Origin of the sequence: Pseudomonas sp. Root71 (genome assembly GCF_001429045.1) — a bacterium.
GTDB classification, from domain to species: domain Bacteria; phylum Pseudomonadota; class Gammaproteobacteria; order Pseudomonadales; family Pseudomonadaceae; genus Aquipseudomonas; species Aquipseudomonas monachiensis.
The window spans coordinates 1-227328 of the sequence record NZ_LMHY01000030.1 but is presented as its reverse complement, the minus strand read 5'-3'; the positions used below and the strand labels follow the sequence as shown (position 1 = coordinate 227328).

Genomic DNA, 227328 nt, shown 5'->3' with positions numbered 1-227328 from the left:
CACCAGCACACCCACCGACAACGGCATGCGTTCGGCAAGCCTGCAGCAACTCATGACATGGAAGGACACCCGATGGATACCCGACGCAGCCAACCCCAACTTCATCGGCGTCTATCGACTGAATTTTCTTTCCCAATGACCGGTGCCCGCATGCTGCGTTTTCTGTCTCTGATGTTGGTATTGGTGCTGCCGTTCTCGGCGGGTTACGCCGACGATTCGGTCCCGGCCAGCGGCTATGCGCCGGTGGCCGGCGAGAGTTTTTTCCTGCTGACCGACAGCAGTTTTGCCAGCGATGAACCGGCGATGGTGCGTCTCGAAGCGCCGGGCCGCGACTATCGCCGGTTTCGCATGGAGCCCTACGGCGGCGCCGACATTCGGGTGTATCGCATCGACAGACCGCTGGATTTCCTCAAGCGTCAGAAGAACCTGCATCGAGTGGTCAGCGATGGCCAGTTCAAGGGTGAAGGCCTGTCCAACACCCTCGCTTACCTGTGGGATAACTGGTATCGCAAATCCCGTCGGGTGATGCAGCGGGCGTTTTCCTACGAGTCGCGTAAACAAGTCACCGAGGAAGTGCCGGAACTGAAGATGGGCAATGCGATGGCCGCGCCAACGCCCTACGATGCGCAGCCGCAATTCGCGCTGATACCGGGTTTGCCGGTGGTCAGCCAGTTCCGTTATCCGTTGTGGCAGGCCAAGCCGATCCAGCCACCTGCGGGGGTGAACCTGGCCGGTTCTTCCAGCGAGTTCGTCAGCGTCGCGCCGGGCAACGTGTACATCCCGTTGGGCAATCTCAAACCAGGTCTTTATCTGGTGGAAGCGCTGATCGGCAAGTACCGTGCGACCACCATGGTGTTCGTCTCCAACACCGTGGCGGTGAGCAAGATCGCCGGCGACGAATTGCTGGTGTGGGCCGCGCGCAAACACGAAGGCAGCTCGGTGCCAAGGGTCAATGTGCTGTGGACCGATGGCCTCGGCGTAATGAGCAGCGGCGCTACGGATATCGATGGCTTGCTGCGCTTGAAGCACGTCAGCCCCGAGCGTTCGTTCGTGATCGGCGAGGACGAAGAGGGCGGGGTGTTCGTCTCCGAGAACTTCTACTACGACAGCGAAATCTACGACACCAAACTCTATGCCTTCACCGACCGGCCGCTGTATCGGCCGGGGGATTGGGTGTCGCTGAAAATCGTTGGGCGTGAATTCAAGAACGCGCGGGATTCGGTGCAGCCAAGCGCGGCCGACGTCAATGTAACCGTGCTGGATGCGACCGGTACGGCACTGCAATCCCTCGATCTAAAGCTCGATTCCAAGGCTGGCAGCCAGGGCCGATTCCAGTTGCCGGACAACGCCGTGGCCGGTGGATATGAGCTGCGTTTCAACTACAAGGATCAGGCCTACAGCAGCGCCTTTCGCGTCGCTGAGTACATCAAGCCGCACTTCGAGATTTCACTCAACCTGGCCAAGCAGGATTACCGTACCGGCGAAGCGGTCAAGGGCAACCTGGTGCTGCTGTACCCGGATGGAAAACCGGTGGCCAATGCGAAATTGAGCCTGAGCCTGCGCGCCCAACAGCTGTCGATGGTCGACAACGAACTGCAATACCTCGGGCAATTTCCGGTGGAGCTGACCAGCACCGAATTGACCACCGACGCCAAGGGCAATGCGTCCCTCGACTTGCCGGCCGCCGAGAAGCCAAGTCGCTACATGCTCACGGTGTTTGCCAGCGACGGAGCGGCGTATCGGGTCAAGACCACCAAGGAAATCCTCATCGACCGTGGCGCGGCGAATTTCCGCGTGGGCGCGCCTCAACGCTTCAGCGCGGTGGGTGACAAGGTTGCGTTCAGCTACGCCCGCGAAGGCGAGCAGGTCGATGCCGTTACTCCGGGCAGCTATGGCTGGGTGCGTTTGGAAGACCAGAGCACCGGTGGAGGCAAACTCGCGGAAACCGACAAGGGGTTCATCCTGGTCTTTGACCGGCCGGGCACCTACAACCTGACGCTCAAGGATGATCATGGCCGGGTAGTCGGTGCCACCGGCCATTCGGTTACCGGCGAAGGTGTCAAAGCCGTACCCGGCACCGTGGAAATCGTCCTCGACAAGCCCGAGTACATCGCAGGCGATGAAGCGCTGGCGCTGATCACTTTCCCGGAACCGGTCAGCGATGCCTTGCTGTCGCTGGAGCGGGACAAGGTCGAAGCCACTGCGCTGCTGTCCAAGGGCGGCGACTGGCTGAAGATGGAAAAACTCAGCGATACTCAATATCGCGCGCGCATTCCGGTGAAGGACGGTTTCGCGCCGAACCTGACCTTCTCGGTGCTGTACACCAAGGGTGGCCAATACAGTTTCCAGAACGCCGGCATCAAGGTGGTCACGCCACAAATCGACGTGGCCATCACCACGGATAAGGAAACCTATCAGCCGGGTGAAACCGTCTCGGTGGACCTGACCACCCAGTTCGCCGGCAAAGCGATTCCCGCGCACCTGACGATCAGCGTGGTCGATGAAATGGTCTATGCCTTGCAACCGGAAGTCGCGCCGAGCATCGACCAGTTCTTCTATCACCCACGCCGCAACAACGTGCGCACCAGCGCCAGTTTGTCGTTCATCAGTTATGACGTCGCCTTGCCGGGCAGCCCCGGTGCACCGGGCAAGGCCAATCGCAGTGAGCGCGGCGTGAAGGTTCTGGAGCGACCGCGTCGCGAGGATGTCGACACGGCGGCGTGGCAACCTGAATTGCTGACCGATGCCAACGGCAAAACCCGCTTCACCTTTAAGATGCCCGACTCCCTGACCCGCTGGCGCATCACCGCCAGGGCCATCGCCGATGGCGGGCAGGTCGGGCAGAAGAAGCAATTCGTGCGCTCGGAAAAACCGCTGTACCTGAAGTGGAGCGGCCCGACCCGATTCCGCGCTGGCGACAAACCGGACCTTGGTGTGTTCGCCTTCAGTCAGGCCGAGAAACCGGTCAAGGCCGAACTGGTGACCCGTTACGCCGGCAACGAACAACGCGTGCCTGTGACCCTGAACAGCGGCATCAACTACATCCCGTTGCCAGAATTTGAACTGGCCAATGGCGAGTGGAGCGCCGAGCTGGTGCAGGATGGCAAAACCGCTGACGCCCTGGCGGTGCGCCTGAGCGCGACCGGTGAAGGCTGGCAGGTGACTCAAACCCAGAGCCTCGATGTGGCTGAGGGCGATACGCCGCTGACGTTGCCGACAGACGCCAGTGATATCCGCCTGCGTCTGGACGACAGTGCGCAAGCGTTGTTCCGTTCTGCCCTCGACGATCTGTTGAGCTACCCCTACGGTGGCGTCGAGCAGACCGCCAGCCGCCTGCTTCCGTTGAGCATCGCTTACCCGACGCTGGCGGCGAATCCGCAGATCCGTGATCGTCTGCGCCTGATCATGCAAAACAGTCGTTTGCGCCTGGTGCAAATGGCCGGCCCTTCGGCGAGCTTCACCTGGTGGGGCATGGACGGCGAGCCCGATGCCTTCCTCACCGCCTACGCCTATTACGCCGACTGGCACGCCAGCCAGGTGCTGGAACTGAGCCTGCCGCCGGAGCATTGGCAGCGGGTGCTGGAGGTCTACGCCAAGCAGGCGAAGAACACGCCGCTGTTGCAGCGGGCGCTGATCCTGTCGTTCGCCAAACAGATGCAGTTGCCGGTCAATACCTTGCTCAGTGGCTTGATGGACGACCTGGCGAAAGCGGGCGAGGGCACTGCCGCGAACCTGATGGAAGACGGCGAAGACAGCCTCGTCATGAGCGATCCGGATTCCGCCTTGGGGCTGGCGGGTGCACGAGTGCTGACGGCATCGCTGGCCAGGCAGGCGAAGGTCGCTTTGCCGGTCCCGTTCAATCGGCAACTGGCCGACGCGCAGCAGCGTCTGGCGGTCAGTTCCCAGCCGTTTGCCGAAGCGTTGAACCTGTCGCTGCAACCCTTCGATCAGGCTCGCGCCCAGGCCTTGCTGCAACGTTTGCTGCCACAGCAATCGACCCTGGAACGTGCATTGTCGCTCACCTGGCTGCAACGCGGCATCGAGCAGGCATCGCCCACCATTGCATTGGCGCCGGGTGAAGGCTGGAAGAAGCAGTACGGGGTTTCTGGTGAGATGTACTGGACGTGGCAGGGGCCTGCGCCAGTGCCGGCGGTATTGACGCTGACCGGCGCGCAAGAGCGTCCACTGCGCGCTGCATTGAGCTACCGCAGTCAGCAGCCGGCGGTCGATCCGATGGCCGTGACCATTACCCGTCGCCTGTCGCGACTGGTGCCGGGGGATGAGGCTTTCACCTTCAAACTCGAAGCGGTCGGCAGCGCGCCGCTGTCCAGCGACAGCCTCTATCTCGATGAAGTGATCATCACCAGCAAAGCCGCCAGACCGTTGCGCTATGGCCTGCTGGAAGTGCCGCTGCCACCGGGTGCCGATGTCGAGCGCACCACCTGGGGCATCAAGCTCATGGGCAAGGCCGGCACCGAACCGACATCGCTGGAGAAGGCGCGTTTCGAGCCGGGGCAAATGGCTTATGCCGTTCCGCTCGATGCCTTGAGTGGCGAATTGCGCCTGCGGCATTTGGTGCGTTTCTCGCAGAAGGGGCAGTTCAACTTGCCGCCGGTGCGTTTCACTCAGGTGTATGCGCCGCAGCATCAGGCGATGGAACAAAAGGCTGCCCTTGGCCAGGTCACGGTTCACTGACGTGCACAGGCGGCTGATCGCTTGGTTGCTGTGTTTGACTCCTGTGCTGGCAATGGCGCAGGACGAACCTTTGCGCCTGGCCTTCAAGGGCGATTTGTTGTCCCTGAGCCGAACGCAGGTGACCACCCGCGAGCCGTTGCCGCAGACGTTGCAGGCGCCGCTGGGCAGTGTGTGGAAGTTGTTCGTCTACGCCTGGCTGGTGGACACCGGCGCGCGCGAGCCTGCTTATGAATGCCGCGGACAGTCGAAAGAAGAGGTGTATTGCTGCACGGCGGGCGGCAGGGTCGAGCGTGATCAGGCGTTGGTGAAGTCATGCGGTCTGTATTTCGAACCCGCTCGATTGGGCATCAGCGATGCCGACTGGCGAGCCTATTGGCAGACGCGGCAGGCGCCGCAATGGCTGCTGGATTTGCCTTCGTTGCAACCGGCTACCCGGGTTTCGGTGGCGGAGCTTTTGAAGGTGTTGGCCGTGCTGCCAGCGCAGGATCAAGCCCGACGTGTGTTGCTCGATGTGGTGCTCAATGCCGCCGATGGCCAAGCCGTCGGCGAACTCGGAAGCCGCCTGCGGGTAAAGACCTGGAGCTGGTTGGCGGATCAGGATGCAACATCGCGTCAGGGTGGGTTTGCCGGTTGGACAGCGGACGGCACAGCGGTCTGGGCCGGTGGGCGCGGCACCAGTCAACGGGTTCTTCGAGATTACGCGCAGGCACTCTCTACGGTGATTCCAGTTGCATGGCCTGCGGATGCAGGGCAGTGCGTAGAGGTCGACCTGTTCTCCCGCTATCCACTTCGGGGCGTGCTGTCAGGGGGCACCGCGGTGAATTCCGGGGCGTTGCGGGGTGACTACCGCGTTGAATTCGCCAACGGCAATACGCTGGATATCCACAGCGACGGCGAACTGTTTCTGCTGAACCACAAGCTGGTGGCACGCCTGGATCGCGAAGAGTACGTGGCCCGTGTTCTCCAGCGCGAAGCCAGCGCCGAACCGGTCGAGGCCGCCAAAGCCCTGGCCGTGGCCATCCGCACCTACCTGCTGCAAAACGCCACGCGCAGCGGTGATTGCCTGAGCATCGACGACAGCAGCAGCCGTCAGCGGGTCGCACCGCGTCCGGCGTCGCCCGAGTCGCGCGACATCGCCGCCTGGACCAGCGACCTGGTGCTGGCCGGCAGCACCGTCACCTACCATTCCGATCAACCCGGCCCGGACAAGCTGTCCTGGCAGCAAGCCGTCGAACAGGCCCGTGCCGGCCAGCGCTACGATGCCATCCTGCTGCACGCCTACCCACGCGCCAGTCTCAGTCGCTGGGACAACCCGATCGCGTCCTGCGAAGCGTTGCCCGCCGCACAAGAATGGCTGCAAAAGCAACGGCGCGGCTGGCGCCAGAAACTTGAAAGCGAAACCGGCTACAGCGAAGTCAGCACCTTCGCCGTCTGCCGCCTGGCCTTCGGTCGTCCCTATGTCGACCGCGAACGTCGGCGCATCTACGTGCGTGGCGTGCAGACACTGCAAGACCGCCTCGACCTGACCCACGAATACCTGCACCTGGCCTTCGAAGCACACCCCAATGGCCAGGATGAAACCTACATCGAAGGGCTCGCCCGCCACCTCTTGCTGGAATAGTCCATGAAACTCCGTTATCCACAGGTCTTGCTGTTGCTCTGCTCGCTGGTGGCGTTGCCATCGGTGATGGCGGCTGACAGCGTCAAACTCGACACCCCTGCAGGTGGCTGGCGCACCGGCGCGCCTGAGGGCGAAGGGGAACACTTCCGGCAGACCGTGAACTACCCGGCCTCGTCGGTGAATACCCCGGCAGGGCAGGCCAACACCGCGCGCATCAGCGGGCAGATCAAAGCCACGCCCAAATCCACAGAGCCCGGCCGGTTGATCGTCAACGGAGTGAGCATGCCGCTGAAAATCGACCCGGCCGGCCGCTTCGATCGCCCGTTCTCATTCCCCAACGGCAGCAACAGCGTCGAGGTGCGCAGCCCCGATGGCCAGCAACGTCAGCGCACGCAATTTCTCAACAGCAGCGGCGGTGCGACCCCGGCCAAACTGCGCGTCTTGCTGGCGTGGGACAGCGACAACACCGACCTCGACCTGCACCTGATCACCCCCGACGGCGCGCACATCTGGTACGGCGACCGCGTCGCCCCCAACGGCGCCGCGCTCGACGTCGACGTCACCACCGGCTACGGCCCGGAAATCTTCGCCATGCCCGCACCGATCAAGGGGCAATATCTGGTCTATGTGAACTACTTTGGCGGCGGCTACAGCAGTGATGAAGAGGGGCAGGAAGATGCGGTGCAAGCGCTGACCACGGCCCAGGTGACGGTGATTACCGAGGAAGGCACGCCGAGCGAGAAGATGGAAACCTTCCTGGTGCCGATGCGTGCGGTGGGGGAGTTGACGTTGGTGAAGTCGTTTAGTTATCCGTGAGGGGAAAGTGACAGCAGTGCTGACACTATTTGTTTTTTATTTGTCGCAGCAGTGCTGCGACAAATGCAGGTTCTGGGCGGTTCACTTTCTTTCAGGCATTAAAAAGCCGGCTTGTGGCCGGCTTCTCGGGGACTGGCTTGGATCATTTTTGGTAAACCGCGCCAGCCTTCAAAACGTACACCCGGATCTTGCGTCCGGCTGTGGGACCTGGTGAGAAAGTCATCTGTCAGGCCAGTGCATCTGAGCCGCTGGGCGGTTCGATACGCAAATGTGGGGCGCAGCATACGCAGGTTTGATGGAAATTCCCAGCGGGAAGTGCCGGGCAGAGCCGTTTGGCCACTCGGGTGGGCGGCCGATGGGCGTTCTGGAGTGCTTAAAGAAAGGGCACCGTTGGCCGTCGTTTGTTCAGGGTCGACCACCAGAACACCCAGCCCAGCACCCTGATGTTCTGCTCTTCGATTTGTGCGGCCCTGAAGATTTCATCCGGGTATTCGGCGCGGTTGTGGCTGCGCAGTCGCAGGGAGTTGCCCGGCAGTCGATGCAGGTACTTGATGCGCAGCATGCCGTCATGTTCGATGGCGTAGATCTCGCCATCGACAATCTGGGTCAGGCCACGGTCAATCGCCAGGGTCGAACCGTCTTCAATTTTTTCCCCCATGCTGTTGCCGCTCATCAGGGCGCAGATAGCGTCTGAGTGATTGATTTCCAGGGAATCGAGGTGGCTGCGGGGCAGGCGGATGGATTTCTCGGGGTCTTCTATGACGTGGGTTTTGTTGGAGCCCAAGGCGGTGACAGCTTCCTTGAGGAATGGCAGTTCGACGTCGACAGGCTCGATGACCGTGTAGACACCGCGGATGGTCTGGGCATCGAAGGTGTTGCCAGTTTCGTCGAGCAGGCGCAGGAGCTGGGCATCTTTCGGGCCTTCGCCGGTTTTCAGCCAGTCGCTGCTGACGGAGAGTTTTCGGGCGACTTCTTCCATGCAATGGGCGGGCACACCGCGGGTGTACCAGTTATGTACATTTTGTGGAGCCGTATCCAGGAATTCGGCAAATCCGGTGGTCGTGATGTTCGCTGCTTCGAGGAGCGCTTTAAAGCGTGGGCCGCTAGTGTTCTTTTTCATGAACGTGAGTCTACTGGCGGCTAACAAGGGTTTGAATAAACGCCTCGTTCAAATTTTGCGGGTAATTTACGACCGGATGTAAGACGTTCCTGGGGCGTTTTAAACAAGCAAAAACTATTGGAAGGTCTGTTTAAACGGGGTGTTTGGCGTGCTTATCAAGCGCCCACAAAAAACCCCGGATTACCCGGGGTTTTTCTTGCCGTTTGCAGCTAAAAGCCTGCAGCCGGGCTTAGCCTTTGTAGGCGGCAACCGACTTGGTGATCGCTTCGCGGGCGGCGTCTGCACCGGCCCAGCCTTCGATCTTCACCCATTTGCCTTTTTCGAGATCTTTGTAGTTCGCGAAGAAGTGCTCGATCTGCTGGATCAGCAGTGGTGGCAGGTCGGTGTATTCCTTTACGTCCACGTACAGCTGGGACAGCTTGTCGTGTGGGACTGCGATGACTTTGGCATCGCCGCCGCCGTCGTCGGTCATGTTCAGGATGCCGACCGGACGGGCGCGGATTACCGAACCTGGAGCAACCGGGTAAGGGGTTACGACCAGCACGTCGAGGGGATCACCGTCGTCAGCCAGGGTGTTCGGGATGTAACCGTAGTTGGCCGGGTAGAACATTGGGGTGGCCATGAAACGGTCAACGAACAGGCAATCGCTGTCTTTGTCGATTTCGTATTTGATCGGCGCGTGGTTGGCCGGAATCTCGATCGCGACGTAGATGTCGTTCGGCAGGTCTTTGCCAGCCGGAATCTTGCTGTAGCTCATTGGGCGTTGCCCCCGTTAGTTGACCAAAAACACTTGGCCGGATTGACCAAAAAGTGGCGGCGATTATAGGCATATTCCTGTGTCGACGCCATGGACCAGAAGTCGTATGGCGCTTACTGGTGTGCCTGATAGACAGGGTCATGCGCCTGAAGTTGCTTCAACCTCGCCAACGGGTCCTGGCGATAGAACAGCTTCAACTGCTGGTACACCTGTGGATAAGCCTCGTGCAGCAAATCCGGGGCGCTGAAGAAGTATTCGCTGGTGACGGCGAAGAACTCGGCAGGATTCTCGGCGGCATACGGGTCGATGGCGGTTTCGGCATCGGGATTGCGTTCCAGTTGCCGGTCGAGGTCGTCGTAGGCCTCTTGCATGACGCAGGCCCAGTCACTGACACGCATGTCGGGATGCAACGGAGGCAGGCCGTTGGCGACACCGTTGAGCATGTCGAGTTTGTGCGCCAGTTCGTGGATCACCAGGTTGTAGCCTTCCCAGCCACCACTGGCCATTACACCGGGCCAGGCGAGGATGATCGGGCCCTGCTGCCAGGCTTCACCGCTGTGCTCACCGTCCCATTCGTGCTCGACGCCGCTGGCATCGCGATGGCGCTGGGGGCTGAGGAAGTCGTCGGGGTAGAGAATGATTTCGTGGAAGCCCTGATACCAGTTCAGGTCGCCGAGGTGGAGCAGCGGCAGCTGTGCCTGGGCGGCGAGCAGCAAGCGTTGTTCCTGATGCAGTTCGACACCGGGCAGGGCGCTCAGGTGCTTGTCTTCGAGGAACAGCACGCAGGCTTCGCGCAGCCATTGGTCTTCGGCGGCGCTGATGCCATCGAGAAAGCTCAGATGATGGCGCACCCGTTGCCACATGTCATCGGCAATCGGGTGCTTTGCCAGGGTGCGCCGGCGACGCCAGGCGCTCAGGGACCACATCGTGTCAGCGCGATTCGGCTTTGGAGTTCGAACCGGCGAGGCGGTTGCGCACCATGCCAATGATCATCGGCACCAGCGATATCAGGATGATGCCGACTACCAGTAGCGACAGGTTCTTCTTGATGAACGGCACGTTGCCAAAGAAGTAACCGAGCGTCACCAGGCCGCCGACCCACAGGATGGTGCCCAGCACGCTGAAGGCAAAGAAACGCGGGTAAGGCATTTTCCCCACGCCGGCGACGAATGGCGCAAAGGTGCGGATGATCGGCAGGAAGCGCGCCAGGGTCACGGTTTTGCCGCCATGCTTGTCGTAGAAATCGTGGGTTTGTTGCAGGTAGTCACGACGGAAGATCTTCGAGTCCGGATTGCTGAACAGCTTTTCACCCGCCGTTCGTCCGATGATGTAGTTGGTGCTGTCGCCCAGGATCGCCGCCAGCATCAGCAGGCCGCCGAGCAGGACCGGGTCCATGCCGCCGCCGGCCGCCACGGCGCCAGCAATGAACAGCAGAGAGTCGCCCGGCAGGAAAGGCATGACCACAAGGCCGGTTTCACAGAAGATCACCATGAACAGAATGGCGTAGATCCATGCCCCGTAGTTGGTTACAAGCATGTCGAGGTAGACGTCGAGATGCAGGACAATGTCGATCGGGTTGAAATCCATGGAAAGCACCTGTGGTGACGGCCCGACTCGGCAGGCCTGTGCGGATGACTTCGCGTAAGACTACGGATAGAGGTAGTTTTTCTTACAAGCCGGGAATATCGGGATTATACGAGGCGAGTGGTGAAAATCGCGTCGAGATTGTAGCGGGGAATGTCATCACAGGGCTGATGTTTGATAACGATCGGGTGGGAGCGAGCCTGCTCGCGATGCCGTTGCCTCGTTGGACCAGTGTAATCCAGTCGATGCCATCGCGAGCACGGAGCAGGTGATTCAGAGTTCTTCGCTGATCGGCAGCACATAGTTCTTGAATTCGGTGTCTTCCTTGAATCCGATGGACTCGTAGGTTTTCTGCGCGACTTCGTTGTTGCTGCTGGTGGAAACACGCATGCGCACGGCATTGGTTTCCTTGGCCATTTTTTTTGCAGTGCGGATCAGGTTGTCGGCCACCAACTGGCGGCGGGCGTCCTCGGCGACATAAATATCGTTGAGGATCCATACCCGCTTGAGCGAAAGCGAAGAGAAGCTCGGGTACAGCTGGCAGAAGCCCATCAGTTTGTTGCTGTCGTCATCGGACAGCGCCAGATAGATCACCGATTCCTTGCGACGCAGGCGTTTTTCGAGGAACGCCCGGGACGAGTCCGGATACGGCAGGGAACCATAAAACTCGCGATATTTGACGAACAACGGGGTCAGCAGGTCCAGGTGTTCGAGGGTCGCTTGAATAATCCGCATGGTAGGTCTCGTCTTCAAGTGGCTGTCTTGCGTCTCTGACGGCGATGGGAAACCCTTGGCGGGCGCGCAACGATCCTGCCTGAAACTGGTACGAATGTGCAATGCGCAAGCGGTTCAGGCATTCGGCGGGCCGAGCAGGAAATTTCCTTTCATGTCGCCTCCCGTGTCCGACTCCAGTGTCTGAACCTGTGCTTCGTCCTTCAGATTCACCCCTGACAACTGCCGTCGGCAGGCTTCGCGCATCAAATACAGCAAACGGTGTGCGGCCATGCCGTAGCTCAGGCCTTCGAGCCGAACGTTGGAGATGCAATTACGGTAGGCATCGGTAAGACCGACCTTGGGATTGTAGGTGAAATATAATCCAAGGCTGTCCGGAGAGCTGAGGCCAGGGCGTTCGCCGATGAGGATTACGGTCATTTTTGCACCAAGCAACTCACCGATTTCATCGGCGACGGCCACCCGGCCCTGTTCCACGAGTACGACTGGCGCAACAGTCCAGCTGTCGCCGGCCATTTGCTCTTCGAATCGCGCCAGAAACGGTAGGGTATGGCGATGAACGGCCAGTGCCGACAGGCCGTCGGCGACCACGATCACCAGATCCACGCCACCCGGATGGACCGTCGCGTAGTCACGCAGGGTCTGCGCCGAGGCATCACTGAGTTTTCGCCCCAGGTCGGGGCGTTGCAGGTAGGTGTTGCGATCCGTCGCCGCACTGTGCAGCAAAAGGCACTGGCGATCACGTTCGGCCAATTGCGCGCTGAGGGAGGCATGGTCAAACGGCAAGTGCACCGCATCTCGCGCCTGGGCGTGGGCGTATTGGAAGTCCAGTTGTGCACGGGTGGGAATGCTGGTGCCGGTGCGGCCCAGAGCGATTCGCGCTGGTGTCAGGCGTCGTAGCTCCAGCCAAGGGTTGTGTGGATCGAAGGGTAGTTTGTCCATGTCGATGCTCATCCCAGTTGCGCCAGGGCCTGCCGGAAGGCTGGCGGCAGGCTGTCGCCGAAGAGAACCCTGCCATCGGCTTGAGTGAAGATGCCCATTTTCGCCAGCCACTGTTCGAATTCCGGTGCGGGCCTCAGGCCCAGGGTCTGCCGGGCGTAGAGCGCATCGTGGAACGAAGTGGTCTGGTAGTTGAGCATGATGTCGTCGGAGCCGGGGATGCCCATGATGAAGTTGATCCCGGCGACGCCCAGCAGGGTCAGCAGGGTGTCCATGTCATCCTGGTCGGCTTCGGCGTGGTTGGTGTAGCAGATGTCGCAACCCATGGGCACACCGAGCAATTTGCCGCAGAAGTGGTCTTCCAGGCCGGCGCGGATGATCTGTTTGCCGTTGTACAGGTATTCCGGGCCGATGAAGCCGACGACGGTATTTACCAGGAACGGTTTGAAATGCCGCGCGACGGCGTAGGCACGGGTTTCGCAGGTTTGCTGATCGACGCCGTGATGCGCGTTGGCCGAAAGGGCGCTGCCCTGGCCGGTTTCGAAGTACATCAGGTTCTGGCCCAGTGTGCCGCGATTGAGGCTCAAACCTGCGTCGTAACCTTCCTGCAATATATTGAGGTTGATGCCGAAACTGGCGTTGGCCGCCTCGGTGCCGGCGATCGACTGGAACACCAGGTCCAACGGGACGCCGCGATTGATCGCTTCGATCGAGGTGGTGACATGGGTCAGCACGCACGCCTGGGTCGGGATTTCATAGCGCTGGATGATCGCGTCGAGCATCTCCAGCATGGCGCAGATCGAGGCGATGCTGTCGGTCGCCGGGTTGATGCCGATCATGGCATCGCCGTTGCCGTGCAGCAGGCCGTCGAGAATGCTTGCGGCGATGCCGGCCGGTTCGTCGGTGGGGTGATTCGGTTGCAGGCGCGTGGACAGTCGACCGCGCAGGCCCAGGGTGCCGCGAAACTGGGTGACCACGCGGATTTTCTGCGCCACCAGCACCAGATCCTGCACGCGCATGATCTTCGACACGGCGGCGGCCATTTCCGGAGTCAGGCCAGGGGCGAGGGCGCGCAGGACCTGCTCGTCGGCGGCATCGCTGAGCAGCCAGTCGCGAAAGCCGCCGACGGTGAGGTGGCTGACGACCGCGAAGGCTTGTTTGTCGTGAGTGTCGATGATCAAGCGGGTGACTTCATCGGACTCATAGGGAATCAGCACCTCTTGCAGGAAGTGGGATAGCGGAATGTCGGCCAACGTCATCTGGGCCGCGACGCGCTCGCCGTCATTGAGGGCCGCGACGCCGGCCAGAAAATCCCCGGAACGCGCCGGGCTGGCCTTGGCCATCACATCCTTGAGGCTGTCGAAGCGATAGGTCTGGGCGCCGACGGAATGGGCATATACGGCCATGGGGCGGGGGCCTCCTGATCAATTTAAAATGCGATCCGCTTTTCTGTGGGAGCGAGCTTGCTCGCGATAGCTGTCTTGCATCCGCCACATGTGCTGAATGACACACCGCCTTCGCGAGCAAGCCCGCTCCCACAGGGGAATTGCATGCACTTCAATAATGCAGGCGCCAGGCTCGAGGCCCGGCGCCGGTGCATTCATATACCTTCGAGCATAGCGTCTGCCGGTGCCTCGGAACGTTGCTTGGCGGTCACCTGGAAGTACAGGTAGCCGACAACCATGAAGCCGAGGAAAACCAGGCCGATCACAGTGTTGAACCAGGCCATCGCCACCAGGCACACCACCGCCAGGAACAGCGCGATCCCCGGTACGATCGGATAACCCGGTGCGCGGAAGGTGCGCTCCAGGTTCGGTTCGGTCTTACGCAGCTTGAACAGGCTCAGCATACTGATGATGTACATCACGATGGCGCCGAATACCGACATGGTGATCATTGCCGCCGTCAGGGTCATGCCTTGCAGGTTGACCAGGCCGTCGCTGTAGATCGCCGCGATGCCGATCACGCCGCCGGCCAGAATCGCCCGATGCGGGGTCTGGAAGCGCGAGAGTTTGGCCAGTCCCTTGGGCAGGTAGCCAGCGCGAGCCAGGGCGAAGAACTGTCGTGAGTAGCCAAGAATGATCCCGTGAAAACTTGCCACCAGGCCGAAGAGGCCGATCCAGACCAACATGTGCATCCAGGTCGAGTTATTGCCGACCACGGCTTTCATCGCCTGGGGCAGCGGATCGTTGATGTTCGACAGTTGACGCCAGTCGCCGACGCCGCCGGCCATCACCATCACGCCGATGGCCAGGAACACTAGGGTCAGAATGCCGCTGACATAGGCTCTGGGGATCGTGCGTTTCGGGTCCTTGGCTTCCTCGGCGGCCATGGCCGCGCCTTCGATGGCGAGGAAGAACCAGATCGCAAAGGGGATCGCCGCAAAGATCCCGGGAATCGAGTCCATCGTGAACTCGTTCGAGCCCGACCAGCCATTGAGTACGAAGTTGCTGAAGCTGAAGCCCGGGGCGACCACGCCCATGAACACCAGCAATTCAGCGACTGCCAGCACGGTGACCACCAGTTCGAAGGTGGCCGCGATGCTGACGCCGAGGATGTTCAGGCCCATGAACACGAAATAGGCGCCAACGGCGGCGATCTTCGGGTCCAGTTCCGGGTATTGCACGTTGAGGTAGGCACCGATGGCCATGGCGATGGCCGGTGGTGCAAAGACGAATTCGATCAGTGTGGCGATGCCGGCGATCAACCCGCCTTTCTCACCAAAGGCCCGGCGGCTGTAGGCAAACGGCCCGCCAGCGTGGGGAATCGCCGTCGTCAGTTCGGTGAAGCTGAAGATGAAGCAGGTGTACATCGTCGCCACCATCAGCGCGGTGACGAGAAAGCCCAGTGTGCCAGCGGTGCCCCAGCCGTAACTCCAGCCGAAGTACTCGCCGGAAATCACCAGGCCGACGGCAATACCCCATAAATGCAGGGTGCCGAGTGTGGGTTTGAGCTGTGTGGAAGAAGTAGTCATAAGTCCTCTCTAATTTTTATTGTTCAATCTTTTGGACTTTCGGGTACGACGGGTTGGGTGCAAATCCTGAATGATGGGTAGGCAAGGCCCGTGCCAGAGCGGCCAGGCCTTGTGTGTTGGGTCATTTAAGAAGGCGGTAGAAAGGGCGACACAGAAATACCTGTGTCGCCCCCGGTTTTTAGAAGAAGCCCAGCGGATTGATGTCGTAGCTCACCAGCAGGTTTTTGGTCTGCTGATAGTGGTCGAGCATCATCTTGTGGGTTTCACGGCCGACGCCGGACTTCTTGTATCCACCGAACGCGGCGTGCGCCGGGTACAGGTGGTAGCAGTTGGTCCACACACGACCGGCCTTGATGGCGCGGCCCATGCGGTAGGCGCGGTTGATGTCGCGGGTCCAGAGGCCGGCACCCAGGCCGAACTCGGTGTCGTTGGCGATGGCCAGGGCTTCGGCTTCGTCCTTGAAGGTGGTGATGCTCACCACCGGGCCGAAGATTTCTTCCTGGAACACGCGCATTTTGTTGGTGCCCTTGAGTAGCGTCGGCTGGATGTAATACCCGCTCGCCAGGCTGCCCTCGAGTTTTTCCACCTTGCCGCCGGTCAGCAGCTCGGCGCCTTCGCCCTTGGCGATTTCCAGGTACGAAAGGATTTTGTCGAATTGCTGCTCGGACGCCTGGGCGCCGACCATGGTGTCGGTGTCCAGCGGGTCGCCACGTTTGATTTGCAGANTCGGCGCCTTCGCCCTTGGCGATTTCCAGGTACGAAAGGATTTTGTCGAATTGCTGCTCGGACGCCTGGGCGCCGACCATGGTGTCGGTGTCCAGCGGGTCGCCACGTTTGATTTGCAGGACCTTCTTCATCACCACTTGCATGAATTCGTCGTAGATCGACTCCTGCACCAGCGCCCGGGAAGGGCAGGTGCAGACTTCGCCCTGGTTGAAGAACGCCAGTACCAGGCCTTCGGCGGCCTTCTCGATGAAGGACGGTTCGGCCTTCATGATGTCTTCGAAGAAGATGTTCGGCGACTTGCCACCCAGCTCCACGGTGGACGGAATGATGTTTTCCGCCGCGCATTTCATGATGTGCGAGCCGACCGGGGTCGAGCCGGTGAAGGCAATCTTGGCGATGCGCTTGCTGGTGGCCAAGGCCTCGCCGGCTTCGCGACCGAAACCCTGGACGATGTTCAGCACGCCCGGTGGCAGCAGGTCGCCGATCAGTTCGACCAGCACGGTGATGCCCAGCGGGGTTTGCTCGGCAGGCTTGAGCACCACGCAGTTGCCGGCAGCCAGCGCCGGGGCGAGTTTCCAGGCGGCCATCAGGATCGGGAAGTTCCACGGAATGATCTGCCCGACCACGCCCAGCGGTTCATGGATGTGATAGGCCACGGTGTTGCCGTCGATCTCGGCGGCGCTGCCTTCCTGGGCACGGATGCAACCGGCGAAGTAGCGGAAGTGGTCGGCGGCCAGCGGGATGTCGGCGTTGAGGGTTTCACGCACGGCTTTGCCGTTGTCCCAGGATTCGGTGATTGCCAGCAGTTCAAGGTTCTGTTCGATGCGGTCGGCGATTTTCAGCAGCACCAGCGAACGCGCCTGGGCTGAGGTGGCGCCCCAGGCATCGGCAGCGGCGTGGGCAGCGTCCAGGGCCTTGTCGATGTCTTCGGCCGTGGAACGGGGGAATTCGGCAATCGGTTGGCCATTTACTGGCGAGGTATTGGTGAAGTACTGACCTTTGACAGGCGCGACGAACTCGCCGCCGATGTAGTTACCGTATTTGGCTTTGAACGAAACGATAGCGCCTTCAGTACCGGGGTGAGCGTAACGCATGGTGGTCTCTCCTTGCTTTTGTGCTTATAGGGAGTCGCGCATGTGCGCTTGCTTTAAGCGTAGAGCAAGGGCCGGGCCAGTGCCTTGCATGTCAGGTAAATCAAGGCTTTGCGAGGTTTTTGTCGGACGGGTGGGCAGCGCCTGTGACGCTTTCGGTACAGCCTGGGTGACACTTTGTACCCTTTGTGGCACAGCTTGTGACCAACCGGTCTTGCAGGCATTGCAATGCGGGCCGGGCTGGAGGATGCTCGGCATCACCTCATGCACGGGACGCCGAGCCCCGGGGAGAATAATAAGAAATGCACGACAATCATTTGAGTCGCCATGCCCAGCAAGTATTGACGGTGACTCAGGGCAAGACCCACCTGCACGGTCCTGGCAGTGATCCGTCCATCGCCCGTTCCTGGCTGCGCTGCCTTGAGGACTATCACCTCGATCCGGCCCTGAGCATCGCGCCGACGGTGCTGGAACATGGCCGTGTCCTGGAAAGCCGCGAGCGCTTGCAGCAAGTGCTGCACATCGCCGGCAATGAAATGACCAGCTTGCATCAACAACTCTCCGGCGCCGGTCATGCCGTGCTGCTGACCGACGCCCGCGGCGTGATCCTCAACTGCGTCACCGCGCCCGCCGAACGACAGATCTTCGAGCGCGCCGGCCTTTGGCTCGGGGCCGACTGGAGCGAGGCTTGCGAAGGCACTAACGGTATCGGCACCTGCCTGGTGGAGCGTCAGTCGCTGACCATCCATCAGGACGAACACTTTCGCGGCCGCCACACCGGCCTGACCTGCTCGGCGAGCCCGGTCTTCGATCCCCATGGCGAATTGCTGGCGGTGCTCGACGTGTCGTCGGCGCGGCGCGATGTGTCGCGGCAAAGTCAGTTCCACACCATGGCGCTGGTCAATCTGTCGGCGAAGATGATCGAGAGCTGCTACTTCCTGCGCTGCTTCGACAATCAATGGTTGTTGCGTTTTCACTTGCAGGCCGAGTCCGTCGGTTTGTTCAGCGAAGGCTTGCTGGCGTTCGACGGGGAAGGGCGCATTAGCGCGGTCAACCAAAGTGCGCTGAACCTGCTGGGACATATTCGCGGCGGCTTGCTTGGCAAACCGGTGGAGGCGTTTTTCGATTGCTCGCTCGATGAGTTGCTCGGACGCGCGAGCACCAATGCCGCCGCCAGTTGGCCGTTGCGCACCCGTGATGGCCGCAAGCTGTTCGCGGTATTGCGCGGTGAGGCACGGCGACCGCTGCCGATTCCGATGGTGCCCGCGGCCAAGGTTGTACAAGCGCCGCGCCTGTCGGGCATTTGCCTGGATGACGCGATGTTGCAGGCGGACTTCCGCAAAGCCTTGCGCGTCTACGAGCGCGACGTGCCGCTGCTGATCAATGGTGAAACCGGGTCCGGCAAGGAGGCCTTTGCCAAAGCGGTGCACCACGCCAGCCAGCGGGCGGAGAAAGCCTTTGTCGCCCTCAACTGCGCGGCCATTCCCGAAAGCCTGATCGAAAGCGAGCTGTTCGGATATCGCGGCGGCAGCTTTACCGGTGCGCGCAAGGAAGGCATGCGCGGCAAGTTGCAGCAGGCCGATGGTGGGACCTTGTTCCTCGATGAAATCGGTGACATGCCACTGGCCATGCAGACGCGCTTGCTGAGGGTGCTCGAAGACCGTCAAGTGGTGCCGATCGGCGGCGAGCCGGAATCGGTGAATGTGCGGATCATCAGTGCCACTCACCGTAACTTGCTGGATCGTGTGCAGGACGGCAGCTTCCGTGAGGATTTGTATTACCGCCTCAACGGGCTGGAAGTCGCGTTGCCGGCCTTGCGTGATCGTAGCGACAAATCCCGGTTGCTCGACTTTCTGCTGGCCGAGGAGGCGGGCGGCGAAACCGTGTTGATCGACGGGCCGGCGCGGGCGGCCTTATTGGGATTCGCCTGGCCGGGAAACGTGCGGCAGTTGCGAAATGTGCTGCGTACGTTGGCCGCCCTGTGTGAGGACGGGCGGATTGGCCTGGAGGATTTGCCGGCGATGATTCGTCAGGCGCGGCCGGTGGTGTCGACGATTGAAGAGGTGTCGGAGCATCCGCTGGAAGATGCCGAGCGGCTGGCATTACTCACGGCACTGGAGCAGACGCGCTGGCACATGACCCACACAGCGGAGCAGTTGGGGGTCAGTCGCAATACCCTTTATCGCAAGCTACGCAAGCACAATATCGCCCGGTAAACCGTGTCGCGGCCATTCGCGAGCAAGCCCGCTCCCACATTTGCTCGGAGGTGTTCACAAATTTGTGTTCACTATAGAACCAATGTGGGAGCGGCGGTGCGGCGATCCGACTTGCTCGAAGGCGTCCTGAAGTCTGAAACACAAGGTGCGATTTTCCCCTCCCTAAGCTAACCTGCGGCCATGTTTTACGAGGTCGACTATGCACATTCATATTCTTGGTATCTGCGGCACTTTCATGGGGTCAATGGCGGTTCTGGCCAAAGAGCTGGGCCATCACGTGACGGGCTCCGATGCCAACGTCTATCCGCCGATGAGCACTCAGCTGCAAGCCCAGGGCATTGAATTGACCCAAGGCTACGACCCGGCGCAACTCGATCCGGCCCCTGATCTGGTAGTGATCGGCAACGCCATGTCCCGGGGCAACCCTGCTGTGGAGTACGTGCTGAACAAAGGCCTGCCCTATGTCTCCGGCCCGCAATGGCTGGCCGATCACGTGCTGCAAGGTCGCTGGGTACTGGCGGTTGCCGGTACGCACGGCAAAACCACCACCAGCAGCATGCTGGCCTGGGTGCTGGAGCACGCGGGCATGAGCCCCGGCTTCCTGATCGGCGGCGTACCGCAGAACTTCTCGGTGTCGGCGCGTTTGGGCGATACGCCGTTCTTCGTCATCGAAGCCGACGAATACGACAGCGCGTTCTTCGACAAGCGTTCCAAGTTCGTTCACTACCGTCCACGTACGGCCATCCTGAACAACCTGGAATTCGATCACGCGGACATTTTCCCGGACCTGCCGGCCATCGAGCGGCAGTTCCATCATCTGGTGCGAACCATCCCGAGCGAAGGCCTGGTGATTCATCCGACTACTGAGCCGGCCTTGCTGCGCGTGATCGAGATGGGTTGCTGGACTCCGGTGCAAACCACCGGTGCCGGCGGCCAGTGGCAGGTCAAGCTGCTCAGTGAAGATGGCTCGAAGTTCGAAGTGATGTTCGAAGGCGTCGCCCAGGGTGTGGTCGAGTGGGACATGACTGGCCAGCACAATGTCGCCAACGCCCTGGCGACCCTGGCGGCCGCACGCCACGTCGGTGTGGTGCCGTCCATGGGCATCGCCGCGTTGAGCGCGTTCAAAAGCGTGAAGCGCCGGATGGAGAAAGTCGCGGAAGTGGGTGGCATCACCATTTATGACGACTTCGCTCACCATCCGACCGCCATCGCCACCACGCTGGATGGCCTGCGCAAGCGCATCGGCGATGCACCATTGATCGCGATCATCGAGCCGCGTTCCAACTCCATGAAGCTTGGCGCGCACCGTGACGGATTGCCGGAAAGCGTGGTCGATGCCGATCAGGTGATCTGGTACGCACCGGCCAACCTCGGCTGGGATCTGGCGGGTACCGCGGCGCTGTGCACCGTGCCGTCGATTGTCAGCGATTCCCTGGAAGGCATCATCGAGCGCGTGAAGAGCCAGGCTCAGCCGGGCACCCACGTGGTGATCATGAGTAACGGCGGCTTCGGCGGCCTGCACGGCAAACTGGCCGAGGCGCTCAAATGAACCATGGCCCGGACCGCATCACCCTGGCCATGACCGGCGCTTCGGGCGCCCAGTACGGTTTGCGTCTGCTCGACTGCCTGGTGCGGGAAGATCGTGAAGTGCACTTCCTGATTTCCAAGGCCGCGCAGTTGGTGATGGCCACCGAAACCGACGTCACACTGCCGGCCAAGCCGCAGATGATGCAGGCGTTCCTCACCGAATACACGGGGGCTGCCGCCGGGCAGATTCGGGTATACGGCAAGGAAGACTGGATGTCGCCGGTGGCCTCGGGTTCCGGCTCTCCGGCGGCGATGGTGGTGGTGCCGTGTTCCACGGGCACGTTGTCGGCCATCGCTACCGGTGCTTGCAACAACCTGATCGAACGGGCCGCCGACGTGACGCTCAAAGAGCGTCGGCAGTTGATCCTGGTGCCCCGTGAAGCGCCGTATTCGAGCATTCACCTGGAGCACATGCTCAAGTTGTCGAACATGGGCGTGACAATCTTGCCGGCATCTCCGGGCTTCTATCATCAGCCGCAAACCATCGACGACCTGATCGATTTCGTCGTGGCGCGGATCCTCAACCTGCTGAATATTCCTCAGGACATGTTGCCGCGCTGGGGCGAGCATCATCTGACCAGCGATGAATAAGCTGCTGGTGATGGTGCTGGCGCTGCAATTGGCCGGGTGTGCGACCGTGCGCACCCTCGATGCAGCGAAGCCGGGGGCGCCGGTGGTGTACTCGGGGACTCGCCTGGATTTGTACGCGTTGAATGGTGGGTGCTGCGCGATGGACCGTTTCGGAGCCGAAGCACCGAGTTATCCGGGCGTTGATCTGCCGGCCAGTGCGTTGCTCGACACGCTGCTGTTGCCGTTGTCGTTGCTGACGGTGATCGGGGTGAGCTTTCAGGCGACGGGTGGATTGTAAGAGAGCGCTTCGCGCTCTATCGCGAGCAAGCTCGCTCCCACAGGATTTTGTGTTGTACACAAATTTTGTAATCGCTGAAAAAACCTGTGGGAGCGGGCTTGCCCGCGATGAGGCCCGCTCAGGCACCATAAAGTTACTTGCCCAACTTCCTCAGCTCATCCGACTCGACAATCCTGACCCCGTCCTGCTCTTCCAGTGCCAGACGCCACATTGCCCGGGCCAACTGGCACGCTTCGATGCCGTGGTATTTGCCAGGAATCAGCCGAGACAGCGGGCCTGCGACTTTCTCGCCCAGTCGCGGTTCGGTGCGATCACCCAGCAATAGCGAAGGGCGGCAGATGGTCAACTGCGGCCAGTCCTGCGCGCGCAGTGCGTACTCCATCTCGCCTTTGACCCGGTTGTAGAAAATCGAGGATCTGCGATCGGCTCCCAGAGCACTGATCACGATCAGGTGCCGTGCGCCCATCTCCCGTGCACGTTTGGCAAAGGCTACGACCATGTCCAGGTCCACCGCGCGGAACGCCTGTTCCGAGCCCGCCTGTTTGATGGTGGTGCCCAGGCAGCAGTAGGCGATATCGACCCGGCCGTTCAACTGCGGCAGAAACTCCGCCGGGTCGCCGACGGGGTTTTCAAGGTGCGGGTGCTCGGCCAATGGCCTGCGTGAGGGGGCCAATACCCGTGAAATCGTTGGCTCGTTGAGCAAACGATCAAGCAGATGTTCACCGGTCAGGCCGGTGGCTCCGGCAAGCAATACGTGCTGAGGCGTCAAGTACATAGTGTTTCTCCCTTGATACTATTCAGCTTAGTTGCTGTTTGCATCCTTGCTTTCAATGGACGCACTTTGCAGGGCTTTTCGTGCCTGCTGTTTGCGCAGCAGTTGCCAATGCGAGAGGACGGTTTTCGGTGCCCAGATCTGTGGTTCGGACGCTTCGAAACCGTCCGCCAGTTCACGTTCGGCGACAGTGGCCTTGGCCAGTTTGAAAGCTTGTTCCAGGTCATCGGTCTGGTTCAGGGCCTGGGCGAACAGGGCATCGCCGAAGTAAGTGAAGTTGGCTTCCTCCGAGCAACCGAAGGACACTCGGTCGGCCCGCGAGGCTGTCATGATCAGGGTCCGTTCATCCTTGAGCGCGGGGATGAAACCGCCGGAGTAGCAGGACGAAATCACGATGATCTTGTCGCGGTTCTTCAGTGGGGCGAGAACAGCGGCCAATTCGTCGGCCGGCAGATCGGCCAATTCCATGCGTGGCTGGTCTAGCACCAGTTCGTGTTCGCTGGTGCCATGGCTGGTCAGGTAGATGAAAATCAGGTCTTCCGGACCGCTGCGTTCGGCCAGCGTCAGGGCTGCGCGGCGCAGGTTTTCCCGGGTAGCCATCGGGCGGTCGGCGAGGTGGTCACGATGGTTCACCAGGCGGATCTGGCCAAAGGTGCCGAAACGGGTGTTGAGCATGTTGGCGACATAGTCGGATTCGCGCAGAAACACGCTTTGCTTGCCATCGCCACCCAGGGTCAACGAATACAGCTCCACCGCCGGGGTCGAGGGTGGAACGTTGGCCAGCGCTGCGTCGAGCAGGCGCCCCTGGGCCAGCAGGCCGAGCTCCAGGGTGTCGGGCAGTAATTTGCCCTCGGCGTCGCGTACGCGCTGGCCGTTGATCCAGGTGCCGCTGAGCACTGTGCCGTCGGTCAACACCAATGTGCCGCGCCCCTGGTAACTGTCGTTGTCGAACTGGCCGGTGTAAAAGCTGCCGTCGGACAGGTTCAAGCGACCCTGGCCGGAAAAGCGCCAGTCATTGAACTGGCCGATGTAGTGGCTGCCGTCAGTGCCGATCAACTCGCCCTTGCCGTTCAGCGAGCCTTCCTTGAACTGACCCAGCCAGACATCGCCGTCGGCGTTTTCGTAGCGGCCCTTGCCGTGCAGTTGATTGTTCTTGAAGCTGCCGACATAGATGTCGCCGTCGGCGCTGTTGAAAGTCCCGTTGCCTTCCAGCTGGCCGTCGACGAAATGCCCGGTGAACTGATTGCCGTTGCCGTCGCCGCGCTGACCTTCGCCATTGGGTTTGCCGTGGGCGAACTGGCCTTGATAGGAGCTGCCGTCTTCGAGTTCGAGTCGCCCCAGGCCGGCGTATTGATCGGCCTTGAACTCTCCGCGATAGCTCATGCCGTTTTCTTTGAGTGTGCCTTCGCCGTTGCGCCGGCCGGCCTTGAAGCCGCCGCTGTAGCTGCTGGCGTTGGTGGTCAGTGCCCCCTGGCCGTCGAACAGTCCCTGATTGAACTGCCCGCGATAGACTTCGCCATTGCTGCCATGCCATTCGCCCTGGCCCTGCCACTGGCCTTTGTCGAACTCGCCGGCGTACCAGCTGCCATTCGGGTAGTCGATACGCCCCTTGCCTTGCAGCAAACCATTGACCAGATCACCGCGATAGCGTCCGCCGTCCGGCAGGCGTGCGTCAGGAGGCAATGGCGATTCGCCGTCGCCGCAAGCGGTGAGCATCAGGGTCAAGGCGAGGAGTGCAAGTGGGCGCATAGCGGATTCCGGGCAATTAGGCGAGGGAGTATGCCGCAGCTATGTGCCCTTATACAGGTCGAGGTACCGCGTGAGGTCGCGAAACAGCGTGAACTGCTTCGCATCCAGGACGGTTTATACGAAGCACAGGGACAGGGGTTCGGCGATGTACGCCGGTTTGTCCGAACCTTCGATTTCCAGGGTGGTGGTGGCCTTGAGCAGCCATTGGCCGGGTTTCTTCTCGATGACTTCGGTCAGGTCGACCTTCAGGCGCACTTTCGAATTGACCTTGACCGGCTGGATGAAGCGCACGCTGTCGAGGCCGTAGTTGACCACCATCTTCAAGCCTTCTGGCATGACGAGGATGTCTTCCATCAATTTCGGGATCAGCGACAACGACAGGAAGCCGTGAGCGATGGTGCAGCCAAATGGCGTTTGCGCGGCCTTGACCGGGTCGACGTGGATGAACTGAAAATCCCCTGTGGCTTCGGCGAACAGGTTGATGCGGTCCTGGTCGATGGTGAGCCATTCGGAACGTCCAAGTTCCTTGCCGACATAATCTTTGAGCTCTGCAACTGGAACATAGGGCATTGAGACTCTCCTTGGGTTCATCGGTTTTATGGTTTTGGCTTGCGGGGATCTGACCTCCCGGCTTACCACTTTAGATCAACATGGCCAAACGCTCCGGTCAACTGACCATGCTTTTGGCGAATGCCGGTCTATAGCGCGAGCATGCTTATAATGCCCTGCCAATGCGGGTGACGGATTTTGCGGGAGATCTTTGATGCTGTTACGGGGCCTGACGTGGCTGGTGCTGTTCCAATTGCTCGGCACTGCGATCAATCATTTGTTCTTGCCGGTGCTGCCGGGGCCGATTGTGGGGTTGCTGCTGTTGCTGGTGTACCTCATCTGTCGCGGACAGGTCGGCGAACCGCTGAACCTGGCGGCCAGCAGCCTGCTGCGCTACCTGCCGCTGTTGCTGGTACCGCCGGCCGTGGGCGTAATGGTCTACGCCGCTGACATCGCGGCGGATTTCTGGGCCATTGTCGGTGCACTGGTGTTGTCACTGCTGCTTTCGATGGCCTTCGCCGGGGTGCTGATGCAGCGCATGGTCAAGCGTCACGCTCACTCCGAGGACAACCAATGATCTTCGACTGGCACGGCGCCTGGACGTCGGTAATTCATCATCCCTTGTTTGGTATCGGCATCACTCTTGGCGCCTACCAACTCGTCCTGGCGGCATTCGAGAAAACCCGATGGATCTTTTTGCAGCCGGTGCTTGTCTCCATGTTGCTGGTGATCGGCGTGCTGGTGGGTTGCGGCCTGACCTACGCCGAGTACCGCAAGAGCACCGAGATTCTCAGCATCCTGTTAGGCCCGGCCACTGTCGCGCTGGCGGTGCCGCTTTATCTCAACCTGCGACGGATTCGGCAGTTGTTCTGGCCGATATTTACTACGCTGGTGATAGGTGGGGTGGTGGCCACGGGAATGGGTGTGTTACTGGGCTGGTCGTTCGGTGCCGAGCACATGATCCTGATGACCATGGCGCCGAAATCGGTGACTTCGCCTATCGCCATGTTGGTGGCTGAGCAGATCGGTGGTGTCGCGGCGCTGGCAGCGGTGTTCGTCTTGATTACTGGCGTGATCGGCGCGATTTTCGGCCCGGCGTTGTTGACCCGTCTCGGCGTGCACAGCCCGGAAGCCAGGGGCATGGCGCTGGGCATGACGGCCCACGCGGTCGGCACGGCGGTGGCGATGCAGGAAAGTGAAGAGTGCGGCGCCTTCGCGGCGCTGGCGATGAGCCTGATGGGTGTGGCCACGGCGGTGTTCCTGCCGTTGGCGGTATCGATGGTGGTGTAAGGAAATGTCTATGAGTCTGCCGCTTTTTCCGCTCAATACAGTGCTGTTTCCAGGCTGCATCCTCGACTTGCAGATCTTCGAGGCGCGCTATCTGGACATGATCGGCCGCTGCATGAAGCAGGGCGGCGGGTTCGGCGTGGTATGCATCCTCGATGGTGAAGAAGTCGGTATCGCCCCGGCTGGATACGCCCTGGTCGGGTGCGAGGCGCTGATCACCGATTTCAAGCAGCAGGAAAACGGCCTGCTGGGGATCCGGGTTCAGGGCGGGCGGCGTTTCCATGTATTACGAACGGACGTCCAGCGCGATCAGTTGACCGTCGCCGAGGTCGAGTGGCTGGAAGACGAGCCGGAGCAACCGTTGCAGGACGAAGATGCCGACCTGGTGGCGCTGCTCAAGGCTTTGGCCGAACACCCGATGGTCGAAGCCTTGAACATGGGCACCGAAGCGACCGGCCAGCAGTCGCTGGCCAATCAATTGGCGTACCTGTTGCCCTTCGCTGAACTGGACAAGATCGACCTGCTGCAACTCGATGATCCGCAGCAACGACTGGATGCGATTCAGGCGTTGCTGGATGAGTTGCAGGGGGAGTTGTTTGCCTGATTAATAATGACAAACCAACGATTGTTTGGCTGGGTGTTGTTGTTTGGTTGGGTCATCAATTTAATGGTTGGTTGTTTAGGTGGGGGTGTAGTCAGTTTACCTGTCTGGTCGTTGTATTGATTTATAATAAATTCGGGTAGTGGTTTGTGTTGATCTGTAAAGTTCAGCTGATTATATTTGCGTTGCCTGCATGAGGCGGGCATTACATATATAAGGAGCTGTTTTGTGAGAGATTTAAGCGGTGATGAACGTACGTTGTGGGGGTTGTGCTTTTCCCGTGTCATGGTGAAGTATGTTTTTGTAAATACACCACAGGTCGACGTTGAGTTTGCGGCGAACTCGGCGGCGAATGCGGCGAGTGCGTTGATCCTGGCGCGACGTTCGGGTGAGGGTGCCAATCGCGATAGTTTTGAGCAACGACTCTGGGATGATTATGCGGGGGAGGCGATGATCAAATTCTCTACGCAAGTTCGTTGGAAGTTGGATGACTATGTTGCCGTCGCTCGTGAAGTTGCCAGGCATGCCGAAGTAGCCATTGAGAAATATCGTGGTGTTAGTGGCTCGAATTTGCCAAGCTTCCCTTTTGATGATTGAGATTTAATATAAGTCATCAGGAGTCGTTGTTGTTTGGTATGGAGGCGATTACTGGTTGACCTGCAGTGATTGAGTGAGTCACTGAAAAATTGATTGCCTGGCATTGTTGAGAAGATCGCAGTCTTTGGCAGCTTCTACAGGGCGAACACCCCATTCATGTAGGTGCGACTGAAGGCTGCGATCTTCTGTTTTATCTAGTACGCATATCGCAACATCGTATGCGGTAAATGCCGCAACACGAAGAAACCGAACAATGCCAGCAGCGCCGGCAACACCAGCCACCAGACCTTGGGCGGCAAAGCATTGAGCGGTTCTTTGCGCTGGATCAGCCACAGGCTGGCCGCGCAGACACACGCTGCCAGCATTGCGCCGGCCAATACATCCGTCGGCCAATGCGCTCCGAGGTAGACCCGCGAAAGCGAAATCGCCATTGCGGGCAGGCAGCCCACCAATAACCAGGTCAGACGCATCCGGGGCGGTTGCCCGCGGCCGGCCAGGACGGCGAGGGTCAGGAACAGCGCGAAAGACCCTGAAGCATGGCCGCTGGGCATGCTGTAGCTGGTGAGCGGGTCGCTCAACACCTCGGGGCGCACGCGGGCGAAAAAGTACTTGGTCGCGGTATTGGCCAGTGCCGTGAAGAGCAGCGTGCTGCCCGCGAAAATCGCGTGCTGCCATTGGCGCATCAGCAGCAGCAAACCGGTCAGTAGCGCACTGAACAGCAACATGTTGCGGAATTCGCCGATCAGCGTGAAGACCACCGCTACTTCATCCAGCAACGGTTTACGATGTTCCTGCACCAGCGTCATCACGCCTTGATCGAGTGCGGACAGGTGCGAATATCCGATAAACAGCCCCGCAAGAATCAGTAGACTCATCCCGGTAATGAACAATGTCGCGCGGCGATGCCGGCGCAGACTGCTGGTCGCGCTCAAGCCGACCATCAGAGCAATACTGCCGGCAACAACCCCGGCCTGGAGCCAGAAACCTTCGGGTAAAGGCAAGCGGATTGCCGCGCCCGTGGCCCAGCCAGGCATCAGATAAGCGACAGACCAACCCGCGCCGGCCAGCAGGCTGACAGCGAAGAAACGCGGGAAAGGCATGTCGCACATGCCGGCCACCATGGGCAGCATGGGCCGCAGGGGGCCGATAAAACGCCCGACCAGCAGGCTGGCGATGCCGTAGCGCTGGAAATATGACTCGGCCCCGGCGATCCATTCCGGATGATGGCGCAAGCCCGGCAGGCGCCGGATGTTCTGATGGAAGTGCCGTCCCAGAAAATACGAAATGACGTCACCCAGCACCCCGGCGACGAAACCCAGCAAGAGCGTCTCACTGAGCGTCAGCGCGCCACTGCCTGCCAGTACCGCCACGGCGAACAGTAACACCGTGCCGGGAACGATCAGCCCGGCAATCGCCAGGCATTCCACAAAGGCCACGATGAATACCGCTGCCGCCAGCCACTGCGGGTTGACCGCCAACCATCCGGTCACGCTATCGAGCCATGGGCCCATAAAAACCACTCCATCAAATGTTCAATTGCTTCCAGGGGATAAGTGCAACTTTGAATACGCCACTGACCCCTGTGGGAGCGGGCTTGCCCGCGAATAGGCCCTATCGGTCAATATTGACGTCGCCTGACACGCCGCCTTCGCGGGCAAGCCCGCTCCCACAGGGGATCTCCGTTTGCATCAAGTCTGAGCCAATCTCAGGTCAGCACAAAATAATCGCGACCTTCGACCTGGCCCCGTCGTAGCGGGTTGCGCGTGCAATAAGCCGCGTAGGCTGCATCGACGAAGCGGTACATCAGGTGTTCATCGCGCCCGTGGGGGATGCCCAGCCGCGTGGTCTGGATGATGTGGGCGGGCGTCTGGCCGACGTGTTCCACCAGCAGCACCTCATGATCGAAGCGTTTGGCGTCCCACACCGGTACTTTCAGGCCCAGTGCCTTGCACAACAGGGTTTGCCCGGCGCAGAGTTTTTGTGACGGGCGAGGGCGGCCCTGGGCATCGGGATTGTTCAATAGCATCTGTGCAAGGCTGGCAGGCCCGCTCAATTGATCGACCCACGGGTAGGCGGATTTGATCAGCACGGCGTTACCTGGACCCTGGGCACTGAAGTTCAGTGAATCGCCGCCCCGGGCGTAATACATATAGATGTGGCCGCCATCCAGAAACAAAGCCTTACGTTTTTCTGTGTAGCCGAGGGACGCGTGGCTACCCTTTTCTGCACAGTAATAGGCTTCGGTCTCGATGATCCTGGCACTGAGCCACAGGTCACCAACCCGATGGCGAATGACTTTGCCCAGTAAGTCCCGGGCCAGAATTTTCGCGTCACGGTCGAAAAACGCGTCCGGGAGGCCCGTGGGCAGGCTCACGGCGGACGCTCGAACAGTCAGGTTGGACATGATGACCGGCATTTGTCAGGGCTGAATGAGTCGTGATGATAACAATTTGCGGCTTAATCCCGGCTGAACATCGGCAAATTGCCCTCCATTTCGACCATCCGCCTGTCACCGCTGTTAGTCAGTGGGCGCGACAGCTATAATCTGTCGCTTTACTCTTTACCAAGACCTAATCAAAGACCACGCCAGACCATGACTGAGTCCGTTCTTGACTATATGACCCGCCTGGGTCGCGCTGCCCGCGAAGCTTCCCGCGTGATCGGCCGTGCCAGTACCGCGCAGAAGAACCGCGCCCTGCAGGCCACCGCCAACGCGCTGGACGCTGCCCGCGCCGAGCTGACGGCGGCCAATGAACAGGATTTGGCCGCCGGTCGTGCCAATGGTCTTGAGCCGGCCCTGCTCGAACGCCTGGCGCTGACCCCGGCGCGTATCGATGGCATGATCGTCGGCCTGCGTCAGGTAGCGGCCCTGCCGGACCCGGTAGGCGCGATCCGCGACATGAGCTTCCGTCCGTCCGGTATTCAGGTCGGCAAGATGCGTGTGCCGTTGGGCGTGATCGGAATCATCTACGAGTCGCGGCCGAACGTGACCATCGATGCCGCGAGCCTGTGCCTGAAGTCCGGTAACGCAACCATCCTGCGTGGCGGTTCCGAGGCGATTCATTCCAATCGCGCCATCGCCGCCTGCATTCAGCGTGGCCTGGCCGAGGCCGATCTGCCGGCCGCGGTGGTGCAAGTGGTCGAAACCACCGATCGCGCTGCCGTCGGCGCGCTGATCACCATGCCTGAGTACGTCGATGTCATCGTACCGCGCGGCGGCCGTGGCCTGATCGAGCGCGTCAGCCGTGATGCCCGTGTCCCGGTGATCAAGCACCTGGACGGCATCTGCCACGTTTACGTGAGTGAACATGCCGACCTGACCAAGGCCCAGCGCATCGCGTTCAACGCCAAGACTTACCGTTATGGCATCTGCGGAGCCATGGAAACGCTGCTGGTGGATCAAACCGTCGCCAAGGAGTTCCTGCCGGCGATGGCTGCCCAGTTCCGCGAAAAAGGCGTCGAGCTGCGCGGTTGCGAGCGCACCCGGGCGATCATCGAGGCCGTGCCGGCCACCGAGCAAGACTGGAGCACCGAGTACCTGGCGGCAATTCTGTCGATCCGCGTGGTCGACGGACTGGACCAGGCCATCGAACACATCAATCATTACGGCTCCCATCACACCGATTCGATTGTCAGCGAACACCAGGGCGACACCCGGCGTTTCGTGGCTGAAGTCGATTCCTCGTCGGTGATGATCAATACCCCGACATGCTTCGCCGATGGCTTCGAATACGGATTGGGTGCCGAGATCGGCATTTCTACTGATAAGCTGCACGCCCGCGGCCCGGTGGGCCTCGAAGGACTGACCTGCGAGAAGTACATCGTGGTCGGCGACGGGCAGCTGCGCGGACAGGAGCCGGTCTGACTTGGGCGACTTCGACCCGTCAGCCCCGGTCACTGCCAGCGAGCCAGCCCCTCGCCGCATTGGCGTGCTGGGCGGAACGTTCGACCCGGTGCACATCGGCCATTTGCGCGGTGCGCTGGAAGTCGCCGAAACCCTGGCCCTCGATGAGTTGCGCCTGACACCCAGTGCCAGGCCGCCCCATCGGGACAAGCCGCAGGTGTCGGCAAAAGACCGTCTGGCGATGGTCGAGTGCGCGGTGGCCGGTGTGGCGCCGTTGGTGGTGGACGCCCGCGAATTGCAGCGGGACAAACCGTCCTACACCATTGATACCCTGGAACTGATGCGCGCCGAACTGGCCGAATCCGACCAGGTTTTTCTGCTTTTGGGCTGGGACGCTTTTTGCGGCCTGCCCACTTGGCACCGCTGGGAAGAGTTGCTCCAGCATTGCCATATCCTGGTGTTGCAACGCCCGGATGCCGACAGCGAACCGCCGGATGCCTTGCGCAACCTGCTGGCAGCGCGCTCGGTGAGCGACCCGCTGGCCCTCAAAGGGCCGAGCGGACAGATTGCATTCGTCTGGCAGACACCGCTCGCGGTATCCGCCACCCAGATCCGTCAACTGCTGGCCAGCGGTAAGTCGGTACGTTTCCTGGTGCCCGACGCGGTCCTGGCCTACATCGATGCGCACGGTCTGTACCGTGCGTCGAACTGAATAGGAGTGCCTCAAGGCACGTGGCAACAACGTGTATTGAAGCGCCCGAACATACGAGCAAAACGAGTTTTATATGACGAGCAACAACGAAAGCAAAGTAAAACGCAAAGGCACATTCAAGAGTGCCCCGTTGCCGGAAAAGGTCCTCGCCGCCGAGCCGCCTAAAGGCGACGAGCTGGTCAAGATCGCCGTAGCCGCCCTGGAAGACGTCAAGGCCCAGGACGTGCTGGTGATTGATGTTCGCGACAAGCAGAGCATCACTGACTACATGATCATCGCCACCGGTACCTCCAACCGCCAGATCGGCGCGATGCTGGACAAGGTTCGCGAGGCCGTCAAAGCCCTGGGTATCAAGCCGCTGGGTGAAGAAGGCAAGGGCGACAGCGACTGGGTGCTGTTGGACATGGACGACGTGATCGTTCATATGATGACCTCCAACGCCCGTCAGTTCTACGACCTGGAGCGCCTGTGGAAAGGTGCCGAGCAGAGCCGTGCAGCCGATGGCAAGCACCACAGCCCTGAAGTTGGTCACGAGCACTTCAACAAGCTCAACAAAGACCAGGAATAAGGGACCGCTGTGCGACTGCGACTGATCGCCGTCGGTTCACGCATGCCCAAATGGGTGGAAGAAGGCTGGCATGAATATGCCAAGCGTCTTCCGTCCGAGCTGGCGCTGGAACTGGTGGAAATTCCGCTCAATACCCGTGGCAAGAACGCCGACGTGGCCCGTTTCATCCGCCAGGAAGGCGAAGCCATGCTGGCCAAGGTCGGGCCGAACGAGCGGATTGTCACTCTCGAAGTCCATGGCAAGCCCTGGAGCACCGAGCAACTGGCGGTCGAACTCGATCGCTGGCGGCTGGACTCACGCACCGTCAACTTCATGGTCGGTGGCCCCGAAGGGCTGGCGCCGGAAGTCTGTGCGCGGGCTGACCAGCGCTGGTCGTTGTCGCCGCTGACCTTGCCGCACCCGCTGGTGCGGATCCTGATCGGCGAACAGATGTACCGTGCCTGGACCGTGCTGTCCGGTCACCCTTACCACAAGTAGTTCTGCCCCCATGTCCCAGCCGATCCGCATCAAGGACCACGAAAAAGACGCCCGTCTGGTGCGTGGGCGCGTCGTGTTCGGCGCAATTGCGGTGGTAGCGCTGATTGGCGTACTGATCGCTCGCCTGTATTTCTTGCAAGTGATCCAGTACGAGTACCATTCGACCCTGTCGGAAAACAACCGCGTCCATGTGCAGCCGATTCCACCCACTCGCGGGCTGATTTTCGACCGCAATGGCGTTGTGATTGCCGACAACCGGCCCAGTTTCAGCCTGAGCATGACCCGCGAGCGTTCTGGCGATTGGCAGCAAGTACTCGACGTGATCGTCGAAGTGCTGGAGCTGACACCCGAGGACCGGGTGATCTTTGAGAAGCGCATGCGTCAGGGGCGTCGGCCGTTCGAGCCGGTGCCGATCCTGTTTGAGCTGACTGAAGAGCAGATCGCGCGAATTGCCGTGAACCAGTTCAGGCTGCCGGGGGTGGAAGTGGTCGCGCAACTGGTTCGTCACTATCCCCAGGGCGCGCATTTTGCGCACTCGGTGGGCTACATGGGGCGGATCAACGAGAAAGAGCTCAAGTCTCTGGACCCGGTCAGTTATAGCGGCACCCATCAGATCGGCAAAACCGGCATCGAGCGCTTTTATGAGCCGGAGCTGCATGGTCAGGTGGGTTACGAGGAGGTCGAGACCAACGCTCGGGGCCGTGTATTGCGGGTGCTCAAGCGCACCGAACCGGTTTCCGGCAAAGACATCGTCCTGAGCCTGGACATCAAATTGCAGGAAGCCGCCGAAGCCGCGCTCGGCGGTCGTCGTGGTGCGGTGGTTGCCCTGAACCCGAAAACCGGCGAGGTGCTGGCGATGGTCAGTCAGCCGAGCTTCGATCCGAACCTGTTCGTCACCGGCATCAGTTCCAAGGCCTATTCCGAACTGCGCGACTCCATCGACCGGCCGCTGTTCAACCGCGTATTGCGCGGTCTGTACCCGCCGGGTTCGACCATCAAGCCTGCTGTGGCGATTGCCGGTCTGGATTCGGGCGTGGTGACGGCCTCGACCCGGGTGTTCGACCCCGGTTACTACATGCTGCCCAACTACGATCACAAGTACCGCAACTGGAACCGCACCGGTGATGGTTTTGTCGACCTCGACACGGCGATCATGCGTTCCAACGACACTTACTTCTATGACCTTGCCCACAAGCTGGGGATCGATCGGTTGTCGTCGTATCTGTCCAAGTTCGGTATCGGTCAGAAGGTTTCCCTGGACATGTTCGAGGAATCGCCGGGTCTGATGCCGACCCGCGAATGGAAGCGCGCGACCCGTCGCCAGGCATGGTTCCCGGGCGAAACGCTGATTCTCGGGATCGGTCAGGGCTACATGCAGTCGACCCCACTGCAGCTGGCCCAGGCCACGGCGCTGGTGGCCAACAAAGGCATCTGGAACCGTCCTCACCTGGCCAAGACCATCGAAGGCGAGAAACCGGTGGATCAGAACCCGATGCCGGACATTATCCTGCGCGATCCGTCTGACTGGACCAAGGTCAACCACGGCATGCAGCAGGTGATGCACGGCGCCCGCGGTACCGCACGCAAGGCTTCGATCGGTGCGCAGTACCGTATCGCGGGCAAGAGTGGTACGGCCCAGGTGGTCGCGATCAAGCAGGGCGAGAAGTACGACCGCTCCAAGGTTCAGGAGCGCCACCGCGACCACGCCTTGTTCGTGGGCTTCGCCCCGGCGGACGATCCGCAGATCGTGGTGTCGGTGATGGTCGAGAACGGTGAGTCCGGCTCCGGCGTCGCCGCGCCAGTCGTGCGTCAGATCATGGACGCCTGGTTGCTCGACCAGAACGGGCACCTCAAAGCCGAATACGCCAGCCCTACTAGCGCGGAGGCCACGGCCCGTGATGAATAATTTTGATCGCATGCTCTCCAGTGAGGATGTGATGCGTCGCCGTGCGACGCTGCTACAACGCCTGCACATTGACGGCCCGCTGCTGATCCTGCTGCTGACCCTCGCCGCCGGCAGCCTGTTCGTGCTGTATTCGGCCAGCGGCAAGAGCTGGGATCTGCTGGGCAAGCAAGCCACTTCGTTTGGCATCGGCCTGGTGTCGATGATCGTCATCGCCCAGTTCGAGCCGCGATTCATGGCACGCTGGGTGCCACTGGGCTACGTGGTCGGGGTGATGCTGTTGCTGGTGGTGGACATCATGGGCCACAACGCCATGGGCGCTACCCGCTGGATCAATATTCCCGGGGTGATTCGCTTCCAGCCCTCGGAATTCATGAAGATCCTGATGCCGGCGACCATTGCCTGGTATTTGTCCAAACGCACATTGCCGCCCCAGCTCAAACATGTGGGCGTCAGCCTGATGCTGATCGGCGTGCCGTTCATTCTGATCGTGCGGCAACCGGACCTGGGCACTTCGCTGCTGATCCTGGCCGGCGGCGCATTCGTGCTGTTCATGGGTGGCCTGCGCTGGCGCTGGATCCTCAGCGTGCTGGCCGCCGCCGTTCCCGTGGCGATTGCCATGTGGTTCTTCATCATGCACGACTACCAGAAGCAGCGAATCCTGACGTTCCTCGACCCGGAGAGCGATCCGCTCGGTACCGGCTGGAACATCATCCAGTCCAAGGCCGCCATCGGCTCCGGTGGTGTGTTCGGCAAGGGCTGGTTGCTGGGTACCCAGTCGCACTTGGACTTCCTGCCGGAAAGCCATACCGACTTCATCATTGCGGTACTGGGTGAAGAGTTCGGCCTGGTGGGGATCTGCGCGCTGTTGCTGATCTACCTGCTGTTGATCGGCCGCGGCCTGGTGATTACCGCCCAAGCGCAGACATTGTTCGGCAAGTTGCTCGCGGGCAGCCTGACCATGACGTTTTTTGTTTATGTTTTCGTCAACATCGGTATGGTCAGTGGCCTGTTGCCGGTGGTGGGGGTGCCGTTGCCTTTCATTAGCTACGGAGGAACTTCGCTGGTGACGCTACTGTCAGCGTTTGGGGTTTTGATGTCGATCCATACCCATCGCAAGTGGATCGCGCAGGTTTGAATAAGGTGAAATTTTCAATGCAAGTAATGCGTGGCTGGGCGACTCGATACGCGCCATGGGTCGGCCTGGTAAGCATCCTTGGCACCATGCAGGAAGCGTTGGCCAGCGACTACGAAGGCTCACCCCAGGTGGCCGAATTCGTCGGTGAAATGACCCGCGACTACGGTTTCGCCGGTGAGCAATTGATGGGCGTGTTCCGCGAGGCCGAGCGCAAGCAGTCGATTCTGGACGCCATCTCGAAACCCGCCGAACGGGTTAAGCAGTGGAGCGAATATCGCCCGATGTTCATCACCGATGCGCGCATCGCCCGGGGTGTGGATTTCTGGCGTCAGCACGAAGCGGTGCTGGCCCGTGCCGAGCAGGAATACGGCGTGCCGGCCCAGGTGATTGTCTCGATCATCGGCGTTGAAACCTTTTTCGGCCGTAATACCGGAAATTTCCGGGTGATCGATGCCTTGTCGACCCTGGGTTTCGACTATCCTCCCCGTGCCGAGTTTTTCCGCAAGGAGTTGCGTGAGTTCCTGCTGCTGGCCCGTGAAGAGCAGGTCGATCCATTGACGCTCAAAGGCTCCTACGCCGGCGCAATGGGATTGCCGCAATTCATGCCGAGCAGTTTCCGCGCCTATGCGGTGGATTTCGACGGTGATGGCCATATCAACATCTGGACCAACCCGGACGATGCCATCGGCAGTGTCGCCAGTTACTTCAAGCGTCATGGCTGGGTTGCAGGCGAACCGGTGGTCAGCCGCGCCGATGTCCGTGGCGATCAGGTCGACGAAGGTCTGACCACAGGAATCGAACCGACGAAAACCGTCGGGGAGTTGCGAGCCCTGGGGTGGTCAAGTCATGATGCGCTGCGCGATGATATGCCGGTTACTGCGTTCCGCCTGGAAGGCGACAATGGCCCCGAGTACTGGATGGGCCTGAAGAATTTTTACGCGATCACGCGATATAACCGCAGCGTGATGTACGCCATGGCCGTACATCAACTGTCTGAACAGCTGGTCCAAGCACGGGGCGTCAAGTAATGCGGGCATTGCCTATCAATAAACCCCTGAAGCTGATGGCATTCGCCGCGCTGGCAGTGCTGGTCGCCAGTTGTTCGACCAGCCGCGCGCCAGCCCAGAAGACCAGCACCGCCGCCGTGCGCACGACGCCGGGGCTGGACATCAACCGCGCCCACAAGGATGGCGCGCCATGGTGGGATGTCGATGTTTCGCGCATCCCGGATGCCACGCCGACCCTGCATACCGGCCCGTACAAGGCCAACCCGTACACCGTGCTGGGCAAGACATACTTTCCGCTGCAAGAGTCCAAGACCTACGTGCAGTCGGGCACGGCGTCCTGGTACGGCACCAAGTTCCACGGTCAGAACACTGCCAACGGCGAAGTGTATGACCTGTACGGCATGAGTGCCGCGCACAAGACATTGCCACTGCCAAGCTACGTCCGGGTGACCAACCTGGACAACAACAAGAGCGTGATTCTGCGAGTCAACGACCGCGGTCCGTTCTACTCGGACCGGATCATCGACTTGTCCTACGCTGCCGCCAAGAAGCTCGGTTACGCCGAAACCGGCACGGCGCGGGTCAAGGTCGAGGGCATCGACCCGCAGCAATGGTGGGCCGCCAAGGGCCGTCCGGCACCATTAATGCTCAACGAACCGAAAGTCGCGCAGAATAGCGCCCCGGTGATTACGGCTTCGGCCGGTACCGTTGAGCAATGGACACCGCCGCCGCAGCAACACGCCGCCGCGGTGGTGCCTGTGCAGCTTGATGCAAAAAAAAACGCTTCTGCATCAGCCTCTGGCCAGTATCTGCAGGTGGGCGCGTTCGCCAACCCGGACGCTGCAGAACTCCTGAGATCGAAGCTCAGCGGGATGGTGAGCGCTCCGGTGTTCATCAGCTCGATCGTGCGCAATCAGCAGACCCTGCATCGGGTTCGCCTGGGCCCGATCGGATCGCCGGGTGAAATCCAGCAGGTGCAGAATAGTGTCCGGCTGGCCAATCTCGGTTCGCCAAGCGTTGTGACTGAGTAATACGTAGGACTTGATTGACGGTTCATCTGCGGTTTTGGGGGGTGAACCAGGTTGTTGGCTCTTCGAAGAACAAAAGCCCGGCAAAGGGTGATTGGAGTGAGCAACTGAACACGCGATGACTCGTTAGAAAGTCATCTGATTAGTTTTGCCCTTGGGCAGTTTCCATTAGCGATTTCGAGAGACGGATGAACATCACCACCTTTGCCAAACGCCTGTTCCTGCTAGTCCCGCTGCTTCTCTCACCCGCCGCATTCGCGGTCGAGATGATGCCTTCGCCACCACAACTGGCCGCCAAGGCCTATGTGCTCATGGATGCCAGCAGCGGCAACGTGCTGGTCGAGAACAATGGTGACCAGCGTCTGCCACCGGCCAGCCTGACCAAGCTGATGACCGCGTACATCGCGACCCTGGAAATCCGTCGTGGCCAGATCGGCGAAAACGACCCGGTAACCGTCAGCGAAAACGCCTGGCGTACCGGCGGTTCGCGGATGTTCATCAAGGTCGGCTCTCAGGTCACCGTCAGCGACCTGCTGCACGGCATCATCATCCAGTCGGGCAACGACGCCAGTGTTGCGCTCTCCGAGCACATCGCCGGCAGCGAAGACGCGTTCGCCGACATGATGAACAAAACCGTTGGCGACCTGGGCATGACCAACAGCCACTTCATGAACCCGACCGGACTGCCGAACCCGGAGCACTATTCTTCGGCTCACGACATGGCTGTGCTGGCTCGCGCGATCATCCACGAAGACCCGGCTCACTACGCGATCTACTCGCAGAAAGAGTTCTTCTGGAACGGCATCAAGCAGCCGAACCGCAACCTGCTGTTGTGGCGTGACAAGACCGTCGACGGTCTGAAAACCGGCCACACCGACGAAGCCGGCTACTGCATGGTGTCCTCGGCCGTACGTGATGGCATGCGCCTGATCGCCGTGGTCTTCGGCACCAATAGCGAAGTGGCCCGTGCCGCCGAAACCCAGAAGCTGCTGACCTACGGTTTCCGTTTCTTCGAAACCCAGACCTTCTACCAGAAGGGCACCGAGCTGGCTCAGGCTCCAGTCTGGAAAGGTTCCACCAACCAGGTCAAGGCTGGCCTGGCGCAAGACCTGACCATGACCCTGCCAAAAGGCCAGCTGAAAAAGCTCGCTGCCAGCATGACCATGAACCCGCAGCTGATCGCGCCAATCGCCAAAGGCGACGTGATCGGTAAAGTCGAAGTCAAACTGGACGACAAGGTGGTGCACAGCGCCGATCTGATCGCCCTGGATGGCGTCGAAGAGGGTGGTATCTTCCGCCGCATGTGGGATAGCATCCGTCTATTCTTCTACGGCTTGTTCAACTGATAGTGTGCACCTGCATGGCCCTGCGCTGATCCGGCGCGGGGCTTTGCCGTCGCCACGGCTTACGCTTACGAGGCCGTTACGCCATGACCGATACCGAAGTAAAGGCGCCAAAGATCGAGTTCCCTGCCAATGATTACCCGGTTAAGGTGATCAGCGACACCGGCGTGGGCAACAAGGACAGAATCATCGACATCGTCAGCAAGTACGCCAAGATCAATGATGAGCGTATTGACGAGCGCCAGAGCAGCAACGGCAAATACACCACGATTCAGTTGCACATCGTCGCGACGGACCAGGACCAGCTGTACAACATCAACAGCGAACTGCGGGCAACCGGTTTCGTGCACATGGTGTTGTGATGTCAGGCACGCTGGGCTTTCGTGAACTTGGCCAGATGGCTTACGAGCCGGTCTGGCACGCCATGCAACGCTTCACCAACGAACGCGGCAGCGATGCCGCCGACGAGATCTGGCTGGTGGAACACCCTGCGGTGTTCACACAGGGCCAGGCCGGCAAGGCCGAGCACCTGCTGCTTCCCGGTGATATCCCGGTGGTGCAGGTTGACCGTGGTGGTCAGGTGACCTACCACGGCCCCGGCCAGTTGGTGGCTTATCTGCTGCTGGACGTGCGCAAGCTCGGATTTGGCGTGCGCGATCTGGTCAGCCGGATGGAGCTCTGCCTGATCGAGCTACTGGCCAGTTACGGTGTCACCGCCGTGGCCAAGCCCGATGCACCGGGTGTCTACGTCGACGGGGCGAAAATCGCCTCCCTGGGTCTACGGATCCGCCACGGCTGTTCCTTTCATGGCCTGGCCTTGAACGTGGACATGAACCTGGAACCGTTTCGACGGATTAATCCCTGCGGCTATGCCGGGCTGGCGATGACCCAGCTGAGCGATCACGCAGGATCGATTGAATTTGCCGAGGTAAGTGCCCGGCTGCGCGCGCAGCTCGTCAAACACCTCGACTATGCTGAGCAGACGACCCTGACGGGCGGAATCGACTGATATGACTACTGATGCAGTGCAAACCATGATCCCGACGCTCGATGTCTCCGAGCGCCCGGCCCCGCGTCCCAAGGTTGAAGCGGGCGTCAAGCTGCGCGGCGCCGAAAAGGTTGCACGCATCCCGGTAAAGATCATTCCCACCACCGAACTGCCGAAGAAACCAGACTGGATTCGTGTACGCATCCCGGTTTCGCCGGAAGTCGACCGCATCAAGGCCCTGCTGCGCAAACATAAGCTGCACAGTGTGTGCGAAGAGGCGTCCTGCCCGAACCTGGGCGAGTGCTTCTCCGGTGGCACCGCGACTTTCATGATCATGGGTGACATCTGCACCCGTCGCTGCCCGTTCTGCGATGTTGGCCACGGTCGTCCGAAGCCACTGGACGTCAACGAGCCGGAAAGCCTGGCCATTGCCATTGCCGACCTGCGCCTGAAGTACGTGGTGATCACCTCGGTGGACCGCGACGACCTGCGTGACGGCGGTGCCCAGCACTTTGCCGACTGCATCCGTGAAATCCGCAAACTGTCGCCGAACGTGCAGCTCGAGACCCTGGTCCCGGACTACCGTGGTCGCATGGACATCGCACTGGAAATCACCGCTGCCGAGCCGCCGGATGTATTCAACCACAACCTGGAAACCGTGCCGCGCCTGTACAAGGCTGCGCGTCCGGGTTCGGACTACCAGTGGTCGCTGACCCTGCTGCAACGCTTCAAGCAGATGATGCCGCACATTCCGACCAAGTCCGGCCTGATGCTGGGCCTGGGCGAGACCGACGAAGAAGTCATCGAAGTCATGAAGCGCATGCGCGAGCACGACATCGACATGCTGACCCTGGGCCAGTACCTGCAGCCGTCCCGCAGCCACTTGCCGGTGCAGCGCTTCGTGCACCCGGACACCTTCGCCTGGTTCGCCGAGGAAGGCTACAAGATGGGCTTCAAGAACGTTGCCTCGGGTCCGCTGGTACGCTCCTCGTATCACGCTGACGAACAGGCCAAGCTGGTCAAGGCCGAGCTGATGTCGTCCTGATCGACGCAATGAAATGAAAAGCGCCCGCACGGCATCCAGCCTCGCGGGCGTTTTTTTGCCTGGCCTACGGCAATGGCTGTTTTTTCCTGCAACCTGCGGGGCAACGGTTCCTCTTCTGTTTGTCCCCGTTCCTGACTACTGTGTGCTGAAGATTTCACGCAGGGAGATTCACGGATGACCGCTCGACCGACCCACACCCTTTGCCCTCATGCTCCCGTCCCGGCACTGCCGTCGGAAGGCATGATCGGCGTTATCGCCCCCGCCGGTCCCGCGCCGCTGGACACCGACAAGGCGGTGCAATGGATGCGTGCCCGGGGTTATTCACTGAAATTGTTTCCCGGGGTCTACGAAAAAAACGGCTACCTGGCCGGGAGCGACGAAGTGCGACTGGGCGACCTGCATGCAGCGTTCGCCGACAGCGAAGTGGATGCCATCATCTGCCTGCGCGGTGGTTACGGCACGCCGCGGCTGCTCGATCGTATCGATTTTGATTTGCTGCGTGACAACGCCAAGCCGTTCGTCGGCTACAGCGACATCACCGCATTGCATTTGGCGATCAGTCGTTATGCCGGATTCGTGACCTTTCATGGTCCGTTGCTCAATGCCGATCTGCTGGGGGGCAAGCAAATACCTACCGAGTCTTCGTTCTTCAACATGCTGCGCGGGCAGGTGAGGGCGGGCACGGTGCTGGCTCATCCGGTGGCTTACCCGCTGACCACGATCGAGCCGGGCGTGGCTCATGGGCGCTTGCTCGGAGGCAATCTGGCCATGATCGCCGCGACCATGGGCACGCCCTACGAGATTGATGCCGAGGGCGTCATTCTGTTGATCGAGGACATCAACGAGCCGCTGTATCGCATCGACCGGTTGCTGACCCAACTGCGGCTGGCTGGCACCTTGCACAAGCTGCGCGGCGTGTTGGTCGGGGACGTGGCGGGGGTTGAGGTGGCAGCGCTGGACAGGTTGCTCAAGCAGACCTTCGAGCCATTGAAGATTCCGGTGCTGTCCGGGTGGCGCAGTGGGCATTGCGACCCGAACCTGACGCTGCCCATGGGCGCATTGGTCAGGCTGGATGCGGGGAATCAGGAATTGATGTTGGAGCAGGATGTGGTAATCAGGTAAGTCGCGAATATCTTGAAAAGATCGCAGCCTGCGGCAGCTCCTACGGGGTTTTGTGTACACCCGTAGGAGCTGCCGCAGGCTGCGATCTTTTGCTTTTAACGGTTACGCAATCCTTCCAGCAACTTGTGCGTCGGATACCCGTCCGCCGGCCAGCCAAACGACTGCTGGGCACTGCGGATCGCCTTGCGGGTATTGGCGCCGATGATCCCGTCGGCGGTACCGGCGTCATAGTTTTGCGCGCTCAGCAGGTTCTGCAGCTCGATCCGCTCGGTGCGGCTCAGAGGCAGGTCATCCTTTGGCCAGGTGCCGCTGATCAGGCCTGCGCCATTGAAGCGTTCCGACAGCAGGCTAACCCCCAAGGCGTAGGACGACGAGTTGTTGTACTTGAGGATCGCACGGAAGTTGTCGAGCACCAGAAAGGCCGGGCCACGGTAGCCAGCCGGCAGCAGCAGGGCCGCGGACAACTGCTCGGAGCCTGCCGGGACCTGGCCGCCGTTGGGCAGCGTAACGCCCAGTTGGCGCCACTCGGCGACACTCTTGCGAATCGTGCCATCGGCCAGCACGTAGTTGAAGCCGCCCGGCAGTTGGACTTCAAAGCCCCACGGCTGACCTCTCTGCCAGCCGGAGCTTTGCAGGTAATGCGCGGTCGAGGCCAGGGCGTCAGCCGAGCTGCCCCAGATATCGCGACGGCCGTCGCCGTCGAAATCGACGGCGTGGGTGTTGTAGGTGGTCGGGATGAACTGGGTCTGGCCCATGGCGCCGGCCCAGGATCCGAGCATCTTCTCGGGTTCGATGTCGCCTTGTTGCAGAATTTGCAGGGCCGCGATCAACTGCGCGTGGGCGAAGCCGGGGCGGCGGCCTTCATAGGCCAGGGTCGCCAGTGAGTTGATCACCGACTTGCTGCCCTGGAACTGCCCAAAGTTGCTTTCCATGCCCCACACCGCCACCAGCGCCTGGCGATCGACGCCGTAGCGCTGCTCGATGCCTTGCAAGATGTCGGCGTATTGGTCGATCAGCGACTGGCCTTTGCGTACCCGCAGCGGCGACAAGGCGCCGTCCAGGTATTCCCACACCGGTTTTGCGAATTCCGGTTGGCTGCGATCGGCACGAATCACACTGGGATCGAAGCTGACATTGGCGAAAGCGCGATCAAACAGATCGGCGCGGATACCGGCGGCCAGGGCATCCTTGCGGAAACCCGCCTGCCATTCGGCGAAAGTCTGGGTCGGCTGGATGTCGAGGTTCTCACCGGTCGGAACCACTGGCGGAACAACCGCCGGGGCGGTGGCGACAGGAAGTGTCTGAAGCGGCTGAGCGTCGGCTGCGGTCGGTTTTTCCGCACAGGCGACAAGCAAAACTAGGCTGGAGGCAGCGATCAATTGGCGCAGGTGCCAACGACGGGAAAGACAAAAGGGCATGCACGGGTCCAGGGAATACGAATCAGGTACAGACCTTAACATGTCGAAGGGGTGTTCTGCTTTACGCAGCCAGAAAGTAAGAAGCCTCCCAGTTGTCAGACTGGAAGGCTTCGCGGCGGTAACTGCCTTTGCCCTTGGCCGGGCGTTCCTTGCGGCTGCGGAACAATGGCTGGGCGATGATGGATTTGGCCTTGTTGGGGCCATGCGCTGATGGCTTTTTGCTCATGATGATGCCTCGCAAGTGAGTGGTTTTTGCGGGGCAAATAATCGGCCGAAGTTCGGGATCTGTCTAGTCCCTACATTGTGTAGGACCTTTCATTGATCTTGATAGCGATGTGGTTTATGTGGCGAGGGGGCTATTCAGCGGGCAATGTCAGACGCTGCCCGGCCATCAACAACGTCAACCGGCTCAAACTCATCCACGGCGAACCGGCCGCCTGGCCTTTGATCTGGGCATCAATGCGTTGCGCTTCGAGCAGCAGTTGCGCCCAGCGTTGGGCCGAGTAGCGTTGCAGGGCCTTGCTCACCAACGGTTTACGTTTGTCCCAGACTGGCGGTTTGGCCTGGCTGAAGGCCTTGTCCAGGGGGGTGCCCTGGCTGTATTGCAGGGAAATATTGGCCAGCAGGCGCAACTCCCGGGCCAGGGCCCAAAGAATCACCGGCGGCTCGACGCCTTCACCGCGCAACCCTTCGAGCATGCGCAAGGCGTGGGCGGCTTCGCCATTGAGCACCGCATCGGTCAGGCCAAAGACATCGAAGCGCGCACTGTCTGCCACCGCAGCCTGCACGGTTTCAACGGTGATCTGACCGCCTTCGGCCATCAGCTTGAGCTTTTCGATTTCCTGGGCGGCGGCCAGCAAGTTGCCCTCGACCCGTGCCGCGATCAGCTCAACGGCGTCCTGGCTGGCGGAAAGCCCGGCCTGGGACAAACGTTGGCGGATCCAGCTTGGCAACTGGGCGACATCGACCGGCCAGATCTGCACGAACTGGGTCTGCGGCCCTTCGACCAGCGCTTTGCCCCACTTGGTTTTCTGCGTGCTGCCATCGAGCTTCGGCAAGCTGATCAGCAGCACGGTGTCCTCGGCCGGGCGCGAGCAGTACTCAATCAGCGCGGCAGCGCCCTTGTCGCCGGGTTTGCCGGAAGGCAGGCGCAGCTCCAGCAGGCGCTTTTCGGCGAACAGCGACATGCTGGCACCGGCTTGCAACAGAGTCCCCCAGTCGAAACTGGCGTCGGCGGCAAATACCTGGCGTTCATCGAATCCCTGCTGACGGGCGGCAGCGCGAACAGCGTCGGCCGCCTCCTGGCACAACAACGGGTCATCGCCGCTGATGATATAGACCGGCGCAAGGGCGCCTTGCAGGTGTTTGGCGAGTTGGGCGGGAGCGAGCTTCATAATAGAGGGCGAACGGGGCGCCTGGGCGCCCCGTAAGTCTTACTGCTGCGGCAGTTCGACAGGCGACTGACGCGGGGTTTGCGCCTCAGCCTTCTTTGCCGCTTCCAGTGCAGCGGCGTCAGCCTTGGCCCTGGCTTCGGCAGTCTGCTGCAACTGATCCAGTTGGCCTGGGGTCAGTTGTTCCAGGCGCAGCATCATGCGCTGGACCATCTCCCGACGGCCTTCTGTCCGGGCCGTTGCGGCTTCCTGGTCAGAGCCCACCAGGTTGTTGCCGTCGTGCATATAGATCTTCTGCACTTCAAGCTTGTCACTCAACAGGGGCAGATCGCCGCGACCGCGGATGTCGTAGCTCAGCACGGTGGTGACCTGGTACTCGCCAGCACGACCGGCGCCTGCGTAGCTGATGATACGCTGGCTTTCCTGCTCATTGGTCAGCACCAGTTTGTACGGAGCGCCGGTATAGACCTTGACGCCGCTGCCCTCCAGTGCCTGGCGCAACTGGGTAACGGTTGGGCCATAAGCGTTACGGGCGCTCAGGTCGAGCTCCTTGATCGCCAGTACATTGGTGCCGGTGCCGCGCAGCTGGAAACCGCAGGCGCTCAGCAGAACCGCGAGGCCCATCACCAGCAGATTGCGTTTGATCATCTTGTTGCTCCCCTTGAAACCATGTGGGCCGATCAGGCGGCCCGAAAGGTTTTACTCGGCGCCAGGCTCACCTGGCGCCTGATCCAATTAGCTGGCGACGATATTGACCAGTTTCCCGGGCACTACGATCACTTTACGAATGGTCAGACCGTCGACGAAGCGCAACACGTTCTCGTTGGCACGGGCGGCGGCTTCGACTTCTTCACGGCTGGCACTGGCCGGCATTTCGATGTGGCCACGCAGCTTGCCGTTGACCTGAATCACCAGTTGCAGGCTGTCCTGTACCAACGCGCTGTCATCCACCACCGGCCAGCCGGCGTCGATCACAGGTTCAGCGTGACCCAGTTGATTCCACAGCTCGTGGCTGATGTGCGGCGTGATCGGAGCCAGTAGCAGTGTCACGGTTTCCAGGCCTTCGTGAATCAGGGCGCGATCCTGGTCGGTGCCTTGCGCGGCTTTTTCCAGTACGTTCATCAGCGTCATAACCTGAGCGATGGCGGTGTTGAACTTGTGGTTCTGGCCAACATCCTGGCTGGCTTGCTTGATGGCCAGGTGGATCGAGCGACGAACGGCTTTCTGCTCGTCATTCAGGCTGGCGACGTCCAGTTTGCCCGGCAGGCCCTGAGTGACGTGGGCTTGAGCCAGGCGCCAGACGCGCTTGAGGAAACGGTGCGAACCCTCTACGCCGGAGTCGGACCATTCCGCGCTCATGTCAGGTGGCGAAGCGAACATCATGAACAGGCGGCAGGTGTCTGCGCCGAACTGGTCGATCATCGACTGTGGGTCGACGCCGTTGTTCTTCGACTTGGCCATCTTCTCGGTGCCGCCGATTTCCACCGGCAGGCCGTCGGATTTCAACTTGGCGCTGATAACCTTGGCTTTGCTGTCACGCTCAAGCTCGACGTCCGCCGGGTTGAACCAGGTGTAAGCGCCATTGGCTTCGCGGCGATAGTAAGTCTCGGCGATCACCATGCCCTGGGTCAGCAGGTTCTTGAACGGCTCGTTGGAGCTCACCAGGCCTTCGTCGCGCATCAGCTTGTGGAAGAAGCGCGCGTAGAGCAGGTGAAGAATCGCGTGTTCGATCCCGCCGATGTATTGATCCACCGGCAGCCAGTGGTCGGCGGCCGATTTTTCCACCAGGCCGCCTTCAAAGTGCGGCGAGGCATAGCGGGCGTAGTACCACGAGGACTCGACGAAGGTGTCCATGGTGTCGGTTTCACGCTTGGCAGGCTGGCCGCATTTAGGGCAGCTGCACTCGTAGAACTCGGGCATGCGCGCCAGTGGCGAACCGGCGCCGTCGGGTACGACGTCTTCCGGCAGCACGACAGGCAGTTGATCTTCCGGTACCGGCACGTCACCGCAAGTGTTGCAGTGGATGATCGGGATCGGGCAGCCCCAGTAACGCTGGCGGCTGATGCCCCAGTCGCGCAGGCGGAACTGGGTACGCGAGGCGCCCAGCTCTTTTTTGATCAGCGCGACTTCGATGGCGTCGAAGGCGCCTGCGAAGTCGAGGCCGTCGAATTCGCCGGAATTGATCAGCGTGCCGTGCTCGCCGTAGGCGTCTTGCCATGGCGCCGGGTTGCTGTCACCGGAACTGGTCTGCACCACGGATTTGACCGGCAGGTTGTACTTGTGGGCGAATTCGAAATCGCGCTCATCGTGGGCCGGAACCGCCATCACCGCGCCGTCGCCGTAGTGCATCAGCACATAGTTGGCGACCCAGACCGGCAGTTTTTCCCCGGTCAGCGGATGTTCGACGAACAGGCCGGTCGGCAGGCCTTTTTTCTCCTGGGTGGCGACGTCGGCTTCGGCCACGCTGCCGCCCTTGCATTCAGCGATGAACGCTTGCAGCTCTGGATTGTTCTGTGCGGCCAGGGTAGCCAGGTGGTGTTCGGCGGCCACTGCGACGTAGGTCGCGCCCATCAGGGTGTCCGGACGGGTGGTGAAGACCTTCAGCGCGCCGGTTTCGCCGATGGAATCGACGTTGTACGGGAACTGCACTTCCATGCCGCGGGATTTGCCGATCCAGTTGCGCTGCATGGTCTTGACCTGTTCAGGCCAGCCAGTCAGCTCGTCGAGGCTCTCCAGCAACTCATCCGCGTAGGCGGTGATCTTGAAGTAGTACATCGGGATTTCGCGCTTTTCGATCAGCGCGCCGGAACGCCAGCCGCGACCGTCGATCACCTGTTCGTTGGCCAGGACGGTCTGGTCGACCGGGTCCCAGTTCACGGTGCCGCTTTTCTTGTAGATCACGCCTTTTTCGAACAGGCGGGTGAACAGCCACTGTTCCCAGCGGTAGTAATCGGGCTTGCAGGTGGTCACTTCGCGCGACCAGTCCACCGCAAGGCCCAGGCTACGCAGCTGGGACTTCATGTAGGCGATGTTTTCGTAGGTCCACTTGGCGGGCGCTACGTTGTTCTTCATCGCGGCGTTTTCCGCCGGCATGCCGAAGGCGTCCCAACCCATGGGTTGCAGAACGTTCTTGCCCTGCATGCGCTGATAGCGGGAGATCACGTCGCCGATGGTGTAGTTGCGCACGTGCCCCATGTGTAGCTTGCCGCTGGGGTAAGGGAACATCGACAGGCAGTAGTAAGTCTCCTTGCCTGGCTGTTCACTGACTTCAAAGGACTTTTGCTCGTCCCAGAACGACTGGGCGGCGGCTTCGATTTCACGGGGCTGATATTGTTCGTGCATGGCTACTTTTGAACTGAATAGGGGTGGCCTAATCCTCTTCAATGCAACGCTGGACGCTGATCACGCCGCATTGGCGTTTTCGATGTCCAGCCGAGCTGGAAGTGGAGTTACAGGAAGCGCCGTAGCATACATGACCGCGCTCTACCGAGGGAAACCCTGATTGCTGCCGCGCGTCTCGCGAAAACCGCCGCGAGGGCCGTTGGTCGCGGCGCTCAGCCGGTTTGTTCATGGAGGCTAAGCTCTAACTGGGGAGTTGGTCTTATCTTCCAATGAGGTGAGGGATGGTTGAGTCACAGCAAAAAGCTACGAAACCGGAGCTGTACGAAAGACTGATCGATCGTTTGGCCCTGGCCCTGGAAGCGGCAAGAACTGCTGGCCGGTTGCGTGACGTACGCCCTCTGGAGCTGGAACTGCGTGGCCTCAGCCCCGCAGAGTTTGCACTGGTCAAGGCGTATCTGGATCGCAGTGAGCGTGAGACGCACGGATGCTTGTCAGAGGCGGTAAAGCAACTCGACGCACCACGTTCGGCCAAGATCATCTGGCTCAAGGACAAGGTTCCCGGCAGAGACGCGGTAAAGGTCCGGTCTTTGCAGTTCAAGTAAGACGCAGAGCCATGCTCCATGGTTTTTTTGAAGCATAGTCCTCCTGTATTGATTGTCGCATCGCGCCAACCCACTTAGGCTTCGGGCATCTCCAGGAGATGCTCGATGCCTTTTCGTTATTTTTTAAAACAACTTCTTTTGCCCCCCGGCATTCTATTGCTGCTGCTTTTACTTGCCTGGTGGTTGCGCCGCTCAAGGCCAAGGCTCGCCGGTGTGTGCTTTGCACTGGGGTTGGGTGGCCTTTGGCTGATGAGCCTGCCGGTGGTGGTGCAGTGGAGTGCCGGCCTGCTCGAGCGTGAGCCACCGCTGGCTCGCGGCGAATGGGCGGTGCTGGGGCAGCGCGCGGACGCCATCGTTGTCCTTGGTTCCGGGCGCGAGCGCGGTGACGCGGCCTGGGGCGCCGACCAGCCCACGGGTGTCGGCCTGGAACGCCAGCGGTTTGCCGCGCGGCTGGCCAAGGCTTCCGGCCTGCCGGTACTGACCAGCGGCGGCTTGCATTACGGCACCCCGCCAAGCGAAGCGCAGATGATGGCTGACTCCTTGCGCGACGATTTTGGCGTGACCGTGCGCTGGCAGGAAGGACGCAGTCGCACGACTTGGGAAAATGCCCGGTTCAGCGCCGAGGTATTGCTGCCACAGGGCATCAAGCGCGTGGTGCTCGTGACTCATGCCGGGCATATGCCGCGAGCGGTCTGGAGTTTCCGCAAGGCCGGGTTTGAGGTGGTGCCGGCGCCGGTAGGGTTTCTGGGCGGCGACAATGCGCGGCCACTGGGTGGCTGGATGCCGGAGTACAAGGCGATCTGGCAGAACGGGCAATTGATGAACGAGGCGGTGGGGCAGGTCGGTTATTCGTTGTTTTACCGGTAAAGATCAAAAGATCGCAGCCTGCGGCAGCTCCTACAGTTGGAATGCAATCCCCTGTAGGAGCTGCCGCAGGCTGCGATCTTTTCTAGACAGTCTTGGCCATCCGGCTCGCAATCAGCGCCCAGCCAAACAACAACACGCAGAGAATGAGCAATGGCCACGAGCGCCATTCCAGGTACGGCGTGAGGTTGTGCATCGGCACCACTTCGCCATACAGGATGCCGCGTTCGAACTGCGGGATCTGATCGGTAATCTGACCGAACGGGTTGATCAGGCCGGATACGCCGTTGTTGGTGGCGCGGATCATCCAGCGGCCGGCCTCCAGCGCACGCATCTGCGCCATCTGCAGGTGTTGCAGCGGACCGATGGAGGTGCCGAACCAGGTGTCGTTGCTGATGGTCAGCAACAGGTCACTGCGGGCGGCAAGGCTCGCGGCGAATTCCGGGTAAACCACTTCATAACAGATGTATGGCGCGATCTGATAACCCTTGGCTTGCAGCAGCGGCTGGTCAGCCGGGCCGCGAGCGAAGTCCGACATTGGCAGGTCGAAGAAGGCGATCAGCCCGCGCAGCACATCCTGCAGCGGAACATATTCCCCAAACGGCACCAGTTTTTGCTTGAGGTAAGTGCCGTCGCCTTCGCCGACAACGGTGATGCCATTGAAGAAGCGCTTCTCGTGGTGGACCTCCATGCGGACCGGGACGCCGGTAATCAGCGCCGATTTACGCTCGGCCGCGAAGCTGCCCATCATGTTCAGGTAACCCTCGGCGGACTCCTTGAGCACCGGGATTGCCGTTTCCGGCCAGATGAGAAGATCGGCGCGCCTGGAGCTGAAACTCATGTCGCGGTACAGCGCCAGTTGCGCGTTGAGCTGCGCCGGATCCCACTTCATGCTTTGTTCGATGTTGCCCTGAATGGCGGCGACGCTCAGTGGCGGGCCCGACGGGCTGGTCCAGGCGTGGTGCTTGAGCGCCATGCCGAGCAGCCATGGACCGACCAGCAGCAATGCACCGGCAGCGATGAAGCCTTTGCGCCCCGTGCGAACCAGGCGCAAGCCGTTGTAGATCAACGCTGCTGTCAGGGCCAGGGTGAAGGAAATCAGCCACATTCCGCCGATAGGCGCGAGCCCGGCCAGCGGGCCGTCGAGCTGACTGTACCCGGAATACAGCCATGGGAAGCCTGTCAGGAACCAGCCGCGGAAGGCTTCCTGGCCGACCCACAGCGCTGCGAAAGCCAGGGCGTCGGCCAGCGGCGCTTCATTTCGGCGCAGCCAACGCGCCCAGATCCAGGCGGGCAGGGCAAAGAACCAGGCAATCGCCGCCGTGAAGAGCAGCATCAGGAAACCGGCCAGCAATACCGAGGCGCCGCCGAAGTGGTGAATGCTGTAGTAGATCCAGCTGGTGCCGGCACCGAACAGGCCGAAACCGAAACACCAGCCGCGACCCAGTGCCTGACGTGGGCTCAGCTCGCGCAGGCCGGCATAGAACAGGCCGACGGCGAGCAGTGCCAGTGGCCAGATATCGAACGGCGCCAGGGCCAGTGTGGTGATTGCACCGGCCGCCACGGCCAGCAGGTTACCGGGCCAGCCGGGGCGGGTTGTCCAGCGCATTTCAATCCTTAGCGAGCAATGGGCGTCAGGCGAAGCAAGTGAATCCGACGGCTGTCGGCGTTCAGGATGCGGAAGCGGTAGGGGCCGATTTCAGTGATTTCGTTACGTTTTGGCAAATGCCCGAACGCGCTCATCACCAGGCCGCCAACGGTGTCGAACTCGTCGTCGGAGAATTCGCTGTCGAAGAACTCGTTGAAGTTCTCGATTGGCGTCAGGGCCTTGATCAGGAAATCACCGCTGGGCAGCGGCTTGATGTAGCTGTCTTCTTCGACGTCGTGTTCGTCTTCGATGTCGCCGACGATCTGTTCCAGCACGTCTTCGATGGTCACCAAACCAGCCACGCCGCCGTATTCGTCGATGACGATGGCCATGTGGTTGTGGTTGGCGCGAAACTCGCGCAGCAGCACGTTGAGGCGCTTGGATTCCGGCACGAAGGTGGCCGGGCGCAACAGGTCCTTGATGTTGAAGCTGTCGCCGTTTTCCTTGAGGATCAACGGCAGCAAGTCTTTGGCCAGCAACACGCCCATCACGTCATCGTGGCTTTCGCCGATCACCGGGTAGCGGGAGTGGGCCGAGTCGACCACGGCAGGCAGGAACTCGCGGGGTGTCTGGGTCGCCTTGATGCTGACCATCTGCGAGCGCGGGACCATGATGTCCCGGACCTGCAAGTCAGCCACCTGGATGGCGCCTTCGACGATGGCCAGCGCTTCGCTGTCCAGCAGTTTGTTCTGGTGTGCATCGCGCAGCAACTCCAGCAGCTCCTGGCGGTTTTTCGGCTCGTGGGCAAAAGCCTGGGTGAGCTTACCCAACCATGACTTCTGCCCGTTGCTCGATCGATCTTCGCTCATAGCGATTACTCTGAATCCTTTGTTGTTTCGGTAGGGAATGCGTCAGTTTCGTCGTCCGCGTACGGATCGGGAAAGCCCAGTTCTGCAAGCAACGTTCGTTCCAGTGCTTCCATTTCTTCGGCTTCCTCGTCATCAATATGGTCGTAACCAAGCAGATGCAAGCAGCCGTGAATCACCAAGTGTGCCCAGTGGGCCTTGAGTTCCTTGCCCTGTTCAGCGGCTTCGCGCTCGACCACGGCCACGCAGATCACCAGATCGCCCAGCAGCGGGATGTCGAGGAACTCATCCGGCACGTCGGCCGGGAATGACAAGACGTTAGTTGCGTAGTCTTTTTGCCGCCAGGTGTGGTTCAGCTCGCGTCCTTCGGCTTCGTCGACCAGACGAATGGTCATCTCCGAGTCGGCGGTGCGCTGGCGCAAAGCCAGCTCGCACCACTGGCGGAATTCGGCTTCGCCGGGGGCGTCGGCTTCGGTGGCGATTTGCAGGTCAAGCTCAAGCATCGCGGCGGCTGTCCTTGGCGGCGGCATCATCGGCCGCTTTGGTTTCGAAGCGCTCATAGGCTTCGACAATCCGCTGCACCAGTGGATGGCGCACGACGTCCTTGGGCTGGAAATGGGTGAAGCTGATCCCTGGCACATCCTTGAGCACTTCAATCACGTGGTGCAGGCCGGACTTGGTGCCGCGTGGCAGGTCGACCTGGGTGATGTCCCCGGTGATGACGGCCGTGGAGCCGAAGCCGATCCGGGTCAGGAACATCTTCATTTGCTCGACCGTGGTGTTCTGGCTTTCGTCGAGAATGATGAAGCTGTTGTTCAGTGTACGGCCGCGCATGTAGGCCAGCGGCGCGACTTCGATCACCTGGCGCTCGATCAGCTTGGCGACGTATTCGAAGCCGAGCATTTCGTAGAGCGCGTCGTAGAGCGGGCGCAGGTACGGGTCGATTTTTTGCGACAGGTCGCCGGGCAGGAAGCCGAGTTTTTCACCCGCTTCGACCGCCGGGCGAACCAGCAGGATGCGGCGAATCTGCTCGCGCTCCAGTGCATCCACCGCGCAGGCCACGGCCAGGTAAGTCTTGCCGGTACCGGCCGGGCCGATGCCGAAGTTGATATCGTTACCGAGGATTTCCTTCACGTAGCGCACTTGATTCAAGCCGCGTGGGCGAATCATGCCTTTCTTGGTGCGCAGGGCCACGGAGGGTTCGGCGGGGGAGTGGTTGTCCAACTGCTCGACGGCCGATTCCTGCAGGAACAGGTGCACCATGTCCGGCGACAGCTCGGTACCCTTGGTTTCCCGGTACAGGCGGCGCAGGAGGTTTTCCGCGGAGGTGGTGTGTTTGGGTTCGCCGATCAGCTCGAACTGGTTTCCGCGATTGCGGATCTCGATGGTCAGGCGCTGTTCGATCAAGCGCAGGTGCTCGTCGAATTGCCCGCACAGATTGGCGAAGCGACGAGCTTCAAAAGGCTCGAGGATGAAACGATGTGGTTCTATAGGTGCGTTCAAGGTCGTATTTAGCCGCCCTGGGGCAATTGAGATAAATCAAGGATAGCGCCAGTGGCGCGGGTGCGAAAGCTCTTATATAGACCAAGTTAATTCACTGGCCTGGCGCTGTCCCTGTGGGAGCGGGCTTGCTCGCGAAGAGGGTGTCTCAGTCGACAATCATTTAACTGACACACCGTTTTCGCGAGCAAGCCCGCTCCCACAAGGGGGATGCGGTATTACTGGATCAGCGAGCCCCGCAGCGAGTGCGGCTGCGCGGCATCGATGTGCACATCCGCGAACTGGCCGATCAGGGTCGGATTGTCGCAGCGGAAGTTGACGATCCGGTTATTCTCGGTTCGGCCCTGCAGTTCGCCCGGGTCCTTTTTCGAGTAATCGGTCACCAGGATCCGCTGGATCGAACCGACCATTTGTCGGCTGATCTCGAAACCTTGCTGGTTCAAGCGATGTTGCAGTGCGTTCAGGCGTTCTTTTTTCAGCTCTTCCGGAGTGTCATCGGCCAGGTCGGCGGCCGGAGTGCCCGGGCGCTGGCTGTAGACGAACGAGTAGGAAAAGTCGAAACCCACGTCGGCAATCAGCTTCATGGTTTGTTCGAAATCTTTCTCGGTCTCGCCCGGGAAGCCGACGATGAAGTCCGAACTGATGCAGATCCCCGGTACGGCGGCGCGCAGCTTGCGCAGTTTGGATTTGTATTCCAACGCGGTGTGGTTGCGCTTCATCGCCGCGAGAATTCGGTCCGAGCCCGATTGCACCGGCAAGTGCAGGTGTTTGACCAGCTCCGGCACGTCAGCGTGGGCCTGGATCAGGCTGTCGGAGAACTCCAGCGGGTGTGACGTGGTGTAGCGGATGCGGTCGATGCCGTCGACCGCGGCGACCACGCGGATCAGCTCGGCCAGATCCGCCAGGCGCCCATCATGAGTCGTCCCACGATAGCCGTTGACGTTCTGCCCCAGCAGCGTCACTTCGCGCACGCCGTTTTCGGCCAGGTGAATGATCTCGGCAAGCACGTCGTCGAACGGCCGGCTGACTTCTTCGCCGCGGGTGTAGGGCACCACGCAGAACGTGCAGTACTTGCTGCAACCTTCCATCACCGACACGTAAGCGCTCGGGCCGTCGATGCGGGGCTCGGGCAAATGGTCGAATTTTTCGATTTCCGGGAACGAGACGTCAACTTGCGGCAGCTTGCTGCTGCGCGCGGCGTCGATCATTTCCGGCAGGCGGTGCAGGGTCTGCGGGCCGAAGACCACGTCGACGTACGGCGCGCGATCACGAATGGCCGCGCCTTCCTGGCTGGCCACGCAACCGCCGACGGCGATCACCATGTCCGGGTTGGCCAGCTTCAGTTCGCGCCAGCGACCGAGTTGGGAATAGACCCGGTCCTGTGCACGTTCGCGGATCGAGCAGGTGTTGAGCAGGATCACGTCGGCGTCTTCAGCGCGGGCGGTGACTTCCAGGGCCTGATGTTCGCCCAGCAGATCGACCATGCGCGAGCTGTCGTACTCGTTCATCTGGCAACCGTGGGTTTCGATGTAAAGCTTCTTGGCCATGGAATAGAGTCATCACGTGATTCAAAGAACCGCGCATTATAGGGAACATGTACCCAGGTTCCTACCGCTGCGCGTCCGATGGCTATGCTATAGTTCGCGCCCTCATTTTTATCCCCCGATGTGTTGCTCGCCTGCCATGACCAAACGTGAAGCTCCAATCTACAAGGTGATTTTCCTCAACCAGGGCCAGGTGTTCGAAATGTATGCCAAGCAGATCTATCAAAGTGATCTGTGGGGCTTTCTGGAAGTGGAAGAGTTCGTCTTTGGCGAGCGCACGCAAATGGTCGTCGATCCGAGCGAAGAAAAGCTCAAGGCTCAGTTCGAAGGCGTGGTGCGCAGTTTTGTGCCAATGCATTCGATCGTGCGCATCGATGAAGTCGAGCGTATGGGCACACCAAAAATCAGCGAAGCCCGTGGCGCGGTCGGCAATGTCATGCCGTTTCCGATGCCGATGCCTGAGAAGTAAGTCTCAAGACCGAGTCGCCCCCATCGTCGGAACGCCGCCCGGAGCAAGCTCGCTCCCACAGGGAATTGCGGCGCACACAGGTTTTGTGAGCGCCAGAGATCAAATGTGGGAGCGAGCTTGCTCGCGATGGGGCCAGTCAGATCAACACAGAATCAGGGCAGTGGCGCGAAAGGCGTACGCCCGTCAGCGCTTTGCAATTCCATCAAATATTTACGGAAAATTTGCCCGAGCACCTGGGTCGCAAGCTCCAGTTCTTCGCGGGGCATTTTCTCGGTGACTTCGTCGGCGGTGTCCAGGGCGTCTTCGGCGCCGTTGACCGCTGCCATCTTCAGCAGGATGTACGCCTGAACGTTATTGGCCGGCACGCCTTCGCCGTGGAAGAACATGGTGCCGAGTTTGAATTGTGCCTGGGCGTGGCCTTGCAGCGAGGCTTTTTCGAAATAGCTCAGGGCCTGATTGAGGTCGCGCGGTGTGTTTTTGCCTTCGTAGTAGAACTCACCCAACTCGTATTGCGCTTGCGCATCCCCTTCTTCCGACGCTTTCTGGCAGGCGGCGAGCGCCTGTTCCAGGTCTTGCGGCTGGGTATTGAGGGTGCAGCGACCCATCGCTGGGATTAACAACGAGTTGCCGCCTGCTTGTGCGTGCGTGAGCAGGGGCTGAAGAAGCAACAGGCAGCCCAGTGCAAGGGTGCGGCCGGTGCGGTTCATGGGAATCGACTTACCTCTGAAGGGCGCGCGGACCCATCGAGGGGATCCAATAAGCGCGCATTATGAAATAAGCAGGGCCAACCTTACAAAGTCTTTACTCGTTTTTCTGCTGCGCGGGAAATTTATCGCCCACTTTGCGGGGGATTATTGGCAGACGAGCAGGAAAAATCGTGGGAATGCCGGCGAAAGCTGACGCTGGCAAGGGCCAGCGTCAGCATTTGAGCGTTACTTCAAGGCCGCGAAGGCGCGCTCGGCGGCGTCCAGGGTCAGCTTCAGTTCAGCTTCGCCGTGGGCGATCGAAGTGAAACCGGCTTCGAATGCGCTCGGAGCCAGGTACACGCCACCTTCGAGCATCAGGTGGAAGAAGCGACCGAACAGGGCTGCGTCGCTGGCCATGACGTCATCGAAGGTGACGATGTCGTCGGCACCGCTGAAGTACAGGCCGAACATGCCGCCGGCCTGGGTGGTCACGAACGGAATGCCGGCCGCATCGGCGCGCTGTTGCAGGCCGTCGAGCAGGCGAGTGGTGTAGTCGGTCAGCTCGGCGTGGAAGCCCGGGCGGCTGATCAGGCGCAGGGTGGTCAGGCCGGCTGCCATCGCCAGCGGGTTACCGGACAGGGTGCCGGCCTGGTAGACCGGGCCCAGCGGGGCGATGCGCTGCATGATTTCGCGCTTGCCGCCAAAGCAGCCGACCGGCATGCCGCCACCGATGATCTTGCCGAAGGTGGTCAGGTCTGGCGTCACGCCGTAGTACGCCTGGGCACCGCCGAGGGCGACACGGAAGCCGGTCATGACTTCGTCGAAAATCAGCACCACGCCGTGCTTGTCGCACAGGGTCCGCAGGCCTTCGAGGAAGCCCGGTGCCGGCGGTACGCAGTTCATGTTGCCGGCCACTGGCTCGACGATGATGCAGGCCACGTCCTGGCCGACTTCGGCGAGCATGGTTTCTACCGCGTCGATGTCGTTGAACGGCAGGGTCAGGGTGTGTTTGGCGAATGCCGCCGGTACACCGGCCGAGCTCGGTACGCCTTGGGTCAGTGCGCCGGAGCCGGCCTTGACCAGCAGGCTGTCGGAGTGACCGTGGTAGCAGCCTTCGAACTTGATAATGCTGTCGCGACCGGTGAAGCCGCGGGCCAGGCGAATGGCGCTCATGGTCGCTTCGGTGCCGGAGCTGACCATGCGCACCATTTCCATCGACGGCACGAGGGAGCAGACCAGGTCGGCCATCTGCGTTTCCATCTCGGTCGGGGCGCCGTAGGACAGACCGTGCTCAAGCTGTTTACGCACCGCGTCCAGTACGTCCGGGTGGCTGTGGCCGAGAATCATCGGACCCCAGGAACCGACGTAATCCACATAGCGCTTGTCGTCTTCGTCGGTGACGTAGGCGCCTTCGGCGTGCTTGAAGAACAGCGGCGTGCCGCCGACGCTCTTGAACGCGCGAACCGGCGAGTTCACGCCACCGGGAATGTGTTTCTGGGCATTGGCAAACAGGGTTTCGGAACGAGACATGATCGGGCTCTCAAATCAGATTTAAAGCTTAAATAGAAAACAATTCGTTGAAGGCGCGGGCGCGGCGGGTCACTTCAGCCGTGCTCTCGGCGCCGAACAGGCCATGCACCACCGCCAGCAGATCGACGCCATGGGCCACCAGTGGGGCGGCGTTATCCAGGGTGATACCGCCGATCGCACAGATCGGCAGGTGCAGCTGTTTGCGGGCCTGGTCGAGCAGGTCGAGGCTGCAGGTCGGTGCACCGGGCTTGGTGTTCGAATTGAAGAAGCGGCCGAAGGCGACATAGCTGGCGCCTTCCCTGGCGGCCTGTTCGGCCAGTTCGAGCTGCGCGTGGCAGGTCGAGCCGATGATCGCCTGGCGCCCGAGCAGTGCACGGGCCGGGGTCAACGGGCCGTCGGTCTGGCCCAAGTGCACGCCCACGTTCAGGCGTGCCGCCAACTCGGCGTCGTCATTGATGATCAACTGCGTCTTGTAACGTTCGCACAGCCCGCGCAAGGCTTCGGCCTCACGCAGACGGCGGGCTTCGTCGCTGCTCTTGTCGCGGTATTGCAGCAAGGTGACGCCGCCTTCCAGCGCCGCCTCCACGTACTTGAGCAACTTACCGTCCAGCAAATGGCTATCGGTAATGGCGTACAGGCCACGTAGTTTCATCGGAGAAGCCTCACCGCATACGAATAGAAGTTACGAACAGAAATCCAGCGGCAAACGGCGCGGCACGAACTGGCCTTTGCCCAGTTGCTCGGCATCACGCAGGGTGCGCCACGTGTAGTTAAGCGCGGTCTGCACGGCGCTGGCGAGGTTTTCGCCCTGGGCCAGACGACCGGCCAAGGCACTTGCCAGGGTGCAACCGGAACCGTGATAACTGCCCGGCAAACGCTGGCAGGTATAGGTTTCGCGCAGGCCATCGCGGCTATACAGGCGGTTGTGGATTTCGGTTTCGTCGCCGTGGCCGCCGGTGATCAGCAGGTGTTTGACGAACGGCAAGAGTTTTTCAGCGCACTCGTCCGCGGTGCCTTCGGGCAGTTCGGCGAGGATGCGGGCTTCGGGAAGGTTGGGGGTCGCAATGATCGACAAGGGCAGCAGACGCTCGCGCATGGCGTAGCCGACTTCGTCCTTGCCCAGGCGTCCGCCGCCGCCGGCGCGCAGCACCGGATCGCAAACCACCGGCAAATGCGGGTGCGCCGAAAGCAGTTCGACCACGGTGTCGACCATTTCCAGGGAACCGAGCATGCCCAGTTTGACCGCCGCGACTTCGGAGTCGTTGAGCACGGCATTGGCCTGGGCCAATACCCACTCACGGTCAAGGACGCGGAAGTCCGTGACATTGACGGTGTCTTGCACGGTCAGGGCGGTGACGGCCGGAGCCGCATGGCAACCCTGAGCGAGCAGGGCTTCGATATCTGCCTGCAAGCCGGCGCCACCACTTGGGTCGTGGCCGGAGAGACAGAGGACAACGGGGCGAGAGCTGTAGATATTCATGGTGCGCGAGCTTACCACCAAACCTGTTTTCCGGGTGTTGTGGCGGTGTGTTTGGTCGATACATTGTGGCGAAGGGGACAGCACCCTTGCCTGGATGATTTTCCTGCCATTGATAATCGTTCAGTTATGCCGCTGAAATGCCCGTCCTAGAGCCTTTTCAGGAAAAATTTCAATGGTGTTTAATGGCCATCAACGGCTATGCTAGAGTGGATCCAAACCAATAACAGGTGATGCCGGTTTTACGTCTGCTCAAAAGGAATGGGGGGCTTCCTGACAGAACCGGACAGGCCACGCTGGGGCTTCAATGCGCTATTTGCTGATGTTGCTGTTGTGTTTGCCCCTCCTGGCAAACGCCGTCGAGTTCGATGAGTTCACTCAAAGCCTCCCCTTGGGCCGAACCTTGCAGGTCTATGAGGACGCAAGTGGTCAGGCGACCATCGCGGATATCCGTGCGCAAGCGGCGGCCGGCAACTTCAAACCGCACCACAAGGACACGCTCAACGCCGGGTACTCGCGTTCGGTGTTCTGGCTGAAAATCGACCTGCATTACCGTCCGGCCAATCCGGCGGCGCAAAGGACCTGGCTGCTGGAACTGGCCTATCCGCCCCTCGATCGCCTCGATCTCTATTTGCCCGATGCGGCCGGCAACTATCAGTTGGTCAGTCAGACCGGCGATGCCTTGCCCTTCAACAGCCGCGAGATTCGTCAGAACAATTATCTGTTCGACCTGACGTTCAAGCCCGATCAGGCCGAAACCGTATTCATGCGCTTGCAAAGCGAAGGCTCGATCCAGGCGCCGGTCACCTTGTGGTCGAGCACCGCCTACCTCGAGGAGCAGCCCGTGCGCCTCTATGTACTGGGGCTGATCTACGGCGTGTTGCTGGGGATGCTGGTCTACAACCTGTTCATCTACCTCAGCGTGCGCGACACCAGTTACCTCTACTACATCTTCTATATCGCCTCGTTCGGCTTGTATCAGCTGTCGGTAAACGGTGCGGCCGTGCAGTATTTCTGGCCGGACAATCCATGGTGGGCCAACGCCGCAACGCCGTTTTTCATCGGCTGTGCCGGGCTGTTCGGCAGTCAGTTCGCCCGCAGTTTCCTGCAAATGGCAACCCACAGTCGCTGGCTCGACCGCCTGTTGCTGGCGCTGGTTGGCTTCGGTGCGCTGGTGGTCGGCCTGTCATTGATGACCAGCTACGCCCTGGCCTTACGCCTGGCCACGGCCCTGGCGCTGACGTTCACCGTGGTGATTTTTGCCGCCGGGATCTTTGCCTGGTTGCGCGGCCTGCGGGTGGCGCGGTATTTCATCATTGCCTGGTCGGCGTTTTTGCTCGGCGGCATCGTCAATACGCTGATGGTGCTGGGTTACCTGCCGAACGTGTTCCTGACCATGTACTCCAGCCAGATCGGTTCGGCCATTGAAGTGGCGCTGCTGTCCCTGGCGCTGGCCGACCGCATCAACGCCATGCGCGAGCAGCAGGCTCAGACCCTGTTCGACGCCAGCCAGAAGCTTGAAGTCCTCAACCAGCAACTGGCCCGCAGTAACAAACTCAAGGACGAGTTCCTTGCCACCCTGACCCACGAATTGCGCACGCCCATGAACGGTGTGATCGGTTCGCTGGAACTGATGCAAACGGTCGAAATGGACCCGGAGCTCGAGCAGTACCAGCAGACGGCGTCTGGATCGGCGCGGGACATGATGCGCATGGTCAACGGCATCCTCACCCTCACCGAATTGCAGGCCGGCAAACTCAAGGCCTCGGCCGACACCTTCAGCTTGCGTGGCATGGTCGAGGCACTGCGCACGCAGTTCGAGGGCAATGCGTCGGGCAAGTCGCTGGACTTCAAGGTCGATGTCGCGCCAGGTGTGCCGGATCGTTTGCGCGGCGACAACGTCAAGATCGCGCAGTGCCTGGAATGCCTGCTGGATAACGCCATCAAGTTCACCAAGGTCGGCGGCCTGGCCCTGCGGGTGACCGGCAAGACCATTGAGCCCGACCGGCTGGCGTTGACCTTTGCGGTGATTGACACGGGCATTGGTTTCACCGATTTGGGGGAGGCCACAATGTATCAACGGTTCTTCCAGCTCGATGGCTCGATGACCCGTGAATACGGCGGCCTGGGTGTTGGCCTGGCGATTTGCCGACAGTTGGTCGAGTTGCTCGGTGGACGCCTGACACACCGCTCCGAGCCAGGACGCGGCAGCCGGTTTCAGCTGGATGTGGAAGTCGGGCTGCCGGTAGTCGAGCGTCCGGTGACGCCATTGATGACCCGGGACTTTCCGCGCCTGCGCTTGCCTCAGGATTGTGCCGTGCTGTTGGTGGATGACAACGACATCAGCCAGTTGGTGATGCGCGGCATGTTGCTCAAGCTGGGCTTTCGCGTACGTACGGCCGACAGCGTCGATGCTGCTCTCGATCTCCTGCAGCGCGAAGTGTTCGACGCGGTGCTGGTCGATTGTCAGTTGCCGCTATTGGGCGGTGAGTCGGTGTGCTGCCGGATCCGCGCGTTACCTGGTTATGCCGAACTGCCGTTGTTCTTGATCGCCCTGAACGGTGACCGTGAGCGCTGCCCGACCGGCGCGGTGATTGATCACTTGAACAAGCCGGTGAAATTCGAGGAATTGCAGGCCGCGCTCTACCGCCGTGTACTTTGTTTGCAGCAGGGCGAAAGCGCCGGAAGTTAGGCGGATATGACACTTTGATCGGCCGAGGGGCGGTGATTAACTGATGTCAGTTGGCCGACCAAAGGAGCCCTGTCATGAACCTGCATCAGTTCGCCGAAACCCACGAAGTCACCAACCAGCCACCGTCACTGGACGGCGCCAACCTGTACCGCATCGATTTGCCGTTGCAGGAGTGGTCGCGGCGGTTCGGGGCCGGTTGGGCCGAATCGCGGATCGACGCCTATGGCGCACTGGCCGGTGGCCTGTTGATGGAAGCCGGGTTCCTGGCCAATCAGAACAAGCCGGTGTTCAACAGCCATGACCGGTTTGGTCATCGCATTGACCTGGTGGAGTTTCACCCGGCTTATCACGAACTGATGCGTACGGCGGTTGAGCATGGCTTGACCTCTTTGCCCTGGACTCATCCGCAGTCCGGCGCCCACGTGGCCCGCGCTTCCATGACTTACCTGCACAGCCAGGCCGAGGCCGGCAGCGGCTGCCCGTTGACCATGACCTTCGCCAGCGTTCCGGCCATGCGCCTGCAACCGGACCTGGCGCAAAAGTGGCTGCCGAAAATCCTCGCCACCGAATACGACCCGCGTAATGTCGCCATGGCCCACAAGGCCGGGGTCACCATCGGCATGGCCATGACCGAGAAGCAGGGCGGCACCGATGTGCGGGCCAATACCACCAAGGCGTATCCGGTGGGTGCCAGCGGTCCGGGCCAGGCCTATGAACTGGTTGGGCACAAATGGTTTTGCTCGGCGCCGATGTGCGACGCCTTCCTGACTCTGGCGCAGACCGACAAGGGCCTGACCTGTTTCCTGTTGCCGCGCCATCGTCCGGACGACACGCGCAATCAGTTCTATATCCAGCGCCTGAAGAACAAGCTCGGTAATTGTTCCAACGCCTCCAGCGAAGTGGAGTTCCGTGGCGCACTGGCGTGGATGGTCGGTGAAGAGGGCCGTGGCGTTCCGACGATCATCGAGATGGTGGCCATGACCCGCTTCGATTGCATGGTCGGCTCCAGTTCACTGATGCGCCAGGCGCTGACCCAGGCCAGCCATCACTGCGCTCATCGTTCGGTTGGCGGCAAGCTGCTCAGCGAACAGCCATTGATGCAGAACGTGCTGGCGGATCTGGCGCTGGAAAGCGAAGCCGCCCTGGCCTTGAGCCTGCGCATGGGCCGGGCGCTGGATCATCTGGACGATTCGCAGGAAGCCAAATTCGCCCGGCTGGTGACGGCGGTGGGCAAGTACTGGATCTGCAAACGGGCGCCGGCGATGATCAACGAAGCGGCCGAATGCATGGGCGGTGCGGGTTATGTCGAAGACAGTATCCTGCCGCGCCTCTACCGCGAGGCGCCGGTGAATTCGACCTGGGAAGGTTCGGGCAACGTGCAGTGCCTCGACGTGCTGCGTGCCCTGTCGAAAGAACCGGGTGTGCTCGATGCACTGTTCAGCGAGTTGGGCGATGGCCATGGCGACAAGCGCCTGGCTGCACACATCAATCAATTGCAGGCGGCCTTCAAGGACACCAGCGACATTCAGTACCGTGCCCGGCAACTGACTGAGGACATTGCCCTGGGGCTGCAGGCGAAGTTGTTGCTGGAAGCCGGGAATGCGGTGGTCAGTGATGCGTTTATTGCCAGTCGACTGAATGGTGGCGGCCGGGTGTACGGCGCATTGCCACGCGGGCTGGATGTGGAAGCGATTGTCGCTCGTTCGACTCCACAAGGCTTCTGATCGGTCAGAAGATCGCAGCCTGCGGCAGCTCCTACGGGTGCACGACGAGCCCTTGTAGGAGCTGCCGCAGGCTGCGATTTTTTTTGGCTGTTCCCGTGAAGCGACGATGCAGGCAAGATGAAGGTCTGCAAGTCAGAACACAGGATGCTGATCGTGACCGAAGCTTTTATTGTCGTTCAAACCGCCGAGCAAGCCGTGGACCGGCTCGCACACTTGCACAATCGTGCAACCACCGCGTTGAGCCAGGCGCTCAAGCGTTACCTCAAGGATCGCGTCGAGCCCGATGCCGAACAGCGCTCGATGTTCCGCTATCCCGAATTGCGCCTGACCTACCACTGCCAGGGCGAAGTCCCGCAGACCACCCGTGCCTACGCCAAGGTTCAGTTGCCTGGCACCTACAGCGTCACCGTCACCCATCCCTCGGCTTTTCGTAAATACCTGCTGGAGCAGCTCGTTCCGTTGATGCACGACTTCACCGTGACCGTGGAAGTCGGTGTCAGCCAGCAGAACATTCCGTATCCGTATGTGGTCGAGCAGGGCGATGAGCTGGCGGGTTCCGGTGTCACTGCCCCCGTGCTGGCGCGGGTGTTCCCGAGCACTGACCTGTCGGCGGCGACCGACGGCATTGCCGACGGTCTGTACGATTGGGAAAACACCGATCCGCTGCCCCTGGCGCTGTTCGATGCCGCGCGGGTGGATTTCTCCCTGCGCCGACTGGTGCATTACACCGGCAGCGACTGGCGGCACGTGCAGCCGTGGATTTTGCTGACCAACTATCACCGCTACGTCGACCAGTTCATCGTCCATGGCCTGGAGCAACTACGCAGCGATCCGCGTTTCGTGCGCATGGTGCTGCCGGGCAACGTGATCATCGAAAAAAGCATGGACCACGGCGAAGCCTCGGCGATTGCCGCCGGGGTGGTCTGGCACCGCTACCAGATGCCGGCCTATCACCTGATCGCCAGCGATGGCCACGGCGTGACCCTGGTCAACATCGGTGTCGGCCCGTCCAACGCCAAGAACATCACCGACCACCTGGCTGTATTGCGTCCGCATTGCTGGCTGATGATCGGTCACTGCGGCGGCCTGCGTCAGTCGCAGACCATTGGCGATTACGTGCTGGCCCACGCCTACATGCGTCGCGACGGCATTCTCGACCGGGTGGTGCCGCCGAACATTCCGATTCCGGCGTTGGCCGAAGTGCAACTCGCGCTTCAGCAGGCGGCGGCCAACGTCACCGGCGAGAAGGGCGACGAACTGAAGAAGCGCCTGCGTACCGGCACCGTGCTGACCTACGACGACCGTAACTGGGAGCTGCGCTGGGCACAGGAACGGCCGCTGATCAACCTGTCCCGCGCCGTGGCGGTGGACATGGAAAGCGGCACGATTGCCGCGCAGGGTTATCGTTTGCGGGTGCCATACGGCACGTTGCTGTGCGTTTCGGACAAGCCGCTGCACAGCGAAATCAAGCTGCCGGGCTCGGCCAACGCCTTCTATGAGCGCGCGGTCAGCCAGCACCTGAAGATCGGTATCGAGGCGGTGGATCTGTTGCGCACCGAACTCAACTCGCTGCATTCGCGCAAACTGCGCAGCTTCGACGAGCCGCCGTTCCGCTGATTTGTCGATGGTCATTTAACGGTCGGGCTACTAGCATTAGCAGCCCTGACCGTTAGATGTTGTTTTGCCCATGTCGCGTCCATCTCGTCCACCTTCCCGCCGCCCTGGCGCGAAACCCTCTCCTTCAGCCCCGCGCCGTGTCGCCAAGGCACCACCGGCCGAGCCGAAGCTGATCCTGTTTAACAAACCTTTCGATGTGCTGACGCAATTCAGCGACGGCGAAGGGCGCGCGACCCTCAAGGATTACATTGATGTACCGGGAATCTATCCGGCCGGACGGCTGGACCGCGACAGCGAAGGCTTGTTGCTGCTGACCAACGACGGCCAGCTTCAGGCGCGGATCGCCGACCCGAAACACAAGCTGGCCAAGACCTATTGGGTACAGGTCGAGGGCGAGCCGAGCGCCGAGCAGTTGCAGCGCTTGCGTGACGGCGTCGAATTGAATGATGGCATGACCTTGCCCGCCGAGGCGCGGCAACTGGACGAGCCCGAGCTGTGGCCGCGCAATCCGCCGGTGCGTTTTCGTAAAAGCGTGCCGACCAGCTGGCTGGAGTTGGTGATTCGCGAAGGGCGCAACCGACAGGTGCGGCGCATGACCGCTGCGGTCGGGTTGCCGACCTTGCGTCTGGTGCGGGTCAGGATCGGCGACTGGACGATCGAGGGGCTCGATCAGGGCCAGTGGAAGGAAGTGCCGGCGCGCTTATAACGTGCCGGATTCGATCAGGCCGATCACCACGCTCTTGATCACGAACGCCGCCACGCCCAGGCCCAGCACGAAGAACAAAATGAACGAGCCGAAGCGCCCGGCCTTGGACTTCTTCGCCAGATCCCAGACGATGAAACCCATGAAAATGATCAGGATGCTGACCAGTCCGGTCATCATCCATTCTTCGAATACGGCAGGATCCATCGAATATCTCCAGCGCGGGCGTGGCTAAAAGGGCGCGGGGAGTATACGCCTCAGCGAGTACGCACTGTATTGACCTGCGTCGGTGTGTCGCAGTCATTCGTCGCCCGGTCTGACAACCGACCTGTTCTTGTAGGAGCTGCCGAAGGCTGCGATCTTTTGATTTTGCTGCTAAGAAAAGATCAAAGGATCGCAGCCTCGTTTCACTCGACAGCTCCTACAGGCGCCTACAGAAGTGCTACTCAGCTACGCAGATGAGTCAAAGGCAGTTCGGTGCTGTTCAAAACCTGATTCAGCACAAAACTCGATCGCACGCTGGTCACGCCTTCAATCCGTGTCAGATGCCCCAGCAACAATTTCTGGTAGTGATCCATGTCCGGCACCACGACCTTGAGTTGATAGTCGGCATCCATCCCGGTCACCAGGCTGCATTCGAGCACTTGGGGCAGGGTGCGGATGGCCGCTTCGAAATTCTCGAAACGCTCCGGCGTGTGACGGTCCATGCCGATCAGCACGTAAGCGGTCAGGCTCAGGCCGAGCATCTTGCGGTCGAGCAGGGCGACCTGGCGGGAAATGTAGCCGTCGTCTTCCAGTTGCTTGACCCGCCGCGAGCACGGCGAAGGCGACAGGCCGATGCGCTCGGCCAGCTCCTGGTTGGAGATGCGTGCGTCGCGCTGCAATTCCGCCAGAATACTCAGGTCGTAACGGTCGAGCTTGCTCATCAAACGGTCCTTTGTCGTAACTATTGCGGAGGATTATGTATCCGGGGTTAAAAATTGCGCAAGTGATGTTTAATTAAGCAATCTTCGCAATCCTCTGCCGGCGCTCCCGGCCTATTCTTATCACCAGAATCACTGCTCGGACAAACAGTCCAGTGCGGCTCGCCGAATCAGGCCCGCCGCGGTCGCCACCCCCACCGGGGATGTGCCGGCCCCCGAGCTACACACTGTCCAGAAGACGGCGTGAGGTGAGCCGACGCCACAAGTGTCGAGCCAGGACGAAGTTCTCTAAGGGGAGGCCGACGGGTCTCCCCTTTTTCTTGCGTGGAATTTGCTGCCGTGAATTAAAGAGCAGGCCTCAATAAATAAGTTGCGTGACTGATAACCTGTCGCAGAACCGGCCACTGCTTTCCCAGTCTTATGTACAGGCCCTTACCCGCAATGAGGAACAGCATGAAATCGCGCATCTGGCGTTTGGCCGGTGTTGGTTTGTTGTGTGTCAGTGTCTCTGCGCAAACGATGGCTGATGAGCAGCAAAATCGTGGTCATGATGGCGGGCAACACGGCCAGGGTGGGCATCAGGGCGATAACCAGGGCCATGGTGGCGGCAACCAGCCACATCCGCAAAACGGCCAGCAGCAGAATCAGCCCCGTGCGCAGAACAACGACAATCGCCAGTACGAGCACAGCGGCCAGGATCAACGTCAGGACAATGACCAGAGGCAGAGCCGCCCAGCACCGGACTACAACAGCCGGGTGCGCTCGCCGCCGCCTCCGCCGCAGATGCCGGCCACTGACATGCCGATCCAGCCACGCCCCGACACCGTGGGCCAGACCCGGGAGCCGCCGCACGGTTACGACCAGAATCAACCGCGTCGCAACGATTACAACAAGCACTGGAATGGCTACATAGGCGCGCCGTCCAATGACACGCATTGGGAGGGGCGTCCGAGTGGGCGCGGCAACGGCTGGGGGCCTGGTCCCAAGTATCGTCCCGGCCAGGTGATCGACCGTTTCCCCGAGCGCGACTACCGCGTGCCTTACCGTGGCATGGATTACTACTATTCCGGTGGCTACTGGTATCGCCCGCTGGGCCCGCGTTACGTGGTGGTGGAGCCACCGCGGGGGATTCGTGTCAGGTACCTGCCTGATTACGCCGAGCAGGTGTGGATCGGTGGGGCGCTGCTGTTCCTGGCGGCAGGTTCCTACTACGCCTATCAGCAAAGCACTCAGGATTACGTCGTGGTCGAACCGCCGGTTGGCCAATCGCAACCTCCAGCCGGCAACAGTGGTTATGACGTGGAGGCCTATCCAGCCAACGGTCAGTCGCCGGAACAGGTCAGCCGGGATGGTTACGAGTGTTATCAATATGCGGTGCAGCAGAGTGGTTTCGATCCACGAACCGCCACCTACCGGCCAGACCCGTCGGTGGTGCAAGCCTACCGACAGGCCCAGGGTGACTGCCTGAGCAGTCGCGGTTATCAGGTGACTTACTGATCCCGGGCGGCTTTTACCACTTCCTGCGGGTCGGCGTGCACCAGCACTTCGGCCCGCGGGTAGGCGGTGTGAATCGCCGCGGCAGCCTGATCGCTGATGCCGTGGGCCACTGACAGCGTCAGTTCCCCCGGCAGCTCCAGATGCAACTGCACGAACCACTGGTTGCCGGAGATCCGTGTGCGCAGGTCATGGGCCCCCAACACGCCGGGCACGCTGCACGCCAGTTCCAGCATGTGCTGGCTGACCTCCGGCGGCAGTTCTTCATCCATCAACACCGCAAAGCTTTCCCGGGCGATCTGCACTGCGCTCCAGAGAATGTAGGCAGCGATGCCCAGACCGAACCAGGGGTCGACCTGGTGCAGTCCAAACCCGGCGAACACCAGTGCGATCAGAATGCTGCCGTTGAGCAACAGGTCCGAACGGTAGTGCAGCGAGTCGGCCCGCACGGCGTTGGAGCCCGTGGCCTTGATCACCCGATGTTGCAGCGACAGCAAGGCTAAGGTCAGGACGAGGGAGAAGACAATCACGCCGATACTGATCCACGGCGCGCCGACCGGTTCGGGATGTTTGAGTCGATCATAGGCCTGCAACGCGATCAGTACCGCACTGCCGCCAATGAACAGCGCCTGGGCCATGCCCGCCAATGACTCGGCCTTGCCGTGTCCGTAGCGATGATCGTTGTCGGCGGGGCGCAGGGCGTAATGCACCGCCAGCAGGTTGAGCAATGACGTGACACCGTCGAGTGTCGAGTCGGTGAGCCCGGCGAGCATGCTCACTGAGCCGCTCAGCCACCAGGCGATGGCTTTGGCGACGATCAGGATGCACGCCACCGCCACCGAGGCACGGGTCGCCAGCCGCAGCAGGCGGGCGTGTTCGGAGCTGGAGGTCATAGGGGCCATCGTTCCTTGAAGAGTCCTTTCGTGCGTAGGGATTACGCGGCGGGTTGCAGGCCGAACATCGCCAGTTGTTGAGAGCTGCCTTTACTCTGGATCAGGCGTGGATCGTCCAGCGGGAAGCTGCGGCCCAGTTCGCTTTCCAGAATAGTCTGCAACTTGCGATTATCGACCTTGCCGTCGGGACCGATAGCGTCCTTGAGTTTTTGCGGGTCGACCTGGGCGGTCTTGCCTGGCTCGAAGTAAATCGCGCCGGTGGCGAAGTCCACGGCAAACGCAATCAGGCCGGGGATGATGTAGAACAACAGGCCCACGGCGTCGAGCGCGGCGATGGCCGGGTCGATCTTGCCTTCGATCTGGCCACGTCGATCCGGGTAGAAGATCGACCCGCAGGCGGTCACTTGAGTCAGCAAGGTTGCGACCAGAACACCGCCAATCAGGCGAAAGGGAGCACGCATATGAAATCTCCTGAGTAGAACGCCAAGAACGTTACTGGTTAGAGCCCAGACTACGCCAAACAGTTCGCCGTTATACTCGCCGCTCTGTTTTGGAGCCAGCATGATTTCTTTGCCGATCGATGAAGTTTTACCCGCCCTGCGTGAAGCCCTCGCTACACGCCACGAAGCCGTGCTCGAAGCGCCGCCCGGCGCCGGTAAAACCACCCGCGTGCCTTTGGCCTTGCTCAACGAGTCGTGGCTGGCCGGTCAGACCATCCTGATGCTCGAACCCCGCCGGTTGGCCGCGCGCGCAGCGGCTGAACGGCTGGCCAGTGAGCTGGGGGAGAAGGTCGGCGAAACCGTGGGTTATCGCATTCGGCTCGACAGCAAGGTCGGCCCCAACACCCGTATCGAAGTGGTCACCGAAGGCATCCTCACCCGGCGTTTGCAGGATGACCCGGCGCTCGAAGGCGTGGGTCTGCTGATCTTCGATGAATTTCACGAACGCAGTCTCGACGCTGATCTGGCGCTGGCCCTGAGCCTCAATGGCCGCGAACTGTTCCGTGACGATCAGCCGCTGAAAATCCTCTTGATGTCTGCCACGCTCGAAGGCGAACGCTTGGCCGGGTTGCTCGACGACGCGCCGATCCTGCGCAGCGAAGGGCGCATGTACCCGGTGGCGATGCGCTGGGGGCGGCCATTCCAGGCCGGTGAATTCATCGAGCCGCGTCTGGTGCAGACCATCCTCGAAGCCTTGGACGACGAGACCGGCAGTGTGCTGGTGTTCCTGCCGGGGCAAGCAGAAATCCGCCGCGTGCATCAGCAACTGGCCGATGCCTTGGGCGAAAACACTCAGGTCCTACTGTGCCCGTTGCACGGTGAACTGGACCTCGCGGCGCAACGGGCAGCCATCGATCCGGCACCGGCGGGCAAGCGCAAAGTGGTGCTGGCCACCAACATCGCCGAGACCAGTTTGACCATCAATGGCGTGAGGGTCGTGATCGATGCCGGGCTGGCGCGGGTGCCGCGTTTCGACCCCGGTAGCGGTATGACCCGTCTCGACACCCAGCGCATTTCCAAGGCCAGCGCCACCCAGCGCGCTGGCCGGGCCGGGCGACTGGAACCGGGCGTGTGTTATCGCTTGTGGTCCCAGGACCAGCACGAGCAACTGGCGGCCTATGGCAGTGCGGAAATACTCTCGGCGGACCTCGCCGGGCTGGCCTTGCAGCTTGGTCGTTGGGGCGTGACGCCCGGGCAACTGGTGTGGCTCGACGTGCCGCCGGCCGCCGCTTATGCACAGGCTCAGGACCTGCTCGAACGCCTGGGGGCGCTGGAAGGGGAAGCGCTGACCCGCCATGGTCAGGCCATGGCCGAACTGCCGGCGCATCCGCGCATCGCGCATTTACTGTTGCGTGGCCAGGCGCTGGGGCTGGCGGACATGGCCTGCGATGTCGCGGCACTGCTCGGCGAGCGCGATATCTTGCGCGGCGCCGGGGCGGACCTGCATAGCCGACTGGCGCTGCTGTCCGGCGAAGAGCGTGCTGCACGCGGCGCGCAGGGCGGGGTGCAGCGCGCACGGCAACTGGCGCGGCAATATCGTGGTTACCTGCGTGGCAAAGCCTCGGAGCCGGTCAGCGATCCCGACCATCCACGCTGGCTCGGCGCCTTGCTGGCGCTGGCCTATCCCGACCGGGTCGCCCAACAACGGCGTGCCGGTGGCGCGGAATACCGTTTGGCCAACGGTCGTGCGGCACTGTTCGCCGAAGCCGACAGCCTGATGAAGCAAGCGTGGCTGGTGATCGCCGATCTGGGCAGTCGCCAGGGCCAGCGTGAGGAGCGGATTTACCTGGCGACGGACTTCGATCCGGCGCTCTTCGATTCAGTGCTGGCCGAGCAGGTGCGCTGCGTCGATCAACTGGATTGGGATGAGCGCGAGGGCGTGCTGCGGGCCGAGCGTCAGCGCAAGGTTGGCGAACTGATCCTCAGCCGCGAGCCACTGACCGGCCTCGACGAAACCGCCCGTAGCCAGGCGCTGGTGAACCTGGTGCGGCGCAAAGGCCTGGAGCTGTTGCCGTGGACCCCGGAACTGCGTCAGTGGCAGGCGCGGGTCGCCTTGTTGCGGCAACTGGACCTCGCCGCCAAGGGCGAGAGCGAGTGGCCGGATGTCAGTGACGCGGCATTGCTCAAGAATCTGGAACACTGGCTGATGCCGTATCTGGGCAAGGTTTCTCGGCTCAGTCACTTCGCCAACCTGGACTTGTCGAGCATCGTCCACAACCTGCTGCCGTGGCCGCTGCCGCAACGGCTGGACGAGCTGGCGCCGCATCATTTGAGCGTGCCCTCGGGGTCGTCGATTCGTCTGGACTACAGCGAACAGCCGCCGATTCTGGCGGTGCGATTGCAGGAGTTATTCGGTCTGGCCGAAACCCCGCGCATCGCCGGCGGCCGGCAAGTGGTCAAGCTGCATCTGTTGTCCCCGGCAAGGCGACCGGTGCAGGTGACTCAGGACCTGGCCAACTTCTGGCGCAGCACCTATGCCGAGGTGAAGAAGGATTTGAAGGGGCGTTATCCCAAGCATTACTGGCCGGATGATCCGCTGGTGGCGGAGGCGACTGCACGGATAAAACCGCGCAAGTAATCGCAGCTCCTACACGGACGGCCTTGAGCTTTCGGATTTGGCGGTCAGTTGTTCGCGGCAGTAGTCGGCGAACAACTGCGCCGGCTTGGTCAGTTGCCCACGCTTGAGCCATGCGGCCACCAGCCCGGATCCGGTGACGTTTTCGGCGATGTCCACGCACACTACTTTCTGTCCGTCGTAGGTGCACTCCGAATGCGGCTTGGTCACCAGGATCGAGAACCCGAATCCCTGGCCAACCATGCCCCGCACCATCTCGATCGATGGCGAGCTGAAGGCGATGCGCGGGGTCAGGTCCAGCTCTTCGAACAGGCTGACGAAGTAGGTCCGGCTCGGCTGCACGTCCAAAAGGATCATCGGTTCCAGGCACAGGTCCCGCAATGACACCTGCGCCTGATGGGCAAAGCGGTGATCCGCCGGCAACAACGCATAAGGTCGTTGCGCCGGCATCAGCGGTTCGGTCGCGATGGTGCCGTCCAGGTCGTGTTCGTAGAGGATCGCCAGATCGAAGGCCCCGGAGGTCAGGCCCTGCACCAGCTCTTGTTGCTCGCCATCGCGGATGCGGATTTCTACCCCCGGGTACAACGCCGAAAATCCTGCGATCAATTGCGGCAGGTACAGCGGCGCGACGGTTTCGAAACAGCCGATATCAATCTGTCCGGAGACCACGTCGTTGTCGGCCAGGGCGTTCTGCTCGAACTCCTTGGCCATGCGCAGCAGTTCCTGTGCCTTGCGGTAGAAGCGTGCACCGCTGGGGGTCAATGACACGCCCTGTGCATGATGGCGGATCAGCAGTTGCACGCCGAAACTGTCTTCCAGCCCTTTGATGGCCGTGGAGATCGAAGGCTGGGCGATGTACAGCTTGCGCGAGGCCTCGGCGACGCTGCCGCACTCGACGGTGGTGATGAAGTATTTCAGTTGACGCAGATTGTAGGCAGCCACAGCAAACCTCGGGGGAGAACGGATCAGGCATCCTGGCAATTTGCGCGCCACCCTATCCGCTCGGGTAGCGATTTGTTGTGTTTGAACAATAACCACATGCTGCGCCAGAAGGGAGATTGGCTACGTAGTTTTTTCTTGGCCTGCGAACACATTTTTACTGGTTTTCCACCGCTCGGGCCTGAGCGACTATCCAATACACAAGAATGTCCTCTGGAGCATCTGAACGTGTTCGAGCTTGAGTATTGGCAACGCAAGGCCGCTTCCCTGCGGTTTCCCGACCAGGCCGTGATCGGCGGCCAGCGCCGCGCGGCGCAGTCGGGGCAGACCTTCGCCGCGATCAACCCCGCCACCGGGCAATGCCTGGCCAACGTTGCCGCCTGTGGTGAAGAAGATGTGAACGCGGCGGTGCACAATGCGCGGCAGGTCTTCGAGGCTGGCACCTGGGCTGCGCGCTCGCCGACCGAACGCAAGCAAGTACTGTTGCGCCTGGCCGACTTGATCCTGGAAAACCGTGAAGAATTGGCGCTGCTCGATTCGCTGAACATGGGCAAGCCCGTCACCGATGCCTACAACATCGACGTGCCGGGTGCCGCAGGCGTGTTCCGCTGGTACGCCGAAAGCCTCGACAAACTCTACGACCAGATCGCCCCCAGCGCGCAGAACGTGCTGGCAACCATTACTCGCGAAGCCCTCGGCGTGGTGGCTGCCGTGGTGCCGTGGAATTTCCCTCTGGACATGGCGGCGTGGAAACTCGCCCCGGCCCTGGCCGCCGGTAACTCGGTAATCCTCAAACCGGCCGAGCAGTCGCCGTTTTCCGCCCTGCGCCTGGCTGAGCTGGCGCTGGAGGCGGGGATTCCGGCAGGCGTCCTCAACGTACTGCCGGGCCTCGGCGAGCAGGCCGGCAAAGCCCTCGGCCTGCACCCGGACGTCGATTGCCTGGTGTTCACCGGCTCCACCGAAGTCGGCAAATATTTCATGCAGTACTCGGCCCAGTCGAACCTCAAGCAGGTGTGGCTGGAGTGCGGCGGCAAGAGTGCGAACCTGGTGTTTGCCGATTGTCAGGACCTGGATCTGGCCGCGGAAAAAGCCGCGTTCGGCATCTTCTTCAATCAGGGCGAAGTCTGCTCGGCCAACTCGCGGTTGCTGGTGCAGCGCTCGATTCATGACGAGTTCGTCGAGTGCCTCAAGGCCCAGGCTGAACGCTGGTTGCCGGGCGATCCTCTGGACCCGTCGAGCGCCGCCGGGGCCATCGTCGACAGCCGGCAGACCGCGCGGATCATGAAGTTCATCCAGCAGGCCGAACAGCAAGGCGCGACTAAGGTTTGTGGCGGTCGGCAGTCGATCTTCAACGGCTCGGACAACTTCATCCAGCCGACGATTTTCACCGGTGTGACCCCGGACATGCCGCTGTTTCGCGATGAAGTGTTCGGCCCGGTGCTGGCGATTACGCCATTCGACGATGAGGCCCACGCCTTGCAACTGGCCAACGACAGCGTCTACGGTCTGGCGGCTTCGCTGTGGACCGACGACCTCAACCGCGCCCACCGTGTGGCGCGACAATTGCGGGCCGGTACGGTGTCGGTCAACAGCGTCGATGCGCTGGACGTGACCGTGCCTTTTGGCGGCGGCAAGCAGTCGGGTTTCGGCCGCGACCTGTCCCTGCATTCATTCGATAAATACACCCAGTTGAAGACCACCTGGTTTCAATTGCGCTGATAACAAAACGGAGAACTGGCGATGACCACACCACGTGACACCCGCGACTACCAGGCCGCCGACGCTGCGCACCACATCCATGCATTCGTCGATCAAAAAGCCCTCAACGACGAGGGGCCACGGGTGATGGTCCGTGGCGAACGCCTGCACCTGTGGGACAACGATGGCCGGCGTTACCTCGACGGCATGTCCGGGCTGTGGTGCACCAACCTCGGTTACGGGCGCAAGGACCTGGCCTTTGCTGCGAGCCAGCAGCTGGAGCAACTGCCGTACTACAACATGTTTTTCCACACCACCCACCCGCAGGTGATCGAGCTGTCCGAGCTGCTGTTCAGCCTGCTGCCGGCTCACTACAGCCACGCGATCTACACCAACTCCGGCTCCGAGGCCAACGAGGTGTTGATCCGCACGGTGCGTCGTTACTGGCAGGTGCTCGGCAAGCCCGAGAAGAAAATCATGATCGGCCGCTGGAACGGTTACCACGGTTCGACCCTGGCCGCGACGGCGCTGGGCGGCATGAAATTCATGCACGAAATGGGCGGCATGATTCCGGACATCGAGCACATCGACGAGCCGTACTTCTTCGCCCACGAAGGCAACCTGACACCGGCGGAATTCGGTCTGCGCGCGGCCCAGCAACTGGAAGCGAAGATCCTCGAACTGGGTGCGGACAAGGTCGCGGGCTTTATCGCCGAACCGTTCCAGGGCGCCGGCGGCATGATCTTCCCGCCAGAAAGCTACTGGCCGGAAATCCAGCGCATCTGCCGCAAGTACGACGTGCTGCTGTGCGCCGATGAAGTGATCGGCGGCTTCGGTCGCACCGGCGAATGGTTCGCCCACGAGTACTTCGGTTTCGAGCCGGACACCCTGTCCATCGCCAAGGGCCTGACCTCGGGCTACATCCCCATGGGCGGTTTGATCCTGTCGAAGAAAATGGCTTCGGTGCTGGTGGAGCAGGGCGGCGTGTTCGCCCACGGCCTGACCTATTCCGGGCACCCGGTGGCGGCGGCGGTGGCGATTGCCAACCTCAAGGCATTGCGTGACGAAGGCGTGGTGACGCGGGTCAAGGACGACATCGGCCCTTACCTGCAACAGTGCCTGCGGGAAGTGTTCGGCAAGCACCCGTTGGTGGGTGACATCCAGGGCACCGGCATGGTCGCGGCGTTGCAACTGGCCGAAGACAAATCCACTCGCAAGCGTTTTGCCAACGAGAACGATATTGCCTGGCGTTGCCGCACGATCGGTTTCGAGGAGGGGGTGATCATTCGCTCGACCTTGGGCCGGATGATCATGGCGCCGGCGTTGATTGCCAGTCGTGAAGAGATTGATGAGCTGATCGCCAAGACCCTGAAAGCGGTGGATCGTACGGCGCAGGAATACGGCCGGCTCTGATCTTGCTGGAAGGTCCTGCGGACCTTATCGCGAGCAGGCTCGCTCCTACATTGGATTTGTGTCGATCATCGGAAACGAGGGCGACATAGACCCCTGTAGGAGCGAGCCTGCTCGCGATTGCGACAGACATAAAAGATCGCAGCCTTCGGCAGCTCCTACAGGGGATCGCATTCCAATGTAGGAGCTGCCGAAGGCTGCGATCTTTTGCTGTTCTCAAGCTTTGCACCCACCTCGGGCATCCCCGCCCACAGCGCCCTTTCGCGGTGCGCGCTAACCAGTTTTTTCATCACTCGCATCCACATATTTCCTCGTTTTCCTAAGCCCTCCCATGGGCCAACATCGATCTCGCCAGCCCGCCGAATGCTGCCCGCCGAAGGGTCCATCCAGAGACCACAGGTCGCAGCCGATTCAGGGCTGGCCGTACTGCCCATGACAAAACTAAATCAACAGCTTTGGGAGTGCTCCATGACCAAGTCCTTGCTCACCCGCTTCACTTATCCGCTGGCGGTCACCGCCATCGCCGCGACGGTTGCCACCAGCGTCCAGGCCGGCACTCTGTCCATCGGTCATACCACCTGGGTCGGCTACGGCACCCTGTACCTGGCCCAGGACCTTGGCTACTTCAAGGAAAACGGTTTGACCGTCGAATTGCCGGTGGTCGAGGAAGCGGCGATGTACATGGCCGCACAAGCATCCGGCGAGTTGTCCGGCTCGGCGTCGACCATCGACGAGGTGCTCAAGTACCGTCCGCAATTCTGCTTCAAGGCCGTGGCCGCGCTGGACGACAGCCATGGTGGCGACGGCGTGCTGGTAGGCAAGGACATCAAGAGCCTGCAGGAACTCAAGGGCAAGGCCGTTGCGGTCAACGAAGGTTCGACCTCGCAGTTCTGGCTGTCCTATCTGCTGAAAAAACACGGCATGAGCATGAGCGACATCACCGTGCAGAACATGACGGCCGACGACGCCGCCACCGCGTTCATCGCCGGTCGCGTACCCGCCGCCGTGACCTGGGAGCCGCACCTGTCGATGGTTCGCGACAAAAAGCAGGGCAAGGTGCTGATCGACAGCAGCAGCACACCGGGGGTGATCGTCGATGTGGTCGCACTGAATTGCAGCGTGATCGAAAAACAGCCGGAAGACGTCAAGGCCCTGGTGGCCGGTTTGTACAAAGCCGTGCAGTACACCAAGGATCATCCGCAGGAAGCCTACAAAATCATGGCCAAGGGTGTCGGCGGTTACCTGGCCGATCCGAAGGAGCTGGAAGCCGCAGCGCAAGGCGTGCGTTTCTACGATCAGGCCATGAGCGAAAAACTGCTGGGCTCGCCGGGCAAGCCGGGTGACAGCGCACCGCTGATCAAACTGGCCAACGAGACCGCCAGCGAGCTGCAGGGCAAGCCCTACAACGTCAGCAATGACGACCTGATCGACAACCGTTTCGTCACCCCGCTCTAGGAGGCTGCATGTTCAAGCGCAATTCATGGCTGAGCCGTTGCATTACGCCCAAGACCGGTTTGCCGGTCTCGGTGATCTGGAGCGCGAGCGGCCTGGCCTGGGTGCTGCTGGTCGGTCTGTGGGCCGGCTTGTCCTACGGTGGCGTGGTGCCAGGCATGTTCCTGCCGACGCCGGGCGCGGTGGTCGAGGCCGCCGTGCGGTTAGGCCGCGACGGCACCCTTGGCCAACATGTGTGGGCCAGCGTTGAAGTGGTGATGGTCGGTTTCATCGTGTCGTCCCTGGTGGCGGTGCCGCTGGGACTGTTGATGGGCAGCTTCCGCATCGTCCAGGCCTTTCTTGAGCCACTGGTGAACTTCATTCGCTACCTGCCGGTGACCTCCTTCGTGCCGCTGTTCATCCTGTGGATCGGCATCGGTCTGGAGCAGCGGGTGTCGGTGATCATCTTCGGCGTGTTCTTCCAGCAACTGGTGATGATCGCGGACGTGTCCAAAGGCATCTCCAAGGACCTGATCAACGCCTCCTACACCCTCGGTTCCAATCGCCGCGATGCAGTGCTGCATGTGATCGCTCCGGCTTCCCTGCCTGGTGTGCTCGACACCTTGCGCGTGACCATGGGCTGGGCCTGGACTTACCTGGTGGTGGCTGAACTGGTCGCCGCTTCCAGTGGCCTGGGTTACCTGAGCCTCAAGGCCATGCGTGGCTTCCAGGTGGATGTGATTTTCCTCGCCATCGCGATCATCGGCCTGCTGGGCCTGGTCACCGATCAACTGTTCCGTTTCCTACGCCTGAGGATCACCGCATGGGCTCAGTAACCGCCGCCACTCATCGTTTTACCGCGCCTCATGCTGCCCCAGTGAACGCGCCTCGGCTGAAGGTGGACAAGGTCAGCCTGAGTTACAAGAAACCCGATGGCGGTACCTTTACCGCCTTGGAGGAAGTGTCGTTCGAGGTGCCGGACCAGCAATTTGCGGTACTGGTCGGACCTTCGGGTTGCGGTAAGTCGAGCCTGCTGTACCTCACCGCCGGCCTGGCCGAACCGACCTCGGGCGAGATCTACGTCGGCGGCCAACAGGTGGAAGGCCCCGGTGCGGACCGTGGCATGGTGTTCCAGAGCTACACGCTGTTCCCGTGGCTGACGGTGCGGCAGAACGTCGAGTTCGGCCTCAAGCGCCGCGGCATGCCGGCGGCGCAACGCAAGGACATCGTCGACTACTACGTCAATGAAGTGGGCTTGAGCGGCTTTGCCGACAACTACGCCAAGCAGTTGTCCGGCGGCATGATGCAGCGCGTCGCCATTGCCCGCGCGCTGGCCAATGATCCGCAGATCCTGCTGATGGACGAACCCTTCGGCGCCCTCGACAGCCAGACGCGCCTGCAAATGCAGCAGTTATTGCTGCGGGTGTGGGGCAACAGCAAAAAGACCGTGTTGTTCGTGACCCACGACATCGACGAGGCGATTCTGCTGGGTGACCGGGTGTATGTGATGGGCGCCAGGCCAGGGCGGATCAAGCAGACTCTGGATGTGCCGATCGAACGTCCACGCAACCTCGATATGGTCATGGAGCGCTCGTTCATCGAGATGAAGCGCGAGATCTTCGGGCTGCTGCATGATGATCTGGAGGAGGTGCATTAAGTCGAGCATACACAGACCCTGTGGGAGCGGGCTTGCTCGCGAAAGCGGTGTATCAGACAACATTGATCTCGGATGTACTGGCCTCTTCGCGAGCAAGCCCGCTCCCACAGGTATTGTGTTGCCTCGGTATCAGGGCGCAACCGGCAACAAAAACCGCGCAATCACCGGCAGGTGATCGGAGATGCGCAACGTATCATCCTGCCGCACCATCGCCTCCACCCGTTTGATCCGCGGGCTGTAGAACAGGTAGTCGACGGTCCGGTCCGGGCCGTTCAGCCCGGGATCGTTCGGGTAATGGGTCAGCCAGCGTTCGCGGTCGATACCACTGGCTTCGTTGTTGCTCGGGATCATCGGGTACTTGTCCCACAGCAGGTGCAGCGGGCTGTCGGAGGAGTAGGGCGCGCGTTGTGCGTCGGACAGGCGTCGATACTGGCCCAGCGGCAACAGGTTGAAATCCCCACCGATCAGCCACGGCGTGCCACGGCTTTCGAGTTTATCGAGGGCCCTGGCCACGGCGTTCACCTGGTTTTGCAAGGTGTTGTCGGCTCGATTGGCGCGGTCCAAATGGGTATTGAGCACCGTTATTTGCCCGCCATCAATCAACGGCAAGTAGCTCACCAGCAAGGCGTCTTTGGGTTTGAATTGGCGGCTGAGCGGATTGCCCGAGGCGATGGGCAGTTGCAGGCGTTCGGCATGTTCGATCCGGTAACGGCTCAGGGTCGCCAGTTGCCGGCCGACACTGCCGAAGATGTGCGGGTTCGGTACGAAGTCGGCCTTCCAGTCGAACGCGCTGGTGCCACAGGGATACAAGTCGGCAAGCCGTTCCTGCAGCAGTTTGAACTGCTGCTGGTAATCGCTGGCCTTGGCGCCGTCGTCCAGTTCCTGCAACAGCACGATGTCCGGTTGTTCGTCGCGAATCACCCGCGCCACTTCGTCGAGGCTGAAGGCCATGTCTTCCGCTGTGGGACGTTCGTCGGTGCCGGCGGCCAGGTCATTCCAGAATACGTAGCGCTTGCCGGCCAGGTACTGGACGTTCCAGGTCATCACCTTCAACGCCTGCCCGGGGACCAGGGAAGGGGCCTGGGCACTGCAACTGACTGGCAACACTTCTTTGGCGTCGGGGCGCCAGGTCAGGCTGTAGATCATCGCGCTGATCAGGACGGTCATGATCAGCAGGCCCAGCAGGGTGTAGCGCAGTAGACGGGTCATGGCTCGGCTTAATAGCGTTACAGAATTGTTCCCGAGCATACCCGAGAGCGATGGTCGCGCCCAAGGTCAGAGCGAGTTGTCATTTCTCTCAGGCAACGGGTTGATCAGCATGAACAACCGGAACAGCACCACGCTGGTAAACAGCTGCAGGAAGCTGTGGGCACTGTCGATCAATAGTGAGATCACCGGGTTCTGCGGTTCCGGGTACGCCGCCAGCGTCACGCCCTTTAGCAGCCACAACGGCCCCATCACACACAGAATGCACAGCAGGATGCGCAAGAAATGCCCTTGGGTCATGCGCAGGCTTTCCTTCATGGCCGCCAGCGGCGCCAGGCCGCGCAACACCAACAGGTATTCGCCAAACGCCAGGGTCACCATCAAGTAGATACCCGGCAGGAAATACAGCGACAGGCCCAGCAGAATCAGCACGGTATTGAGCGCCGTCAGCAGGGCGAAGCGCGGCCACAGATAGGCGGACCTGGACAGCAGCTCGCGGTTGCTCGGCGATTCGCCTCGGCTGCGGGCGTCGAGAAACAGAATCAGCGCGGCGGTGTACAGCGGATACACCAGCAAGCCGACAATCACGCTGATGCCGGGGAAACTGTCCGGCTCGGTGGAATGGTCGACCACTTGTTGCAGCAGTGCCTCAAGCATCACCAGCGGCAGGCACAGTTGCACGATCTGGCCCAGATTGCGCTTGAAGAAATACAGGGAGTCACGCAGCACATCTAACGGATTCATCAGTTGGTATCGCAGGTTGGAAGCAGTGGCCCACTTTAACCGATCAAGCGCAGGGGGAAGCAAACGTAAACGTTCGGTAAAGGACATTGAAACATCTTGTTTCAGCCTCCATTAAGGTCGAGCACCTTATCCTCATTGGATAAAGGCAACGATTTCCCCGGCAATCTACGAGGTCGCCATGAACAGCGAAGAACAAACCCTGATCGATGGACTGTTTTCCCGGCTGCAACAGGCCGAAACGGACTCAGCCCCGCGCGACGCCCAGGCCGAGGCGCGGATCAAGGAACACCTGACGCGCCAGCCCGCGGCAGGTTATTTCATGACCCAGGCGATTCTGGTGCAAGAGGCGGCGATCAAGAGCCTCGATGAGCAGAACAAACAACTGACCCGGCAAGTCCAGCAATTGCAGGCCGAACTGCAACAGGCCAAGGCCCAGGCGACCCCGGCTCCTGCGCCGAGTGGCGGTGGCTTTTTGTCGAGCATCTTTGGCGGCAACTCCCGCGAGCCACAGCCCGCATCAACCCAGAACGCACCGCCGTCGAACGGTGGCTGGCGTGAGCCGGGACGCTCGTCGTTCGGTTCGCAGCCGCCACAGCAGAACATTCCACAACAGGGCTATGCACCCCAGCAACAGGCTCCGGCAGCGGCCGGCAGCAGTTTCCTCGGTGGCGCGCTGAAAACCGCCGCCGGCGTGGCGGGTGGCGTGATGCTGGCACAAGGCATCAGCAGCCTGTTCCATCACAATCAGCAACCGGAAGTCGTCGAAGTCATCAAGGAAGAGCCGGCCCAGGTCAACGACCAGAGCAACAATGGCTGGGGCGATGACCAGCGCATGGCCGGTAACGATTCCAGGAGCAACGATCAGGGCGGATTCAGCGACGCCGACTACAGCGATGACAGCTCATCGTTTTTCGGCGGCGACGACGATTCCTTCGTCTGACACGCCATTCGTCCGGAGCGCAACCACGCTCCGGGCCGATTATTCGCGGAACAATCCTTCGGGCTGGCATACTGGGCGACTTTTCGGGCCTGGTGCCTGATTCAGCCTCGAGGAAAGCCGGTGAAAAAAATCGCAGTGTTCGCCGATGTCCAGAACCTCTACTACACCGTGCGTCAGGCCTATGGTTGCCACTTCAATTACGCCGCACTGTGGGCTGACATCAGCAAACAGGGCGAGATCGTCGAAGCCTACGCCTACGCCATCGACCGTGGCGACAGCAAACAGCAGCAGTTCCAGCAGATCCTGCGCAACCTCGGTTTCACCGTGAAGCTCAAGCCGTACATCCAGCGCAGCGATGGTTCGGCCAAGGGCGACTGGGACGTGGGCATTACCCTCGACATCATGGATGCCGCCGACCATGTCGACGAAATCGTCCTGGCCTCCGGTGATGGCGATTTCGACATGCTGCTGGAACGCATCATCAGCAAACACGGGGTGCAAGCGGTGGCCTACGGCGTGCCGGGCCTGACCGCCAACTCGCTGATCCGCGCCGCCAGCCGCTACGTGCCGATCGAAGGCGCGTTGCTGCTCAAGAATTGATTTTTACGGAGTTGAAACAGGTTTGGAACGCATAGCAGTCATCGACTTTGAAACCACCGGGATCTCCCCGAGCAGCAGCTGCCGGGCTACGGAAATCGCCGTGGTGATCCTTGAACAGGGGCGCATCGTCGAGCGTTACCAAAGCCTGATGAACGCCGGCGTACGCGTCCCGGCCTTCATCGAACAACTCACCGGCATCAGCAACGCCATGCTGCGCACCGCGCCGTCGGCGGAGCAGGTGATGAATGAAGTGAATGAATTCGTCGGTACCACGCCATTGCTGGCGCACAACGCCGCGTTCGACCAGAAGTTCTGGGACTTCGAGCTCGGACGAATCAAACGCACCCGCTTGCAGAACTTTGCCTGCTCGCTGCTATTGGCCCGACGCCTGATGCCCGCCGCGCCGAACCACAAACTCGGCACCCTCACCACGTTCGCCAACTTGCCCCACACCGGCAAGGCCCACCGGGCGATGGCCGATGCCGAGATGGCGGCCAACCTGACGGCGCACCTAGCGGACGAACTGCGGCACAAGCATGGCTTGCGCGAGCTGTCCCATGATTTGCTGTGCAAGTTGCAGAAAGTGCCGGCGGCGAAAGTGGGCGAGCACCTAAAGCGTTATCGCTGATCCCGAAAACACCGCATAACCCCTGTAGGAGCTGCCGAGTGAAACGAGGCTGCGATCTCTTGATCTTGATCTTTAAAATCAAAGTCAAAAGATCGCAGCCTCGTTTCACTCGGCAGCTCCTACGGTCCCAAAGAAAGCTATTTGCCATTGCCTTCGATGTGCCCCAATGGCACCCGCTTCTCTATCGCACTCGACAACACAATCGACGTCTTGCTGAAGCCAAACGTGGCGATCCGGTTGATCAGTTCTTCCAGCTCCGGCATTGAGCCCACCGCCGCTTGCATGATCACGCACGGGTCGCCGGTCACCCGATGGCATTCGGTCAATTGCGGGATTTTGATCAGGTCGTCGTAGGCTTTCTGGTTACCGTGCTGGTTCAGGCGCAGTTCGATCACGCACTGGATCGGCAGGCCGAGCTTGGCCATGTCGACCTTCGCCTGATAACCGGTGATCACGCCGCTGGCTTCGAGCTTGGCCACGCGCTCGGCCACGGCCGGGGCAGACAGGTTGACCTTGCGCGCCAGGTCCGCGTAGGACGCGCGACCGTTTTCCAGCAGGGCGCTGAGCAGCATGCGGTCGTACTTATCCATCGGGGTGACTCCTGAAAATGGCCAGCTTTCGAAAATACGGTTTATAGCGCTGAACTCCGTGTTTTGAAAAGTGTACTGGCGCTTTAAACAGGTTTTGTAACTTATTTTCCGACGCTGGCCTTTCTAGAATAGTCGTTCACTTGTCCTTGCCTGTGAGCTGCCCCCATGTCCGGCCTTCGTCGCTTTCCCTTACCCTTGATCGCTGCCTTCTTCGCTTTGTATGTGATTTGGGGTTCGACCTACCTGGTGATCCGCATCGGCGTGGAGTCCTGGCCGCCGTTGCTGCTTGCGGGCATCCGCTTCGTGATCGCCGGGACCTTGATGTATGCCTTCCTGCGCTGGCGCGGGGCGCCGGCACCGACCTGGGCGCAGTGGAAAGCCGCTGGCATCATCGGGATCTTGTTGCTGGCGTGCGGCAATGGCGCTGTGAGCGTGGCCGAACACACGGGCGTGGCTTCCGGGGTGGCCGCTTTGGCGGTGGCGACGGTGCCGTTGTTTACCCTGCTGTGCGGATATTTCTGGGGCGCGCGTAATACCCGTCTTGAATGGGCCGGTATTGTGCTCGGGATGATCGGCATTGCGATGCTCAACCTGGGTTCCAACCTGCAATCGAGTCCATTGGGTGCGGCGTTGCTGATTTTTGCTGCGGCGACCTGGGCGTTTGGTTCTGTTTGGAGCAAACATTTGCCGCTGCCTCAGGGCGCGATGGCCAGCGCCGTGGAAATGCTGGTGGGCGGTGTGGTGTTGCTGATCGCCAGCGCAGTCAGCGGTGAGCAGCTGGAAAAGGTGCCGCCGATCGAAGGCTGGGCTGCGTTGGCGTACCTGACGGTGTTTGGTTCGATCATCGCCTTCAACGCCTACATGTATCTGCTGAAACACGTGCGTCCGGCCGCTGCGACAAGCTATGCCTACGTCAACCCGGCGGTGGCGGTGTTGCTGGGGATCGTGTTCGTTGGCGAGACCATCGGCATCGAAGAAGCCCTGGCGATGGCGGTGATCATCAGTGCCGTGGTGTTGATCGGCTTGCCACAATGGCGCCGCACGCCAGAACGGCCAGTGGTGGTGACGGCAGTACCGACAGAATCCCGTGTGAATTAGGGTAAACTGCGCGGCATTGCATCTTGTTTTGCACACTTGTTTTGAACAACCCGCGCTGAATTTTCCTACGGTACTCCCATGACTTTCGCCACCCTTGGCCTGATCGAACCCTTGCTGCGCTCCCTCGAGACGCTCGGCTACCAGACACCGACGCCGGTTCAGGCGCAAGCCATTCCGGCAGTGCTGGCCGGTCGCGATCTGATGGCCTCCGCCCAGACCGGCACCGGCAAGACCGCCGGTTTCGCCCTGCCGCTGTTGCAACTGCTGGCCATGGAAGGGCCGAAAGTCACCGCCAACTCGGTTCGCGCGCTGATCCTGGTACCGACCCGCGAGCTGGCCGAGCAGGTTCACGAAGCCGTGCGCCAGTACGCCGAAAACCTGCCGCTGCGCACCTACGCGGTATACGGCGGCGTCAGCATCAACCCACAGATGATGAAACTGCGCAGCGGTGTTGACCTGTTGGTGGCGACTCCGGGCCGCTTGCTCGACCTGTTCCGCCAGAACGCACTGAAGTTCAACCAGCTGCAGACCCTGGTGCTGGACGAAGCCGACCGCATGCTCGACCTGGGCTTTTCCGAGGAGTTGGCGAACATTTACCGCGCTCTTCCAAAGAAACGTCAGACGCTGCTGTTCTCCGCGACCTTCTCCGACGACATCCGCCTGCTGGCCGGGCAAATGCTCAACGATCCGCTGACCATCGAGGTCAGCCCGCGCAACGTTGCGGCCAATACGGTCAAGCAATGGATCGTGACGGTGGACAAGAAGCGCAAGCCGGAACTGTTCGTGCACCTGATGCGCAAGGGCAAGTGGAAGCAGGTGCTGGTGTTCGCCAAGACCCGCAACGGCGTGGATGCGCTGGTGGATAAACTCCAGGGCCTGGGCATCAACGCAGACGGCATCCACGGCGACAAACCCCAGGCGACTCGTCAGCGCGCACTGGATCGTTTCAAGGCCAGTGAAGTGCAGATCCTGGTCGCTACCGACGTGGCGGCCCGTGGCCTGGACATCGAAGACCTGCCGTTGGTGGTCAACTTCGATTTGCCGATTGTCGCTGAGGACTACATCCACCGTATCGGTCGTACCGGCCGCGCGGGCTCGACCGGCGAGGCGATTTCCCTGGTCTGCGCCGATGAAGTGAATCTGCTGTCGGCCATCGAGATGCTGACCCGCCAGACCTTGAAGCGGCAGAACGAGCCGGACTTCGAACCTGAACACCGCGTGCCGGACACCGATGCCAGTGGCCAGGTCGTCAAAAAGCCGAAAAAACCGAAGAAGCCCAAGGCTTCCGGTGGTGGCGGTGGTAAACGCAATCTGGGGCGGTGGGTTGATAGCGGAGAGGTTGCGCCAGCGGAACCTTCGATCAAGCCTGTGCGCAAAGTGCCGGTGTTCAATACCGGGCCGCGCAAGCGTAAGCCTTGATTTACCTCTGCGTCTGTTAGGCCGCCTTCGCGAGCAAGCCCGCTCCCACACTGGATCTGTGTTGTTCACAAATCCCCTGTGGGAGCGGGCTTGCTCGCGAAGGGCGCGCCTCGGTCTTCAGCCCTTGCGCTGCAACCATTCCACCATCCCCAACCCCGCCGCTCGCCCGCTGGCGAAACACGCGGTCAGCAGATAGCCGCCGGTCGGCGCTTCCCAATCGAGCATTTCCCCGGCGCAAAACACGCCAGGCAGTTGCTTGAGCATCAATCGCTCATCCATCGACTCGAACAACACACCGCCAGCACTGCTGATGGCCTCATCCAGTGGTCGGGTTTTCACCAGCGTCAGTGGCAATGCCTTGATCGATTTGGCCAGCAAGGCCATGTCGGCAAAGCAATCGGCGCTGGCCAGTTCACGCAATAGCGCCGCTTTTACGCCATCGATGCCCAACTGACTGTGCAAGTGCTTGGCCATGGAACGCGATCCCCGCGGCTTGCTCAACGCCGCTTGAACTTTATCCACAGGCCGGCCGGGCAACAGGTCCAGATGAATGGTTGCCGAGCCGTGCCGGTTGATTGCCTCGCGGATCGGTGCCGACAGGGCGTAGATCAGACTGCCTTCGATTCCGGTGGCGGTAATCACACATTCGCCAAGTCGCGGCACGTCATCGTTAAGGCCGATGGCGATGTTTTTCAGCGGCGCACCGGCGAATTTGCTGACCATCAATTCGCTCCAGGCCTGCACCTCGAAGCCGCAATTGCTCGGTTGCAATGGCGCCAGTCCTACACCCAGTTGCTCCAGTGCCAGCATCCATGCGCCGTCCGAACCCAGGCGCGACCAACTGCCGCCACCGAGGGCGAGCAGGGTGGCATCGGCTTGCACGGTTTTTTCGCCTTCCGGGCTGTCGATGCGCAATCCGCCACGCTCGTCCCAGCCGAGCCAGCGGTGGCGGGTGTGGATAACTACGCCGCTGTCGCGCAGGCGCTTGAGCCAGGCGCGCAGTAGTGGCGCGGCCTTCATGTCGGTGGGGAATACCCGGCCGGAACTGCCGACGAAGGTCTCGATGCCCAGGTCATGAATCCACTGGCACAGCGCTTCGGCGCCGAAGCCACGCAGCAGCGGGGCAATCTGCGGGGCGCGTTCGGCGTAGCGCGAGAGAAACGCCGGGTAGGCTTCGGAGTGCGTGATGTTCATGCCGCCGACGCCGGCCAGCAGGAATTTTCGTCCGACCGAGGGCATGCCGTCGTACAGGTCGACCTTGATCCCGGCCTGGCTCAACACTTCGGCCGCCATCAGACCGGCGGGGCCGCCGCCGATGATGGCGACGTGAGGGGGAAGGGGTGACGAGGATTGGGTCATGGGATGCGCTGCGGTCTGGCGGGATAAGCCGGGCATTCTACCAGCCCGAATCCCTGTGGGAGCGAGCAAGCTCGCTCCCACAGGGATGATCGGTGTATTGGAGGGCTGGTTAAAAAACAACCACCGTTCTGTAGCCTATACGCAGCATGGGCTACAGGCCCTTTCACTCAGGTTATCCACAGGCAGTTCCACAGGCATTGTGGGTAAAGCATCCACAACTCAGTGACAACCTGATGACTGCCAGACGCGCTGCGCGCTGTGATGGAGGATGCCGTGACGGCGGGCCAGGGCCTGGCGGTCCTTGCTGTAGCCGCCGCCGATCACCCCGACCAGCGGAATGTCGCGGCCCAGGCAATGGCGCATCACGCTTTCATCGCGGGCGGCGACGCCTTCGTCTGTCAGCTTCAGATAACCCAGGGCGTCGTCCTTGTGCACATCGACTCCGGCGTCATACAGCACCAGGTCCGGCTGGTAGAGCGGCAACAGGTAGTTGAGTGCATCGTCCACCACCTTCAGGTAGTCGACATCGCCCATGCCGTTGGGCAGCGGAATGTCCCAGTCACTTTCGGCCTTGCGTGTGGGAAAGTTCTTCTCGCAGTGCAGGGAAACGGTCACCGCTTCCGGAGTGTTGTGCAGTATTCGCGCGGTCCCGTCGCCCTGATGCACATCGCAATCGAAGATCAGCACCCGATTCACCCGACCACTTTCCAGCAGGTAATGGCTGATCACCGCCAGGTCATTGAAGATGCAGAACCCGGCCGGGTAGTCGTAGTGCGCATGGTGGGTGCCGCCCGCCAGGTGGCAGGCCAGACCATGCTCCAGCGCCTGCTCGGCTGCCAGCAACGAGCCGCCCACCGCCCGCACCGTACGCCGGGCCAGGGCTTCGTTCCAGGGCAGGCCGAGGCGGCGCTGGTCTTCGCGGGATAATTCGCCACTCATGTAGCGCTCGATGTATGAAGGGTCATGGGCGAGGGCGAGAATCTCTGCGGGACACAGCTCCGGGCGCAACAGGTCGGCATCGCGGGTCAGGCCGCTGTCCACCAGGTGATCGCGCAACAGGCGGAACTTGTCCATGGGGAAGCGGTGATCCGCCGGAAACTCGGGGCTGTAGTCTTCGTGATAAATCAGCGGGAGCGGCATGATGATTTCATTCAGGAATGAGAGAAGAATCCTACCAGCGTTGTAGACTTGCGGCATGCAAACGGAGGGCGGGGAGCAATGGAGCCAATACTGGAACTTGAAAGCGCCCGGCTGCTGTTGCGCCAGTGGCGCGATGAAGATTTACCTGACTTTGCGGCGATGTGTGCCGATCCGCAGGTGATGCGCTATTTCCCGGCAACCTTGAGCCGACTGGAAAGCGCATCATTGATCGGGCGAATCCGTGGTCATTTCGCCGAGCACGGTTATGGTCTCTGGGCTTTGCAGCGCAAGGACTCTGGCCAGTTCATCGGGTTTACCGGGCTTGGCGTAGTCGGTTTCGATGCACCCTTTACCCCGGCCACGGAAATCGGCTGGCGCCTGGCCCGCGAGCACTGGGGGTTGGGTTACGCCAGTGAAGCGGCGTGGACCGCTCTGCGCTGCGGGTTCGACCGCTTACCGCTGAAAGAGGTCGTGGCCTTCACTACGCAAACCAACCTGCCGTCAGAGAAAGTCATGCAGGCCATCGGCATGCACCATGATCCGGAAAATGACTTCGATCACCCGCGACTCGACGTCGATCATCCGTTGCGTCGGCATGTGCTGTATCGCATCAGCCGGGAGCAATGGCTGCAAACCTTGCATGGATAACCTGGCACGGACGTTTACAATGGCCCCCATGGGTAGAGTCCAGAAACTGAATCGAGCGTTGCAGCCAAGGCTGCGCGGCAATGTTTTGCGTGAGGAGCATCTGAATGAGCCAAGTGTTGGATGATCTGGTCGACCTGCTGACCCTGGAACCGATCGAAGAAAACCTGTTCCGTGGCCGTAGCCAGGATCTGGGCTTTCGTCAGCTGTTCGGTGGTCAGGTACTCGGTCAGTCGCTGTCGGCGGCCAGTCAGACGGTGGAAGAGGCGCGCCATGTGCATTCGATGCACGGCTATTTCCTGCGACCGGGCGATGCCGGGTTGCCGGTGGTGTATCAGGTTGACCGGGTGCGTGACGGTGGCAGTTTCAGCACGCGCCGGGTGACGGCGATCCAGAAGGGCCACCCGATCTTCACCTGTAGTGCGTCGTTCCAGTACGACGAAGAAGGCTTCCAGCACCAGTCCGAAATGCCGCAAGTGGTCGGTCCGGAAAACCTGCCATCGGAGCTGGAGATCACCCAGCAGCGCGCGCACCTGATCCCCGAGAAAATGCGCGAAAAATTGCTGTGCCCTAAGCCGATCGAATTTCGCCCAGTGACCGAGAAAGATCCCTACAACCCGCTGCCCTCCGATCCGGTCAAGTACGTCTGGTTCCGCGCCGACGGGGCGTTGGCCGATTCGCCGGCGCTGCATAAATACCTGCTGGCCTATGCCTCGGACTTCGGTCTGCTGGTCACCTCGATGCAGCCCCATGGCAAAACGGTCTGGAACAAGGACATGCAGGTGGCCAGCCTCGATCACGCGTTGTGGTTCCACCAGGATCTGCGTGCCGATGACTGGTTGCTTTACGCAATGGATAGTCCATGGGCCGGCAACTCCCGTGGATTCTCCCGTGGCAGCGTGTTCAACCGTGCCGGACAATTGGTGGCCTCGGTCACCCAGGAAGGCTTGATCCGTCATCGCAAGGATTGGGCATGAGCCTGGCCGGCGTGCGTCACTGGGTGTTCGACATGGACGGCACCCTGACCGTGGCCGTGCACGACTTCGCGGCGATTCGCGTGGCATTGGCGATCCCTGCCGAACACGACATCCTGACCCACCTCGCCGCACTGCCGGCCGATGAAGCCGCAGCCAAACATGCGTGGCTGCTGGAGCATGAGCGGGACCTGGCCCTCGGTTCGCAACCGGCACCGGGTGCGGTGGAACTGGTGCGCGAACTGGCCGGGCGCGGTTATCGCCTGGGCATTCTCACGCGCAATGCCCGGGAGCTGGCACATGTCACGCTGGAGGCCATTGGCCTGGCCGACTGCTTTGCGCTGGAGGATGTATTGGGCCGCGATGATGCGCCGCCCAAGCCGCATCCGGGCGGGTTGCTGAAACTGGCCGAAGCTTGGAATGTACCGGCGAGCGAGATGGTGATGGTTGGCGACTACCGCTTCGATCTCGATTGTGGGCGGGCGGCGGGAGCGCGGACTGTATTGGTGAATCTGCCGGATAATCCATGGCCGGAATTGACTGATTGGCATGCGGCGGATTGTGTCGAGTTGCGGCAGATGCTGTTGGCTTGAGTGCTTCGTTGCCTGGTCAACCGCTTTCGCGAGCAAGCCCGCTCCCACAATGATTCTGTGTTGTTCACGATGTCGTGTTCACGCAGATCCAATGTGGGAGCGGGCTTGCTCGCGAAGAGACAGGCCCAGGCACTACAAGAGTCATTGCCCAAACAACGCCTTCTGCCCCTCCGGCGATGTAAACATCCCATCCCCATCATGTCCGACCCCGGGCACTTCAATCAGTTGCTGCTTCAACCCTTGCGGTTGCAACCGCTTCAGATAATCGAAGTAGTAACGCCCGCGGGCCAATCGAGACGGCCCTTGCGCTTTGGCCTCACAACTCTTGTCCAGCGCCGGATGGTTCGGATCGATGTCCTGCTGCCCCAGCAGGTAAACGACTTCACGCTTGAGGTAACTTTCCTGCAACTGCGCGGCGGTTTGTCCTTCGGCGTAGGCCGGTAAATCCGCCAGCCCGTACTTCCAGCGATTGAAATTCGGGCAACCGGCGTGGCTGAACGCTACCGGTCGACGCTCATCGAAATAAGCGTAGGAGGACGGATTGGCGATCACGTAGCGCACCTGCACGCCGGCCGCATCGAGCTCGGATTGCGCGTGGCCGAGCAACGCATAGCGCTGAACCACCTGCGCGCCACCGGAGTGCCCGGCGATGACGATTTGCTTCACATCCGGAAACTGCTGATGGTCGCCCAAGCGGGCGATGATTTCGTCGAGCGCCGCGTAGGAGCTCAGCCGAAACGGTGCCGTGGATTCGCCGCCGGCCATCCATTCATTGCCTTGCCAGCGCAAAACGGTGTCGGCCACCGGATGGACCGCAACGTCAGTTTCATTGAGGAATTGCGGGGCGATCACCAGGGTCGTTGCGCTTTGCCCGGCCAGTTCGGCGGCGTGCTCACCGCTCTGCAGGTAGGTTTGCGCGTTGCGCAAGCGACCATGGAGGATGATCAGCACCCGTTCGATTTTTGCCGGAGCGGGGCTGATGCCCACCGCGATTTCACCTGACTTCAACAGCAGGCGCCCTGAGCTGAGTTCCTTGACCCCAGGCTCGGCGGCCTGGGACGTTGCGCAAGTAAACAGAACAACCAACAACCACTTCTTCATTTACAGATTTTTCGCCGCAAAGGTATCGCACTGGCCAACCTGGCCTTGGGCGAAACCGGTTTTGAACCAGCGCACCCGTTGCGCTGACGTACCGTGGGTGAACGAGTCCGGGACTACACGGCCCTGACCCTGCTGCTGCAAACGATCGTCACCGATGGCGTTCGCGGCGTTCAGTGCTTCTTCGATGTCGCCTGGTTCCAGCCAGTTCAGGCGCTTCTGCGCATTGTTGGCCCAGACGCCGGCCAGGCAATCGGCCTGAAGTTCCTGGCGAACCAGCAAACCACCGTCACCCTCCATCTGCCGGCCTTGCTGGCGTGCGGCCTGAATTTTCGCGGACACCCCGAGCAAGGTCTGCACGTGGTGTCCGACTTCGTGAGCGATCACGTAGGCCTGGGCGAAGTCGCCCGCAGCGGAAAAGCGTTGGGACATTTCCTGGAAGAACGCCATGTCCAGGTAGACCTTCTGGTCGGCCGGGCAATAGAAGGGGCCGGTCGCCGAGGTGGCCAGACCGCAGGCCGAATTCACGCGGTTGCTGAACAACACCAGGGTCGGGTCCTTATATTGGCGGCCGGCCTGCTGGAATATCGCGCCCCAGGTGTCTTCGGTGTCGCCGAGGATCGAGCGCACGAACTCAGCGCTCTCATCATTGGCCGGCGGTGCCTGGCGACTCTGGTTGGTGGCGGGCGCCGATTGCTGCTCCATTTGCCCGGTCAGTTGTCCGAGGATTTGCAACGGATCCTGGCCGGTGATCCAGCCGATGCCGACAATCAAGAGGATCGCCGTCAGGCTCAGGCCCTTGCCACCGCCAAAACGCATGCCGCCGCCACCGCCACCAACATCATCGCCCCGGGCGTCGACCACGTTGTCGCTGCGTCGGCCTTTTTTCCATAGCATGTGCGAATCCTCTTCTGTTCCGGGTAAAGCTCTGTGCGATGAGTGTTGCTGCCAAGTGGGAGGGGCGCCAGTCCGGCCGTCCGTCTTTTTTCCGCGCACAGGTCAATTCCCGGCTACCCGTGAAGGGCTGCCGAGAAGGTTTCAGGCTTGTATTGAACACGGATAACCCATCGAATTCCGTAGGACGATGGTTTTTTATCGTAAGGGCGATCGCCGGTCTTGCGGATTATTCGTCGAACGCATCCCATACCGGCGCAAAGTCGGGGCTGACCTGACGCTCGCGTTTGGACAGGCTGGCGATCAAGGCACGGTCTTCATCATCCAGTCGCACATCCATCGCCGCGAGATTGGCCAATTGATTGGACTCGCTGCTGGCCTTGGGGATCGCGGCCACGTTGGGTTGATCGAGCAGCCATTTGAGCGCGACCTGGGTCGGCAGTACGCCGTGTTTCGCGGCGATCTGCTGGATGGCCGGAATGTCGGATACCTTGTTGCGCGCCAGTGGCGTGTAGGCTGTCAGCGCAAGATCCTGTTGACGGGCGTAGTTGAGCAGGGCGTTTTGTCCGAGCAGCACGTGGTACTCGACCTGGATCGCCGACAGCGGAGCCCCCAGTTCTTCGACGACTTTGCGTAGCAAGTGCAGTGGAAAATTCGCCACGCCAATGTTGCGCGCCAGGCCTTGCTCCCTGAACGACACCAGGGTTTCTATGGTGCGCGGCAAATCCCAATCGGTGGATGGCCAATGGAGCATGAACAGGTCGACGTATTCGCTGCGCAGGGCTTTGAGGCTGCGGTCCATGGAGTGGCGCATGGCGTCGGGTTGCAGTTGGTCCCACCAGACTTTGGTCGTGACGTGGATCTGCTCGCGGGGTGTCGGACTGTTCGTCAGCGCCTGACCGACAGCGTCTTCGTTGTTGTAGGCCGCTGCCGTGTCGATGTGCCGGTAACCCAGAGCCAGAGCCTGCTCCACGGCACGGGTGCATTCCTCGCCGAGCATTGGCCAGGTGCCGAGGCCGAGTTTCGGCATGTTCAAACCCTGTGCGTTAACGATGTGCTGCATGGTCGATCTCCTTTTCATAAGCCGTGACGCCTGCGATGTGGCGCGCGGCGATGTAGCCGAACGTCAGCGCCGGGCCGAGATTGATGCCGCCAGCGGGGTAGTGACCGCCCATGATGCTGGCCATGTCGCCGCCCGCCGCGTACAGGCCGGCGATGGGTTGTGCCGCGCTATCCAGGACCTGGGCATGTTGGTTGACCTTGAGCCCGGCGAAGGTGCCGAAGCAGCCCGGCTGGACTTTCACGGCATAGAAGGGGCCTTGTTTGATCGGCGCGACGCATGGGTTGGGTCGTTGCAGTGCGTCACCCTGCTTGCGGTTGTAAGGCGTGGAACCACGACCGAACTGCGGGTCCTCACCGTTGCGCGCGTGGCGGTTGTAGTCCGACACGGTGCTGCGCAAGCCAACCGGGTCGATGCCGCAGGCTGCAGCCAATTCCTCAAGGGTGTTGCCGGTTTTCAGATAGCCGCTGCGGATGAAGGATGACAGCGGCACCGGAAATGGCCGAGAGATGCCCAGGCCATATCGACGCTGAAAGCCATGGGTGCAGATCAGCCACGACGCCACCTCTTCACCCGGCGGGGCGGCGGCGACCATGGCCGTGACGTAGTCGTAGTAGCCGTTGGCTTCATTGACGAAGCGCTGGCCGTTGCTCAGCACACCGATGATGCCGGGTTTGCCACGCTCGATGATGTGCGGGAAGTGTCCCGTGCTGCCGTCGCTGTGCGGCACTTGCGAAACCGGCGCCCAGGCGACGGCGGACGCCATGTCGCTATTGACCCGGGCACCGGCACTTTCGCCCAGGCGCAGGCCATCGCCGCAAACGCCGAGGGGCGGCAAGGCCAGATGTTCATGCCCGGTCGGCGTGCGGGGGAACAGTGCCTTGCGGCGTTGGATGTCATTGGCGAAACCACCCGCGGCGAGCACCACGGCCTTGCGTGCATGGATGCGCACCGAGCCTTTGGCGGTGATGACCACTGCACCTCGTACCTGATCATTCTCGCGCAGCAATCGGCTCACGGGCGCTGATTCCCAGAGCAACACGCCGAGGTCATCGGCGGATTTCGCCAGGCGTGCCACCAAGGCCACGCCGTTGACCAGCTGCATCGCCCGGCCATGCATGGCGAGATCGAACAGGTGCCGGCTGAAACGCCGCGTAACGTGCCAGGCCGCCGACAGCGAACGGGTCAGGTTGAGGAATGCCGTGAGGTCCGCCCCCGCCATGATCGGCATGCCCATGAACGATGTTTCCCGCATGGTTTTGCGCAGGCGCTTGAGTAGCGCGCCGACTTTTCGTGCGTCGTAAGGGGCGGCGATCACCGAGCGTCCTCCGGTGCCGGCCCCGGGCGTGTCGCCATGAATGTCGGCGATGGCGTTGCCGTCGGCGAACTGCAGCGAGGTGTGCTGCTCGAAGAACGACACCATCCGGGGGCCGGCTTCCAGGAAAGCGTCGATCATCGCCGGATCAAAGCGCTCGCCCAGTTCGTGTTTCAGGTAAGTGCGCGGCAGTTCAACGTCTTCGACAATGCCCGCGCGCCGGGCCAGCGGGTTGCAAGGGACCCAGGCCCAGCCACCGGACCAGGCCGTGGCACCGCCGAACACCGGGTCTTTTTCCACCACTATGACTTTCAGCCCATGCCACGCGGCGGTCACGGCCGTCGACAGTCCCGCCGCACCGGAGCCAACAATCAGCACATCGCAGTCGATGTCGGGAAGAAAGTGCGCTTCGGCAGGCATTGTTTGAGCTCCGGTGTTTTATTGTTTTGGAATCTGGTTCCAGAAAATATAAGAATCGGGTGAGGTCGAACAAGTCTGGAGGGTGTAAAGCGGGCGGTTATCGAACGCTCAGTTCCAGATTTCGCATTCGTGTGGTTGTCTTCTAGAATCGAGCAAATTTTGCGTGGAAGCGACCATGGCTGGCAGTCAGATCGAACGTGTTTTCAGTGTGCTCGAAAGCCTCACCAGCGATCCCCGTGGCCTGCCGATGCAGACCCTGGCGGAGCAACTGGACATCCCCAAGAGCGCGACCCATCGCCTGCTGGCCGAGCTGATCCGCCTCGGTTATGTGCGGCAGAATCCGGATAATTTGCGTTATCACCTTTCGACCAAACTGGTGGCGATGGGCTTCCGTTACCTGTCGAGCAGCGGTGCCGACATTGTGCAGCCGGTGCTTGACCGCCTGGCGCAGGAAACCGGCGAACTGGTGCGCCTGGGCGTGATCGACGGCGAGCGTCAGACCTGGATCGCCAAATCCCAGGGCGCGCGCTCCGGTCTGCGTTACGACCCGGACATGGGCCGCGACGCGCCGTTGTTCTACACCGCCTCGGGGCATGCGTGGCTGGCGTGCATGAGCGATGCCGAAGCCTTGTCGCTGGTGGAGCGGCAGGGCGCGCAGGTGCCGGAACATGTGGGGCCGAACGCGCCGCGCTCGAACATCGAATTGCTCGAACGCCTGCGTCTGGCGCGGGAGCAGGGCTATGCCTGGGTCGAGGAGAGTTCGGCGGTGGGCACTTCGGCGATTGCGGCAGTGGTGCGCCATCCCGCCGATGGGCGGGTGATCGGGGTGCTCAGCATCGCCGGGCCGAGCGCGCGGATGCCGGGAGCGCGGCTGCATGAGCTGGCGCCGTTGTTGCTGGCTTACACCGAGGAGTTGTCGGCGGCGAGTCTGGCGTCGGAGTTGTTCAGCTAAGGCCTGCGCAAATCGACTGTGGGAGCGGGCTTGCTCGCGAATGCAGTGGGTCATGCGATCTGGATGGCGACTGACACACCGCATTCGCGAGCAAGCCCGCTCCCACATTTTGAACAGTGTTCAGCTTGAGAAGCTGTGCGCTGTTCGAACACTTTCAGGACAGGTCTGTGTAAGAATCTGGAACCAGGTTCTAAATTATTGGAATTCATCGCTCCAATAACACTCACAAGAGGACCGTATCTTGAATTCGCCACTTCGCATCGCCCTGATCGGTGCTGGCAACATGGGCCAGCAGCACTACCAGCATCTGCAATCCTTGACTGAAGCGACGTTGTGCGCCGTGGCGGATCCCGGACCGCAGGCGGCCAGTCTTGCGGCGCAATGGGGCGTAGCCTGTTTCGCCGATCATCGTCAGATGCTGGAGCAGGCGAAGCCAGACGCTGCCGTCGTCGCCAATCCGAACACGCAGCACGTCAGCACGGCCCTCGATTGCCTCGCGGCCGGCGTGCCGGTATTGCTGGAAAAACCGGTGGGCGTGCACCTGGATGAAGCCAGGGAACTGGTGGCTGCCTCGAAGGCCAGTGGTGTTCCGGTACTGGTCGGACATCACCGCCGGCACAATCCGCTGATCGTCCGCGCCCACGAACTTGTCCACAGCGGCGCACTGGGTCGGTTGACCACGGTCACAGCGCTCTGGCAGTTGCGCAAGCCCGACAGCTATTTTGAAACACCCTGGCGCCGCGAGGCCGGTGCGGGGATGTTGTTGACCAACCTGATCCACGACCTCGATCTGCTGCGGCATTTGTGCGGTGAAGTGCGTCAGGTTCAGGCCATCACCAGCAATGCCATTCGCGGGTTTGCCAATGAGGATTGCGCGGCGGTGTTGCTGCAATTCGACAGCGGTGCACTGGGCAGCCTGACCGGCTCCGATGCGGTGGCCGCGCCCTGGAGCTGGGAGCTGGATTCGGGGGAGAACCCGGTGTATCCGCGTCATCCTGATCAACCGTGCTACTTGCTGGCCGGAACGGGTGGGGCGCTGAGCATTCCGCAGCTTAAACGCTGGCACTACAACGAAGTCGACGGCGGCTGGCATCAACCGTTGCTGGCAACCCAGGAAAGCTTCAGTGCCGATGAAGCCCTGCGTTTGCAGTTGCAGCACTTCGTGCGCGTTGCGCGCCGGGAGGTCGAGCCACTGGTGAGTGCCGCCGATGCCGCGCGTACGTTGGCGCTGATCGAAGCCATCCGCGAAGCCGCCGAAACCGGGCGTGCCTGTGCGCCATCGTTGATCGAGGGTTGAGCATGAGCGAACGTATCTTCTCCCTGGCCAGCCTGACCGTGCTGGAGTTGTCACCGCCCGACATGGTCGAGGTCGCCGCGCGGGCCGGTTACAGCCATGTCGGCTTGCGTCTGGTACCGGCGACCCCTGAGGAGCACCATTTTGCCCTGGTGGCCGACCACGAATTGCGGCGCCAGACCCTGGCGCGTCTGCGCGATACTGGTATTCGGGTGCTGGACGTCGAAATCCTGCGGCTCAAGCCGGAAACCGTCGTCGCCGATTTCGAAAGAATCCTCGCGGTGGGCGCCGAGTTCGGCGCCAGTGAGTTGCTGGTGGCCGGAAACGATCCTGACGAACAGCGGCTGACGCAGCATTTTGCCGAGCTCTGTGATCTGGCGGCAGCCTATGGACTGCACCCGCACCTGGAGTTCATGCCTTGGACCGATGCGCGCAATCTTCAACAAGCCACGCGTATCGTGGAAAACGCCGGGCGTGAAAACGGCGCCGTGCTGGTGGACGCCTTCCACTTCGATCGTTCGGGATCGCGGCTGGAAGATCTGGTCAAAGTTGCTCCCTCACGGTTACGGTATGCACAGTTGTGTGACGTCGCAGGACCACGGCCGGCCGATATGGCGGAGATCTTGCGTCAGGCGCGTAACGAACGGCGTTTTCCCGGCGATGGCGATTGTGATCTGCGGGGGTTGTTGGGGAGCTTGCCGGCTGACATTCCGTTGAGTCTGGAGATTCCCACCGTGCAGTTGCTGGAGCAGGGCGTGAGTGGATTGGACCGGGCGCAGATGGCGCTGGATAAAACCCGGGAATTGTTGGCGCAGCTCTAATCGGTGCTGCGCACCTATCGCGGGCAAGCCACGCTCCCACAGGTTCTATGCTGACTGGATGGACGCGTGGTTTGCCCGTGATGCTTTTGATTTCAAGTAAGGAAACCCCATGACCGTCAGCACCCCGCTTTCCGGCGTCAATCAGCCCTTCAAAGGGATCCTGCTGATCGTTGTCGCAACCTTCCTGTTTTCCAGCCACGACGCCTTTTCCAAATACCTCTCCGGTTTCTATCCCATCGTCATGGTGGTCTGGGCGCGCTACGTGGTTCACACCTTGTTGATGGCCGGGATTTTCCTGCCGCAGTCCGGGCTGCGGGTGCTGCGTACCAAACGGCCATTACTGCAGGTGATCCGGGCGCTGTGCCTGTTGGGCACCAGTCTGTTTTTCACCACGGGGCTGATGTACATCCCGTTGGCCGAGGCCACGTCGGTCAACTTCCTGGCTCCGGTATTGGTCACCGCGCTGTCGGTACCGCTGCTTGGCGAGCGGGTGACGCGGGGACAATGGCTGGCGGTGATTTTCGGTTTCAGCGGGGTGCTGATCATCGTTCACCCCGGGGGCGATCTGTTTACCCCGGCGGTGTTGCTGCCGTTCTGCTCGGCGCTGTTTTTTTGCTTCTATCAACTGCTGACGCGCAAGCTCAGCGAGATCGACAGCCCGACCACCAGCAACTTTTTCGCAGGCCTGTGCAACACGCTGGTGATGAGTGCGCTGGTGCCGTTCTTCTGGCAGACGCCGAACCTGGTGCATGGCGCGATGATGCTGGCGCTGGGGGCCTGCGGGATGACGGCTCACCTGTTCCTGACCCAGGCTTTCCGCCTCGCGGCACCGGCACTGCTGGCACCGTTCAGCTATTGCCAGATCATCTTCGCCGGCCTCTTGGGCTGGCTGCTGTTTTCCCATACACCGACACTGACCACCGTGCTCGGCATTGCCGTGATCTGCTGCAGCGGGTTGGCGGCGGCCTGGCAGCAAAGCCGCCGCTAAGCGGCGGCAAAACGCAGGCAAAAAAAAGCGCAGACCCGAGATCGGGCCTGCGCCGAGGGAACATCAGTCTTCTACTTTCGGAATCTTGCGCGGTGCCATGAAGTACATCCAGGTCAGCGCAATGAAGTACATCGCTGGAATCATGGTGAACAGCACGGTGTAGTTGTTGTTGGTGATGGTCAGGATGTGGCCGACCAGTTGGGTCATGAACATCCCGCCAATCGCCGCACACATGCCGCCGAAGCCGAACACCGTACTCATCATGTGCTTGGGCGTGTAGTCCATCACCAGGCTCCAGATGTTCGCGGTCCAGGCCTGGTGCGCGCCGATGGCCAGGGAGATGGCGGCCACCGCGACCCACAGGTTGCTGGAACCGGCCGCCATGATCACGCCGATGATGCAGCAGGCGAACAGGAACATGGACATCAGTCGCGCCTTGATCGGGTTGACGCCGCGACCGATCAGGAACGAAGAGAGAATGCCGCCGCCAACGCTACCGAAGTCGGCAGTGAGGTAGATGATGATCAGCGGGATACCCATCTGGGTGACGTTGATGCCCAGGTTGTATTGCTGGTTGAGGAACGGCGGCAGCCAATACAGGTAGAACCAGAACACCGGCGCGGTGATCGAGTAGGCGAGGGCGAAGGCCCAAGTACCACGCATGCGCAGGATTTTCGAGAACGGTACGCGGGTTTGTTCCGGTTCGACTTCGTTCTGGATGTAGTCCAACTCCGACTGTTTGACGCTTGGGTGATCTTCCGGGTTGAAGTACTTCAGGCCCCAGAACAGCAACCAGATCCCGCCCAGTGCCGACATGCACAGGAACGCGGCCTGCCAGCCCCAGACGTGCAGGATCAGCGGCAGCAGCATCGGGGTGAACATCGCACCGACGTTGGTGCCGGCGTTGAAAATGCCGGTGGCCACGGCGCGCTCGCCGGCCGGGAACCACAGGCGCGTGGTTTTCACGCAGGCCGGGTAGTTGGCCGCTTCGGTCAGGCCGAGGATGAATCGGCAAACCATGAAGCCGACCGCCGAAGTGGCCAGGCCGTGGGCGCCGGTTGCCAGGCTCCAGAGCAGTACCGCGCAGAAGAACACACGCTTGACGCCAACCCGGTCGATCAGGCGGCCTTGCAGCACGAAGCCGATGGCGTAACCGACCTGGAACCAGAAGTTGATGTTGGCGTAGTCCATCGCCGTCCAGCTCATTTCCTTGGCCAGGATAGGCTGCATCACGCCCAGGGCGGCGCGGTCGATGTAGTTCAGGGTGGTGGCGAAAAACACCAATGCCAGCATGCCCCAACGGGTTTTGCCGACCGCCATGGCGCCGCGGATTTTGTCGCCGATGCCACCGGCAGTGGTGTTCATGGCCGGAGCCATGCGTGAGCTTTGGGAAGGAATCATGTGTACCACCCGTTTTTTGAATTTGTTATTTGGTGTTTTGGACATCGCGGCCGGTGCTGCGTGTCCGGACTTAATGTGAGGACGATGTTGGGCAGTGGACAAAAAATCGTCAATTCGCCAATCACCATTTTGTTCGATAATCGAACACAAAACTAACTGGGTAGTACACTTTAAATTGCTGTGTAAGTCTGTCGGCCCAATAATTCTCGCAAGACAAACGCTACCCACGTAGGAGCTGCCGAAGGCTGCGATCTTTTCCTCGATCAACATCAAAAGATCGCAGCCTTCGGCAGCTCCTACACAAGCGTGCAACGCCCCTAACAAGATTGCCTCCACCGGGAGCCGAAAACATGCAGCGTTCCATTGCCACCGTATCCTTGAGCGGTACCCTGCCGGAAAAACTCGAAGCCATTGCCGCCGCCGGTTTCGACGGCGTCGAGATTTTCGAGAACGACCTTCTCTACTACGACGGTAGTCCGCGGGAAATTAAACAGATGTGCGCCGATCTCGGGATCGCCATCACCCTGTTTCAACCGTTCCGCGATTTCGAAGGTTGCCGCCGCGATCGCCTGTCGCGCAACCTGGAACGCGCCGAGCGCAAGTTCGACCTGATGCAGGAGCTGGGCACTGACCTGGTGCTGGTGTGCAGCAACGCCTCGGCCGAGTCCATCGGTGATGAGCAGATTCTGGTCGATGACTTGCGACTGCTGGCTGAGCACGCCGGGGCACGTGGCCTGCGCATCGGTTACGAAGCGCTGGCCTGGGGCCGGCATGTGAACACCTGGCAACAGGTGTGGAGCATCGTGCGTCAGGCTGATCACCCAAGCCTCGGCGTGTTGCTGGACAGCTTTCACACCCTGTCGCTCAAGGGCGATCCAAGTGCTATCGCCGAGATTCCCGGCGACAAGATTTTCTTCGTGCAAATGGCTGACGCGCCGATCCTGGCCATGGACGTGCTGGAGTGGAGCCGGCATTTTCGCTGCTTCCCGGGCCAGGGTGAATTCGATTTGCCGGGGTTCCTCGCGCCGATCATCAAGAGCGGCTACACCGGACCGCTGTCGCTGGAAATCTTCAACGACGGTTTCCGCGCCGCACCACCACGGGCCAACGCCGCCGACGGCTTGCGTTCGTTGCTGTACCTGGAAGAGAAAACCCGCGAGCGCCTGGCCCAGGAAGCCAAGCCCGCGGCCAACGCCGGGATTTTGTTCGAAACACCCAAGGCCAGCGAGTACAACGGCATTGAGTTCCTGGAGTTTGCCGTGGACGAAAGCCTCGGCGCCAAGCTCGCCCATTGGCTGGAGCGACTGGGTTTCGTCAAGGCCGGGCAGCATCGTTCCAAGAGCGTTAGCTTGATGCGTCAGGGCGATATCAACCTGATCCTCAACTCCGAGCCTTACTCGTTCGGTCACAGTTTCTTCGAGGCCCACGGCCCTTCGTTGTGCGCCACCGCCGTGCGGGTCAAGGACAGTGCCAGCGCGCTGGCCCGTGCCGTGGCCTACAAGGGCCAGCCCTATCGCGGGCTGGTCGGCCCCAATGAACTGGAACTGGCGGCGGTGCGTGCGCCGGATGGCAGCCTGATCTATCTGGTGGACCAGGATGCCGACGTCTACGGCACAGACTTCAATCTGCTGGCGGATGCGCCGGTCAGTGGTGGCCTCAAGCGCATCGACCACATGGCCATGGCGCTGCCGGCCGACAGCCTCGACAGCTGGGTGCTGTTCTATAAGAGCCTGCTGGATTTCGAGGCGGACGATGAAGTCGTGCTGCCGGATCCTTATGGTCTAGTGAAGAGCCGTGCCTTGCGCAGCCGGGACAGTTCGATCCGTCTGCCGCTGAACATTTCCGAGAACCGCAACACCGCGATCTCGCACGCGCTGTCGAGTTATCGCGGCTCCGGCGTGCATCACATCGCGTTTGATTGTGATGACATCTTTGCCCAGGTCAGCCGTGCAAAAGAGGCGGGCGTGCCGCTGTTGGATATCCCGCTCAACTACTACGATGACCTGGCGGCGCGGTTCGATTTCGACGACGAGTTCCTCAGCGAACTGGCCTACTACAATGTGTTGTACGACCGCGACGCCCAGGGCGGTGAGCTGTTTCATGTGTACACCGAGCCGTTCGAGGGTCGATTCTTCTTCGAGATCATCCAGCGTAAAAACGGTTATGCCGGCTACGGCGCGGCCAACGTCGCGGTGCGCCTGGCGGCCATGGCCAAATCCCGTAGCGGCGCATTGCGCCAGGCGAAGTTGTAGGTAATTCGTAAACGCGGGATTAAACGTGGGCCGCGCGGCTTCCTTCACCGTGCCGCGCGGCCCATAATCGCCAGCCTGTGCAGTGATGGCCGTGAGCCCGCAATGACAATGACTTCAGAACTCCCCGCAGCCTCCGTAGAACCTGGTGCCGAGCCGCGCAAGAGTCGCAAGAACAACCCGGAAAAGACCCGCGAAAACATCCTGCAGGAGGCGATTGTCGAATTCGTCCAGCAGGGGCTTTCCGGGGCTCGTGTCGATGCCATCGCCGAGCGCATCCACACCTCCAAGCGCATGATCTATTACTACTTCGGCAGTAAGGAGCAGCTCTACGTCGAGGTGCTGGAGAAACTCTACGGCGATATCCGCAACACTGAAAATCGCCTGCACCTGGCGGAACTGGCGCCGGTCGAAGCCATTCGGCGGCTGGTGGAGTTCACCTTCGATCACCATGATCGCAACGTCGATTTCGTGCGCATCGTCAGCATCGAGAACATTCACAACGCCGAGTATGTGAAGCGCTCCGATGCGATCAAGGCGATGAACAACACCATCCTCGACTCACTGGGCGAGATTCTGCGTCGCGGTGCCGAGCAGGGGGTGTTCCGTACCGGTCTTGATCCGCTGGATGTGCATCTGTTGATCAGTTCGTTCTGCTTCTATCGCGTCTCGAACCGCCACACCTTTGGTGAGATTTTTCAGATCGACCTGCCGGACGAACACATCAAGCAGCGTCATCGGGAGATGATTTGCGAGTCGGTGTTGCGTTATTTGCAGGCTTGAAAAGATCGCAGCCTTCGGCAGCTCCTACGTCAATCGCATTGATCTGTAGGAGCTGCCGAAGGCTGCGATCTTTTGATTTTCAGTCATTCATGCTCTGGAAATGCTCAAGCATCCGCTGGGCATCCGGCACCACGCCGCTGAACAACTCGAACGCCTTCACTGCCTGAAACACCGCCATGTTGCCGCCGTCCAGCGTCCGGCAACCAAGGGCGCGGGCGTTGCGCAGCAGTTCGGTTTCCAGCGGGAAGTAGACGATCTCCGCTACCCACAGTTCGGCTCGCAGCAACTCTACCGGCACTGGCATGCCCGGCAGCTTTTTCATGCCCATCGGCGTGGTGTTCACCAGGCCATCAGCCTGGGCCATGGCCTTGGCCAGGTCATGCCCGGCCACCGCTCGAGCGACGCCGAAATGCTGATTGAGATTGTCAGCCAGATCCTGGGCGCGGCGGATGTCCACGTCAAAAATGCTCAGCTGTTGTACGCCTTCGCTCAACAACGCGTGGGCCACCGCCGCACCTGCGCCGCCGGCGCCCATTTGTACGACACGCTCAACGGCAACGCCTTTCAAACCCCGGCGAAACCCCTCGGCAAAGCCCAGGCAATCGGTGTTGTGGCCGATGCGTTTGCCATCCTTGAGCACCACCGTGTTGACCGCACCGATACCGCGGGCCTCCGGCGAGAGTTCGTCGAGCAGCGGGATGATCGCCTGCTTGCAGGGAAAGGTTATGTTCAGCCCGGTGTAGTTCATGCGCTCGGCAGCCATCAACAGGTCGGGCAGGGCGTTGCTGTCGAGCTTCAACTGATCAAGATCAATCAGGCGATAGAGGTAGCGCAGCCCTTGGGCATCGCCTTCATGCTCGTGCATGGCTGGTGTGCGGGAAGCCTGGATGCCGGCGCCAATCAGCCCGGCGAGTATCACGTGGTTCTGAGTCACGGCGATCACCCCTTCAAACGATGACTGAAGTGTTCCAGCGCCAGGCGATAGCCATGACTGCCAAAACCGGCCATCACCGCCGTTGCAATGGCGGATACGAACGAGTGGTGGCGGAAGGGCTCGCGGGCGTGCACGTTGGACAGGTGGACTTCGATCACCGGCAGTTCGCTGGCGACCAGGGCGTCGCGGATGGCGACCGAGGTGTGGGTCCACGCGGCAGGATTGATGATGATGCCGGCACAGCGACCGCGGGCGGCGTGAATCCAGTCGAGCAATTCGCCTTCATGGTTGGTCTGGCGAAACTCCACTGCCAGGCCGAACTCTTCGGCGCTACGTGCGCACAGGGCCGAAACGTCTGCCAGGGTTTCGTGGCCGTAAGTCGCCGGTTCACGGGTGCCGAGCAGGTTCAGGTTCGGGCCGTTGAGCACCAGAACGATAGGGGACATCGCAATCTCTCCACTTATTATTTTTGGAATCGGCCGAGAATTTCGGCCTGTGGAGATAAATTGTACTAACTAGTTAATTTGGTCAATTGGAGTGAGGGCACGCGGGCGGGTTGTGGGCGGTGATCGGACACTTTCGCTGTTCAGCGCGGCAAATGCTCCACCAGAAAATCAATGAACGCCCTCAAGCGCAGCGGTACATGGCGACTTTGCGGGTACAGCAAGGTAAACGGCCGCGAACGCCCGCCATAGGGCTTGAGTACCTCCACCAGCGAGCCGTCGGCCAGTTCCCTTTCCACGATAAAACGATAGGTCTGAAACAACCCCGCCCCGTGTTTGGCCAAGGTGACGCCACCCAATACATCGTCAGAGCAACTGAGGCTGCCCTCGGCCAGAATCTCCCGGGGCACGCCCTCATCGTTGAACAACCAGGCAATGCGCCGACCGCTGCTGGGCAATTCGTACTGGATGCATTCGTGGTTTTCGAGGTCGTCGAGGGTTTGCGGAGTGCCGGCCCGTTTCAGGTAATCAGGACTGGCGATCATCACCAGGGCGGCATCTTCCAACGGTCGGGCGATCAGGCCGGAGTCCGGGATGGCTCGCACGCGAATCGCCATGTCGTAGCCTTCGCCGACGAAATCGATGTTGCGATTGCTGATGTGCGATTCGACCTTCACCGCCGGATAACGCGCCCGAAATTCGGGCAGCAAAGGCAGGATTCGATGATGCGCGTAGGTGGTCGGAATACTGATGCGCAAGGTACCGGACGGCACTTGTTGCTGGCCCATCACCTCGCGCTGGGCCTCGATCAGTTGCGCCAGGGCCAGGCGGCACTCCTCGTAATAGCGGCGGCCACTGTCGGTCAGCTTCACGCTGCGGGTGGTGCGCGCGAACAGGCGCACGCCCAGGCGTTCCTCCATGCGCGACACCGAACGGCTCACGGCCGCTGGGGTGACACCCGCCACCAGCGCCGCGGCAGTAAAACTGCCGGCCTCGGCGGCCAGGCAAAACAGCTCAATGCTGCCCAACTGAAGATCGTCGAATTGTCGTTGCATGATTGATTACACCGGGGATCAGATGAAGGGGCTTGATCAGTATTTATCAGGTGCCAGCGCCGTAATGAAAGGGTTTCTTACCATTACGCGCGGTGTTCCGCAGGGCTGGGTAACGGCAGGACACTAGTCTGAGGACGGAAGAAGTGATTCGACGGCCATTGCCAACGGTCGGATTTTCCAGAGAATGTCGAATCCTCGGATTCATTAACCTAACGGATGGGTTAGCATGAAGGTATGCAATTACAAAGGACTGTCGGTAGTGATCATGTTGCGAGACGAGCATTGTCCGCCTCATGCGCATGTGGAGGCCGGTACGTGGAGTGCGAGATTCAGGTTCTGCTTTTGGCACAACGGTGTCGAGCTCTGGGATGTAGTTCCGCTTTCGCGTCGGCCACCGTTGGCGGTGCTTGAGGGATTGCGCCAATCGCTCCAGCAACCTGCCCATTTGCGGCGCGCCCGGGGCATCTGGTGGCGAAAGTTACAAACGGCCTGTCTTGATAATCAATTGTGGGACTGGCAAAGCAACGAAGTCGTTGTGGTGAAAAGGGTTGTCAGTACCACCAACATGATTGGATCGGCTTGCTACGAACCCGAATCGAACAAGACGTTGCTGTCCCTGATAGGCACACAGGAAGGTGTGGAGATCGAGTTATGAAAACGATAAAAGCCAAGGTTCAGGCCGATAATCCCGTAACGGAAAGTAGCCTGGACAAAGCCATTGAACGTGGCGAATTACGTAGAAAAAATAGCCTGCAGGCGACAGCGGTTACCTACCAGCCCCCCTGCCTGGCTGTCAGCTTCGAAGACGGCAGCGGCGTATTGTTGCCCGTGGCCAACTATCCGGAGTTCGATGATTTTGAGGGCGGGGACTTCGCCAGTCTGACTGTCGGCTATGCGGGTACTGCCCTATGCCATGAAGGCAAGGACCTGCATGTATCGATCGCCGGGATGATTTCTGCGAGCAAGTCGCTGATGGCCATGGCGGCCTCGGTCGTCGCTTCGCGCAATGGTCGTCAGAGCAGCGCAGCAAAGTCTGAAGCCGCGCGGGCCAACGGCAGGAAAGGCGGGCGCCCGCGCAAGGTCGATGTTGTCTTGTAAACGCCCACAAAAAAGCCGTCGTGAAGACGGCTTTTTTGTGCCTGGCAGGCGCCATCAACGCCGGGTCAGCATCACCCCGGATTCCATGTGATGGGTCCACGGGAACTGGTCGAACATTGCGCATCGGGAGATGCGGTGGGTGTCGTGCAGTTGGGCGATGTTGGCCGCCAGGGTCTCCGGGTTGCAGGAGATGTACAGGATGTTGTCGAAGCGCCGGGTCAGCTCGCAGGTGTCCGGGTCCATGCCGGCACGGGGCGGGTCAACGAACACGCTACCGAACTCGTAGCTTTTGAGGTCGATGCCATGCAGGCGCCGGAACGGGCGCACTTCATTCAGGGCTTCGGTCAGCTCTTCAGCGGACAAACGCACCAGGGTGACGTTATCCACAGCGTTTTCGCTGAGGTTGCTCAAGGCCGCGTTGACCGAAGTCTTGCTGATTTCGGTGGCCAGCACCTTGCGCACGCGGGTGGCGAGCGGCAGGGTGAAGTTGCCGTTGCCGCAATACAGCTCCAGCAAATCATCGGAGCGATCGCCAAGCGCATCGTATGCCCAGTTGAGCATCTTCTGGTTCACCGTGCCGTTGGGCTGGGTGAACGCGCCTTCGGGCTGGCGATAGCTGAAGGTGCGGCCGCCGACTTCCAGCTTCTCGACCACGTAATCGTGACCGATGACTTCGCGTTTGCCCTTGGAGCGGCCGATGATGCTGACGTTCAAGTCGGCCGCGAGTTTCGACGCCGCCGCATGCCAGTGCTCGTCCAGCGGGCGGTGATAGCACAGGGTGATCATCGCATCGCCGGCCAGAGTGGTCAGGAACTCCACCTGGAACAGTTTGTGGCTCAGGGGCGCACTGGCTTGCCACGCTGCCTTGAGCTTGGGCATCAATTCATTGATGCGCAGGCTGGCAATCGGGAACTCTTCGATCAGGATCGGCGTGCGTTTGTCTTCCTGGGAAAACATCGCGTAGTGACGCTCGCCGGCTTCACGCCACAGGCGGAACTCGGCGCGCAGGCGAAAGTTTTTCAGCGGCGAATCGAATACGGCTGGCTCCGGTGCATCGAACGGGGCCAGCAGGTCACGCAAGCGCGTGACCTTTTCTTCGAGCTGAACGGCGTAGGCCTGGGAATCAAAAGTCATGCGTTGAACCAACCCAGCTTGATCACGAACAGAATCGACAGGATCACCAGCGCCGGGTTCAGCTCACGGCCGCGACCGGACATCAGCTTGATGGCGGTCCAGGAAATGAAACCGAAGGCGATGCCATTGGCGATGGAGTAAGTGAACGGCATTGCCAGCGCGGTGATCACCACCGGCGCGGCGACGGTAATGTCGTCCCAGTCTATTTCGGCCAGGCCGGATGTCATCAGCACGGCGACGAACAGCAGTGCCGGTGCGGTGGCGAAGGCCGGAACGCTGGCGGCCAGTGGCGAGAAGAACAGTGCCAGCAGGAACAGGATCGCCACCACGACGGCGGTCAGGCCGGTGCGGCCGCCGGCACTCACGCCCGCGGCGGATTCGATGTAGCTGGTGGTGGTCGAGGTGCCCAGCAGGGAACCGGCCATGGCCGCGGTGCTGTCAGCGATCAGCGCGCGGCCCATTTTCGGCATATGGCCGTCCTTGCCCATCAGGCCGGCGCGCTTGGCTACACCGATCAGGGTGCCGGAGTTGTCGAACAGATCGACGAACAGGAAGGCGAAGATCACGCTGACCAGACCTATGTCCAGCGCACCCTTGATGTCCAGTTGCAGGAAGGTCGGGGCCAGGGACGGTGGCATCGACATCACGCCGCCGAACGGGGTGAAGCCCATCACGATGGAAATGATGGTCACCACCAGAATGCCGATCAGCACCGCGCCGCGCACGGCAAGGGCTTCGAGGGCGACGATCAGGGCAAAACCGAGGGTAGCGAGGATCGGAGCCGGTTGTTTCAGGTCACCGAGGCCGACCATGGTCGCCGGGTTGCTGACCACGATGCCGGCGTTGTGCAGGGCGATCAACGCCAGGAACAGACCGATACCGGCGGCAATCGCCGAGCGCAGCGGCAGCGGGATGCTGTTGATGATCCATTCACGGATGCGGAAGATCGACAGCAGGAAGAAGCACACCGCCGAGATGAACACCGCACCCAGCGCCACTTGCCAGGTGTGACCCATGTGCAGGACCACGGTGTAGGTGAAGAAGGCGTTAAGGCCCATGCCCGGTGCGAGGGCGATCGGGTAGTTGGCGATCAGGCCCATGGTTGTCGAGCCGATGGCGGCGGCCAGGCAGGTGGCGACGAACACCGCGCCCTTGTCCATGCCGGTCTCGCCGAGGATGCTCGGGTTGACGAACAGGATGTAGGCCATGGCCAAAAAGGTCGTGACGCCCGCCAGAATCTCGGTCCGCACGTTGGTGTTGTGTGCCTTGAGTTGAAACAGCCTTTCCAGCATGTCTGCTCCCCGTGGCGCGCCGGGCGCCGTGAATGTATCGACCTCAACAGCAAAGCACAGGCAGCAGAACGCGCCTGGAAATTACTGTGGGCCGGAAAAAGCCGCGCATCATACCAGTAGCTTGGGAATATGGCTGCTTTGGCGGTGATCGTCGTCGATGTTTTGCGACAAGGCCAAGTGCGCCATACTGCGCGCTGGTTTTTTTGGGGGGATGGGTCCTGCATGAAAAAGTGTCTGGTTGCCGCCTCCGGTGCATGGATGGCATTGATTCTTGGGGTCCAAATGGCCGTGGCGGCCTCGGCGCCACCGCTGACGCAATTGAAAGTGCTCAAGGTCGCGTCGCCGTCCTGTGGTGTCGAGAACATCGACGAAGGGCAAACCCGGACGCGCTGCGATCACAATGGCCCGAACATCATGGTGTACGTGCTGGAAGTGGGTTACGGGCGTGAGGCCCATGTCGCCCTCGACGGTTTCGACGTGAACGGCACACGGACAGCGGTTTGCGCGTTCAAGAACGGCAACCTGACCAGTTGCACCGCCGGGGAAAAAACCGTCGGCTATTTGTATGCCCTCGATCTGGCGGGCAAGCAGGAAGGCACGCTGACCTTCAGCGATACCTCGATCAACGCGCCCGGAAACACGATGTCGACGCAGCTTTACATCAAGTAACCACAGGTCTCGAACACGGGGCGGGAAAGCTGACTACGCTTAAATGATCATTCCGTGGACAGCACCTGATGACCTTTAGAGCCTTGATTGCCCTCGCCGAGGGCACCGACGACCTGCAAACCGTGACCCTGATCGACGTACTGCGCCGTGCCAAGATAGAAGTGGTGGTGGCCAGTATCGAAGGTCGGCGCATGCTCACCTGCGCCCGGGGCACTCGCCTGACGTCCGATGCGATGCTGGTGGATTTGCTGGCACAACCCTTCGACCTGATTGCCTTACCCGGTGGTGCGGTGGGTTCGCAGCACCTGGCAGCACACCAGCCCCTGCAGCAATTGATCAAGGATCAGGCGGCGGCCGGTCGCCTGTTCGCCGGCATCGCCGAAGCGCCCGCCGTGGCACTGCAGGCCTTTGGCGTATTGCGTCAACGGCGCATGACCTGCCTGCCCACAGCCAGCCATCAACTGTCCGGTTGTACCTTTGTCGATCAACCGGTGGTGGTCGACGGCAATTGCATCACGGCCCAGGGCTCGGCTGCCGCATTGGCATTTGCCCTGGCGCTGGTAGAGCAACTCTGCGGTAAAGCCATACGTACGGCGGTGGAGGGGGAGTTGCTCGTTTAGAGAGCGTCAGACTTTCGCCTCTTCCTTCTCTTCATCTTTAGCCACGTGCATGCGATCGCGGCTCGCCAGAGTCGGGAACAGTTTGACCCACACCCCGGTCACCACCAGCGTACCGATCCCGCCCATGACCACCGCTGGCACAGTGCCGAACCAGTGGGCGGTCAGGCCCGATTCGAATTCGCCCAACTGGTTCGAGGCACCGATGAACAGACCATTGACAGCGCTGACCCGGCCACGCATTTCGTCCGGGGTTTCCAGTTGAACGAACGAGGCGCGGATCACCATGCTGATCATGTCTGCCGCGCCCAACACCACCAACACCGCCAGGGAAAACCAGAACGAGGTCGACAGGCCGAAGGCGATGGTTGCCACGCCGAAGATGCCCACGGCGGTGAACATCACCCGCCCGACGTTGCGCTCCACGGCAAACCGCGCCAGGAACAGCGACATCAGTAGCGCGCCCACCGCCGGTGCCGAGCGCAGCAGGCCCAGCCCCCACGGGCCGGTCAGCAGAATGTCCTTGGCGAACACCGGCAGCAGCGCCGTCGCACCACCCAATAGCACCGCGAACAGATCGAGGGAGATCGCCCCGAGAATGTCCGGACGACTGCGGATAAAGCGAATACCCGCCAGCAGTGAGTCCAGAGTGGCCTTGCCCTTGTTCAGCGGGGTTTGCCGGGCCGGCAGGTTGAGCATCAGCGAACAGGCGATGACATACAAAAGCACCGTCGGGCCATACACCCAGACGCTGCCGAAGGCGTAGAGCAAACCGCCGAGGGCCGGGGCGACGATGGTGGCCGATTGCTGAGCCGATTGCGCGGCGGCGACCGCGCGGGGAAACAGCGCGCTGGGCACGATACTGGGCAGCAGGGCCTGGGTGGTGGGCATTTCAAAGGAGCGAGCCGCACCGAGCAGGAAGGCCAGGATAAAGATCATTTCCCGGGTGACATGGTCGGTGGCGCTGCCGATGGCCAGCGACAGGGCGATCAATGCCTGCAAGGACTGGCAGATCGCCGCGACCTTGCGCCTGTCATAGCGGTCGGCGACGTGCCCGGTGTGCAGCATGAACAGTACGCGCGGGGCGAACTCGACCAGGCCGACCAGACCCAGGTCGAGCACGTTGCCGGTCAATTGGTACAGGTTCCAGCCGATGGCCACGGTGAGCATCTGGAAGCCGCTGGCGGTAAATACCCGTGCCAGCCAGAACGCGAGAAAAGGGCGATGGTGACGTAACAGCAAGGGCTCTTGGCTGGGCATCTGCGGGGAAGTCTGGGGAGAGGGGAACGGCGAGATTATCACCAACCTGTAACAAAAAATTGCCGTGACAAAAAATTAGTTAGCCAGACATCGATTTTCTCCAGGTTCCCACAGGGAATGTGTTGCTGGCGATGACAAAAGCCGTGAGGCAACTTGTCACGCGGCAAAAGACCACGCGGTTCATCCCCGAAATTGGGACTACTCTTTCAACGTTGATTGATCCAGGTCAAGACCCACAAAAGGAATTGATCCGGCGGCCGCAAGGCCAGACTCCCTGCGTTGTGATGCGTGCAAAAAGAAGAACAAACAGAGATTCGCCACACTCCATATCCGTGGGGGCCGTGGGTGCAGGCTTCCAGCCAGCAGCCGTACTACCTGACAGAGGAAGACTTATGTTCGGTTTAGAGGCACTTGATCTCGCCCGAATTCAGTTCGCGTTCACCATCTCGTTCCACATCCTGTTTCCGGCCATCACCATCGGCCTGGCGAGTTACCTGGCGGTACTCGAAGGCCTGTGGCTGAAAACCCATAACGACACCTACCGTGACCTCTACCATTTCTGGTCGAAGATCTTTGCCGTCAACTTCGGCATGGGAGTGGTTTCCGGCCTGGTAATGGCCTATCAGTTCGGCACCAACTGGAGCCGCTTCTCGGATTTCGCCGGTTCCGTGACCGGGCCGTTGCTGACCTATGAAGTACTCACGGCATTCTTCCTCGAGGCCGGGTTCCTGGGCGTCATGCTGTTTGGCTGGAACAAGGTCGGGCGTGGCCTGCACTTTTTCGCCACCGTGATGGTGGCCATCGGTACGTTGATCTCCACGTTCTGGATTCTCGCGTCCAACAGCTGGATGCAGACCCCGCAGGGTTTCGAGATCGTCAACGGTCAGGTCATCCCCACCGACTGGCTGGCGATTATCTTCAACCCTTCGTTCCCGTATCGCCTGATGCACATGGCCACGGCAGCCTTCGTCGCCACGGCGTTCTTCGTCGGTTCTTCCGCGGCCTGGCATTTGCTGCGCGGCAAGGACAACCCGGCGATCCGCAAAATGCTCTCGATGGCCATGTGGATGGCATTGATCGTCGCGCCGATCCAGGCGGTCATCGGTGATTTCCACGGTCTCAATACGCTCAAGCATCAGCCGGCGAAAATCGCCGCGATCGAGGGGCATTGGGAAAACAAGGGCAACGAGGCGACGCCGCTGATCCTGTTCGGCTGGCCGGACATGAAGGAGGAAAAAACCAGATTCGCCGTCGAGATCCCGTACCTGGGCAGCCTGATCCTCACGCACTCCCTGGACAAACAGGTGCCGGCGCTCAAGGAGTTCCCGCCTGAAGACCGGCCGAATTCGACCATCGTGTTCTGGTCGTTCCGGGTCATGGTAGGCCTGGGCATGCTGATGATCTTCACCGGTTTGTGGAGCCTGTGGCTGCGCAAGCGCGACACCCTCTATACCTCGCGGCCGTTCCTGTACCTGGCATTGTGGATGGGGCCGTCCGGCCTGATCGCGATCCTCGCCGGCTGGTTCACCACGGAAATCGGCCGTCAACCATGGGTGGTCTATGGCCTGATGCGTACGGCGGATGCGTCGTCCAACCATAGCTTCATGCAGATGAGCATCACCCTGATCCTGTTCGTCGTGGTTTATTTCGCGCTGTTTGGCGCCGGTCTTGGCTACATGATGCGCCTGGTGCGCAAGGGGCCGAAGATCGACGAAGGCAAGGAAACCAACGACGGTGGCCCCGGCCAGAAACGCACACCGGCCCGTCCGCTGTCGGCCGCCGACGACGATCACGCCGATGCCGGCCAAAGCCTGACCAAGGAGATTTGAATCATGGGTATTGATCTTCCGCTGATCTGGGCCGTGATCATCATCTTCGGCATCATGATGTACGTGGTCATGGACGGTTTCGACCTGGGCATCGGCATTCTCTTCCCGTTCATTCCGGGCAAGACCGATCGCGATGTGATGATGAACACCGTCGCCCCGGTCTGGGACGGCAACGAGACCTGGCTGGTGTTGGGGGGCGCGGCGTTGTTCGGCGCGTTTCCTCTGGCCTATTCAGTGGTGCTCTCGGCGTTGTACCTGCCGCTGATCCTGATGTTGATCGGGTTGATCTTCCGCGGCGTGGCCTTCGAGTTCCGCTTCAAGGCCAGGGACGACAAGCGTCACCTGTGGGACAAGGCGTTCATCGGTGGTTCGGTCACCGCGACGTTCTTCCAGGGCGTTGCGCTTGGCGCGTTCATCGATGGGCTGCCGGTGGTCAACCGGCAGTTCGCCGGTGGTTCGCTGGACTGGCTGACACCGTTCACGATGTTCTGTGGTGCGGCGCTGGTGGTGGCGTATGCCTTGCTCGGATGTACCTGGCTGATCATGAAGACCGAAGGCAAATTGCAGGAACAGATGCATGACCTGGCACGACCATTGGCCTTCGTGCTGCTGGCGGTGATCGGCATCGTCAGTATCTGGACTCCGTTGGCCCACACGGATATCGCCGCTCGCTGGTTCACCATGCCGAATCTGTTCTGGTTCATGCCGGTGCCAATCCTGGTGCTGGTGACAATGTACGGCCTGATCCGCGCCGTGGCCCGCAACGCGCACTACACGCCGTTCCTGCTGACCCTGGTGCTGATCTTCCTCGGTTACAGCGGGCTGGGCATCAGCCTGTGGCCGAACATCATCCCGCCTTCGATCTCGATCTGGGACGCCGCCGCGCCGCCGCAAAGCCAGGGCTTCATGCTGGTGGGCACGCTGTTCATCATCCCGTTCATCCTGGGCTACACCTTCTGGAGCTATTACGTGTTCCGCGGCAAGGTCACCCATGAAGACGGCTATCACTAGTCTGCTGCACAACGAACCTGTGGGAGCGAGCTTACTCCGGGCGGCGTTCCGACGATGGCGTCGGATGCGACGCCATCAATCTTGAAGAGGATTGACGTTATGGCTGCAAAACATTCCCTGCACGACATTGAAGAAGCCGAAAAAAAGCCGCTGTGGCAGCGGCTCGGCTGGTTGGCCCTTATCTGGGTCGGCAGCGTGGGCGCCTTGTTCATCGTCGCCAGCCTGATGCGTATGTTCATGAACGCAGCCGGCCTGACCACGCACTGACATCTCTCCCGTGGCCTAAGGGCACGGATTTACGACCCTCCGACCGGAGGGTTTTTTTGCCTGTTACTTGCGTGCCTTGAGGATCACGAATTTCGGGTTGGCCGCCACTTGCTCGACCCCCCGGAACAATCGCGCCAGCTTGCTGTGGTAGCCCAGGTGACGATTGCCGACGATGTACAGCGCGCCGCCCACGACCAGCGCTTCGCGGGCCTGCTGGAACATCCGCCACGCCAGGAAGTCGCCCACCACCTGTTGCTGGTGAAACGGTGGATTGCACAGTACGACGTCGAGCGATTGCGGTTCCTGGCCGGCCAGGCCATCGCCGGCGCGCACGATCACTTCCCGTTCACCCAAGGCTGCGCGCCAGTTCTCGGACGCCGATTGCACCGCCATGAATGACTCGTCCACCAGCGTGTAGTGGGCCTCGGGGTTTTGCAGGGCGCTGGCGATGGCCAGGACGCCGTTACCGCAACCGAGATCGGCGACTTGCGCCGAGCCGAGGTTTTTCGGCAGGTGTGGCAAAAATGCCCGGGTGCCGATGTCCAGGCCTTCGCGGCAAAACACATTGGCGTGGTTGAGCAGTTCGATAGCCGGTTCATCGAGTCTGTATCGCGTTGGGTAAGGCGACACTGCTGGCGTTTTGTCCTGAGCCGTGGCAATCAATAACCGCGCCTTCTTCACCGCCAACGAGGCTTGCACGGGGCCGATGTAACGCTCCAGCAAGTCGCCCGCCGCCCGGGGCAGATGCTTGATCATGGCTGCGGCGACCACTTGGGCGCCGGGTGCCAGTTGGCCTTGCAGGCGAATCAGTTGTTCTTCCAGCAGGGCCAGGGTTTTCGGTACACGGATCAGAACGCAGTCGAACGGCCCGGCAATGGCTTCGCTGGCGGGTATGCTCGGCACCGCATCAAAGGCCAGGCCGTTGCGCACCAGGTTCTTTTCCAGACCCTGCGTGGCCAGGAACGAATCACCGCTGCTGACCACTCGCACCTTGCCCGCCAGGCTGGCCGCCAGCGCGCCGAAACTGTCATTGAGCACCAATACCCGGGTGTCCGACGCCGGCTGCTGTTCGGCCAGGTGATTGAGCAGGTATTCATCGGCCGCATCGAAAGCTTGCAGCGGTTCGTTCTGCTGTTCGGGCTGGCGGATCAGGTCGAGGCTGGCGAAGGGTGTTTCGAGCAAAGGCATGGGGCGGGGCTCTGGGTAATCTACGGATGTCCCGCTGCCCGAAGGCGTTGGAGCGGGCGGAGCCGTCCGAGTGAACTGCGTCGTGACGGTCTACACGCCATCACTCAGGAAGGACCGCAAATGGTACGTTTTTTTTGCCTGGATTACCCGCAGGTTTTCTCGCGGGCGGGCGCTTTCAGATGGCTCCGGACCGGGCCGCGGCGATGACTGCCGCAATCTTGTTATTGACGCCGAACTTCTCGATAGCCCTGTGCACATGAAAATTGACGGTGCGTTCACTCAAACTGAGAATCCTGGCAATTTCATAGGCCGTCTTGCCATCGGCTGAGAGTTTCAATACTTCGAGTTCCCTCCGTGACAAGGGGGGAGCCTGGGGGCGAGCCGGTTTTTCCGGGTGCATTGCGAGCGCCAGTGCGTGCAAATGGCGGCTGATGAATACCGAGAATCCAAGATGCTCGTACAGCTCATAGGCTGAAATCGGGCAGTGGCTTCTGGCCAGGCTGAGAATACTGCGCAGGCCGGTTTCCTCATCGTGGATCCCCTGGGACCAGCCATGCTGCAAACCTTGTTGCTGCAGCAACTGCCATAGCCATGGCGTCCTGGAAAAAAGCTCTTCGCTCCAGAGAACGGGCAGCGTTGAGTGATTGCAATGCGCTATTACCGGGTCTATTTGCGTGACGTTGTTTTTTTCATATTGAACGTTCCACTCATGGGGAAAATTGTTCAGGTTCACCGTACTGGCGTCGGCTCCGACTGAGTTAGAAGTAACTGAAAATCCACAAAATTTATATCCAAGGTTTCTAACGAAGTTGAGCGCGATTCGATAGGCCGTATTGATCTCTTGCGTGTGCGCCAAATGATTGAGCTGTGACTCCTTCCAAATCTCCATAGTATTTTCTCCATGTGCGTATTGTCCGTTGGCAGTATTGGATCCGAAATGCGGCACGTCACGGAGTGTAGGACAGTTCTTACAGAAATGGTCCGACAATTTTGCTCTTTTGACTGTTGGAAAAGTGTGTTGAAGGTTCTTAGACAATGGAGGCGTTATAAGATGTCGTGTGGCATTTTGTAATCATTGATGTATGTCGCATTTGGTAAACAGTCTTTGGTATGGATTAATGTCACTACAAATTGTCGGTGGTTACGCCGCTTTCTTTGCGGGACACTGGGGCATCTTCGATTGGAGCCTTCCATGTCCGTCAGTGAAGAAAAATTTACCCGTCAGACCTTGCTTGAGGTTCATCCCCTGACCCAGAGCCTGTTTACCTTGCGTGCCACCCGGGACGCAGGGTTTCGGTTTCGGGCGGGGCAGTTTGCCCGATTGGGTGTCACCAAGGCTGACGGCAGCACGGTATGGCGCGCCTACTCCATGGTGTCCTCGCCCTATGACGAGTTCCTCGAGTTCTTTTCAATTGTCGTACCGGGCGGTGAGTTCACCAGCGAGCTCAGCCGCCTGGGGGTTGGCGATGCATTGCTGGTCGACCGCCAGGCGTTCGGTTACCTGACGCTGGACCGTTTTGTCGATGGGCGCGATCTGTGGCTGTTATCCACAGGCACGGGCATCGCGCCGTTCCTGTCGATACTCCAGGACTTCGAAGTCTGGGAGCGATTCGAGCGGATCATCCTGGTCTACAGCGTTCGCGAAGCCCGGGAACTGGCTTATCAGGAGCTGATCGCCGGGCTGGCCCAGCGTGATTATCTGGCAGAGTACGCACACAAACTGCAATTCATCACCACGGTCACTCGTGAGCAGCATCCCGGTTCATTGAACGGGCGGATCACTACGCTGATTGAAAACGGCGAACTGGAGCGCGCGGCGGGTGTTGCGCTGACCCCTGAGCATTCTCGGGTCATGTTGTGTGGCAACCCGCAGATGATCGATGACACGCGCAAGCTGCTTAAACAGCGGGACATGCACTTGAGCCTCAGCCGGCGCCCCGGCCAGGTGGCGGTAGAAAATTTCTGGTAAAAAAAACGGCGCCTCGAAGGCGCCGTACTTTTTTGCCAATGCCGTCAAGGCCGGTTGTTCTGGGCCTTGAGCAAGTCGCGGATCTCGCCCAGCAACTCTTCTTCCTTGGTTGGAACCGGCGGCAGGCTAGGGGCCACGGCCTCTTCGCGCTTCAGGCGGTTGATGGCCTTGACGCCCATGAAGATCGCGAAGGCGACAATGACAAAGTCGATGATGGTCTGGAAGAATTTGCCATAAGCCAGCACCACCGCCGGAGTCGCGCCGTCCGCTGCCTTGAGCGTTACGACCAGATCAGTGAAGTCCACGCCACCGATCAGCATCCCGATTGGCGGCATGATCAGGTCACCGACAAACGAGGTAACGATCTTGCCGAAGGCCGCACCGATAATGATGCCGACGGCCATGTCGACCACGTTGCCTTTGACCGCGAAGGCCTTGAACTCATTTAGCACGCCCATAGGTTATTTCCTTGTTACAGATGAGATTGATGAGCGCAGTGTAAATCAGCAAATCGCATTCTGCTCGAATCAACTGCCTGCCGTGCTTGCAGCAATCGACGGCGGGTGATGTTGAAAAACGCACCGATTGATCTCAACTGTGGGGTGGCCAGGCCTTTTGCGGTGTTTTGCATACGACGTTTTTCAGCGATATGGCTTCTATGTGTGAGCGAGCCAGGGTCAAGGGACTATCCCTGGATCGGGACGTTAAGTTTATCGGGTAGTTAGAAGTCGGCGGGCGGAATGTGGACTGTTTGGTTAGTTTCGGGGTTGGCAAGTTGCGTATTTTTCTTGGTTAATAACCGCGCATTATGTAAGTGTATTTGAGGTTGTGTTTTAAATGTGTAAATGAATAAGGTTTGTATAGGTTTTCAAGTTGCGCAATAGAGCTTGTCTCTAGAGTTTGTTGGTTATATTGAACAAAAAACTTATACAAGGCTTGTAAGTGAGTGTGTATCAATCTGTCTGAGTTTAATGGGGCTGTTTGAAGTCACCAAAAGGGTTGCGAAGTATCCGGCCGCACTCGCGCGCTTCAGCTGAGCTATCATCGCGTTTTTTTCCGGGAGTTCCGATGGCCAAGGCCAAGCGCATGTACGGCTGCACCGAGTGCGGCTCAACCTTCCCCAAATGGGCCGGCCAGTGCGGTGAGTGCGGAGCCTGGAACACGCTCACCGAAACCATGGTGGAAAGCGGCGGGGCAGCCGCCCCCAGCGGTCGTACCGGGTGGACCGGCCAGCAGGCGCAGATCAAGACCCTGGCCGAAGTCAGTGTCGAAGAAATTCCGCGCTTCTCCACCGCTTCCAGCGAGCTCGACCGGGTTCTGGGTGGCGGTCTGGTGGATGGCTCGGTGGTGCTGATCGGTGGCGACCCCGGCATCGGCAAGTCGACCATTCTGTTGCAAACCTTGTGCAACCTCGCCAAGAGCATGCCGGCGCTGTACGTCACCGGCGAAGAATCCCAGCAGCAAGTGGCCATGCGTGCGCGGCGCCTGGGGTTGCCCCAGGATCAACTGCGGGTCATGACCGAAACCTGCATCGAAACCATCATTGCCATGGCTCGTCAGGAAAAGCCCAAGGTGATGGTGATCGATTCGATCCAGACGATCTTTACCGAGCAACTGCAATCGGCACCGGGGGGCGTATCCCAGGTGCGTGAAAGCGCGGCGTTGCTGGTGCGTTACGCCAAACAGAGCGGCACGGCGATTTTCCTGGTGGGCCACGTCACCAAGGAAGGCGCGCTGGCTGGCCCTCGGGTTCTGGAACACATGGTCGACACCGTGCTGTATTTCGAAGGCGAGTCCGACGGGCGCCTACGTTTGTTGCGGGCAGTGAAGAACCGTTTCGGTGCGGTCAATGAACTGGGTGTGTTCGGCATGACCGACAAGGGCCTGAAAGAAGTCTCCAACCCCTCGGCGATTTTTCTGACCCGTGCCCAGGAAGAAGTCCCGGGTAGCGTGGTGATGGCAACTTGGGAAGGCACGCGGCCGATGCTGGTGGAGGTTCAGGCGCTGGTGGACGACAGCCACCTGGCCAACCCCCGTCGGGTCACGCTGGGGCTGGATCAGAACCGGCTGGCAATGTTGCTGGCGGTGCTGCACCGCCACGGTGGCATTCCGACCCACGACCAGGACGTGTTTCTCAACGTGGTCGGCGGAGTCAAGGTGCTGGAAACGGCGTCCGACCTGGCGTTGATGGCGGCGGTGATGTCCAGCTTGCGCAACCGGCCGTTGCCCCACGATCTGCTGGTATTCGGTGAGGTCGGGCTTTCCGGTGAGGTGCGTCCGGTGCCGAGTGGTCAGGAGCGCTTGAAGGAAGCTGCCAAGCACGGGTTCAAGCGGGCCATCGTGCCCAAGGGCAATGCGCCGAAGGAGGCGCCGGCTGGGTTGCAGATTATTGCTGTTACGCGTCTGGAGCAGGCGTTGGATGCGTTGTTCGAATAACTTGCAGGTTGAATACAAACCCTGTGGGAGCGAGCTTGCTCGCGATAGCATTGATTCAGACAATCTCTTTATTGACTGAACGGCCGCCATCGCGAGCAAGCTCGCTCCCACAAAGATTTTCGGTGATGGCTAGATCTCGATCAGCGCACCTAGTTCTCGCTCCAGTTCCTGCGGATCAGCGAGATTGAGCTCGATCAATCGCCGCAGGCGTTCGATGGACTCCAGACTGATGTGCAGGCAGACAAAGCCGAGTTGGCCATGGTCGTCGTGGGCCAGTTGCACATCCATGGTGATGTCGGCCTCTTCGTTCAGATGAATGTCGACCAGGAAATCCTGCTGTGGATTGCCCAGCCAGGGATCGGGTCGCTCGATCAGCAAGCCCTTGAGCGACAGGTCGATCAACTTCACCGGCCACGTTGACTCACCCTGGCTCAGCTCGGTTCGGGCATCGAACGCAATACGTTTGAAGCGGCGACGTTCGGCAGGGTGCTCGCTCATGGTGCGATCCTCGGAAATGTACGCTGACTATAGACCCGCATGATCAGAGGCTGCCAGCGCGTGCAGGTGTCTAGACCAATGTCGGGGTATGGTCTTTGCCGTCAGGAGCGCTAAACTCGGGGTGGCTGTCTTTCTTGTCCACTCTGGCTGGAATAATAAAATGAAAAATAATAATAGCCCGCTACGCCATTTGCCTTGGCTGGTGCTGGCAATCGTAGGTGCGTGCGCCCTGGGTGTCGTGGCATTGCGCCGAGGCGAGGCAATCAACGCCTTGTGGATTGTGGTCGCTGCCGTGGCCATCTATCTGGTCGCCTACCGCTACTACAGTCTGTTCATCGCTAACAATGTCATGCAACTCGATGCGCGACGGGCCACTCCCGCTGTGCTCAATAATGACGGTCTGGACTACGTTCCAACCAACAAGCACATTCTTTTTGGTCACCACTTTGCGGCCATCGCTGGCGCGGGACCTCTGGTCGGCCCGGTATTGGCGGCGCAGATGGGCTACCTGCCCGGTACGCTGTGGCTGATCGCCGGCGTGGTGCTGGCCGGTGCCGTTCAGGACTTCATGGTCCTGTTCATGTCCACCCGCCGCAACGGGCGTTCCCTGGGGGACATGGTCCGTGAGGAAATGGGCCGCATCCCCGGCACCATCGCGCTGTTCGGCTGCTTCCTGATCATGATCATCATCCTCGCGGTGCTGGCACTGATCGTGGTCAAAGCCCTGGCCGAAAGCCCTTGGGGGATTTTCACGGTGATGGCGACCATCCCGATCGCGATGTTCATGGGCATCTACATGCGCTACATCCGCCCGGGTCGTATCGGTGAGATCTCGGTGATCGGCGTATTGCTGCTGCTGGGTTCGATCTGGCTCGGCGGGCAGATTGCCGCGGATCCGGTGTGGGCCAAGGCGTTCAGCTTTACCGGTATCCAGATCACCTGGATGCTGATCGGCTACGGTTTTGTCGCGGCGGTACTGCCGGTGTGGCTGATCCTGGCGCTGATCCTGGCACCGCGTGACTATCTGTCGACCTTCCTGAAAATCGGCACCATCGTCGCCCTGGCCATCGGCATCCTGGTGACCATGCCCGAGCTGAAAATGCCGGCCCTGACCCAGTTTGTCGACGGCACTGGCCCGGTATGGAAGGGCGGTCTGTTCCCGTTCCTGTTCATCACCATCGCTTGTGGTGCGGTATCCGGTTTCCACGCGCTGATTTCCTCCGGCACTACGCCGAAGCTGCTGGATAACGAAACCAACGCCCGCTACATCGGCTACGGCGGCATGCTGATGGAATCGTTCGTGGCGATCATGGCCATGGTTGCCGCTTCAGTGATCGAGCCTGGCGTGTACTTCGCCATGAACAGCCCGGCGGCCGTGGTCGGCGGTGATGTGGTGGCCGTTGCGACAGCCGTCAGCAACTGGGGCTTTGCGATTACCCCGGAAGCCCTGCAAGCCGTAGCCCACGATATTGGTGAAACCACCATCCTGGCCCGTGCCGCTGCACAGTGTTCTGCCGGGCGAGAACACCATGGCGTTCTGGTACCACTTCGCGATCCTGTTCGAAGCGCTGTTCATCCTGACTGCCGTGGATGCCGGCACCCGTGCCGGGCGTTTCATGCTGCAGGACTTGCTCGGCTCCTTCGTTCCTGCGCTCAAGCGCACGGAATCCTGGACCGCCAACCTGATCGCCACCGCCGGTTGTGTGGCCATGTGGGGCTGGTTGCTGTATCAGGGCGTGATCGATCCGTTGGGTGGCATCAATACCCTGTGGCCACTGTTCGGTATCTCCAACCAGATGCTGGCCGGTATCGCGCTGATGCTCGGCACCGTCGTGCTGATCAAGATGAAACGCCAGCGTTATGTCTGGGTCACCATGTTGCCAGCCGTATGGCTGTTGATCTGCACCACGACAGCGGGCTTCATCAAGCTGTTCGATGCCAACCCGGCGATCGGCTTCCTGGCCCTGGCGAAGAAATACAGCGATGCCCTGGCCAACGGCCAGATCCTCGCCCCGGCCAAGGACATCACCCAGATGCAGCACGTGATTTTCAACGCCTACACCAACGCAACGCTGACCGCGCTGTTCCTGTTCGTGGTGTTCAGCATCCTGTTCTATGCACTCAAGGTCGGTATTGCCGCCTGGGGTAAAAAAGAGCGTACGGATAAAGAGTCGCCATTCCAGGCGCTGCCGGATGCGTAACCAGAGGATTGCAGCATGTTCAATGACTTGAGTCGCCTCGGTAAATACCTCGGACAGGCCGCGCGCCTGATGGTCGGGATGCCCGACTACGACAACTATGTCGAGCATATGCAGACCAAGCACCCGGATAAACCGGTGATGAGCTATGAGATGTTCTTTCGGGAGCGTCAGGAAGCCCGTTACGGTGGCAAGGGTGGGCCGAAGTGCTGTTGATCCGGATTGCGGGTTAACAGCAAAACCTGTGGGAGCGAGCCTGCTCGCGAAAGCGGTGTCCCAGTCAGCCTATTTGTTGAAGCTGACGGCCCCTTCGCGAGCAGGCTCGCTCCCACATTTGTTTTGTGTTGTTTATCAGTTTTGTGAAACAGGAGATCAATTTTGTCCTCTCCCATCCCCGTAACAATCCTCAGCGGCTTCCTCGGCGCCGGCAAGACTACCCTGTTGCGTCACCTGCTCAAGGCCGAGCACGGTCTGAAAATTGCCGTGATCGAGAATGAATTCAGCGATGCCGGTATCGATACCCAGTTGTTGGGCGATGAGCCGGTACAAGTGATGACGCTGTCCAACGGCTGCGTCTGCTGCACCATCCACACCGACCTGACTAAAGCGCTTTATCTGTTGCTCGAGCGTCTGGACCGGGGCGACATCGCCTTCGACCGCCTGGTGATCGAATGCACCGGCCTGGCTGATCCGGCACCGGTGGCGCAAACCTTTTTCATCGACGAAGAGTTGCGTGAGCGCTATATCCTCGACGGCATCATTACCCTGGTCGACGCGGCACATGCAGACCTGCACCTGACCCAGACTATCGCCCAGGCGCAGGTCGGATTCGCCGACCGCTTGCTGGTGAGCAAGCGCGACCTGGTGGACGAACCGACCTTCACCGCGTTGAGCGAACGCCTGACCCGCATCAACCGGCGTGCGCCGATCCGCATGGTTGACCACGGCAAGATCGACCTGGCCGAGTTGCTAGATGTGCGCGGTTTCAACCTCAACGCCGACCTCGGTGGCGGCGTGAGTTTGCGCCCGGTCAGCCAGGCAGCTCCGTCTATCGACCGCATTTCCAGTCTGGTGCTGCGCACTGAAAAACCGCTGGATATCGACAAGCTCAGCGAGTTCATGAACGAACTGCTGGAGGAGCATGGCAAGCAGTTGCTGCGCTACAAAGGCGTGTTGAACATTCTTGGTGAATCCCGTCGCATGGTGTTTCAGGGGGTGCTGAAGCTTTATGGTTTTGACTGGGATACTGAGTGGGCGGAAGACGACGTGCGCGAAAGCGTGATCGTGTTCATTGCCGATGACTTGCCGGAAAAAAAGATCCGCGAGGGGTTTGCGCGGGTGGCTGCGCAGTAACGTCAAAAATTGCAGTGAGCCCTGAGCCGCCATCGCGAGCAGGCACGCTCCCACACTTGAAGTGCAGTTCCCTGTGGGGGCGAGCCTGCTCCGGGCGGCGTTCCGCCGAAAGCGGACTAACCTGCGGCACAGTTTTGGCCCAGTACCGATTCAGGACTCAGCAACAAATCTTCCAGGTAATCCAGATGCCGGTTGAGCGCGACTTGGGCCTTCGCGGCATCGCCTCGCTCCAGCGCATCCAGAATCTCCATGTGCTCCACGCAATATTCCTTCTGCTGCAGATCAAACTGCGCAATCGCCAAGGAAGTCAGCGGTACCAGGTTCTCAAGGAAATGCGCTAGCGGTGCATTCCCCGCCATTTGTGCCAACTGCAGATGAAACTCTCCCGACAAGCGAATCGCCCGGCCACGCTCGGTGCACTGATGCTCGTTATCGACCAGTGTCCGCAGGCGCTTCAAGTCTTGCGCGCAGGGTCGCTGACACGCCAGCCGCACCAGCATGATCTCGGCCAGGCGCCGGGCGTGCAGTGTCTGCCGGGTCTGCTCGGCATCAAGCTCGGCGACGCGGGGACGATGGTTGACCCGAAGGATGATGATCTGCTGGTGGGACAGCCGCGTCAGCACATCACGCATGTCGCTGCGCCTTGCACCGAACATCTGCGCCAGGCTTTCTTCGGTAAAGCGACTGGCCGAATGGATGCGCTGTTCGAAAATGGCATCGAGGACGCGCGAATACAGATCATCCACCGACGGGCGGACGGGCAGGGTGGCGAGCGTTTGTGGCGAGGCGAAGCTGTTCATGGCCAATCTCCAGTTCGAAGAGGTTTCAACTGCCGAGGTTGTCTTCCGGGATGTTCAGTTCGATGCCCATGCGCTGGCCTTCGCACAAAATGTGCCGGCGCATCTCGGCGCTGGCCTGGGCGCTGTTCTTGTTGCGGATCGCGCGCACCACGGCTTCGTTTTCTTCAAGGCGTTCAGCCAGATGCTCCGGGGAGTTGCGCAACACTTCGGCGCTTTGCTTGAGGGCATTGCTGGTTTGCTGGACCACGCTCTGGAAGATCGGGTTCGACGTCAGCGTGAACAGCTCTTCGTGGAACGCGATGTAGGCGCTTACGCCAGTTTCACTGTCATTGGCCTCCAGGGCTTCGCGCATGTCCATCAGGGTCAGGCGCAGTTGCCCGACCTCCTTGCTGCTGATGGACTGCGCCACGAGGCCGACGATGAACGGCTCGAGCGTGTAGCGCAGTTGCAGCACGTCTTCCAGGCTCGCTGCGGCCACTGCACTGTCATGCGCCTGGTTGTCAGCGAGATTGGCTTCGAGCACCACCACGCCTTTGCCCGGCATCGAACGCACCAGGCCAAGGGTTTCCAGGACGATGACGGCTTCACGCAGGCTCGGGCGGCTGATACCCAGCTGTTCGGCCAGTTCACGTTGCCCCGGCAGCATTTCGCCGGAGCGCCACTGACCTCGGGCCAAGGCGGCCCGTAGTTTTTCCACGACTGAAGTTACGACGGTCGACGAGGTAATCACTGTTCGCTCCATGAGCATTTAAAAGTGGTGAAGGTGTGCCGGCCAAGGCGAGGCCGGCACACCGTTGATTCAGAATTCCTGCTGATGTGCCGGTGCAATCGGTTTTCTTGGCTGGAAGGTATAACCCGCCTGGCCCGAAAGTACCTTGTTCGCCCGCTGCACATCGATGTCCTTTTCCCATCGCGCGATGGCGACGGTCGCCACGCAGTTACCGATCAGGTTGGTCAGCGCCCGGCCGATCCCCATGAACCAGTCCACGGCCAGCACCAGCACCAGGCCCACCACCGGAATGGCCGGAATGGCTGTCAGGGTGGCCGCCAGAATCACCAGCGCCGAGCCCGGAATACCGTGGGCCCCCTTGGAGGTGATCAACGATACCAACAGAATCGTCAGCAGGTCGGTCATTGCCAGCGGCGTGCCGGTGGCATTGGCGATGAACACGATGGCCAGGGTCAGGTAGATCGAGAAACCGTCGAGGTTGAACGAGTAACCCGTTGGAATCACCAGCCCGACCGTCGAACTGCCGATGCCCAGGTGCTCAAGCTTGCGCATGATTTGAGGCAGCACAGCGTCGGACGAAGCGGTGCCCATGACGATCAGCAGTTCTTCGCGCAGGTACTTGAGCAACGGCCACATCTTCAAGCCAGAGAGGCGCATCACCAGGCCGAGAATCAGCGTCACGAAAGCCACGCAGGTCAGGTAGAACAGGCCGACCAGGCTGCCCAGGTGTTGCAGCGAGTCCAGGCCATACTTGCTGGTGGTGAAGGCGATCGCACCGAACACACCGATCGGCGCCAGGCGCACGATCATGCCCATGATGCGGAAAATCACGTGGCTGAGTTCATTGATCAGCCGCGAAATGCCCGATGCCGCCTCGCCCACCAGATTCAGCGCACTGCCGAACAGCACAGAGAACAGGAGGACTTGCAGGATGTTGTTATCGGCAAAGGCACCAATCACCGACGTCGGAATCAGGTCCATCAGGAACTGTGTGGTGGTGTGCATGTGCTGGCCGCGCTGGGCAATGTCGCCCATGTCGGCTGCGGAAAGCTGCTCCAGGTGAATGTTCGCGCCGCTGCCGATACCGGTGCTGAAGGCAAACACCAGACCGATCACCAGAGCGATGGTGGTCAGGATTTCAAAGTAGATCACCGATTTTAGGCCGATACGGCCGACCTTCTTCAGGTCGCCGGCACCGCTGATGCCGCTGACCACTACGCAAAACACAATCAAGCCAATGAGCATTTTGATCAGCTTGATAAAACCGTCACCGAGCGGTTTGAGCTGAGCGGAGTATTCGGGAAGGGTCAGCCCACAGACGATGCCGAGCACCAGTCCGAGAACCACTTGGAGGAAGATTGAACGCGAGCACCATCTGAGCATGGGAGGAATCCTGGTCGGTGTCCTGGCTGCCGTGTGCGGAGCACATCAGATTCAGGACTTAATTATTGTGGTCTTACCGGTATGTCCAGTGCAGGCGCAGTCTAGGCGCTATTTTTGGGTGTTCGCAAGTAAAAATTAGAAAATTGGCATGACCGGTCTTACCAGTTGGTGAGTGAGCCCGGTTTAGAGCCTTTCCCCCCGACTGAATAAAAAACGGGCGAAAAAAAACCGGCCATCTCTGGCCGGTTTTTATAGCTACGGTTTAACGGGCTGATTAAGCGCCGTACACCGGCAGCTTCTTGCAGATGGCCTTGACCTTCTCACGAACGGCATCGATCACCGCTTCGTTGTTCAGGTCAGCCAGGATGTCGCAGATCCAGCCGGCCAGTTCCTTGCACTCTGCTTCCTTGAAGCCACGAGTGGTCACAGCCGGGGTGCCGAAGCGCAGGCCGGAGGTGACGAACGGGGAACGTGGATCGTTTGGCACGGAGTTCTTGTTCACGGTGATGAACGCTTTGCCCAGCGCGGCATCGGCGTCTTTACCGGAGATTTCCTGCTTGATCAGCGACAGCAGGAACAGGTGGTTCTGAGTACCACCGGAAACCACGTCGAAACCGCGCTCGATGAACACGCTGGCCATGGCCTGGGCGTTCTTCACCACTTGCTGCTGGTAAACCTTGAACTCAGGCTGCAGCGCTTCCTTGAAACAGATCGCCTTGGCCGCGATCACGTGCTCCAGAGGACCACCCTGAGCGCCCGGGAATACGGCGGAGTTCAGCTTCTTCTCGATATCGGCGTTGGCGCGAGCCAGGATCAGGCCACCACGTGGACCGCGCAGGGTCTTGTGGGTGGTGGTGGTCACGACGTCAGCGAATGGAACCGGGTTCGGGTAGACGCCAGCGGCGACCAGACCGGCCACGTGGGCCATGTCGACGAACAGGTAGGCACCTACTTTGTCGGCGATTGCACGGAAGCGCGGGAAGTCGAGGATCTGCGAGTAGGCAGAGAAACCGGCCACGATCATTTTCGGCTTGTGCTCAACGGCCAGGCGCTCGACTTCGTCGTAGTCGATCAGGCCGTTGGCGTCGATGCCGTACTGGATGGCGTTGTACAGCTTGCCCGAAGACGAAACGCTGGCACCGTGGGTAAGGTGACCGCCGTGGGCCAGGCTCATGCCCAGGATGGTGTCGCCGGCCGACAGCAGGGCCAGGTAAACGGCGCTGTTGGCTTGCGAACCGGCGTGCGGCTGAACGTTGGCGTAGTCGGCGCCGAACAGCTCTTTGGCGCGGTCGATAGCCAGCTGCTCGACGATGTCTACGTACTCGCAACCACCGTAGTAGCGCTTGCCCGGGTAACCTTCGGCGTACTTGTTGGTCAGTACCGAGCCTTGGGCTTCCATCACAGCAGGGCTGGTGTAGTTTTCCGAAGCGATCAGCTCAATGTGCTCTTCCTGGCGCTGAGCTTCTTGCTCCATGGCGGCAAAGAGATCGGCGTCGTACTTGGCAATAGTCAAATCACGGCTGAACATGGCGGTCCTCAAGGATCGGGGGCGGAAAAGGGGGGCATTCTAACCCAATGGGTTTTAGATGGCATATGAAACGGCATCATGTCGCAGACAAGTGGCATTCACGGTGCGCGGCTGAATATTCGGACACAAATTATCCCTGAAGCACGGAGTCGCATTGGGCATCCTTGTTTTTTGCGGGGCACACCTTGTTCTGGAAGCCTGGATAAAGACTTGAGCTGACGAACGTCTTGCCCCTGAACGCTGGACAGGAGGCCGATGGATGATGCCCGTAACCGATCTGATGCCCACCACGCCCGTTTCTGCGCAGGCTTGCCCATTTCGTCGGATAGCCCTTGCATGGGCCATCCTGTTGGCTTGCATGGTGCCCGGCACGACGTACGCCCTGGCCAATGATCCTGTGCTGCTGGACAGTCCCGCCGGGCAGTTTGCAATCGATCCGGACACGCTGGCCATTTCCCTTACGACTTCACAGGGCAAGCGCCTGGCGCTGGCGTCCCCGGCGTTCAGCGGTAGCAGGGTCGAGCGGCTGTCGGATCACGAATGGCAAGTGGCGGCAGGTACGGCCCGGTACAAGGTCGCGGCCAATATCGAGTTCGGTGCCTTACGGGTGTCAGTCCGGTCGCAAGGTCCATCGGTGTTGAACTGGCCACGGACCGCGGATCCCGGGGCCATCAGGGCTTATGCATTTCCTTTTGGCGAGGGCAGTTATGTGCCGGCGGACGACCCCGGGTGGCTTGACTGGATGGTGCGTCGTTACGAGCCGGAAAGTGTGCTGAGTATTCTTTCCATGCCGTTCTGGACGGAGTTGCGAGAGGGGCTTTCCGTGACCTGGCTGTTGGAAACACCCCTGGATACAACGTTTGATGTCGAACGCAGGGAGGATCGGGCACGACCTGGTTTTACTCACCGCTTCTCCTCTTTATCACCCGATGCCGCTTATACCCTGCGTATTGTGCCCGGTCCGCAGGACCCGTTGGCCGGGGCGCGTGGATACCGGCAGTGGCTGCAAGCAAGCGGCCAGTTTGTCTCCTTGAACGACAAGATCGCTACGACGCCCGAAGTCGCCCGGTTAGGAGGGGCATCTCATATCTATCTGTGGGGCAGCGATCCGCTGAAAGTCGCGGACATCGTTCAATGGAGAGCGTTTCTGGAACAGTTTCGGCGCCAGCGAGGCGATGACACGCAACTGGCGGGCCGTCTGTGGAAGGTGCTTGATGATGAAAAGCGCAAAACCGTCGAGAAGGCGTTCAAGGCGGCAGCCAGGAACCCGGGTGATATCGAGCCGTGGCTGAAAAGAGAGGTGATTCGAGCGCTCAACGCGGCACTGTTGAAGGTGATTGCCCGTCCCGAAGTGACACCGCTGCCGGGCGGGCATGACCCTGGCGGTGAAGTGGCATGGGCACGGGATATGAGCGTCGCCATGGAACAGGCCTTCGGTCCGCTGTTGGCTCCCGCCCGAGGTTGGGGAGGCGGTCTCTCGACCGACTTGGTCAGCGCGCTGCAATCGGCAGGTTTGCGCCGTGCCTGGCTGGGCGTCAGTGAGTGGCGAACGGCGCTTTGGCATCCTGAAGCCATTGAACAGGCCAAGGCGGCGGGTTACCTGGTCGGCGTCTATGACAGCTATGGCAGCGCTCACCCCTCGAACCTTGCGGCAACCTGGTCTACCGCGCAGATGGGCGATGAATTGGCGAATGCCGGTTACCGGGATCAAAACGGCCAACCCGCCACCGGTTTTGCCGGACGGGGGGTGTATGTCAGCGCTCGTGCAGCCCATGACTATGCTCGAAAACGCATCGATGCGATTGCACAAAACGCTGGGCTCAACAGCTATTTCCTGGATGTGGATGGCGCCGGCCCACCGCGTGAGGACCATACGCCCGGGCGCGAGACCAGTGAGTCGCAGGACAGTCAGAGCGTGCGCCAGAGGCTGGCTTATCCTGCCCGGGCATTTGGCCTGGTGACCGGGACGGAAGGCGGGTTGTCCTGGTACGCCCCACAGTTCGCGTTTGCCCAGGGCATGACGACGCAGCCCTTCGCCTGGATGGATCCTGACATGAAGGATTCACGCTCGCCGTACTATCGAGGCCGTTACTGGCCCGACGAAACGCCCAGTCTTTACTTCAAGCCTGTACCGCTCAAGTCTTCGATCGCCCGTTATGTGCGCTCGCCATGGTTTCGCCTGCCGCTTTATCAGATCGCCTTGCATGACAGCGTCGTGACAACCCATCACTGGGAGTACGGCTCATTGAAATTCAGCAATGAGTGGGAGGCGACGGCGCTTCTGCAGCTGTTGTACATGGTGCCACCGCTTTATCACCTGGCCGATGAAGTGCTCGATCGCGATCTGCCGGTGATCGCGGCCTATGACCGAATCTTCCGCCCGCTGCACGAGCGGCTGTTCAACGTGGCGATGGTGGATTTCAAGGTGTTGTCGACAGATCGCGCGCTCCAGCAATCAAGCTTTGCCGATGGAACGCGCATCACCGTGAACTTCAGCAGCGAGCCGATGGTGGCACAAGGTACGACGGTGCCTGCGCTGGCTGCGCGTGTCGAAGAACCTGACCAGCCTGTACGAGTGCATGAGATGAGTACGGTGTTCAAGGCACGTTGAGACGGCAGTGGTCAATCAAACATGAACAATGCATCGTTACTGTATTGGGCCTCGAACCGATTGGCCGGCATCGGTCGACCGAACAGATAACCCTGTACCTCGTCGCAACCGTGCTCCCTCAGGAAATCCAGCTGCTCTTGGGTTTCCACGCCTTCGGCGATCACCGCCAGGTTCAGGCTGTGGGCCATGGCAATGATTGCCCGGGCAATCTGTGCATCCTGCTCGCCGCTGGGCAGGCCATCGACAAAGGTGCGGTCGATCTTCAGAACATCGATCGGGAATTGCTTGAGGTAGTTGAGCGATGAGTAACCGGTACCGAAATCGTCGACCGCAATGCTCAGGCCGAGGTTTTTCAGGCCGTCGAGGATCTGCATCGCCTCGCTGACTTCACGCATCAGGATACTTTCGGTCAGCTCCAGTTCCAGGCACGCCGGTGGCAGGCCGGTTTCCTTGAGGATGGTGGCGATTCGCGTACCGAGTTGGCCGTCGGAGAACTGCCGCGCCGAGATGTTCACCGACACCTTCGGCACCCGCACCCTGGCCTGATGCCAGGCCTTGAGTTGGCGGCAGGCTTCGCTGATCACCCAGTCGCCGACATCCACCACCAGCCCGAGCTCTTTGAGCACAGGAATGAAATCCCCCGGCGGCACCAGCCCGCGGCGTGGATGACGCCAGCGCAACAGCGCCTCGGCACCGGTCAGGCGCTTGCCGTCACCGCTGAACTGCGGCTGGTAATACAGCACGAATTCGTTCTGTTCCAGGGCATGGCGCAAGTCGCTTTCCAGCTCCAGACGCTCCAGCGCACTGGCGTTCATGTCCGCCTGATAGAACTGGAAGTTGTTCTTGCCACGCTCCTTGGCGTGGTACATCGCGGTGTCGGCGTTCTTCATCAACTGGCTGAGTTCGTTGCCGTCCTGTGGACTCAGGGCGATGCCGATACTGGCCGTGACGAAGAACTCGCGGCCTTCGAGCACGAAGGGTTTCACCAGGCTGGCGAGAATCTGTTCGGCCACATGGATCGCCCGGTTCAGGGCGATTTCACGGTTGGCTCGCGGTTGCAGGAGCAAAGTGAATTCGTCACCGCCCATACGCGCCACGGTGTCGTCATCGGCGACGCAACCGAGCAGGCGCGTGGCCATTTCCTTGAGCATGCGGTCGCCGGCGGCGTGGCCCAGGGAGTCGTTGATCGGCTTGAAACGGTCGAGGTCGAGGAACATCAGCACCACCCACGACTTCTGCCGCTCGGCCGATTGCAGTGCCGTGTGCAGGCGATCCTGGAACAGCGAACGGTTGGGCAGGTGGGTCAGGGCGTCGTAGTAGGCGAGGCGGTGAATCCGCTGCTCGCTGGCCTTGCGCTCGCTGATGTCGCTGAAGAAACACACATAGCTGGCCAGGTCGCCTTCATCGTCGAGCACGGCGGTGATCCCGACCCAGGCCGGGTAATGCTCGCCATTACGGCGCTTGAGCCAGACTTCGCCCTCCCAGGTACTGTGCTGGCCCAATTGCTTGAGCACGTAACGCAGATGGGCTTCCTGCTGGTCGTCGACCGTCAGCATGTTCGGCAGCTGGTCGAGGACCTGCTCCACGGCGTAACCGCTGACACGACTGAAGGCTTCGTTGGCCTGGACGATGTAGCCGGCCGGGTCGGTGATCAGGATCGCCGAGGTCGAGTGTTCGAATACCGTGGCCGCCATGCGCAGGTCTTTTTCGGCCCGGCGTTGCTGGCTGATGTCGCGGCCGACGCCGAGCACGCCTTCGAAGGTGCCGTGTTCGTCCCAGACCAATACCAGGCGCAGTTCGATCGGGATCTTGCGCCCGTCGGCCCGCAGGCAATCGAACAGGAACAGTTGGGTTTGCACCTGGCTGCGCAACAGCGCCAGTTGGTCCGGCTGATCCAGCGCTTTGCTGACCCGGTCCATCAGGTGGTAGATGCCGGTCAGTTGTTGCGGGTTGGCGATGGTCGATTGCCAGCCGTTCTGGAAAATCCACTCGACGCCGTAACCCAGCACCGCTTGCACCGAGGGGCTGACGTAATTGAGGTTAAGGCGGCTGTCGGTGGAGAAGATCACGTCACTGATGCTTTCGGCGAGCATCCTGTAGCGCTGCTCGCTGTCGCGCAGGGATTCGCTGGCTTCGATCTGGTCGGTGATGTCCTTGGCCACGCCGATGATCCGCGTGACCTGGTCTTCCTTGTCCCGCGCCAGCGCCTGCTCGCGAATCTCGAAGCGTCGCCACTGGCCGTCCCGATGGCGGAAGCGCAATTGGCACTGCATCAACTGGCGATAACCGGCCTGGCGCTGGATCTGGCGGGAGCGGTGGTAATAGTCGGCGTCTTCGGGATGCAGGAGGATTTCCCAGAAGTATTCGCCCATCTGGTGCAGTTCGGTGCGGTTGTAACCCAGGGTCTGGCCCAGATGGTGGTTGCTGTAGATCATCCGCTGGCTGATCACATCCTGCACATACAGGTGATCCGGCACGGTGCGCACCACGTCCGACCAGAACCCTTCGCGCTCCTGCAGCGACAGTTCGATGAGCTTGCGGCTGGTGATGTCGGTGATGCTCAGGATCACCGCTTTATAGTCGTCCTGGGTTTGCGGCAGGCGCAGCACCAGCCACAGGTGCTGGTCGCGGCCGCTGGCGTCCTGGAGCTTGATTTCCAGTTCAAGCTGTTGCTGCCGGTTGAGCATCGCGTCGAGCACCTGGTTGCCGATGGCGGTGCCGTCCTGTGGGTTTCCGTCGATCAGCAGTTTCCAGGCTTTGTCGGCGCTATCGACATTAAGCAGTTGCAGCGCAACCTGGTTGACCTCGGTGATCCGCAGTTCCTTGAGCAATGGCCGTCGTTGCTCCGGGATCGCCAGCCACGCTTGCAGTTGCTCGCTGCCCTGCAGTTGCGCCTTGTCGAAAAAGACCTTGAGCCCGGACATGTCGAGGACGCACAAGGCCACGCCGGTGCCTTCGAAAATGTCCTGGTAACGCCGGCGGCCTTCATTCAACTGGCGCTGACGCCGGCGCATGTTCAGCAAGGCGAGGAACGGCAGCATGGAAAACGCCAGGCCCAGCAGGCATTTGCCGATGAACGCCGGCAGCAGCTCTTCCAGTACGCGCTGACGGTCAAACAGACCGCGCAGTTGCCAATCGCTGCTGCTCAGCGGGACGGTCAGCACGCTGTTGGCGACATCGTCCGCGGTCAACGTTCCCGGATTGACCGAGGGCAGCGCTTCGTCGCGGCTGATGATCTGATGATTGATGCGGTTCTCCACCAGCCACAACGGGCGGCCGCCGGCCTCGCCTTGTTTGGTCAGGGACGAAAAGAAGGTGGGTGTCAGGCGCAAGACCCAATAGCCTCGGGAACTGCCGCTGGCCTGGTGCAACAGTAAGTGCACCACGGAACCGTCGGTGGCATTGCTGAAATAGTGCGCCTGTGCGTGGCTGCGGCGTACCAGTTCACCCAGGTAGTCGCTGTCATCGCTGTCGGGAGCGCTGTCACTGATGACTCTTCCCGAGGGGCTGAGCAACGCCAGGCTGCGCAGATCAGGCAGCGATTGTTGCAGTTTGCGCAACAGGGCCTGCAATTCATCGGCGTCCTGCGGTTGCTCGACGATCGGCAGCAGGTTGAGGGCGATCTGCGCATTGAGCGCCATGTTCAGGCTGACCTGCGCGGCCAGATCGGCGGTGTAGTCGATGGTGTACTGGCGCTGGTTCTTCTGGGTTTCCCGCAACTGGTCGAGCAACTGCCAGAACAGCAGGGCCAACAGCAATAATACGAGTGTCGCCAAGGTGCCCTTCAAGGTCCCGCGCAGGGGGGAGCCGGGCGCTGTGGCCGGCGCACTGGAAGTCAGAGGCGGAGGGACAATGGACAAGCTGTAATCCTGCGGTTTGGCTGGACTGGCGCGACGTGCACTATAAGCCGGACGCCCGAAGGGCGGCTAGCATGCCTTGAGTTGTGGCGAAGTGCCAGCCCCTGTCCGTCGGCTGGACTGCCATCTGTCATTAAGGTAGCTTTGCCGGTTACGCGGGAGCGTTCCAGCTCCTAGACTCAGACTTTTTCAGCGTCGCCTCTTACGGACGACGCGCACGGTCTGGCCGGGCATTGCCTGCGCTCCAATCATTCATCAGTCACTGACCCTAGGTTCTCCATGGCTCAATACGTATTCACCATGCATCGGCTGGGCAAAGTTGTTCCGCCGAAGCGGGAAATCCTGAAAAACATTTCTCTGTCGTTCTTCCCTGGCGCCAAGATCGGCGTACTTGGCCTCAACGGTTCGGGTAAGTCCACGCTGCTGAAAATCATGGCCGGCGTCGACACCGAGTTCGAAGGCGAAGCCCGTCCGATGCCAGAGCTGAACATCGGCTACCTGCCACAGGAACCGATTCTGGACCCGACCAAAACCGTGCGTGAAGTGGTTGAGGAAGCGGTCAGCGTCATCAAGAACGCTCAGGCACGTCTGGACGAGGTCTACGCCGCGTACGCCGAACCGGATGCCGACTTCGACAAGCTGGCGGCTGAACAGGCCAAGCTCGAAGCTATCCTGCAAGCCGGCGATGGTCACAACCTTGAGCGTCAACTGGAAGTCGCCGCCGATGCGCTGCGTCTGCCAGCCTGGGATGCCAAGGTCGAAGTTCTGTCCGGTGGTGAAAAGCGTCGTGTGGCCCTGTGCCGCCTGCTGCTGTCCGCTCCGGACATGCTGCTGCTCGACGAACCGACCAACCACCTGGACGCCGATTCCGTTGCGTGGCTTGAGCACTTCCTGCACGACTTCCCGGGCACCGTGGTCGCGATCACGCACGACCGTTACTTCCTGGACAACGTTGCCGGCTGGATCCTGGAACTCGACCGCGGCGCGGGCATTCCTTACGAGGGCAACTATTCGGGTTGGCTGGAAGCCAAGTCCGATCGTCTGGCTACCGAATCCAAGCAGCAGTCGGCCCACGAAAAAGCCATGAAGGAAGAACTGGAGTGGGTGCGCAAAGGCGCCAAGGCCCGTCAGTCCAAATCCAAGGCTCGTCTGCAACGCTTCGAAGAAATGCAGTCGCAGGAATTCCAGAAGCGCAGCGAAACCAACGAGATCTATATCCCGGCCGGTCCGCGCCTGGGCGACAAGGTCATCGAATTCAAGAACGTCACCAAGGGCTATGGCGACCGCGTGCTGATCGACAACCTGTCGTTCTCCATGCCTAAAGGCGCCATCGTCGGCGTGATCGGCGGTAACGGTGCCGGTAAATCGACCCTGTTCCGCATGCTGATGGGCAAGGAAACGCCGGATTCTGGCAGCATCGAAGTCGGTGAAACCGTGCAGTTGGCTTGCGTTGACCAGAGCCGCGAAGACCTGGACGGCAGCAAGACCGTGTTCCAGCAGATCTCCGACGGTTCCGACCAGATCCGCATCGGCAACTACGAGATCCCGTCGCGTACCTACGTCGGTCGCTTCAACTTCAAGGGCGGCGATCAGCAGAAGTTCGTCAAGGACCTGTCCGGTGGTGAGCGCGGTCGCTTGCACCTGGCCCTGACCCTGAAGGAGGGCGGCAACGTCCTGCTGCTCGACGAACCGTCCAACGACCTCGACGTTGAAACCCTGCGTTCCCTGGAAGAGGCCCTGCTGGACTTCCCGGGCGCCGCCATTGTGATCTCCCACGACCGGTGGTTCCTTGACCGCGTCGCGACTCACATCCTGGCGTACGAAGACGACTCGCAAGCGGTGTTCTTCGAAGGCAACTACACCGAGTACGAAGCCGACCGTAAAAAGCGTCTCGGCGAAGCGGCTGCCCAGCCGCATCGTGTACGCCACAAGAAGCTGGCCTGATTTCAGGTTGGTTGCATAAAGAGCGGAGCCTTCGGGCTCCGTTTTTTTTGCCTGTGTTTTTTCAATGACACCGAGCCGCGCCATTCGCGAGCAAGCCCGCTCCCACAGGGTTTTGTGAAAGGCACAATTCTCAATTCAGAAGAAGATCCCTGTGGGAGCGGGCTTGCTCGCGAAGGCGGTGTTCCTGATGGTGCATTGCTCGAATGGTGAATCCCTATTCAGGTGCAGAATGAGTCCAAAAAGCGGACTTATTTATATCCTGTGCACCATTTAATTTCATAAGTGCGACATTTTGCGCTGTTCCTGTGCGCGATTCGTTTGTTACAGTCCGGCCCAATCTCCTCCAACGACAACAAATTTGCCGAGACTTTTTCATGATCGAATCCGTCGAATCCTTCCTTGCGCGCCTGAAAAAACGCGACCCGGATCAACCCGAGTTTCACCAGGCTGTCGAAGAAGTCCTGCGTACCCTGTGGCCGTTTCTTGAAGCCAATCCGCATTACCTGACCTCCGGCATCCTGGAGCGCATCTGCGAGCCGGAGCGTGCGGTGGTGTTTCGCGTGTCGTGGGTCGACGATCAGGGCAAGGTCCAGGTCAATCGTGGTTTCCGCATCCAGATGAACAGCGCAATCGGCCCGTACAAGGGTGGCCTGCGTTTCCACCCGTCGGTGAACATGGGCGTCCTGAAGTTCCTCGCCTTCGAGCAGACCTTCAAAAACTCCCTGACTTCATTGCCCATGGGCGGCGGCAAGGGCGGGTCGGACTTCGATCCGAAGGGTAAGAGCGACGCGGAAGTCATGCGCTTCTGCCAGGCCTTCATGAGCGAGTTGTACCGCCACATCGGTGCTGACGTTGACGTGCCGGCCGGGGACATCGGTGTCGGTGCGCGGGAAATCGGTTTCCTGTTCGGCCAGTACAAGCGCCTGAGCAACCAGTTCACCAGCGTGCTGACCGGCAAAGGCCCAAGCTACGGCGGTAGCCTGATTCGCCCGGAAGCCACCGGTTTCGGTTGCGTGTACTTCGCCGAAGAAATGCTCAAGCGTCGCGGTCTGGCCGTGGAGGGTAAACGCGTAGCGATCTCCGGCTCCGGCAACGTCGCGCAATACGCGGCGCGCAAGGTCATGGACCTGGGCGGCAAAGTGATTTCGCTGTCCGACTCCGAAGGCACGCTGTATTGCGAAAGCGGCCTGACCGAGGAGCAATGGCTGGCGGTGCTGGAGCTGAAAAACGTACAGCGCGGGCGCATCCGTGAGCTGGCCAGCCGTTTTGGCCTGGAATTTCGCGCCGGTGAACTGCCATGGGGCCTGAGCTGCGACATCGCACTGCCGTGCGCGACGCAAAACGAACTGGATGCCGACGCCGCTCGCACCTTGCTGCGCAACGGCTGCATCTGCGTGGCCGAAGGCGCGAACATGCCGACCACCCTTGAGGCGGTGGATCTGTTCATCGAGGCCGACATTCTGTTCGCGCCGGGCAAGGCGTCCAACGCCGGTGGTGTGGCGGTGAGCGGGCTGGAAATGTCGCAGAACGCCATGCGCCTGGCATGGACCGGTGGCGAAGTGGACAGCAAGCTGCACGCGATCATGCAGTCGATTCACCACGCTTGCGTGAATTACGGTGAGGAGAACGGCCGGGTCAACTACGTCAAGGGCGCGAACATCGCCGGCTTCGTCAAAGTCGCCGATGCCATGCTCGCCCAAGGTGTGGTCTAAGCCGGTTCGATACGGATCACCTCAATCAATTGATCCCCGGCAGGGCGCTGCCACAGCACTTCATCGTTGAGTCGTGCGCCGAGCAGTGCCCGTCCCAACGGTGAACCCCAATTGATCAGGTCGTGGGCGGCATCGGCCTGATCTTCGCCCACCAGTTGTACCCGGCGTTCGGTGGCGTGTTCATCGGCGTAGGTCACCCAGCTGCCGATCTGCACTTTCTCGGTCGAAGTCGCGGCGGGTACCACCTGAGCGCTGCCCAGGCGCTGCTTGAAGTAACGCAAATCACGTTCGAGATCCGCCAGGCGCTGCTTGTCGGCCTGCTCGCCTTTGGCCGATTGTTCGGCGTGCAGGGTTTGCAGTTCGGTGACTTTTCCCTGCAACAGGTCCAGGCCTTGCGGCGTGACGTAATTGGGCTGCGCGCTGACCTGCCGTTCGACTGGCTGATCGGCTTGCGCGGCGGCGTTATCTTCATTGACGAAGGCACGGCTCATGGAATTCTCCCGGTATAGGGTTTGGGCCATGGTCGCAGGCATTTGGTTTCACCGGATGTCTGAAAACGACTTATGGCGAGTGATAGGCCCGGGCGGCGTCCTGATCTTTCTGCTGCTGCCAGGCTTTACACCCGGCCATCCGTCTCACTCTCCCAAGCCGATGGCCCATAGATAAAGTCTAGAAGTGGATTTGTCGGGTGTATGTGAAAGGAGTGCATGCATTTTGTCGAACACCACATAACCCCCTGTGGGAGCGGGCTTGCTCGCGAAAAGGGCGTGTCAGCCAGCATCAATGTTGAGTGGCATATCGCATTCGCGAGCAAGCCCGCTCCCACAGGGTAAGTGGTGTGTCAGGTCAGTAGTGATACCACTTCAGCTCAAGCATCACTTCGTTCTCGGCCGTTGCCAAATGGCTGAACTCACGCTGGGCGCTCAAGCGCAGTCCGAGATTGCGGGATATTTCCCACTGTTGATTCAGGCTCAGGCTGCGGCGCACTTCACCATTGGTGAAAAAGTCGCCCTTGGCTTCCAGGCTCAAATTGCCCAGAGGGTTTTTCCACAGCACACCACTGTTGAACCCGGCGGCCGGGGCAATGAACGCGGCGAAGTCGCTGTTGTGCTCGATACGCACGGTGCCCAGGGCAAAACCGAGCAGGTCATCGCCCAGTTGCCAGGTGCCGCCACCACCGCCGTTGACATGGCTGACCAGGGTCTGGTCATCGTGCTTGCCCGGCACCCGCTCCAGGCCACCAGTGACTTGCCATGACAGCGGTTGCAGCAATTCGTTACGCGGGGTCAGGGAGCGAATGGTCGCCAGGTCCAGTTGCTGCACTTGCCAGTCATTGCCTTCGTACTGACGCAGTTTCAATTGCAGGATTTCGATCTGCGCGCCAAGGGGAAAGCTTTCGTTGTTGTCATTGAGGTCGTGATAAGCCATGCGCAAGCCGTACTCGCCAAAGGCTTTATCTCCACGGGTGCCGAGGCCGAGCTGCCAGGTGCGGGACTCGTGACCGTCTTCAGGCAGGCCCGGTTGCGGAATCTCCAGCTCCGGTGCCGGGTTCTGGTTGATTGCCCGCAGCAGTTCGAAGCTGCGCTGGGCGCGCGCCGGGTCGCGCTCCTGGCCATTGGCGCGGTAACGCTCCAGACGATAGGCCGCATCGATAATCAGCGCCTGACGGTCGCGGGGTTGCGCCTTGAATACCGGGTCCTGCAATTGTTTCTGATCGGCGCTGACTTTCAGCACCCATTGCTGCTCTTCAGGGTTCAACGGCTCGGCGCGGCTGAGCAACTCGCGCTCCCGGGACGGACGATACTGGATCGATTCCACCAGCCCAGCCGCTTTCACGGCTTTGACGGTGTCGGTCGGGATGGCCGTGAGCGGGAATTGCTCGGTCAGGCGCAGGCCCGGGCGGGCCACTTGCAGCAGTTCCAGCAAGCGGTACGAGCAGTTTTCGTCGAAGAAGAAATAGTCGAACTTGATCTGCTTGAGCTCCCAGACATGCTCGACCATGCGCGCGGTTTCCCGCCGGGTCAGGTTCAGGCGGTACTCCCACAGGTCGCGGTTTTCCAGGCTGCGGTATTCCGAGAGTTTTTCCTGGTAGGGCACCATCGCGAACAGGCCGGGATAGCCGCCCATCAGGCCTTTCCAGGCATAGATGATGCTGTTGTCCGAGCCCTCGATGTAGGCGCCGAAGTTGATCGCGTAACTGAGCAGCGAAGTCTTGTCGCTCTTCACTTCGGCCTGGTCAATGCGCAACAGGGTATGGCCGAACATCGAGGACGGGCTGTTCAAGTAGGCCGCCGGGAAGATCATCACCGCGCTGTCGGGCGAGACGTCCTTGAACCATTGCTTGAATCCGGCGCAGTCCGGCGTTGGCAGGCCGGTCAGGCCGAGTTGTTCTTTCAGCCAGCGGGTGCGGGCCGGGTAGACGCATTGAGCGTGTGTTTCACCGGCACTGGCCGGGGCGTACAAGGCTTGTACAGTCGCCGCCAGTTCATGGTCCGGATGTTCATTGCCGTCAGCGGCGAGGAAAAATTTCCGGTCACTGACATAGCTGCGCCAGCCACCGAGCTTGGCGGTTTCGTAATGGCCCAGGGAGATCCAGAAAGGGTCGTTGGCCAGTTGCTGCAAACGTTGTGGATCGATGTGAGGCGCGGCGGACAGCGGGGCGCAGACACACAGCGCCAGCCAGGCAAGGCGTTTGAGCATAGAGGGCAACTTAAATACTTGAGAAAAAGACCCAAAGAGGGGCAGGTCCAAAAAATAAAACCCGCTTCCCGAAAGAAGCGGGGCGGGTCGAGCTTAAGCCTGAGTCGCGTACTTGGCCAGACGAGGGTCGGCTTTGAGCACGGCCAGGGTGTTGGTATGCACGTCTTCTGCAGTCACGTCAGCCTTGCTGAAGATCTGCTGGAAGTGCTCGTGAGTGACGGCGGCGAAGTGCGCACGGTCTTCCGGCGCCACGCCCAGTACCACGGCATAGGTGGTCAGCGCTTCGCCCTGACCCTTGGCCATGTCTTCGGACAGTTCGTTCATCATGCCATTCATGGCAAACCAGGATTTGCCGCCATAGGTCAGCGCCGAATTGGTTGCGCAACCGTTGGTGCCTGAGGTCATGCCGAAGGTTGCGTTGCCGGAGGTGCCGTTGGTGGTGGATGCCAGGAAGTGAGCTGGAGTACCACGCTGGCCTTCGAACAGCATGTTACCCCAACCGCAATCCGGACCGCCTGGCGCTTGCGCCATGGCATTGATGGATACAGCGGTGAAGAGAGTACCAAGAAGAATCCGTTTCATAGCTTTGTTCTCTTTGTGTGCATACCAATAGACAAGGGAGTCTGGCCCGTTCCGGTGCCAGTGGGCCGGGCATTAGCCCAGCCGCGCAGTTTGGAGTTTAGGCACGATCACGGGGTTCCGTGATTTTTTGCAAAACATTCATGGGAAACACCGGCGCAAGCCCGGCCCGCCTGGGGTTGGCCGATTGACAATGCTCAGGCCTGCGGCGCTCCTTGCCAGTCGGGCATGGGCAGCGCCAGAATGCTGCCATCTGCCCCGCCTGATTGTAAGGAAGCCCGATGCCTGATCCTGTTGCTGCCAGCTTGCGTCTAGCGCCCGAAGCGCTGACCCGTCCGTTTTCCGCTGAACAGTTCAGCTTCTCTACCACCAATGATCTGGAGCCCTTTCGCGGTGTGCTTGGCCAGGAACGTGCGGTCGAAGCCTTGCAGTTCGGTGTGGCCATGCCACGCCCCGGTTACAACGTATTCGTCATGGGCGAGCCCGGCACCGGCCGGTTCTCGTTCGTCAAACGCTACCTCAAGGCCGAAGGCAAGCGCCTGCAGACCCCGGCGGACTGGGTCTATGTCAACAACTTCGATGAACCGCGCGAACCACGTGCCCTGGAGTTGCCGTCGGGCACTGCCGGTAACTTCATTGGCGATATCAACGTTTTGATCGACAACCTGCTGGCGACATTTCCGGCAGTCTTCGAGCATCCGTCCTACCAGCAGAAGAAAAGCAGCATCGACCGCGCCTTCAACCAGCGCTACGACAAGGCCCTTGACGTCATCGAGCGTCTGGCCCTGGAAAAGGAAGTCGCGCTCTACCGCGACGCCAGCAATATTGCCTTCACCCCGATGAGCGATGGCAAGGCGTTGGACGAGGCTGAATTCGCCCAGTTGCCGGAAGCCGAGCGCGAGCGCTTTCACGAAGATATTTCGGCACTGGAGGAGCGCCTGAACGAAGAGCTCGCCAGCCTGCCGCAATGGAAGCGCGAATCGAGCAACCAGCTGCGTCATCTGAACGAAGAAACCATCACCCTGGCCTTGCAGCCATTGTTGTCGCCACTGTCGGAGAAGTACGCCGAGAACGCGGCGGTCTGCGGTTATCTGCAAGCGATGCAGGTGTACTTGCTCAAGACCGTGGTCGAGCAACTGGTGGACGACAGCAAGACCGACGCTGTCGCCCGCAAGTTGCTGGAAGAACAATACGCGCCGAGCCTGGTGGTCGGTCACTCGGCCAGCGGCGGTGCGCCGGTGGTGTTCGAGCCGCACCCGACCTATGAAAACCTTTTCGGTCGCATCGAATACAGCACCGATCAGGGCGCGCTGTACACCACCTACCGCCAACTGCGACCGGGTGCCTTGCACCGGGCCAATGGCGGTTTCCTGATCCTTGAAGCGGACAAAATGCTCAGCGAGCCGTTCGTGTGGGACGCGCTGAAACGCGCCCTGCAATCGCGCAAGCTGAAAATGGAGTCACCGCTGGGTGAACTGGGGCGTCTGGCCACCGTGACCCTGACACCGCAACACATACCGTTGCAGGTCAAGGTCGTCATCATCGGTGCCCGTCAGCTGTATTACACGCTGCAAGACCTCGATCCGGACTTCCAGGAGATGTTCCGCGTCCTGGTGGATTTCGACGAAGACATCCCGATGGTCGACGAGAGCCTGGAGCAGTTCGCCCAGTTGCTCAAGACCCGTACTTCCGAGGAAGGCATGGCACCGCTGACAGCCGATGCGGTGGCACGCCTGGCGACCTACAGTGCGCGTCTGGCCGAGCATCAGGGGCGCTTGTCGGCGCGTATCGGTGATTTGTTTCAACTGGTCAGCGAGGCGGATTTCATTCGTCACCTGGCTGGCGATGAAATGACCGACGCCGGGCACATCGAACGTGCGCTCAAGGCCAAGGCCACGCGGACCGGGCGGGTGTCGGCGCGGATTCTCGACGACATGCTGGCCGGGATCATCCTGATCGACACCGACGGCGCGGCGGTCGGCAAGTGCAACGGCTTGACCGTTCTGGAGGTCGGTGACTCGGCCTTCGGCGTGCCGGCGCGGATTTCCGCCACGGTGTACCCCGGCGGCAGCGGTATTGTCGACATCGAGCGTGAGGTCAACCTCGGCCAGCCAATCCACTCCAAAGGCGTGATGATCCTTACCGGTTATCTGGGCAGCCGCTACGCCCAGGAGTTTCCGCTGGCGATTTCCGCAAGCATCGCCCTGGAGCAATCCTACGGTTATGTCGATGGCGACAGTGCTTCCCTGGGCGAGGCCTGCACCCTGATCTCGGCCTTGTCGAAAACCCCGCTCAAGCAGTGCTTCGCCATCACCGGTTCGATCAACCAGTTCGGCGAAGTGCAGGCAGTTGGCGGGGTCAACGAGAAGATCGAGGGCTTCTTCCGTCTGTGCGAAGCCCGCGGCTTGACCGGCGAGCAGGGGGCAATCATTCCTCACGCCAACGTCGCGACCCTGATGCTCGACGAGAAGGTGCTGACGGCAGTGCGTGCGGGGCAGTTCCATGTCTACGCGGTCCGTCAGGCCGACGAAGCCTTGAGCTTGCTGGTCGGCGAACCGGCCGGCGAGCCGGACGAAAATGGCGAGTTTCCTGAAGGCAGCGTGAACGCGCGAGTCGTGGAGCGCCTGCGGGTTATCGCGGAAATGATCAGTGAGGATGATCTCAAGGAAGCCGAGAAGGAGTTGGCGCAAGAGGCATTGGCGGAAACCAAACCGGCTTGATGCAGTAACCCATGTGGGAGCGGCGCACCGCCGCTCCCACATTTGTTTGTGTGAATACTGGAAAAGCGTCGTCGAAATGACGTCAATATTCACACTATGACCATTCGGCGCCTTTCGGTCTCGCCCTGGCCTGCAAGCCGGACTTTTCTTCTATTCTCTGCTCAAGGATATCGACGTAATCACAGGATCGAAACAGCCTTCCCATGGGGGCTGAATACCGGATCTACCGAGGGTCGCCGCCATGTCGCGCAACCTCTGCCTTACCCGTCAATGCCTGGGCCTTGTGACCCGTATCGAATGTGCCATCCGTCCATTGGCGGGAGATACGGGCATGTGGACTCTGCTGTTCGCCGCCGGAATGGCCGGTGAGCAACCTTCGGCCATCAAGGCCCAAGGCCCGTTTCATGGTCCGTTCGTCGCTGAATCAATCCTCGACACCATCGTTGAAAGCCTGACCCTGCACGGCTACGAATTGGCCGACGATCCGCAAATCTGGTGCCTGCACCTGCAAGCCCAACTGCGGGAAATCAATGGTGGTCGCTGCCGGAACATGGGCGGTTTCGAGTTTCACCCTGAGCACTGAGTGGCACTATTGATCAAGGCGCGTCATGTCGGCCTTGTCGAGTTTGACTTCGAAACCATATTGCACGGTGGCGAGGTCAGTGCGCTGGTAGGTTTCCAGGCGCGTAGGCTGCCCATAGAAATAATGCACGGCAAACTGCGCCGGACCCTGTGTGCTCGCGCCATGGCTGACCGATAGAATCTCCTTCAAGTAATTACCGCTGTCGTCCTTGGCGAAAAAGCGCCAGTCCTGTGCGGGAAATGCCTTCAGGTCCACCACCAGTGCATTGTCTTTGAGCGCGAGGCCCTTGGGCAGTTGACGGGCATCGACGGTTTGCTTGTCGACCGCGGCCAGGAACAGCGGCATCGAGCCCACCGCATAGGCCGGAGTCTGCGGAAACAGATTCAGGTCGTAAGTGATGGTGCCGCGCAGGGGGTCGATCTGGTACGCCTCTGACGGCAGTTCGATCGGCTCGTCGCGTTTTCCAAGCGTGTCTTCGGTAAAGAAGCTCACCGGACTTTCGCCGGGGTTGAACGATGTGCCGAGCAGTTCATCGTTGAAGGTGCGCAGGTGAGTGAATTCGATTCGCGCAGCGCTGGGGTCGTCGACCGACTGACTGATGCTGACGTTCTTTTTCAGTTGATCCTCACTCAGCGTTGCCCCTTTCAGCCAGCTCGCCGCCTGATCGTCATAGACCACCACGGACAGGTTCAAGGGCTGGATGGACTTGTCCGTGGTATTGGCATCGAAGCGCCGGATCGGCAGGTCGAGGTCCTTTCGGGTGACCGTGACGGCGGAAAAATCCAGCATGCTGACTTCGAGGGTTTCGATTGTCCCGTTGAAGTACACCTTCGAATAATGTCGTGCCTGCTGTTTCTCAAAGTTGCGTTGTTCTTCGTCGAGCTGTTTTTCCAGGGCCTCGCTCCAGCTCTTTTGCTGCTGCATCTTGGCCAGTTGCTGCTGATAGAAGGCAATTTGTACTGAGGTTTCGTTGATTGAGCCGGCGCGCGCGATGAATTGCCCGGTGCTGTCCCTGGCCTGGACGATCAGCGGGTTGAGCGGAGTTTCACTGACTTCGGGGGCCAGCGGCGCGCTGTTGTTGTATTCGATTTCTGCGTAGCTGTTCGTCAATGCCAGCAGGGTGACGCTCAGGTTGTCATTGGTGCGGGTCTGGCCTACGTCCTTTTTCGTCAGGTCGAAGCTGTACAGGCGACGTGGCGCGATGACTTCGACCTTGCCTTGCAGGCTCACCGGTTGCGGTTGTTGCTTTCTGTCGATGTCGAGGCCTTCGATGAAGGGGTAGGCCACGGTCAGGTCATCGGGGTTGGTCAGGTTGGAACTTGATGGGCTGAGCTGAATGCCAGGGTCGGTTTCCGACCATTCCGGCTGGAACGCAATCACCCGTTTGTTGCTCAGCGTGACCGACTGCCATTCCAGGCCATGGGGAAACAAAAACGCTGCAGGAACGCTGAAAGTGAAGGGGAACACTGGTTGCAGATCGGTCAGGTAGTCGGAACTGGAGTCCTTTTGCAGCACGAACAATCCGTTGATGTAGGTGTCGACCAGGGCCTGCGGGTTCGGGTAGTGCTTGAGCATGGCGAGGGCGTCTTCGCCGTATTCGGTTTCCATCGGCTTGCTGTCGAGCTTGAGTTGCGCGCGTTCGAGCAGCAGCAGCGAGCCGCCCAGCTCCGACACGGCATCCTTGAGCTTCGGATCCTGGATGGCGTCCAGCGACTTTTCGAATTGCGCGGTTTTTTCTTCGAGGCTGACCTGGCGTTTTTCGTCGCTGGGCGAGCAGCCGCTCAGCAGCAACGCCAGGCAAATTCCGGCACTCGTCAAAGGCAATCGCACATCCATTTTCCAGTCTTCCTGTCCGACATCACTGAGCAATCAATGATTTGGACACTAGCAGAAAAACTTTGATACACAGGCGCAGGTGGCGGATTTTTCGACGGTTTCTGGCAGCTTCTGGCTATAGGCGGGCGGCTGGTATACTCGCCGCCGTTTTCAGCCCTACTTGTGAGATTCAATGGAACGCTTTATCGAAAATGCAATGTACGCCTCGCGCTGGCTGTTGGCGCCGATCTATTTCGGTCTGTCCCTCGGGCTGTTGGCGCTGGCACTGAAATTCTTCCAGGAAGTCTTCCACGTCATCCCGAACGTGTTTTCGATGGCCGAATCGGACTTGATCCTGGTGCTGCTGTCTTTGATCGACATGGCCCTGGTGGGCGGTTTGCTGGTGATGGTGATGATTTCCGGCTACGAGAACTTCGTCTCGCAACTGGACATCGACGACAGCAAGGAGAAGCTCAACTGGCTGGGCACCATGGACTCTTCGTCGCTGAAGATGAAGGTGGCCGCATCGATCGTGGCGATCTCGTCCATTCACCTGCTGCGCATCTTCATGGACGCCAAGAACGTCGATCCCGAGCATCTGCAGTGGTACGTGATCATCCACATGACCTTCGTGGTCTCGGCATTTGCCATGGGTTACCTGGATAAAGTCACCAAGCACTGATCCGGACCGGCTCCCTTTGTGGCGAGGGAGCTTGCTCCCGCTGGATGGCGAAGTGATCCCGCTTTTTTGGGGCCGCTACGCAGCCCGGCGCGAGCAAGCTCGCTCGCCACAAGCTCCTGCAGTAACAGACAAACGGTCTGGCCAGTGGCTTGTGCTTTGATGCGCCGAAGCCTATCCCTGTAAAGAGGCTCGCTACTGCGTGAGGTGCGCTCATGAACCTGCAAGAGTTGAATGCGTATGCCGTCGCCGGGAAGGTCGATGAGCTGAACCTGATCTCGATGGAGGGCGGGATCTACCTGCTGGAGGCGCGGATGCATGGCACGGCGTATCCCTTGAGCGATACGCGCGGGCACATGATGAGCCTGCGTTCGGTGGAGCATGCCCGTGATGTGCTGCGCTCCTTTCCAAAGTTGCACTTCAATCTCGTGCACACGGTCGTGCATGACGAAATGTGCGGCCTGGTTGCCGATGTGGAGGAAAACCTGAAGGTGCCGATCGCCTGAGGCCCCTCATCAATGGCATGACATCTGTGCTAGTCTGCTGGCCCTTTTGGTTCCGGGCGCTCCGGGACGCGCTGTGCACGCATGGCAAGTTCCCGAGCCGTCCGCACAGCGGAGCAGTGTCATGTCCGAAGTAAATCTGTCCACCGACGAAACCCGCGTCAGCTACGGCATTGGCCGTCAGCTGGGCGACCAACTGCGCGACAACCCGCCACCGGGCGTAAGCCTGGACGCGATCCTGGCAGGTCTGACCGACGCGTTCGCCGGTAAGCCAAGCCGTGTGGGTCAGGAAGAAATGTCCGCCAGCTTCAAAGTCATCCGCGAAATCATGCAGGCCGAAGCTGCAGCCAAGGCTGAAGCGGCTGCTGGCGAAGGTCTGGCCTTCCTGGCTGAAAACGCCAAGCGTGACGGCATCACCACTCTGGCTTCCGGCCTGCAGTTCGAAGTCCTGACCGCTGGTGAAGGCGCCAAGCCATCCCGTGAAGATTCCGTGCGTACTCACTACCACGGCACCCTGATCGACGGCACTGTGTTCGACAGCTCGTACGAGCGCGGCGAGCCTGCGGAATTCCCGGTTGGCGGCGTGATCGCCGGCTGGACCGAAGCCCTGCAACTGATGAACGCCGGCAGCAAATGGCGCCTGTACGTGCCGAGCGAACTGGCTTACGGCGCTCAAGGCGTTGGCAGCATCCCGCCGCACAGCGTACTGGTGTTCGACGTCGAGTTGCTGGACGTTCTGTAATGCCCGGCCCGATATGACGTCGGGCTGATGTGGGAGCGAGCCTGCTCGCGAAGACGGAGTGTCAGTCAGCATAAGTGTTGAATGTCAGATCGCTTTCGCGAGCAGGCTCGCTCCCACAGTTTCTTCGGTGATTTTCATATTTCGATCTTGTGGTGCAGTTCACTGTGCGGGCGCAACGCCCGGGCATAGCAGAACAGAAACAGATTACGCACCAGTTCCTTGAGCACCACCGGCTCGCTGGAACTCAGGCCATTGAGATCAAGATCACCCTGGTCCTGCAGTTCACTCAAGGCTTCTTCTTCAAGCACCGCACAGACTTCCCCGGTTTCCCGATGCAGGATCCTGAGGTAAGGGTGTGGGCGGTCCAGCCAGGCATCGATCAAGTAAGTCATGGTTCTCATCTCCATTGAAGGGCTTTATGAGAATAATTCTTATTCATCAAATAGCAAGGGTCTATTGGCGGTTTGCGCTTTTTTCCGGGTAAAGATTGCGTCAGGTCAAATCGACTGGCGTTTGGCTATTGCGAGGATTTACTGGGTGAAGCGGGGAGGGTGAGACGCCATCCCACGCCGGGCGCGGGATGGGTAACAGCAGGCTCAGACTTTTCTGACGAACTCGGACTTGAGTTTCATCGGGCCGATGCCGTCGATCTTGCAATCGATGTCGTGATCACCATCGCACAAGCGGATGTTCTTGACCTTGGTGCCGACCTTGACCACCAAAGACGTACCCTTGACCTTGAGGTCCTTGATCACGGTGATGGTGTCGCCGTCCTGCAGGACGTTGCCGACCGAATCCTTTTTCACTGCGTCATCGGACGCAGCTTCGGCTTCACCGCTGGCGGACCATTCGTGGGCGCACTCGGGGCAGATCAGCTGGGCGCCGTCTTCATAGGTGTATTCGGAATTGCATTTTGGGCAGGGTGGCAACGTGCTCACTAAGGCTCCTTGGATTCAGGATCGTTAAAAGCGCACATTATATAGGGTTTTAGCGGGGAGGGGGTGCAGCGTGGAAGAACCTGTGGGAGCGGGCTTGCTCGCGAAGACGGAATGACATTCAACATCTCTGTCGACTGTCACGCCGCATTCGCGAGCAAGCCCGCTCCCACAAGGGATATTCGTGGTCAGTGCGTACGCGCGACCGCGAACTCGCTCAGTTCAACCAGTGCATCACGGTACTCGCTGGCAGGCAGCGCTTCGAGGCACTTGATCGCACGGGCCACATAGTCACGGGCCAGTTGCGCGGTGTACTCCAGCGAGCCCGAGGCTTCCACGGCTTCGCGGATGCTTTCCAGGTCTTCGATCCCGCCTTTCTGGATCGCCTTGCGCACCAAGGCGGCCTGTTCCGGCGTACCTTCGCGCATGGTGTAGATCAGCGGCAGGGTCGGCTTGCCTTCGGCCAGGTCGTCACCGACGTTCTTGCCCAGGGTTTCGGCATCGCCTTTGTAGTCGAGCAGGTCATCGACCAGCTGGAAGGCCACGCCCAGGTGATCACCGAATGTACGCAGGGCTTCGGACTGTTCCGGCGAGGCCTGGCACAGGGCGGCGGCACTGTGGGTCGAGGCTTCGAAGAGCATCGCGGTCTTGCCGCGGATGACTTCCATGTAGGTTTCTTCGGTGGTGCTGGCGTCACGAACCTTCGACAGCTGCAACACTTCGCCTTCGGCGATGATGCGCGTGGCTTGCGAAAGGATCTTCATCACCGGCATCGAGCCCAGTTCGACCATCATTTCGAACGAGCGCGAATACAGGAAGTCGCCGACCAGTACGCTGGGCGCGTTGCCCCACATGGCATTGGCGGTCGAGCGGCCACGGCGCATGCCGGACATGTCGACCACGTCGTCATGCAGCAGGGTAGCGGTGTGCAGGAACTCGATGGTCGCGGCCAGCAGGCGCAGTTCGTCGCCCTCACGGCCAAGAGCCTTGCCACACAACAGCACCAATAAAGGACGCAGGCGTTTGCCGCCGGCCGAGGTAATGTAATCGCCGATTTTCGATACCAGCGGCACTCGGGAAGTCAGCTGCTTCTTGATGATGCCGTCGACGGCGCTAAAATCGTCCGCGACCGCGCGGTAGAAAGCTTGGGGTTGCATCAGCGACAGTCGCTCCAGAAGGGTTGCGCGGCATGCTAGGACCCACGCTTGCAGGTGTCAAGGCGCGATGGACGGCCCCTTGCAAGGCGCTCGTGCCTTGCGTACAATCGCGCACCCTGAACTTCCTGGGCAGCACCTGCCTTACGCAATTGCAAGCGGGCCTCCAGCCCCATGCAGCCATGCCAGCCAATACCTCTTCTTATAAAGAGCTGGGTGAGCAGGATTATCGGAGAAATACCATGTCTTATGCAGTAATCGTTACTGGCGGCAAGCAGTACAAAGTCGCCCCAGGTGAATACCTGAAGATCGAAAAACTGGAAATCGCTACCGGCGAATCCGTTACCTTTGATCGCGTTCTGTTGGTTGCCAATGGCGACGACGTGAATATCGGCGCTCCAGTTGTTGCTGGCGCTACCGTTGTGGCTGAAGTGATCTCCCAAGGTCGTCACGATAAAGTCCGCATCATCAAGTTCCGTCGCCGTAAGCACCACATGAAGCGTATGGGCCACCGCCAGTGGTACACCGAGATCAAAATCACCGGTATTCAGGCTTAATTACAGCCTAATTCCTCACTAGGAGAATTGAACTCATGGCACACAAAAAAGCTGGTGGTAGTACCCGTAACGGTCGCGACTCAGAAGCCAAACGCCTTGGCGTGAAGATGTATGGCGGCCAGGCTATCAAAGCGGGCAACATCATCGTGCGTCAGCGCGGCACCCAATTCCACGCTGGCTACGGCGTTGGCATGGGTAAAGATCACACCCTCTTCGCTAAAGTCGAAGGCGTGATCAAGTTCGAAGTAAAAGGCGCCTTCGGTCGTCGTTACGTGAGCGTAGTCGCAGCTTAATTGCGCGATCGCTGGAAAAGCCCTGTCTCGCGACGGGGCTTTTTCGTTTGTGGGGTGAGTCTCTTGCAAAGCTGTTTGTATGGGCTGTCGGCGTACGATGTAGGTATCGTGGTTCAGGGTCGCTGCGCTCATTTTTGCAAGAGTCTTATGTCTTGATTGTTTTTCGGCTCGTCCGTATGGCGAGAGGCGTTTGTTATGAAGTTTGTTGATGAAGTATCGATTCGCGTAAAGGCTGGTGATGGCGGCAATGGCGCCATGAGTTTCCGTCGGGAAAAATTTATCGAGAACGGTGGCCCGAACGGCGGTGATGGCGGTGACGGCGGTTCCATCTACATGATGGCCGACGAAAACCTCAACACCCTGGTGGACTACCGTTACACCCGGCACTTCGATGCCGAGCGTGGCTCCAACGGCGGCAGCACCGACTGCACCGGCAAGAAGGGTGAAGACCTGATCCTGCGCGTTCCGGTCGGCACCACGGTGATCGACTCCGCGACTCAGGAAGTCATCGGCGACCTGACCAAGGCCGGTCAGAAGTTGATGGTAGTGCAGGGCGGCTGGCACGGTCTGGGTAACACCCGTTTCAAATCCAGTACCAACCGCGCGCCGCGCCAGACCACTCCGGGCAAGCCGGGTGAGCAGCGCGACCTGAAGCTGGAAATGAAAGTACTGGCTGATGTCGGTCTGCTGGGCTTGCCGAACGCTGGTAAAAGTACCTTTATTCGTTCGGTTTCGGCTGCCAAGCCGAAAGTTGCCGACTACCCGTTCACCACGCTGGTGCCGAACCTGGGTGTGGTCAGCGTCGATCGCTGGAAGAGCTTCGTCATTGCCGATATTCCGGGTTTGATCGAGGGTGCTTCCGAAGGTGCTGGCCTGGGCATTCGCTTCCTCAAGCACTTGGCGCGCACGCGTCTGCTGCTGCACCTCGTGGACATGGCGCCGCTGGATGACGCCAGCGCACCGGATGCCGCTGAAGTGATCGTCAACGAGCTGATCAAGTTCAGCCCGTCCCTGGCGGAGCGTGATCGCTGGCTGGTCCTGAACAAGTGCGACCAGATCCTTGATGAAGAGCACGATGTTCGCGTCAAGGAAATCGTTGATCGCCTGGAATGGACGGGTCCGGTCTACGTGATTTCGGCCATCTCCAAGCTTGGTACCGAGCGTCTGTGCCACGACATCATGCGTTACATGGAAGATCGTGCTGATCGCCTGGCCAATGACCCGGCCTACAAGGAAGAGCTGGCCGATCTCGATCAGCGCATCGAAGATGAAGCTCGCGCGCAGCTGCAGGCGCTGGATGACAAGCGTGCCCTGCGTCGCAGCGGCGTGAAGTCGGTCCACGACATCGGCGACGATGATTGGGACGAAGAAGATGTGGATGACGAAGACGGTCCGGAAATCATTTACGTGCGTGACTGATTCGTTGCGATAAACTTAAGCGCCGCTCAATCGAGCGGCGTTTTGGTATCTGGAAATCGATTGTTGGTCACGAGTAACCACGAATAACGTCACGGGCAGTGCTAGGTCGCGTTGCCCTCAAGCTAAGGTTGAAGATGATGCGGAGCAAGGTGACAGGTGCGCAGCGTTGGGTCGTGAAGATCGGCAGCGCTTTGCTGACGGCGGACGGCAAAGGCCTGGATCGCGCGGCAATGGGTGTCTGGGTTGAGCAGATGGTGGCCTTGCATGAGGCGGGTGTCGAACTGGTGCTGGTGTCCTCCGGGGCGGTGGCGGCCGGCATGAGCCGTTTGGGCTGGACCTCGCGACCCAGTGCGATGCACGAGCTTCAGGCAGCCGCCGCAATCGGTCAGATGGGGTTGGTGCAGGCCTGGGAGTCGAGCTTTGCCGAGCATGGCCGGCATACCGCGCAGATTCTCCTGACTCACGACGACTTGTCCGATCGCAAGCGCTACCTGAACGCCCGCAGCACCTTGCGTGCGCTGGTCGAGCTGAAGGTTATTCCGGTGATCAACGAGAATGACACCGTGGTCACCGACGAAATCCGTTTTGGCGACAACGACACGCTCGCGGCGCTGGTGGCGAATCTGGTCGAGGCTGACCTGTTGGTGATCCTGACGGATCGCGACGGCATGTTCGACGCCGATCCGCGCAATAATCCGGATGCCCAGCTGATTTACGAGGCGCGTGCCGATGATCCGGCGCTCGATGCGGTGGCGGGCGGTACTGGTGGTGCGCTGGGGCGTGGCGGCATGCAGACCAAGTTGCGTGCTGCGCGTCTGGCGGCCCGTTCCGGCGCTCACACCATCATCGTTGGTGGGCGCATCGAGCGTGTGCTGGATCGCCTCAAGGCGGGCGAGCGCATCGGCACCTTGCTGTCGCCGGAGCGCGGCATGCTGGCGGCGCGCAAGCAGTGGCTGGCCGGTCATCTGCAAACCCGTGGCACTCTGGTGCTGGATGCGGGTGCAGTGATGGCGTTGTCCCAGGGCAACAAAAGTTTGCTGCCGGTTGGGGTCAAGTTGGTCCAGGGCAGCTTCCGTCGCGGTGAGATGGTGGTCTGCGTGGCGCCTGACGGTCGTGAAATTGCCCGTGGCCTGGCCAACTACAGTGCGCTGGAAGCGCAAAAAATCATCGGTCAGTCGTCCGAGGCGATTGTCGGTCTGTTGGGTTACATGGCGGAACCGGAACTGGTTCACCGCGATAACCTGATCCTGGTCTGAAGGAATACCTGAATGCGCGTGGCAAAAGGGTTGTTGGGGTTGCTGTTGGCGATGCCGCTGTTGGCTTCGGCCGAAGAGATTGGTCAGGTGTCGACGGTGTTCAAGTTCGTCGGGCCGAATGACCGGATCGTGGTCGAGGCCTTTGATGATCCCAAGGTTGATGGTGTGACCTGCTATCTGTCGCGCGCCAAGACCGGTGGGGTGAAGGGGGGTCTTGGTTTGGCCGAGGATCGTGCTGAAGCGTCTATCGCTTGCCGGCAGGTCGGGCCTATCAGCTTCAAGGGTGAGCTCAAGGATGGCGACGAGGTGTTCAAGGAGCGCACGTCCCTGGTGTTCAAGACCATGCAGGTGGTGCGTTTCCTCGACAAGAAGCGTAATACGCTGGTGTATCTGGTGTACAGCGATCGCCTGATCGAGGGCAGTCCGCAGAATGCGGTGACGGCGATTCCGATTTTGCCGTGGGCCCACACTCAGTAATTTCACACAATCAGAGTTGTGGGGGCGAGCAGGCTCGCTCTCACATTTTTTTGCGTCGAATTCACTGAATCGCAGGCAATAAAAAACCGACCCTGAGGTCGGTTTTTTAATGAACGAGTCGCTTAGGCAGCAGCGGCAACGTTCAGGGCCTTAACGTGGCCATTCAAACGGCTCTTATGGCGAGCAGCCTTGTTCTTGTGGATGATGCCTTTATCGGCCATACGGTCGATAACTGGCACAGCCAGAACGTATGCAGCTTGAGCTTTTTCAGCGTCTTTTGCGTCGATGGCCTTAACTACATTCTTGATGTAGGTACGAACCATGGAACGCAGGCTGGCGTTGTGGCTGCGACGCTTCTCAGCCTGTTTTGCACGTTTTTTGGCGGAAGGTGAGTTGGCCACCGTCGAGCTCCTCGAAAGACTTTTTAGGAAATAGCAAACAAAATAGGCCGCGAATCATGCCGATGAGTTGAGGTCTTGTCAAGGGCGGTTGAGACGTTCCGCTAAGTGGTAGGTGAAGCAAGCTTGGAGATTTCTTTCCAGCGTGCGACCTGTAAACTCGCGAGCTTTGGCTCTGTGCTGTTGCGGCGCGGAGTATCGCATAAGTAGGCGCGTAGTTCGCCTGCTGTTTATCGACAGGCACAAACTCTTTCCATGAATCTGCTCAAATCGTTGGCCGCCGTCAGCTCTATCACGATGCTTTCCCGGGTTCTGGGGTTTGTTCGCGACACCCTCATTGCGCGAACATTTGGCGCGGGAATGGCGACTGACGCCTTCTTTATCGCCTTCAAATTGCCCAATCTGTTGCGGCGGATCTTTGCCGAAGGGGCGTTTTCCCAGGCATTCGTGCCGATTCTTGCAGAATACAAAAGCCAGAAGGGTGAAGAGGCGACCCGCACATTCATTGCCTATGTCTCGGGCCTGCTGACGCTGGTACTGGCGCTGGTCACGGTGTTGGGCATGATCGCCGCGCCGTGGGTCATCTGGGTCACTGCGCCGGGTTTTACCGATACCCCGGAAAAATTCGAGCTCACTTCCAGCCTGTTGCGGGTGACCTTTCCCTACATATTGCTGATTTCCCTGTCGTCGCTGGCGGGCGCGATCCTCAACACCTGGAACCGTTTTTCGGTCCCGGCATTCGTGCCGACGCTGCTCAACGTCAGCATGATTATTTTTGCGTTGTTCCTCACGCCGTACTTCGATCCGCCCGTAATGGCGCTCGGCTGGGCGGTTCTGGCAGGTGGCCTGGCGCAGTTGCTCTACCAGCTGCCGCACCTGAAAAAAATCGGCATGCTGGTGCTGCCGCGCCTGAGCCTGCGCGACACCGGCGTCTGGCGCGTAATGAAGCAGATGCTGCCAGCCATCCTCGGTGTCTCGGTGAGTCAGATCTCGCTGATCATCAACACCATCTTCGCTTCGTTCCTGGTTGCCGGGTCCGTGTCCTGGATGTACTACGCCGACCGCTTGATGGAACTGCCTTCCGGCGTGCTGGGCGTGGCGTTGGGGACGATTCTGTTGCCGACCCTGGCCAAGACCTACGCCAGCAAGGATCGTCACGAATACTCGCGCATCCTCGATTGGGGCCTGCGCCTATGCTTCGTGCTGGTATTGCCTTGCGCCCTGGCGCTGGGGATTCTGGCCGAGCCGTTGACGGTTTCGCTGTTCCAGTACGGTCAGTTCGATGCCCATGATGCGGCGATGACCCAGCGCGCGTTGATCGCCTACTCCGTCGGTTTGCTCGGGATTATCGTGATCAAAGTGCTGGCGCCGGGCTTTTATGCGCAACAAAACATCCGCACGCCGGTAAAAATCGCGATTTTCACCCTGGTGGTCACCCAGCTGTTCAACCTGATGTTGATCGGACCGCTGGCCCACGCCGGCCTGGCTCTGGCTATCAGCGCTGGTGCCTGCTTGAATGCGGGGTTGCTGTTCTATCAACTGCGCAAGCAGCAGATGTACCAGCCACAACCGGGCTGGGCGAAGTTCGGCTTGAAACTGGTGATCGCGGTATCGGTGATGTCGGGCGTATTGCTGGCCGGGATGCATTTCATGCCGGCCTGGGGCGAGGGGCAGATGCTTGAGCGTTTCCTGCGCCTGGGTGCCTTGGTCGTTGCCGGTGTGGTGGCTTATTTCGGCATGTTAGTGTTGATGGGCTTTCGTTTGCGCGACTTCAATCGCAAGGCGCTGGGCTGAGGTTCTGGCCTCGATAAACACGGGCGAGCCGGCGGTTTTGTCGGCTCGATCACTTTGGGTTACGGTGTTGCCTGTCGTCGGCCGCCGGGTGTGGTTATAATCGACCACTTTATGAGCAAGAAGCGCGTTATGCAGCTGGTTCGAGGCCTCCACAATCTGCGCCCCCAGCATCGGGGCTGTGTCGCCACTATTGGCAACTTTGACGGTGTTCACCGTGGCCACCAGGCTATCCTGGCGCGCCTGCGTGAGCGTGCGCTCGAGTTGGGCGTGCCCAGTTGCGTGGTGATTTTCGAGCCGCAGCCGCGGGAGTTCTTCGCTCCGGACACCGCGCCGGCCCGTCTGGCCCGCCTGCGGGACAAGCTGCAATTGTTGGCCGCCGAAGGCGTCGACCGTGTGCTTTGCCTGGCTTTCAACCAGCGCCTGAGCAAGCTCAGTGCCAGTGAATTCGTCGATACCATTCTGGTGGATGGCCTTGGCGTGCAGCATCTGGAGGTCGGTGACGACTTCCGTTTCGGCTGTGACCGCGCGGGAGATTTCGATTTCCTGCTACAGGCAGGCACCCTTCAGGGTTTTACCGTCGAAGCGGCACAAACCGTCGAACTCGATGGCATCCGGGTCAGCAGCACGCAAGTTCGAAATGCCCTGGCCGCCGCGGATTTCGCCCTGGCCGAACGCCTGCTCGGGCGGCCGTACCGGATCGCCGGTCGCGTATTGCATGGCCAGAAGCTGGCCCGGCAGTTGGGTACGCCCACTGCCAATATTCAACTCAAGCGCCGTCGCGTGCCGCTCACCGGGGTTTACCTGGTGGATGTCGAGATCGACGGCAAGACCTGGCCCGGCGTCGCCAACATTGGCGTGCGGCCCACGGTTCAAGGTGATGGCAAAGCCCACCTGGAAGTGCATCTTTTAGATTTTGCCGGCGATCTGTATGACCGGCGTTTAACGGTGGTTTTCCACCACAAGCTGCGCGAAGAGCAGCGTTTCGCCTCTCTGGAGGCGTTGAAAACGGCGATCAACGCGGATGTCGCCGCCGCCCGTGCACTAGCCGCACCTAGCGCCCATCGCTAATGAAGAGCCTTAAATGACCGACTATAAAGCCACGCTAAACCTTCCGGACACCGCCTTCCCAATGAAGGCCGGCCTGCCACAGCGCGAACCGCAGATCCTGCAGCGCTGGGACAGTATTGGCCTGTACGGAAAGTTGCGCGAGATTGGCAAGGATCGTCCGAAGTTCGTATTGCACGACGGCCCTCCGTACGCCAACGGCTCGATTCACATCGGTCATGCGCTGAACAAGATTCTCAAGGACATGATCATCCGTTCGAAGACCCTGTCGGGCTTCGACGCGCCTTATGTTCCGGGCTGGGACTGCCACGGCCTGCCGATCGAGCACAAGGTCGAAGTGACCCACGGCAAGAACCTGGGCGCGGACAAGACCCGCGAACTGTGCCGGGCCTACGCCACCGAGCAGATCGAAGGGCAGAAGTCCGAGTTCATCCGTCTCGGCGTGCTGGGCGACTTCGCCAACCCGTACAAGACCATGGACTTCAAGAACGAGGCCGGTGAAATCCGTGCCTTGGCCGAAATCGTCAAGGGTGGTTTCGTGTTCAAGGGCCTGAAGCCTGTGAACTGGTGTTTCGACTGCGGTTCGGCCCTGGCCGAAGCGGAAGTCGAGTACGAGAACAAGAAGTCCTCGACCATCGACGTGGCGTTCCCGATTGCCGATGAAGCCCAACTGGCTGCCGCCTTCGGCCTGCCATCGCTGGCCAAGCCTGCCTCGATCGTGATCTGGACCACCACCCCGTGGACCATCCCGGCCAACCAGGCGTTGAACGTTCACCCGGAATTCAACTACGCCCTGGTCGACGTCGGCGACAAGCTGCTGGTACTGGCTGAAGAGCTGGTCGAGTCGTGCCTGGCGCGCTACTCGCTGGAAGGTTCGGTCATTGCGACCACCACCGGTAAAGCGCTGGAGCTGATCAACTTCCGTCACCCGTTCTACGACCGTCTGTCGCCAGTTTACCTGGCCGACTACGTTGAACTGGGCGCCGGCACCGGTGTGGTTCACTCCGCTCCGGCCTACGGTGTGGACGACTTCGTGACCTGCAAGAAGTACGGCATGGTCAACGATGACATCCTCAATCCGGTCCAAAGCAACGGCGTGTACGCGACCTCGCTGGAATTCTTCGGCGGCCAGTTCATCTGGAAGGCCAACCCGGCCATCGTCGACAAGCTGACCGAAGTCGGTGCGCTGCTGCACACCACTATTATCGAACACAGCTACATGCACTGCTGGCGCCACAAGACCCCACTGATCTACCGCGCCACCGCGCAGTGGTTCATCGGTATGGACAAGCAGCCGACCACCGGCGACACCCTGCGTCAGCGCTCGCTCAAAGCCATCGAAGAAACACAGTTCGTTCCGGCCTGGGGTCAGGCGCGCCTGCACTCGATGATCGCCAACCGCCCGGACTGGTGCATTTCCCGCCAGCGCAACTGGGGCGTGCCGATCCCGTTCTTCCTGAACAAGGAAAGCGGCGAGCTGCACCCACGTACCGTCGAGCTGATGGAAATCGTGGCCAAGCGCGTTGAAGTCGAAGGCATCGAGGCCTGGTTCAAGCTGGACGCCGCCGAGTTGCTGGGCGATGAAGCGCCGCAGTACGACAAGATCAGCGACACCCTGGACGTCTGGTTCGACTCGGGCACCACGCACTGGCACGTCCTGCGCGGTTCGCACCCGATGGGCCACGAAACCGGCCCGCGCGCCGACCTGTACCTGGAAGGTTCGGACCAACACCGTGGCTGGTTCCACTCGTCGCTGCTGACCGGTTGCGCCATCGACAATCACGCGCCGTATCGCGAGCTGCTGACCCACGGCTTCACCGTCGACGAGTCCGGCCGCAAGATGTCCAAGTCCCTGGGCAACGTGATTGCTCCGCAGAAAGTCAACGATACCCTGGGCGCCGACATCATGCGTCTGTGGGTCGCTTCGACCGACTATTCGGGCGAAATGGCGGTTTCCGAGCAGATCCTGCAACGCAGTGCGGACGCCTACCGGCGTATTCGTAATACCGCGCGCTTCCTGCTTTCGAACCTGACCGGCTTCAACCCGGCCACCGACCTGCTGCCGGCCGAAGAAATGCTGGCTCTGGACCGTTGGGCCGTGGACCGTACCCTGCTGCTGCAGCGCGAGCTGCAAGAGCACTACGGCGAATACCGCTTCTGGAACGTGTACTCGAAGATCCACAACTTCTGCGTGCAGGAACTGGGCGGCTTCTACCTCGACATCATCAAGGACCGTCAGTACACCACTGGCGCGAACAGCAAGGCCCGCCGTTCGGCGCAAACCGCGCTGTTTCACATCTGCGAAGCGCTGGTTCGCTGGATCGCACCGATCCTGGCCTTCACCGCTGACGAGCTGTGGCAATACCTGCCGGGTGAGCGTAACGAATCGGTGATGCTCAACACCTGGTACGAAGGCCTGACCGAATTGCCGGAAGGCTTCGAACTGGGTCGCGCGTATTGGGACCGGATCATGGCCGTGAAGGTTGCGGTCAACAAGGAAATGGAAATCCAGCGTGCCGCCAAGGCCGTCGGTGGCAACCTGCAGGCCGAAGTGACGCTGTTCGCCGAAGACGCACTGACCGCCGACCTGGCCAAACTGAGCAACGAACTGCGCTTCGTACTGATCACTTCGACCGCTGCTGTTGCACCGCTGGTGCAAGCACCGGCCGATGCCGTGGTCACCGAAGTCAGCGGCCTGAAGCTGAAGATCGTCAAGTCGAGCCACGCCAAGTGCGCTCGTTGCTGGCACTGCCGTGAAGACGTCGGCGTGAACCCGGAGCACCCGGAAATCTGCGGCCGTTGCGTCGACAACATCAGCGGCGCTGGCGAGGTCCGTCATTATGCCTAATGCCGTTGGCCGTTTCGGACGGCTGAGCTGGCTTTGGTTGAGTCTGCTGGTCCTGGTCATCGACCAGGCCAGCAAGTTCTACTTTGAAGGCAAGCTCGAGATGTATCAGCAAATCGTGGTGATTCCCGATTTGTTCAGCTGGACCCTGGCCTACAACACTGGCGCGGCGTTCAGCTTCCTGGCTGACAGCTCCGGCTGGCAGCGCTGGCTGTTCGCGTTGATCGCTATCGTGGTCAGTGCGGTGCTGGTGGTGTGGCTCAAGCGTCTGGGCCGCAACGAGACCTGGCTGGCGGTTGCGCTGGCACTGGTGCTCGGTGGCGCGCTGGGCAATCTGTATGACCGCATTGCCCTGGGCCATGTGATCGATTTCATTCTGGTGCATTGGCAGAACCGCTGGCACTTCCCGGCGTTCAACTTTGCCGACAGTGCCATTACTGTTGGTGCTGTCATGCTGGCACTGGATATGTTCAAAAGTAAAAAGACCGGAGAAACCGTTCATGACTGAACAGGTATTGGCTGAACAACGCATCGGCCAGAACACGGAAGTCACCTTGCATTTCGCATTGCGCCTGGAGAACGGCGACACGGTGGACAGCACTTTCGACAAAGCCCCGGCGACCTTCAAGGTCGGTGATGGCAACCTGTTGCCAGGTTTCGAAGCGGCGCTGTTCGGTTTCAAGGCCGGTGACAAGCGTACGCTGAGCATCGAGCCGGAAAACGCTTTCGGCCAGCCGAACCCGCAAAACGTGCAGATCATCCCGCGTTCCCAGTTCCAGGACATGGAACTGTCGCCTGGTTTGCTGGTGATCTTCAACGATGCGGCCAATACTGAATTGCCGGGCGTGGTCAAAGAGTTCGATGACGCGCAAGTGACCATCGACTTCAACCACCCGCTGGCGGGCAAGACCTTGACCTTTGACGTGGAAATCATTTCCGTCAAAGCGCTGTAACTGACCGGACACGGTCAAAAATGTGGGAGCGGGCTTGCTCGCTCCCACAGTTAGTTTCTACAGTTTTCGCTATTTCTTGCGCGCAAGACACGAGGCACAGCATGCAAATCAAACTCGCCAACCCCCGTGGCTTCTGCGCCGGTGTGGACCGTGCGATCGAAATCGTCAACCGCGCCCTGGAAGTCTTCGGGCCGCCGATCTATGTACGCCACGAAGTGGTCCACAACAAATTTGTCGTCGAAGACCTGCGCTCCCGTGGAGCGATCTTCGTTGAAGAACTGGATCAGGTGCCGGACGACGTCATCGTGATCTTCAGTGCCCACGGCGTTTCCCAGGCCGTGCGCAGCGAAGCGGCTGGTCGTGGGCTGAAAGTGTTCGACGCCACGTGCCCGCTGGTGACCAAAGTCCACATCGAAGTGGCGCGCTACAGCCGTGACGGCCGAGAGTGCATTCTGATCGGCCACGCCGGTCACCCGGAAGTCGAAGGCACCATGGGCCAGTACGATGGCGGCAATGGCGGCGCGATCTACCTGGTCGAAGACGAGAAGGATGTCGCGGCGTTGCAGGTGAACAACCCTGAAAAGCTCGCCTTCGTGACCCAGACCACGCTGTCGATGGACGATACCAGTCGTGTTATCGACGCCCTGCGTTCGCGCTTTCCGGCCATCGGTGGACCGCGCAAGGACGACATTTGCTACGCCACGCAAAACCGTCAGGATGCGGTCAAGCAACTGGCGGACGAGTGCGACGTGGTGCTGGTGGTCGGCAGCCCGAACAGCTCCAACTCCAATCGCTTGCGCGAATTGGCAGAACGCATGTCCACTCCTGCCTACCTGATCGACGGTGCTGAAGACCTGCAAAAGAGCTGGTTCGACGGCGTTGAGCGTATCGGTATCACCGCCGGTGCATCCGCCCCGGAAGTCCTGGTGCGCGGCGTGATCCAGCAGTTGCAGGCCTGGGGTGCAACCGGTGCCGATGAACTGGCCGGTCGCGAGGAAAACATCACGTTCTCGATGCCTAAAGAACTGCGCGTTCGCTCGTTGACCTGAATGTTCTCCTTTTTTCGCATAACGGATGCTCAGCCTTGTCGCTGCGCAGGCTGACGCGACCGGTCCGAGCCAGCACCACTTGATGTTGGCTCACCGGTTCGCGAACGGCGCAAATGTGTAAAGTCCCTCCTAACAGTGACTCGCCCTGACCTCTGAACCGTATGGAGCTTTCGACCGTACTGTTCCCCACAATCGACACGCGTGGGCCGCTCTGGCGTTCGGTCAGTAGTGGATTGTCGCTGTCCATTTCCCCTTTGCCGCTGATATCCAGAATGATCCGCCAGCCTTGGCCCCAGTCGCCATTGATGCCGTGAATCACCACGGCCTGGTTGCGGGTGATGGCTTCGCTCCGGGCGGTACGAATACCGCTGGACAGAGCCTGTGCCGCTTGCTGTCTTTGGTTCGATTCGATCAGCGTTGCGAACGCCGGACTGACCAAATGCAGAACAATTCCTGTAATTGCCAGTCCCATGAGCAGTTCGATCAGGCTGAAGCCTTGTTGCCGCATGACATCTCCCTCCGTGGCGTGCTGTGGCTCGCGCAATCCCTGCGCGAGAAATGGCAACGCAAACGCACCGCATCGCTCGAATGTGGTGCCGCGCAAGAGCAGGTATAGCCGAAGGAAACAGAAGGCCCCGATGGATCATCCTACAAAAGGTTTCACGCTGATCGAGTTGCTGGTCGCGATCGCGATCCTTCTGATTCTGCTGACTCTGGCTGTGCCGGCGTTTACCCGCTCGACGCAAACAACCAGGGCTGATACTGAAATCGCTGACCTGCGACGAGCCTTGAATTTTGCCCGGTTAGAAGCCATCGATCGGGGCAATACCACACGGGTGCGCCCGACGGCCGGCGGGGATGTCTGGAGCGGGGAGCTGACGATTTACGACGGTACTGGCGCTTTGGCCAATGTATTGCGGGTTGTTCCGGCGATGAGCGGCGGCGCAACTCTGGCGCTAACCTCTGGCATCACTGCCATCGATTTCAACAGTATGGGCGGATTGTCATCACCGTCCTCAGAGGTGGTGATCAGCTATGGGCGGGGCACACAAAGCAGGACGCTGACGGTGTGTTTGAACGGACGAATTCTAATGGGTGGAAGTTGCGGATGAGGGCCGGGAGGCAAAGAGCGCAGGAGGGTATGACGCTGGTCGAAGTCCTGGTGGCGTTAGTCATTCTGGGAGTGGGCTTGCTGGGGGCGGCGGCGTTTCAGCTCAATGCGCTGAAGTACACGGACAGCGCGCGCATGACCAGTCAGGCCAGTTTTATCGCCTACGACCTGATGGACCGCATTCGCGCCAATGCCGCAGCGGATTACACCATTGCGCCGCCGACTTCGGGCAACCCCGACGTTACCCGGGATCAGGACCTGTTTGACTTCAACACCAACATCGTCAGTTCACTCGGTGCCTCCGCGACGGGCAGTGTCACTGTCAGCCAGAAGGTGTACACCATCACGATTACCTGGGACGACTCGCGGGCTGCGAAGGCTGCCGACTCGCGGCGCAATTTCGTCCTGAGCAGTCGCGCGGACATTGATCCGACGGTGATCCCGTGAGTCGGCGCAGCAGGGGTTTTAGCCTGGTCGAGTTGCTGATCGCCCTGGCATTGAGCCTGATCGTGGTGCTGGGCGTGGTGCAGGTTTTCATCGCAGCCAAGAACACTTATCTCAGCCAGAACGCGGCCGCGAACATGCAGGAGGACGCACGTTTTGTGTTGAGCAAAATGATTCAGGAAGTCCGCATGGTCGGGATGTTCGGTTGTCTGGAAACGATCACCGATTCAAGTCAGAAAGGTGATTTCCATGCCAGTCAGCTAGCACCGATCCGTTGGGACAGCGGCGGCCGTAAGTTGACGCTGGTTACGGCGGATGTCGGCGTTAATGGTGACAAGCCGGACTGGACCGTACTTTCCGATTGTCGAACCCATTCGACGGCCTACAGTGAAGGTCGGAAGCCAGTGGCAGGGCAGCTGGCATTTCCGATCCGGCGGCTGACTTATAGCTACAGCAACGACCAACTGCTGATGAAGAGCGGGGCTGCAGCACCACAGGTGCTGGTGGATAACGTCAGCGCTTTTGACGTGAGCTTCGGCCTGGCCAGCACGGCCACTGATCTGGCAGCTTCGCGTTACAGCAGCAACCCGCCGGACCCCGCGCTGATTCGTAGTGTTCGCCTGAGCCTGACTCTCTTCGATCCGAACCACCGGGTGGCCGATCAAACCTTCAACGTGGTTGCCGCCCTGCGCAACCGCTTGCCATGAGGGAGTGCCAATGAATCGTGCTCCCAAGACGTATTTCGCCCAACGCGGCATGGCCCTGTTGGTCAGCCTGGTGTTCTTGCTCTTGCTGACGTTGATTGGTCTTTCATCGATGCAGAGCGCCACCCTGCAGGAAAAAATGGCCGCTAGCGTCGCCTTGCGCAACCAGTCGTTCCAGAGTGCCGAAGCCGCATTGCGGGTCGGCGAGGGTACGGTGCAGCGGGACAGTTATGCGCTGCCTGTTTGCAGCGGCATCGTGCAATGTGCACCACCGTCCGAGTCTTCGACAATTACCGCTGCCGGTTTCAACGCCTCTTCCGGCGTGACCTGGATTGCATCGGACAAGGGTTTTTATGGCGTGCAAAACATCGGTATCAGCCAAAATGCGGTGAATGTGCCAATCAATACCCCGGCAACCTTGTATCGGGTAACGGCAGTCGGCATCGCGGGGCACTCGCGCAGTGTGGTGGAGAGCATCTATGCGAAGTACTGAGCGACCTGCCAGGTTATGGTCGCAACTATTTGTTGTCGTCGCGCTTGACCTGTCGATGTCGGCGCACGCTGCCACATCAGTGGATTCGCCAGCGCTGAACCGGCCAACCTGTCTGGCCAATGGCAACTGGTACGGTTTTTATCACAGCAATCAGGGGTTGAAGGCCGTCTGCCTGAAGCTGCCCGCTGCGATCAGCGTTAAGATGCTCGACAGCAACGCCGATGGAGTGGTCGACAACAGCGACACACTATCCGATGGCGTGATCTTTATCGGAGAACATTCGACCCGGGACGCCAGCGACAGCGGCGGGGTCGTGAACGATTCCACTGGCGACGGTACTGCGGGGATGGAAAAATCCGGCGGCAGCCGTCGCATCATGTGGCGACAAATACAGTGAGTGAGAGTTGATGCATGCGTAGTTCCAACCGCGGTTTTACCCTGATCGAAATCATGATCGTGATTGCGATCATCGGTATTGTCATGACCATTGCTGCCCCGAGTCTCACCGAATACATGAACAAGGGCCGTCGCGCAGAAGCAGCCGGTCTGCTCTCGGAGCAGGCGCAACTCCTGGAGCGCTTCTACTCGCAGAAAAATGCCTACACCGATGCGACGGGCCTCAGTGCCGGCAATGATTACTACAGCATCACACCGACCCTGACCGACCAGACCTTTCTGCTGACGGCGGTGCGCAAGGCTGATTCGAGCATGGCCACTGACAAGTGCGGTGATCTGACCATCACCAACACCGGTGTGCTCGGTATGGTCAACGCGGAATCCGGCCTGACCAGCAAAGACTGCTGGGGGCGCTGAGTTTTTTTCGGGTGCCTTTTGTACCCTCTGTCTATTTAACGATTGGATCAGAACATGACCAGGCAACAGCAAGTGGTGATTGTCGGCGGCGGGGTGATTGGTTTGCTGACGGCGTTCAATCTCGCCTCCGAAGTGCAAAGCGTTGTGCTGCTGGATCGCTCGAGCGTCGGCCAGGAATCGTCCTGGGCCGGTGGCGGCATCGTTTCGCCGCTTTACCCGTGGCGCTACAGCCCGGCGGTCACCGCATTGGCTCACTGGTCCCAGGACTTTTATCCACAGCTGGGCGAGCGCTTGTTTGCCGCCACTGGGGTTGATCCTGAAGTGCACACCACCGGTCTGTACTGGCTGGATCTGGATGACGAGGCTGAAGCCCTGGCATGGGCCGCCCGGGAAAATCGCCCGCTCAGCGCGGTGGATATATCGGCCGCACACGACGCCGTGCCGGTGCTGGGCAGTGGTTTTGCCCGGGCGATCTACATGGCCGACGTCGCCAACGTGCGCAACCCGCGTCTGGTGAAGTCACTCAAGGCCGCATTGCTGGCACTGCCGAACGTGACGATCCATGAGCAGTGCGAAGTCAGCGGGTTTGTTCGTGACGGCAACAAAGTGGTCGGCGTGCAGACCTCCACAGGTACTGTCCCGGGCGATCAAGTTGTCCTGACGGCGGGGGCCTGGAGCGGTGATTTGCTCAAGCTGCTTGATCTGACGCTGCCGGTCGAGCCGGTGAAAGGGCAGATGATTCTCTACAAGTGTGCGGCGGATTTCCTGCCGAGCATGGTCCTGGCCAAGGGCCGTTATGCGATTCCCCGGCGCGACGGGCACATACTGATCGGCAGTACGTTGGAGCATGAGGGCTATGACAAGACGCCGACCGGGTCGGCACTGGAAAGCCTGAAGGCGTCCGCGGTGGAATTGATCCCGGCACTGGCCAATGCCGAAGTGGTGGGGCATTGGGCCGGATTGCGTCCGGGATCACCCGAGGGCATTCCTTACATCGGCCCGGTGCCGGGGTTTGACGGGCTCTGGCTCAACTGCGGGCATTACCGTAACGGGCTGGTGCTGGCGCCGGCATCATGCCAGCTGTTTGCCGATGTGATGCTGGGCCGGGCACCGATTATCGATCCGGCGCCTTATGCGCCTGCCGGAAGACTTTGACAAGATCGCAGCCTGCGGCAGCTCCTACAGTAGGCACGCTCTCATGTAGGAGCTGCCGAAGGCTGCGATCTTTTTAAAGCCTCAATCCAATCCCAACTTCTTGAGCCTGTAGCGCATCGACCTGAATGACAGGTTCAACCGCTGGGCCGCCGCCGTGCGGTTCCAGCGGGTTTCCTCCAGGGCCTGGAGCAGCAGTTGGCGTTCGACGTTTTCCAGGTAGGCTTCCAGGTTGTCGATCCGGGTCAGGTCTGGCACGCCAACTTCAGCCCCACAGTTGCCTTCAGCCAAGCGCAGGTCACCGGCTTCGATCTGTTTGTTCTCACACAAGGTGTGTGCCCGTTCGAGCATGTTTTCCAGTTCCCGCACATTGCCCGGGAAGCGATAGCTTTTCAGTGCATCGAGGGCCTGGGGGTGGAGTCTCGCCGCAGGTTGAGCGGTATCGGCAGCCAGACGCTTGAGAATGTGGCTAGCTAGCATTTCGATATCGTCGCGACGTTCACGCAAGGGCGGCACCCGGAGTTCGATTACGTTCAAGCGGTAGTAAAGATCATGACGAAAACGTCCGGCGGCGACTTCGGCACCAAGGTCTTTGTGCGTGGCGCAGAGAATGCGCACATCCACAGCCACTTCCTGCTGCCCGCCGACGCTGCGTACGGATTTCTCCTGAATTGCGCGCAGCAGTTTGACTTGCATGGCCAGCGGCAGGTCGGCCACTTCGTCAAGGAGCAGGGTGCCACTGTGGGCTGTCTGGAACAGGCCGGGTTTGTCTTCGATGGCACCGCTGAAACTGCCTTTGCGATGGCCGAAAAACTCGCTCTCCAACAGCTCCGAGGGAATCGCCGCGCAGTTGATCGCAATGAACGGCTGATGGGCGCGGGGGCTTTGATCGTGGATCAGGCGCGCGACCAACTCCTTGCCGCTGCCGGACTCTCCGCTGATGTAGACCGTCGCATGGCTGCTGGCCAGTTTGGTGATGTGCTTGCGCAGGTTGCGCATGGGCAATGAATCGCCCAGCAAGCGTCGTTCGATGCCGACTCCGTGGGCAGGAACCAGCAGGGCGTTGGTGACCAGTTCACGCAGGCGCGCAAGGTCCACCGGTTTGGTCAGGAAGTCGAAGGCCCCGGCCTTGAGTACATTGATCGCGTTTTCGAGGCTGTCATAGGCGGTGATCATCGCCACCTGGACCTGAGGGTGGCGTTGCTGGATGTGTTGCACCAACTCCAGGCCGGTGCCGTCCGGCAATTGCATGTCGGTCAGGCATAGATCGAAGGTTTCGCGTTTGAGCAGGGATTGCGCTTCGCCAACGTTGCGGGCGTTGAACGTCTCCAGATTCATCCTGCCCAAGGTGATTTCCAGGAGTTCTCGAATGTCCGGTTCGTCATCGACGATCAGGACTTTTTGTCGTGGTCTGGTGTTCAATGTGGGGTTCGTCCGTGTGCATAGGTCCTGCAAAAGCAGCCGCTTTCCTGGCGTACCTTGAAGTCTAGGCGGGACAAAATGCTTTCGCCCGGCTGGCCGGACAGATTAAGCCCCAGGCCCTTGGTATGGCGGGCTGGGGCTTCATTTTCGAGTATTTCCAGTGATTTCAGGTCGAGCCGTAGCGGAGGGATTTGCACGCGGCGCTGTAGGTGCAGGACGTTTTCGATTACCCGGTTCATTCGCACAGAGAGGTCTTGAATAATCTGCGTCAGACGTCGATCAACACCTTTCAGTTCCTTGGGGACGCGCGATAGTCCTTGAACGGTTGCCATTTCTGCTCAAGTGTCAGTGACCACTGGAGCCCTTGCCTTGCTCGAGATGAGCCTGGCTGCAATACCATTGCTGGTCGAGGCTCAGCGCGCGGTCACGGGGCAGGTGAACGCCGCAATGGGCACAACGGACCATGGGCGCCGCTTCCCGCTCGGCAGGGGGCTTGGGGGTGGAGGCCTGCCCCTTGAACTTGCGCCAGAACCATACTGCAGCGGCAATCAGGGCAATCCAGAACAATAAACGAAGCATGGTGAGCTGCTTTTTGATTGATGAAGCGGCAGTTTAGCCAAGGACCTGGCAGGCGCACAGTGTAATAAAGTGCTTGAAATAAAAAGGGAGACTCGAAAGTCTCCCTTTTTGCACAACCTGGGGTGTCAGTCGAACACACCGAGGGTCATGTAGCTGAACCACGAACGGTCGTCGTTGTTGCCTTGCGCTTCGTGATTTTCTTCTTCGATCACATCGCCTTCGGCATCTTTAGGCTTGAGCTCGCTCGGGATGGCGTCCTTGGCTTCCTGGAATTGCTTCTGTACGTCCTGGTTGGCGCGGGTTTCACCCGGCGGCAGCGGCGGACGGGACTCGATCAGGCCCAGGGTCGCCTTGCTCAGCCACGAACGGTTGTCGGCTTCGGCCACGGTCGGTACGAACTGACCGTCTACCAGTGTCGGGTGGTTCGGGTAGTTGAGCTTCAGGGTTTCCAGGCTGGTGGCAGCCAGTTCGTCCAGGTGCATGCGCTGGTAGGCCTCGGTCATCACCGCCAGGCCGTCGCCGACCGAAGGGGTTTCCTGGAAGTTTTCCACCACGTAACGACCGCGGTTCGCGGCGGCGACATAAGCCTGACGGGTCAGGTAGTAGTCGGCCACGTGAATTTCGTAGGCTGCCAGCAGGTTGCGCAGATAGATCATGCGCTGCTTGGCGTCTGGCGCGTAGCGGCTGTTCGGGAAGCGGCTGGTCAGCTGGGCGAACTCGTTATAGGAGTCGCGGGCGGCGCCCGGGTCACGCTTGGTCATGTCCAGCGGCAGGAAACGCGCCAGCAGGCCGACGTCCTGGTCGAAAGAAGTCAGGCCCTTGAGGTAGTAGGCATAATCGACGTTCGGATGCTGTGGGTGCAGGCGAATGAAGCGTTCGGCAGCGGACTTGGCCGCTTCTGGCTCGGTGTTCTTGTAGTTGGCGTAGATGAGTTCGAGTTGCGCCTGATCGGCATAGCGACCGAACGGATAACGCGATTCCAGAGCCTTCAGCTTGGCGATGGCGCTGGTGTAGCTGCTATTGTCCAGGTCGGCTTGAGCCTGTTGGTACAGCTCGACTTCACTGAGGTTTTCGTCTACGACTTCCTTCGATGAGCAAGCAGCGGTCAATGCGAGGATGGCGATCAGCAGCAGGTGTTTCACTTGCATGGCGGCTTGCGTCCCTATGACGGCCGCTGTCTTGGGCGTGGCCGTCCTGTTATGATGAGCGCCCCGTTGAATAGCCTCGGGGCAAAAGACGCCGTATTTAACCACAAGCGCGCAGCCGAAACCAAAGGCTGTGCCGACGCCTAGTCTGAGCATGTCCGATAAAATTGAACTTCGCGCAGAGGTGCCGTCCGAATTGGGCGGCCAACGCCTCGATCAAGTCGCCGCACAATTATTCGCTGAGCACTCGCGCTCGCGCCTTTCCGCCTGGATCAAAGACGGCCGCCTGACTGTGGATGGGGCGGTTATCCGCCCGCGAGACATCGTCCACGGCGGCGCCATCCTTGAGCTGACTGCCGAGCAGGAAGCTCAGGGCGAATGGGTCGCTCAAGACATAGCCCTGGATATCGTCTATGAAGACGACGACATCCTGGTGATCAACAAGCCTGCGGGCCTGGTGGTGCACCCGGCTGCCGGTCATGCCGACGGCACCTTGCTCAACGCCTTGCTGCACCACGTGCCGGACATCATCAATGTGCCCCGCGCCGGTATCGTGCATCGCCTGGACAAGGACACCACCGGTCTGATGGTGGTGGCCAAGACCATTCAAGCGCAGACGCAGCTGGTTACACAGTTGCAGAGCCGCAGCGTCAGCCGGATCTACGAGTGCATCGTGATCGGAGTGGTGACAGCCGGTGGCAAGATCAATGCGCCGATCGGACGCCACGGCCAGCAACGCCAGCGCATGGCCGTGATGGAAGGTGGCAAGCAAGCCGTCAGCCATTACCGCGTGCTCGAGCGCTTCCGCTCCCACACTCACGTGCGGGTGAAGCTGGAAACCGGTCGTACGCACCAGATTCGCGTGCACATGGCGCACATCAACTACCCGTTGGTCGGAGATCCTGCCTACGGCGGTCGTTTCCGTATCCCGCCGGCCGCCAACCCGACCATGGTCGAGTCGCTGAAAAATTTCCCGCGTCAGGCGCTGCATGCGCGTTTCCTGGAACTGGATCATCCGACCACCGGTCAGCGCATGAGCTGGGAATCGCCGTTGCCGGAAGATTTCGTCTGGTTGCTGACCCTGCTCAAGCAAGACCGCGAGGCGTTCATCGGATGAGTGACTGGCTGATTCCTGACTGGCCCGCGCCGGCCGGGGTCAAAGCCTGCGTCACCACCCGTGCGGGCGGCGTCAGTGTGGCGCCGTTCGACAGCCTCAACCTCGGCGATCACGTCGACGACAGCCCTGAAGCTGTTGCCGAGAATCGTCGTCGTCTTACCGATCATTTCTCCATTCAACCGGCCTGGTTGCAGCAGGTTCACGGCATCGTCGTGGCCCATGCCGATCCTGACCGGGTGGATACGGCTGATGCCAGCTGGACATCAACGCCGGGCGTCGCCTGTGCTGCGATGACCGCCGATTGCCTGCCTGCGCTGTTTTGCGACCGTGCCGGCACCCGCGTTGCTGCAGCCCATGCCGGTTGGCGCGGGTTGGCGGCGGGCGTGCTGGAAGCCACCCTCGACAGTCTGGCGGTGCCACCGGCCGAAGTATTGGTCTGGCTCGGCCCGGCCATCGGCCCGCAAGCCTTTGAAGTCGGCCCGGAAGTGCGCGAAACCTTCGTGCAGCAGTTGCCGCAAGCGGCTGAAGCCTTCGTGCCGAGTCAAAACCCCGGCAAGTTCATGGCCGACATCTATAGGCTGGCGCGTCTGCGCCTGGCCGCTCGTGGCGTCACCGCTGTCTACGGTGGAGGTTTCTGCACCGTGACCGACCCACGTTTCTTTTCCTACCGCCGTGCCCCTCGCACCGGTCGCTTTGCCTCCCTGATCTGGCTCGCCCGCTAAGCTTCTCTGATCTGCATCAATGTCTTGATGCTTGAAACTCCCAGAATCGACCGCATCTATAACGGTATCTGGCAGGTTTCTTCATTCAGGATGTTTTATAGGTCCGGCCTGCTCAAAAGGAAGGTGACCCATGCGTATAGACCGTTTAACCAGCAAATTGCAGTTAGCGTTGTCCGATGCCCAATCCCTGGCTGTCGGCCTTGATCATCCGGCCATCGAGCCGGCGCACTTGATGCAGGCCTTGCTCGAACAGCAGGGCGGCTCGATCAAGCCTCTGTTGATGCCGGTGGGCTTTGACGTCAACAGCCTGCGTAAAGAGCTGACCAAAGAGCTCGACCAGCTCCCAAAAATCCAGAACCCGACCGGCGACGTGAACATGTCGCAGGATCTGGCGCGCCTGCTCAACCAGGCCGACCGCCTGGCCCAGCAGAAGGGCGACCAGTTCATCTCCAGTGAGCTGGTGCTGCTCGCCGCCATGGACGAGAACAGCAAGCTCGGCAAGCTGTTGCTCGGTCAGGGCGTGAGCAAGAAAGCCCTGGAGAACGCGATCAACAACCTGCGTGGTGGCGAGGCCGTCAACGACCCGAACCACGAAGAAGCGCGACAGGCCCTGGACAAATACACCGTCGACCTGACCAAGCGAGCCGAAGACGGCAAGCTTGATCCGGTGATCGGCCGTGACGATGAAATCCGTCGGACCATCCAGGTGCTGCAACGTCGCACCAAGAACAACCCGGTGCTGATCGGTGAGCCTGGCGTGGGTAAAACCGCGATCGCCGAAGGCCTGGCCCAGCGCATCATCAACGGCGAAGTGCCGGATGGTTTGAAGGGCAAGCGCCTGTTGTCCCTGGACATGGGGGCGCTGATCGCCGGTGCCAAGTATCGCGGTGAGTTCGAAGAACGCCTGAAATCCCTGCTCAATGAACTGTCGAAGCAGGAAGGGCAGATCATCCTGTTCATCGACGAACTGCACACCATGGTCGGCGCCGGTAAGGGCGAAGGCTCGATGGATGCGGGCAACATGCTTAAGCCGGCCCTGGCCCGCGGTGAGCTGCACTGTGTCGGTGCGACCACGCTCAACGAGTACCGCCAATATATAGAGAAGGACGCCGCTCTCGAGCGACGTTTCCAGAAAGTACTGGTGGACGAGCCGAGTGAGGAAGACACCATCGCTATCCTGCGTGGCCTCAAGGAGCGTTATGAGGTGCACCACAAGGTGGCGATTACCGACGGCGCGATCATTGCCGCAGCCAAGCTCAGCCATCGCTACATCACTGACCGGCAGTTGCCGGACAAGGCCATCGACCTGATCGATGAGGCCGCCAGTCGCATCCGCATGGAGATCGACTCCAAGCCGGAAGTGCTGGACCGTCTGGAGCGTCGCCTGATTCAGCTGAAGGTGGAGTCCCAGGCGCTGAAGAAAGAAAGCGACGACGCGGCGAAGAAGCGTCTGGAGAAACTGCAGGAAGAAATCGCTCGTCATGAGCGTGAGTACTCGGATCTCGAAGAAATCTGGAACTCGGAAAAAGCCGAAGTCCAGGGTTCTGCGCAGATCCAGCAGAAAATCGAGCAGTCCCGTCAGGAATTGGAAACCGCTCGCCGCAAAGGCGACCTGAACCGCATGGCCGAGTTGCAGTACGGGGTGATCCCGGATCTGGAGCGTAGCCTGCAAATGGTCGACCAGCATGGCAAGCCCGAAAACCAGTTGCTGCGCAGCAAGGTGACTGAAGAAGAGATCGCCGAAGTCGTGTCGAAGTGGACCGGTATTCCGGTGTCGAAGATGCTCGAAGGCGAGCGCGACAAGCTTATGAAGATGGAAAGCCTGTTGCACCAGCGTGTGATCGGTCAGGACGAAGCGGTGGTGGCGGTTTCCAACGCGGTACGGCGTTCCCGTGCCGGGTTGTCCGACCCTAATCGCCCAAGCGGCTCGTTCATGTTCCTCGGCCCGACCGGTGTCGGTAAAACCGAGCTGTGCAAGGCATTGGCCGAATTCCTCTTTGACACCGAAGAGGCGATGGTGCGGATCGACATGTCCGAGTTCATGGAGAAACATTCCGTGGCTCGCTTGATCGGTGCGCCACCAGGCTACGTGGGCTACGAAGAGGGCGGTTACCTGACCGAGGCCGTACGTCGCAAACCGTATTCGGTAATCCTCATGGACGAAGTCGAGAAGGCGCACCCGGATGTGTTCAACATCTTGTTGCAAGTGCTCGAGGATGGTCGTCTGACCGACAGCCATGGCCGCACGGTGGATTTCAAGAACACCGTGATTGTCATGACCTCCAACCTGGGGTCGGTACAGATCCAGGAGCTGGTCGGTGACCGTGAGGCGCAGCGCGCGGCGGTGATGGATGCGATTTCCAGCCACTTCCGGCCGGAGTTCATCAACCGGGTCGACGAAGTGGTGATCTTCGAGCCGTTGGCGCGGGATCAGATCGCCGGCATTACCGAGATCCAGCTGGGTCGCCTGCGCAGCCGCCTGACCGAGCGCGAGCTGAAGCTTGAGCTCAGCCCGGAAGCCATGGACAAGCTGATCGCGGTCGGCTACGACCCGGTGTACGGCGCACGGCCGCTCAAGCGCGCCATCCAGCGCTGGATCGAGAACCCGCTGGCGCAGTTGATACTGTCCGGTCGATTCATGCCGGGCGATACCGCTCACGGTGTGGTGGAGAACGACGAAATCGTCTTCGTCTGATCCATAACGGCAGCAAAATCGAAAAGGCCTCGCATAACGAGGCCTTTTTTTCGTTAGGCTGTTGAACTCAAAGGAAAAGGCTTGTAAAGTGCGCCCCGCAGTAAGTCACCCGCCAGGGTTTCCGCTCCCCAAGCAGGAATCCAAAATAAGTTGCAAATCATTAACTTGAAAGCAATTTAGGGGGTTGACAGAGGTGCTGAAGATTGTAGAATAGCGCGCCTCAGACACACGAACGCAGCGATGCGAACGGGTCGAAGAGAACGCAGTAAAAGCTTCAAAGTTGTAAATTGAAATGTGTAGTTCCGTGATAGCTCAGTCGGTAGAGCAAATGACTGTTAATCATTGGGTCCCAGGTTCGAGTCCTGGTCACGGAGCCAATTTCAAACCGGGGTATAGCGCAGTCCGGTAGCGCGCCTGCTTTGGGAGCAGGATGTCAGGAGTTCGAATCCCCTTACCCCGACCATTTTTGGGTCGTTAGCTCAGTTGGTAGAGCAGTTGGCTTTTAACCAATTGGTCGTAGGTTCGAATCCCACACGACCCACCATTTTTGAAACCAGTTAGCGCTGGAATCGAATCTTAAGATCAGAGGCCAAAAGCGCTGATCGAGGAAGGCGCCTTCAAGGGTGCCTTTTTTTTACCGGGGTATAGCGCAGTCCGGTAGCGCGCCTGCTTTGGGAGCAGGATGTCAGGAGTTCGAATCCCCTTACCCCGACCATATTAAAAATCCTCGTATCGAAAGATACGGGGATTTTTTTTGTCCACAGGAAACTCAGGAACGCCGCAAAGCCAATGTGGGAGCGAGCAAGCTCGCTCCCACAGTGGTTGAGGTGTTAGTGCAGTTTCAGCCGTGGCTCAGTCCCACGTCCGATCTTGCTGCCCAGCATCAGCATCGCCGTGCGGAACGGCCCGTACAGCGCCATCTGGTGCATGCGGTACAGCGACACGTAGAACATCCGCGCCAGCCAGCCTTCGAGCATCACGCTGCCTGTGAGGTTGCCCATCAAGTTACCCACAGCCGAAAAGCGCGACAGCGAAATCAGCGAGCCGTAGTCGGTGTACTTGTACTCCGGCAGTGCCTTGCCTTCGATGCGCAGTTTCAGCGATTTGGCCAGCAACGAAGCCTGTTGGTGAGCGGCTTGGGCGCGTGGTGGCACATTGCGGTCGCTGCCCGGTTGCGGACAGGCGGCGCAGTCACCGAAGGCGAAGATGTTCTCGTCACGGGTGGTTTGCAGGGTCGGCAGCACTTGCAGCTGGTTGATGCGGTTGGTTTCCAGGCCATCGATGTCCTTGAGGAAACCCGGTGCGCGAATCCCGGCGGCCCAGACTTTCAGGCTGGCCTTGATTTCGTTGCCGTCGGCGGTGATCAGGCTGTCGGCCGTCACTTCGCTGACAGCGGCATTGGTCATGACGTTGACCCCGAGTTTCTCCAGGGTTTTATGCACAGGCCCGCCAATCCGCTCCGGCAGTGCCGGCAGCACCCGTGGACCGGCTTCGATCAGGGTGATGTGCATGTTTTCCGGTTTGATCCGGTCCAGGCCATAGGCTGCCAATTCGTGGGCGGCGTTGTGCAGTTCGGCGGCCAGTTCGACCCCGGTGGCACCGGCGCCGACGATGGCCACGCTGATTTGCTCGATCGCGTCGGTCTGGCCGGCGTGAGCGCGCAGATAGTGATTGAGCAGTTGCTGGTGGAAGCGCTCGGCCTGTTTGCGGGTGTCGAGGAACAGGCAATGCTGCGCCGCACCCTGAGTGCCGAAATCATTGGTGGTGCTGCCGACGGAAATCACCAGCGAGTCGTAAGGCACTTCACGCGCGGGTACCAATTCCACACCGGCTTCGTCATAAGTGGCGGCCAGCTGGATTTTTTTCTGCGCACGATCAAGCCCGCTCATGCGCCCCAGTTGGAACTCGAAGTGGTTCCATTTGGCCTGGGCAACATAGTTGAGTTCATCTTCGGAGGAGTTCAGGGAACCGGCCGCCACTTCGTGCAACAAGGGTTTCCAGATGTGGGTCAGGTTCGCGTCGACCAGCATCACGCTGGCTGTGCCGCGCTTGCCCAGAGTCTTACCCAGGCGGGTAGCCAACTCCAGACCGCCGGCGCCGCCGCCGACAATGACAATACGATGGGACATGGGGATAACTCGCAAGGCTAAAGGAAATCGGTGTCAGTACCTTCGCGAGCGCAAGGCAGCTCATAGCGTCAGGTAACTGATAAGTCGGCTCAACAGGCCCAGACCAATGGTCACTGCCAATACCAGTACAAGGAGCATCCACGGCCGGAAGGGCCGGCGCTCGACTTGGTGCTGGGACAACTGCAGGTACTCTTCGACATGCTTTTGGTCGTCGGGGTTCAGGCGGCTGGTCATATCGGGCCTCGTCAGGGGTAGACGTTGCTGAATGTGTAGAAGCTACAGTGTTTTTACCCAGGGTTGAACGCAGCATAGCCGCTGTCTGGAATGGGTTCGACGCTTACGGTGTCGTCCAGGCGAATGATGCCACTTTGTAACACCCGGGCAGTGATTCCGCCATGTCCGCGCACGGCCTGAAAGGTGCCGATGCCCAGGTTGCTTTCCAGGCGCGCGCAGGGCTGGCACCAGCCGGTGGTTTCGAACGTTGCCTGGCCGATCCGGAAGCGGCGGCCCTTGAGGCTGAACAGATTGATGCCACTGATAACGAGGTTGCGCCGCAGATCTTCAGGCCGGACCGGATGATCGAGTGCGCGCCCCATCAGTGAACTGATGACCGCCAGGTGCTCCCACTGAATCAGCGTTACCTGCCGTGCATTGCGCACGCCCGGGCGGGCGTGGTCGCCGGTCAGGCCGGCTTCCAGGCGCGCTTCCACGGCATCGAGTTCAAGCATCGCCGAACGTGATTGCGGGCGCACGCCGATCCAGCGTACCCGACCTTGTTGCGGCACCTCGGCGATCAGCTCCTGCAGCGGGCTCACAGGCTGATCCCGACGTCGAACACAATGCTGCGCCCCAGGTTGCTGCGCAAGAAGTCCGGAGCATCCGGGTGAGCGAACAGCACGCGGGCAAAAGTCGGCCCAACCAATGATAGCGAACGCCAGCCCTGGCGCAGGTATTCGGTTGGTGGCGGGAAATGGCTGTTGAGGTCCAGCACTTCGCGTTTGAGGCTGGCGAAGGCAATGATGTCCAACTCACCCAGATCCATGCCGCGCTCTTTGTAGTTGTGCGCTTTTTTGCGCAAGGTCGGCGCCAATCGCAGCAAGAACTCGTTGGCGGGGATGCGTCGTGGCTTGGCCTCGCGGCGCACCAGTTGGCTCAGGGAGAACGCGCTGCGTCGGCGTTGCAGCTCGTCGCGCCATTCATCGTTGAGGCGCCGGCCCTCGTCGAGCACGAAGAACACCTCGAAACTGGCATCGCGAAACAACACATCCGGCGGCTCCCCGGCGGGGGCGAACTCATCGGCGCGATAGGGAATGTTCAAGCCTTGCAGCAGGCGCTGGCAGACCCAACGCTCACGCTCCCATTTGCGGGCATTGGACAGAAACGCGTTGGCTTGCTCGGCCGCGATGGTCAGCAGGCGTAAATAATCTGAGTCATCCATAGGCCCAAGCTTAGCGTTCAAATGTGATCGCAAAGAAGACAATTTGTCGAAGAGGCTCATAGCCTTCCGTTCCCATGCCCGTTCCAGGGCCCTGCACAAAACGGATAGTGGTCTGCGCTCACTGGCTATTGCCACGTATCGGACGGCTCTACCCTCGGCTGTACGGACGTAAGCCGTGTTACCGCCGCTCTAAAAAAACAACAACAAGAGATAAATGCCATGCGCAAGATCGACGTACATGAGGTTATCGACAACGCTCGCTTCAACCGCTTTCACTGGATGGTGCTGTTCTGGTGTGCCCTGATCATCATCTTCGACGGTTACGATCTGGTGATCTACGGCGTGGTCTTGCCGATGCTGATGAAAGAGTGGGGGCTCAGTCCTCTGCAAGCCGGTGCACTGGGCAGTTATGCACTGTTCGGCATGATGTTCGGCGCGCTGTTCTTCGGTCCGCTGTCGGACAGGATCGGCCGCAAGAAAGCCATCACCATCTGCGTGATGCTCTTCAGCGGCTTCACCGTGCTCAATGGTTTCGCCCGTAACCCCACCGAGTTCGGCCTGTGTCGCTTCATTGCCGGGCTCGGCATTGGCGGCGTGATGCCTAACGTCGTGGCGCTGATGAACGAGTACGCGCCGAAAAAAATCCGCAGCACGCTGGTTGCGATCATGTTCAGCGGTTACTCGGTGGGCGGCATGCTGTCCGCCGGGCTGGGCATTGTGCTGATCCCGCGTTTCGGCTGGCAGTCGGTGTTTTACGTGGCGGTCCTGCCGCTGCTGTTGTTGCCGCTGATCATGTACTTCCTGCCCGAATCGGTGGGCTTCATGTTGCGTCAGGGGCGCAATGAAGACGCACGCAACATTCTGCAGCGCATCGACCCGGCCTACGTCGCACAAACCTCTGACCAATTGCACATGGCCGAAGTGAAAGGCACGGGCACCCCGGTGTTGCAGCTGTTCCGTGACGGCCGTGCGCTGCGCACGCTGATGCTGTGGCTGGCGTTTTTCTGCTGCCTGTTGATGGTGTATGCGCTGAGTTCCTGGCTGCCGAAACTGATGGCCAACGCCGGTTACAGCCTGGGTTCGAGCCTGTCGTTCCTGCTGGTGTTGAACTTCGGGGCGATCTTCGGCGCGGTCGGGGGCGGGGTGCTGGGGGACAAGCTCAATCTGCCGCGGGTGCTGTCGGTGTTTTTCGCCATGGCGGCGGTGTCGATCACCCTGTTGGGCTTCAACAGCCCGATGCCGGTGTTGTACCTGCTGATCGCCATTGCCGGTGCCACTACCATTGGCTCGCAGATTCTCTTGTACGCCTGCGCCGCGCAGTTCTATTCCATGACGATTCGTTCGACCGGCCTGGGCTGGGCCTCGGGCATCGGGCGCAACGGGGCCATCGTCGGTCCGCTGCTGGGTGGCGCCTTGCTCGGGATCAGCCTGCCCCTGCAGCTGAACTTCATGGCGTTTGCCTTGCCCGGTGCGGTGGCGGCCCTGGCCATGACCGTGTTCGCCATCAGCAGCCGACGTAGCGCTGCTGGCGTCAACCCAGCGTTGTCAGCGACCGGTGCCTGAATCATGAAAGCGTTTTTCCAGGACTTCTCGTTGTCAGCCGCCGTGGCTGGATTCATTGCCACGGTGATTTCCTACGCTGGCCCGTTGGTGATCATCTTTCAGGCGGCAGAAGCGGCACATCTTTCGCGGGAAGTGTTGTCATCCTGGATCTGGGCGATCTCCATCGGCAGCGCCGTGCTCGGCATCGGTTTGAGCCTGCGCTACCGCGTTCCGGTGATCATCGCCTGGTCGGCGCCGGGTTCGGCGTTGCTGGTGACACTGTTGCCGGACATTTCCATGGCAGAGGCGGTGGGGGCTTATCTGGTCAGCAGCCTGATCATTTTCGTGGTCGGCATCTCGGGGGCTTTCGACCGGATCATCAGCAAGCTGCCCGCCGCCATCGCGGCGGCGATGCTGGCGGGGATCCTGTTCAGTTTCGGCACCGGGCTGTTCGTGTCGATGCAACACAAGCCGCTGCTGGTCCTGGCGATGTTTGCCACGTACCTGATCTGCAAGCGTGTGATGCCGCGTTATGCAGTGATGATGGTGCTGCTGGTGGGCTGTTCGATTGCCGCGTTCACCGGTGATTTGCATCGTGAAGCGCTGGTGATCGGCCTGGCCACGCCGGTGTGGATCACGCCTGAATTCAGCCTGGGCGCGATCCTGAACATCGCCTTGCCGCTGGTGATGGTGGCGCTGACCGGTCAGTTCGTGCCCGGCATGGCGGTGTTGCGCGCCAGTGGATATCCGACGCCGGCGAGCCCGATCATCACCAGCAGCGCGCTGGGCACGGCACTGCTGGCGCCGTTCGGTTGCCATGGACTGAATCTGGCGGCGATCACCGCGGCGATCTGCACCGGTCGCGAAGCCCACGAGGATCCTCGCAAGCGCTATGTGGCCGGGGTCGGCGGCGGCCTGTGCTACCTGCTGTTGGGGATCTTCGGCGCCACGCTGGTCTCGCTGTTTTCAGCGTTCCCCAAAGAGTTGATCGCGGCGCTGGCCGGGCTGGCCCTGTTCGCAGCCATTGCCGGCGCGTTAACGGGTGCGATGGCGGTACCGAGCGATCGTGAAGCCGCGCTGGTGACATTCCTGGTCACGGCTTCGGGCATGTCGTTGTTCGGTTTGTCCGCAGCGTTCTGGGGGCTGATTTTCGGCATGGTCACCCATGTGCTGTTGAGCGCCCGTCGTCCCTTTCCCCGTCGCAAATCCACTGCAACTGAAGTCCTTCAACCAGTCGATCAATAACAATAAGAGAAAAACGATGAAACAGATTCTCCCAACAACTGGTTCGGCGTTGTCCCTGGCTGTCGTCTCGAGTTTATCCACAGGTGCGATGGCCGCTGAAAAAGGCTTTATCGAAGACACCACCGCGACGTTGCAGGCGCGCAATTATTACTTCAGTCGCGACTATTCCGACATCGTCGGCGCCAACCAGCAATCGAAGGCTGAAGAGTGGGCACAGGGTTTCATCCTCAATGTGAAGTCCGGATACACCCAGGGCACCGTCGGGTTTGGGGTGGACGTCATTGGCTTGCTCGGCCTCAAGCTCGACAGTGCCCCGGACCGGACCAATACCGGTTTGCTGCCGGTGCAGGGCGACGGCCGCGCGGCGGACAACTACAGCCGACTGGAAGGCGCGTTGAAGATGCGCTACTCCAAAACCGAACTGAAAGTCGGTGAGCTGCAACCCAATCTGCCGGTGTTGGTATTCAGTGATATTCGTCTGCTGCCACCCAGTTATCAGGGCGCAAGCATCACCTCCAACGAGATCAATGGCCTGACGCTGCAGGGTGGTCACTTGAGTTCAACCAGCCTGCGCAACGAGGCTGGCGACGAAAAGATGCAAGCAATGCTGGGGCACGTGCCGCAGCGCCAGGTCAGCAGTGACGGTTTCAATTTTGCCGGCGCTGATTATGTCTTCAACGACAAGCGCAGCTCGATCAGCGCCTGGTACGGGCAACTGGAAGATATCTACAACCAGCGTTTTCTGGGTTTAAAGCACAGTGAGCCGGTGGGCGACTGGATCCTCGGCGCCAACCTCGGTTACTACGATTCGCGCGAGGACGGCAACAAACTGCTGGGTAACATCGACAACCAGGCGTTCTTCTCGTTGCTGTCGGCCAAGCGTGGCGGCCATACGTTTTACGTCGGCTATCAGGGCATGTTCGGTGACAGTGCGTTCCCACGGGTGTTTGCCAACATCTCGCCGTTGGGCAACGAAGTGCCGACCTATGAGTTCGCCTTCACCGATGAACGTTCCTGGCAGGTGCGCTACGGCTACGACTTCGCGGCGCTCGGCGTACCGGGGCTGACCAGCACCGTGCGCTACATCAGCGGCAATAACGTCGATACCGGCAAGGGCTATGAAGGCAAGGATCGCGAGCGTGACCTGGATATCGGCTATGTGTTGCAGAGCGGCAGCCTCAAAGGCCTTGGCATCCGTGTGCGCAACGCGATGGCACGTTCCAACTACCGCAGTGATATCGACGAGAACCGCTTGATCCTCAGCTACACATGGACCTTGCTGTGAGCCTGGCGATCACAGGTTGCTGGTGCAATCACCCATGACGTTGTAGGTCACGCGATGGGCCTGTCCTTGATGATCAATGTATTCCATGGTCGCCGGTACAACCCCGCACGCAGTCGCCGTGTCGGACACCGAAACCACCTTGGCGATGTCCAGTGGCTGCGCCGGGTTGTACAGGACCGCGAGGGGCTCGTTGTCGGCGGCCATGGCCGAGGTGGCGATGACGGTCAGCAACAGGCTGATCAACGTTTTCATATTGGCATGCTCCGTGTCGGATTCGATGTCTGAATTTTAGTCTTTGCCACCGACGGATAAAGGGGCGAACCGGGGATGCAGCCTTACATAAAACGTAACAGTCATCGCGCTATCCTTCGCGACGTTTTTTCGATGGTAAGGTCCGCACCCGGGTGGACTTTCTCAAGTCAGAGCTACCGAAGCTGTTCGCCGAACATGACGCGGTGATGAGCGATCCGCGGCATTGGGCTTGAAGTCGAAGGGCGGGCGAGTGGCGGTGTAGACTGAAAGTCTGTTGTTCTTCGCTTGGGAGGCGCGCGTAGCCATGATCGGTGCAGAGTTGCTGTCATCGCAAACCCTTGCGGTCGGCTGGCTGATCTATGTGCCGGTGTTGATCTGGGCGATCTGTCGCGCGCCATGGGTTGAGCTGTTCACCGACAGCCGTCGTCAGCATCTGCTGCTCGGAACGGTGTTTGCGCTGTTTCTGTTGTGGCTGGTGCGGCGCGACTTTGATACCGGCGTGTCTTACCACTTCATCGGCATGACAGCGGTGACGCTGCTGCTGGACTGGCCGTTGGCGCTGGTTGGCGGGTTGGTTGCACAAACGGGGTTGGTGTTGCTCGGTCGACAGGACCTGGCGGCGGTCGGGGTCAATGGCGCGCTGTTGATTGCGCTGCCGGTGCTGGTCACCGAGTGCTGCGCCATTCTGGTGGAGCGGGCGCAGCCACGAAATCCCTTCGTGTATATCTTCGTTTCCGGATTTTTTGCGGCGGCGCTGTCGGCGTTGCTGTGCCTGCTGCTGGCGCTTTGGTTGCTGTGGTTCGACGAGCGTTTCGAGATGCCGTACTGGCTTGAGGATTTTGTCGGTTACCTGTGGCTGATCATTTTCCCCGAAGCGTTTATCAACGGCATGATCGTCAGTGCGCTGGTGGTGTTCTGCCCGGAGTGGCTGGAAACGTTCAACCGCACCCGTTACCTCTCGGCTCCCTGGAAGGACGACGATCCCAAGTCCTGATCCGCATCAAGACCTGGAATCGCCCATTCGATGGATCAGTGACGCGGGTCGAAGTCACCGCTGAACATCTCGTCCTCGGCATCGGGAGCCACCGGAATCTTGTGCTCTTCGGACGCCCAGGCACCCAGGTCGATCAGTTTGCAGCGGTCGGAGCAGAATGGCCGGAACTTGCTTTCGGCGGTCCATTCCACGGGGGCGCCACAGGTTGGGCATTCGACGGTTGTTGGTTGGCTCATGACTGGCCTCCACGCAAAGATAGATAAAAGTGATGCAGGCGTTCGACCTCGCTGTGCAGCCAGGCAAGGTCGCGGTCATTGACCACGACGTCGTCTGCATGGCTCACGCGATCCTGGCGGCTGGACTGGGCCTTGAGGATCGCCTGGACTTGCTGCTCGCTGGTCTGGTCACGTTGCAGGGTGCGTTCGATCTGCAATTGTTCGGGGGCATCGATCACCAGCACCCGTTGGGTCATGGCGTATTGTCCGGACTCGATCAGCAGCGGCGAAACCAGAATCGCATAAGGCGATTTTGCCAGCGCCAGGTGGTGAGCGATTTCCTCGCCGATCAGCGGATGCAGGAGGGCCTCCAGCCAGCGGCGCTCTTCAGGCACTTCGAAGATCAATTTGCGTAGCGCCGCGCGGTCCAGTTGCCCGTCGGCCTGCAACACGCCGGGGCCGAAGTGTTCGGCGATTTGTGCCAGTGCCGGGCGGCCGGGTTCCACTACCCAGCGAGCGGCATGATCGGCGTCGACCACATGCACGCCCAGGTCGATGAAGTGTTGGGCGGCCGCGCTTTTGCCGCTGCCGATGCCGCCGGTCAGGCCGAGAATCCAGGGTTTTTCCACAGGGCTATTCATTTCAAACCGACAAACTGCCAATAGAGGTCGGTTATTTGACCACCCCAGAGCAACGCAATCCAGCCGGCAATGGCCAGATAGGGGCCGAAAGGGATCGGCGTCGAGGTTTTTGCGTTGCGCCAGCGCAGCAGTATCAGCCCGATAATGGCACCCACCAGCGAGGACAGCAGGATGGTCAGGGGCAAAATCTGCCAGCCACCCCAGGCGCCCAGCATCGCCAGCAGCTTGAAATCGCCGTAGCCCATGCCGTCCTTGCCTGTGACCAGCTTGAACAGCCAGAACACCGACCACAGCAGGCCGTAGCCGGCAATCGCCCCCCAAAGCGCCTCGTGCAACGACACGAACAGGCCGAAGCTGTTGACGATCAACCCCAGCCATATCAACGGCAGCACCAGTACGTCCGGCAATATCTGATGTTCGGCGTCGATCAGGCTCATCGCCAGCAACCCCCAGCTCAGGATCAGCACCAGGGCGGCTGGCCAACCGAAGCCAAAGTGCCAGGCCACAAACGCCGACAACAGACCGCAGGCCAGTTCGGTCAACGGATAGCGCGGGCTGATCGCTGCCGCACAGGCTGAGCAGCGGCCGCGTAAAAACAAATAACTGAGCAGCGGGATGTTTTCCCAGGCGCGGATGCGGTGACCGCAGTGCGGGCACTGGGAGTGGGGCAGCAACAGGTTGTAAGTCGGCAGTGGCGTTTCGCCAGGCAGGCCGAGAATGTCATGGGCCTGCTCGCGCCAGTCGCGTTCGAGCATTTTCGGCAGGCGCCAAATCACGACATTGAGAAAACTGCCGACCAGCAGACCGGTGATGCCTGCGAGAACGACAAAGGCCAGCGCAGAGTGAATCAGGATTTCATTCAAGGGCATGTCAGATCGCTGAGCCAAGTTGGAAGATCGGCAGGTACATGGCAACTACCAGTCCACCGACGATAACACCCAGCACCACCATGATGAACGGCTCCATCAGACTGGTGAGGTTATCGACCATGTTATCGACGTTGTCTTCGTAGAACCCCGCGACTTTGTCGAGCATAGCGTCCAGGGTGCCGGACTCTTCGCCGATTGCAGTCATTTGTATCGCCATGTTCGGAAAGACGCCGCAGGTGCGCATGGCGAAGTGCAATTGCATGCCGGTCGAGATGTCCTGCCGGATGCGCAATACCGCGTGCTTGAACACGACATTGCCGGTCGCACCGGCCACTGATTCCAGGGCCTCCACCAGCGGCACGCCGGCAGCGAAAGTGGTCGACAGTGTACGGGCGAACCGGGCCACGGCGGACTTGTGCATCAGGGTGCCCACCAGCGGCAGTTTCAGCAGCCAGGTGTCCATCCGGTCACGGAAGGCCGGGGATGTCCTGAGGGCGTGGCGCACGCCGAAGGCCGTTGTGACCAGCGCGCCAAGGACCACCCACCACCAGGCCTGCATGAATTGCGACAGGCCAATGACCATCACGGTGAAGGCCGGCAGTTCGGCGCCAAAGCCTTTGAACACGGATTCGAACTGCGGCACGACATTGACCAGCAGAATCCCGGTGACAATCGCCGCGACGAACACCACCACCAGCGGGTAGGTCATGGCTTTTCTGATCCTGGCCTTGAGGCTTTCGCTTTTTTCCTTGTAGGTTGCGACCCGCTCCAAAAGGGTATCGAGGGCACCGGCCTGCTCGCCGGCATCCACCAGGTTGCAATACAGCTCATCGAAATACCGGGGCTTCTTGCGCAGGGCGGCGGCGAAACTGCTGCCTGCCGCAACTTCCTGTTTCAGTTCGTCCACCAGCTTGCGCATGGCCGGATTGTCGAAGCCTTCGCCGATGATGTCGAACGACTGCAACAACGGCACGCCGGCCTTCATCATCGTCGCCATTTGCCGGGTGAACAGGGCAATGTCCTGGGCCTTGATGCGCTTGCCCATGTCGAAAACCGAAGGGTTTTTCTTGCGCACCTTGCCGGGACTGATGCCTTGCTTGCGCAGTTTCGCCTTGATCAGCGCCGGGTTTTGAGCGCTGAGTTCGCCGGTCACTTTTGTGCCTTTGCGGTCGATGCCTTCCCATGCATACACGCTGATTTTCGCTGCCTTGACCGCCATGTTCAGTCCTGGGTATTCCGATTGAACTGCTCTTATAGCCTAGTCAAGGGACGGGGCCAAACCCACTCGGTGAGGTGACAAAAAACGTCAGATAGTGCTGATCCTGGTAGTAGGTAAGGGCTTTGCGGGCCACCAAGCCCCTGCCAACAGGGGCTTCTGGCCTTGGCACAGGCTGTGCTGCCATGGGGCAGGTCATGAGCCTTCGACTCATGCATGGAGCTTGTACATGAACAATCAGAAAGGTTTTACCCTGATCGAGTTGCTCGTCGTGGTGGCGATCATCGGGATCCTGGCAACACTGGGCCTGCCGATGTATTCCAAGTACCAGGCCCGGGCCAAGGTCACGGCGGCACTGGCCGAGCTGACTGCAATGAAGGTGCCGTTCGAGGATGTGATCAACCAGGGGGAAACCCCGACAATTGCCAACGTGGCACCCGCTGGCAAGGCATCGACCAACCACTGCGCCCTGTCTGTGACGGCTACAACGCAGGCGGGAGCGGGATCAATCGTTTGTACGTTGCGCAATGCCCCGGGGGTGGTCCAGGACAAAACCGTTACCCTGACACGGGACGAAACCAAAGGTTGGTCATGCAAGAGCAGCGTTTCCGAGGACTACTTGCCTAAAGGTTGTTCCGGGTCTGCGGCATGAAGTGCTGAATCAAGTCCCCGCTTTTGCGGGGTTTTTCCTGTTTGTCGACCTGTCGTTAAATGCTGCAGATAAAGCTCAGAAATTTCAGCATCTTAGGAACTTTCCATAAACCCGCAACTTGCATGCAGAGTTTGTGCTTCTCGTGCATTTTGCATGATTTCGAAATTTGGCTGATTTTATAACTTGTTGATTTATAAAGCTTTGTTCTTTGTTTCAAAGTTGGCATAGCGTTCGCAATATCCCAGGTAACCCTGCCGGCAAGACACCCGGCAGACTTTCCGAAAAACAGGAGTTACTCGTATGAAGAAGTTCGCTATCACTGCCGCTGCTGCTACCGCGCTGACCCTGACCATGGCCAACGCCGCGTTTGCTCAAACCACCCAGGCAACCCAGTCGCCAATGGTGCTGGCTGCCGGTGAAATGACCGAAGCGAAAGAAGCTACTTCCGATACCTGGATCACCACCAAAGTCAAAGCTGACCTGATGACCGAAAAAGGCATTCCAGGTAGCGATATCAAGGTTGAAACCAACAAAGGCGTGGTATCGCTGTCGTCGACCACCGCCGTGACCGATTCGCAAAAAGAAATGGCTGTGGCCATCACCAAGAAAATCAAAGGCGTCAAGGCGGTCTCCGCTGACGGCCTCAAAGCCGAGTAAGGCAAGACTTCTCGCCTGGACCGGGAGAAGGCGCGACAGACGGGCAGAGTCATACGCCTGTTGCAACCTGAGAGTTCATGCGAAAGGCCATAAGGATGTGGCCGTCACAGGCCCCGTGCATTTTTGCCGGGGCCTGTTCTATGTGTGGCGCTGAAAATCAATTGTGGGAGCGAGCTTGCTCCGGGCGGCGTTCCGACGATGGCAGACTTTCAGGCGACATCGATGTCGACTGTTTGGTCGCCATCGCGAGCAGACTCCAGCCGCCGATTCATCACTCGGCATCCAGATGCATCGGCGTCACCACGCGGCCGTCGCTTTGCGCTTCGCCCAGATTGGCGTCGATGAAGTACACCCGGTCATCTTCCAACTGGGCCTTGTCGACCAGGTAATCCTTGATGCTGCTGGCGCGTTCCTGGCCCAGTTGACGCAACAGCACGTCGCTGGAGCTCCAGAACTTGATCACCTCGGCACGCATTTTCGCGGTGCGCTCTTCCTTGCCCAGATCCTTCCATTCGGCGGGGGGCTGGGTTTTCAGGCGGGTGCGGTAGATACCTTCGAGCAGCGGGCCTTTTTCCCCGTCCGGCACTTCCAGCAACGAAGCCTGGGCCGGGACCTTGTCACCGCGGCGCTGGAGCATTTTGTAGTAGTTGTACTGGTATTCACGTTCCAGGCGTTGTTCGGCGATCAGCGGGCCATCGCTGCTCTGGGCGGCGGTGCCTTCGATTTCCAGGCGCAGGGCCGGACGCTCCTTGAGCGCCTTGGACAGTTTGTCCAGGGCGCCTTCGGCGTCCTTGCCCAATTCGCTGGAACCCGCTGCAAATGAAACGCTGCCCAGGTCTTCCGAGCCACCACCGTTGACCAGCCCGCCAATCAGTTTGAACGGCGCTGCCGCGGCCTTGACGACCAGGTTGCGCAAGGTCTGCCAGATAATCGGCATGACACTGAACTGAGGGTTGTTCAGGTCGCCGGTGACCGGCAGTTCGATGGAGATCTTGCCATCGACGTCCTTGAGCAAGGCAACGGCCAGTTTCAGCGGCAGGCTCACGGCATCCGGGCTGTCGACTTTTTCACCCAGTTCCAGTTGTTCGACCACCACTTTGTTTTCAGCTTTGAGCTGACCCTTGGTGATCTGGTAGTGCAGGTCGAGATTGAGCCGGCCCTTGCGGATACGGTAGCCGGCGAACTTGCCGGAGTAGGGCGTCAGCGTGGTCAGCTCCACGCGTTTGAAGCTGGTGGCGATGTCGAGGCTGGCCATCGGGTCAAACGGATTGACCGAGCCCTTGATGGTCACCGGCGCGTAGCGATCGACCTTGCCCTTGACGTCGACACTGGCCGGTTTCGGCTGGCGGCTGTCGATGGTGCCGATCTGCCCGTTGAGTTGCTGGATGGCGGTGGCGAAGTTCGGGGTCAGGCTGAAGTCGGCGAAGTTGGCCGAACCGTCATTGATGAAAATGCCGCCGATGTGGATGCCCAAGGGTTTTTCTTTGCTGGCCGGTTTGCTGGCCGCCGGTTTTGCCGCGGAGTCCGCCGGTTGCGGAATCAGCAGGTCATCGATATTGGTGGTGCGATCATCGTTGATCATGAAGCGCGCATAGGGCTGGAACAGGTTGATCTTGTCGATCGACAGGCTGTCCCCATGCTGATAGTTCAGGCCTTCGACCACGACCTGTTGCCACTTGAGGAAGTCGCGGGTTTTCAGGGTGTCCAGGGTATGGAGCTGATCGACCTGGGCGCGGCCGGTGACGTTGAACGCCAGGGGCTCGGTGCTTTTCAGGTCGACCGCCAGATCACTGCCGAGCATGCCGCTGCGCAGTTCCAGGCGAATGAACGGCGTGATGTAGGACTGGGCAACCCGCAGGTCGATGTCCTTGGTCTGGACCTTCAGTCTGGCGCTGACCGGGGCCAGGTTGACCTCGCCGTCGGCCGTGATCCTGCCTTGCTTGCCCACGCCGGTATCGAGCTTGAGGGTAAAGGGTGAACCGTTGAGGCTGTCGAAGTTTTGCAGGTCAAGGTTCAGCGGAGCCAGTTCCAGGGCGACGGCGGGTTGTGCCTTGCGGTCCGCCAGATGCACCTGGTAGTCGCGCAGTTGCACATCCTTGAGCAGCACCTGCCAGGGTTTGTCTGGGGCGGCCGGTTCAGGTTTCGGTGAGTCTGCCGCCGCCGGAGTGCTGGTCGGTTCGGCATCTGCCTTGGCTTTGGCGGTGGGTTTTGACGGTTGGCTGGCGAACAGTTTCTGCCAGTCGAGTTGGCCGTCCGATTCCAGCGCGGCCCAGGTTTCCAGTTTGTGGCTGCGGATCTTGCCGACCACCACTTGCTGTTTGGCCAGGTCCACGGTGGTTTCGCTGACGTCCAGGCGCTCAAGCTTTACCAGCGGTCGGCCATCCGGCGCCTTGATCGCGAAGGGGGCGATGCTGACCGCTACATTGCTTAGCAGCAGCTCGGTTTCCTTGGTCAGGTTGAGTTTGTAGTCGGTGCTGATGCTCATGACGCCGTTTTCGAGATCCAGTGGCACGGCATCGCGCACATAGGGCCAAAAGGCTTTCATCTTGCCATCAGTGATTTTCAGCTTACCTTCGGAGGCGATCGGGATCAGGCTGAAGTTGCCGGTCCAGTCGATCTGTCCGCCATTGGGGCCGACGGCCACCAGGGTCATGTCGGCGCTGTCATCGGGCAGGGTGCTGAGGTTCTTCAGCTCGAAATCGAGTGTGTCGTAGAGAAACTCGATGGGTTCGCTGGGCCGGGCATCTTCAAAGTGTACGGCGCCGCCCGCCAGTTTGATCCGCTCGATGCGCAGCGGAAACGGCTTGGCATCAGGGTCGGCCGGCGTGGGTTCGCTCTCTGGTAGCTTGAACAGCCCGAGCAGGTTGAGTTTGCCGTCCTTGCTGAACAGGATTTCGGTCTTGGGCTTGGTCAGCTCGACATCAGACAGGTGCACCGCCTTGGTCCACAGGCTGTCGAATTGCAGATTGGCGTACAGGCGCTCGAAACCGACCTGCTCCTTGCCGGGTTCGCCGATGTTCAAGCCCCAAAGGGTCAGTTCAAGGCTGAACGGATTGAATTCGATCCGCTGGATGGTCGCGGGTGTAGTGGCGTAGCTGGCCAGTTGCTGGTTGGCAACGCGCAACGCGACACCCGGTAAAATCAGAAAACCCAGCAAGCTGTAGAGGGCCAGAGCAGTCAACAAGGCGCCAATGGCGCGAATCAATCCTTTGTACATGTGCGGCTTCATCTGTCTGAATCGGAGAGCCTTGGAGTATGGCATGCGTTTCCGGTTCCGAAGTGATCGGCCTGTTCAGGAAATTTCAGATTTCTCCGAGGACGGTCAGAGCTGAAGAATCAGGGTTTTCAGCGGTGGCTGTTGATCCAACGACGGAAAATCGGCGCCTGGCTTCATCATGGTCCATTCACGCACCGGCCGTCCGGCCTTTTCCGCGCAACGCAAAACCTGTTCGCGCCAGTCGTCCATGCTGACTTTTGCCAGGTTGTTGCAGCAGATCAGCACGCCGTTGTCGGCGGTGGTCAACAAGGCGGGTTTGAGCAGGCTTTGGTAGTCGCGCAGCAGGTCGACGGTGCCGAACGCGCTCTTGGCCCAGGCTGGAGGGTCCAGCAGCACCAGATCGTACTGGCGCTGTTCCAGGCGCTGATAGCTCGGCAGCTTTTGCCCGCGGCGCTGGCTGATCGGCAGCCCGGCCAGTTGGCGAATGGCCGGGAAGTAGTCGGACTGGATAAATTCCATGGTCGGCAACTGCGGGTTGAGTTGGCCGTTCTCCCGACCGACCGCCAGGTTGCCTTCGGCGAAGTCCAGGTTGCACACCTCGCGCGCGCCACCGGCGGCAGCACTGAGGCCGACACCACAGGTGTAGGCGAACAGGTTCAGCACGCTTTTGTTCTTGCTGTGATCCTTGACCCAGCCGCGGGTGTTGCGCAGGTCGAGGAACAGCAGCGGGTCCTGTCCGGCATGGCGCCCTCGCACCCGATACTTCAGGCCCCACTCGTGGCCGACCAAGTCTTGCAGGGCGGCTTCGTCGGCGCGGTAGACGATGTCTTCGCGATCGATGCGCGAGTTACCACGGGAGCGGTCGTTGTAGACCAGCAGGGTTTCAAAACCCAGGTATTGATTGATCGCTTCGTGCAGTTGCAGCAGCGTCTCGCGCTCCAACGCCTGGTGGAAACTTTGCACCAGCAATTGTGGGCCGTAGCGGTCGATGGTCAGGCCACCGGCGCCTTCCTGGCTGCCGTGGAACAGGCGATAGCAATCGGTACCTTGCTGGTGCAGTTCGGCGAGCAGGTCCTGGCGTTGATCGAGGGCGGCGCGCAGCGCCTGATTCAAGGAAGACATGCTGGGCGCCTTGCAGGAGGGAATTGGGCGCGGGAGTTTAACAGTTTTGGCGCGGGACCGACTTGCTCGCGAAGCTTTTGATCTTTGTTCTTTCTAAGTAATCCCCATCCGCCGTTTAGCCCGCTGCACTGACCCGTTACGCACCGCCCAGCGCAGCATCGGCGCACTGCGATTGACACTGGCGCGGATCAGCTTGCGTTGCAGCGGGTTCTGGCTGACGCCGAGCATGTCGCTGGCCCAGTCCGGCAGCAGGTCGATCCCGGCCTGCATCATCAGGCCGCCGAAGGGCTTGGCCAGACGGCTGGGGGCGGGGGCGTTCAATAGCAGGCGCAGCACTTCGCGACTGCGTTCATCGCACAACAATTGCGGGCGAACGCGCTCAAGGTAATCGGAAATTTCCTGCCGTGAACGGGGCACATCACGCGCCCCAAGACGTTCGGCAACCAAGGCAATCTCGGCGTAATAACGATCCTGATCCGCGAGGGACAAATGTGGATTGCGATAGCGCAAATGCGCGGCGAGGAAGTTGCTCACTTCCGCGACGTGCACCCAGGTCAGCAGATCAGGATCGCTGGCTGCGTAAGAGCGCCCATCCGGTGCCGTGCCGGTCACTTGCAGGTGAATGGTGCGGACTTTTTCGATCAGCCAGTCGGCATCCTGTCGAGAACCGAAGGTGGTGCCGGAGATGAACTGCCCGGTGCGGCGCAGCCGGCCGAGCATGTCTTCACGAAAGTTCGAATGGTCCCAGACCCCGGCCAATGCCAGCGGGTGCAGGGCCTGCAGCATCAGGGCGCTGATGCCACCGATCAGCATGCTGCTGAAATCGCCATGGACTTGCCAGCTCACCGAGTCCGGCCCGAACAGCCCGGGGTCGCCCTTGGGGTTTTCCAGGTCGAGTTTGCCCAAAGACAAACCGGTCAGGCTCATGATCTGGGTTTCGATGCGGGTGCGGATGAATTCCATGGCCACTCAGTGATGAAGGAGGAGGGCGCGGCCACTGGCCGCGCCTGTAGGTTACTGGTTCAAGCGCTTGTCGATCAGCCCTTGCACCACGCTCGGGTCTGCCAGGGTCGAAGTATCACCCAGACTGTCCAGTTCATTGCAGGCGATCTTGCGCAGGATGCGCCGCATGATCTTGCCTGAGCGGGTTTTCGGCAAGGCCGGGGCCCACTGGATCAAGTCCGGTTTGGCGAAACTGCCGATTTCCTTGCTGACCAGGGCCAGCAATTGCTTCTTCAGTTCATCGTTGGTTTCGACGCCGTTCATGGGCGTGACGAAGACATAGATGCCCTGGCCCTTGATGTCGTGGGGATATCCGACCGCAGCGGCTTCGGCGATGCTCTCGTGCAGCACCAGGGCGCTTTCCACTTCGGCGGTGCCGATACGGTGGCCGGACACGTTGATCACATCGTCGATGCGCCCGGTGATCCAGTAGTCGCCATCTTCATCGCGCCGTGCGCCGTCACCGGTGAAGTAGTAGCCGGGGTAGGGTTTGAAGTAGGTGTCGACCATGCGTTGCGGGTCGCGATAGACACTGCGGATCTGCGCCGGCCAGCTGGATTTTATGGCCAGTACGCCGCTGCCGGCGCCCTTGATTTCCTTGCCTTGCTCGTCGAGCAGCACCGGTTGCACGCCGAACATCGGTTGTGTCGCACAACCGGGCTTGATCCGCTGGGCACTGACCAGCGGGCTGAGCATGATGCCGCCGGTTTCGGTCTGCCACCAGGTATCGACGATCGGGCAACGCTCTTGGCCGACCTCATGGAAATACCATTCCCAGGCTTCCGGGTTGATCGGCTCGCCGACCGTGCCGAGTAGCCTGACGCTGGCGCGGGATGTTTGCTTCAACGGTTCCGGGCCTTCGCGCATCAGTGCGCGCAGGGCCGTCGGGGCGGTGTAGAAAATGTTCACCTTGTGCTTGTCGATCACCTGCCAGAAGCGCGAGGTGCTCGGGTAGTTCGGCACGCCTTCGAAGATCAGCGTGGTCGCGCCGTTGGCCAGCGGGCCGTAGACGATGTAACTGTGGCCAGTGACCCAGCCGACGTCGGCGGTGCACCAGAAGACTTCGCCGTCGCGGTAGTCCAGCACGTACTTGAAGGTCATCGCTGCTTGCAGCAGGTAACCGCCGGTGGTGTGCAGCACGCCTTTGGGTTTGCCGGTGCTGCCGGAGGTGTAGAGGATGAACAGCGGGTCTTCGGCGTCCATCGGCTCGGGCGGGCAATCGGCGCTGGCTTCGCTCAGTGCCTGCTGGTACTTGATGTCTCGTCCTTCGACCCGGTTCGCCGACCCCTTGCTGCGCTCGACCACCAGCACGGTGCTCACGTCCGGGCAGCTTTGCAGCGCCTTGTCGACGTTCTGCTTGAGTGGCACGACCTTGCCGCCGCGCACACCTTCATCGGCAGTGATCACGGTGCGGCAGTCGGCGTCGAGAATGCGGTCGCGCAACGAGTCCGGGGAGAAACCGCCGAACACCACCGAGTGCACCGCGCCGATGCGGGTACAGGCCAGCATGGCGTAGGCCGCCTCGGGAATCATCGGCATATAGATGCACACACGGTCGCCTTTTTTCACGCCACGGCTTTTCAGCACGTTGGCCAGGCGACAGACGTTTTCATGCAGTTTTTTGTAGGTGATCGATGTCGAGTCGGCAGGGTCGTCGCCTTCCCAGATGATGGCGACCTGATCGCCGCGCTTCTCCAGGTGCCGGTCGATGCAGTTATAGCTGACGTTCAACTGCGCGCCGGCAAACCAGGTGGCTTCACCGGTTTTCAGGTTGTAGCGCTGGACGGTTTCCCAGGGGGCGCTCCAGTCGAGAAAACGCGTGGCCTGTTCGGCCCAGAAGGTGCTGGGGTGTTCGATGGATTGGCGGTACAGGCGCTGATAGTCGTCTTGACTCAATTGCGCGGCCCGGCGGACGGCATCGGCTTTGGGGAACGTGCTGATATCGAACATGACGGTTCCTTATTCTTGTTTTGCGACAAAGATAAAGATGCGCCGAGAGGTCAAAGGGTTCAAGAGGGGAGCTGTGCGACCCTCGTAGGAGCTGCCGAAGGCTGCGATCTTTTGACGTTGCTTTGAAGATCAAAAGATCGCAGCCTTCGGCAGCTCCTACAGTGATAGTGCACGCCACCGTTTTTGCAGTAAACCCGGTGCCGTTTGAAGGGGCGGGCTAACCGCCCCTTCAGCCGATCACCCGCGGTGACGACCACGGAAGTAATTGATCAGCCCTTGGGTCGAGGCGTCCTCGGCCGGGGTTTCTTCGCTGCCGACCAGGCGGTTGTAGACGCCTTTGCCCAGCTCTTTGCCCAGCTCAACACCCCACTGGTCGAAAGCATTGATGCCCCAGATCACGCTTTGCACGAAGACTTTGTGCTCGTACATCGCCACCAGAGCGCCGAGGCGACGCGGGCTGATGCGCTCGACCACCAGGGTGTTGCTCGGACGGTTGCCCGGGATCACCTTGTGTGGCGCGAGTTTTTGCACTTCGGCGTCACTCATGCCTTTGTCGCGCAGTTCGGTTTCGGCCTCGCCAAGGGTCTTGCCGAGCATCAGCGCCTGGCTCTGCGACAGGCAGTTGGCGTACAGCCACTGGTGGTGGTCGGACACCGGGTTGAAGCTGACGATCGGCACGATGAAGTCAGCCGGGATCAGTTGGGTGCCCTGGTGCAGCAACTGGTGGTAGGCGTGCTGACCGTTGCAGCCGACACCGCCCCAGATCACCGGCCCGGTGTCGGTGGACACGGGCTTGCCGTCCTGGCGCACGCTCTTGCCGTTGGATTCCATGTCCAGCTGTTGCAGGTGCTTGGTGATGTTGCGCAGGTAGTGATCGTACGGCAGGATCGCGTGGCTTTGCGCGCCCCAGAAGTTGCCGTACCACACGCCGAGCAAGGCCAGCAGCACCGGCATGTTCTGTTCGAACGGCGCGGTCTGGAAGTGCTGGTCCATGGTGTAGGCACCGGACAGCAACTCCTTGAAGTTCGACATGCCGATGGCCAGGGCAATCGGCAAACCGATGGCCGACCACAGCGAGTAGCGCCCGCCGACCCAGTCCCACATCGGGAAAATGTTTTCTTCGCGGATGCCGAACGCCACGGCGGCGGCGTTGTTGCTCGAAACCGCGATGAAGTGGCGATACAGCTCGGCTTCCGAACCACCCTGGGCCAGGTACCAGGCACGGGCGGCCTGGGCGTTCTTCAGGGTTTCAAGGGTGTTGAAGGATTTCGACGAGACGATGAACAGCGTGGTCTCGGCGCGCAGCTTCATGGCCAGTTCGTGGAATTCGCTGCCGTCGATGTTCGCCAGGTAATGGCAACGCACGCCTTTCTGGGCGTAGGACAGCAAGGCTTCGGACACCAGCTCCGGGCCGAGGAAGGAGCCGCCGATGCCGATGTTCACCACGTCGGTGATCGGCTTTTCGGTGTAGCCGCGCCACAGACCGTCGTGGATACGGCCGACGAGGTCGGTGATCTGGTTCAGCACCTTGTGCACTTCGGGCATCACGTTGACGCCATTGACCGACAGCTTGTCGCCGACCGGGCGGCGCAGGGCCGTGTGCAGGGCCGGACGACCTTCGGAAGAGTTGACGATTTCGCCATCGAACAGCGACTTGATCGCGCCCTTGAGGTCGACTTCGTTGGCCAGGCCCACCAGCAGATTGCGGGTCTCGGCGTTGATCAGGTTTTTCGAATAGTCGAGAAACAGGCCGCAGCTGCTGAGGGTGAATTGAGTAAAACGCTGCGGATCGGCATTGAAAGCTTCGCGCATGCTGAAATCCTGCATGGCTTGGCGGTGGTCATTCAGCGCTTGCCAGGCAGGCAGAGCGGTAACGTCGTGAGGAGTGCGGTAATACGCCATCGCTGCGGGTTTCCTTATTACTTGAACGGCCTTTTGAACACTAAAAATCCCGGAGCGCTGTGGGTGGGCGTTCCGGTCAACTGCGTCGACACGATTTCATGGCGCAGGGCGACTACAGTAAACCCCGCGCAATGATCTGTCTTGACTTTGTCTGACCTGTTTCCGGTACTTTTTTAACATCGAAGTTAGGAATGGTCCGACAAACGGAAGAGACAGGGATCGGATCAGGCGACCTGGACCGGAATGGCGTTGCTGGTGTGGCTCAGTTCATTACCCGGTGCCATGTAGAGCATGCGCGGCTTGAAGTTGAGCAGTTCGGCTTCGCTGTAATGAGCGTAAGCGCAGATGATCACGCGATCGCCAACCTTGGCCTTGTGCGCGGCGGCGCCGTTGACCGAAATCATGCGCGAACCTTCTTCGCCACGGATGGCATAGGTGGTGAAGCGCTCGCCGTTGTCGACGTTGTAGATCTGGATCTGCTCGTACTCACGAATGCCGGACAGGTCCAGCCATTCACCATCGATGGCGCAGGAGCCTTCGTAATCGAGTACAGCGTGGGTGACTTCGGCGCGATGCAGCTTGGCTTTGAGCATGATGGCGTGCATGAGTATTTCCCAGGTCGGAATCGAACGGCGGGCAGTTTGCCCGAAGGCTTGAGAGGCAGCAATAAGGTGTGGAAACTGCCGCAAATCGAATGTGGGAGCGGGCTTGCTCGCGAAGGCGTTGCGTCAGTCGACGTATGTGTCAGCTGACAGACCGTATTCGCGAGCAAGCCCGCTCCCACAGGGTATTGCAGTGTTTAGATTGGCGCGTCGAGATTCAGGTGCAGGTTGTCGATCAACCGCGTCGTACCGAGGAACGCCGCCACCAGAATCACCAGGTCACGATCCTGCGCCGTCGCAGGGCGCAAGGTCAGGGCATGGCGGATTTCCAGATAGTCGGGACGCAGGCCGGCGGCTTCGAGCTGTTTGATCTGGGTGCCGATCAGCGCCGGGTAGTCGCGTTCGCCCTGCCTGATCGCTTCGCCGATCGCATTCAGCGTGCGATAAACCACTGGTGCCACAGCGCGTTGCTCTTCGCTGAGGAAACCATTGCGCGACGACAGCGCCAGGCCATCGGTAGCGCGCACAGTGGGCTCGCCGATGATCTGGATCGGCATGTTCAGGTCATGAACCAGCGCGCGAATCACCGCCAGTTGCTGGAAGTCTTTCTCGCCGAAAATCGCCAGGTCCGGCTGGACCATGTTGAACAGCTTGCTGACCACCGTCGCCACGCCTTCGAAATGCCCCGGACGGCTGGCACCGCACAGGCCTTCGGACAATTGCGGGACGCTGACGCGGGTCTGGCCGGCCATGCCGTCGGGGTACATCTCTTCAACGGTGGGGGCAAACAGCAGATGGCAACCGGCCTGGAGCAGTTTTTCCTGGTCGGCGGCGAGGGTGCGCGGGTACTTGTCGAGGTCTTCGCCAGCACCGAATTGCAGCGGGTTGACGAAAACGCTCGCAACCACGAAGTCCGCCCGTTGGGAGGCTTTGGTCACCAGCGCCACGTGGCCGCTGTGCAGGTTGCCCATGGTTGGCACAAAGGCGATGCGCTTGCCTTCGCCACGGGCACGGGCCACGGCGGCCCGCAGTTCGCGTACGGTTTTTACGGTGTTCATGCAGAGAATCCGTGTTCGATTCCAGGGAATGTTGCCGCTTTGACTTCAGTCACGTAGGCAATCAATGCAGCTTCAATGCTGGTCTGGCCAGTCATGAAGTTTTTCACGAATTTCGGCATGCGGCCGGTAATGGACAGGCCCAGCATGTCGTGCAGAACCAGCACCTGGCCATCGGTGCGATTGCCAGCGCCAATACCAATCACCGGAATCTTCACCGCCTGGGTGATTTCTTCCGCCAGTTCGCTCGGGACGCACTCGAGCAGCAGCATTGCCGCGCCAGCCTGTTCCAGGGCGATCGCGTCGGCACGCATTTGCCGCGCCTGGTTTTCATTGCGACCCTGGACCTTGTAGCCGCCAAGGATGTTCACCGATTGCGGCGTCAGGCCCATGTGCGCACAGACAGGGATGCCGCGCTCGGCCAGCAGGCGGATCGAATCGGCCAGCCACAACGCTCCTTCGACCTTGACCATGTGCGCGCCGGCCTGCATCAACAGAGCGCTGTTGGTCATGGCTTGCTCGGTGGTGGCGTAGGCCATGAAAGGCAGGTCGGCGAGGATCAGGGCATCGCTGTTACCGCGTTTGACGGCGGCCACGTGATAAGCCATTTCGGAGGTAGTGACAGGCAAGGTGCTGTCGTGGCCCTGCAAAACCATGCCGAGGGAGTCGCCCACCAGCAGCACTTCGACGCCGGCCTGGTTGCAGGCGTGGGCGAAGGTTGCGTCGTAGCAGGTCAGCATGGTGATTTTTTCACCTTTTTGCTTCAGACCTTGCAGGGTGGTCAGGGTGATGGCTGGCATGAAAAGTTCCTCATTCAGGCGCTGTGGAAACTACTGCGAGTAACGCGCGTGATTCTTCGTTGAATACAGGCGCACGCTCTTTCGTCGTGCTTTTAAGGCCTGGATTGCGCCCTTGAACGCCGTGTAGGCGGCAGCGGGACGCCTATAGTCGTGAGGAGAACGAGGGAAGTCAATTGCGTGTGTTACCGCATTGTTACGGGTGGGGTGTTACCGGGGTAACTGATGCGATTCAGCAGCAGATATTGTGATCGACGCAAAACCAATGTGGGAGTGGTGTCACGCCGGGAGCAGGCGTTCCAACCCGACGAACGGGCAGGCTGCGAGTAATTCACTTAGCTCGCGGCCATCGGCCAGGCGCAGATCCGCAGGGGCCAGTTCCGCCAGTGGATACAGCACGAAGGCCCGTTCCTGCATGTGGTAATGGGGAACCTTGAGGCGTGGTTCGTCGATCAGGCGATCACCGAACAGCACGATGTCGAGGTCAAGCGTGCGCGGCCCCCAGCGCACAAGGCGCTCGCGACCCTGGCCGTTTTCGATGGTCTGCAAGGCATCCAGAAGGTCCAGCGGCGCCAGCGTACTGTCGAGAGCAGCGACCGCGTTGGTGTAGCGCGGTTGTCCGGGCAGCAGCGAGTCGCTTTGATAAAACGCGGATATCCCGACCAGTTCCGTTTGCGGCAAGTGCGCCAGCGCCTCGACGGCGCTGCGCAATTGTTCGGCGGGGTCAGCCAGATTGCTGCCCATGCCGATGTAGATGCGTTCCATGGATTACTCGCCCGTGGTGCTCGAAGCGCCGGCAGCGCGTTTGCGCTTGGAACCACCGCTGCGGCGACGCTTGCGCGGGGCGCCGGTGCCTTCATCCTTGCCGCTGAGGTCGCGAATCATGTCGCGACGCTCGCTTTCGTTGGCGTCCTGATAGTCAGTCCACCATTCGCCCAGGCCATCGGTCTGCTCGCCGGCGCTTTCGCGTAGCAGCAGGAAGTCGTAGCCGGCGCGGAAACGCGGATTGTCCAGCAGCAGATCGGCACGCTTGCCGCTGCGGCGGGGCAGGCGTTCCTGCATGTCCCAGATTTCGCGGATCGGCATGGTGAAGCGTTTCGGAATCGCGATGCGCTGGCACTGTTCGGCAATCAGCTCGTGCGCCGCTTCCTGCATCGCCGGAATCGGCGGCATGCCACGCTCCTGCAGGCGCAGGACACGGGCCGGCAGGGCAGGCCAGAGCAGGGCTGCAAAGAGGAACGCCGGGGTTACCGGTTTGTTCTGCTTGATCCGCAGGTCGGTGTTGATCAGGGCTTCGCTGATCAGGGTGTGGGTGTACGTCGGGTTGTATTCCAGTGCTTCGGCGCTGGCCGGAAACAGTGGATCGAACAATTGCAGGTCGACCAGCATTTCAAACGTATCGGCGGCATGGCCGGAGAGGAACAGCTTGAGCACCTCTTCGAACAGGCGGGCCGACGGGATCTCGCGCAGCATCGGCGCCAGGCCGCGGATCGGCAGGGCGCTGTGTTTTTCGATGCCGAAGTTCAGCTTGGCGGCGAAACGCACGGCCCGCAGCATCCGTACCGGGTCTTCCTGGTAGCGTTGCGTCGGATCGCCGATCAGGCGGATCAGGTGATTGCGGATGTCGTGTACGCCGTTGGCGTAGTCGAGGATGCGTTCGCTGACCGGATCGTAATACAGGGCATTGATGGTGAAGTCGCGACGTTGCGCGTCTTCTTCCAGGGTGCCGTAGACGTTATCGCGCAAAATGCGCCCGCTCTCGTTGCGCGAAGACTGGTTGCTGTCTTCCTCGTCTTCGTTTTGCGGGTGATTGGCGCGGAAGGTCGCGACTTCGATGATTTCGCGGCCGAAGTGGATGTGCACCAGCTTGAACCGGCGCCCGATGATTCGCGCGTTACGGAATTCGGCCCGTACCTGTTCCGGTGTGGCGCTGGTGGCAACGTCGAAATCTTTCGGTGTGATACCCAGCAGCATGTCGCGCACGCAACCGCCAACCAGGTAAGCCTGATAACCGGCGTTCTGCAGGCGTTCAACGATATTCACCGCGTAGCGGCTGAATTGCGCCTTCTGCAGCGAGTGTTGGCCGCTGTTGAGCACTTCAGGCGTGCTGCGAATGTGTTGCGTAGGACGCTTGGGAGAACGGAATGACTGGAACAGCTTCTTCAGCATGGGATGCACTGTTTGAAGGAATATTCGGCCATAACAGAAGAATGACCGCATGATGGGCGGGGATTCTAGCATTTAGTCGGGGGATGGTGTAGGACACAGCAGATATGAGCTGTAGGCCGCAGGCTTAAAGGCCGGAACGAGCCGATTTACGGGGATTTGCGAATCGCGCAAACCACAAGGGGAGCCGAAGCTCCCCAAGAAGTAGTTGCATGCTCTATTTTTATTTTTGGTTTCGGGCTTCTTGTTTTTGTTGAGTGCCCTCGCCATGAAGCTTTCCTTCATGACCCTCCCAATCGGGAGCCAAGAGCAAACGGATTGCTTTGGTCGCTGAATTGCAGTGATCTTTCGATCCAACCAGTACAGGCTCTGTCTTAGGACAGTTTTTGTTGTTCTCGGCCTGGTCGTGGGGCAAGCCCCAAATACAACGCCTCTCCAAAAGAATCAGTTAGCTGCGCCTCTCGCCGTCTTGTTTTTATTGTGCGTGAGTCGATTCGTCTTATTTTTATTGTCTTGTGCATTGCTTGTTATTGTTCTTGTACCAAACATATAGCAGGGTGCGTGCCAACTTTTTCGAAACCCAATAAAACAAGGGGTTAGGCCGGTTGGCAGGCATTTCGAGGGCCAAAAAAAGCCGGGGCTTCGTTACCGTAAGCCCCGGCTTCTGTTACGTGAAAAAGCTGAGGTAACAGTTTTTTCACAAAGTCACGTGTTACCCGCACATACGACAGGTGCGATTCAGCTTTCGCTGGCCACCCCGGTCTTGCGGCGCGGGATGCCCAGGCGCTGACGGCGCTCCCATAGGCATTTGCGGCTGACCCCGAGCTTGCGGGCCAGCTCGGTTTCGGTCATGTGGTCCTGATGTTCGAGGACGAAATGCTGGAAGTAGTCTTCCAGGGAGAGGTCTTCGGTCGGTTCGTGGTTGCTGTTACTGGTGTTGCCGTTGCCCTGTTGGGGTGCCAGGCCAATGAACTCGTCGTCTTCCAGGTCGCCCAGTTCGATGTCGATGCCCAACAGCTCGGCGGAAATTTCCGGGCTTTCGCACAGGATGACGGCGCGCTCGACGGCGTTTTCCAGTTCGCGAACGTTGCCCGGCCAGGCGTAGTGACGAATGGCTTGCTCGGCATCCGCGGCGAATTTGAGGTCGGTGCGGTTGACGCGCGCACTTTGCCGCGCCAGAAACGCATTGGCGATTTCGTTGACGTCCGCACCGCGTTCGCGCAGGGCTGGCAGCTTCAGCGCGATAACGTGGAGGCGGTAATACAAGTCTTCACGGAACTGGCCGATTTTCGCCAGGCTCTTGAGGTCGCGGTGAGTCGCCGCGATCAGGCGCACATCGACTTTTTGCGACTGCACCGAACCCACGCGACGAATTTCGCCTTCTTGCAACACACGCAACAGGCGAGCCTGGGCTTCCAGTGGCAGTTCGCCGATTTCGTCGAGGAACAAGGTGCCGCCGTCCGCCGCTTCCACCAGGCCGGCGCGCCCGGCGCTGGCGCCGGTGAATGCGCCTTTTTCGTGGCCGAACAGTTCGGACTCGATCAGGCTTTCCGGAATGGCCGCGCAGTTCACCGAAATCATCGGCGCCTTGGCGCGTTTGGACAGATTGTGCAGGGCGCGAGCCACCAGTTCTTTACCGGTACCCGATTCGCCCTGGATCAGAACGTTGGAGTCGGTCGGTGCCACTTTGCGGATCTTGCCGTACAGGTCCTGCATCGGTGGGCACGAGCCGATAATGCCGATTTCACCGTTGCTGTTGTCGGTACCGGATTTCGCCGCACCGTTGGTGACTTTGCCGGCAACGGCTTCACCACCGGCTTGTACCGTTTGTCGGTCACGCAGGATTCGTGCGGCCGCTTGTAGCATTTCGTCATGGTCGAATGGCTTGGCAATGTAGTCCACCGCGCCCATTTTCATCGAGTCGACCGCCGAGCGCAGGCTGGCATAGCTGGTCATGATCAGCACCGGCGTGCCCTGGGCGAGCTTGATCAACTCCGTGCCAGGCGCGCCCGGCAGGCGCAGGTCACTGATGATCAGGTCGAACGAGGGAATGGTGAAGCGTTCTTGTGCTTCCTGCACTGATCCGGCTTCGCTGACCTGGTACTGGTTACGTTCCAGCAGGCGGCGCAAGGCGGAGCGGATGATGGTTTCGTCTTCGACGATCAAAATGTGCGGCATTGATTCGATACTCTCGACGGTCTCAGTTCACAGCGGACGTCGCTTCGACATGACGCGGCAAGGTAACCCTGATTCGGGTACCGCGTTGGCTCTGAACATCAGCCGGGCTGTCGATGGTGATTTGTCCATAATGCTCTTCAACGATGGAATAGACCAGTGCAAGGCCCAGACCGGTGCCTTCGCCAGGGTCCTTGGTGGTGAAGAAAGGTTCGAACAATCGGTCCATGATGCTCGACGGAATACCGCTGCCTTCGTCTTCCACGATCAGGTCGACCGTGTGTTCGCCGGCTTCGCTCTTGACCCGTACCGCGCTGCCGGGAGGCGAGGCGTCACGGGCGTTTGACAGTAGGTTGATCAGTACCTGGGCCAACCGTTGCGGGTCGCCTTCGACCCAGTGATCGGGGTCGCACAGGTTGTAGAACTGCACTTCGAAATTGCGTCGGTTCAGGGCCAGCAGGCCGATGGCATCCTGAGCCACTTCGGCCAGACAGACGGGCTCGTCGCTGTGTTGATGGCTGCCGGCATGGGCAAAGCTCATCAGCGACTGGACGATGCGCGACACGCGTTTGGTCTGCTCGAGGATCTGGCCGCTGATTTCCTTCAGCTCGCCGTCTTCTTCACGTTCTTCGCGCAGGTTCTGCGCCAGGCACGCGATACCGGTAATCGGGTTGCCGATTTCATGGGCCACGCCGGCCGCCAGTCGACCGATGCTGGCCAGGCGCTCGGAGTGCACCAGTTTGTCTTCGAGCATCTGGGTTTCGGTCAGGTCTTCCACCAGTAATACCAGGCCACTGTTGCCCGGCGCGAGGGGTTCGTCGATCGCCGCTTTGTGCAGGTTCAGCCAGCGTGTCTGGCCGTCGAGTGCCAGGTGTTGTTTGTGCAAGTGCTCGTCCGGCAGATTGATGAAACCTTGCAGCAGGTCTTTCCATGGGTCGGCAATGGTACTCAGGCGCGAACCGACCACGCGCTGCGCGGCGATGCCGGTCAGTTCCTCCATGGCCTTGTTCCACATGAGGATCTCCTGATCCTTGGCCAGCGAGCAAACGCCCATCGGCAATTCCTGCAGGGTCTGGCGGTGGTAGCGGCGCAGGGCATCGAGTTCGGCGGCCAGGCCGGTCAGGCGCGAGTGGTAATCCTCGAGGCGGCTTTCGATGAAGTGAATGTCTTCGGTGACGTAGTTTTCGCCGCCGGCCTTGTATGGCAGGAACGTCTCGACCATGTCCTGGGCCACGCTCGGGCCCATCAGGCCGGAGAGGTTGGCCTCGATGCGGTCACGCAGGCGGCGCAGGGCATAGGGGCGGCGTTCGTCGAAAGGCAGATAGAGGTCGCGCAGTGCCTGTTCCACCTCTTTCTGCGCCGCCTTTGCACCCAGTGGCTTGGCCAGTTGCGTAGCGAATTCCTGGGGCGAGGCGGCGTGCAGTTCCCGGCGTTGCGGGCGGCGAACGTTATCCACGGCGCAGGCTTCGGCAGCGCTTGCCTCTTCGGTGCTGGCATTGGTGAACAACGAGATCAGGGTGAACATCAGCACGTTGGCCGCCAGCGAGGCAATCGCCGCCATGTGCCAGCTGGTGTCGTCCAGCACGTAGATCATGTTCAGCAGAGGAATGTAGAAGCCTTGCAGGTTGCCGACCAGCGGCAACAGCATGGTCACCAGCCACACCAGGATCCCCGCCAGCAAGCCGGCGATGAAGCCGCGACGGTTGGCGGTCGGCCAATACAGGACCGAGAGCACGCCCGGCAGGAACTGCAACGTGGCGACGAAAGCGACAATGCCGAGGTTGGCCAGGTCCTGTTCGGCACCGAGCATCAGGTAGAAGCCGTAGCCGGCCATGATGATCGCGACAATCAGCGCCCGGCGGGTCCACTTCAGCCAGCGGTAAATGTTGCCTTCGGCCGGTGGTTGATACAGCGGCAGCACCAGGTGGTTCAAGGCCATCCCGGACAGCGCCAGCGTGGTGACGATGATCAGGCCACTGGCGGCGGACAGTCCGCCGACATAGGCCAGCAACGCCAAGGCCTTGCTGTTGGCGGCTATGCCGATGCCCAGGGTGAAGTATTCCGGGTTGGTGGTGGCGCCGAGCTTCAGGCCGGCCCAGAGAATCAGCGGTACCGCCAGGCTCATCAGCAACAGGAACAGCGGCAGGCCCCAGCTCGCACTGACCAGCGAACGCGGGTTGAGGTTCTCGGTAAAGGTCATGTGATACATGTGCGGCATCACGATCGCCGAGGCGAAGAACACCAGCAACAGCGTACGCCACGGGCCTTCCTGCAAAGGGGTGTGCAGGGCAGCGAGCGCGGTCTGGTTTTGCAGCAGCCACAGTTCAAGCTGTTGTGGGCCGTCGAACACGCCGTAAAGCGCATACAGCCCGACACCGCCGAGGGCGATCAGCTTGATCACCGACTCGAAGGCAATCGCGAACACCAGGCCTTCATGCTTTTCGCGGGTGGCAATGTGGCGGGAGCCGAAGAAAATCGTGAACAGCGTAATCAGTGCGCAGAAACTCAGGGCCACGCGATGCTGTACCGGCTCTCGGGTGAGGATACTGATGGAGTCGGCGACCGCCTGAATCTGCAAGGCCAGTAGCGGCAATACGCCGACCAGCATGAAAATCGTGGTCAGCGCACCGGCCCAGGTACTGCGGAAGCGGAAGGCAAACAGGTCTGCCAGCGACGACAGCTGATAGGTGCGGGTGATCTTCAGGATCGGGTAGAGCAACACCGGCGCCAGCAGGAATGCCCCGGAAACGCCCAGGTAGCTGGACAAAAAGCCGTAGCCGTACTGATAGGCCAGGCCCACGGTGCCGTAAAACGCCCAGGCGCTGGCGTAGACGCCCAGCGACAGGGTGTAAGTCAGCGGGTGGCGAATGATCGCCCGGGGAATCATGCCCCGTTCGCTGATCCAGGCCACACCGAACAGCACCGCCAGGTACGCGGCGCTGATCAGGATCATCTGGGTCAGGCTAAAGCTCATCGGCATCTTTTTGGCTCTGCAGGATGAAGGTCACGACGATCAGGATCAGCCAGAGCAGATAAGGGCGATACCAGGCGCCAGTGGCGTCGATCCACCAATCCATGATGGCCGGGGAAAACAGGTAAATCCCCACTACCAAAAGCAGGACCAAGCGATAGATGTACATCCCGGCCTCTCTTTCTTATGCGTGTGCCCGTAAACGTGCGGCGATGGTAACGGATGGGCGCGCCACTGCAAGTACGATCACAGCAGCTGTGCCTCGGGCAGGCTCAGTGTGCGCGGGATCAGCGAGGCATCCCAGTGGGCAATGCCCCAATTCAGCACTTCCCGTGGGGTGGCGTACGTCAGTTCGGTTCCCGGGTTCTGTCCCAGCGCCCGAAGCGCGCGCAGCAGCAGGGGTGTTGCCTGATCCTCGGTCAAGGGCGGCGAACGGTAGGACTTGCCGAGTTTGTTGCCATCCGGCTGGGTAATCAGCGGGATGTGCAGGTAACGCGGTTGAGGCAGGCCGAGCAGTTCTTGCAGATAGAGCTGGCGGGGCGTGGAGTCCAGCAGGTCGGCACCGCGAACGATATCGGTGATGCCTTGCCAGGCATCGTCCAGGACCACGGCCAATTGATAAGCGTAGAGCCCGTCGCGGCGGCGGATCACGAAATCGCCGACTTCCCGCCCCAGATGCTGTCGGTATTGGCCCTGCACCCGGTCGATGAAATGGTATTCCAGCTCCGGTACGCGCAGGCGGATGGCCGCATCGTCAGTGCCATGGCCGGCATTGCGGCACAGCCCCGGATAAATCCCGTGAAACGGCTCCAGCTGTTTGCGCGAGCAGGTGCAGGCGTAGGCCAGTCCTTGATTGAACAGGCGATTGAGCACCTCGGCGTAGGCATCGTGCCGCTCGCTTTGGCGAACCAGGTCGCCATCCCACTCGAAGCCATAGCTTTCCAGTGCCTTGAGGATGGCGGCCTGGGCGCCGGGTTCCTCGCGAGGTGGATCAAGGTCTTCCATGCGCATCAGCCAGCGTCCGCCCACCGAGCGTGCGTCGAGGTAGGAGGCCAGTGCGGCGACCAGCGAGCCGAAGTGCAGATGGCCACTGGGCGTGGGGGCGAAGCGCCCGATGTAGGGGGAAACGTCAGCGGTCATGGGGTGATGTTACTTTATCTGGACTGGCGCCAACCCCCTGTGGGAGCGGGCTTGCTACCGAGGTGAATCCTGGAAACAAAAACGGAGCGTTCGCACGCTCCGTTCTTCGTTCAAGTCGCAATTATTTGCCGACTTGCTTTTCCTTGATTTCCGCCAGGGTCTTGCAGTCGATGCACAGGTCGGCGGTAGGGCGCGCTTCGAGGCGCTTGACGCCAATCTCGATGCCGCAGGATTCGCACCAGCCGTACTCTTCGTCTTCGATCAACTGGAGTGTCTTGTCGATCTTCTTGATCAACTTGCGTTCACGGTCGCGGGCACGCAGTTCTAGGGCGAATTCCTCTTCCTGGCTGGCACGGTCTGCCGGATCAGGAAAGTTGGCCGCTTCGTCCTTCATGTGGTCCACGGTCTTGTCGACACCTTCCATCAGCTCTTTTTTCCACTGATTCAGGACCTTGGTGAAGTGCTTGCGCATGGGCTCGCCCATGTACTCTTCGCCGGTTTTCTGAACATAGGGCTCGAAGCCGCTGATCGTCTGGTTTTGCTGCTTTGCTTGGGTGGACATGAAATAGACCGCCTCTACTCTTGTAATCCATCTGCGCAGGATTGCTCCATCACCGACACCTGCCGGCCCTGCGGCTGCAAGCGGGCGAACTTACCAGATCAATTCGGGCCGCGCTACTCCCGGATGTCGAGCTCGCGGCACATGGTGCTTGCGAATGACGACAAACCGTTGTCTGGTGGCTCTGGAACCCTGCTCAATTATTGATTTTAGCCAAACCTTGCGCGCGCGCTTGAGTCATTCGTGATCGGAGTTACAAGGCCTCTGACCGCTTTAGGTTCTCGCTCGTTCCTGCGCTTGGGTAGAATCGGTTTTTTATTCCGTTGAAGGAAGGCCAATGGCTCAGCCCTACAGTGCCCGCAGTCGCGCGATCGAACCTTTCCATGTCATGGCGCTGTTGGCGCGGGCCAATGAATTGCAGGCGGCCGGCCACGATGTGATCCACCTGGAAATCGGCGAGCCGGACTTCACCACCGCCGAACCGATCATCCAGGCCGGCCAGGCTGCGCTGACAGCGGGGAAGACCCGTTACACCGCCGCGCGTGGCATTCCCGAGCTGCGTGAGGCCATTTCGGGCTTTTATCAGCAGCGTTATGGCTTGAACATCGACCCACGGCGCATCCTCATCACGCCGGGTGGCTCCGGCGCGCTGCTGCTGGCCAGCGCTTTGCTGGTCGACCCCGGCAAGCACTGGCTGCTGGCGGACCCGGGCTATCCGTGTAACCGGCACTTCCTGCGATTGGTCGAAGGCGCGGCACAACTGGTGCCGGTCGGCCCGGATGTGCGTTATCAATTGACGCCGGGCTTGATCGAGCGTCATTGGGACCACGACAGCGTCGGCGCACTGGTGGCGTCGCCAGCCAATCCGACCGGCACGATCCTGACCCGCGACGAGCTGGCGAAGCTGTCTGTCGCGATCAAGGAGCGCCACGGTCATCTGGTGGTCGACGAGATTTATCATGGCCTGACCTATGGCACCGATGCGGCCAGCGTGCTGGAAGTCGACGACAGTGCATTCGTTCTGAACAGCTTTTCGAAGTACTTCGGGATGACCGGTTGGCGGCTCGGCTGGCTGGTGGCACCCGACGCGGCCGTCGGTGAGCTGGAAAAGCTTGCCCAGAACCTCTACATCAGTGCACCAAGCATGGCGCAGCACGCTGCTCTGGCCTGTTTCGAGCCGGCGACCATCAGCATTCTCGAAGAGCGTCGCGCCGAATTTGGCCGGCGTCGGGACTACCTGCTGCCGGCCTTGCGTGAATTGGGCTTCGGGATTGCCGTGGAGCCGGAAGGGGCGTTCTACTTGTATGCCGATATCAGCAAGTTCGGCGGCGATGCCTTCGCGTTTTGTAAGTATTTTCTGGAAACCGAACATGTGGCATTCACCCCGGGGCTGGATTTCGGGCGTTATCAGGCCGGGCATCATGTGCGGTTCGCCTACACGCAAAATCTCGAGCGGTTGCAGGAAGCGGTCGAGCGCATTGCCCGTGGATTGCGGAGCTGGCAAGGCTGATGCGTTTTCATCCTCCCCTCGAAGAAGGGCGCCTGATCCGACGTTACAAGCGTTTTCTCGCCGATATCGAAACCGTTGGCGGCGAATTGCTGACCATTCACTGCCCGAACACAGGCTCGATGCTCAATTGTCAGGTCGAAGGCGGGCAGGTCTGGTTCAGTCGCTCCAACGATCCGAAACGCAAGTTGCCCGGCACCTGGGAGATCGGCGAAACCCCGCAAGGGCGGCTGTTTTGCGTGAACACCGCCCGCGCCAACGGTTTGATTGAAGAGGCGCTGCGAGCGGGCGTCATCACGGAGCTGAACGGGTTTACCGGGCTCAAGCGCGAAGTGGCTTATGGTCAGGAAAACAGTCGTATCGATTTCCGCCTCGATTACCCCGAAGGGCCGGCCTACGTCGAAGTCAAAAGCGTGACCCTGGGGTTCGACGGTACGGCGGTGGCGGCGTTTCCCGATGCGGTTACCCAGCGTGGCGCCAAGCATCTGCGGGAGCTGGCCCACTTGGCCAGGGACGGTATTCGCGCGGTGCAGTTGTACTGTGTTTGCCTTTCCGACATCGAGGCTGTGCGCCCGGCGCAGGAAATCGATCCGGCTTATGCGCAGGCCTTGCGTGAGGCTATTGCCTGTGGGGTCGAGGTGCTGGCCTACGGTGTGCGGTTGAGCCACGAAGAAATGCTGGTCGACCGGTGCCTGGACGTATTGCCGGGTGCTAGAGGCTGATCCAGATACCTTGTTCGTCCTCGCGGCAGGCCACGCTGGTCAAGGCTTGCCCCGCGCAAGGGCCGGCGACGCATTCACCGTCTTCGATCAGGAACAGTGCGCCATGGGTGGCGCACTGGATCAGGCTGTTGCTGGGGTCGAGAAACTGGTCGGGATGCCACTCCAGGGCAACGCCCCGGTGCGGGCAGCGATTGATATAGACGTAAACCTGTCCGCTGCGGCGCACTGCAAAAAACTTTTGGCCATCGATGTCGAACCCGCGGCTGCTGTCATTGACCAACCCGGCGCCAGCGCAAAGCAACTTCATGTCTATCCTCGGTCCCGCAGCTCGTGACTGGATATGTCCGAGCTTGAAGGTTGAATGCTATCAAATGGCTGCCCTGTCCGTCGGGTGCAAGTGCCTTCATCCTGCCAATACTTTTCCACAGGCAAAAAAAGACCCGGCAAGAGCCGGGTCAAATAACCGTGATTAGCCTGATGAGGAGATAATCCGAGAGTCCGAACCAAGGGCTTTTCAGAATATCGACCAGTCTCGCGACCAGTTGTGATAATCATATCGATTCTCATTACCAAGTCAACCGCTGTTTTTCGATTTCTTTGCGATTCGCCGGATTTGTGTCTGCAGGCCTCGTAATCATTGGGTTTCAGGCTGTAAAGCTTCGCAAGCATGTATCAGATCAGTTCTTGTGGCGTGTAGAGATGGCTTCCAGTTGTTTGTTCAGGGCTTCCTTGCGCTCGGCAGGAATGTCATTCCAGTGAACGTCCATCAGTGCGCCTTCAATTGCGTACAACAACACCTTGGACGCCCGAAAACCGCGCGTGCGCACGGCCCGATAAGCATCCACCGCCCCGAGGCGACGCAAGTCCGAAGCGCTATGGATGCCCACGGCATGCAGCCATTGCGCTGACGTCTTGCCAAGATTCTTCAGGTGTTGCAGTTCATCATTCATCAAGCCTCCTTGCGATGGCCGAATGGAGAGCGTGGGCAATCTTCTGAGGAGTGTAGCCATCAGTAGGAAAAGCGTGATTGTTTGCTCGATTACGACGCAAATGCTTCTAAGAAACGAGTATTGGCAGGGCGTGAAAAGTCTATGCGCGCGGGAGGAAGAGTGGGGGAGAGCAAGGATTTAGGGGCGAATATCCCAGCAGTCCAGCGCTGCGCAGGCGCTGGACGTGTAAGGCGGCGAGACGGTGATTATCGGGTGCGATAACGCAATCGCGTGCCGAAGTTCATCGACATCAGGATTTCGTCGGCACTGAGTTCGACCGGAAAGTACGTACCGGAGATCTGCGCGTGAGCCAGGCTCGCGCCTTCCAGGTTCGCTTTGCGAAAATCGATGCCGCGCAAGTCGGCGGAACGGAAGTAGGCGTCGCTGAAATCCACGCCGTCGGCATTCAGCTCGCGCAGGTCCAGCCCCCGGAAATCTCCACCTGCCATGTCGATGGGACCATCCTTGGGGCGTTCACTGTTGAAACCTTTGATGTCGTCTTTGTGCAGCAGGGCATATAGCGATGTGTCGAGAAGTTTAGGCTGGCTCATGTCGCATCACCTGATGGTTTTATGACGCCAGTATAGTGCCACCATTTGAAGGTCGTGAAGCCAGCGCGGACTTCACGACCGAAATAGTTTCTTACAGGCCTGGCAGGCGCTGGCGAATCTGTTCCACAACGGTATCGAGCGTCCCGCTTTCATTGGTCTGGACGCGCTTGCTGCAGAGGATTTCCGCAGGCGTCAGCGCTTCACGGCTGGTTTGCTGGGCTGCGATAACGGCCAGGGTGGCATCGGACGGGTCTTTCTTGTCTGCCTGGCGCATGGCCAGCCAGCTTTCGATCACGGCCTGTGGCGCATTGCAGTCGAGGATCAGGAAGGGGGCGCCGGTGGCTTCGGCAACCTTCGCTGCACTGTCACGCTGATCATGCTTGAGGTAAGTGGCATCCACCACCACCGGGAAACCCGCACGCAGAATGACGCCGGCGATTTCGTGCAGGCGGGCATAGGTCGCTGCACTGGCGTCGGCGCTATAGATGCCGGCCTGTACGTCGTTCTCGACGGTTTGCTCGCCGAACAGGCGCTTGCGCTCGACATCGGAACGCAGGCGGATCGCACCCAGGGCTTCGACCAGGCGCATGGCGACGTGGCTCTTGCCGACAGCGGAAACACCGTGGGTAATGGCCATGAAGCGCGAAGGAATGGTGCTATAGCTTTCCGCCAGGTTGGCGTAGTTGCGGTACTGGCGCAGGGTGGTGGCGCGCTGCACCGCAGTGGCGTCGGCCGGCATGCTGAACAGGGCAACCTTGGCGCGAACCAGTGCGCGGTAGGCTTTATAGAAGTTCAGCAGTTCGAGGCCGCGATAGTCGCCGGTCAGCTCCAGGTACTGGCTGATGAAGCGGCGCGCCAGGCACTTCAAGCCGCGATCTTCCAGGTCCATCGCCAGGAAGCCGGTGTCGGCGTAAACGTCGGTAAAGCGAAACGGTTCGTTGAATTCGATGCAGTCGAAGATCACGACCTTGCCGTCGATCACGGTGGCGTTACCCAGGTGGATATCACCGTGGCATTCACGAATGAAACCTTCGGCCTTGCGCTGGGCGAGCAGCGGCTTTAGGCGCTCGAAGCTGCTTTCTGCCCAGGCTTGCAGGGCGTCGAGTTGCAACAGGTCGGCTTTATCGCTGAGGAACGGGCGGATCTGTTCGAAGTTCTGCCACACCGGCGCCATGACACTGTCCGGGGTGCCGGCTTCGTGCCCGGCCGGCACCTTCGGTGCGTTGAGGTGGAAGCGGGCGATTTGCTCGGCCATCTCGTCGATGTGCGCGGTGGTCAGTTCGCCATTGGCTTGCAGGGTGCTGAGCAAGCCGGTTTGCGGGAACTGGCGCATCTTCAGTACGTATTCGATGGCCGGGCCTTCGCCGCCCAGTTGCGGAGCTTCGGCGCTGCCGGTGACGGGCAGCACTTCGAGGTACAGATCGTCGGTCAGGCGCTGGTTCAGGCGCAGTTCTTCAGCGCAAAAGTGTTCGCGAGCCTCAAGGCTGGTGAAGTCAAGAAAACCGAAATTGACCGGCTTCTTCACTTTATAGGCATAGGGGCCGGTGAGCAGTACCCAGGAAATATGGGTCTCGATGACCTGGAATCCCTCTACAGGATGCGGGTAGAGGGCAGGGTTTTGCAGGGCAGCGATCAGGGACTGGCTCACAGGCGATCCTTCAGAGTCTGGGAAATTCAAGGCCGTCATTATGGCTGCAAGTCCGCCTGACGCAAACCTCGGAGCGCTCCTGTTGAGGATGAATAAAGTGCGTATAATCCGCCGCCATGACTCGTACTCGAACTCCCCGCACCCCAAAAAAACCACCCTCCAAGGGCCTGCGCCCGTGGCTGGGCTGGGCCATTAAACTCAGTCTGGTCGCCCTTGTGGTGCTGGCCGGATTCGCCGTTTACCTTGATGCAATCGTCCAGGAGAAGTTCTCCGGCAAGCGCTGGACCATCCCGGCCAAGGTTTACGCGCGCCCGCTCGAACTGTTCGTCGGACAGAAGCTGAGCCGGGATGATTTCCTGACCGAACTCGATGCCCTGGGTTATCGCCGTGAAAGCGTGGCCAATGGTCCGGGGGCGGCGTCGGTCAATGGCAATACCGTTGACCTGAACACCCGCGGCTTCCAGTTCTATGAAGGCATGGAGCAAGCGCAACCGGTGCGGGTGCGTTTCTCCGGCGATTACGTGGCCGAGTTGGCGGGGGCAAAAGGCTCGAAGCTGTCGGTGGTGCGCCTGGAGCCGCTGTTGATCGGTGGCCTGTACCCGAAAAACCTCGAAGACCGGATTCTGATCAAGATCGATCAGGTGCCGCCGTACCTGCTTGAAACGCTGGTGGCGGTCGAGGATCGTGATTTTTATCATCACTTTGGTGTTTCGCCGAAGTCGATCGCCCGTGCAATCTGGGTCAACGGTTCGTCCGGGCGCATGCGTCAGGGCGGCAGTACCCTGACGCAACAGTTGGTCAAGAACTTCTACCTGACCAACGAGCGCAGCCTGAGCCGCAAACTCACCGAAGCGATGATGGCGCTGCTACTTGAACTGCATTACGACAAGCCCGAAATTCTCGAGGCTTACCTCAACGAAGTGTTTATCGGGCAGGACGGTCAGCGCGCGGTGCATGGTTTCGGCCTGGCCAGCCAGTTCTTCTTCAGCCAGCCGCTGGCCGAGCTCAAGCTGCATCAGGTTGCGCTGCTGGTGGGCATGGTCAAGGGGCCTTCTTCCTATAACCCCCGTCGTTATCCGGAGCGTGCCCTCGAGCGGCGCAACCTGGTGCTCGATGTGCTGCAAGAGCAGGGCGTCGCGACTGCCGAGCAGGTTGAGGCGGCGAAGAAAATGCCTTTGGGCGTGACCAAGCGCGGCAGTCTGGCGGACAGCTCGTTCCCCGGCTTCCTCGATCTGGTCAAGCGTCAGCTGCGCGAAGACTATCGCGACGAAGACTTGACCGAAGAAGGGCTGCGCATCTTCACCAGCTTCGATCCGATCCTGCAGATGAAGGCTGAAGCTTCGGTCAACGACACCTTCAAGCGCCTGGCTGGGCGCAAGGGTTCCGATGACGTGGAAGCGGCAATGGTCGTGACCAACCCGGAGACGGGGGAGGTGCAGGCCATGATCGGCAGTCGCCAGGCCAGTTTTGCCGGGTTCAACCGGGCGCTGGATGCGGTACGGCCGATCGGCTCGCTGATCAAGCCGGCGGTTTACCTGACCGCACTGGAGAAACCAAGCCAGTACACACTGACCAGTTGGCTGTCGGACGAATCCTTTTCGGTCAAAGGCGCGGACGGTCAGGTCTGGAAGCCGCAGAACTATGATCGTCGTTCTCACGGTACAGTGTTCCTCTATCAAGGCCTGGCGCATTCCTACAACCTGTCGACCGCGCGTCTCGGTTTGGCGGTGGGGGTGCCGAACGTCCTGAAAACGGTGGAGCGCCTGGGTGTGACCCGTGAATTCCCGGCCTTCCCGTCGATGTTGCTCGGGGCCGGCGGCATGACGCCAATCGAAGTGGCGACCATGTACCAGACCCTCGCCAACGGCGGCTTCAATACGCCGATGCGCGGGATTCGCAGCGTGCTGACTGCCGAGGGCGAGCCGCTCAAGCGTTATCCATTCCAGATCCAGCAACGTTTCGATCCGGCCTCCATTTACCTGATCCAGAGCGCCATGCAGCGGGTGATGCGTGAAGGTACCGGCAGCTCGGTCTATAACGTGCTGCCAAGGACCCTGACCCTGGCGGGCAAGACCGGTACCAGTAACGACTCGCGGGACAGTTGGTTTGCCGGTTTCAGCCAGGACTTGCTGGCGGTGGTCTGGCTGGGTCGCGACGACAACGGCAAGACGCCATTCACCGGCGCCACAGGGGCCTTGCAGGTCTGGACCAGTTTCATGCGCAAGGCCGACCCGTTGCCGCTGGACATGCCGCAGCCGGATAATATCGTTCAGGCCTGGGTGGACTCGCGAACCGGGCAAGGTTCTGATGCTGGTTGCCCGGGTGCCGTGCAGATGCCGTATATTCGCGGCAGTGAACCACCTCCCGGTGCCGCTTGCGGTGGTGAAAACCCTGCAGAGTCGGTGATGGACTGGGTCAAAGGCTGGATGAATTAAGCAAAGAGGGTTTCAAGTGAACAAGTGGTTGATTCCAGCGGTTGCCGCCGTAGCTTTGCTCAGCGGTTGTTCCAGCGTACAACGTGGCTCGATTCCGGTTGTGGACTCCGGCACCGCCGTGTCCAACAGTGAGCGGATCTCGGCCAATGGCGGTTTCCGCCAGACGACCGTCAAGCGCCCAGCGCAGGGGCAGTCGCAGACCCAGGCGATTGCGCAGGGTGACAGCGGCGTAGTGGTGATGGTGCCAGGCGCGGCAACGACTTCGACGCCGATCAGCACCACGCCGATCACGCCGGGTCCGATCACGCCGGGGCCGATTGACACGTCGCCGGTCCAATCGGCGCCGATCAATCAGGGCAGCTACAGCATGCCGTCGTCGCCAAGCGGGATTCCATCGGCCAGTTCGGGCGGACTTTCTGCCGACGAGCAGTTGGACGGCCCGGTATTGGCTTTGCTGACCACCGCTCAACAGCAACAGGCGAGCGGTGATCTTAATGGTGCCTCCTCCAGCCTCGAACGCGCCCAGCGCGTTGCACCGCGTGAGCCGCAGGTGCTTTACCGGCTAGCCCAGGTGCGCATGTCTCAGGGCGATGCCGCCCAGGCCGAACAGTTCGCTCGCCGTGGGCTGACCCTTGCCAATGGCCGTCCAGCCCTTCAGGCCAACTTGTGGGAGCTGATTGGCCAGGCGCGCGAAAAGCAGGGTGACTCCCAGGGCGCGGCATTGGCTCGTCAGAAGGCCAAGGTAACGCTGTGATGGATGCGCGCTTTCTGAAAATCGCCGATCAACTGTTGTTGATCGAGCGCGAGTTGCGGGTGCAAGGATGGTGGGATGAGGTCTCGCCCTCTGCCGAAGCGCTTTCCAGTGTCGAGCCGTTTTCGGTCGACACACTGGATTTCGAGCAGTGGCTGCAATGGATCTTCCTGCCACGCATGAAGATGATCCTCGAGCAGGATTTGCCGCTACCCAACGCTTCGGGCATTCAGGAAATGGCTGAAATGGTCTTTGCCGGGCGCAATGTCCAGGGTAGGGATCGGCAGTTGCAGGTGCTGCTCAAAGAATTCGATCAGCTGATTACCGCGTCCCGCTGAGCCAGAAGCTGCCAGCGTCCGCTGGCAGTTGTTCACAATATCTGTCTATTTTGTCGGCCGTTGCAAGGTAAGTGCATTCGCGTGCCAATTTTTTGCTAAAAGTTGCGCAATCGAAGCTAACACAGGGCTGATTTACGGGTTTTTTCTTGCGTTCTCATGCGCTTAGTAGAATAAAGCACATAGACGACTTGACTTGCGAAGGACGAAACAGAAGAATCCAAAGTCCGCTGTACAGGGACTGCCAGAAGCAGACCCTCTCAGCAGATCATGAGGCGCATATCCGCGTCGACCTGTTACACCCGCAACGCGTTACCTCGCGCTGGGTGGGAAAGCCCCGCAACACTTGGGACGATCCCAATACTTGCTCAGTCAGTGCTGACGTAGTCGGCGACCACCGTCGCTCATGCTCTGCCGAGAAGTAAACCTATTAAGACCCGTTCCATTTTTCGTGGGCGGTATTCTGGCGTTTTAGAGGTGAGCAACGTGGAGCTTTTATCTGGCGGTGAGATGCTCGTCCGCTTCTTGCGTGACGAAGGCGTCAAATATATCTACGGGTACCCGGGTGGTGCTCTTCTTCATGTCTACGATGCCCTGTTCAAAGAACCGGAAGTGACCCACATCCTGGTTCGTCACGAGCAAGCGGCTACCCATATGGCTGACGGCTACGCCCGTGCCACCGGTAAAGCCGGTGTGGTACTGGTGACTTCCGGTCCTGGCGCAACAAACGCCATCACCGGTATCGCCACCGCCTACATGGACTCCATTCCGATGGTGATCATTTCCGGCCAGGTGCCTAGCACCATGGTGGGTACCGATGCGTTCCAGGAAACCGACATGATCGGTATCTCCCGGCCGATCGTGAAGCACAGCTTCATGATCAAGCACGCGTCGGAAATCCCGGAAGTCATGAAGAAGGCGTTCTACCTGGCGCAATCCGGTCGTCCTGGTCCGGTCGTCGTCGATATTCCGAAAGACATGACCAACCCGGCCGAGAAGTTCGAATACGTCTTCCCGAAAAAAGCCAAGTTGCGCTCCTACAGCCCGGCTGTTCGCGGTCACTCCGGTCAAATCCGCAAGGCGGCAGAAATGCTCCTGGCGGCCAAGCGTCCTGTGTTGTATTCGGGCGGCGGCGTGATCCTCGGCGGTGGTTCCGCACCACTGACCGAACTGGCGAAGATGCTCAACCTGCCAGTGACCAATACTCTGATGGGCCTCGGTGGCTTCCCTGGCACCGACCGTCAGTTCATCGGCATGCTCGGCATGCACGGCAGCTACACCGCCAACCTGGCGATGCACCATGCTGACGTGATCCTCGCTGTCGGCGCACGTTTCGACGACCGTGTCATCAACGGCGCGTCGAAGTTCTGCCCGAACGCCAAGATCATTCACATCGACATCGACCCGGCTTCGATCTCCAAGACCATCAAGGCCGACGTGCCTATCGTGGGTCCGGTTGAGAGTGTCCTGACCGAAATGGTCGCGATCCTCAAGGAAATCGGCGAGACCCCGAACAAGGAATCCGTTGCCAGCTGGTGGAAGCAGGTTGACGAGTGGCGCGGTGATCGCGGCCTGTTCCCGTATGACAAGGGCGACGGCAGCAAGATCAAGCCGCAGACCGTGATCGAAACCCTGTGCGAAGTGACCAATGGCGACGCCTTTGTGACCTCCGACGTGGGCCAGCACCAGATGTTTGCTGCGCAGTACTACAAGTTCAACAAGCCGAACCGCTGGATCAACTCCGGTGGCCTGGGCACCATGGGCTTCGGTTTCCCGGCGGCCATGGGCATTCAGTTGAGCTACCCGGATGCCGACGTCGCCTGTGTAACGGGCGAAGGCAGTATCCAGATGAACATCCAGGAACTGTCCACCTGTCTGCAATACGGTTTGCCGGTAAAAATCGTCATTCTGAACAACGGCGTTCTGGGTATGGTTCGCCAGTGGCAGGACATGAGCTATGGCAGCCGTCACTCGCACTCCTACATGGAGTCGTTGCCTGACTTCGTCAAGCTGGCTGAAGCCTATGGCCACGTTGGCGTGCGCATCACTGAATCGAAAGATTTGAAGTCGAAGATGGAAGAAGCGTTCGCCATGAAAGATCGCCTGGTGGTGATCGATATTTCGGTCGATACCAGCGAGCACGTCTACCCGATGCAGATCAAAGACGGCTCCATGCGCGATATGTGGCTGAGCAAGACGGAGCGTACCTAATCATGCGGCACATTATTTCCTTGCTTCTGGAAAACGAACCCGGTGCTCTGTCTCGTGTGGTTGGCCTGTTCTCGCAGCGCAACTACAACATCGAAAGCCTGACCGTGGCCCCGACCGAAGACCCGACCCTGTCGCGTCTGACGCTCACCACGGTTGGTCACGATGAAGTCATCGAGCAGATCACCAAGAACCTGAACAAGCTGATCGAAGTGGTAAAACTGGTCGACCTGTCGGAGAGTGCTCACATCGAGCGCGAACTGATGCTGGTCAAGGTCAAGGCCACCGGCGCCCAGCGTGCCGAGATCAAGCGCACTACCGATATTTACCGTGGACAGATCGTCGATGTCAGCGCCAGCGTGTATACCGTTCAACTGACCGGTACCAGCGACAAGCTCGACAGCTTCATTCAGTCCATTGGCACCGCCTCGATTCTGGAGACCGTCCGTAGCGGCGTGACCGGCATTGCCCGCGGCGACAAAGTACTCAGCATCTAAACCAAATTAGCGAACGGCCTGAACGGCCTGATATAGGGGAAATTCATGAAAGTTTTCTACGATAAAGACTGCGACCTGTCGATCATCCAGGGCAAGAAAGTTGCCATCATCGGTTACGGTTCCCAGGGCCACGCTCAAGCGTGCAACCTGAAAGACTCCGGCGTTGACGTGACTGTCGGTCTGCGTAAAGGCTCGGCCACCGTTGCCAAGGCTGAAGCCCACGGCCTGAAAGTGACCGACGTTGCTTCCGCTGTTGCGGCTGCCGACCTGGTCATGATCCTGACCCCGGACGAATTCCAGTCCTCCCTGTACAAGAACGAAATCGAGCCGAACATCAAGAAAGGCGCCACCCTGGCCTTCTCCCACGGCTTCGCGATCCACTACAACCAGGTTGTGCCGCGCGCTGACCTCGACGTGATCATGATCGCGCCGAAGGCTCCAGGCCACACCGTGCGTTCCGAGTTCGTGAAGGGCGGCGGTATCCCTGACCTGATCGCTATCTACCAGGACGCCTCGGGCAACGCCAAGAACGTCGCTCTGTCCTACGCTGCCGGCGTTGGCGGCGGTCGTACCGGCATCATCGAAACCACCTTCAAGGACGAGACTGAAACCGACCTGTTCGGCGAACAAGCCGTTCTGTGCGGTGGTACCGTTGAGCTGGTCAAGGCCGGTTTCGAAACCCTGGTTGAAGCTGGCTACGCGCCGGAAATGGCCTACTTCGAGTGCCTGCACGAACTGAAGCTGATCGTTGACCTCATGTACGAAGGCGGTATCGCCAACATGAACTACTCGATCTCCAACAATGCCGAATACGGCGAGTACGTGACCGGCCCTGAAGTCATCAACGCCGAATCCCGTCAGGCCATGCGCAACGCCCTGAAACGTATTCAGGACGGCGAATACGCCAAGATGTTCATCAGCGAAGGCGCTACCGGCTATCCTTCGATGACCGCCAAGCGTCGTAACAACGCCGCTCACGGTATCGAAATCATCGGCGAGCAACTGCGCTCCATGATGCCGTGGATCGGTGCCAACAAGATCGTCGACAAAGCCAAGAACTAAGTCACGCACTTGTACGAAAAACGCGGCTTAGGCCGCGTTTTTTCGTTTGGGGGGCCGGTTCTGGTATAAAGCTGCATCGTTTGCGGCCGAACCGTCGTCCCAGACACCTGTCCAAACTTTCCACCCCGTTGCAAGGTAATGTCCATGAGCGAACGCCCCGAAGAGCCAAACCAGGCTTCTGACGCCGAAAGCCTGCTGCCCATCGATGAGCATGTCGAAGAAGGGCATGACGCGGAAGGTCGTAAAGTCCGGCATCGTGGTATCTATCTTCTGCCGAATCTGTTCACTACTGCGAACCTGTTCGCAGGGTTCTATTCCATCATCAACTCGATGAGTGCCCAGGCGGCCTTGAGTGCTGGTGACTCGGCCAATGCGAGCAAGTATTTCGCGTTCGCGGCCATCGCGATTTTTGTCGCCATGGTGCTCGATGGTCTTGATGGGCGCGTGGCTCGCATGACCAATACCCAGAGTGCCTTCGGTGCCGAGTACGACTCGTTGTCGGACATGGTTGCCTTTGGTGTTGCCCCTGCATTGCTGGCTTTCGGTTGGGCCTTGGGTGACATGGGCAAGGTTGGCTGGATGGTCGCCTTCATCTATGTGGCGGGCGCGGCATTGCGTCTCGCACGCTTCAACACCCAGGTCGGCACCGCGGACAAGCGCTACTTCATCGGTCTGGCCAGCCCTGCCGCTGCAGGTGTGGTTGCAGGTATCGTCTGGGCGTTCAGCGACTACGGCATCCAGGGTTCCAAGATGTCTTTCCTGGTTGCGCTGATGGTGGCGGCGGCCGGCATGCTGATGGTCAGCAACATCAAGTACAACAGCTTCAAGGAACTGGACCTGAAGGGGCGAGTGCCTTTCGTGGCGATTCTCGCAGTAGTGTTGGTGTTCGCGGTTGTTTTCAGTGATCCGCCGCGCATCCTGCTGCTGGTCTTCCTCGCCTATGCCGCGTCCGGTCCGGTTCAATACCTGCTACATCTTCGTCGGCGTAAAAGCGTCGAGTGATGTAATTTCCCTCATACTCCGCAGTCTGTTGGTGCATCTGTTCTCCAATACTGCGGAGTAGCCATGCTGATCAAAGTCCCTAAAGCATCCGACTGCCATGAGTCGGATGTCACGCCTGAATCCATCTATCTTTCTCGACGCAATGTATTGAGTGTTGCTGTTACCGGTTTGGCCGTGAGCGGTCTTCCTCGGTGGGCGGCTGCCGACGATGTGGCGCGTTATGCGGATGTCGAGCCAGGCAAGGCGCCTGTCTGGTTCAGCGAAAAACTTTCCTCGGTCAAGTGGGGGGCAGTTGTCGTCAAGGATGAGGCGATCACGCCGTTCAAGGACGCGACCCACTACAACAACTTCTACGAGTTCGGCACTGATAAAGGTGATCCGGCTGCGAATGCCGGCACGCTGAAGACTGAACCGTGGTCTGTGGTGGTGGATGGGGAGGTGGGCAAGCCCGGGCGGTATGCCCTCGAAGACTTCATGAAACCGTATCAGCTGGAGGAGCGAATCTACCGACTGCGCTGCGTGGAAGCCTGGTCGATGGTCATTCCCTGGATCGGTTTCCCGCTCTCGGCTTTGCTCAAGGAGGTAGAGCCGACCTCGAAAGCCAGATTCATCCGCTTCGAAACCCTGCAGGATCCCAAAAGCATGCCGGGCCAGCGCTCCGGTTTTGCCTTGATCGACTGGCCTTATATAGAGGGGCTGCGACTGGATGAGGCCATGAGTCCGTTGGCGATTCTTGCGGTCGGCATGTACGGGCGTGTATTGCCAAATCAGAACGGCGCGCCGTTGCGTCTGGTCGTGCCCTGGAAGTACGGGTTCAAAAGTATCAAGTCCATCGTGCGCATCAGTCTGGTCGGCGAGCAGCCGAAAACCACCTGGCAGAGCATTGCGGCGGATGAATATGGCTTTTATGCGAACGTGAATCCCACCGTTGATCATCCTCGCTGGACTCAGGCCCGTGAGCGCCGCCTGCCTAGTGGCTTGTTCAAGCCCAATGTGCGCGACACGCAATTGTTCAACGGCTATTCAGAGGAAGTCGCCTCTCTATATACGGGGCTCGACCTGAGGAAGAACTACTGATGCGCTATCCGTTTTGGCGTGTCGGTGTCTTTGTCGTGGTGCTGGTGTGGCCGCTGCTGTGGTTGTACCAGGCCCTGGAGGATGTTCTCGGGCCGGATCCGGGCAAGGTGCTGGTCGACCGGCTGGGTTTGGGGGCGCTTGTTCTGCTGCTCGTCATCTTGAGTTTGACGCCTTTGCAGAAACTCACGGGTTGGGCAGGGTGGAATGTCGTGCGGCGACAGTTGGGATTGTGGTGCTTTGCCTATGTGCTGCTCCACCTCAGTAGTTATTGCGCATTCATACTTGGGTTTGATTGGTCGCAGCTGGGTGTCGAGTTGCGCAAGCGGCCTTACATTATTGTAGGGGGGCTGGGTTTTCTTGGTTTGCTGGCATTGGCGGTGACTTCCAATCGATACAGTCAGCGACGATTGGGTGCCCGCTGGAAGAAGTTGCATCGCTTGGCGTATGTCATTCTCGGGCTTGGATTACTGCATATGCTCTGGATTGTGCGCGCCGACCTGAAGGAGTGGGTGATCTATGCATCTACAGGTGCATTACTGTTAGTGCTGCGGCTACCGCCTTTGGCGCGTCGAATCCCGCGTCTAATGGCTAAAAAGGGCTCTTCTGCCAAAAAGGCGTAAATAGTGGTTGACGGCAGATTCTGGAGGCCTATAATTCGCCCCACTTCCGGCGCAGTCGAAACGGAAAACTCCTTGATAAACAAAGAGTTACGCAGTTTTCGGCAGCAGGTTGCTTCAGTTCATCGAAGCCGAAAGGGAGTTGAAAAAGAGGTGTTGACAGCAGCGTGTAACGCTGTAGAATTCGCCTCCCGCTGATGAGAGA

The 227328-nt window shown here is 60.3% G+C and carries 208 protein-coding genes, 4 tRNA genes and 3 pseudogenes (1 of these 215 only partly in view); 115 read left to right on the top strand and 100 right to left on the bottom strand.

Annotated features, from left to right (window positions below):
• The 4 genes in view from ASD95_RS27710 to ASD95_RS27695 are tightly spaced (at most 52 nt apart) and all read left to right on the top strand, a layout consistent with a single transcriptional unit that may run on beyond the window.
• A protein-coding gene (locus ASD95_RS27710) for a DUF1175 domain-containing protein (RefSeq protein ID WP_056728909.1) crosses the window boundary here: on the top strand, positions 1-139 show its 3' portion. 527 nt of this gene lie to the left of the window's left edge; 139 of the gene's 666 nt are visible here — the last part of the coding sequence; the start codon falls outside the window, past its left edge; the stop codon is at positions 137-139.
• Positions 136-4695, top strand: a complete 4560-nt coding sequence (locus ASD95_RS27705) for an alpha-2-macroglobulin family protein (RefSeq protein WP_082563041.1) — start codon at positions 136-138, stop codon at positions 4693-4695. The genes ASD95_RS27710 and ASD95_RS27705 overlap by 4 nt, the downstream gene beginning before the upstream one ends.
• Before the next feature lie 52 nt (positions 4696-4747).
• Entirely contained in the window at positions 4748-6316 is a 1569-nt protein-coding gene (locus ASD95_RS27700) for a DUF2300 domain-containing protein (protein ID WP_442965754.1), read from the top strand.
• 3 nt (positions 6317-6319) lie between these two features.
• Positions 6320-7132 carry a YfaP family protein gene (locus tag ASD95_RS27695; protein WP_056728905.1) on the top strand — a complete coding sequence of 271 codons (813 nt, stop codon included), beginning with the start codon at positions 6320-6322 and terminating at the stop codon, positions 7130-7132.
• Between the two features lie 373 nt (positions 7133-7505).
• Here the strand turns inward: ASD95_RS27695 and ASD95_RS27690 are convergent, their stop codons facing one another.
• From ASD95_RS27690 to ASD95_RS27645, 10 genes and pseudogenes are all read right to left on the bottom strand, one after another.
• Entirely contained in the window at positions 7506-8252 is a 747-nt protein-coding gene (locus tag ASD95_RS27690; RefSeq protein WP_056728903.1) for a LexA family transcriptional regulator, read from the bottom strand.
• Positions 8253-8481: 229 nt separating this feature from the next.
• A complete protein-coding gene (gene ppa, locus ASD95_RS27685; RefSeq protein WP_003205933.1) occupies positions 8482-9009 on the bottom strand; it encodes an inorganic diphosphatase in 528 nt (175 codons plus the stop codon).
• 113 nt (positions 9010-9122) lie between these two features.
• Entirely contained in the window at positions 9123-9935 is an 813-nt protein-coding gene (locus tag ASD95_RS27680; RefSeq protein WP_056728901.1) for a zinc-dependent peptidase, read from the bottom strand.
• 4 nt (positions 9936-9939) lie between these two features.
• The gene (locus tag ASD95_RS27675; RefSeq protein WP_008052342.1) at positions 9940-10596 is read right to left on the bottom strand and encodes a DedA family protein; all 657 of its coding nucleotides are present in this window, start codon (positions 10594-10596) and stop codon (positions 9940-9942) included.
• A gap of 270 nt (positions 10597-10866) precedes the next feature.
• Positions 10867-11328 carry a GNAT family N-acetyltransferase gene (locus tag ASD95_RS27670; protein ID WP_056728900.1) on the bottom strand — a complete coding sequence of 154 codons (462 nt, stop codon included), beginning with the start codon at positions 11326-11328 and terminating at the stop codon, positions 10867-10869.
• Between the two features lie 114 nt (positions 11329-11442).
• Positions 11443-12267 (bottom strand): ethanolamine ammonia-lyase subunit EutC, encoded by an 825-nt coding sequence (gene eutC / locus ASD95_RS27665; protein ID WP_056728997.1) that lies wholly within the window; start codon positions 12265-12267, stop codon positions 11443-11445.
• Positions 12268-12275: 8 nt separating this feature from the next.
• A complete protein-coding gene (locus ASD95_RS27660) occupies positions 12276-13670 on the bottom strand; it encodes an ethanolamine ammonia-lyase subunit EutB (RefSeq protein ID WP_056728898.1) in 1395 nt (464 codons plus the stop codon).
• 194 nt (positions 13671-13864) lie between these two features.
• On the bottom strand, positions 13865-15238 hold the full coding sequence (gene eat / locus ASD95_RS27655; RefSeq protein ID WP_056728896.1) for an ethanolamine permease: 1374 nt from the start codon (positions 15236-15238) through the stop codon (positions 13865-13867).
• A gap of 178 nt (positions 15239-15416) precedes the next feature.
• Positions 15417-15963: pseudogene (locus tag ASD95_RS27650) on the bottom strand (aldehyde dehydrogenase family protein); the annotation flags it as partial.
• Between the two features lies 1 nt (position 15964).
• Positions 15965-17058 (bottom strand): aldehyde dehydrogenase family protein (locus ASD95_RS27645; RefSeq protein WP_156407402.1); only part of this gene is annotated, 1094 nt, incomplete at its 3' end.
• A 299-nt stretch (positions 17059-17357) separates the two neighbouring features.
• On the opposite strand from ASD95_RS27645, the gene ASD95_RS27640 reads away from it, so the two are divergent.
• The 4 genes from ASD95_RS27640 (at position 17358) to ASD95_RS27625 (ending at position 21726) form a co-directional block, all read left to right on the top strand.
• Positions 17358-19271: a sigma-54-dependent Fis family transcriptional regulator gene (locus tag ASD95_RS27640; protein ID WP_056728894.1), complete on the top strand. Its 1914-nt coding sequence runs from the start codon at positions 17358-17360 to the stop codon at positions 19269-19271.
• A 199-nt stretch (positions 19272-19470) separates the two neighbouring features.
• Positions 19471-20820 carry a UDP-N-acetylmuramate:L-alanyl-gamma-D-glutamyl-meso-diaminopimelate ligase gene (gene mpl, locus ASD95_RS27635; protein ID WP_056728892.1) on the top strand — a complete coding sequence of 450 codons (1350 nt, stop codon included), beginning with the start codon at positions 19471-19473 and terminating at the stop codon, positions 20818-20820.
• On the top strand, positions 20817-21449 hold the full coding sequence (gene ubiX / locus ASD95_RS27630) for a flavin prenyltransferase UbiX (protein WP_056728890.1): 633 nt from the start codon (positions 20817-20819) through the stop codon (positions 21447-21449). The genes mpl and ubiX overlap by 4 nt, the downstream gene beginning before the upstream one ends.
• Positions 21442-21726, top strand: a complete 285-nt coding sequence (locus ASD95_RS27625) for a YceK/YidQ family lipoprotein (RefSeq protein ID WP_056728886.1) — start codon at positions 21442-21444, stop codon at positions 21724-21726. Before ubiX ends, ASD95_RS27625 begins: the two co-directional genes overlap by 8 nt.
• A gap of 133 nt (positions 21727-21859) precedes the next feature.
• Here the strand turns inward: ASD95_RS27625 and ASD95_RS27620 are convergent, their stop codons facing one another.
• The 3 genes from ASD95_RS27620 to ASD95_RS27610 form a co-directional block, all read right to left on the bottom strand.
• Positions 21860-22501 carry an oxidoreductase gene (locus tag ASD95_RS27620; protein WP_056728884.1) on the bottom strand — a complete coding sequence of 214 codons (642 nt, stop codon included), beginning with the start codon at positions 22499-22501 and terminating at the stop codon, positions 21860-21862.
• A 27-nt stretch (positions 22502-22528) separates the two neighbouring features.
• Positions 22529-24247: a C13 family peptidase gene (locus tag ASD95_RS27615; protein ID WP_056728881.1), complete on the bottom strand. Its 1719-nt coding sequence runs from the start codon at positions 24245-24247 to the stop codon at positions 22529-22531.
• Between the two features lie 114 nt (positions 24248-24361).
• The gene (locus ASD95_RS27610) at positions 24362-24817 is read right to left on the bottom strand and encodes a MaoC family dehydratase (protein ID WP_056728879.1); all 456 of its coding nucleotides are present in this window, start codon (positions 24815-24817) and stop codon (positions 24362-24364) included.
• Positions 24818-25010: 193 nt separating this feature from the next.
• Between ASD95_RS27610 and ASD95_RS27605 the strand changes: the two genes are divergently transcribed.
• From ASD95_RS27605 to ASD95_RS27590, 4 genes are all read left to right on the top strand, one after another.
• Positions 25011-25373 carry a CidA/LrgA family protein gene (locus ASD95_RS27605; RefSeq protein WP_056728878.1) on the top strand — a complete coding sequence of 121 codons (363 nt, stop codon included), beginning with the start codon at positions 25011-25013 and terminating at the stop codon, positions 25371-25373.
• Positions 25370-26086, top strand: a complete 717-nt coding sequence (locus ASD95_RS27600; RefSeq protein ID WP_046041674.1) for an LrgB family protein — start codon at positions 25370-25372, stop codon at positions 26084-26086. Before ASD95_RS27605 ends, ASD95_RS27600 begins: the two co-directional genes overlap by 4 nt.
• A gap of 10 nt (positions 26087-26096) precedes the next feature.
• Positions 26097-26687, top strand: coding sequence for an LON peptidase substrate-binding domain-containing protein (locus tag ASD95_RS27595; RefSeq protein WP_056728875.1), 591 nt, complete (start codon positions 26097-26099; stop codon positions 26685-26687).
• A gap of 225 nt (positions 26688-26912) precedes the next feature.
• Positions 26913-27281, top strand: coding sequence for a hypothetical protein (locus ASD95_RS27590; RefSeq protein ID WP_056728873.1), 369 nt, complete (start codon positions 26913-26915; stop codon positions 27279-27281).
• Between the two features lie 194 nt (positions 27282-27475).
• On the opposite strand, the gene ASD95_RS27585 is transcribed toward ASD95_RS27590, so the two are convergent.
• Both ASD95_RS27585 and ASD95_RS27580 read right to left on the bottom strand, forming a co-directional pair.
• Positions 27476-28792 (bottom strand): bifunctional DedA family/phosphatase PAP2 family protein, encoded by a 1317-nt coding sequence (locus tag ASD95_RS27585; protein ID WP_056728871.1) that lies wholly within the window; start codon positions 28790-28792, stop codon positions 27476-27478.
• A gap of 194 nt (positions 28793-28986) precedes the next feature.
• A complete protein-coding gene (locus tag ASD95_RS27580; protein ID WP_056728995.1) occupies positions 28987-29685 on the bottom strand; it encodes a DNA-3-methyladenine glycosylase in 699 nt (232 codons plus the stop codon).
• A gap of 189 nt (positions 29686-29874) precedes the next feature.
• On the opposite strand from ASD95_RS27580, the gene ASD95_RS27575 reads away from it, so the two are divergent.
• From ASD95_RS27575 to ASD95_RS27515, 13 genes are all read left to right on the top strand, one after another.
• Entirely contained in the window at positions 29875-31146 is a 1272-nt protein-coding gene (locus ASD95_RS27575; protein WP_056728869.1) for a glutamate-5-semialdehyde dehydrogenase, read from the top strand.
• A 1-nt stretch (position 31147) separates the two neighbouring features.
• Positions 31148-31837, top strand: coding sequence for a nicotinate-nucleotide adenylyltransferase (nadD, locus tag ASD95_RS27570; protein WP_056728867.1), 690 nt, complete (start codon positions 31148-31150; stop codon positions 31835-31837).
• Between the two features lie 73 nt (positions 31838-31910).
• Positions 31911-32405, top strand: a complete 495-nt coding sequence (gene rsfS, locus ASD95_RS27565; RefSeq protein ID WP_007975896.1) for a ribosome silencing factor — start codon at positions 31911-31913, stop codon at positions 32403-32405.
• Between the two features lie 9 nt (positions 32406-32414).
• A complete protein-coding gene (rlmH, locus tag ASD95_RS27560; protein ID WP_008052376.1) occupies positions 32415-32882 on the top strand; it encodes a 23S rRNA (pseudouridine(1915)-N(3))-methyltransferase RlmH in 468 nt (155 codons plus the stop codon).
• A 10-nt stretch (positions 32883-32892) separates the two neighbouring features.
• The gene (gene mrdA, locus ASD95_RS27555; protein WP_056728865.1) at positions 32893-34788 is read left to right on the top strand and encodes a penicillin-binding protein 2; all 1896 of its coding nucleotides are present in this window, start codon (positions 32893-32895) and stop codon (positions 34786-34788) included.
• A 31-nt stretch (positions 34789-34819) separates the two neighbouring features.
• On the top strand, positions 34820-35923 hold the full coding sequence (gene rodA / locus ASD95_RS27550) for a rod shape-determining protein RodA (RefSeq protein WP_056728863.1): 1104 nt from the start codon (positions 34820-34822) through the stop codon (positions 35921-35923).
• 17 nt (positions 35924-35940) lie between these two features.
• A complete protein-coding gene (gene mltB / locus ASD95_RS27545; protein ID WP_056728861.1) occupies positions 35941-36951 on the top strand; it encodes a lytic murein transglycosylase B in 1011 nt (336 codons plus the stop codon).
• Entirely contained in the window at positions 36951-37961 is a 1011-nt protein-coding gene (locus ASD95_RS27540) for a septal ring lytic transglycosylase RlpA family protein (RefSeq protein WP_056728859.1), read from the top strand. The genes mltB and ASD95_RS27540 overlap by 1 nt, the downstream gene beginning before the upstream one ends.
• A 185-nt stretch (positions 37962-38146) precedes the next feature.
• A complete protein-coding gene (locus tag ASD95_RS27535; RefSeq protein WP_056728857.1) occupies positions 38147-39304 on the top strand; it encodes a D-alanyl-D-alanine carboxypeptidase family protein in 1158 nt (385 codons plus the stop codon).
• 83 nt (positions 39305-39387) lie between these two features.
• The gene (locus ASD95_RS27530) at positions 39388-39663 is read left to right on the top strand and encodes a DUF493 domain-containing protein (RefSeq protein ID WP_056728855.1); all 276 of its coding nucleotides are present in this window, start codon (positions 39388-39390) and stop codon (positions 39661-39663) included.
• On the top strand, positions 39663-40310 hold the full coding sequence (gene lipB, locus ASD95_RS27525; RefSeq protein ID WP_056728853.1) for a lipoyl(octanoyl) transferase LipB: 648 nt from the start codon (positions 39663-39665) through the stop codon (positions 40308-40310). Before ASD95_RS27530 ends, lipB begins: the two co-directional genes overlap by 1 nt.
• A 25-nt stretch (positions 40311-40335) precedes the next feature.
• Positions 40336-41334: a lipoyl synthase gene (lipA, locus tag ASD95_RS27520; protein ID WP_162130451.1), complete on the top strand. Its 999-nt coding sequence runs from the start codon at positions 40336-40338 to the stop codon at positions 41332-41334.
• Positions 41335-41508: 174 nt separating this feature from the next.
• Positions 41509-42456 carry a S66 peptidase family protein gene (locus ASD95_RS27515; protein ID WP_056728851.1) on the top strand — a complete coding sequence of 316 codons (948 nt, stop codon included), beginning with the start codon at positions 41509-41511 and terminating at the stop codon, positions 42454-42456.
• A gap of 95 nt (positions 42457-42551) precedes the next feature.
• Here the strand turns inward: ASD95_RS27515 and ASD95_RS27510 are convergent, their stop codons facing one another.
• From ASD95_RS27510 to leuS, 5 genes are all read right to left on the bottom strand, one after another.
• Positions 42552-43874: a lytic murein transglycosylase gene (locus ASD95_RS27510; RefSeq protein ID WP_056728849.1), complete on the bottom strand. Its 1323-nt coding sequence runs from the start codon at positions 43872-43874 to the stop codon at positions 42552-42554.
• A gap of 61 nt (positions 43875-43935) precedes the next feature.
• Positions 43936-44100 (bottom strand): alternative ribosome rescue factor ArfA, encoded by a 165-nt coding sequence (gene arfA / locus ASD95_RS27505; RefSeq protein ID WP_056728848.1) that lies wholly within the window; start codon positions 44098-44100, stop codon positions 43936-43938.
• A 130-nt stretch (positions 44101-44230) separates the two neighbouring features.
• Positions 44231-45268, bottom strand: a complete 1038-nt coding sequence (gene holA, locus ASD95_RS27500) for a DNA polymerase III subunit delta (RefSeq protein WP_056728846.1) — start codon at positions 45266-45268, stop codon at positions 44231-44233.
• 39 nt (positions 45269-45307) lie between these two features.
• Positions 45308-45913: an LPS-assembly lipoprotein LptE gene (locus ASD95_RS27495; protein WP_056728844.1), complete on the bottom strand. Its 606-nt coding sequence runs from the start codon at positions 45911-45913 to the stop codon at positions 45308-45310.
• An 87-nt stretch (positions 45914-46000) separates the two neighbouring features.
• Positions 46001-48607 carry a leucine--tRNA ligase gene (gene leuS, locus ASD95_RS27490; protein WP_056728842.1) on the bottom strand — a complete coding sequence of 869 codons (2607 nt, stop codon included), beginning with the start codon at positions 48605-48607 and terminating at the stop codon, positions 46001-46003.
• A 281-nt stretch (positions 48608-48888) separates the two neighbouring features.
• Between leuS and ASD95_RS27485 the strand changes: the two genes are divergently transcribed.
• Together ASD95_RS27485 and ASD95_RS27480 are read left to right on the top strand one after the other, a co-directional pair.
• The gene (locus tag ASD95_RS27485) at positions 48889-49209 is read left to right on the top strand and encodes a hypothetical protein (RefSeq protein ID WP_008052397.1); all 321 of its coding nucleotides are present in this window, start codon (positions 48889-48891) and stop codon (positions 49207-49209) included.
• Between the two features lie 105 nt (positions 49210-49314).
• Positions 49315-50076, top strand: a complete 762-nt coding sequence (locus ASD95_RS27480; protein WP_056728841.1) for a YdcF family protein — start codon at positions 49315-49317, stop codon at positions 50074-50076.
• 82 nt (positions 50077-50158) lie between these two features.
• Here ASD95_RS27480 and lnt read toward each other — a convergent pair whose 3' ends face one another.
• The 5 genes from lnt to miaB all read right to left on the bottom strand — a co-directional run bounded on the left by lnt (position 50159) and on the right by miaB (position 55574).
• Positions 50159-51682, bottom strand: coding sequence for an apolipoprotein N-acyltransferase (gene lnt / locus ASD95_RS27475; protein ID WP_056728839.1), 1524 nt, complete (start codon positions 51680-51682; stop codon positions 50159-50161).
• Positions 51683-51690: 8 nt separating this feature from the next.
• Positions 51691-52530, bottom strand: coding sequence for an HlyC/CorC family transporter (locus ASD95_RS27470; RefSeq protein WP_027924283.1), 840 nt, complete (start codon positions 52528-52530; stop codon positions 51691-51693).
• A gap of 5 nt (positions 52531-52535) precedes the next feature.
• A complete protein-coding gene (gene ybeY, locus ASD95_RS27465; RefSeq protein ID WP_056728838.1) occupies positions 52536-53030 on the bottom strand; it encodes an rRNA maturation RNase YbeY in 495 nt (164 codons plus the stop codon).
• Complete coding sequence (locus tag ASD95_RS27460) at positions 53023-54030, bottom strand: PhoH family protein (RefSeq protein ID WP_056728837.1); 1008 nt, start codon at positions 54028-54030, stop codon at positions 53023-53025. Before ASD95_RS27460 ends, ybeY begins: the two co-directional genes overlap by 8 nt.
• Positions 54031-54245: 215 nt before the next feature.
• Positions 54246-55574: a tRNA (N6-isopentenyl adenosine(37)-C2)-methylthiotransferase MiaB gene (gene miaB, locus ASD95_RS27455; RefSeq protein WP_056728835.1), complete on the bottom strand. Its 1329-nt coding sequence runs from the start codon at positions 55572-55574 to the stop codon at positions 54246-54248.
• 136 nt (positions 55575-55710) lie between these two features.
• On the opposite strand from miaB, the gene ASD95_RS27450 reads away from it, so the two are divergent.
• Entirely contained in the window at positions 55711-56040 is a 330-nt protein-coding gene (locus ASD95_RS27450) for a DUF1820 family protein (protein ID WP_056728833.1), read from the top strand.
• Positions 56041-56192: 152 nt separating this feature from the next.
• Here ASD95_RS27450 and ASD95_RS27445 read toward each other — a convergent pair whose 3' ends face one another.
• The 4 genes from ASD95_RS27445 to ASD95_RS27430 form a co-directional block, all read right to left on the bottom strand.
• The gene (locus tag ASD95_RS27445) at positions 56193-56747 is read right to left on the bottom strand and encodes a tetratricopeptide repeat protein (RefSeq protein WP_056728831.1); all 555 of its coding nucleotides are present in this window, start codon (positions 56745-56747) and stop codon (positions 56193-56195) included.
• Between the two features lie 225 nt (positions 56748-56972).
• Entirely contained in the window at positions 56973-58256 is a 1284-nt protein-coding gene (hemL, locus tag ASD95_RS27440; protein WP_056728829.1) for a glutamate-1-semialdehyde 2,1-aminomutase, read from the bottom strand.
• A gap of 28 nt (positions 58257-58284) precedes the next feature.
• The gene (gene thiE / locus ASD95_RS27435) at positions 58285-58908 is read right to left on the bottom strand and encodes a thiamine phosphate synthase (RefSeq protein ID WP_056728827.1); all 624 of its coding nucleotides are present in this window, start codon (positions 58906-58908) and stop codon (positions 58285-58287) included.
• A gap of 30 nt (positions 58909-58938) precedes the next feature.
• Positions 58939-59736, bottom strand: coding sequence for a hydroxymethylpyrimidine/phosphomethylpyrimidine kinase (locus tag ASD95_RS27430; protein WP_008052407.1), 798 nt, complete (start codon positions 59734-59736; stop codon positions 58939-58941).
• Between the two features lie 304 nt (positions 59737-60040).
• Here ASD95_RS27430 and ASD95_RS27425 point away from each other — a divergent pair, with 304 nt between their 5' ends.
• The 4 genes from ASD95_RS27425 (at position 60041) to ASD95_RS27410 (ending at position 66472) form a co-directional block, all read left to right on the top strand.
• Positions 60041-62425 carry a hybrid sensor histidine kinase/response regulator gene (locus ASD95_RS27425; RefSeq protein ID WP_056728825.1) on the top strand — a complete coding sequence of 795 codons (2385 nt, stop codon included), beginning with the start codon at positions 60041-60043 and terminating at the stop codon, positions 62423-62425.
• Between the two features lie 74 nt (positions 62426-62499).
• Complete coding sequence (locus tag ASD95_RS27420; protein WP_056728824.1) at positions 62500-64149, top strand: acyl-CoA dehydrogenase family protein; 1650 nt, start codon at positions 62500-62502, stop codon at positions 64147-64149.
• Between the two features lie 117 nt (positions 64150-64266).
• Positions 64267-65766, top strand: a complete 1500-nt coding sequence (gene amn / locus ASD95_RS27415; RefSeq protein ID WP_177336502.1) for an AMP nucleosidase — start codon at positions 64267-64269, stop codon at positions 65764-65766.
• Between the two features lie 70 nt (positions 65767-65836).
• Complete coding sequence (locus ASD95_RS27410; RefSeq protein ID WP_056728822.1) at positions 65837-66472, top strand: pseudouridine synthase; 636 nt, start codon at positions 65837-65839, stop codon at positions 66470-66472.
• Here ASD95_RS27410 and ASD95_RS27405 read toward each other — a convergent pair.
• Both ASD95_RS27405 and ASD95_RS27400 read right to left on the bottom strand, forming a co-directional pair.
• Complete coding sequence (locus ASD95_RS27405; RefSeq protein ID WP_007937369.1) at positions 66467-66676, bottom strand: DUF2788 domain-containing protein; 210 nt, start codon at positions 66674-66676, stop codon at positions 66467-66469. The genes ASD95_RS27410 and ASD95_RS27405 overlap by 6 nt on opposite strands.
• Before the next feature lie 239 nt (positions 66677-66915).
• Positions 66916-67395 (bottom strand): Lrp/AsnC family transcriptional regulator, encoded by a 480-nt coding sequence (locus ASD95_RS27400; RefSeq protein WP_007937367.1) that lies wholly within the window; start codon positions 67393-67395, stop codon positions 66916-66918.
• 450 nt (positions 67396-67845) lie between these two features.
• Between ASD95_RS27400 and ASD95_RS27395 the strand changes: the two genes are divergently transcribed.
• Positions 67846-68889 carry a DUF6515 family protein gene (locus ASD95_RS27395; protein WP_056728819.1) on the top strand — a complete coding sequence of 348 codons (1044 nt, stop codon included), beginning with the start codon at positions 67846-67848 and terminating at the stop codon, positions 68887-68889.
• Here ASD95_RS27395 and ASD95_RS27390 read toward each other — a convergent pair.
• Positions 68883-69779 (bottom strand): cation diffusion facilitator family transporter, encoded by an 897-nt coding sequence (locus ASD95_RS27390; protein WP_056728817.1) that lies wholly within the window; start codon positions 69777-69779, stop codon positions 68883-68885. The two genes, ASD95_RS27395 and ASD95_RS27390, sit on opposite strands and share 7 nt — an antisense overlap.
• A gap of 41 nt (positions 69780-69820) precedes the next feature.
• Positions 69821-70240, bottom strand: coding sequence for a hypothetical protein (locus ASD95_RS27385; RefSeq protein WP_056728815.1), 420 nt, complete (start codon positions 70238-70240; stop codon positions 69821-69823).
• 100 nt (positions 70241-70340) lie between these two features.
• Here ASD95_RS27385 and hrpB point away from each other — a divergent pair, with 100 nt between their 5' ends.
• Positions 70341-72857 carry an ATP-dependent helicase HrpB gene (gene hrpB / locus ASD95_RS27380; protein WP_056728813.1) on the top strand — a complete coding sequence of 839 codons (2517 nt, stop codon included), beginning with the start codon at positions 70341-70343 and terminating at the stop codon, positions 72855-72857.
• A gap of 9 nt (positions 72858-72866) precedes the next feature.
• Here the strand turns inward: hrpB and ASD95_RS27375 are convergent, their stop codons facing one another.
• Positions 72867-73796, bottom strand: a complete 930-nt coding sequence (locus tag ASD95_RS27375; RefSeq protein WP_056728812.1) for a LysR substrate-binding domain-containing protein — start codon at positions 73794-73796, stop codon at positions 72867-72869.
• 225 nt (positions 73797-74021) lie between these two features.
• Here ASD95_RS27375 and ASD95_RS27370 point away from each other — a divergent pair, with 225 nt between their 5' ends.
• From ASD95_RS27370 to ASD95_RS27345, 5 genes are all read left to right on the top strand, one after another.
• Positions 74022-75512: an aldehyde dehydrogenase gene (locus tag ASD95_RS27370; protein ID WP_056728810.1), complete on the top strand. Its 1491-nt coding sequence runs from the start codon at positions 74022-74024 to the stop codon at positions 75510-75512.
• Positions 75513-75533: 21 nt separating this feature from the next.
• Positions 75534-76904 (top strand): aspartate aminotransferase family protein, encoded by a 1371-nt coding sequence (locus ASD95_RS27365; RefSeq protein ID WP_056728808.1) that lies wholly within the window; start codon positions 75534-75536, stop codon positions 76902-76904.
• A gap of 465 nt (positions 76905-77369) precedes the next feature.
• Positions 77370-78356 (top strand): ABC transporter substrate-binding protein, encoded by a 987-nt coding sequence (locus tag ASD95_RS27355; protein WP_056728804.1) that lies wholly within the window; start codon positions 77370-77372, stop codon positions 78354-78356.
• Positions 78357-78364: 8 nt separating this feature from the next.
• Positions 78365-79168: an ABC transporter permease gene (locus ASD95_RS27350; protein ID WP_007990681.1), complete on the top strand. Its 804-nt coding sequence runs from the start codon at positions 78365-78367 to the stop codon at positions 79166-79168.
• Positions 79156-79989: an ABC transporter ATP-binding protein gene (locus ASD95_RS27345; protein WP_056728802.1), complete on the top strand. Its 834-nt coding sequence runs from the start codon at positions 79156-79158 to the stop codon at positions 79987-79989. Before ASD95_RS27350 ends, ASD95_RS27345 begins: the two co-directional genes overlap by 13 nt.
• 129 nt (positions 79990-80118) lie before the next feature.
• On the opposite strand, the gene ASD95_RS27340 is transcribed toward ASD95_RS27345, so the two are convergent.
• Both ASD95_RS27340 and ASD95_RS27335 read right to left on the bottom strand, forming a co-directional pair.
• Positions 80119-81198 carry an endonuclease/exonuclease/phosphatase family protein gene (locus ASD95_RS27340; RefSeq protein ID WP_056728800.1) on the bottom strand — a complete coding sequence of 360 codons (1080 nt, stop codon included), beginning with the start codon at positions 81196-81198 and terminating at the stop codon, positions 80119-80121.
• A 66-nt stretch (positions 81199-81264) separates the two neighbouring features.
• Positions 81265-81939, bottom strand: a complete 675-nt coding sequence (locus ASD95_RS27335) for a YciC family protein (protein ID WP_056728798.1) — start codon at positions 81937-81939, stop codon at positions 81265-81267.
• A 178-nt stretch (positions 81940-82117) separates the two neighbouring features.
• On the opposite strand from ASD95_RS27335, the gene ASD95_RS27330 reads away from it, so the two are divergent.
• From ASD95_RS27330 to ASD95_RS27320, 3 genes are all read left to right on the top strand, one after another.
• The gene (locus ASD95_RS27330) at positions 82118-82879 is read left to right on the top strand and encodes a DUF2076 domain-containing protein (RefSeq protein ID WP_056728796.1); all 762 of its coding nucleotides are present in this window, start codon (positions 82118-82120) and stop codon (positions 82877-82879) included.
• A 120-nt stretch (positions 82880-82999) separates the two neighbouring features.
• Complete coding sequence (locus ASD95_RS27325) at positions 83000-83479, top strand: LabA-like NYN domain-containing protein (protein WP_007990686.1); 480 nt, start codon at positions 83000-83002, stop codon at positions 83477-83479.
• 22 nt (positions 83480-83501) lie between these two features.
• Positions 83502-84107, top strand: a complete 606-nt coding sequence (locus ASD95_RS27320; protein ID WP_056728794.1) for a 3'-5' exonuclease — start codon at positions 83502-83504, stop codon at positions 84105-84107.
• A gap of 137 nt (positions 84108-84244) precedes the next feature.
• Here ASD95_RS27320 and ASD95_RS27315 read toward each other — a convergent pair whose 3' ends face one another.
• Entirely contained in the window at positions 84245-84697 is a 453-nt protein-coding gene (locus ASD95_RS27315) for an Lrp/AsnC family transcriptional regulator (RefSeq protein WP_007990688.1), read from the bottom strand.
• Positions 84698-84862: 165 nt separating this feature from the next.
• Here ASD95_RS27315 and yedA point away from each other — a divergent pair, with 165 nt between their 5' ends.
• Together yedA and ASD95_RS27305 are read left to right on the top strand one after the other, a co-directional pair.
• Positions 84863-85795, top strand: coding sequence for a drug/metabolite exporter YedA (gene yedA / locus ASD95_RS27310; RefSeq protein ID WP_056728792.1), 933 nt, complete (start codon positions 84863-84865; stop codon positions 85793-85795).
• A 78-nt stretch (positions 85796-85873) separates the two neighbouring features.
• Complete coding sequence (locus tag ASD95_RS27305) at positions 85874-87214, top strand: DEAD/DEAH box helicase (protein ID WP_056728790.1); 1341 nt, start codon at positions 85874-85876, stop codon at positions 87212-87214.
• Between the two features lie 117 nt (positions 87215-87331).
• Here ASD95_RS27305 and ASD95_RS27300 read toward each other — a convergent pair whose 3' ends face one another.
• Together ASD95_RS27300 and ASD95_RS27295 are read right to left on the bottom strand one after the other, a co-directional pair.
• Positions 87332-88573, bottom strand: coding sequence for a TIGR03862 family flavoprotein (locus ASD95_RS27300; RefSeq protein ID WP_056728789.1), 1242 nt, complete (start codon positions 88571-88573; stop codon positions 87332-87334).
• 219 nt (positions 88574-88792) lie between these two features.
• Positions 88793-89713, bottom strand: coding sequence for a histone deacetylase family protein (locus tag ASD95_RS27295; RefSeq protein ID WP_056728788.1), 921 nt, complete (start codon positions 89711-89713; stop codon positions 88793-88795).
• A 78-nt stretch (positions 89714-89791) separates the two neighbouring features.
• On the opposite strand from ASD95_RS27295, the gene ASD95_RS27290 reads away from it, so the two are divergent.
• The 3 genes from ASD95_RS27290 to ASD95_RS27280 all read left to right on the top strand — a co-directional run bounded on the left by ASD95_RS27290 (position 89792) and on the right by ASD95_RS27280 (position 91925).
• Positions 89792-90361, top strand: a complete 570-nt coding sequence (locus ASD95_RS27290; protein ID WP_056728786.1) for a GNAT family N-acetyltransferase — start codon at positions 89792-89794, stop codon at positions 90359-90361.
• A gap of 104 nt (positions 90362-90465) precedes the next feature.
• Positions 90466-91335 (top strand): acyl-CoA thioesterase II, encoded by an 870-nt coding sequence (gene tesB / locus ASD95_RS27285; RefSeq protein WP_056728784.1) that lies wholly within the window; start codon positions 90466-90468, stop codon positions 91333-91335.
• Positions 91332-91925 (top strand): HAD family hydrolase, encoded by a 594-nt coding sequence (locus ASD95_RS27280; protein ID WP_056728782.1) that lies wholly within the window; start codon positions 91332-91334, stop codon positions 91923-91925. The genes tesB and ASD95_RS27280 overlap by 4 nt, the downstream gene beginning before the upstream one ends.
• A gap of 141 nt (positions 91926-92066) precedes the next feature.
• Here ASD95_RS27280 and ASD95_RS27275 read toward each other — a convergent pair whose 3' ends face one another.
• The 4 genes from ASD95_RS27275 to ASD95_RS27260 form a co-directional block, all read right to left on the bottom strand.
• On the bottom strand, positions 92067-93026 hold the full coding sequence (locus ASD95_RS27275; RefSeq protein WP_056728780.1) for an alpha/beta hydrolase: 960 nt from the start codon (positions 93024-93026) through the stop codon (positions 92067-92069).
• A complete protein-coding gene (gene ypfJ / locus ASD95_RS27270; protein ID WP_056728778.1) occupies positions 93027-93920 on the bottom strand; it encodes a KPN_02809 family neutral zinc metallopeptidase in 894 nt (297 codons plus the stop codon).
• A gap of 226 nt (positions 93921-94146) precedes the next feature.
• Positions 94147-94980 (bottom strand): aldo/keto reductase, encoded by an 834-nt coding sequence (locus tag ASD95_RS27265; RefSeq protein WP_056728776.1) that lies wholly within the window; start codon positions 94978-94980, stop codon positions 94147-94149.
• Positions 94964-96712, bottom strand: a complete 1749-nt coding sequence (locus tag ASD95_RS27260) for an FAD-dependent oxidoreductase (protein ID WP_056728775.1) — start codon at positions 96710-96712, stop codon at positions 94964-94966. The genes ASD95_RS27265 and ASD95_RS27260 overlap by 17 nt, the downstream gene beginning before the upstream one ends.
• A gap of 175 nt (positions 96713-96887) precedes the next feature.
• Here ASD95_RS27260 and ASD95_RS27255 point away from each other — a divergent pair, with 175 nt between their 5' ends.
• The 4 genes from ASD95_RS27255 (at position 96888) to ASD95_RS27240 (ending at position 100767) form a co-directional block, all read left to right on the top strand.
• Entirely contained in the window at positions 96888-97664 is a 777-nt protein-coding gene (locus tag ASD95_RS27255) for an IclR family transcriptional regulator (protein ID WP_056728773.1), read from the top strand.
• A 241-nt stretch (positions 97665-97905) separates the two neighbouring features.
• Positions 97906-98961, top strand: a complete 1056-nt coding sequence (locus tag ASD95_RS27250) for a Gfo/Idh/MocA family protein (protein WP_056728772.1) — start codon at positions 97906-97908, stop codon at positions 98959-98961.
• A gap of 2 nt (positions 98962-98963) precedes the next feature.
• Positions 98964-99779: a sugar phosphate isomerase/epimerase family protein gene (locus tag ASD95_RS27245; protein WP_056728770.1), complete on the top strand. Its 816-nt coding sequence runs from the start codon at positions 98964-98966 to the stop codon at positions 99777-99779.
• Between the two features lie 109 nt (positions 99780-99888).
• Positions 99889-100767 carry a DMT family transporter gene (locus ASD95_RS27240; RefSeq protein ID WP_008052441.1) on the top strand — a complete coding sequence of 293 codons (879 nt, stop codon included), beginning with the start codon at positions 99889-99891 and terminating at the stop codon, positions 100765-100767.
• A 63-nt stretch (positions 100768-100830) separates the two neighbouring features.
• Here ASD95_RS27240 and ASD95_RS27235 read toward each other — a convergent pair whose 3' ends face one another.
• Complete coding sequence (locus tag ASD95_RS27235; protein ID WP_056728768.1) at positions 100831-102168, bottom strand: MFS transporter; 1338 nt, start codon at positions 102166-102168, stop codon at positions 100831-100833.
• A gap of 350 nt (positions 102169-102518) precedes the next feature.
• Here ASD95_RS27235 and quiC point away from each other — a divergent pair, with 350 nt between their 5' ends.
• Positions 102519-104420 (top strand): 3-dehydroshikimate dehydratase QuiC, encoded by a 1902-nt coding sequence (gene quiC / locus ASD95_RS27230; protein WP_056728766.1) that lies wholly within the window; start codon positions 102519-102521, stop codon positions 104418-104420.
• A gap of 102 nt (positions 104421-104522) precedes the next feature.
• Positions 104523-105200, top strand: a complete 678-nt coding sequence (locus ASD95_RS27225) for a TetR family transcriptional regulator (protein WP_056728764.1) — start codon at positions 104523-104525, stop codon at positions 105198-105200.
• A 79-nt stretch (positions 105201-105279) separates the two neighbouring features.
• Here ASD95_RS27225 and ASD95_RS27220 read toward each other — a convergent pair whose 3' ends face one another.
• From ASD95_RS27220 to ASD95_RS27210, 3 genes are all read right to left on the bottom strand, one after another.
• The gene (locus ASD95_RS27220) at positions 105280-106134 is read right to left on the bottom strand and encodes a shikimate dehydrogenase (RefSeq protein WP_056728992.1); all 855 of its coding nucleotides are present in this window, start codon (positions 106132-106134) and stop codon (positions 105280-105282) included.
• 5 nt (positions 106135-106139) lie between these two features.
• The gene (aroQ, locus tag ASD95_RS27215; RefSeq protein WP_056728761.1) at positions 106140-106580 is read right to left on the bottom strand and encodes a type II 3-dehydroquinate dehydratase; all 441 of its coding nucleotides are present in this window, start codon (positions 106578-106580) and stop codon (positions 106140-106142) included.
• Positions 106581-106720: 140 nt separating this feature from the next.
• Entirely contained in the window at positions 106721-107632 is a 912-nt protein-coding gene (locus ASD95_RS27210) for a LysR family transcriptional regulator (RefSeq protein ID WP_056728760.1), read from the bottom strand.
• Positions 107633-107858: 226 nt separating this feature from the next.
• Between ASD95_RS27210 and ASD95_RS27205 the strand changes: the two genes are divergently transcribed.
• Positions 107859-108287 carry a hypothetical protein gene (locus ASD95_RS27205; RefSeq protein ID WP_046041741.1) on the top strand — a complete coding sequence of 143 codons (429 nt, stop codon included), beginning with the start codon at positions 107859-107861 and terminating at the stop codon, positions 108285-108287.
• A complete protein-coding gene (locus ASD95_RS27200; protein ID WP_046041742.1) occupies positions 108284-108730 on the top strand; it encodes a DUF2442 domain-containing protein in 447 nt (148 codons plus the stop codon). The genes ASD95_RS27205 and ASD95_RS27200 overlap by 4 nt, the downstream gene beginning before the upstream one ends.
• Positions 108731-108784: 54 nt before the next feature.
• Here ASD95_RS27200 and trmA read toward each other — a convergent pair whose 3' ends face one another.
• Together trmA and ASD95_RS27190 are read right to left on the bottom strand one after the other, a co-directional pair.
• The gene (gene trmA, locus ASD95_RS27195; RefSeq protein ID WP_056728758.1) at positions 108785-109864 is read right to left on the bottom strand and encodes a tRNA (uridine(54)-C5)-methyltransferase TrmA; all 1080 of its coding nucleotides are present in this window, start codon (positions 109862-109864) and stop codon (positions 108785-108787) included.
• On the bottom strand, positions 109861-111156 hold the full coding sequence (locus tag ASD95_RS27190; RefSeq protein ID WP_056728755.1) for an NCS2 family permease: 1296 nt from the start codon (positions 111154-111156) through the stop codon (positions 109861-109863). The genes trmA and ASD95_RS27190 overlap by 4 nt, the downstream gene beginning before the upstream one ends.
• Positions 111157-111378: 222 nt before the next feature.
• Between ASD95_RS27190 and ASD95_RS27185 the strand changes: the two genes are divergently transcribed.
• A complete protein-coding gene (locus ASD95_RS27185; RefSeq protein ID WP_056728990.1) occupies positions 111379-111825 on the top strand; it encodes a DUF4879 domain-containing protein in 447 nt (148 codons plus the stop codon).
• Positions 111826-111893: 68 nt separating this feature from the next.
• Positions 111894-112445 carry a DJ-1 family glyoxalase III gene (locus tag ASD95_RS27180; RefSeq protein WP_056728754.1) on the top strand — a complete coding sequence of 184 codons (552 nt, stop codon included), beginning with the start codon at positions 111894-111896 and terminating at the stop codon, positions 112443-112445.
• Positions 112446-112451: 6 nt separating this feature from the next.
• Here ASD95_RS27180 and ASD95_RS27175 read toward each other — a convergent pair whose 3' ends face one another.
• Positions 112452-113702, bottom strand: a complete 1251-nt coding sequence (locus tag ASD95_RS27175) for an MFS transporter (protein WP_008050777.1) — start codon at positions 113700-113702, stop codon at positions 112452-112454.
• A 392-nt stretch (positions 113703-114094) separates the two neighbouring features.
• On the opposite strand from ASD95_RS27175, the gene ASD95_RS27170 reads away from it, so the two are divergent.
• From ASD95_RS27170 to ASD95_RS28985, 3 genes are all read left to right on the top strand, one after another.
• On the top strand, positions 114095-115531 hold the full coding sequence (locus ASD95_RS27170; protein ID WP_056728752.1) for a cytochrome ubiquinol oxidase subunit I: 1437 nt from the start codon (positions 114095-114097) through the stop codon (positions 115529-115531).
• A 3-nt stretch (positions 115532-115534) separates the two neighbouring features.
• Entirely contained in the window at positions 115535-116542 is a 1008-nt protein-coding gene (cydB, locus tag ASD95_RS27165; RefSeq protein WP_056728750.1) for a cytochrome d ubiquinol oxidase subunit II, read from the top strand.
• Between the two features lie 99 nt (positions 116543-116641).
• A complete protein-coding gene (locus ASD95_RS28985; RefSeq protein WP_082563037.1) occupies positions 116642-116809 on the top strand; it encodes a DUF2474 domain-containing protein in 168 nt (55 codons plus the stop codon).
• 63 nt (positions 116810-116872) lie between these two features.
• Here the strand turns inward: ASD95_RS28985 and ASD95_RS27160 are convergent, their stop codons facing one another.
• A complete protein-coding gene (locus tag ASD95_RS27160; RefSeq protein WP_056728749.1) occupies positions 116873-117997 on the bottom strand; it encodes a methyltransferase in 1125 nt (374 codons plus the stop codon).
• A gap of 175 nt (positions 117998-118172) precedes the next feature.
• The gene (locus ASD95_RS27155; RefSeq protein ID WP_056728747.1) at positions 118173-118886 is read right to left on the bottom strand and encodes a helix-turn-helix transcriptional regulator; all 714 of its coding nucleotides are present in this window, start codon (positions 118884-118886) and stop codon (positions 118173-118175) included.
• 303 nt (positions 118887-119189) lie between these two features.
• Here ASD95_RS27155 and ASD95_RS27150 point away from each other — a divergent pair, with 303 nt between their 5' ends.
• Positions 119190-119966 (top strand): ferredoxin--NADP reductase, encoded by a 777-nt coding sequence (locus ASD95_RS27150; protein WP_056728745.1) that lies wholly within the window; start codon positions 119190-119192, stop codon positions 119964-119966.
• 44 nt (positions 119967-120010) lie between these two features.
• On the opposite strand, the gene mscL is transcribed toward ASD95_RS27150, so the two are convergent.
• A complete protein-coding gene (mscL, locus tag ASD95_RS27145; protein WP_056728743.1) occupies positions 120011-120424 on the bottom strand; it encodes a large-conductance mechanosensitive channel protein MscL in 414 nt (137 codons plus the stop codon).
• Positions 120425-121034: 610 nt separating this feature from the next.
• On the opposite strand from mscL, the gene radA reads away from it, so the two are divergent.
• Positions 121035-122402 (top strand): DNA repair protein RadA, encoded by a 1368-nt coding sequence (gene radA, locus ASD95_RS27140; protein ID WP_056728741.1) that lies wholly within the window; start codon positions 121035-121037, stop codon positions 122400-122402.
• A 129-nt stretch (positions 122403-122531) separates the two neighbouring features.
• Here the strand turns inward: radA and ASD95_RS27135 are convergent, their stop codons facing one another.
• A complete protein-coding gene (locus tag ASD95_RS27135; RefSeq protein WP_056728739.1) occupies positions 122532-122900 on the bottom strand; it encodes a PilZ domain-containing protein in 369 nt (122 codons plus the stop codon).
• A 160-nt stretch (positions 122901-123060) separates the two neighbouring features.
• Between ASD95_RS27135 and ASD95_RS27130 the strand changes: the two are divergent.
• The 3 genes and pseudogenes from ASD95_RS27130 to yjiA all read left to right on the top strand — a co-directional run bounded on the left by ASD95_RS27130 (position 123061) and on the right by yjiA (position 126451).
• Positions 123061-125101 (top strand): annotated as a pseudogene (locus tag ASD95_RS27130) (carbon starvation CstA family protein).
• Positions 125102-125116: 15 nt separating this feature from the next.
• Positions 125117-125314: a YbdD/YjiX family protein gene (locus ASD95_RS27125; protein ID WP_007895266.1), complete on the top strand. Its 198-nt coding sequence runs from the start codon at positions 125117-125119 to the stop codon at positions 125312-125314.
• A gap of 162 nt (positions 125315-125476) precedes the next feature.
• Complete coding sequence (yjiA, locus tag ASD95_RS27120) at positions 125477-126451, top strand: GTPase (protein ID WP_056728737.1); 975 nt, start codon at positions 125477-125479, stop codon at positions 126449-126451.
• A 116-nt stretch (positions 126452-126567) separates the two neighbouring features.
• Here the strand turns inward: yjiA and ASD95_RS27115 are convergent, their stop codons facing one another.
• From ASD95_RS27115 to glyA, 4 genes are all read right to left on the bottom strand, one after another.
• On the bottom strand, positions 126568-127251 hold the full coding sequence (locus tag ASD95_RS27115) for a GntR family transcriptional regulator (protein WP_056728735.1): 684 nt from the start codon (positions 127249-127251) through the stop codon (positions 126568-126570).
• Between the two features lie 25 nt (positions 127252-127276).
• Positions 127277-127981 carry a FadR/GntR family transcriptional regulator gene (locus ASD95_RS27110; protein ID WP_056728734.1) on the bottom strand — a complete coding sequence of 235 codons (705 nt, stop codon included), beginning with the start codon at positions 127979-127981 and terminating at the stop codon, positions 127277-127279.
• Positions 127982-128050: 69 nt separating this feature from the next.
• Positions 128051-129364 carry a C4-dicarboxylate transporter DctA gene (locus tag ASD95_RS27105; RefSeq protein ID WP_056728732.1) on the bottom strand — a complete coding sequence of 438 codons (1314 nt, stop codon included), beginning with the start codon at positions 129362-129364 and terminating at the stop codon, positions 128051-128053.
• Between the two features lie 274 nt (positions 129365-129638).
• A complete protein-coding gene (gene glyA, locus ASD95_RS27100; protein WP_056728729.1) occupies positions 129639-130892 on the bottom strand; it encodes a serine hydroxymethyltransferase in 1254 nt (417 codons plus the stop codon).
• Between the two features lie 259 nt (positions 130893-131151).
• Between glyA and ASD95_RS27095 the strand changes: the two genes are divergently transcribed.
• Positions 131152-133503 carry a glycoside hydrolase gene (locus ASD95_RS27095; protein ID WP_223541995.1) on the top strand — a complete coding sequence of 784 codons (2352 nt, stop codon included), beginning with the start codon at positions 131152-131154 and terminating at the stop codon, positions 133501-133503.
• 11 nt (positions 133504-133514) lie between these two features.
• On the opposite strand, the gene ASD95_RS27090 is transcribed toward ASD95_RS27095, so the two are convergent.
• The gene (locus ASD95_RS27090; protein ID WP_056728727.1) at positions 133515-137363 is read right to left on the bottom strand and encodes a sensor domain-containing protein; all 3849 of its coding nucleotides are present in this window, start codon (positions 137361-137363) and stop codon (positions 133515-133517) included.
• A gap of 276 nt (positions 137364-137639) precedes the next feature.
• Here ASD95_RS27090 and ettA point away from each other — a divergent pair, with 276 nt between their 5' ends.
• Together ettA and gdhA are read left to right on the top strand one after the other, a co-directional pair.
• Entirely contained in the window at positions 137640-139304 is a 1665-nt protein-coding gene (ettA, locus tag ASD95_RS27085; RefSeq protein WP_056728725.1) for an energy-dependent translational throttle protein EttA, read from the top strand.
• Between the two features lie 374 nt (positions 139305-139678).
• The gene (gene gdhA / locus ASD95_RS27080) at positions 139679-141016 is read left to right on the top strand and encodes an NADP-specific glutamate dehydrogenase (protein ID WP_056728723.1); all 1338 of its coding nucleotides are present in this window, start codon (positions 139679-139681) and stop codon (positions 141014-141016) included.
• On the opposite strand, the gene ASD95_RS27075 is transcribed toward gdhA, so the two are convergent.
• The 3 genes from ASD95_RS27075 to ASD95_RS27065 all read right to left on the bottom strand — a co-directional run bounded on the left by ASD95_RS27075 (position 141013) and on the right by ASD95_RS27065 (position 144298).
• Positions 141013-141507: a GreA/GreB family elongation factor gene (locus tag ASD95_RS27075; protein ID WP_056728721.1), complete on the bottom strand. Its 495-nt coding sequence runs from the start codon at positions 141505-141507 to the stop codon at positions 141013-141015. The two genes, gdhA and ASD95_RS27075, sit on opposite strands and share 4 nt — an antisense overlap.
• Before the next feature lie 355 nt (positions 141508-141862).
• Entirely contained in the window at positions 141863-143716 is a 1854-nt protein-coding gene (locus ASD95_RS27070; protein WP_056728719.1) for an Lnb N-terminal periplasmic domain-containing protein, read from the bottom strand.
• 93 nt (positions 143717-143809) lie between these two features.
• A complete protein-coding gene (locus ASD95_RS27065; RefSeq protein WP_008052053.1) occupies positions 143810-144298 on the bottom strand; it encodes a DUF3015 domain-containing protein in 489 nt (162 codons plus the stop codon).
• A 278-nt stretch (positions 144299-144576) separates the two neighbouring features.
• Here ASD95_RS27065 and ASD95_RS27060 point away from each other — a divergent pair, with 278 nt between their 5' ends.
• Together ASD95_RS27060 and ASD95_RS27055 are read left to right on the top strand one after the other, a co-directional pair.
• Positions 144577-147015 (top strand): Lon protease family protein, encoded by a 2439-nt coding sequence (locus tag ASD95_RS27060; RefSeq protein WP_056728717.1) that lies wholly within the window; start codon positions 144577-144579, stop codon positions 147013-147015.
• A 241-nt stretch (positions 147016-147256) separates the two neighbouring features.
• A complete protein-coding gene (locus ASD95_RS27055) occupies positions 147257-147598 on the top strand; it encodes a PA4575 family protein (protein WP_008052055.1) in 342 nt (113 codons plus the stop codon).
• 6 nt (positions 147599-147604) lie between these two features.
• Here ASD95_RS27055 and ASD95_RS27050 read toward each other — a convergent pair whose 3' ends face one another.
• A complete protein-coding gene (locus ASD95_RS27050; RefSeq protein ID WP_056728715.1) occupies positions 147605-149434 on the bottom strand; it encodes a hypothetical protein in 1830 nt (609 codons plus the stop codon).
• Between the two features lie 172 nt (positions 149435-149606).
• Between ASD95_RS27050 and ASD95_RS27045 the strand changes: the two genes are divergently transcribed.
• The 3 genes from ASD95_RS27045 to ASD95_RS27035 all read left to right on the top strand — a co-directional run bounded on the left by ASD95_RS27045 (position 149607) and on the right by ASD95_RS27035 (position 151337).
• Positions 149607-150095, top strand: a complete 489-nt coding sequence (locus tag ASD95_RS27045) for a TIGR00645 family protein (RefSeq protein ID WP_007970904.1) — start codon at positions 149607-149609, stop codon at positions 150093-150095.
• 212 nt (positions 150096-150307) lie between these two features.
• Positions 150308-150598 (top strand): DUF6482 family protein, encoded by a 291-nt coding sequence (locus ASD95_RS27040; RefSeq protein ID WP_008052057.1) that lies wholly within the window; start codon positions 150308-150310, stop codon positions 150596-150598.
• A 121-nt stretch (positions 150599-150719) separates the two neighbouring features.
• Entirely contained in the window at positions 150720-151337 is a 618-nt protein-coding gene (locus tag ASD95_RS27035; protein ID WP_008052058.1) for an FKBP-type peptidyl-prolyl cis-trans isomerase, read from the top strand.
• 134 nt (positions 151338-151471) lie between these two features.
• Here ASD95_RS27035 and ASD95_RS27030 read toward each other — a convergent pair whose 3' ends face one another.
• The 3 genes from ASD95_RS27030 to ASD95_RS27020 all read right to left on the bottom strand — a co-directional run bounded on the left by ASD95_RS27030 (position 151472) and on the right by ASD95_RS27020 (position 153429).
• A complete protein-coding gene (locus tag ASD95_RS27030; protein ID WP_008052059.1) occupies positions 151472-151729 on the bottom strand; it encodes a PA4570 family protein in 258 nt (85 codons plus the stop codon).
• Positions 151730-151933: 204 nt separating this feature from the next.
• Complete coding sequence (locus ASD95_RS27025) at positions 151934-152275, bottom strand: zinc ribbon domain-containing protein YjdM (protein WP_008028840.1); 342 nt, start codon at positions 152273-152275, stop codon at positions 151934-151936.
• 185 nt (positions 152276-152460) lie between these two features.
• Complete coding sequence (locus ASD95_RS27020) at positions 152461-153429, bottom strand: polyprenyl synthetase family protein (protein WP_056728713.1); 969 nt, start codon at positions 153427-153429, stop codon at positions 152461-152463.
• A 239-nt stretch (positions 153430-153668) separates the two neighbouring features.
• Between ASD95_RS27020 and rplU the strand changes: the two genes are divergently transcribed.
• The 5 genes from rplU to ASD95_RS26995 all read left to right on the top strand — a co-directional run bounded on the left by rplU (position 153669) and on the right by ASD95_RS26995 (position 157428).
• Positions 153669-153983, top strand: coding sequence for a 50S ribosomal protein L21 (rplU, locus tag ASD95_RS27015; RefSeq protein ID WP_003176051.1), 315 nt, complete (start codon positions 153669-153671; stop codon positions 153981-153983).
• A gap of 35 nt (positions 153984-154018) precedes the next feature.
• Positions 154019-154276, top strand: coding sequence for a 50S ribosomal protein L27 (gene rpmA, locus ASD95_RS27010; protein WP_003281574.1), 258 nt, complete (start codon positions 154019-154021; stop codon positions 154274-154276).
• Between the two features lie 195 nt (positions 154277-154471).
• Positions 154472-155695, top strand: a complete 1224-nt coding sequence (gene cgtA, locus ASD95_RS27005) for an Obg family GTPase CgtA (protein ID WP_056728711.1) — start codon at positions 154472-154474, stop codon at positions 155693-155695.
• Positions 155696-155832: 137 nt separating this feature from the next.
• Positions 155833-156951, top strand: coding sequence for a glutamate 5-kinase (gene proB / locus ASD95_RS27000; RefSeq protein WP_056728709.1), 1119 nt, complete (start codon positions 155833-155835; stop codon positions 156949-156951).
• A 12-nt stretch (positions 156952-156963) separates the two neighbouring features.
• Positions 156964-157428, top strand: coding sequence for a CreA family protein (locus ASD95_RS26995; protein ID WP_056728707.1), 465 nt, complete (start codon positions 156964-156966; stop codon positions 157426-157428).
• Between the two features lie 122 nt (positions 157429-157550).
• Here the strand turns inward: ASD95_RS26995 and rpsT are convergent, their stop codons facing one another.
• On the bottom strand, positions 157551-157829 hold the full coding sequence (gene rpsT / locus ASD95_RS26990) for a 30S ribosomal protein S20 (RefSeq protein WP_020798646.1): 279 nt from the start codon (positions 157827-157829) through the stop codon (positions 157551-157553).
• 252 nt (positions 157830-158081) lie between these two features.
• Here rpsT and murJ point away from each other — a divergent pair, with 252 nt between their 5' ends.
• The 6 genes from murJ (at position 158082) to ispH (ending at position 165532) form a co-directional block, all read left to right on the top strand.
• On the top strand, positions 158082-159620 hold the full coding sequence (gene murJ / locus ASD95_RS26985) for a murein biosynthesis integral membrane protein MurJ (protein ID WP_056728705.1): 1539 nt from the start codon (positions 158082-158084) through the stop codon (positions 159618-159620).
• A gap of 129 nt (positions 159621-159749) precedes the next feature.
• Positions 159750-160688, top strand: a complete 939-nt coding sequence (gene ribF / locus ASD95_RS26980; protein WP_056728703.1) for a bifunctional riboflavin kinase/FAD synthetase — start codon at positions 159750-159752, stop codon at positions 160686-160688.
• Positions 160689-160701: 13 nt separating this feature from the next.
• Positions 160702-163533, top strand: coding sequence for an isoleucine--tRNA ligase (gene ileS, locus ASD95_RS26975; protein ID WP_056728701.1), 2832 nt, complete (start codon positions 160702-160704; stop codon positions 163531-163533).
• Positions 163526-164038, top strand: a complete 513-nt coding sequence (lspA, locus tag ASD95_RS26970) for a signal peptidase II (protein WP_056728699.1) — start codon at positions 163526-163528, stop codon at positions 164036-164038. Before ileS ends, lspA begins: the two co-directional genes overlap by 8 nt.
• 7 nt (positions 164039-164045) lie before the next feature.
• A complete protein-coding gene (fkpB, locus tag ASD95_RS26965) occupies positions 164046-164483 on the top strand; it encodes an FKBP-type peptidyl-prolyl cis-trans isomerase (protein ID WP_172435403.1) in 438 nt (145 codons plus the stop codon).
• 101 nt (positions 164484-164584) lie between these two features.
• The gene (ispH, locus tag ASD95_RS26960; protein ID WP_056728697.1) at positions 164585-165532 is read left to right on the top strand and encodes a 4-hydroxy-3-methylbut-2-enyl diphosphate reductase; all 948 of its coding nucleotides are present in this window, start codon (positions 164585-164587) and stop codon (positions 165530-165532) included.
• On the opposite strand, the gene ASD95_RS26955 is transcribed toward ispH, so the two are convergent.
• Positions 165501-166040: a GspH/FimT family pseudopilin gene (locus ASD95_RS26955; RefSeq protein ID WP_056728695.1), complete on the bottom strand. Its 540-nt coding sequence runs from the start codon at positions 166038-166040 to the stop codon at positions 165501-165503. The two genes, ispH and ASD95_RS26955, sit on opposite strands and share 32 nt — an antisense overlap.
• Positions 166041-166170: 130 nt before the next feature.
• Here ASD95_RS26955 and ASD95_RS26950 point away from each other — a divergent pair, with 130 nt between their 5' ends.
• From ASD95_RS26950 to thiO, 7 genes are read left to right on the top strand one after another with little or no spacing between them, the layout of a single operon-like run.
• Positions 166171-166644 (top strand): GspH/FimT family pseudopilin, encoded by a 474-nt coding sequence (locus tag ASD95_RS26950; RefSeq protein WP_056728693.1) that lies wholly within the window; start codon positions 166171-166173, stop codon positions 166642-166644.
• Positions 166641-167090 (top strand): type IV pilus modification protein PilV, encoded by a 450-nt coding sequence (gene pilV / locus ASD95_RS26945; protein WP_056728691.1) that lies wholly within the window; start codon positions 166641-166643, stop codon positions 167088-167090. The genes ASD95_RS26950 and pilV overlap by 4 nt, the downstream gene beginning before the upstream one ends.
• Positions 167087-167794, top strand: a complete 708-nt coding sequence (locus ASD95_RS26940) for a PilW family protein (protein WP_056728689.1) — start codon at positions 167087-167089, stop codon at positions 167792-167794. Before pilV ends, ASD95_RS26940 begins: the two co-directional genes overlap by 4 nt.
• 10 nt (positions 167795-167804) lie before the next feature.
• A complete protein-coding gene (locus tag ASD95_RS26935; RefSeq protein WP_056728687.1) occupies positions 167805-168284 on the top strand; it encodes a pilus assembly PilX family protein in 480 nt (159 codons plus the stop codon).
• Positions 168271-168681, top strand: a complete 411-nt coding sequence (locus ASD95_RS26930; protein WP_056728685.1) for a hypothetical protein — start codon at positions 168271-168273, stop codon at positions 168679-168681. Before ASD95_RS26935 ends, ASD95_RS26930 begins: the two co-directional genes overlap by 14 nt.
• A gap of 14 nt (positions 168682-168695) precedes the next feature.
• On the top strand, positions 168696-169097 hold the full coding sequence (locus ASD95_RS26925) for a type IV pilin protein (protein ID WP_056728683.1): 402 nt from the start codon (positions 168696-168698) through the stop codon (positions 169095-169097).
• Positions 169098-169151: 54 nt separating this feature from the next.
• Positions 169152-170252, top strand: coding sequence for a glycine oxidase ThiO (thiO, locus tag ASD95_RS26920; RefSeq protein WP_056728681.1), 1101 nt, complete (start codon positions 169152-169154; stop codon positions 170250-170252).
• 81 nt (positions 170253-170333) lie between these two features.
• Here thiO and ASD95_RS26915 read toward each other — a convergent pair whose 3' ends face one another.
• The 4 genes and pseudogenes from ASD95_RS26915 to ASD95_RS26900 all read right to left on the bottom strand — a co-directional run bounded on the left by ASD95_RS26915 (position 170334) and on the right by ASD95_RS26900 (position 173398).
• Complete coding sequence (locus ASD95_RS26915; protein ID WP_056728679.1) at positions 170334-171671, bottom strand: sigma-54-dependent transcriptional regulator; 1338 nt, start codon at positions 171669-171671, stop codon at positions 170334-170336.
• Positions 171668-171970 (bottom strand): annotated as a pseudogene (locus ASD95_RS26910) (hypothetical protein); the annotation flags it as partial. The gene ASD95_RS26915 and the pseudogene ASD95_RS26910, both read right to left, overlap by 4 nt.
• 46 nt (positions 171971-172016) lie before the next feature.
• A complete protein-coding gene (locus ASD95_RS26905) occupies positions 172017-172250 on the bottom strand; it encodes a PP0621 family protein (protein WP_056728677.1) in 234 nt (77 codons plus the stop codon).
• A gap of 125 nt (positions 172251-172375) precedes the next feature.
• Positions 172376-173398, bottom strand: coding sequence for an outer membrane protein assembly factor BamD (locus ASD95_RS26900; RefSeq protein ID WP_056728675.1), 1023 nt, complete (start codon positions 173396-173398; stop codon positions 172376-172378).
• A 151-nt stretch (positions 173399-173549) separates the two neighbouring features.
• Between ASD95_RS26900 and rluD the strand changes: the two genes are divergently transcribed.
• From rluD to ASD95_RS26865, 7 genes are all read left to right on the top strand, one after another.
• Complete coding sequence (gene rluD / locus ASD95_RS26895) at positions 173550-174512, top strand: 23S rRNA pseudouridine(1911/1915/1917) synthase RluD (RefSeq protein ID WP_008052092.1); 963 nt, start codon at positions 173550-173552, stop codon at positions 174510-174512.
• Entirely contained in the window at positions 174509-175234 is a 726-nt protein-coding gene (pgeF, locus tag ASD95_RS26890; protein ID WP_056728673.1) for a peptidoglycan editing factor PgeF, read from the top strand. Before rluD ends, pgeF begins: the two co-directional genes overlap by 4 nt.
• A gap of 130 nt (positions 175235-175364) precedes the next feature.
• A complete protein-coding gene (gene clpB / locus ASD95_RS26885; RefSeq protein WP_056728671.1) occupies positions 175365-177929 on the top strand; it encodes an ATP-dependent chaperone ClpB in 2565 nt (854 codons plus the stop codon).
• A 301-nt stretch (positions 177930-178230) separates the two neighbouring features.
• Positions 178231-178306: transfer RNA gene (locus ASD95_RS26880), tRNA-Asn, on the top strand.
• Between the two features lie 9 nt (positions 178307-178315).
• Positions 178316-178392, top strand: a tRNA-Pro gene (locus tag ASD95_RS26875).
• A gap of 5 nt (positions 178393-178397) precedes the next feature.
• A tRNA-Lys gene (locus tag ASD95_RS26870) sits at positions 178398-178473 on the top strand.
• Between the two features lie 94 nt (positions 178474-178567).
• A tRNA-Pro gene (locus ASD95_RS26865) sits at positions 178568-178644 on the top strand.
• A gap of 115 nt (positions 178645-178759) precedes the next feature.
• Here ASD95_RS26865 and ASD95_RS26860 read toward each other — a convergent pair.
• From ASD95_RS26860 to ASD95_RS26845, 4 genes are read right to left on the bottom strand one after another with little or no spacing between them, the layout of a single operon-like run.
• Positions 178760-180058 (bottom strand): NAD(P)/FAD-dependent oxidoreductase, encoded by a 1299-nt coding sequence (locus tag ASD95_RS26860; RefSeq protein WP_056728670.1) that lies wholly within the window; start codon positions 180056-180058, stop codon positions 178760-178762.
• 60 nt (positions 180059-180118) lie between these two features.
• On the bottom strand, positions 180119-180292 hold the full coding sequence (locus ASD95_RS26855) for a DUF3094 domain-containing protein (protein ID WP_007970531.1): 174 nt from the start codon (positions 180290-180292) through the stop codon (positions 180119-180121).
• A gap of 53 nt (positions 180293-180345) precedes the next feature.
• Positions 180346-180873 carry an MOSC domain-containing protein gene (locus ASD95_RS26850; RefSeq protein WP_056728668.1) on the bottom strand — a complete coding sequence of 176 codons (528 nt, stop codon included), beginning with the start codon at positions 180871-180873 and terminating at the stop codon, positions 180346-180348.
• Positions 180870-181496, bottom strand: a complete 627-nt coding sequence (locus tag ASD95_RS26845) for a DUF1780 domain-containing protein (RefSeq protein ID WP_007970534.1) — start codon at positions 181494-181496, stop codon at positions 180870-180872. Before ASD95_RS26845 ends, ASD95_RS26850 begins: the two co-directional genes overlap by 4 nt.
• A gap of 219 nt (positions 181497-181715) precedes the next feature.
• Here ASD95_RS26845 and ASD95_RS26840 point away from each other — a divergent pair, with 219 nt between their 5' ends.
• From ASD95_RS26840 to ASD95_RS26830, 3 genes are read left to right on the top strand one after another with little or no spacing between them, the layout of a single operon-like run.
• Complete coding sequence (locus ASD95_RS26840; protein WP_056728666.1) at positions 181716-183059, top strand: aromatic acid/H+ symport family MFS transporter; 1344 nt, start codon at positions 181716-181718, stop codon at positions 183057-183059.
• A gap of 3 nt (positions 183060-183062) precedes the next feature.
• The gene (locus ASD95_RS26835) at positions 183063-184283 is read left to right on the top strand and encodes a benzoate/H(+) symporter BenE family transporter (protein WP_056728664.1); all 1221 of its coding nucleotides are present in this window, start codon (positions 183063-183065) and stop codon (positions 184281-184283) included.
• 16 nt (positions 184284-184299) lie between these two features.
• Positions 184300-185568, top strand: coding sequence for an OprD family porin (locus ASD95_RS26830; RefSeq protein WP_056728662.1), 1269 nt, complete (start codon positions 184300-184302; stop codon positions 185566-185568).
• Between the two features lie 9 nt (positions 185569-185577).
• Here ASD95_RS26830 and ASD95_RS26825 read toward each other — a convergent pair whose 3' ends face one another.
• Positions 185578-185820, bottom strand: a complete 243-nt coding sequence (locus ASD95_RS26825; RefSeq protein ID WP_056728659.1) for a DUF2790 domain-containing protein — start codon at positions 185818-185820, stop codon at positions 185578-185580.
• Positions 185821-186124: 304 nt separating this feature from the next.
• Between ASD95_RS26825 and ASD95_RS26820 the strand changes: the two genes are divergently transcribed.
• The gene (locus tag ASD95_RS26820; RefSeq protein ID WP_056728657.1) at positions 186125-186814 is read left to right on the top strand and encodes an energy-coupling factor ABC transporter permease; all 690 of its coding nucleotides are present in this window, start codon (positions 186125-186127) and stop codon (positions 186812-186814) included.
• A 35-nt stretch (positions 186815-186849) separates the two neighbouring features.
• On the opposite strand, the gene yacG is transcribed toward ASD95_RS26820, so the two are convergent.
• The 4 genes from yacG to ASD95_RS26800 are packed head-to-tail and all read right to left on the bottom strand — an operon-like array spanning position 186850 to position 189758.
• Positions 186850-187050 (bottom strand): DNA gyrase inhibitor YacG, encoded by a 201-nt coding sequence (gene yacG, locus ASD95_RS26815; RefSeq protein WP_007970539.1) that lies wholly within the window; start codon positions 187048-187050, stop codon positions 186850-186852.
• Positions 187047-187670: a dephospho-CoA kinase gene (gene coaE, locus ASD95_RS26810; protein WP_046041800.1), complete on the bottom strand. Its 624-nt coding sequence runs from the start codon at positions 187668-187670 to the stop codon at positions 187047-187049. The genes yacG and coaE overlap by 4 nt, the downstream gene beginning before the upstream one ends.
• Positions 187667-188539, bottom strand: a complete 873-nt coding sequence (locus tag ASD95_RS26805; RefSeq protein WP_056728655.1) for a prepilin peptidase — start codon at positions 188537-188539, stop codon at positions 187667-187669. The genes coaE and ASD95_RS26805 overlap by 4 nt, the downstream gene beginning before the upstream one ends.
• Before the next feature lies 1 nt (position 188540).
• Complete coding sequence (locus ASD95_RS26800) at positions 188541-189758, bottom strand: type II secretion system F family protein (protein ID WP_056728653.1); 1218 nt, start codon at positions 189756-189758, stop codon at positions 188541-188543.
• 226 nt (positions 189759-189984) lie between these two features.
• Here ASD95_RS26800 and ASD95_RS26795 point away from each other — a divergent pair, with 226 nt between their 5' ends.
• Positions 189985-190407 (top strand): pilin, encoded by a 423-nt coding sequence (locus ASD95_RS26795; RefSeq protein ID WP_056728651.1) that lies wholly within the window; start codon positions 189985-189987, stop codon positions 190405-190407.
• A 300-nt stretch (positions 190408-190707) separates the two neighbouring features.
• The gene (locus ASD95_RS26790; RefSeq protein ID WP_056728649.1) at positions 190708-191064 is read left to right on the top strand and encodes a BON domain-containing protein; all 357 of its coding nucleotides are present in this window, start codon (positions 190708-190710) and stop codon (positions 191062-191064) included.
• A 271-nt stretch (positions 191065-191335) separates the two neighbouring features.
• Here the strand turns inward: ASD95_RS26790 and ASD95_RS26785 are convergent, their stop codons facing one another.
• From ASD95_RS26785 to dksA, 15 genes are all read right to left on the bottom strand, one after another.
• The gene (locus ASD95_RS26785; protein WP_056728647.1) at positions 191336-194326 is read right to left on the bottom strand and encodes a DUF748 domain-containing protein; all 2991 of its coding nucleotides are present in this window, start codon (positions 194324-194326) and stop codon (positions 191336-191338) included.
• A 60-nt stretch (positions 194327-194386) separates the two neighbouring features.
• Positions 194387-195403, bottom strand: a complete 1017-nt coding sequence (locus ASD95_RS26780; RefSeq protein ID WP_056728646.1) for a class I SAM-dependent rRNA methyltransferase — start codon at positions 195401-195403, stop codon at positions 194387-194389.
• A gap of 93 nt (positions 195404-195496) precedes the next feature.
• Positions 195497-196366 carry an oxygenase MpaB family protein gene (locus ASD95_RS26775; RefSeq protein ID WP_056728644.1) on the bottom strand — a complete coding sequence of 290 codons (870 nt, stop codon included), beginning with the start codon at positions 196364-196366 and terminating at the stop codon, positions 195497-195499.
• 51 nt (positions 196367-196417) lie between these two features.
• Positions 196418-198355, bottom strand: a complete 1938-nt coding sequence (gene acs / locus ASD95_RS26770; RefSeq protein WP_056728642.1) for an acetate--CoA ligase — start codon at positions 198353-198355, stop codon at positions 196418-196420.
• A gap of 237 nt (positions 198356-198592) precedes the next feature.
• Complete coding sequence (gene pgi, locus ASD95_RS26765) at positions 198593-200257, bottom strand: glucose-6-phosphate isomerase (RefSeq protein ID WP_056728640.1); 1665 nt, start codon at positions 200255-200257, stop codon at positions 198593-198595.
• A gap of 224 nt (positions 200258-200481) precedes the next feature.
• The gene (gene panD / locus ASD95_RS26760) at positions 200482-200862 is read right to left on the bottom strand and encodes an aspartate 1-decarboxylase (protein ID WP_003228271.1); all 381 of its coding nucleotides are present in this window, start codon (positions 200860-200862) and stop codon (positions 200482-200484) included.
• 194 nt (positions 200863-201056) lie between these two features.
• Complete coding sequence (panC, locus tag ASD95_RS26755; RefSeq protein ID WP_056728637.1) at positions 201057-201917, bottom strand: pantoate--beta-alanine ligase; 861 nt, start codon at positions 201915-201917, stop codon at positions 201057-201059.
• Positions 201914-202714: a 3-methyl-2-oxobutanoate hydroxymethyltransferase gene (panB, locus tag ASD95_RS26750; protein ID WP_056728635.1), complete on the bottom strand. Its 801-nt coding sequence runs from the start codon at positions 202712-202714 to the stop codon at positions 201914-201916. The genes panC and panB overlap by 4 nt, the downstream gene beginning before the upstream one ends.
• A 276-nt stretch (positions 202715-202990) precedes the next feature.
• Positions 202991-203476 (bottom strand): 2-amino-4-hydroxy-6-hydroxymethyldihydropteridine diphosphokinase, encoded by a 486-nt coding sequence (gene folK, locus ASD95_RS26745; protein WP_056728633.1) that lies wholly within the window; start codon positions 203474-203476, stop codon positions 202991-202993.
• A gap of 3 nt (positions 203477-203479) precedes the next feature.
• The gene (locus ASD95_RS26740; protein WP_056728631.1) at positions 203480-204880 is read right to left on the bottom strand and encodes a polynucleotide adenylyltransferase PcnB; all 1401 of its coding nucleotides are present in this window, start codon (positions 204878-204880) and stop codon (positions 203480-203482) included.
• Between the two features lie 735 nt (positions 204881-205615).
• Complete coding sequence (locus ASD95_RS26735) at positions 205616-207055, bottom strand: sigma-54-dependent transcriptional regulator (RefSeq protein ID WP_056728629.1); 1440 nt, start codon at positions 207053-207055, stop codon at positions 205616-205618.
• A gap of 22 nt (positions 207056-207077) precedes the next feature.
• Positions 207078-210032, bottom strand: a complete 2955-nt coding sequence (locus tag ASD95_RS26730; protein ID WP_162252433.1) for a sensor histidine kinase — start codon at positions 210030-210032, stop codon at positions 207078-207080.
• Positions 210016-210192 carry a hypothetical protein gene (locus ASD95_RS29315; RefSeq protein ID WP_003176118.1) on the bottom strand — a complete coding sequence of 59 codons (177 nt, stop codon included), beginning with the start codon at positions 210190-210192 and terminating at the stop codon, positions 210016-210018. Before ASD95_RS29315 ends, ASD95_RS26730 begins: the two co-directional genes overlap by 17 nt.
• A gap of 77 nt (positions 210193-210269) precedes the next feature.
• Positions 210270-211163 (bottom strand): tRNA glutamyl-Q(34) synthetase GluQRS, encoded by an 894-nt coding sequence (gluQRS, locus tag ASD95_RS26720; protein ID WP_056728625.1) that lies wholly within the window; start codon positions 211161-211163, stop codon positions 210270-210272.
• Between the two features lie 121 nt (positions 211164-211284).
• Positions 211285-211725 (bottom strand): RNA polymerase-binding protein DksA, encoded by a 441-nt coding sequence (gene dksA, locus ASD95_RS26715; protein ID WP_008053890.1) that lies wholly within the window; start codon positions 211723-211725, stop codon positions 211285-211287.
• Positions 211726-212059: 334 nt separating this feature from the next.
• Between dksA and ASD95_RS26710 the strand changes: the two genes are divergently transcribed.
• Both ASD95_RS26710 and sfsA read left to right on the top strand, forming a co-directional pair.
• Positions 212060-213232 (top strand): pyridoxal phosphate-dependent aminotransferase, encoded by a 1173-nt coding sequence (locus tag ASD95_RS26710; protein ID WP_056728623.1) that lies wholly within the window; start codon positions 212060-212062, stop codon positions 213230-213232.
• The gene (sfsA, locus tag ASD95_RS26705; protein ID WP_056728622.1) at positions 213232-213951 is read left to right on the top strand and encodes a DNA/RNA nuclease SfsA; all 720 of its coding nucleotides are present in this window, start codon (positions 213232-213234) and stop codon (positions 213949-213951) included. Before ASD95_RS26710 ends, sfsA begins: the two co-directional genes overlap by 1 nt.
• Here the strand turns inward: sfsA and ASD95_RS26700 are convergent.
• From ASD95_RS26700 to ASD95_RS26685, 4 genes are all read right to left on the bottom strand, one after another.
• The gene (locus tag ASD95_RS26700; protein WP_056728620.1) at positions 213941-214258 is read right to left on the bottom strand and encodes a Rieske (2Fe-2S) protein; all 318 of its coding nucleotides are present in this window, start codon (positions 214256-214258) and stop codon (positions 213941-213943) included. The two genes, sfsA and ASD95_RS26700, sit on opposite strands and share 11 nt — an antisense overlap.
• 370 nt (positions 214259-214628) lie before the next feature.
• Positions 214629-214901: a TfoX/Sxy family protein gene (locus ASD95_RS26695; protein ID WP_008053897.1), complete on the bottom strand. Its 273-nt coding sequence runs from the start codon at positions 214899-214901 to the stop codon at positions 214629-214631.
• Between the two features lie 245 nt (positions 214902-215146).
• The gene (locus tag ASD95_RS26690) at positions 215147-215491 is read right to left on the bottom strand and encodes a pentapeptide repeat-containing protein (RefSeq protein WP_056728618.1); all 345 of its coding nucleotides are present in this window, start codon (positions 215489-215491) and stop codon (positions 215147-215149) included.
• A gap of 91 nt (positions 215492-215582) precedes the next feature.
• Complete coding sequence (locus ASD95_RS26685) at positions 215583-217139, bottom strand: bifunctional aminoglycoside phosphotransferase/ATP-binding protein (RefSeq protein WP_056728616.1); 1557 nt, start codon at positions 217137-217139, stop codon at positions 215583-215585.
• Between the two features lie 116 nt (positions 217140-217255).
• On the opposite strand from ASD95_RS26685, the gene mrcB reads away from it, so the two are divergent.
• From mrcB to msrQ, 9 genes are all read left to right on the top strand, one after another.
• Positions 217256-219574, top strand: coding sequence for a penicillin-binding protein 1B (gene mrcB / locus ASD95_RS26680; protein WP_056728615.1), 2319 nt, complete (start codon positions 217256-217258; stop codon positions 219572-219574).
• 16 nt (positions 219575-219590) lie between these two features.
• Complete coding sequence (locus ASD95_RS26675) at positions 219591-220328, top strand: hypothetical protein (RefSeq protein WP_056728613.1); 738 nt, start codon at positions 219591-219593, stop codon at positions 220326-220328.
• Positions 220328-220663 (top strand): YqcC family protein, encoded by a 336-nt coding sequence (locus tag ASD95_RS26670; RefSeq protein ID WP_056728612.1) that lies wholly within the window; start codon positions 220328-220330, stop codon positions 220661-220663. Before ASD95_RS26675 ends, ASD95_RS26670 begins: the two co-directional genes overlap by 1 nt.
• Positions 220664-221146: 483 nt before the next feature.
• Positions 221147-222871: an acetolactate synthase 3 large subunit gene (locus tag ASD95_RS26665; protein WP_008053903.1), complete on the top strand. Its 1725-nt coding sequence runs from the start codon at positions 221147-221149 to the stop codon at positions 222869-222871.
• A gap of 2 nt (positions 222872-222873) precedes the next feature.
• On the top strand, positions 222874-223365 hold the full coding sequence (gene ilvN, locus ASD95_RS26660) for an acetolactate synthase small subunit (RefSeq protein WP_003176102.1): 492 nt from the start codon (positions 222874-222876) through the stop codon (positions 223363-223365).
• A gap of 45 nt (positions 223366-223410) precedes the next feature.
• Positions 223411-224427 (top strand): ketol-acid reductoisomerase, encoded by a 1017-nt coding sequence (gene ilvC, locus ASD95_RS26655; protein WP_003228216.1) that lies wholly within the window; start codon positions 223411-223413, stop codon positions 224425-224427.
• A gap of 144 nt (positions 224428-224571) precedes the next feature.
• Entirely contained in the window at positions 224572-225429 is an 858-nt protein-coding gene (gene pssA / locus ASD95_RS26650; RefSeq protein ID WP_056728609.1) for a CDP-diacylglycerol--serine O-phosphatidyltransferase, read from the top strand.
• 63 nt (positions 225430-225492) lie between these two features.
• The gene (gene msrP / locus ASD95_RS26645) at positions 225493-226506 is read left to right on the top strand and encodes a protein-methionine-sulfoxide reductase catalytic subunit MsrP (protein WP_056728607.1); all 1014 of its coding nucleotides are present in this window, start codon (positions 225493-225495) and stop codon (positions 226504-226506) included.
• Positions 226506-227126 (top strand): protein-methionine-sulfoxide reductase heme-binding subunit MsrQ, encoded by a 621-nt coding sequence (gene msrQ / locus ASD95_RS26640; RefSeq protein ID WP_056728604.1) that lies wholly within the window; start codon positions 226506-226508, stop codon positions 227124-227126. Before msrP ends, msrQ begins: the two co-directional genes overlap by 1 nt.
• Positions 227127-227328 lie beyond the last annotated feature (202 nt).

What these genes read in the sequence shown, in the direction of transcription:
- ASD95_RS27705 (WP_082563041.1), top strand. Translation starts at nt 136, where the DNA reads ATGACCGGTGCCCGCATGCTGCGTTTTCTGTCTCTGATGTTGGTATTG.
- ASD95_RS27700 (WP_442965754.1), top strand. Translation starts at nt 4,748, where the DNA reads ATGGCGCAGGACGAACCTTTGCGCCTGGCCTTCAAGGGCGATTTGTTG.
- ASD95_RS27695 (WP_056728905.1), top strand. Translation starts at nt 6,320, where the DNA reads ATGAAACTCCGTTATCCACAGGTCTTGCTGTTGCTCTGCTCGCTGGTG.
- ASD95_RS27690 (WP_056728903.1), bottom strand. Translation starts at nt 8,252, where the DNA reads ATGAAAAAGAACACTAGCGGCCCACGCTTTAAAGCGCTCCTCGAAGCA.
- ppa (WP_003205933.1), bottom strand. Translation starts at nt 9,009, where the DNA reads ATGAGCTACAGCAAGATTCCGGCTGGCAAAGACCTGCCGAACGACATC.
- ASD95_RS27680 (WP_056728901.1), bottom strand. Translation starts at nt 9,935, where the DNA reads ATGTGGTCCCTGAGCGCCTGGCGTCGCCGGCGCACCCTGGCAAAGCAC.
- ASD95_RS27675 (WP_008052342.1), bottom strand. Translation starts at nt 10,596, where the DNA reads ATGGATTTCAACCCGATCGACATTGTCCTGCATCTCGACGTCTACCTC.
- ASD95_RS27670 (WP_056728900.1), bottom strand. Translation starts at nt 11,328, where the DNA reads ATGCGGATTATTCAAGCGACCCTCGAACACCTGGACCTGCTGACCCCG.
- eutC (WP_056728997.1), bottom strand. Translation starts at nt 12,267, where the DNA reads ATGGACAAACTACCCTTCGATCCACACAACCCTTGGCTGGAGCTACGA.
- ASD95_RS27660 (WP_056728898.1), bottom strand. Translation starts at nt 13,670, where the DNA reads ATGGCCGTATATGCCCATTCCGTCGGCGCCCAGACCTATCGCTTCGAC.
- eat (WP_056728896.1), bottom strand. Translation starts at nt 15,238, where the DNA reads ATGACTACTTCTTCCACACAGCTCAAACCCACACTCGGCACCCTGCAT.
- ASD95_RS27640 (WP_056728894.1), top strand. Translation starts at nt 17,358, where the DNA reads ATGCACGACAATCATTTGAGTCGCCATGCCCAGCAAGTATTGACGGTG.
- mpl (WP_056728892.1), top strand. Translation starts at nt 19,471, where the DNA reads ATGCACATTCATATTCTTGGTATCTGCGGCACTTTCATGGGGTCAATG.
- ubiX (WP_056728890.1), top strand. Translation starts at nt 20,817, where the DNA reads ATGAACCATGGCCCGGACCGCATCACCCTGGCCATGACCGGCGCTTCG.
- ASD95_RS27625 (WP_056728886.1), top strand. Translation starts at nt 21,442, where the DNA reads ATGAATAAGCTGCTGGTGATGGTGCTGGCGCTGCAATTGGCCGGGTGT.
- ASD95_RS27620 (WP_056728884.1), bottom strand. Translation starts at nt 22,501, where the DNA reads ATGTACTTGACGCCTCAGCACGTATTGCTTGCCGGAGCCACCGGCCTG.
- ASD95_RS27615 (WP_056728881.1), bottom strand. Translation starts at nt 24,247, where the DNA reads ATGCGCCCACTTGCACTCCTCGCCTTGACCCTGATGCTCACCGCTTGC.
- ASD95_RS27610 (WP_056728879.1), bottom strand. Translation starts at nt 24,817, where the DNA reads ATGCCCTATGTTCCAGTTGCAGAGCTCAAAGATTATGTCGGCAAGGAA.
- ASD95_RS27605 (WP_056728878.1), top strand. Translation starts at nt 25,011, where the DNA reads ATGCTGTTACGGGGCCTGACGTGGCTGGTGCTGTTCCAATTGCTCGGC.
- ASD95_RS27600 (WP_046041674.1), top strand. Translation starts at nt 25,370, where the DNA reads ATGATCTTCGACTGGCACGGCGCCTGGACGTCGGTAATTCATCATCCC.
- ASD95_RS27595 (WP_056728875.1), top strand. Translation starts at nt 26,097, where the DNA reads ATGAGTCTGCCGCTTTTTCCGCTCAATACAGTGCTGTTTCCAGGCTGC.
- ASD95_RS27585 (WP_056728871.1), bottom strand. Translation starts at nt 28,792, where the DNA reads ATGGGCCCATGGCTCGATAGCGTGACCGGATGGTTGGCGGTCAACCCG.
- ASD95_RS27580 (WP_056728995.1), bottom strand. Translation starts at nt 29,685, where the DNA reads ATGTCCAACCTGACTGTTCGAGCGTCCGCCGTGAGCCTGCCCACGGGC.
- ASD95_RS27575 (WP_056728869.1), top strand. Translation starts at nt 29,875, where the DNA reads ATGACTGAGTCCGTTCTTGACTATATGACCCGCCTGGGTCGCGCTGCC.
- rsfS (WP_007975896.1), top strand. Translation starts at nt 31,911, where the DNA reads ATGACGAGCAACAACGAAAGCAAAGTAAAACGCAAAGGCACATTCAAG.
- mrdA (WP_056728865.1), top strand. Translation starts at nt 32,893, where the DNA reads ATGTCCCAGCCGATCCGCATCAAGGACCACGAAAAAGACGCCCGTCTG.
- rodA (WP_056728863.1), top strand. Translation starts at nt 34,820, where the DNA reads ATGCGTCGCCGTGCGACGCTGCTACAACGCCTGCACATTGACGGCCCG.
- mltB (WP_056728861.1), top strand. Translation starts at nt 35,941, where the DNA reads ATGCAAGTAATGCGTGGCTGGGCGACTCGATACGCGCCATGGGTCGGC.
- ASD95_RS27540 (WP_056728859.1), top strand. Translation starts at nt 36,951, where the DNA reads ATGCGGGCATTGCCTATCAATAAACCCCTGAAGCTGATGGCATTCGCC.
- ASD95_RS27535 (WP_056728857.1), top strand. Translation starts at nt 38,147, where the DNA reads ATGAACATCACCACCTTTGCCAAACGCCTGTTCCTGCTAGTCCCGCTG.
- ASD95_RS27530 (WP_056728855.1), top strand. Translation starts at nt 39,388, where the DNA reads ATGACCGATACCGAAGTAAAGGCGCCAAAGATCGAGTTCCCTGCCAAT.
- lipB (WP_056728853.1), top strand. Translation starts at nt 39,663, where the DNA reads ATGTCAGGCACGCTGGGCTTTCGTGAACTTGGCCAGATGGCTTACGAG.
- lipA (WP_162130451.1), top strand. Translation starts at nt 40,336, where the DNA reads ATGATCCCGACGCTCGATGTCTCCGAGCGCCCGGCCCCGCGTCCCAAG.
- ASD95_RS27515 (WP_056728851.1), top strand. Translation starts at nt 41,509, where the DNA reads ATGACCGCTCGACCGACCCACACCCTTTGCCCTCATGCTCCCGTCCCG.
- ASD95_RS27510 (WP_056728849.1), bottom strand. Translation starts at nt 43,874, where the DNA reads ATGCCCTTTTGTCTTTCCCGTCGTTGGCACCTGCGCCAATTGATCGCT.
- arfA (WP_056728848.1), bottom strand. Translation starts at nt 44,100, where the DNA reads ATGAGCAAAAAGCCATCAGCGCATGGCCCCAACAAGGCCAAATCCATC.
- holA (WP_056728846.1), bottom strand. Translation starts at nt 45,268, where the DNA reads ATGAAGCTCGCTCCCGCCCAACTCGCCAAACACCTGCAAGGCGCCCTT.
- ASD95_RS27495 (WP_056728844.1), bottom strand. Translation starts at nt 45,913, where the DNA reads ATGATCAAACGCAATCTGCTGGTGATGGGCCTCGCGGTTCTGCTGAGC.
- leuS (WP_056728842.1), bottom strand. Translation starts at nt 48,607, where the DNA reads ATGCACGAACAATATCAGCCCCGTGAAATCGAAGCCGCCGCCCAGTCG.
- ASD95_RS27485 (WP_008052397.1), top strand. Translation starts at nt 48,889, where the DNA reads ATGGTTGAGTCACAGCAAAAAGCTACGAAACCGGAGCTGTACGAAAGA.
- ASD95_RS27480 (WP_056728841.1), top strand. Translation starts at nt 49,315, where the DNA reads ATGCCTTTTCGTTATTTTTTAAAACAACTTCTTTTGCCCCCCGGCATT.
- lnt (WP_056728839.1), bottom strand. Translation starts at nt 51,682, where the DNA reads ATGCGCTGGACAACCCGCCCCGGCTGGCCCGGTAACCTGCTGGCCGTG.
- ASD95_RS27470 (WP_027924283.1), bottom strand. Translation starts at nt 52,530, where the DNA reads ATGAGCGAAGATCGATCGAGCAACGGGCAGAAGTCATGGTTGGGTAAG.
- ybeY (WP_056728838.1), bottom strand. Translation starts at nt 53,030, where the DNA reads ATGCTTGAGCTTGACCTGCAAATCGCCACCGAAGCCGACGCCCCCGGC.
- miaB (WP_056728835.1), bottom strand. Translation starts at nt 55,574, where the DNA reads ATGGCCAAGAAGCTTTACATCGAAACCCACGGTTGCCAGATGAACGAG.
- ASD95_RS27450 (WP_056728833.1), top strand. Translation starts at nt 55,711, where the DNA reads ATGACCAAACGTGAAGCTCCAATCTACAAGGTGATTTTCCTCAACCAG.
- ASD95_RS27445 (WP_056728831.1), bottom strand. Translation starts at nt 56,747, where the DNA reads ATGAACCGCACCGGCCGCACCCTTGCACTGGGCTGCCTGTTGCTTCTT.
- hemL (WP_056728829.1), bottom strand. Translation starts at nt 58,256, where the DNA reads ATGTCTCGTTCCGAAACCCTGTTTGCCAATGCCCAGAAACACATTCCC.
- thiE (WP_056728827.1), bottom strand. Translation starts at nt 58,908, where the DNA reads ATGAAACTACGTGGCCTGTACGCCATTACCGATAGCCATTTGCTGGAC.
- ASD95_RS27430 (WP_008052407.1), bottom strand. Translation starts at nt 59,736, where the DNA reads ATGAATATCTACAGCTCTCGCCCCGTTGTCCTCTGTCTCTCCGGCCAC.
- ASD95_RS27425 (WP_056728825.1), top strand. Translation starts at nt 60,041, where the DNA reads ATGCGCTATTTGCTGATGTTGCTGTTGTGTTTGCCCCTCCTGGCAAAC.
- ASD95_RS27420 (WP_056728824.1), top strand. Translation starts at nt 62,500, where the DNA reads ATGAACCTGCATCAGTTCGCCGAAACCCACGAAGTCACCAACCAGCCA.
- amn (WP_177336502.1), top strand. Translation starts at nt 64,267, where the DNA reads ATGAAGGTCTGCAAGTCAGAACACAGGATGCTGATCGTGACCGAAGCT.
- ASD95_RS27410 (WP_056728822.1), top strand. Translation starts at nt 65,837, where the DNA reads ATGTCGCGTCCATCTCGTCCACCTTCCCGCCGCCCTGGCGCGAAACCC.
- ASD95_RS27405 (WP_007937369.1), bottom strand. Translation starts at nt 66,676, where the DNA reads ATGGATCCTGCCGTATTCGAAGAATGGATGATGACCGGACTGGTCAGC.
- ASD95_RS27400 (WP_007937367.1), bottom strand. Translation starts at nt 67,395, where the DNA reads ATGAGCAAGCTCGACCGTTACGACCTGAGTATTCTGGCGGAATTGCAG.
- ASD95_RS27395 (WP_056728819.1), top strand. Translation starts at nt 67,846, where the DNA reads ATGAAATCGCGCATCTGGCGTTTGGCCGGTGTTGGTTTGTTGTGTGTC.
- ASD95_RS27390 (WP_056728817.1), bottom strand. Translation starts at nt 69,779, where the DNA reads ATGACCTCCAGCTCCGAACACGCCCGCCTGCTGCGGCTGGCGACCCGT.
- ASD95_RS27385 (WP_056728815.1), bottom strand. Translation starts at nt 70,240, where the DNA reads ATGCGTGCTCCCTTTCGCCTGATTGGCGGTGTTCTGGTCGCAACCTTG.
- hrpB (WP_056728813.1), top strand. Translation starts at nt 70,341, where the DNA reads ATGATTTCTTTGCCGATCGATGAAGTTTTACCCGCCCTGCGTGAAGCC.
- ASD95_RS27365 (WP_056728808.1), top strand. Translation starts at nt 75,534, where the DNA reads ATGACCACACCACGTGACACCCGCGACTACCAGGCCGCCGACGCTGCG.
- ASD95_RS27355 (WP_056728804.1), top strand. Translation starts at nt 77,370, where the DNA reads ATGACCAAGTCCTTGCTCACCCGCTTCACTTATCCGCTGGCGGTCACC.
- ASD95_RS27350 (WP_007990681.1), top strand. Translation starts at nt 78,365, where the DNA reads ATGTTCAAGCGCAATTCATGGCTGAGCCGTTGCATTACGCCCAAGACC.
- ASD95_RS27345 (WP_056728802.1), top strand. Translation starts at nt 79,156, where the DNA reads ATGGGCTCAGTAACCGCCGCCACTCATCGTTTTACCGCGCCTCATGCT.
- ASD95_RS27340 (WP_056728800.1), bottom strand. Translation starts at nt 81,198, where the DNA reads ATGACCCGTCTACTGCGCTACACCCTGCTGGGCCTGCTGATCATGACC.
- ASD95_RS27335 (WP_056728798.1), bottom strand. Translation starts at nt 81,939, where the DNA reads ATGAATCCGTTAGATGTGCTGCGTGACTCCCTGTATTTCTTCAAGCGC.
- ASD95_RS27330 (WP_056728796.1), top strand. Translation starts at nt 82,118, where the DNA reads ATGAACAGCGAAGAACAAACCCTGATCGATGGACTGTTTTCCCGGCTG.
- ASD95_RS27315 (WP_007990688.1), bottom strand. Translation starts at nt 84,697, where the DNA reads ATGGATAAGTACGACCGCATGCTGCTCAGCGCCCTGCTGGAAAACGGT.
- yedA (WP_056728792.1), top strand. Translation starts at nt 84,863, where the DNA reads ATGTCCGGCCTTCGTCGCTTTCCCTTACCCTTGATCGCTGCCTTCTTC.
- ASD95_RS27305 (WP_056728790.1), top strand. Translation starts at nt 85,874, where the DNA reads ATGACTTTCGCCACCCTTGGCCTGATCGAACCCTTGCTGCGCTCCCTC.
- ASD95_RS27300 (WP_056728789.1), bottom strand. Translation starts at nt 88,573, where the DNA reads ATGACCCAATCCTCGTCACCCCTTCCCCCTCACGTCGCCATCATCGGC.
- ASD95_RS27295 (WP_056728788.1), bottom strand. Translation starts at nt 89,713, where the DNA reads ATGCCGCTCCCGCTGATTTATCACGAAGACTACAGCCCCGAGTTTCCG.
- ASD95_RS27290 (WP_056728786.1), top strand. Translation starts at nt 89,792, where the DNA reads ATGGAGCCAATACTGGAACTTGAAAGCGCCCGGCTGCTGTTGCGCCAG.
- tesB (WP_056728784.1), top strand. Translation starts at nt 90,466, where the DNA reads ATGAGCCAAGTGTTGGATGATCTGGTCGACCTGCTGACCCTGGAACCG.
- ASD95_RS27280 (WP_056728782.1), top strand. Translation starts at nt 91,332, where the DNA reads ATGAGCCTGGCCGGCGTGCGTCACTGGGTGTTCGACATGGACGGCACC.
- ASD95_RS27275 (WP_056728780.1), bottom strand. Translation starts at nt 93,026, where the DNA reads ATGAAGAAGTGGTTGTTGGTTGTTCTGTTTACTTGCGCAACGTCCCAG.
- ypfJ (WP_056728778.1), bottom strand. Translation starts at nt 93,920, where the DNA reads ATGCTATGGAAAAAAGGCCGACGCAGCGACAACGTGGTCGACGCCCGG.
- ASD95_RS27265 (WP_056728776.1), bottom strand. Translation starts at nt 94,980, where the DNA reads ATGCAGCACATCGTTAACGCACAGGGTTTGAACATGCCGAAACTCGGC.
- ASD95_RS27260 (WP_056728775.1), bottom strand. Translation starts at nt 96,712, where the DNA reads ATGCCTGCCGAAGCGCACTTTCTTCCCGACATCGACTGCGATGTGCTG.
- ASD95_RS27255 (WP_056728773.1), top strand. Translation starts at nt 96,888, where the DNA reads ATGGCTGGCAGTCAGATCGAACGTGTTTTCAGTGTGCTCGAAAGCCTC.
- ASD95_RS27245 (WP_056728770.1), top strand. Translation starts at nt 98,964, where the DNA reads ATGAGCGAACGTATCTTCTCCCTGGCCAGCCTGACCGTGCTGGAGTTG.
- ASD95_RS27240 (WP_008052441.1), top strand. Translation starts at nt 99,889, where the DNA reads ATGACCGTCAGCACCCCGCTTTCCGGCGTCAATCAGCCCTTCAAAGGG.
- ASD95_RS27235 (WP_056728768.1), bottom strand. Translation starts at nt 102,168, where the DNA reads ATGATTCCTTCCCAAAGCTCACGCATGGCTCCGGCCATGAACACCACT.
- quiC (WP_056728766.1), top strand. Translation starts at nt 102,519, where the DNA reads ATGCAGCGTTCCATTGCCACCGTATCCTTGAGCGGTACCCTGCCGGAA.
- ASD95_RS27225 (WP_056728764.1), top strand. Translation starts at nt 104,523, where the DNA reads ATGACAATGACTTCAGAACTCCCCGCAGCCTCCGTAGAACCTGGTGCC.
- aroQ (WP_056728761.1), bottom strand. Translation starts at nt 106,580, where the DNA reads ATGTCCCCTATCGTTCTGGTGCTCAACGGCCCGAACCTGAACCTGCTC.
- ASD95_RS27210 (WP_056728760.1), bottom strand. Translation starts at nt 107,632, where the DNA reads ATGCAACGACAATTCGACGATCTTCAGTTGGGCAGCATTGAGCTGTTT.
- ASD95_RS27205 (WP_046041741.1), top strand. Translation starts at nt 107,859, where the DNA reads ATGAAGGTATGCAATTACAAAGGACTGTCGGTAGTGATCATGTTGCGA.
- ASD95_RS27200 (WP_046041742.1), top strand. Translation starts at nt 108,284, where the DNA reads ATGAAAACGATAAAAGCCAAGGTTCAGGCCGATAATCCCGTAACGGAA.
- trmA (WP_056728758.1), bottom strand. Translation starts at nt 109,864, where the DNA reads ATGACTTTTGATTCCCAGGCCTACGCCGTTCAGCTCGAAGAAAAGGTC.
- ASD95_RS27190 (WP_056728755.1), bottom strand. Translation starts at nt 111,156, where the DNA reads ATGCTGGAAAGGCTGTTTCAACTCAAGGCACACAACACCAACGTGCGG.
- ASD95_RS27185 (WP_056728990.1), top strand. Translation starts at nt 111,379, where the DNA reads ATGAAAAAGTGTCTGGTTGCCGCCTCCGGTGCATGGATGGCATTGATT.
- ASD95_RS27180 (WP_056728754.1), top strand. Translation starts at nt 111,894, where the DNA reads ATGACCTTTAGAGCCTTGATTGCCCTCGCCGAGGGCACCGACGACCTG.
- ASD95_RS27175 (WP_008050777.1), bottom strand. Translation starts at nt 113,702, where the DNA reads ATGCCCAGCCAAGAGCCCTTGCTGTTACGTCACCATCGCCCTTTTCTC.
- ASD95_RS27170 (WP_056728752.1), top strand. Translation starts at nt 114,095, where the DNA reads ATGTTCGGTTTAGAGGCACTTGATCTCGCCCGAATTCAGTTCGCGTTC.
- cydB (WP_056728750.1), top strand. Translation starts at nt 115,535, where the DNA reads ATGGGTATTGATCTTCCGCTGATCTGGGCCGTGATCATCATCTTCGGC.
- ASD95_RS28985 (WP_082563037.1), top strand. Translation starts at nt 116,642, where the DNA reads ATGGCTGCAAAACATTCCCTGCACGACATTGAAGAAGCCGAAAAAAAG.
- ASD95_RS27160 (WP_056728749.1), bottom strand. Translation starts at nt 117,997, where the DNA reads ATGCCTTTGCTCGAAACACCCTTCGCCAGCCTCGACCTGATCCGCCAG.
- ASD95_RS27155 (WP_056728747.1), bottom strand. Translation starts at nt 118,886, where the DNA reads ATGGAGATTTGGAAGGAGTCACAGCTCAATCATTTGGCGCACACGCAA.
- ASD95_RS27150 (WP_056728745.1), top strand. Translation starts at nt 119,190, where the DNA reads ATGTCCGTCAGTGAAGAAAAATTTACCCGTCAGACCTTGCTTGAGGTT.
- mscL (WP_056728743.1), bottom strand. Translation starts at nt 120,424, where the DNA reads ATGGGCGTGCTAAATGAGTTCAAGGCCTTCGCGGTCAAAGGCAACGTG.
- radA (WP_056728741.1), top strand. Translation starts at nt 121,035, where the DNA reads ATGGCCAAGGCCAAGCGCATGTACGGCTGCACCGAGTGCGGCTCAACC.
- ASD95_RS27135 (WP_056728739.1), bottom strand. Translation starts at nt 122,900, where the DNA reads ATGAGCGAGCACCCTGCCGAACGTCGCCGCTTCAAACGTATTGCGTTC.
- ASD95_RS27125 (WP_007895266.1), top strand. Translation starts at nt 125,117, where the DNA reads ATGTTCAATGACTTGAGTCGCCTCGGTAAATACCTCGGACAGGCCGCG.
- ASD95_RS27115 (WP_056728735.1), bottom strand. Translation starts at nt 127,251, where the DNA reads ATGAACAGCTTCGCCTCGCCACAAACGCTCGCCACCCTGCCCGTCCGC.
- ASD95_RS27105 (WP_056728732.1), bottom strand. Translation starts at nt 129,364, where the DNA reads ATGCTCAGATGGTGCTCGCGTTCAATCTTCCTCCAAGTGGTTCTCGGA.
- glyA (WP_056728729.1), bottom strand. Translation starts at nt 130,892, where the DNA reads ATGTTCAGCCGTGATTTGACTATTGCCAAGTACGACGCCGATCTCTTT.
- ASD95_RS27095 (WP_223541995.1), top strand. Translation starts at nt 131,152, where the DNA reads ATGATGCCCGTAACCGATCTGATGCCCACCACGCCCGTTTCTGCGCAG.
- ettA (WP_056728725.1), top strand. Translation starts at nt 137,640, where the DNA reads ATGGCTCAATACGTATTCACCATGCATCGGCTGGGCAAAGTTGTTCCG.
- gdhA (WP_056728723.1), top strand. Translation starts at nt 139,679, where the DNA reads ATGATCGAATCCGTCGAATCCTTCCTTGCGCGCCTGAAAAAACGCGAC.
- ASD95_RS27075 (WP_056728721.1), bottom strand. Translation starts at nt 141,507, where the DNA reads ATGAGCCGTGCCTTCGTCAATGAAGATAACGCCGCCGCGCAAGCCGAT.
- ASD95_RS27070 (WP_056728719.1), bottom strand. Translation starts at nt 143,716, where the DNA reads ATGCTCAAACGCCTTGCCTGGCTGGCGCTGTGTGTCTGCGCCCCGCTG.
- ASD95_RS27065 (WP_008052053.1), bottom strand. Translation starts at nt 144,298, where the DNA reads ATGAAACGGATTCTTCTTGGTACTCTCTTCACCGCTGTATCCATCAAT.
- ASD95_RS27060 (WP_056728717.1), top strand. Translation starts at nt 144,577, where the DNA reads ATGCCTGATCCTGTTGCTGCCAGCTTGCGTCTAGCGCCCGAAGCGCTG.
- ASD95_RS27055 (WP_008052055.1), top strand. Translation starts at nt 147,257, where the DNA reads ATGTCGCGCAACCTCTGCCTTACCCGTCAATGCCTGGGCCTTGTGACC.
- ASD95_RS27050 (WP_056728715.1), bottom strand. Translation starts at nt 149,434, where the DNA reads ATGGATGTGCGATTGCCTTTGACGAGTGCCGGAATTTGCCTGGCGTTG.
- ASD95_RS27045 (WP_007970904.1), top strand. Translation starts at nt 149,607, where the DNA reads ATGGAACGCTTTATCGAAAATGCAATGTACGCCTCGCGCTGGCTGTTG.
- ASD95_RS27040 (WP_008052057.1), top strand. Translation starts at nt 150,308, where the DNA reads ATGAACCTGCAAGAGTTGAATGCGTATGCCGTCGCCGGGAAGGTCGAT.
- ASD95_RS27035 (WP_008052058.1), top strand. Translation starts at nt 150,720, where the DNA reads ATGTCCGAAGTAAATCTGTCCACCGACGAAACCCGCGTCAGCTACGGC.
- ASD95_RS27030 (WP_008052059.1), bottom strand. Translation starts at nt 151,729, where the DNA reads ATGACTTACTTGATCGATGCCTGGCTGGACCGCCCACACCCTTACCTC.
- ASD95_RS27020 (WP_056728713.1), bottom strand. Translation starts at nt 153,429, where the DNA reads ATGCAACCCCAAGCTTTCTACCGCGCGGTCGCGGACGATTTTAGCGCC.
- rplU (WP_003176051.1), top strand. Translation starts at nt 153,669, where the DNA reads ATGTCTTATGCAGTAATCGTTACTGGCGGCAAGCAGTACAAAGTCGCC.
- rpmA (WP_003281574.1), top strand. Translation starts at nt 154,019, where the DNA reads ATGGCACACAAAAAAGCTGGTGGTAGTACCCGTAACGGTCGCGACTCA.
- cgtA (WP_056728711.1), top strand. Translation starts at nt 154,472, where the DNA reads ATGAAGTTTGTTGATGAAGTATCGATTCGCGTAAAGGCTGGTGATGGC.
- proB (WP_056728709.1), top strand. Translation starts at nt 155,833, where the DNA reads ATGCGGAGCAAGGTGACAGGTGCGCAGCGTTGGGTCGTGAAGATCGGC.
- ASD95_RS26995 (WP_056728707.1), top strand. Translation starts at nt 156,964, where the DNA reads ATGCGCGTGGCAAAAGGGTTGTTGGGGTTGCTGTTGGCGATGCCGCTG.
- murJ (WP_056728705.1), top strand. Translation starts at nt 158,082, where the DNA reads ATGAATCTGCTCAAATCGTTGGCCGCCGTCAGCTCTATCACGATGCTT.
- ribF (WP_056728703.1), top strand. Translation starts at nt 159,750, where the DNA reads ATGCAGCTGGTTCGAGGCCTCCACAATCTGCGCCCCCAGCATCGGGGC.
- ileS (WP_056728701.1), top strand. Translation starts at nt 160,702, where the DNA reads ATGACCGACTATAAAGCCACGCTAAACCTTCCGGACACCGCCTTCCCA.
- lspA (WP_056728699.1), top strand. Translation starts at nt 163,526, where the DNA reads ATGCCTAATGCCGTTGGCCGTTTCGGACGGCTGAGCTGGCTTTGGTTG.
- ispH (WP_056728697.1), top strand. Translation starts at nt 164,585, where the DNA reads ATGCAAATCAAACTCGCCAACCCCCGTGGCTTCTGCGCCGGTGTGGAC.
- ASD95_RS26955 (WP_056728695.1), bottom strand. Translation starts at nt 166,040, where the DNA reads ATGCGGCAACAAGGCTTCAGCCTGATCGAACTGCTCATGGGACTGGCA.
- ASD95_RS26950 (WP_056728693.1), top strand. Translation starts at nt 166,171, where the DNA reads ATGGATCATCCTACAAAAGGTTTCACGCTGATCGAGTTGCTGGTCGCG.
- pilV (WP_056728691.1), top strand. Translation starts at nt 166,641, where the DNA reads ATGAGGGCCGGGAGGCAAAGAGCGCAGGAGGGTATGACGCTGGTCGAA.
- ASD95_RS26935 (WP_056728687.1), top strand. Translation starts at nt 167,805, where the DNA reads ATGAATCGTGCTCCCAAGACGTATTTCGCCCAACGCGGCATGGCCCTG.
- ASD95_RS26930 (WP_056728685.1), top strand. Translation starts at nt 168,271, where the DNA reads ATGCGAAGTACTGAGCGACCTGCCAGGTTATGGTCGCAACTATTTGTT.
- ASD95_RS26925 (WP_056728683.1), top strand. Translation starts at nt 168,696, where the DNA reads ATGCGTAGTTCCAACCGCGGTTTTACCCTGATCGAAATCATGATCGTG.
- thiO (WP_056728681.1), top strand. Translation starts at nt 169,152, where the DNA reads ATGACCAGGCAACAGCAAGTGGTGATTGTCGGCGGCGGGGTGATTGGT.
- ASD95_RS26905 (WP_056728677.1), bottom strand. Translation starts at nt 172,250, where the DNA reads ATGCTTCGTTTATTGTTCTGGATTGCCCTGATTGCCGCTGCAGTATGG.
- ASD95_RS26900 (WP_056728675.1), bottom strand. Translation starts at nt 173,398, where the DNA reads ATGCAAGTGAAACACCTGCTGCTGATCGCCATCCTCGCATTGACCGCT.
- rluD (WP_008052092.1), top strand. Translation starts at nt 173,550, where the DNA reads ATGTCCGATAAAATTGAACTTCGCGCAGAGGTGCCGTCCGAATTGGGC.
- pgeF (WP_056728673.1), top strand. Translation starts at nt 174,509, where the DNA reads ATGAGTGACTGGCTGATTCCTGACTGGCCCGCGCCGGCCGGGGTCAAA.
- clpB (WP_056728671.1), top strand. Translation starts at nt 175,365, where the DNA reads ATGCGTATAGACCGTTTAACCAGCAAATTGCAGTTAGCGTTGTCCGAT.
- ASD95_RS26860 (WP_056728670.1), bottom strand. Translation starts at nt 180,058, where the DNA reads ATGTCCCATCGTATTGTCATTGTCGGCGGCGGCGCCGGCGGTCTGGAG.
- ASD95_RS26855 (WP_007970531.1), bottom strand. Translation starts at nt 180,292, where the DNA reads ATGACCAGCCGCCTGAACCCCGACGACCAAAAGCATGTCGAAGAGTAC.
- ASD95_RS26845 (WP_007970534.1), bottom strand. Translation starts at nt 181,496, where the DNA reads ATGGATGACTCAGATTATTTACGCCTGCTGACCATCGCGGCCGAGCAA.
- ASD95_RS26840 (WP_056728666.1), top strand. Translation starts at nt 181,716, where the DNA reads ATGCGCAAGATCGACGTACATGAGGTTATCGACAACGCTCGCTTCAAC.
- ASD95_RS26835 (WP_056728664.1), top strand. Translation starts at nt 183,063, where the DNA reads ATGAAAGCGTTTTTCCAGGACTTCTCGTTGTCAGCCGCCGTGGCTGGA.
- ASD95_RS26830 (WP_056728662.1), top strand. Translation starts at nt 184,300, where the DNA reads ATGAAACAGATTCTCCCAACAACTGGTTCGGCGTTGTCCCTGGCTGTC.
- ASD95_RS26825 (WP_056728659.1), bottom strand. Translation starts at nt 185,820, where the DNA reads ATGAAAACGTTGATCAGCCTGTTGCTGACCGTCATCGCCACCTCGGCC.
- ASD95_RS26820 (WP_056728657.1), top strand. Translation starts at nt 186,125, where the DNA reads ATGATCGGTGCAGAGTTGCTGTCATCGCAAACCCTTGCGGTCGGCTGG.
- yacG (WP_007970539.1), bottom strand. Translation starts at nt 187,050, where the DNA reads ATGAGCCAACCAACAACCGTCGAATGCCCAACCTGTGGCGCCCCCGTG.
- coaE (WP_046041800.1), bottom strand. Translation starts at nt 187,670, where the DNA reads ATGAATAGCCCTGTGGAAAAACCCTGGATTCTCGGCCTGACCGGCGGC.
- ASD95_RS26805 (WP_056728655.1), bottom strand. Translation starts at nt 188,539, where the DNA reads ATGCCCTTGAATGAAATCCTGATTCACTCTGCGCTGGCCTTTGTCGTT.
- ASD95_RS26800 (WP_056728653.1), bottom strand. Translation starts at nt 189,758, where the DNA reads ATGGCGGTCAAGGCAGCGAAAATCAGCGTGTATGCATGGGAAGGCATC.
- ASD95_RS26795 (WP_056728651.1), top strand. Translation starts at nt 189,985, where the DNA reads ATGAACAATCAGAAAGGTTTTACCCTGATCGAGTTGCTCGTCGTGGTG.
- ASD95_RS26790 (WP_056728649.1), top strand. Translation starts at nt 190,708, where the DNA reads ATGAAGAAGTTCGCTATCACTGCCGCTGCTGCTACCGCGCTGACCCTG.
- ASD95_RS26785 (WP_056728647.1), bottom strand. Translation starts at nt 194,326, where the DNA reads ATGCCATACTCCAAGGCTCTCCGATTCAGACAGATGAAGCCGCACATG.
- ASD95_RS26780 (WP_056728646.1), bottom strand. Translation starts at nt 195,403, where the DNA reads ATGTCTTCCTTGAATCAGGCGCTGCGCGCCGCCCTCGATCAACGCCAG.
- ASD95_RS26775 (WP_056728644.1), bottom strand. Translation starts at nt 196,366, where the DNA reads ATGGAATTCATCCGCACCCGCATCGAAACCCAGATCATGAGCCTGACC.
- acs (WP_056728642.1), bottom strand. Translation starts at nt 198,355, where the DNA reads ATGTTCGATATCAGCACGTTCCCCAAAGCCGATGCCGTCCGCCGGGCC.
- pgi (WP_056728640.1), bottom strand. Translation starts at nt 200,257, where the DNA reads ATGGCGTATTACCGCACTCCTCACGACGTTACCGCTCTGCCTGCCTGG.
- panD (WP_003228271.1), bottom strand. Translation starts at nt 200,862, where the DNA reads ATGCACGCCATCATGCTCAAAGCCAAGCTGCATCGCGCCGAAGTCACC.
- panC (WP_056728637.1), bottom strand. Translation starts at nt 201,917, where the DNA reads ATGAACACCGTAAAAACCGTACGCGAACTGCGGGCCGCCGTGGCCCGT.
- panB (WP_056728635.1), bottom strand. Translation starts at nt 202,714, where the DNA reads ATGCCAGCCATCACCCTGACCACCCTGCAAGGTCTGAAGCAAAAAGGT.
- folK (WP_056728633.1), bottom strand. Translation starts at nt 203,476, where the DNA reads ATGGAACGCATCTACATCGGCATGGGCAGCAATCTGGCTGACCCCGCC.
- ASD95_RS26740 (WP_056728631.1), bottom strand. Translation starts at nt 204,880, where the DNA reads ATGCTGAAGAAGCTGTTCCAGTCATTCCGTTCTCCCAAGCGTCCTACG.
- ASD95_RS26735 (WP_056728629.1), bottom strand. Translation starts at nt 207,055, where the DNA reads ATGCCGCACATTTTGATCGTCGAAGACGAAACCATCATCCGCTCCGCC.
- ASD95_RS26730 (WP_162252433.1), bottom strand. Translation starts at nt 210,032, where the DNA reads ATGCCGATGAGCTTTAGCCTGACCCAGATGATCCTGATCAGCGCCGCG.
- ASD95_RS29315 (WP_003176118.1), bottom strand. Translation starts at nt 210,192, where the DNA reads ATGTACATCTATCGCTTGGTCCTGCTTTTGGTAGTGGGGATTTACCTG.
- gluQRS (WP_056728625.1), bottom strand. Translation starts at nt 211,163, where the DNA reads ATGACCGCTGACGTTTCCCCCTACATCGGGCGCTTCGCCCCCACGCCC.
- dksA (WP_008053890.1), bottom strand. Translation starts at nt 211,725, where the DNA reads ATGTCCACCCAAGCAAAGCAGCAAAACCAGACGATCAGCGGCTTCGAG.
- ASD95_RS26710 (WP_056728623.1), top strand. Translation starts at nt 212,060, where the DNA reads ATGGCTCAGCCCTACAGTGCCCGCAGTCGCGCGATCGAACCTTTCCAT.
- sfsA (WP_056728622.1), top strand. Translation starts at nt 213,232, where the DNA reads ATGCGTTTTCATCCTCCCCTCGAAGAAGGGCGCCTGATCCGACGTTAC.
- ASD95_RS26700 (WP_056728620.1), bottom strand. Translation starts at nt 214,258, where the DNA reads ATGAAGTTGCTTTGCGCTGGCGCCGGGTTGGTCAATGACAGCAGCCGC.
- ASD95_RS26695 (WP_008053897.1), bottom strand. Translation starts at nt 214,901, where the DNA reads ATGAATGATGAACTGCAACACCTGAAGAATCTTGGCAAGACGTCAGCG.
- ASD95_RS26690 (WP_056728618.1), bottom strand. Translation starts at nt 215,491, where the DNA reads ATGAGCCAGCCTAAACTTCTCGACACATCGCTATATGCCCTGCTGCAC.
- mrcB (WP_056728615.1), top strand. Translation starts at nt 217,256, where the DNA reads ATGACTCGTACTCGAACTCCCCGCACCCCAAAAAAACCACCCTCCAAG.
- ASD95_RS26670 (WP_056728612.1), top strand. Translation starts at nt 220,328, where the DNA reads ATGGATGCGCGCTTTCTGAAAATCGCCGATCAACTGTTGTTGATCGAG.
- ilvN (WP_003176102.1), top strand. Translation starts at nt 222,874, where the DNA reads ATGCGGCACATTATTTCCTTGCTTCTGGAAAACGAACCCGGTGCTCTG.
- ilvC (WP_003228216.1), top strand. Translation starts at nt 223,411, where the DNA reads ATGAAAGTTTTCTACGATAAAGACTGCGACCTGTCGATCATCCAGGGC.
- pssA (WP_056728609.1), top strand. Translation starts at nt 224,572, where the DNA reads ATGAGCGAACGCCCCGAAGAGCCAAACCAGGCTTCTGACGCCGAAAGC.
- msrP (WP_056728607.1), top strand. Translation starts at nt 225,493, where the DNA reads ATGCTGATCAAAGTCCCTAAAGCATCCGACTGCCATGAGTCGGATGTC.
- msrQ (WP_056728604.1), top strand. Translation starts at nt 226,506, where the DNA reads ATGCGCTATCCGTTTTGGCGTGTCGGTGTCTTTGTCGTGGTGCTGGTG.